Source organism: Komagataeibacter sp. FNDCF1 (genome assembly GCF_021295335.1).
In the GTDB taxonomy this organism is placed as follows: Bacteria; Pseudomonadota; Alphaproteobacteria; order Acetobacterales; family Acetobacteraceae; genus Komagataeibacter.
In genome coordinates, this window is record NZ_JAIWOT010000001.1 from 2070344 (window position 1) to 2301029 (window position 230686).

The window sequence follows — 230686 nt, forward strand, 5'->3', positions numbered from 1 at the left end:
CGGGCTCTCAGGCAGATTTACGTCCATGACCGCCAGGTCATAGTTATAGGATTTTAACATTCCGAGGGCATCATGACCGGTATCGACATGATCGACTGTAAATCCGGCCTTTTCCATATGCCGGGTGGTCTCATCGACTTTTCGGGCATTGGGCTCAACTAGCAAAATTCTCATATCGACCATCCAGTAGATATTTGTTCTTATCTACCTATACGTGCGCGTGATCGCTACAACAACCTAAAGTTGACGATATATTAGCGGTAATTTATTCGTAAATCGTATTTCTAATTCTTTATTTAATTAATAATCAGTTAATTCATTTATATCCTGATGCCCACCGCATGGTCCAGCGGGCCGGAGCCCGCGCCATAACCCGGGGCCGCGGCAATCGCGTTGCGCACATAGGTCCGTGCGCGCACCACGGCATCGCGCAACGTCATGCCCTGCCCCAGTCCCGTGGCAATGGCGCTGGCAAGTGTGCAGCCCGTACCATGGGTATGACGGGTGGCGATGCGGGGGCTTGCGAATGTCTCCATCCTGCCGCCCTGTTCCACCAGCACATCCACCAGTTCATCACCCTGTATATGGCCGCCCTTGAGCAGCACGGCGCGCGCGCCCAGCGCCAGCAGCTCGCGCGCCGCGTCCTGCATGTCCTCCCGCCGGGCAATGGGGCGGCCCAGCAGGGCTTCGGCCTCGGGCAGGTTGGGGGTCAGGACGGTGGCAAGCGGCACCAGCCGGTCGCGCAGGGTCGCCAGCGCGCTGTCATGCAGCAGCGCGGCTCCACCCTTTGCCACCATGACCGGATCAAGCACATAGGGCACGTCGGCGGATGTCATCAGCACGGCGGCGATCGCCTCGATCACCTCCGGTCGGTCAAGCATGCCGCTCTTGAAGGCATCGACCCCCAGGTCATCCATGACGCAGCGCATCTGCGCCACGATGAATTCGGGCGCGACCGGCATGACGTCGTGCACGCCAAGCGTATTCTGTGCCGTCAGCGCCGTGATGGCGGTCATGGCAAAGCCGCCCAGCACCGTCACGGTCTTGATATCGGCCTGAATACCGGCGCCGCCGCCGCTATCGCTCCCGGCCATGATGAGAATACGCCCGCGCATGAACTTCAGCCCGCCATCTGGATCGCGTTGATGGATTCGCACATATCTTCCACCACTTCCTTTACCAGTGCTTCGTCTTCCGCTTCCACCATTACACGCACCAGCGGTTCGGTGCCGCTTTCACGCAGCAGCAGGCGCCCACGATCACCCAGCCGCTTTTCCGCAGCCATGCGGGCTTCATTCACCTGCGGGTCGTGCAGCGGGCTCCTGCCGACAAAACGGATATTGCGCAGCAGTTGCGGATAGGGCCTGAACATGCGGCAGACCGCACTGGCGGGGCGGCCTGTCTCCACCACTTCGGCCAGCACCTGCAGGGCCGCGACCAGCCCGTCTCCCGTTGTGGCGAAATCGGACAGCACCATGTGCCCGGACTGTTCGCCCCCGATATTGGCACCCAGTTCGCGCATCTTCTCCACCACGTAGCGGTCCCCCACCGCCGTGCGCACCAGTTCCAGCCCCTGCGTTTCCAGATAGCGCTCCAGCCCCATGTTGGACATGACGGTGGCCACGATATGCCGCCCGGACAGCCGTCCCTGCCGCGCCCAGGAGGTAGAGATCAGCGCCAGGATCTGGTCTCCGTCGATCAGCCGCCCCTTTTCATCGGAAATCAGCACCCGGTCCGCATCCCCATCAAGCGCTATCCCGATATCGGCCCGATGGCGCAGCACCGCGGCACACAGGGCTTCGGGCCGGGTGGAGCCGCATCCTTCATTGATGTTGATACCATCGGGGTCACAGCCGATGCGCACCACTTCCGCCCCCAGTTCCCACAGCGCGGTGGGAGCCACGCGGTAGGCTGCGCCATTGGCGCAGTCGATGACAATGCGCAGCCCGTCCAGCCGCAACCCGCGCGGGAAGGAAGACTTGGCATTTTCCACATACCGGCCGGCCGCGTCATTCAGGCGCGACGCGCGACCGATCTGGTCGGGGGCGGCCAGCCTGTCGGTCAGGTCCATGCCCATATCCGCCTCGATCCCGGCTTCCGTCTCATCCGAAAGCTTGAAGCCATCCGGTCCGAACAGCTTGATGCCGTTATCACCATACGGGTTGTGGGAGGCCGATATCATGACCCCCAGATCCGCCCGCAGCGAGCGGGTAAGCATGGCGATGGCCGGGGTAGGCATGGGGCCGACCAGCGTCACATCCATGCCCGCCGACAGGAAACCCGAGACAAGCGCGCATTCGATCATATAACCCGACAGGCGCGTGTCCTTGCCCAGCAGCACGCTATGGCGATGCGTGCCCTGAATGAACCGCAACCCTGCGGCCTGGCCCAGTTTCTGCGCTACTTCGACAGTCATTGGAAAACGGTTGGCGGTGCCCCGGATTCCATCCGTGCCGAACAGCTTTCTTGTCTTTACCATTACTGGGGATCTCCAGATGCGTTCTTGTCGTACACCGACCTACCTTACCTGTTATGGGCGATCCAGCCCCTGACTGACGCGCACGGCCTGCATCATTGCCGTCACATTATGAACGCGCAGCACGGCATCGGGAAAAACCAGCCCCGGCAGCGTGGCCGCAACCGTCGCCGGATCACGGCGCAGCGCATCGGGTTCGTGGCAGATTTCACCCAGCGTCCGCTTGCGCGACACCCCCAGCAGCACCCGGCAGCCAAGATTGGCCAGCAGCGGCAGGCGTGCCAGCAATTCAAGATTGCCCTCCGTCGTCTTGGCAAATCCGATACCCGGATCAATCAGTATCCGCTCCCGCGCAATGCCGGCACTCACGGCCTCATCCACCCGCGCGGACAGTTCGCGCAGCACGTCCACCGCTACGTCATCATACACCGCATGGGCCGCCATGGTCGCCGGCGTGCCCCGCATGTGCATGAGTACGACCGGGCAGCCATGGCGCGCCACCACCGCGCGCGCTGCCGGATCATGGGTCAGGGCCGAAACATCATTGATAAGGTCCGCCCCCGCATCCAGCGCCCGGTCCATGACCGAAGCCTGCCGCGTATCAATCGACAGGACCATGCCGGCCAGCGCCGTGCAGGCCCTGACCGCGCGGATGACCGGCCCGATGCGCCGCCATTCCTCCCCGGCGGTAATGGGTGGCGCACCGGGGCGGGTGCTTTCGCCGCCAATATCGACAATCCGGCAACCGGCGGCATGCATGGCCTGTATGGATTCAAGCGCTGCACGGACATGGTAATGCTGGCCGCCATCACTGAAGCTGTCAGGCGTAACGTTGATGATCCCCATAACCTGCGGGCCAGGCGGCAGGCCCGCAGCCGGGGTGGGCCTGTCCACACGCCCGGCACAGGCCGCCCATCCGGATGGTATGGCACAGGCGGACACGATACGTCCGGCCGGTTCATCCCCCCCGATCAGCCGGGCCAGCGCATAGGCATGCGGCCCGCCCGCCAGCCAACGCGCCTGTCCCGTCGTTACGGCCTGTTCCGCCGCCTTCCCCCGCAACAGCGCCAGGGGTTCGATCAGCCGGTCGTCCATGCAGTGTTCCGCAGTTTTCCGTGTATATGCCATGCCAGAGACAAACATGGCGGGGCAGCCATCGGCTACCCCGCCATGTTCTCTTTCCATCAGGCCCTGCAAGCCTAGCCTGCGGGAGCCGTGCCCACACCGTTATCCCCTTTCGGCGCGGGCAGTGGCGCCACGGGGGCCGATGGTGCCGATGGCGGCACTGACGGACGCCGGTTTTCCGGCATCGGATCATCCACCACCACGCGTTCGATCTTCTCGCCGCGCAGTACCTGGCGGATTTCCTCACCCGTCAGGGTTTCATATTCCAGCAGGGCGGAACCAAGCCTGTGCAACTGGTCGATATGGTCAAGCAGCAGGGTCCGGGCACGGTCATAAGCCGTATCGATCAGCTTGCGGACCTCGTTGTCGATTTCGCGCGCCGTTTCCTCGGACACATTCTTGTTCTGGGTCACGCTGTGGCCAAGGAACACTTCCTGCCCGTTGCCGCCATAGGCCACCATGCCCAGCTTTTCGCTCATGCCCCATTCGGTCACCATGCGGCGGGCCACGTCGGTCGCCATCTTGATGTCGCCCGATGCCCCGGTGGAGACGTTGTCGGGGCCAAAGATGATTTCCTCCGCCGCGCGCCCGCCCATGGCCAGGGTCAGCTTGCCAATGCACCATGACCGGCTTTCGGAATAACGATCCTTCTCCGGCAGGCTCATCACCATGCCCAGCGCACGGCCGCGCGGGATGATGGTCGCCTTGTGCACCGGGTCGGAACCGGGGGTCAGGATACCGACCAGTGCATGGCCGCCTTCATGGTAGGCGGTCATCTTCTTCTCGTCCTCGGTCATGACGAGCGAGCGGCGCTCGGCCCCCATCATCACCTTGTCCTTGGCGTTCTCGAACTCCAGCATCGCAACCGTGCGCTTGCCCAGGCGGGCGGCCATCAGTGCGGCTTCATTGACAAGGTTGGCCAGGTCCGCACCCGAGAACCCGGGCGTGCCGCGGGCAATGACCTTGGGGTCCACGTCGGAAGCCAGCGGCACCTTGCGCATGTGCACGCGCAGGATCTTCTCGCGGCCCGCCACATCCGGGTTGGGCACCACGACCTGACGGTCAAAGCGGCCGGGGCGCAGCAGGGCAGGGTCAAGAACGTCGGGGCGGTTGGTCGCGGCAATCAGGATCACGCCCTCATTGCTGTCAAAGCCGTCCATCTCGACCAGCATCTGGTTCAGGGTCTGCTCGCGCTCGTCATTGCCGCCACCCAGGCCCGCGCCACGATGGCGGCCCACGGCGTCGATTTCATCAATGAAGATGATGCAGGGCGCCGCCTTCTTGCCCTGCTCGAACATATCACGGACACGTGATGCGCCGACACCCACGAACATTTCGACAAAGTCGGAACCGGAAATGGTGAAGAAGGGAACATTCGCCTCACCCGCAATGGCACGGGCCAGAAGCGTCTTGCCGGTGCCGGGGGGGCCGACCAGCAGCACGCCCTTGGGGATCTTGCCGCCCAGGCGGGTGAACTTCTGCGGGTCGCGCAGGAAGTCGACGATTTCCTGCAGTTCGCTCTTGGCCTCATCAATGCCCGCCACGTCATCGAACGTAACGCGGCCCTGCTTTTCGGTCAGCATGCGTGCGCGCGACTTGCCAAAGCCCATGGCACGACCGCCGCCCGACTGCATCTGGCGCATGATGAAGATCCACGCACCCACCATAAGCAGCAGCGGCGCGTAATTGATCAGGTAGCGCAGGAAGGGATTGGTATCGTTTTCAAGCGGCTTGGCCGCGACTTCGATTCCCTTTTCCGTCAGGCGGGGGATAAGCGTCGGGTCCTGCGGGGCATAGGTGTCAAACGACGTGCCATCCGTCAGCGTGCCGCTGATATTGTGTTCCTGCACGACGACGGACCGGACATGGCCGCTGTTCACGTCTCCGATGAAATCGGAATATGCCAGTTGCTGTGATGCGTGCTGCACGCTTCCCGGCTGGAAAACGTTAAACAGCAGCAGCAACAGGACGATGATGATAACCCACAGGGCCAGGTTCCGGCCGAAATTGTTCATCTTGCCTTTTGTTCCATCCGCTGGCCCCTCCGCCACCGCCCCGGTTCGGGCAGATGAACAGACGCCACGTTCACTACGTTCTACCATACATAGGACGATCAAGGGATATTCACACCCCCAATCCACCACCTTTTATGACAGCAGGCCCGAAGGACCGTGCTGCACACCGCCAAACAGGGCGTCAGGCAATACGGGCTGGGGCGGATGGTTCATGAAAACCACGTCAGTCGCCCAGTCCTGCGCGTACACACCCATGTGAGGCACGGCAGCAACCCGCCCCCCCTGCCACAGCGCGGGCAATGTACGCAGCGCACGTGCCGGCCAGGCCGGGCGCCCCCGCCCCGTGGGCCACCACGATGCCACCGGCCCCGCCGCACCCATTTCACATCCCGGCGGCAGGGCTGGCGCGCGCAATGCGAAGCGCCGGTCCCATACCGCTCCCGCGCAGGCGGTGATGGAGGGTGCCATCGCCGCCTCCTCCCGCATGACAATCCATTGCCCATCGCGCCATGGCATGATGGCAACGCCTGCCAGCGTCGCGGGTTCTGGGGACCGGGCGAGTAAATTGATCCGCGCGCGCGCGGGCGGGTAGTCATGCCCCCCCACCACGCGCACAAGGCCGGACAGGACCCGTGGCGGCGCAAGACCGGCGGGAAGCACCACCCACCCCCCCGGATGGAAACCGGCATGGGCAGCCAGCCAGCGCGCATCTTCCCGGTCACGGGCCATGCGGCCCTGCCCGGCATGGCGGGCGTGCATTTGCAATGCGGTGCCCAGGCTGGCATCGGCCGCCAGAACCCGCCGCGCGCGTGCACGCTCGGTACGCAGGTCGGTGTTGGACGGGTCTTCCACCCACGCGATGCCCGCTGCACTTACCGTGGCATAAAGGGCCGGTTTGCCAAAGGACAGCAGGGGCCGGACAATACGGACGTCATGCACTGGCGTCGTGACCGCCATGGCCGCCAGCCCGTCCGCCCCACTTGCGGCCCGTCCGCGCATCAGGACCGTTTCGGCCTGATCGCCTGCATGATGGGCGACCAGCAGGTCCAGCGCACCCATGTCGCGGCAGGCGGCGAACAGGGCCTCATAGCGCATCCGGCGGGCCCGCTCGGCCATGCGGGGGCCACGTTCCAGCCCCTCCAGCACCAGCAGGCGCGCGGGCATGCCAAAAGCGGACAGGCGGCGGACCGTCTCCTCCGCCTCGCGCCGGGATTCGGCGCGCAGGCCGTGGTCAACCACCAGCCCCACGACATCACGCCGCCACTGACGGGCCAATACCGCCAGCGCCATGCTGTCCGCCCCGCCCGAGACCGCGATGGCCACCGGCACGCCGTGCCCCGGCCATGGGCCAAGGGCCGCCATGATGGGGGCGAAATGCCGCAAATCCAGCGGTTCAGCCAGATCCTGCGACTGGCCAGGCATGATTCAGCCGCACTTGGCGCGTTTGCGATAGACCTGTTCGGCCGACTTGATGCGCGCAGCCGGTTCGGGGAATTCACTCGCCAGCTTGTCCAGTGCCTGGCAGGCGGATGCCTTGTCATTCAACGCCACAAGCGTTGCCGCGACCCCCAGCAGTGCACTGGGCGCGCGCGCGCCATGGGGCGCACGGTTATACGCATCGTAATAGGCAAGGGCTGACTGGCGGTACTGCTTCTGCCCGGCCAGGGACTGGGCCAGCAGATACTGCGCATCCACCTGCCGGGGTGATTTGGGGCCGGACAGCACCTGCTGCGCATCAGCCTGCGCGGCCGCGAAATCCTGCTGCATCAGCGCGTCATTGCCAGCCTTGAGCAGGTCATCCGCGCTGCGCTTTGCCGTAGGGGCCGCGGCGGGACTGGCCACGGGTGCGGCCAGCGCGGCGCCACCCGTCGTACCGCCATGGCCATGCTGCATGGCAAAGTTCATGTCCTCGATCTGCTTGTTCATGGCGGCGCTCTGCTGCTGGACCTGATTGGTCAGCTGGTCGATCTGGCCCCGCATATCACGTGTCTGCTGTTCAAGCGTATTGACACGGTCAAGCAGCTGAAGGGTCAGGTTGCCGCTGTCATCCGCCCGCGCGGCACCAAGACCGGCCAGCATGACACCGCCCGCCAGCATACCCACCCTGCCCCATCGCCGGGAACGGGAGGTGACCGAAAGGAAACCCGACATCACAGACCGCATGGACCAAACCCCTTGTAACAACTAAGCATGCCTACCTAAAACAAAACCGGCCGAGCGATAGGCGCCCGGCCGGTTCCATACTGCAACGCTACGGAAAGCGTTGTCAGGAAATTACTGTACCGCCGTGATGGCGTTACGGTTCTGGGCCCAGGATGCCTCGTCATCGCCAACGGCGGTCGGACGGTCCTTGCCGTAGGAGATGGTGGTGATGCGCGACGCATCGACACCCTTCGCCACCAGGTAATCATGAGCGGCGTTCGCACGGCGCTCACCCAGGGCGATGTTGTATTCTTCCGTGCCACGGTCATCGCAGTTGCCTGCGATCTGCACGTGTACCTGCGGGTACTTGGCCAGCCAGGCAGCCTGCTTGTCGAGCGTTGCCTTCGCATCGCTGGACAGCGTGTTCTGGTTCAGTGCGAACAGCACGCGGTCACCAGCCGTTGCGACGAGATCAGCCTCGCTGCCCGGGGCCGGACCGACCTGCTGTGTAGCCGCACCTGTGTTCGCGCTCTTGTTCGCATGATCGGAACACGCAGCGAGGAAAAGGGCCATGCCGGCCGCACCGAGAAGCTTCAGTTTCATTACTTTTGATCCTGGATCGGTTTCTTTGGTCGAAACCATTTGTTGAATTTCCGGATTTAAATATGGAACGGTCCCGAGTCTCGTTTCGCTCTGCCAAACAAACTGTAAAACAGAAACTCGCGATCGCTGGAAACCTGCGCCATCATAGACGGAAAACCGCGATTGCGTCAATGTTGGACAAACACATACCCGCCACCCGCCCATGGCGGGGATCGCATGATACGATTTGCCCAACATATTGATATCATTACTTGTTTAGCGGAGACCACGTCGGATCGGATGCGCTGCCCGCAGGCAATGCACGTTCGTGGAAGCCAGTAATGTCAATTGTGCTGATACCTGTTGCAAATCCGGCACCAGTACTGCCGCCCGAACTCTGGCGGCAGAAGGCCAGGACACGACCATTGGGGCAGAAGGTCGGGCTTTCCACGGTAAAGCCCTGTGTCAGGATCCGCTCCCCCGTTCCATCGGGCGCCATCACGCCAAGCGAGAAGCTGCCATTGGCAATGCGCGAGAACGCGATCAGGTCACCACGCGGCGACCATACGGGCGAACCATACTGGCCATGCCCATAGGAAATCCGCTTCGCATCCCCACCCGACGCACTCATGATATAGAGCTGCGGCGAGCCGCCACGGTCGGAGTTGAACACGATCTGCGAACCGTCGGGGCTGAAGGACGGGCTGGTGTCAATCGCCCCAGAGGACGTCAGCTGCCGCCGCGACATGGTGGCAAGATCGACCAGATAGATATCGGACCCGCTGCCACGCGTGACCGACAGGATGACGGAACGCCCATCGGGGGAGAAGCGTGGTGCAAATGAAATACCGGAGAAGTCACCAAGCAGGCGCTGCTGCCCGGTATTGAGGTTGAACAGGTAAACACGTGGCCGGTAATTGGCATATGACATGAATGCCAGTTCACTATTGGCCGGGTTGAAGCGCGGCGTCAGGGTCAGCCACTGGCCGTTGGTCAGGTAGCGGCTGTCCGCCCCGTCCTGGTCCATGATGGCCAGCCGCGTGACCTGGCGCGCACGCGGGCCGGAACGCGCGATATAGGCGATGCGGGAGTTGAAGTAGCCCTGCTCACCCAGCATGCGGTTATAGATCACATCGGCGATCACATGCGCGATGCGGCGCCAGTCCTGGGCTGCGGCGGTATAGGCCGTGCCCTGGATCTGCTTGCCCACCAGCACGTCCCACAGGCGGAATTCCACCCGCAGGGAACCGCCCTGGTCAACAACCTTGCCAGTCACGGCCGCGCGCGCGCCCATGGACTTGTAGGATGCGAAATCCGGCGTGCCCTGCGGCATGCTGGCGCTGATGGGGCGGAACAGCCCGCAATTGCCCAGATCGGCCGAGATCACATCCGTGATCTGCTGGGCAACCCCGCTGCCGAGTGAGGGCAGGACAATGGGGATGGGCGCCGTGCGGGCCTGGTCCACCGTAATCTCGGCATCGCCCGCAGCCTGCGCATGCGCCGTGCCAGCCGCGAACAGGGGCGTGGCCATAAGGCCGCCCGCCACACCCGCACCCATGAACCCACGCCGGCTGAACGCTGCTGCCAGCCGTGCGGCATCGTCATCCGGGATCAGTGGCTTTACGCTTGACGTCATTTTCCTCTCCTCGCCCTCGTCCACTTCTGTATCAGGGACGGAATACGAATTTCAGTTGTCTGGTCTGGCCCAGCAGGTTCTGCGGAATCGGCAGCTTGGCACAGGTGGGGCTGAGCACCGCATCACGCGCGCGTTCCGCCAGCGCGCGGTATGAGGGGTCGGACGCCATCTGGGCCTGTGTCTGCGGTGCGAACTCCACCAGTCGCGCCGTGCCGGTTCCATCCACGGTCACGACCAGATGCGCCACGAACTGGGCATAGTTGCGCGCGGCCGTATCTTCCGAATAACAGCGGCGCACCGCACTGCCGATCGCCTTCTGTTCCGTGGAACTCAGTGCGCTCGTGATATCCCCGTCCGGCGTGCCACCCCCATCGGGCGCACCGCCCTGCAGCGGGTTGGCGCGGGCCTTGGGCGGATGGGTCTGCTTCTGGTCCGCGCGGAAGGCATCAAGCGTCGCCAGCAGGGAATGCGTGTCGGGCACGTGCTTCTTCGTCTCGTTGGGCTGGGTCGTGCGTGACTGTTCCTGCACCTTTGGCGCCGCCGTGGGGTCCGGCTGAGCCGAAGGCGGCACGGGCGCATGCGCCTGCGCGGGAGCGGCCTTTGCCGGCGTTGGCGGCAGCTTCACCGCATCGGGCGAAGGCTGCTGCTCACGCGGCGGGGTCGGCGCGTCGGGCACCGGCTTTGGCGCCTGCTGCGGCGGTGGCATGGGTGGTGGTGGCGGCGGTGGAGGGGCTGCTTCTTCGTTGGGCTCCTTTTCCGGCGGGGTTGGCGCGGGGGGCGCCTCCTGCCTGACCGGCGCCGGGGCCGGGGCCGGCTTGGGCGCGGGTTTGTCACCCTTGTGCGGGGTGGATGTGCCGGTATCAGCGGCAAATTCCATCTCGACCGTGGGCGGCGGTGGCGGTTCGGGGGGAACCGGCACCGGCAGCCGGAGCAGCACGGCCAGCAGCAGGGCCACATGCAGCCCGCCCGATACCAGGACGGACCGCCGCATGAGGATACGTTCAGAGCGACGCGGTGGCACCACGATCAGACGGCTCCCGATATCACAGGTTCAGGTCAGTGGCCGCCGCCGGGCGGCTGCTGCGCAAGAAGGGCCACATGCGTAAACCCGCCAGCCGTGATCTGGCCCATGATCTGCATGACCCGGCCATAGTCGATGTGCGAGTCGCCGCGTACGAAGATACGGTGCTCGCGATCGTTCTGGGATGCGGCCTTCAGCTGGTCGACCAGCTGGTCCTGCGAGACGGGATCATCCCCCAGGTACAGATCGCCATTGGACCGGATCGAGACGGTGATGGGCTTGGTGTCGGTATTGACCGGCGCCGCATCGGTCTTGGGCAGGTCCACGTTCACGCCGCTTGTCATCATCGGCGCCGTCACCATGAAGATGATGAGCAGCACCAGCATCACGTCAACCAGCGGGGTGACGTTGATGTCCGCCATGGGCCGCCGCTTGCGCCGCCGCCCACGCAGGTCGCCCAGGCTCGCCCCCATGCTCAGGCACCCCTCTCTTCGGACTGGCGGGACAGGATGGCCGCGAATTCGGTACCGAAGGCATCCAGCCGGTCCTCGAACACGCTCATGCTGTTGCTGATCACGTTATAGGCGATCACCGCCGGGATGGCCGTGACAAGACCGATGGCGGTCGCGAACAGGGCTTCCGAAATACCGGGAGCCACGACCGACAGGTTGGTGTTGTGCATGGCCGCGATGGAACCGAAGGCATGCATGATGCCCCACACCGTGCCGAACAGGCCGATGAAGGGGGCCACCGGCCCGATGGTGGCCAGGAAGATGATCCACCGGTTCAGGCGGTCCATTTCCCGCGTGATGGTGATGGCCATGGCGCGGTTGACCCGGTCCTGCACGCCACCATGCACCAGGTCGATGCCGGAAATGCGCGATGACCGCCGCCATTCACCCATGGCCGCGCCAAACACCGCCGCCATGGGGTGGACGGGCTTGGCGCCGTCGGATTCGTACAGGTCCTCCAGGCTGCCGCCAGCCCAGAACCGTTCCTCAAAATCATTTCCCTGCCGGTTGACCCGGCGGATGGTCGTGAATTTGTCGAAAATGATTGCCCAGACAATCACACTGCAGGTCACCAGTCCGACCATTACCAGCTTCACGACAATGGATGCGTGCATGAACAATGCCCACATCGACAGATCGCCTGCTGCAGCCCCTAGATTTGCCGCGTTAACCGCTTGGTCCAAATATGCCTCCTGCCCACCTTGACCGTTCGCTCAAACACGAAGATTGCCCGTTTAGCAAGCCACGGCCAACCCGCTTTCCGCACAGCCTTGCATCACGGTCAACCCATGACACAAAAAGAACATGCCTCACGCATGCCTTGGTGGTGTTCAGGCTACCAGTGCGCCCAACAGATCACGCCAAGGAGGCGGAAATCGGGCAGCGCGCCCGTCAAGCGCCCGGACACAGGCCAGGCGGACATCCAGCGTGCCGCAGCCCGGTCCCTCCCCTTCCTTCGCGCCCACGCGGTGGAAATGCTGGATCAGGCGGCAGCTTGCCGCACCCAGTTCGGTCAGGCGAGTCGTGACGCGCACGATATCATCGAGCCGCAGCGGCGCGCGGTAGTCGATGGTGGCCTGCCGGACCACGAAGGCCAGCCCGTACTCGGCCAGCAGGTCGGATGCCGAACGCCCCTGCGCGCGGATGGCCTCGGTCCGGGCGCGTTCGGCCAGCCCCAGATAACGGGCATGGTAGACCACGCCCCCCGCATCCGTATCCTCGTAGTAGATACGGAAGTCGATATTATGTTCCACCATCAATCCCGTCCCCCAGCAGATCGCCCTGTCCGGGCGTGCGGGCGGGGGGCTGCAACCCAAGGTGCCGCCAGCCCCGCTCACCCAGCATGCGCCCGCGGCTTGTCCGTAGCACAAGCCCTTCCTGTATCAGGTAGGGCTCGATCACATCCTCGAGTGTATCGCGCGCTTCGGCCAGGGCAGCGGCCAGCGTCTCCACCCCGACCGGGCCGCCATGGTGATATTCCGCAATCCGGCGCAGGTAGCGGCGGTCCATGCCGTCCAGCCCCATCGAATCGACTTCCAGCCGTGACAGGGCGGCATCGGCCAGCGCGCGGTCGACCGGCCCGCGCCCCGCGCGCGCCACGGCGGCGAAGTCACGCACCCGGCGCAGGAGCCTGCCCGCGATACGCGGCGTGCCACGGGAGCGGCGGGCGATTTCCTCCGCCCCCTCCGGCGTCAGGTCGAATTCCAGCTTGCGCGCGCCGCGGGTCACGATCTGGCACAGTTCCTCGGGCGTGTAGAACACTAGCCGCAGCGGAATGCCGAAACGGTCCCGCAGCGGGGTGGCCAGCAGACCTGCGCGCGTGGTGGCCGCCACCAGCGTGAAGGGAGAGAGATCAATGCGTACGGAACGCGCGGCCGGTCCTTCGCCAATGATCAGGTCAAGCTGGAAATCCTCCATCGCGGGGTAGAGCACTTCCTCGATGGCGGGGTGCAGGCGGTGGATCTCGTCAATGAACAGCACGTCACGCGGCTGGAGGTTTGTCAGGATCGCCGCAAGGTCGCCCGCGCGCTGGATGACCGGACCGGATGTGGCGCGAAAGCCCACACCCAGTTCACGCGCCACGATCTGGGCCAGCGTGGTCTTGCCCAGTCCCGGCGGCCCGTGCAGCAGCACGTGGTCCAGCGCATCACCGCGCTGGCGGGCGGCGGCGATGAAAATGGCCAGATTCTCCCGGCTGGCCTTCTGGCCGGTAAAGTCATCGAGCGTCTGTGGCCGCAGCGTGCCCTCGCTGCCATCTTCCTCGCCCCTGCGGGCGTCGATCTCACGTTCCGGCTGATCGCTCATCGGGCCAGTTCCTTCAGCGCGTCACGGATCACGATATCAAGGTCCACCTGTCCCTCATGCCGCCCGATCACGCGTTCCACCACCGGCATGGCCTCCCCACGCCTGAAGCCGAGACCGGAGAGCGCCAGCACCGCATCCGCCGCAATGCTGCGGGGTACAGGGGCGGTAATGGTCACGCCCGGAATAACCCCGCCCGCGGGCAGGCCGGTAGGCATGCCCTCGCACTTGTCACGCAGTTCGGTCACGATGCGCTGGGCCAGACGGGCGCCCACACCGCCCGCGCGGGTGAGCATGGTCCTGTCGCCCGCACCGATGGCAACCATAAGCTCCGGCGGCGGCAGGACCGACAGGATGGCCAGCGCCACCTTCGCCCCCACCCCCTGCACGGTGGTGAGCAGACGGAACCATGAGCGTTCGGATGCCTCGGCAAAACCATACAGCAGGATCGCATCCTCCCGCACCACGGTCTCCACCAGCACAAGCGCCAGTTCCGGCGGCTGGGGCAGCGCCGCCAGCGTGCGGCTGGAAGCCTGCACCAGATAGCCGACCCCGCTTACATCAATTACGCAGCGATCGGCCTCCACCTGCGCCAGCAGGCCGCGCAGCTGGGCGATCATGCCATCCTCGTGGCGCGGGCAATGTGGGCCGCACTGGTGCGGTGATGGGCGTGGCAGATGGCCACGGCCAGCGCATCCGCCGCATCGGCGCGCCGGAGCAGGGCAGTCGGCAGGATACGGCGTACCATCATGCTGACCTGTTCCTTTGTCGCGGCCCCCGTGCCCACCACCGCACGCTTGACCGTTTTCGCCCCGTATTCGGACACGGGGATATCCAGCAGCATCGGCACCAGCAGCCCCACGCCACGGGCATAGCCCAGCTTCAGCGTGGCAGCGCCATTGCGGTTGACGTAGGTTTCCTCCACCGCCGCTTCATCGGGGGCAAAATTGCGGGCCAGTTCCAGCAGCGCATCATGCAGGTGCCGCAGGCGCTCGGGTACCGAAAGCGCCGAGTCGGTTGCAATCACCCCGTCAGCCACATGGGTCAGCCGGTTGCCCTGCGCCGTTATCATGCCCCAGCCGGTAAAGCGCAGGCCAGGGTCAATGCCAAGGATGCGGACCACCGCCCGGCTCAGGCCGAAAGCTTTTCGGCCACGTCGTCCGGCAGGTCGAAATTGGCGTACACGGCCTGCACGTCATCATGGTCTTCCAGCGTGTCGATCAGCTTGAATACGCTGCGGGCCTTGTCCTCATCCAGTTCCACCGTATTGCCCGGCCGCCAGTCCAGCTTGGCCGAAGCGGGTTCGCCAAAGCGGGTTTCCAGCGCGTCGCGCACGGCAAAGAACGATTCAACCGGGCAGGTCACTTCGTGCAGGCCATCCACGGTCTCGACATTCTCGGCCCCGGCTTCAAGCCCGGTCTCGATCAGGTCGTCCTCGCTCGCGGCATCCAGCGGATAGGTGATCACGCCCAGCCGGGTGAACATGAAGGAAACCGAGTTCGTCTCCCCCAGCGAACCGCCATGCTTGGAAAACGCGGCCCGCACGTCCGATGCAGTGCGGTTGCGGTTGTCGGTCAGCCCTTCCACGATCACGGCCACGCCGGCGGGACCGTAGCCTTCGTACCGGACTTCGGTATAGTCATCACCGCCACCGGCACCCGATGCCTTCTTGATCGCGCGCTCGACCGTGTCCTTGGGCATGTTGACTTCACGCGCGGCGGAAATGGCGGCGCGCAGGCGCGGATTCATGGCCGGGTCGGGCATGCCCTCGCGCGCGGCCACGGTAATTTCACGAATGACCTTGGCAAACTGCTTGGCCCGCTTGGCGTCCTGCGCGCCCTTGCGGTGCATGATGTTCTTGAATTGGGAATGACCCGCCATCGTTCGTACCTGAATCCTGTATCGCTTCTTGTTCGTGCCTGTCCGCCATGGGCGGGCTGGTCAGACCAGCCGCCCGTGGCAGTGCTTGTATTTCCTGCCCGACCCGCATGGGCAGGTGGCGTTGCGCGAGACCTCGCCCCAGCTGGACGGGTCATCGGGCATGATCGCGGCCGCGCCGATCGGGGTGGCCATGGCCGGGTCGGGCTGGCGGCCCGTGGCATCGGGCATGAGCCCGGGGCCCGGCTCGTTCTCCAGCCCCGGCACCTCGGGATCGGAATGGATTTCAGCCACGCCAGCAAAGGGGTTGTCGATGGGCGGCGGCGCCATTTCCACCCGCGCCATGGTGCCGGTCACGCGCACGCGCAGGTGGTCGAGCATGGCATGGAACAGTTCGAATGCCTCGTGCTTGAACTCGTTGAGCGGATCCTTCTGCCCGTAGGCGCGCAGGCCGATGCCCTGACGCAGCTGGTCCAGTGCAAGGAGATGTTCCTTCCACACCGCATCAAACGTGGTGAGCAGCACCTGCTTTTCAACATAGCGCATGACCGAGGGGCCGAAATTCGCAGCCCTGCTGGCCTGTGACTGCGCCGCCGCCTGCTCGATCCGTTCGGTCACGACGGTCGCGTCCACGCCATCTTCCTTCGCCCATTCCGCAATGGGCAGCGTCAGGTTGAGCGTGGTCTGCACGTCCTGCGCCAGTTCGTCCTTCAGCCACTGTTCAGGGAAGGATTTTTCCGGAATGCGGCGCGCCACCATGTCGTGGATCACGTCCTCGCGCATTTCGGTTATGATGGGCGAGACATCTTCCGATGCCATGTATTCCCGGCGCTGGGCATAGACTTCCTTGCGCTGGTCATTCATCACGTCATCATATTTGAGCGTGTTCTTGCGCATGTCGAAGTTGCGGGCCTCGACCTTCTTCTGCGCGCGCTCCAGGGCCTTGTTGATCCACGGGTGGACAATGGCCTCGCCTTCCTTCAGGCCCAGCTTCTGCAGCATGTTGCCCATCCGGTCCGTGCCGAAGATACGCATGAGATCATCTTCAAGCGAGATGAAGAAGCGCGAATTGCCCGGATCGCCCTGCCGCCCCGCGCGACCGCGCAGCTGGTTGTCGATGCGGCGGCTTTCATGCCGCTCGGTGCCGATCACATACAGCCCGCCCGCCTTGCGCACGATATCGTGATCGCGCGCTACGCTCTCCCGCAGTTCCTGCTCGCGCCGGGCGCGTTCCCCGGGATCCTCGATACCGGCAAGGCGCTGGTGGATCAGCATGTCCACATTGCCGCCCAGCTTGATGTCCGTGCCGCGCCCGGCCATGTTGGTCGCAATCGTGATCGCCCCCGGCGCACCGGCCTGGGCCACGATCTCGGCCTCCAGTTCATGGAAGCGGGCGTTGAGCACGTTATGCTTGATACCGTTCTGACGCAGGAGCGAGGAGAGGTATTCGCTTTTCTCGATCGAGGTGGTGCCCACCAGCACCGGCTGGCCGGATGTCGCGCTGATGTCCTTGATCAGCCCGGCCACCGCCTCGTATTTCTCACGCGCGGTCAGGTAGACCTCATCATCATCGTCCTTGCGGGCGACAGGCAGGTTGGTCGGGATCTCGATGACCTCGAGCTTGTAGATATCCGCAAACTCGTCCGCTTCCGTCATGGCCGTGCCGGTCATGCCGGACAGGCGGGGATACATGCGGAAATAGTTCTGGAAGGTGATGGAGGCCAGGGTCTGGTTTTCCTGCTGGACCTCCACATGCTCCTTGGCTTCCAGCGCCTGGTGCAGGCCATCGGAATAGCGGCGGCCTTCCATCATGCGGCCGGTGAACTCGTCAATGATGATCACCTTGCCGCCGCGCACGATGTAATCCACATCCCGCGTGAACAGCGTATGGGCACGCAGCGACTGCTGGACGTGATGGATCACCGCCACGTTCTGGCTGTCATACAGGCCGCCATCATGCAGCACGCCCGCGCCCCGCAGCAGGTCCTCCACCTGTTCCGCACCCTTTTCCGTCAGGATGACGGAGCGGAACTTTTCATCCTTTTCATACGCTTCGGGGTCGGCCACCAGCGCGACCATCACCTCGTCCACCGCGCGATAGAGGCTGGAACTGTCCTCCGCCGGGCCGGAGATGATGAGCGGGGTCCGCGCCTCATCGATCAGGATCGAGTCGACTTCATCGACGATCGCATGGTGGAAGGGCCGCTGGACCATGTCTTCGACGCGGTACTTCATGTTGTCGCGCAGGTAGTCGAAGCCGAATTCGTTGTTGGTGCCGTATGTTATGTCGGCGCGGTAGGCGGCGCGGCGCTCGTCCTCGGGCATGTTGGGCACGACCACGCCGACACTCAGCCCCAGGAAATCGTAAAGCCTGCCCATCTGCTCGGCATCGCGGCTGGCCAGATAGTCGTTCACGGTCACGACATGCACGCCCTGCCCCGCCAGCGCGCTGAGATAGACGGCAAGGGTCGCGACAAGGGTCTTGCCCTCACCGGTGCGCATTTCCGCGATCTTGCCGTCATGAAGCACCATGCCGCCGATCAGCTGCACATCGAAATGGCGCATGCCCAGCACGCGTTTCGCGGCCTCACGGCAGACGGCAAAGGCCTCGGGCAGCAGGGCATCAAGCGTTTCCCCCTTTGCCAGACGGGCGCGGAATTCGGGCGTTTTGGCGGCAAGGGCGGCGTCGTCCAGCGCCTGGAACTGCGGTTCCAGCGCGTTGATCGCGGGTACACGCCGCTGATAGGATTTCAGCGCCCGGTCATTGGCGGTTCCGAACAGGGCGCGGGCAATACTGGCGAACATGAAGACCTTCCCGGAATGACAGTCCCGCCCGCCCGCGACGGACCGGCGGGTGCGGGGCAGGCTTGGCGGATAAAATTCTCGCGCGGAGACATGAGATAGGACCCACGCCGTCACGGGTCAACCGATGGACCGCAGGGCCCGGAAAGAAGCAGGGAGACAGCCATCTGGCATCCGGCCCTTGCAGGCTGGGCCGCCCTTCGCCATGATGGCCGCCAAACGCGTTCATAACTAGGGTTTTTTGCACATGCGGACTATCAGTCCGGCAAAGGCTGTCGCAACGATGGCCCTGCTTGCTTCCTCTTTCATTATTCCTCCTGCGCTTGCGGCCGGACCGGCGCCGGCCCCGGCCAAACCGGCCGCCACCGGCACGGCGGACCAGAATCCGCTGCTTGCCAGCGTGAACGGACAGGACATCCGTCTCAACGACGTGCGTCAGGCCATGGCCAGCATGCCCGAGCAGCTGCGCAAGCTGCCGGACACCATCATCGTGCCGATCCTGCTCAACCAGCTGGTCGACCAGCGCGCCATCCAGATCGCCGCCGCGAAGGCCGGGCTGGACAAGCAGCCCGACGTGCAGCAGCAGATGCAGCAGGCCGCGCAGAATGCCCTGCAGAATGCCTATCTCTCCGCCCAGGTGGCTCCCACGCTGACGGATGACGCCATCAAGGCGTATTACGACCAGAATTACGCCAACAAGCCCGGTGCGGAAGAAGTCCACGCCCGCCACATCCTGGTGAAGACCGAGGCGGAAGCCAACGACATCATCAAGCAGCTCAAGGGTGGTGCGGATTTCGGCCAGCTTGCCACCAAGCTGTCCACCGATTCCGGGTCGGCCAAGCAGAATGGCGGTGACCTGGGCTGGTTCAAGAAGGGCGACATGCTGCCTGCGTTCTGGGACGCGGCATCCTCCATGCAGCCCAACAGCTTCAGCCAGACGCCGGTGCACACCCAGTACGGCTGGCATGTGATCCAGGTGCTGGGCAAGCGTACCGCCCCCACCCCCACGCTTGACGCCATGCGCGACCAGATCCGCCAGAAGCTGATCCAGGACGGCGTGCAGAAGGCCGTGAGCAACGCCCTGACGCAGGTCAAGGTTGTCCGCTTCGGCCCCGACGGCAAGCCCCTGCCGGAAAACCAGCAGGGCGGCGCCCACTGACGCCGGAGCAGCCGCCGGGTGGCCATGCGCCGCCCGGTGGTGCCTGTCGCCCCATTTTTCCACCGCTGTCATTTCCAGGATCGTAACCGACCATGGCCAACGCCCTGCCCGTCTCCCCTCTTGCCCGGTCCCTGCCCGAACTGCCACCGCTGGCGGGCGTGCGCTTTGGCGCGACCGAAGCGGGTATCCGCTACAGGGGGCGTACCGACCTGGTGATGGCGGAGTTCGCACCGGGCACGACGGTGGCCGGTGTCTATACCCGCAGCAAATGCCCCGGCGCACCGGTGGACTGGTGCCGCGCCGCCATGGCCGATGGCCGGGCACGGGCACTGGTGGTCAATGCGGGCAATGCCAATGTCTTTACCGGTCGCGCGGGCTTTGAGGCGACACAGGCCAATGCGGCCGATGCCGCCCGCCTGGTGAACTGCGCGGCGAGCGAGGTATTCCTCGCTTCCACCGGGGTGATCGGTGAGATCCTGCCCTACCAGAAGATTTCAGCCGCCCTGCCGGGACTGTACGCAAAGCTGTCCGACCATGGCTGGGCCGATGCCGCGCGTGGCATCATGACAACCGATACCTTCCCCAAGGCCGCGACCCGCACCGCGCGCATCGGCGCCACAACCGTGCGCATCCAGGGCATTGCAAAGGGCAGCGGCATGGTCGCGCCCGACATGGCCACCATGCTCGCCTTCGTGGCAACCGATGCAAAACTGCCCGCCAGCGTGATCCAGGCGCTGCTGGATGATGGCGTCAACCGCAGCTTCAACTGCATCACGGTGGATTCGGATACGTCCACCTCAGACATGCTGCTGCTGTTCGCAACAGGCCAGGCAGGCAATGCCGAAGTGAGCGACGCGAATGCGCCGGAACTGGCGGAATTCCGCATGGCCCTCGATTCCCTGCTGCTGGACCTTGCGCTGCTGGTCATCCGTGATGGCGAAGGCGTGACCAAGATGATGCACATCACCGTCACGGGCGCGGTGTCCGATGCCTCTGCCCACCGCATTGCCATGGCGGTGGCCAATTCCCCGCTGGTCAAGACCGCCGTGGCGGGGGAAGACGCCAACTGGGGCCGCGTTGTCATGGCGGTAGGCAAATGTGGCGAACCGGCCAACCGCGATACGCTTTCGGTCAGCATCGGGGGGACCTGCATCGCGCAGAACGGCACCGTGGTTCCGGATTATGACGAAACCCCCGTGGTCGCCCACATGAAGGGGCAGGAAATCGAGATCGCGATCGATATCGGCCTGGCCAACGGCACCGCCCAGGCCTGGGGCTGCGACCTGACCCATGGCTATATCGACATCAACGGCTCCTATCGCAGCTAGGCCCGTGGGGGCTGGCATGCGGCAGGCGCTTTTTTACAGTTCCGTTCCGGCCTGAGCAGTGGCATTGCTGTGCTGTTGAACCCCGATGGCAGCCACACAGGAACGCCCTGCATGACGAACCCGTTTTTTCGACCCGCCCCCAACCCGCAGGCTATATGGACCTATGCCGGGTTCTGGATGCGGGTCGTGGCCTATCTGATCGATTCCGTCGTGCTGTGGGTGGTGCTGGCCCTGCTGGGGATGCTGCTGGTGCCGCCCAGTCTTTCGGTCTCGATATTCGATCCGCAACCGACAGGCGGAAGCGGGGGGGATTACCGCATTTCCTACATCCAGCCGGCGGATTACACCATCATCTCCACCATGCCCCACCTGCACTGGAATGGTAACGGGCTGTTCGAGATCATTTCCCTCATCCTGCCTGCCGCCTATTATATCCTGTGTGAATCGTCACGCGCGCAGGCCACGCCGGGCAAGCTGCTGTGCGGCATGCGGGTGACCGACCTGCAGGGCAACCGCATCACGGTTCCCCGCGCCATGGGCCGGTATTTTGGCAAATACCTTTCCGCGTTCATCCTGGGCATCGGCTTTCTCATGGTCATGTGGACCGAGCGCAAGCAGGCCCTGCACGACATCCTAGCGGGTACATGCGTGATCCGCCGCCAGCCACGCGCCCAGGCGCCCCAGCCCGCGCAGTGGAACTGAACACGGCAAAAAAGACCGGCACCCGGTGCAACCCTGCCGTCTTTTGTAATCTTTTGCCCTGATATTGCATGATATTGCATAGACCCCGGTTACATTCAGGGCAGACCACCGCAGCGCTGCGCGTGGATGTTTTACCGTTACCGCAGGGAGCCCGGACACACCACGCCGGGCATCGCGCCATTTGAAGGAGGTGAACATCGGCATGTCGGCCCATTTCATGACTACCGCCCGACCCGTCCCCACGCATGGTGGACGGTATGGCGGCATAGCACGCGCACTGACCGTGCGCGTACTGGCAGCCTTCATGCTTGCATTCCTGCCCTGGATCGCACAGGCCCGCGCGGCGGACACGACCCCCGCGCAGGCAACCGGGCAGGTCATCACCGCCCAGCAGGCCCAGCAGGTCCTGTCCGTCATGAACGACCCGCAGAAGCGGGAGGAATTCACCCGCACGCTCGATGCCATTGCCAAGGGCCTGCCCGCGCAGCAGATTGCACCGACACCCGCCCCCGCCCCTGCGCCCGCCAAGAAACCGGCCGCTGCCGCCGATGTGGAGCTTGAGCCGGACAGCATCAGCACCGAAGCCATGAACGAACTGACCCGCGCGCGCGATCTGGCGTTGCGGCAGGGCGAAAATTTCATGGCGCTGTTCAAGGACCTCGCCTTTGTGGGGCGCTGGGTCCATTCCATGGTGAGCAGCACGGATTCGCGCCAGATCCTGCTTGATGCGCTGACGCGCGCCAGCCTGATCTTCATCTTTGCCCTTGTGGCCGAGCGCGGGCTGTCCATCGCCATGCGCAAGCCGCTGGCCGGTGTGACCGCGCGCGCGGTGGCGACCGAGGCACGGCTGAACCGGCGCATCAATACCGAAGAGCGCGAGGAGGACCAGCCTGCCCCGCCGCCTGCCTCCACCGCCGATGCCCAGGCGGAACAGCAGACCGAGCAGACCCGCCAGCAGGATGACCGCCAGAAGCACGAGACGCTGCGCATCATCACGCGCATCCCTTATTCCCTGCTGCATTTCCTGATCAAGCTGCTGCCCGTGGCCCTGTTCTTCGGGCTGGGCTATGGCGGTTCGGTCCTGCTGACATCCACCCACCAGGCCGAGATGGTCACGATCACGCTGACCAATGCCTATGTGATCGCGCGTGTGATCTACCTGCTGCTCGAGACGGTGTTCGTGCCGCATTCCCCCACCATCCGCCTGTGCAGCGCGTCCGACGCGACCGCGCGCATGGTCACCCGCTGGTGGAATTTCCTGGTGGCGGCGCCGTCCATCGTGGTGTGCCTGTCCACGCTGGGCGGCGTGTTCGCCATGCCCGCGCGCGGCACGGAAGCCATCATCCGCGCCGTGGTGCTGATCGAGCATGTCCTGATCGCGATCTTCATCTGGCGCATCCGCCACCATGTGGGTTCGGCGCTCCAGCCCACGGCGCGGCTGCAGCAGAAGCCGTTCTGGATGTTCGTGGGCAGGATGGTCCGCTTCTGGTGGATCCCGGCCATGTTCTTCGACTTTGCACTGTGGCTGGTCTGGGCAACCCAGATCCGGGGTGGCTATGCGTGGATCCTGCGCACCCTGTCACTGACCATCGTGGTGATACTGGGCGCGCGCCTGCTGTCGGTGCTGGCCTTCAGCGTGCAGAACAGGCTGTTCCATGTGCCCGATGCCACGGAAAAGCGTTATCCCGGCCTGCAGGCCCGCGTGGATTACTATTACCCGATCGCGCGCCGGGTGCTGTCCGTCCTGCTGACCTTCATGACGATCGTGCTGCTGGCCCAGTCCTGGGGGCTGCCCGCCATCCGCTTCTTCGTGCATGGCTCGCTGGGTACCAAGATCGTGGGCGCGATGCTGACGATCATGATCGCCTACACCACCGCGATCGTGGTGTGGGAAGTCGCCAATGCCATGCTGCAGAACCAGATCTCGCGCTTCGAGACATCGGAACAGGCCTCCCGCGCGACACGGCTGCGCACGGTGCTGCCGATCATCCGCACGGTGCTGCTGACCTTCATCATCATCATCGTGACCGTGACCACGCTGTCACAGATCGGCATCAACGTGGCCCCGCTGCTGACCGGTGCCGGAATCATGGGTGCGGCCATCGCCTTTGGTTCGCAAAGCCTGGTCAAGGACTTCATCACCGGCTTCTTCATGCTGGTCGAAAACGCGATGCAGGTGGGGGACTGGGTTACGGCGGGCAGCGTTGCGGGCACGGTGGAACACCTTTCCATCCGCACCCTGCGGCTGCGCGCGGTGAACGGGGACCTGCATATCATCCCGTTCTCGTCCGTCACATCGATCGCCAATACCTCGCGCGATTACAACCTTGTCGTGGTCAGTTTCATGCTTGACCTGTCGGAAGACCCGCATCGCGTCGCCGCGATCCTGAAGGATGAACTCTCAAGCCTGCGCAAGGACCCCGTATTCGGCCCGCTGATCAAGTCGGACTTCTCCTTCCTGGGTGTGGAGCAGGCCGATGGCAACGGTGCCAAGTTCCTTGGCTCCATCCGCACGGCGGCGGGCGCCAAGTGGAAGGTCTACCGTGAATACTACAGCCGGCTGAGCGCGCGCATGGTTGCGGAACAGGTGAAGTTCCCGATCCCGACCTCCGTCAACCTGCTGGCCAATGGCCCAATGGGCGCGCTGCGCATGAACATGGAGGAAAACCCGAATGCCGTGCTGGCCGCCCATGCCGCACAGACCGGGACAGAAGATGCGGAAACCGGAACCGCGGGCAATGACACCCAGGCCGCCAGCCCCGCGCCGCAGGGCAAGGGGGACGGCAGTGCCGGCACGGGTCATGCCCCGTCCCATGACTGACCGTACCCCCACGCTGCTGGCGCGGCTGGAATCCCCCCTGCGCATGGACGGCTTTGCCTTCGTGCCGGCGGGGGAAATGCTGCCCCTGCTTGAACAGTACGGGCTGCGTGACTGGTCCAGCTTTGCCGCAAGCTGGAACCGGCTGGGGCTGGACCGCTACATGGCGGATGGCGGGCGCTACCGCCGCCGCCGCCATGCCACCTTCGCCATCAGCGCGCAGGGCATCCGGCGCAAGAAGCATCAGCCGCATTACCAGAGCCGGGACTACAACGAACTCAATGGCGGGATCGAACGCTGGTTCCGCGCCATGGAGCCCGAGACAGGAGAGCACCCGGCGCTGCACGCCATACTGCGGCTCATGCACCGGATCGTGACCGACATGAGCGATCCGGCCCACATACCCGATGTATGGCATACCGAAATCCACCAGTTCCGTATCGAGGCACTGGACAGCACGCCGGGCCAGCCCACCCCCGAAGGGCTGCACCGCGACGGCGTGGACTGGGTGATGGTGGTCATGATCCGCCGCGAGAACGTGATGTCCGGCGAGACCACGATCCATGACCTGCAACGCACCATGGTGGGTGGCTTCATGCTTGACCAGCCACTGGATACGGCGGTGGTCAACGACAACCGCGTCTATCACGGGGTGACGGCGGTACGGCCGCTTGACCCCGCGCGCCCGGCCTACCGTGACGTACTGGTCGTGACGTTCCGCCACCAATGAACACCCCCCCTGCGGGGCGGACCGGCGCATGGCGGCATTTCTGTGCGCTGGCCGTCGGGACCATGCTGGCTATGGGGGCCGGGCTCTACCTGTTCATCGTGACGGTGGACCCATGGGATGCGCTGCCATATTCCCCCCCGCTGGCGCGCATTCCCGTTACATCCAACGCCCGCTACACCATGCCTGCCCTTGCACGGAACCCACGCTTCGATTCCGTGGTGCTGGGCACGTCGACCAGCAGGCTCATGCAGCCCGCCATCCTGGACCGGGCGCTGGGGGGACACTTCCTCGACATGGCCATGAACAGTGCAAGCCCGTGGGAGCAGGGACGCCTGCTGGACGCCTTCCTGCGTACCCATCCCGCCCCGCGCACCGTCATGATCGGGGTGGACGCCGCATGGTGCCATGAACGCCCCGGCAGCCTGACATCACCCAACCGCCCCTGGCCGGAATGGATGTACGGCCACCCCGCATGGCGGGGCTACCTGCACATGGCCAGCCTGTATGCCCTGCAGGAAGCCGCCAACCAGTTCCTGTGGCTGGCCGGGCACAAGGCACAGCGCTTCGGCACGGACGGCTATGCCAGCTTCGTACCGCCGGACAGCCGGTACGACCCCGCCCGCGTCGCCGCCATTTTTGCCCGCTGGGCCCCGCCCGACAACACACCAGCCCCCCCCGGCATGGCCCGCACGCCACCCGCCAGCATGCGGCTGCTGGACTCCATGCTGGCGCGCATACCTGCCAGCACGCTCAAGATCCTGTGGTTTCCACCCGCATCGGCCACCCTGCACGGCACGGCGGGCAGCGTTGCCGCGGCACGGCTGCAGGCATGCAGGCTGGGCGTGAGGGCACTTGCCGCACGGACCCCCGGTACCTTTGCCCTTGATTTCAACCATGACAGCGCGCTTACGGAAAATCGTGACAGTTTCTGGGATCCGCTCCATTACCGCATCCCGGTGGCCCGGCGCCTGATGACTGACATCGCAACCGCCGTGAAGGACGGACGCGCACCCGATCCGGCGCTGGATATCCTGTATGCGCCGCCCATGCGGTAAGCGGGCGGGCGGGCATGGACGCAAAGCCATGCGCTGTTATCGCGGAGCCTCCCCGGCGGCGGGGCTTGTGCGGGACCGGTCATCTGGTATGGAAAAAGGACACCGTGACATGCCCGCCCCGTACAGGCACACCGATGGCATGGGGCAGGATCCGGGATCGTTTTGTGCAGGCCGCACCCGCGACCGGGCGGTCAGATTGCGGCACTGAGGTTGGAGAGGCTGGTGAAAACGTCCGTCAATGGTGCGCCGCAATGGCATCTTCAGCCCGAGGCGAACCGGACCCTTGTTACCCTATCGGGAAACTGGATCGCACAGGAAGGACGTGTTCCCGCCTTTCCCGAGAGCGGACTGAAGGACGTGCCGCAGGGCGCACCGCTTGAATTCAGCACCGAACAGCTTGGCAGATGGGATACATCGCTGATCAGTTTCCTGTGGGAACTCAAGCGCAGCGCGCGCGAAGCGCATGTCGATGTCCACATCGACACGCTGCCCGCATCCGCCCACAAGCTGCTTGACCTGCTGCCCGAAATCCCGCCCACCCCGGAGCCCCCGCCACATCATGCCTTCGCGCCGGTGGCGGCGGTGGGGCAGTTCACGCTCGATACGCTCAACGAAGTGGGCTGCGTGAGTGAGATGGGAGCCGCCGCCGCGCGCGGTGGCATTGCCGCCCTGGTGGGGCGCGGGATGATGCGCACCGTCGATCTCATGTCCGATCTTGCCGCCGCCGGCCCGTCAGCGCTGCTGATCGTGGGGGTGGTAAACTTTCTGGTCGGCGCGATCCTGGCCTTTGTCGGTTCGGTGGAACTGCACAAATTCGCGGCCGACATCTATGTCGCAAGCCTTGTGGCCATTGCCATGGTGCGTGAGATGTCGGCTGTCATGACCGCCATCATCATGGCGGGCCGCACCGGTGGCGCCTATGCCGCGCGCATTTCCACCATGCAGGCGAACGAGGAAATCGACGCGCTGCAGGTATTCGGCATTCCCGTCGCCAGCTACCTGATCCTGCCCTCCGTGCTGGCGCTGGGCTCCACCATGCCGCTGCTTTATCTGTATGGCTGCCTGATCGGCATGCTTGGCGGGTTTGTCGTCTCGTTCATCATGCTGCATGTCTCGCCGCTGGGATACTTCCACGAAACGCTGCAGGCGCTGCCACTGGACCAGTTCACCTTCGGCTTCATCAAGAGCCTTGTGTTCGGCGTCTTCGTGGGGCTGACAAGCTGCCGTATCGGGCTGAAGGCGGGACGCAGCGCCGCCGATGTGGGCATTGCCGCGACCAAGGCCGTGGTGGTCGGCATCGTGGGGGTGATCGCCCTGGATGCCGTGTTCGCGGTTATTGCCAACGTGATCGGGATCTGACCGCCATGAACGACCTGCATAACCAGATGCCCTCCACCAACGATGATCGTCCGGTCATGATCACGGCCAACGACGTGACGCTGGCCTTTGGCCCCAAGGTGATCCAGCACGATGTGTCCTTTGAGGTGAAGCGCGGCAGCATCTTCGCCGTGATGGGGGGGTCGGGCTGCGGCAAGAGCACCCTGCTCAAGAGCATGATCGGCCTGCTGCGCCCCACCGGGGGCCGCTACATGGTGGAAAAGGACAATTACTGGGCAGGTGACGACGCAAGCCGCGTGCGCATCGGCCGGCGGTTCGGCGTTCTGTTCCAGAGCGGTGCGCTGTGGAGTTCCATGACCGTGGGCGAGAACGTGGCCCTGCCCATGCAGATGTTCACCAGGCTGGAACCGTCCGTCATCCGCCAGATGGTGGAGCTCAAGCTGGGGCTGGTGGGCATGCTGCATGCCATTGACCAGTACCCCTCCGAACTGAGTGGCGGCATGCGCAAGCGCGCGGGGCTGGCGCGCGCCATGTCACTGGACCCGGATATCCTGTTCTTCGATGAACCCTCGGCGGGGCTGGACCCGATCACCTCCGCCCGGCTGGACGAACTGATCCTGAACCTGCGCGACGGGCTGGGGGCCACGATCATCATCGTGAGCCATGAACTGTCCAGCCTGTTCCATATCGCGGATGACGGCATCTTCCTGGATGCGGACCAGAAAACCGCCATTGCCCACGGATCCCCCGTATGGCTGCGTGACAACTGCACGGACCCGGTGGTCCATGCCTTCATGCACCGTGAACAGCTGGACAGTTCCAGCTCCCACGGAAACGGGTAAGCCTGATGGCCGACAGGCAGACGCTTATCGGCGCGGCCGTTCTGGGTGTGGGGGCTATCGCGCTGGCCGTACTGGGGGTGACGGGCTGGCTGCCCATACCCGGGCGCAGCACCGAAGCGGTCGTGGTGTTCGAAAGCCCGACCAACGGGCTGGACATCGGCTCGCCCGTCAACTTCCGCGGGGTGCCGGTGGGTGCTGTCGAACGCATTACGGTGCGGGTGGACCCGGTGGACCACCATACCTACATGCCGGTCTATATCCTGTTCGACCCGGCCCACGCACCGGGGCGTGGCGACCTGCCGCCGCTACCCGAACTGCTGGCCAGCGGGCTGCGGGCCGACATGGTGCTGCACAGCCTGGTAACCGGCCAGACCGAACTTGACCTCGACCTGGACCCCGGCACGCAGCAGCGCCTCCATCCCGACCTGACGGACATGCCGGAAATTCCCATGGGGCAGACCGCGCTGCAGCAGCTGGAAGCCTCTCTGGTCTCGACTTCCGTCCAGCAGCTTCACCACGACATGGTAACGGCACTTGCCAGCATCCGCATGCTTGCGGCGGACATGAACCGTGACATGCCCGGCATGATCGCCAGCATCCGCGCCACATCCGCGGATGCCGATACGGCGGCCAGCCAGATCCGCGCCGCCATTACCGATGTGGCGGATCGTGCCAGCGTGACCATCAACCGGCTCGACCAGCTGATCACCGCCAACAACCGCCAGTTCGTGGGCCGCCGCGCGGAACTGCTGGCGCTTATCGACAATACGCACCACACCATGGCACAGGCGCGCGAAACCCTGGCCAGCCTGCGCGCCCTGACCGACCCCCAATCCCGTGACAGGCTGAATCTGGACGCTACGATGCGTGATGTTATGGAAGCAGGTTACGGGCTGCGCGGATTCGCCACTGAAGTCGAAAGTAATCCGCAACTTCTGCTGATGGGACACAACCAATGAAAACGCGCCAGCCCGCCGCCCCTTCCCGCCATCCGTCCCTGCGGGCGGCGGGTGGACTGATGCTCTGCGCCGCCATGCTTTCGGCGTGCTCCTCGGCGCCGGTGCGCTTCTATACCCTGGGCGCGCCCGCCGTGGCCGTAGGGGCGCAGACCACCGCCACCACCCCCATTACCGACAGCACGCCGGTGATCGAGGTCGAGCGTGCCCGCCTGCCCGATTACCTGGACAGCCAGGACATCATGGTCCGCAACGGCCACGAGATCGAGCGCAGCGGGCTGGGCCGCTGGGCCAGCCGCCTGTCGGTGGGGGCCACGGACCTGATCACCGCACGCCTGGCCCAGAAATGGCCGGACCTGTTCGTGACCGACCAGCCGCAGCCCGACCGTCCCACCTGGCGCCTGCAGCTCAATATCAGCAGGCTTGACGTCAGCCGTGATGGCCAGTCGGCGCTGAATGCGGACTGGGCCATCATTCCGCAGGACCCGCGCGCCTCCATCCTGCGCAACCGCACCACCATCGTCACGAATGGCAATACGGCCAGCAACGCCAACATCGCCAGCGTCACGGAAAACCTGCTCAATGAACTGACCAGCCGGATCGAGGCAAGCTGGCCCGGCCCCGGCCAGACGGCAGCCACCAGCCAGCACCATCGCAGCCACAGCTGACCTCCCGCCATCCGAACAGGGCGGGTCCCCTGTCACTCCGGCAACATACCGGTTTGCGGGGGAATCGCGGGCACCCGTCCGTGCCCGGCCCCGGTCAGGGGGAACCTTCGGGCCGGACGGGCATTGGGTGGGCAGCCCTGCGCAACCAGCCGGAGTAGCCGTCATGCCATCTGCCCCATCCGCTTTTCGTGCCCGGAGCACCATTCTGGCGGCCATGCTTGCCATCATGCCGGGCGCGTGGGCAGGGGCGCAGACCGGGCCGGTCATACTGGCCCAGCATCCGGGCACCGAACTGGACCGGCAGGCCCGGACGCTTGTGGCCCATGACCTGCTGGATGCCGCGGACAGCCAGGAACGCCCGGTCCTGCTGACCGGATCGGGGCCGGTATCAAGCGATCCACGGCGCATGGCGCTGTTCGTGCAGGTGCAGTCAGCCAGCCTGTGCGGCTCGGCAGGATGTTCCACCTCGGTCTACCTGCGCAACGGGCGCAGATGGACGCGGGTGCTGGATTCCGTAAGCGGGCCGATCACCATTACCCCGCAGGTTCATGGCGGCATGCATGACCTGCTGGTCGACAGCACGGACCGCTGGATCTGGAACGGCACGACCTATACCGATACCCAGGCCACATCCCAGCCCATGCCGCCAGAACGGCCATAACCGGGCGGCCTGCGGGGCATCCGGCCATTATCGGCATGCCAGCCAGCCATTACCTGACCATGGCATTGATGCGCGGAGGCCACATGGCTGCCCACATGCCCTGACGGTGCATTGCCACACGCAGATACCGGGCGCCGGAATGACTGGTTTTGGGAGAAAATGGAGCGGGTGAAGGGAATCGAACCCTCGTATGCAGCTTGGGAAGCTGCCGTTCTACCATTGAACTACACCCGCATGCTGGCCCTCTATACTGCACAAGCGGTCATGATGCAATCACCCCTCCCGACGGGCAGCAGTTGACGCACCCTGTCCTGATCCGCAATAAGCATGCATGTCCGGGTGCATGGAAACCCGGACCCTCGTGATTTGGTACGGCCGGCTTGCGGCGAGGTAAAACATACGCGCTAAAGAGGCCCGATACCGCTCTGTCAGGGTGCGGGCATCTGGTTTCCACGGTCGTGAACCGCGTCCCGGGCGGACCGGACTGCCGGGCATGAACCGGCGCTGGCCCTGCCCGCCCATTGTCCACCCTGTACACAGGAACTGCCACCAGACATGACTGACCAGCCTGATCCCAAATCCTTCCGTCCGGCCACCCGCCTGCTCAACGCGGGACTTGAACGCACACCGTACGGCGAAACCAGCGAGGCGATGTTCCTGACCTCCGGCTTTGTGTACGACAGTGCCGAGCAGGCGGAAGGCACCTTTACCGGCGATGTGTCGCATTACCAGTACAGCCGCTTTGGCAACCCGACCGTAGCCAACCTGGAGCGCCGCCTGTGCGATGTGGAAGGGGCGGAGTCCTGCGTCCTGACATCAACCGGCATGGGTGCGGTGTCCTGCGCGCTGCTGGCGCAGGTCCGCGCGGGTGAGCGGGTCGTGGCGTCGCGCGCGCTGTTCGGTTCATGCCACTGGATCGTGGCCGAACTGCTGCCGCGCTACGGGGTGGAGACGGTATTCGTCGATGGCGGGGACATGGCAGCCTGGCAGGAAGCGCTGTCCAGCCCGACCAGCGCCGTTTTGCTGGAAAGCCCGTCCAACCCCATGCTCGACGTGCTTGACATCCGCATGATCTGCGACCTTGCGCACAAGGCAGGTGCGACCGTGATCGTGGACAACGTATTCGCGACACCGCTGTACCAGAAGCCGCTGGAACTGGGCGCGGACGTGGTCGTGTATTCATGCACCAAGCATATCGACGGGCAGGGCCGTGTTCTGGGTGGCGCCGTGCTGGGTTCGGCCAAATGGATGGATGAGGTACTGCGTCCCTTTGCCCGCAATACCGGCAATGCCATATCGCCCTTCAACGCATGGGTCATGCTCAAGAGCATCGAGACCCTGGCGCTGCGCGTGGATGCCATGACCCGCAACGCAGCGAAAGTGGCCGATTTCCTGGCAGATGCGCCGGGCATTGCGCGCGTGTTCTATCCGGGCCGCAAGGACCACCCGCAGTACGAACTGGCGAAGAAACAGATGTCGGGCGGCTCCACGCTGGTCGCCTTCGAGGTCGAGGGCGGCAAGGCTGGCGCCTTTGCCTTCATGAACGCGCTGCGCCTGATCTCGATTTCCAACAACCTTGGTGATGCACGGTCCCTTGTCACGCATCCGGCAACCACCACCCACATGAAGCTGCAGCCGGAGGAACGTGCCCGCCTTGGCATCACCGACGGTGCGATCCGCTTTTCCGTCGGGCTGGAAGATGCCGATGACCTGATCGACGATCTCCGGCGCGGCCTCGCGGCGCTGGGCAGCCGATAGTACGGGAGCACCGCCTTCATGAGCAAGAACAGGCCCTTCCCTCCCCCCGGTGGGGAAGGAACGGATTCCCCGCTGGGCGAGGCGATGGATAACGTCCCCTGTTTCGAGGCGGTGACGGAGGACGTGCGCGTGGTTGTCCAGACATTCTGGCTTGATGACCAGTCCGAACCCGATGAGCACCGCTACGTCTGGGCTTACCGGGTACGGATCGAGAACCACGGCACCGAACAGATCCAGCTCCTGCGCCGCAGCTGGCGCATTGTTGACGGGCAGGGGCGGATCGACCGTGTGGATGGCGATGGCGTGGTGGGCGAGCAGCCGCTTATCGACGCCAGCGGCAGTTTTGAATACATGTCAGGCGCCGCACTGGAAACGCCCACAGGCTTCATGGGGGGCATGTACCACATGATCCGCCCGGCCAGCCGCCAGCATTTCGATGTCAGCATTCCCGTCTTCAGCCTGGACAGCCCGCACCATCCGGCCATCCTCCATTAAGCCTTCCACACGGATTCCTCCCTGCGGCATGTCCGGGCCCGGACATGCCCATGCAACAAGAACCAACAGCATGACCTCCATTGACACCCGTCCCTCCCGCACGGAAGCAGAAGAAGCCGTACGGACCCTGCTGCGCTGGGCTGGCGAAGACCCCACCCGCGAAGGCCTGCTTGATACGCCGTCGCGCGTCGTGAAATCCTATGAGGAGTTTTTCTGCGGCTACGCGGAAGACCCGGTCGAGATGCTGCGCCGCACCTTCTCGGAAGTGGAGGATTATGACGAGATGGTCCTGCTGCGCGATATCCGCGTGGAGAGCCATTGCGAGCATCACATGGTGCCCATCATTGGCGTGGCGCACGTGGCCTACCTGCCACGCAAGCGGGTCGTGGGCATTTCCAAGCTGGCCCGCGTGGTGGACGCCTATGCCCGGCGCTTCCAGATACAGGAACGGCTGACGGCGCAGATCGCCAACACCATCAACGAGGAACTGCAGCCCTATGGCGTGGGCGTGGTGATCGAAGCCTCCCACCAGTGCATGACCACGCGCGGCGTGCACCGCCCGGGCGTGTCCATGGTGACCAGCCGCATGCTGGGCACGTTCCGCAGCAATTCCGACACACGGCGGGAGTTCCTGTCGATCCTGAACCGCCCGGGCATGACCGGCAGCGGGATCTGAGCAGATCGCTGCCGGCCCTGCGCCCGTGTGTCGGTAAGGGCCGGTTCCGGCAGCGTGATCCCTACAGCGAGATCTTGGCCCCCAGCACGGCAATGAACTGCGCCAGCCATGCCGGGTGCGCGGGCCATGCGGGGGCGGTCACCAGCATGCCATCCGTCACGGCGGCATCAATCGCGATATCCGCATAGACACCCCCGGCCAGTTCCACATCGGGACGGCAGGCGGGATAGGCCGAAACCCTGCGCCCTTCAATGATCCGGGCGGCCGCCAGCAGTTGCGCCGCATGGCAGATCGCGGCCAGCGGGCGGTCTGCAAAGGCGCGGACCAGCGCGATCACCCGCGGATCAAGCCGCAGGTATTCCGGCGCCCGCCCGCCGGGCACGATTAGCCCCGCATAATCGGCGTGGCTGATGGCATCGAAATCCGCATTGAGCACAAAGCGATGGCCCGGCTTTTCGCTATAGGTCTGGGCGCCCTCGAAATCATGGATGGCGGTCAGGACGTGCTCGCCCTTTTTGCGGCCGGGACAGACGGTATCCACCCGGTAGCCCAGCATGGCCAGCGCCTGGCAGGGCACCATGATCTCGTAATCCTCGACATAGTCGCCTGCCAGCAGCAGGAGCCTGGGTGCGCTCATTGTCGGTTATCCTTCGCTCTGGTCAGTCATGCGCCGCGGGCAGATGCTCACGCAGGCGGGGCATGAGTTCGACAAAATTGCAGGGCACATGCCGGCTGTCGAGCTGCCAGACCAGTATGTCGTCCCACCCGTCCTTCACCGCGCCGGAGGAGCCGGGCAGCGCGAAAAGATAAGTCCCGTTCGCCACCCCCGCCAGTGCGCGGGACTGGATGGTGGAGGTACCGATCTTCTGGTAGGACAGCATGCGGAACAGTTCGCCAAAGCCCTCGATCCGTTTCTCGATCACCTGTTCGAATGCTTCTGGCGTGACATCGCGCCCGGTCACGCCGGTGCCACCGGTGGAGATGACGACATCCACCTGGCTGTCCGCGATCCATCCCGCCAGGGTGGCAGCCAGTCGTGGCGCGTCATCGGGCACGATGGCGCGGGCGGCAACGACATGCCCCGCCGCCGTGATGCGCGCGGCCAGTATGTCACCCGACCTGTCCGTTTCCGGTGTGCGGGTGTCGGACACCGTCAGCACGGCAATGCGGACGGGCAGGAAGGGCTTTTTCAGATCAAGTCGTGACATGCCGCCATGTTCACCATTCCGGCAGCCGGACGTCAACGGCCCCGGTGGCGCGGTGCGTTACATTGCGGGAGATGATGCCGGAACCGAGTAATATATGAGAATAAACACGAAATTCTGATGTAATTGTGCGTTGCACAAAAAAACATGGCAGGGAATAACAACAGTCTACATAAATCTATTGCTATAACAAAAAAATCTCTTTACCGTTATTTTACAAAACATTAGTTTTTATATAATTCCTCGTCCAAGGTTTATAATCAGCATGAGATATGCTATCGATACGCGAATGACCAGAACACTGCTCCGCTTTTTTATGGCGTTCCCCCTGTTTCTTCTTGCCCTTTTCGCGGCGGGCGAAAGCGCAATGGCGCAGGCCATCCCGGGCGAGGGACAGGGCGTAGTGGGCGCGCAGCCCAGTCTCAATGTCAATTCACGCCGCAATGTCAGCGTGAATGATCCCGGCTCGTTTTTCAGCGCACCTTATGGCAACCAGCATTTCTTTGGTGACTGGGCCGGGCTGCAGCCCTTCCTGATCAAGCACGGCGTACATATCGAAGCCGACGTGCATGAGGAACTGGCAGGCAACTTCCGCGGGGGCGCCAAGCAGGGCGTGACCGATGCAGGCCAGGTCGGCGTCGAGATCGACATCGACTGGAACAAGCTTGCGGGTGCACCGAAGAATTTCTGGACCCATACCATGATCGTGAACGGCCATGGCCGTAACGCCAGCACGGATTACATCCACGATTCGCTTGCCGGCGTGCAGCAGATCTATGGTGCCCGTGGCAACGTGGTTGCCCATCTGGTCTACATGTATGCCGAACAGTCGCTGTTCCATAACCGGCTGGACATCAGTGCGGGCTGGATTCCGGTGGGCAGCTTCTTTGCCGCCTCCCCCCTGTTCTGTGACTTCATGAACGTGTCGATATGCGGTAACCCCGCACCGGGCAAATATGTACCGGGCGGGCGTGACTGGCCTTCGGGCAACCTGGGTGTGGTGATGCGTGTCATGCCCACGGTCGATACCTACATCATGGCCAGCATGTTCGCCGTATCGCCCCATTCCTACAACGGTGGCATTTCCGGCTGGTCATGGGCACAGAGCGGCCTTGGCAAGTTCTCCACCCCGGTGGAAATCGGCTGGCTGCCCGAGTTCGGCCGCAACCACCTGGCCGGTCACTACAAGGCGGGCTATGGCTACGACAATTCGCAGTATGATGATCTGTATTCGGACATCAACGGCAATTCCGCCGTGCTGACGGGCCAGCCCTTCCGCAAGCAGTCCGGTGTCAGCACCGCATGGTTCCAGGCTGACCAGATGATCATGCGCAATGGCACGGGCCCGACCAACGGCCTGATCCTGCTGGCAGGCTACATGTACACCTCGGGGAAGGTCTCGGCCATGAAGGACCATACCTGGGCCGGCCTGGTGGAAACAGGCGCGCGATGGGGCCGCCCGCTGGATACGGTAGGTGCGATGTTCCATTATTACGAGATGAGCCGCGCCTCCATCCTGCAGCAGGAATCCTCGGTGCTGGCCGGCACGCCCTTCCTGAATAACCAGTGGGGCAAGGTGTGGGGCATCCAGACGCATGAGAACGTGTATGAAGTGTTCTACAACATCCATACCGCGCGCGGCATGAGCTTCCAGCCCGATTTCCAGTACATCAACCGCCCTGGCGGAACCACGACCTACCACGATGCGGCGGTGATGGGCCTGCAGTTCAACTGCATCCTGTAACACACCCTTCATCAGGACGATCTTCCACGGTATGGGAAGCGGATCATGACCGATCACGCTTCCCTGCACCATCTGGCCCGCATGGCGCTGGCCGCCTATCCGCTGCACGATGCGCGCAGCCACCTGATTTCCATTTCCGAAAATGCGATGTTCCGTGTCGATACCGCGCAGGGCGCGCGGTACGCGCTGCGCCTGCATCGGCCGGGCTATCATGATGCGGCTGAAATCGGCAGCGAACTGGCCTGGCTTGATGCCCTGCATGCAACCGGGCTGGAAGTACCACATCCCGTGCCGGGTCTTGACGGTAGCCGCATCCGCACCCTGACCGGACCTGATGGCCTGCCCCGCCATGCCGTACTCTTTGCATGGATGGAAGGCACGGAGCCCACACCCGATATTGACCCGGTCGCCTTCAACCGGCTCGGTCACATCACGGCCCGGCTGCATGGCCAGAGCCGGGCATGGACACGGCCCGCAGGCTTCGTCCGCAAGGCATGGATACCCGCCACCATGACCGGCCCCGATGCACTATGGGGGCAATGGCGGGCGGCACCTGGCGTGGATGCATCGGCCCGCGACCTGATCACGCATTGCCTGGAACGTGTCGGGACGGAACTGGCGGCCTATGGCATGCAGCCGCACCGCTTCGGGCTAATCCATGCCGACCTGCGGCTGGCCAACCTGCTGGTCAGTGGCGCGCATACCCGCCTGATCGATTTTGATGACTGCGGGCTGAGCTGGTTCATGCAGGATCTGGCTGCAGCGCTGAGCTTTCATGAAGACCATCCGCAGGTTCCCCGCTGGGTCGATCACTGGCTGACAGGCTACGGCAGGCACGGGCAGCTGGATAGCGCTGACCTGGACATCCTGCCCGCCCTTGTCATCCAGCGCCGCATCCAGCTGCTGGCATGGACCGGCACGCACCGGAACACGCAGCAGGTGCAAAGCCTGGGCAAGGACTGGCCTGCCCGCACGCTGGACCTGTGCCGCGCGTGGGAAAGGGGCCGGTTATTGCGGGACATAGGCTGAACGCATTGCATTACTGAACAATGCAAATATCTGTTAATATTTTACCTGATAATTAGATATTTTTTTAATTCATCTCCGTTCGTAATCTGCGAAGATTACTTTTTGGAAAGGTTTCGGCCCTAACGTGGCATGGTAGCCATAAGTTCAATTTAATCAATTAAATGTGATTGTCAGAATCGGTTTTTCAGCCCGCTATGGCTTTTATGCCTCAATGCTGACATGTATGACGTCTATGTAATGTGTCGTTCGGTTAACAACCCGAGTCACCGGAGCAAGCCCAGTCCTTGGCACATAACGGAAAAACAGCAATGACCCCTGCAGTTGATACGATTGCGACTACCGCGGCCTCACCCGCCGTGGCCGCTGGCATGCCACTTGCACCGGACGATATTCCAACCCGGTCCCAGACCACGCGGATGATCTATTCCCGCCACCGCCGGGCATTGCGGGATTATGCCCGCAGCCTCGACAATACGGCCGACCCGTCCTGACCAGCCGCGCCATGGGCCCATCTGGCCCGGAACCTGCCGGACAGGCCACGACAAAAATCAAACTTTGACATCATTTTCCATTTTATCACGCCTTGCGTGCGCGTAGCGCCGCAATCGCCTGCCGGGTCGGGATGGTCAACTGGTCAGGCAGTTCATCAAAGGCGTACCAGCGCGGGCCTTCATGCCTGTCCGGCTCCATCAGCGCCGGCTCACCCTGCCATGATGTAACCAGATAGACCGGGGCAATCCAGTGATGTCCGCCTACGGCATCCATCTGCTCCACCAGGCACAGCAGGTCGTGCGCCTGTATGACAATCCCCAGTTCTTCATGGATTTCCCGTTCCGCCGCATGGGCCGTCGTCTCATACGGGTCCACCTTGCCACCGGGCAGCCCCCAGCACCCCGCTTCGGGCGCGCGCAGGCGGCGCAGAAGCAGGATGCGCCCATCGCGGTCGATGATGGCGGCGCCACAGCCCACGCGCGGGCCGGTCATTTCTGTCATATCTGCATCCTTTTCCTGAACGCCTGCTCCATACGACACGGGGGCACCCGAAGGCACCCCCATATCCTGCTGCCCCGACCGAATGGCGGACGGCAGTTGCCTCAGCGCGCGGCAGGCGGCCGGGCATTGGCGGTCGCCACGCGACGCCCCCACGAAATCAGGTCGCTCGTGCAGTCATCGCGGTCGATCACGCATTCGATCAGGGTCGGCCCTTCCGTGTTCGCAACGGCGGCGGCAATGGCCTTTTCCATTTCAGCGCCGGTCGTTGCACGGAATCCCTTGCCGTGGCCATCTTCGGCGTTGAACACGTTCATCAGACCCGCATAATCCCAGTTCTTGATGTTGTTGTATGGTCCATCATGAATCTGGACTTCAATGGTGTAGCCACGGTTGTTGATCAGGAAAATGATCACCGGCAGCCTGAGCCGCACCATCTGCGCCACTTCCTGCGCCGTCAGCTGGAAGGAACCGTCACCGATCATGGCAATGATCCGGCGCTCCGGCTCGGCCACGGCATAGCCGAAGGTGGCCGGGACGGACCAACCGATATGGCCCCACTGCATTTCCAGCTCCACGCGCGCACCACGCGGCAGCTTCATCTGCATGGCGTTGAACCACGAATCACCCGTTTCCGCGATAACCGTGGTGTTCGATGTCAGCAGGTTCTGGATCTGGCGCGCCATTTCCGGGCGCACCAGCGGCGCATCCGGGGCTGCCGCCGCCACGGGTGCGTGCGGTGTGCGGATGCGGCGGTATTCAACCAGTGTCGCATCCTTTTTGGGCTGGCCCTTTACCCGTTCAATCAGCGCGTCGATCACATCCCGCAGGTGAACGCCGTCAAAGGCCTTGCCGCCTGCCGCGATGTGGCGGCCATCCAGCAGGGCAACGTTCTCGCCCCTGGGCCAGGCGGTCCAGCCAACGGTGGAATAGTCATTGAAGACCGGGGTCAGGCACAGTACGCCGTCCGACCAGTCGAATATCTGCTGCGCCTTGGGGCTGCTGACATCCCCCCAGTAGGTGCCGATATAGGCCGGATGGTCTTCGGGGAAGAAGCTCTTGGCGGCAGCCATGGTCGCCACGGCGCAGCCCAGCGCATCGGCCAGGCGGATGGCGGCTTCCTCGCAGCCTGCGGCACGCAGGCGGCTGCCCAGCAGCAGCATCGGCTTCTTGCGGCTGGCAATGAAGCTGGCCAGTTCATCCACCGCCAGCTTCAGCGTCTGGGCGTCGGACGGCGCATCGGCCAGGATCGCGCCAACCGGGCCGGGACGCGGGCAGGGCTGGGAGGAGACATTGCACGCGATCTCGATATAGGCGGGCTTCTTCTCCCGCAGCGCGGTGCGGATGGCATGGTCGATCAGCACCGGCGCATCATCAGCCGAGGTGATGGAGACCGCCGCACAGGTCAGCCGTTTCGCGATTTCAAGCTGGTATCCGTAATCCGGCGTGCCAATGGTGTGATGCAGGATATGGCCGCTGCCATGATCGTTTGAATTGGGTGCGCCCGAAATCAGGATGACCGGCAGGTTCTCCGCATAGGCACCGCCGATGGCATTGAGCGCGGACAGCGCGCCCACGCTGAAGGTGACAACGGCAGCCCCCGCCCCATTGGCACGGGCATAGCCTTCGGCGCTGAAGCCGCAGTTGAGTTCGTTGCAGCAGTAGACCTGCCGCAGGCCGTCGATTTCCAGAAGCTGGTCAAGCAGGACGAGGTTATAGTCGCCCGCAACCGCAAAGTGATCCTTCAGCCCGATCTGTACCAGGCGCTCACCCAGATAATGGCCAACAGTATACGTCATTATTTCGACTTTCCTTCCCTTGTGTGGTGGCGCGTTCACGCGCCCTTCCCCATAGGGGACCACATGGATGGCCCGTATCCGGGCCATCATGCCGAAAGGACAGGATGCCTGCCGGTAGATCCGGCAGGATCAGCCTACACTTTCGGCAATCCAGTTCCGGCGCTTGGTGGCCTGCCCAATGCCCGGATTGAAACAGTTGCACGGATCAAGCTGGCGGTAATGGGCCAGCACGTCATCGGGGGCAGCATAGAGATGCCCGAAATTATGCTCCGCCGGATACCGCGCGCCACGCCTGTCCAGACCCGGCAGCATGCGGTGTTCAAGCGCCATGCAGTCATAGCCTTTGCGGACCACATAGTCCTGGTGCATCACATGGCACAGGAAATGGCCGTAATACAGCTTGACGATGATCTCGTCCTCGATGTCCTTCGGCAGCACCTCGAACCAGTCCTGGTCGTTGCGGCGCAGCGCCACGTCCAGTGCCACGATGTTCTCGGTCGTGTCGGTGTGCACGTTACGATAGCGCACGGCCGCACCCGCCGCGGCAAAACGGTGCAGGAAGGCCTTCGACCCCTCATCGGGGGTGCATTCGAAGAAATCCCCTTCATGTGTCGCGAAATGGCTTTTGAGGAAATCGCGCGCCTCCTGTGCGCCCGATGCGCTGACCTTGAGCATGAGATGGTGCTCGAAACGGTCACGGTAGTCACGCATGCGCGCGGGCAGGTGTTTGGGAAAGAAGTGGCTCATGAACTGCATGAACCGGTCACTAAAATGTTTGGGCAGGAAGCCGATCCTGTCCGCCAGCCGGTCGAATGCATTCTTCATGGCAAACAGGGCCGGCAGCCGCCGCGTGCCGATCATGCGGATGATGACGAAGGTGTCCTTGCCGTATTTTTCCGCAATGTTGAAGGCATCGCGGTGCAGGTATTCACCGGCAATCGGCAGTTCCCTGAAGGATGCCAGGATGTGGCGGCGCACGTCTTCCAGCACATCGGTCTGGTTGGTGCCGATATAGAAGACGACGGGGTTCTTCTCCGCCTCGAACGTATCCAGCCGTACCGCGAACAGCCCCAGCTTGCCCGCACAGCCGGCCCCTTCGTGCAGGCGGCGCAGGTCGGCATTGTAGCGGGCCGGAGTATCGGCGTTCACGTCGCGCACATGGGTGGCATAATCGTCATCATGCCCGCGCCCGGCATTCCAGTTGATGCTTGAATCAGCGAAGTTGCCTGCCTCCACCTGTTTCAGGATCGCCTCGGGGTCGGTGCCGAGTTCGATGCCAAGATGGTTGACCAGTTGCAGTTCACCCTTCTCCGAAACCTGGGCAAACAGCGCCATGTCGGTATAAGCCGGCCCACGACGCACCAGCGCGCCACCCGAATTGTTGCTGACCCCGCCGAATACGGACGCCCCGATGCACGATGAGCCGATGACGGAATGCGGCTCGCGCCCGATGGGGGCCAGCATGCCCTCCAGCTGGTCCAGCGTGGCACCCGGCAGGCAGACAACCTGCCTGCCGCCACCGATCAGGTGGATCGTGCGCATGCGCATGCTGTGCACGATCACGATATCACGGTCATAGGTATTGCCATCGGGGGTGGACCCGCCGGTCAGGCCGGTATTGGCCGCCTGCATGATCACGATCACGCCCGCCTTTACGCAGGCCTGCAGCACACGCCACTGTTCCACCAGCGAACCAGGCATGACGACCGCCAGAGCACGCCCTTCACCAAAACGGAACCCCCGGCGATAGGGCAGGGTTGCCCCGTCCTCGGTCAGCACGTGGTGCCTGCCCACGATCTGCCCGAGTTCCGTAACCAGTTGTGCGCCCGTGGTGGATGACATGTCCTGTGCCGCTTTCAGCATTCTGTTACTTCCTCAATGCATTCCGGAATGGCCCGACTGCCCCTGACAGACGAGACCGCATTTCCAAAATGATGTTTTGTAGTCTCGCATGTTCCGCATCGGACGACTTGCGCATAAAATGCCGATGTCACATGTCCAAACAGAACGGCCCGCCCGCCGGTCAGGGCGTGGCGGGCCGGTTTCATCACGCCGGAACCAGGGTTCAGGCGGCGGCCGAGGTCTCGCCCAGCGTGGCCAGCGGTGTCATCAGCAGGTGGTTCTGGGAATAGTCGACCGGAACCGAGATCACGACCGGGCCTTCGATATCCATGGCTTCACGCAGTGCGCCCGCCACGCCATCGGCGGAATGGACGGCGATGCCGTGCGCCCCGCAGGAGCGGGCGAACATGGCGAAGTCGATCGGCCCGAAATCCACGCCCGATCCACGACCGTACTTCTTCTTCTCCTGCATCTCGACCATGTTGTAGGCCTGATCGACCCAGACCATGTGGATGAGATTGCACTTCAGCCGCACCGCCGTTTCCAGTTCCATGCACGACATCATGAAACCGCCGTCACCGGAAATGGAGATGACCTTCTGCGCCGGGTTGACCAGGCTTGCGGCAATGCCCCACGGCAGGCCGACGCCCATGGTCTGCTGGCCATTGCTGATCAGCATCTGGCGTGCGCGGAAGGACAGCAGGTAACGCGCCAGCCAGATGTGGAAAGTACCCATGTCGAGGCACATGGTCACATCCGGGGTCACGAACTGCTCCAGTTCACGCACGATCTGCAGCGGGTGCACCGCCGTATTGGACGTGCTGCGCGCGCCTGACAGCGCGGACAGGCGGGTGGCGTGGTACTGGGCCAGGATATCCTCAAGCTGCGGGGCGCGCGGCAGCCTGCCCGCCTGCGTCGCAAGCGCGCGGACGGAGGCGGCGATATCGCCAACCAGTTCCACTGCCGGGTCGTAATGCGTATCCAGTTCGGCGGGCACCACGTCCACATGAACGATCTTGCGGCCGTTATCGACATTCCACAGCCATGGATCGTATTCGATGGGGTTGTAACCGATCGAGATCACCAGATCCGCCTCATGCAGCAACTGGTCGCCCGGCTGGTTGCGGAACAGGCCCACGCGGCCGCCAAAGCGGTCGGACAGTTCCTGCGAAACCGCACCCGCCGCCTGATAGGTGCCGATAACCGGCACGCCGGTCGTGGCCACCAGCGCGCGCACCGCGTCCGACACGTCGGGACGGCTGGCCAGCAGGCCCAGCAGGATGACCGGGCGCTGCGCCTTGCGGATCAGGCCCAGCGCCTCGCTCACGGCCTCGACCGGGGCGGCGCCCGGACCGGGCTGGGTGCCGCCCGCCAGCACCTTGCCTTTCGCCGGCATGGACAGGATATCCATCGGCGTGCTGATGAAGGCGGCACCGGGGCGACCGCTTTCGGCAAAGCGCAGCGCGTTGGCAACCGCTTCGGACACGGCGGCGGGGGAGGTGATTTCCGCGCTGTATTTGGTGATCGGCTGGAACAGGGCAACCGTGTCCATGCTCTGGTGCGTAAGCTTCAGCCGGTCGGCCAGCTTGACCGCGCCGCCAATGGCCAGCACCGGGTCGCCTTCGGAATTGGCGGTGGCAAGCCCGGTCACGAAGTTGGAGGCACCGGGGCCGGACGTTGCAATGGCAACACCCGCCTTGCCGGTCAGGCGGCCGATACCACCGGCAATGAAGGCGGCGTTCTGCTCGTGGCGGGTCACCACGGTCTCGATCGGGCTGTCAACCAGCGCATCGAACAGGCGGTCCACCTTGGCGCCCGGAATGCCGAACACGTGGGTCGTGCCGTGTGCAACCAGGTTGCGCACGATCATGTCCGCCCCGCACTCCGGCGCGGCCGATTTGGTCTTGTCAGTCATGATTTCAGGTGTCCTGAACGGTTGCGCCGCAGCCGGTGGCCGGGCGGATGGTCAGGCGGGAGGGAAAAACCCTCAGCCGCCCTCGGCCACGCGAATGGCCTCGTGAATGTTTTCGGGGGACAGGTTGGCGCGTGCGAACTGTTCGGTACGGGGCAGCTGGATTTCCACATCGGAGATCACACCCACCTCAAGCCTGCCACGCAGCACGCCGTAATCGGTCACATGGCCACCGCGGCGCCCGTCTTCCGTCAGGAAGTGCAGGTGGTAGCCTGCCACGTTGACACCCTGCATGTAGCCCGGCGTGCGGAAGCCGAGCATGGTGCCGGTCGAGGCGCCAAGCTGCATGGTCGGCTGGCGGGCCACCACTTCCAGCATGGGGGGATAGGGCTGGCACTGGCAGAACACGGTGCGGGTCTCGACACGCTCGAACATGCCGGTAAAGCGCACGGCGGCAAACAGGTTGGGGTTGTTGACGAGGTGATCGACAATCGCCTCGAAGCCTTCCTTGTCCTGCGCCGTGTCGATCATGTATTCCTTCTCCGGGTTGAAGAAGGTGACGCAGGCGAACGGGGTCTTGAGATCGCCCGGCACGCGGCCCGCCTGCCCGTCGGCACGGAACTGGTGGATCACGCTGTCATTGACGATCATCTCGCCATCCAGGCCATTGAACGTGCCCAGGCCGAAATTGCCGTGCATGAGCAGTTCATCAAGCGTGGTCTCACCATCATAGACCGCATCAAGCAGCGCGGCCATGGTGGATGTCTGGTACAGGCGGTTCATGCGCGGGCGTACGCCGGTCGAATCCGCAGCGCTGGACCGGGTATCGACATCCCCTACCGAGTAGCATTTAAGCTTCACGACCTCAGTCTCCTGCATCGGGTGGCGCTGCAACGAAGGGCATCGCCCGGCCCGGTCTTTTGTGATTGCAGGAGGATGGTGCGGCAACCTGTTCCGTACGTCCAATATATATTCAGATCGATTTCCATATATAAAAAATATGGAAATGATCCCCGGCGAGAACTGGCGTGCAGGGCCCGCGCTTGCCCTGCGGCGCATGAGGCTGCCATTGTGGTCCGGCATGACAATTCAGGATAACCGGATATGAAATCACTTAACATGGCGCTTGCCGCCCTTGCCCTGGGCGGCATCATCTCGGCCGGCAGCCCGGCCCGCGCCGCGGATGACCCCAAGCCCCCCTATGGCCCCGGCGCCTATACGGGCGCATGGACGGCGCTTGGCCTCCAGCCCGTCACCATCAGCGCCAACAAGGCGCTTGGCCCGGCGGCACGGCTGTACCTGAAGCTGCCGGATTCACTTGGCAAGATCACCGGCCTGACCGGGCGCACCATCGAACTGAAGGTACAGGACGGCACATCACTGCGCTCGGTCGATGACAACCCGCGTACCGTCTTCCGCCTGACCTCCCCCAATGCCGCCGACCTGCAGATGCAGGGGCAGAAGCCCGGCCAGAAACTGGACCTGCCGCTCAGCCGCGCGGACTGATCAAAAAAACGCCCCCGGCCCGGTCGGGGCGGGGGCGTGTGGCTTCAGTCGTCCAGACTGGCCAGCAGCGCGCGGATCCGGCCGCGCAGTTCACTCTCACGCGGGGCGCTTATCGCCTCCCGCAGGCGGTACATCTGCCGGCGGGCGGCATAAAGCTGGTCGAGCAGCGAGAGGACGACGGGCACGCCCTCGTCATTGACCCCCATGTCCTCGCGCAGTTCGCGGATCAGCCGGGCCCGTGCCTCATCAATCTCACGGAACAGGTAATGCCCGCGCGTGCCCTCCGGGCGGAGCCATTCACTGTCGATCCAGCCCTGCACATCCTCCACCGGCACGTTGCCGATGCGGATGCAGAGGGTCTCGAGCGTGATCATGCCTTCTCCTCCCCCTTCTCCCTGGCGGTACCGGGTGCTTCACCCCTGAGGAAGGCCTCAAGCGCCGGGTCCACCCTGCCGATGGTCACCACCAGCTTGACATACAGGTTGCCCGCCTCCTGCCCGCCATGGGCCTTGACCCCGCGCCCGCGCAGGCGCAGCACGCTGCCGCTGTCGGAATGGGGGGGGACATTCATCTTGACCGACCCCGCCGGGGTGGGAATGGTAATGCTGCCACCCAGCACCGCCGTCTTCAGGTCGACGGGCAGCGACATGCGGATGTCATTGCCGTCACGCGTATAGGTCTGGTCCGGCGCCACGGTGATGGTGATCAGCGCGTCCCCCGCAGGGCCGCCCTGCTGGCCGGGATCGCCCTTGCCGCGCAGGCGCATGACCTGATCATTCTCGATACCGGGCGGTATCTTGACATCCAGCTGCGCGCCGCCGGGCAGGGTGATGCGCGACGTGCCGCCATTGACGGAATCGAGGAAGCTGACCGTCAGGGCATACTGCCGGTCGGCCCCTTTCTGCGGTCCCTGCGGCCTGCGGCGGAAACCCCCGCCAAAACCGGCCCCACCGCCCCCCTGGCCGAACATGGAGCCGAAGATGTCGCCCAGATCATCTTCCGAAAACTGGCCGCCACCATAATTGAAGCCCTGCGCCCCTTCGGCATAATCACGGTAGCCCCGGCCGCCGCCGCCAAAACCCTTTTCCTGGCCGCTGGCATCGATCTCGCCCCGGTCATAGCGGGCGCGCTGCGCCTCATCGGACAGCAGGGCATTGGCCGCGCCCACGGCCTTGAAGTTCTCCTCCGCCACCTTGTCGCCGGGATTGAGGTCGGGATGGTACTTCTTGGCCAGCTTGCGATAGGCCTTGCGTATGTCATCCTGGCTGGCCGTACGTTTCAGGCCGAGTACTTCGTATGGATCCTTGCTCACTTAAAAATCATCCCTCCGTCAGGAACGGCCCGCCCGCACATGCGCCACGCCTGCCCTGTCACTACACACCATGAATACGGCCTTGCAGCCACTCTTCTCCCGATAATGGGAAGTGGACAGGGCAGGGTCAATGAAAGTGGTCGAAATCTTCAGTTCATGCATGGCAGGCAGAAGAAAATAACAAAACAGTCACTTTTGAAATAACATTTTTTGTATTTTTATTTAACTGGAAAATGAAGTATTCCCTTGGAACAATAGAACTATAAAAAAGACCCATCCCTGATGCATGCCGTTTTCATCACCCTTGCATTACTGACCGTAACGGGCATCAGCAGCCTGATCTCACGCGTGGGGCGCATTCCCGTGCCGCTGCCGCTGATCCAGATCGGGGTGGGTGCGGTCGCGGCCCTCGCGGGGCTGAACATCGGCTTCGACCCCGACATGTTCCTGCTGCTGTTCATCCCGCCCCTGCTCTATGCCGATGCCTACCGCATGCCGATGCGCGAATTCGGGGAACTGCGTAATGTCATCATCATGATGGCGCTGGGGCTGGTGGTCTTCACCACGCTGGCATGCGGGTATTTCATCCACTGGCTGATCCCGCCCATCATGCTGCCCGCGGCGTTTGCGCTGGCCGCCGTCATGTCGCCCACCGATGCGGTCTCGGTCGGCAGCATGATCGAGGGCGGCCGCGCGCCCGCACGCGTGGTGCATATCCTGCATGGGGAAGCGCTGCTCAACGATGCATCGGGGCTGGTGTGCTTCAAATTCGCGGTGGCGGCGGCCATGACGGGGCTGTTCTCATTCCAGCAGGCGCTGGGCAGCTTCATATTCATGTCCATCGGCGGCATCGTGATCGGCATTGCCTGCGCGTGGGCGGCGTGCCGGGCGGAGCATGTGCTGCTGGTGCGTGGCTATGACGACCCGCCAACCCATATCATTCTGGCCATGATGCTGCCCTTTGGCATCTACCTGATTGCCGATGCGGTGGAATGTTCGGGCATCCTGGCCGCCGTGGCGGGCGGCATGACGGTAAAGTTCACCGGGGTGATGAACGAGGCCCGCACCGAAACCCGGCTCAAGGCCACCACCGTGTGGGACATGGTGAACTTCACCTTCAACGCCGTGATCTTCCTGCTGCTGGGGCTGCAGTTGCCGCAGCTGGTCAGCGGGGGGGCCGCCATCGCGCGCGCGGGCGGGGTCTCGCCATGGTTCCTGATCCTGGCGATCCTTGGCATCCAGTTCATGATGAGCCTGATCCGCTTTGTCTGGATCTGGGTCTCCATCTCGGCACGACGGCTATTTGCCCATTTCCGCCACCGCAAGACGGTCATCCCCTCCGTGCGCACCATCCTGCTCATGACGGTGGCAGGCACGCGCGGGGCCATCACGCTGGCGGCCGTACTCTCGCTGCCGGTGGCGACACTGGCCGGACCGGGCTTTCCGGGGCGTGACCTGCTGGTCACGCTGGCGGCGGGCGTGATCATAAGCTCGCTGCTGCTGGCAAGCCTGGCCATACCCGCCCTGCTGCACGGCATGAGCACGGGAGAGGACGACCCCTCCCTGCATGAACTGGACATGATGCGCATCGAACTGGCGCAGACCGCCATAGAGGCGCTGCACACCGAGCAGGCGGCGCTGGCCCAGCAGGAAATGGATGCCCGCCCCGGCGGCGAGGAATCGCTCGACCTGAAGCAGGAAGCCATTGCCCGCCTGCTGCACGAATATCAGGACACGGTGCACAGGCTGGACAATTCACGTGCGGCGGAGGCCAGCATCCGCGCCGCCGCCATACGCGAAAAGCGCACGGAACTGGCGCTGCGCTTCCGCATCATCCGCCACATGCGCGAACGGCTGCACATGCGGGTGATCCAGAAACACATCAATGACGAGACCGAATGGACCATCAACCAGGAACTGGACTTCATCGAACAGGAACTGCAGATCGAGGCGCGTGCCCTCCCCCGTCCCGACAGCCTGCCCCAGTCCGCACCCGGTCCCGCCACCCAGCCCCGCGCCGAACGCATGGCCGAACCTGTAACAAGCTGACACAAGGAACATCGTGCCCCGGGACGGGCCGGGCATTCAGAACCATCAGGAGAATTCCCATGCCCTCCATCCGCACCCTGCTTGCCGGGCTGGGCCTTGCCGCGCTGGCGGGAACCGGCGCGCAGGCCCGGTCACACCATTTCAGTGTGCCCATGCATCGCAGCCATGCCAACTCCCCCTACGGGCATGTCAGAAATTACGAGGCCACGATGGACGAGAAGGATCCCCGCTACGTCGCCGCCGAACAGAAATGCGAGGCGAAGGGCGCCATGGGCGCGCTCACCAGCGCCAATGGCGGCAGCGCGCAGATATCGGCCGGCGGCAGCCATGTGCAGTTCTTCAGCCAGTGCATGGTGGAAATGGGAGCCTGGCAGAACCGCTACAACAGCAATGTGGGCGGCAACCTGAACCAGTAGGCCCGGCGCTACGCGGCGGCGGTTCGCAGCACCGGGCCTGACCTTTCCTCAGCGGCCGGGGGGCGCCATGAATTCCGGCCCGACGGGATCGGGAATGCAGCGGGTCAGGATGGCATCGATCTCGCGGCGGTCCTCCACGCTGAGCGTCCAGCCCGTGGCATCCGCCACGGCCGCGATCTGGTCCGGGCGGCGCGCGCCCCACAGGGCAATGGTCGGCCCCTGGTCCAGCACCCAGCGGATCGCCAGTGCCAGCAGCGACTTGCCATGCCGCTCACGCGCGAAATCCTGCAGTTCACGCACTGCCTGCAGGTACTGCGCGAAGCGGGGCGGCTGGAATTTGGGGTCGGCGCTGCGCAGGTCATCGGAGCCGAATTTCGTATCCGCCGTCATCTTGCCCGACAGCAGCCCACGGCACAGCGGCCCGTAGGCAAGGATGGTCAGGTCATGCTGGCGGGCATAGGGCAGGATATCGTGCTCCATCGCGCGCTCGAACAGGTTGTAGGGCGGCTGCACGGCGGCAAGGGGCGCGAATGCCCGGAACGCGTCCATCTGCGCGATGGTGAAGTTGCTGACCCCCAGCGCCAGCACCTTGCCTTCGCGCACCAGTGCTTCCAGCGTGCGGGCGGTCTCCTCCATCGGGACGGCGGAATCGGGCCAGTGGACCTGGTACAGGTCGATGTAATCCGTACGCAGCCGGCGCAGCGAATCCTCGATCTCCTTGCGGATGCGGGCGGGTGACGTGTTGCGGAAAGGCTTGTGGTCTTCCTTCCAGTCCAGCCCGACCTTGGTGGCGATCGCCACCCTGTCGCGCCGGCCGGCAAGGGCCTGGCCCACGATTTCCTCCGAATGGCCAAAACCGTAGACGGGAGCCGTGTCAATCAGGGTGATGCCAAGATCCAGCGCCTCGTGAATGGTGGCGATGGCCTGCCGGTCATCCGGCCCACCCCACATCCATCCACCAATCGCCCATGTGCCCAGGGCGATACGCGAGACGGGATGCTTCAGGCCACGGATTGTGGTCGTGTCCGTGATTGATGGCTGTGTCATGAATTCTCTCCGTAACTGGTGGATGGGTGGACGCCGCGCACCATCCCATGGCGCATGCTGCCACGCCAGCGCGCATACGGTCACCATGGCGTGCGGCCTGCTGGCATGCACGCGGTTCCCCCCTGCCAACCCAACACCGGACCGGCGCGGGCGTTGCGTTTTTTGCCCATGGGCAGGGCGCGCCCCCTTCCGCTTGCCCGGTACGGGCCGTATGGAGGAAGCACGCCGCCTGCAATGGAGTGTCGATTTTGCGCAAGATAGCCCTTCTCGTTCCCCTGGCCTGCCTTGCCGCCTGTGCCCACGGGCCGGACAACCACGCACACCGGGCCACGACCCCGGTGGCGCAGTACGCCACGGGTGCCGGGCCGCTTGCGGTCAATACCCATGTGCCGGATTTCGCCACCCGCAATTACGAACCCTTTACCCGGCAGGACGTGATGGCCATCGCCCTGCGCGAATGGCGGCTGTTCGGCCAGCCGGTCAATGATGACGACCCTGAACTGCGCCTTGAGCCCACCACCCCCGTAACCAAGCCCGAACGCACGCCCGGCCTGTGGCAGCGCGTGGGAGAATACTGGTGGATCGGCCAGGACCCGCAGGAGAGCGAGGCATCATGGGACGGCAAGCACGACGCGGATGGCCACATAACCGATTTCGTGCATGACGGACGCTACGCGTGGTCGGCGGCGTTCATTTCCTATGTCATGCGCGTTGCGGGGGCGAATGACCGCTTTGCCTATTCACCCAACCACGCAACCTATATCAATGCCGCGGCATCCGGGCAGGAAAAGGGTGTCAGGGCGCGCAATCCCGCCCGCTACGCGCCAAAGCCGGGTGACCTGATCTGTGTGGGGCGCGGGGCGAGCAAGGCCGTGCGCTTCCGCGACCTGCCCACGGCACAGGGTTTTCCGGCCCATTGCGGCATCGTGGTCGCGGGCCCGCATGACGACGCGCCATTCGGCCATGAGATCAGCATCATCGGGGGCAACATAGATGATGCCGTAGCCCTGACCCATGTGCCCGTGGGGGCGGACGGGCGGCTGTTCGACCGCAGGGGCAGAAGCCTGGACAGCCGCTACCCCTGGTGCGCCGTGCTGCAGGTCCGCTATGATGCGGACAGCGAACCGCAGGCGGACCGGTAACCGCCCGCGGGGGCTTTTCGTGCAGCGTTTTCAGCCGTTGGTGCAGGGCAGTCCGGATGCCTGCCAGCCCGCCAGCCTGCCCCGGGCGCCGGTGGCGTCCTGCGGGCCCTCGAACCCGTCGGCCACGTTGAAAACGTTGTGATACCCCGCATCATACGCCGCGTGCGCCGCGGCCATGCTGCGCGCGCCGGAACGGCAGATGAAATAGACTTCATCCGTCCTGCCAATGCCCGCCTGCTCCAGCGTCGTCACGAAATCGGGGTTGACCTGGCCCGCCGGCGGCAGCTGCCAGCTGTCAAGCACCAGCGCCTTGCCCGCACCCGACAGGTCGGGCACGCCGATATGTTCCCACTCCATGGGCGTACGCACATCGACCAGCCAGGCGTTGGGGCGGCTGCGCACCGCCTCCCATGTGGCGGTGGGCGAAATATCATCAATCATCACTGGTTCCTTTCATCGGGAAAACCGGTTTAGGGATATGCCAAGCAACGCGCATTCCTGATAGTAGGGAATGCAACACACCCGGCATGGCTTCCGTGCCGGGCACCCTGATCCAGACCAGCGAAGGTGCTGCCTTATGGCCGAAAGTGCAAATCCCGCCTCCTCCCTATCACCGGACATGCCGGCCGCAATCGGCCATACGCCCCTGATCCGCCTGCGACGGGCATCGGAGGCCACGGGATGCGATATCTACGGCAAGGCGGAGTTCATGAACCCCGGTGGCTCGGTCAAGGACCGGGCGGCGCTGGCCATCATCAACGATGCGGAGCGCCGTGGCACGCTCAGGCCCGGCGGCACGATTGTCGAAGGTACGGCGGGCAATACCGGCATCGGCCTGACGCTGGTGGCCAATGCGCGCGGCTACCGTTCCATCATCGTCATGCCCGAAACCCAGAGCCAGGAGAAGATCGACTTCCTGCGCATGATTGGCGCCGACCTGCGGCTGGTGCCCGCAAAGCCGTTCCGCGATCCCGGCAATTACGTGCATGTCTCGCGCCGCCTCGCGGAAGAAACCGGCGGCGTATGGGCCAACCAGTTCGACAACACTGCCAACCGCGAGGGCCATCGCCACACCACCGCCCCCGAGATATGGGAACAGACGGGCGGCAGGATCGACGCCTTCACCTGCTCATGCGGCACCGGCGGCACGCTGGCGGGCGTGACCCTGGGGCTGGAGGACGAAGCACGCAGGGCCGGTGTGGCGCGCCCGCGCATCGTGCTGGCCGACCCGGAGGGGTCGGGCCTGTACGGCTGGGTCAAGTCGGGTGACCTGTCGGTCAGCGGGTCCTCCATTACCGAGGGAATCGGCCAGTCCCGCGTTACGGGCAATCTGGAGGGGCTACATTTCGATGATGCCGTGCGCATTCCCGATGCCGAAGCGCTGGAGCAGATCTACAGCCTGCTGATTGACGAAGGGCTGTCCGTTGGCGGGTCGGCGGGGATCAACATCGCCGCCGCCATCCGGGTCGCGCGCGCCATGGGGCCGGGGCACCGCATTGTCACCATCCTGTGCGATGGCGGCGCGCGCTACCAGTCCAAGCTGTTCAACCCCACCTTCCTGCGGGAAAAGAACCTGCCGGTTCCCCGCTGGCTGGCCTGACCTGCCCCAGGCATTGCGACATGATTGCAACGGAGTGAAACACCTGATGTTTACGCCATTGCAGTCGTGTAGGATGGCACAATGAACCCGCTGCCGCACATCCTGATCATTGATGATGACCGTGAGATCCGTGACCTGCTGGCACGTTTTCTCGAACGCAACGAACTGCGGGTCACCACGGCGCGCGACGGGCATGAAGCCCGCCGCCGCTGGTCGGAAGGGCATTACCAGCTGGTCATCCTCGACCTCATGCTGCCGGGCGAAAGCGGGCTGGACATCTCGCGCTGGCTGCGCACGCAGGCCAATGTGCCCATCGTGATGCTGACCGCCATGGGCGATGACACCGACCGGATCATCGGCCTGGAACTGGGGGCGGATGACTATGTGCCCAAGCCCTTCAACCCGCGTGAACTGCTTGCGCGCATCCGCGCCGTGCTGCGCCGTGCATCCGACACACCCGACCCGCGCAGCGTGCCAGTGCTGCACACGCTGCGCTTTGCCGGATGGAAGCTCGATACCGGGCGGCGGCGGCTGCTCAACCCGGATGGCGTGGAAGTGCCGCTGACCGGCGGGGAGTACGACCTGCTGCTGGCCCTGCTGGAACGCGCGAACCGCGTCATGACGCGCGACATGCTGTTCGACCTGCTGCGCGGGCGGCAGGCCGGCCCCTTTGACCGCGCAATAGACGTGGCGATCAGCCGCCTGCGCCGCAAGCTGGAAGATAACGGGCGCAACGCCCAGCTGATCAAGACCGTTCGCGGGGGTGGCTATGTCCTTGCGGCGGAAGTCGAGCGCCTCTGAGCGCGCCATGTCGCCTGCCTTCCGGTCATCTTCCCTGTTTTCCGCCCCGCCACCGGCCGAAACGCCACCCGGCTGGCGCCAGCGCCTGCTGCGCCGCCTGGTACCGCAATCCCTGGCCGCACGTACCACGCTGCTGCTCATGGGGGGGCTGGGCATCATTCAGGTCATCGGGCTGACCATCCATGCCATGGACCGGTTCGATTTCGACCAGCGCATGATCCATGAAAAGGCGCACAGCAAGGTCTTCGCCTATTACCGCGCCATCGTGGAAACCGCCCCGGCCGACCGTGCGCGTGAACTCGCCGCGCTTCACCTGCCCGAAGGGATCAGCATCACCCTTACCCCCGGCCCCGAACCCGACATGGTAAACGGCCTGGTCCTGCCCCCGCATGGCCCGCCCCACATGCACGGGCCGGATGACTGGGGCGGCCACCCCAACGGGGGAATGGGGCCGGGCGGGCCAGGTGGATTCGAGCCGGGAGGGCACCACCCGGCCGATGACGGCGGCCCCCACGGCTTTCACTGGCCCGGCAGGCCGGGCGGACCGGGTGAAGGTGACGGCATGGGGCCGCTGCCCCAGTCGCTCCGCCCCGAACAGGTAATGATTTCCCCCACGCCGGGACGGCACCGCACGGTTGCCTTCCTGCTGCCTGATGAACGGCGGTGGGTCACGATCCACTACGTGCTGCCCCGGCCCAGCCTGTTCCGCTCCCCCACCTTTCCCATCGCCTTCCTCCTCATGACCTCCACGGGCGGGATACTGATCCTGTGGGGCGTGCGCAGGCTGATCGCCCCCGTCAGCACCCTTGCCGCCGCGGCCGAAGAACTGGGCCGCAACGTGAACGCCCCCCCCATGCCCGAGGACGGACCGCGGGAGGTGGCACGCGCCGCCCATGCCTTCAACACCATGGCGCACCGCATCCGCCGCTACCTGACCGACCGCACGCTCATGCTCACCGCCATCGGCCATGACCTGCGCACGCCCATCACACGGTTGAAACTGCGGGCGGAATTCGTCGAGGATGACGAAATGCGGGCCAAGATGCTGGGCGACCTGGATGAACTGGAGGCCATGGTGGCGGCGACGCTGGCCTTCGGGCGCGATGCCTCCCAGCGTGAACCGATGGGGCAGGTCAACCTGACCGCCCTGCTCCAGACCATCGCCGATGAAACCACCGAGACCTGCCCGCTGATGGAGGGCAAGGTCACGTTCTCCTCCGAAGCGCCCGATGTGCTGGTGCGCGCGCGCCCCGTGGCGCTCAAGCGTGCGCTGGGCAACCTTGTGAGCAACGCGGTCAAATATGCCGGTGGCGCCAGGATCCTGCTGCTCCATCCCCATCGGGGCGAAGGGGATGATGCGGATGAATACAAGGTCACCATCCTGATTGACGATGACGGCCCCGGCCTGCAGGCGGAGGACCTGGAGCGCATGTTCGACCCCTTTGTCCGCGCCGAACAGAGCCGTAACCGTGAAACCGGCGGCACGGGGCTGGGGCTTTCGATCTCGCGCAACATCATATGGGGACTGGGTGGCGATATCCGGCTAGGCAACCGTCACCCGCATGGATTACGTGTGACTGTCACACTCGTCTGCTAAGGTCCGATTCCAGTACGGACAATTCAGGATATAGCGCTCAATGCCGGACAGAACACACCGCTATCAGGTCTCGCTTCTATGGACCGGAAACGGCGGAAATAACGGGGCTTCCCGGCAGGCCCATCAACGCAGCTACGAACTGCACTGCCCGGGCAGGCCGGTCATCGATGGCTCGGCCGCCCCTGCCTTCCGTGGGGATGAACAGAAATGGAATCCCGAAAAACTGCTGCTTGGCGCATTGTGTGCCGATCATCAACTCTGGTTCATCCATCTGTGCACGGCGATGGGAATCGGAATCCTTTCCTATTCCGACCATGCGGAGGCCATGCTGGAGGAATTCGAGGACGGTTCCTTCTCCTTCAGGCAGATCATCCTGCGGCCGCACGCCGCCCTGTCCACCGCACACAATACCCAGCAGGTGCTCGACCTGCACCAGGATGCCGCCATGCGAAGCTGCATCGCGCGTTCGGTCAGCTTTCCGGTACTGTGCGAGCCACGGGTAACCGGCGCGCAATAAGTCCTTGCCGCAGGCAGGCGGGAATGGCATTGCCCGATAATGCTTGATCGCCTGTACGCCCGCATCGTCGCCCTGGCCGCCAGTCCGCATGCCGTGATCTGGCTTGCGGTCATCGCTTTTGCGGAGGCCAGCGTCTTCCCCCTGCCGCCCGACATCATGCTGGTGCCCATGGTGCTGGCATGCCGGGCGCGCGCCTTCCGGCTTGCCGCCATCTGCACGCTGGCCAGCGTGTGCGGGGCGGTGCTGGGGTGGTGCATCGGTTCGTTCCTGCTGGAATATGCCGCCATGCCCATAGTGCGGTTCTATCATGCCGAGCATACATTGCTGACATTGCAGGACCGCTTCCGGGAATGGGGCATCTGGATCATCCTGATCAAGGGGCTGACACCCATCCCGTTCAAGTTCGTCACCATTGCCAGCGGGGCCGCCCACCTGTCACTCGTGCCGTTCCTGATTGCATGCGCGATTACGCGCGGGGCGCGGTTTTTCCTGCTGGCCGCCCTGCTGCGCCGCTTTGGCGCACCGATACAGGCCTTCATCGAACGCAGGCTGCCGCTGGTGGCGGGACTGCTGGCCGTTGCCGTCATAGCCGGGATCGTGGCGCTCAAATACATCTGACGCCAGTCAGGCGCGCCGGGGCCGCGTCGGGCCGCGCGTGTTGCTGTATTCGGACCGGGCAGGCCGTGATATGACGGACCCTGTCCTGATTCTGGCCCGCAGGGAGATCACGCCCCTGCGGACCTGACATTCCAACGGGTGGGAGAGCAGAGTTCATGCCGCAGCAGGTTGCCGTCATTACCGGAGCGGGCGCAGGGATCGGCCGCGCCACCGCACGCACACTGGGCCGCGCCGGGTGTGATGTCGCCCTTGTCGGCCGCAACCGCGACCGGCTGGATGACGCGGCGGCAGAACTGCGCGAACTCAATGTCCGCACCCATATCGTATGCGTGGACGTGGCCGATGCCGCTGCCGTTGAACAGGCGGCGGAGGAAATCGAGGACAGTCTTGGTCCGATCACGCTGTGGATCAACTGCGCGGGGGCGACCGTAACCGGACAGGTCGCAGCGCTTGAGGCCGAGGAGATCCGCCGCGCAACGGACGTCACCTATCTGGGTACCGTCAACGGCACGCGTGCCGCCCTGACCCGCATGCGCAGGCGCGGCCATGGCACGATTGTCAACCTGGACCGGCTGGCAAGCCTGCGCCCGCCACCGCTGCAGGCGGTGGAAAATGGCGCCCGTGCCGCCATCCGGGCCTTTTCCGAAAGCATCCGCCCCGAAATCCTGCATGATGGCGACCGTATCCATATCGCGCTGGTACATCTTCCCGCCATCAACACGCCCCGCTTTTCATGGACACGCAACCATACCGGCAAGCGCCTGAAGCCTATGGGGCCGGTATACGAGCCCGAAATCGCGGCCGAGGCCATCTGCCGCGCGGCCTTTGGCCGTGAGCGCGACATCTGGGTTGGCCTGTCCGGCGTGCGCAACTGGATGCTGGCCACCTTCCTGCCCGGCCTGTCGGATGGCTGGCTGGCGGCCAGGGGCTATTCCGCGCAGATGGAAAAGACCCCGGTCGCGGGGAATGAACCTGATGACCTGTATGAAACCGTTCCGGGTGCCTATGCCGCCCATGGCCGCTTTGACATGGTCACCCGCAAGGCCATGCCGCTGCTGCTGACCAGCCGCCATGCCCAGCTTGCCACCGTGGCGGGTTTTGCGGGCATGCTCCTGCTGGCGCTACGCCGCAAACGCCGGTAGAGCGGGAAAAACATCGGGAAGTTTTTTCCAGAAAACCTCTGGAAACGCCGCCTTCCTGAAAAAAGGCGGCACCCGAAGGCTTCCGTTCCGTTCAGCCGGATAATTGCCGGGGGCGTTTTCCTGCCCGGAAGCGGGCAGGATCGCCCGTTCCCTCAGGGGAGGACCGACTCGGTCTCCATGACCTGACGGCCACCGTTGCGGCACAGGTCGCCCGCCCAGACCCACCATCCATCACGCCGGACCGCATCCTGCGCCGCGCGCGCGGCGACAGGGCTGTCGAACAGGGCAAAGCAGGTGGCGCCCGACCCGCTCATCCGCGCAAGGCGACAGCCGGGAGCAGCGCGCAGGACGTCCAGCACGGTGGTGATTTCGGGGCAGATGGCGCAGGCCGCATCCTGCAGGTCATTGGTCTGTGCCGACAGGTCACGCACCATGTCCGCCAGCGTATTCCATTGCGGCGGCAGGACGGCACGCGGCGTGAAGACCGGCGTGCGTGTCCTGAATACCTGCGGGGTAGACACGCTCCGCCCGCAGTTCACCAGCATCATGCCACATGGCGGCAGGACGGGGGCGGGGGTCAGTTCCTCCCCGATTCCTTCCATCCGCGCGGCAAGCTGGTCAATACAGACCGGCACATCCGCACCAAGCCGCGTGGCCAGTGCCATAAGCTGCGTGCGCGGAATATCCAGTTCCCATACCCTGAGCAGCAGCCGCAGCGCTGCCGCCGCGTCGGCCGACCCGCCCCCGATGCCCGATGCCACCGGCAGTTCCTTGCGCAGCACGACCGCCACATCCGGCAGCTGCCGCGCCCGCTCCGGGCCGACATGCGCGCGCAAAAGCGCGCCGGCGCGTACGATCAGGTTATCGGCACAGTCATCCGCGCGCAGGCCGGGGGCGAATGTCCCCCCGATGCGCAGGCCGACATGCCCGCCCTGCCCCGTGCCACGATGCAGTTCCAGCCCATCCGCGGCACCGGCAAACACGGCCAGGCTGTCCAGCAGGTGGTAGCCGTCATCCCGACGGCCCGTGACATGCAGGTACAGATTGATCTTGGCATGGGCCATTTCGTGCAGCAGTGACATCAGCGACGGGTTCCGTTTGCCTGTGAATGGGGGGAAGCGGGCACAGCCGCCACCTTGAGATCGGATGGCAGCGCCACGCCCGGATTCGCCGGACTGGCCTTCCATGCCCTGGCGTAGGCCAGCGCCGCCGTGATCTTGCGACGGTCCATGGGGTCGGGCTGGAACTGGATGGCGTTCTGCCATTCATTCACCGCCTCCAGCCTGCGGCCCGTCATCCAGTACGCAACACCCAGATGGTAGTTGATGGCGGGGTCCTGCGGCATCTGCTCGGCCGCCTGTTCCAGCAGCGGCAGCCCTTCGGCCACATGGCCCAGCCGCATGAGCACCCAGCCCACGCTGTCGCGGATCTGGTTGTCGGATGGCGCAAGGGCCAGGGCGCGGCGCAGGTAACTTTCCGCCATGGCGGGGTTCCCGCCATGCTCGACCATGGAATAGCCAAGGTAGTTCAGCAGGTCCGCCTCGTTGGGGGCAAGCTGCAGGGCCTGCTGGATCAGGGCGCGTGCCTGCGGCCAGCGGTTCAGGCGCTCCTGTGCGATGGCCTGGCCGAACAGGAGCCGCCAGTCATCTCCCTCCAGCCTGTGCGGGGTCAGGGCAGCGGCATGCTGGTAGGCATCGAGCGCTTCCGCCCATTTCTGCTGGTCCAGCAGGGCATCCCCCAGGCTGCTCCACAGCATGCGGTCGGTCGGGCTTTCATGCAGCAGGTCGCGCAGTTCCTGCGCCGCCTGTTCCCTGTGCCCCATCACCAGGTCAAGGTCGGCCTGTTCGGTACGGTAGACGGACTGGAACGGATCATCCGCCGGGGCGCCGTCCAGCGCGTCACGGGCCTGACGGTCCTGCTTGCGGACATGCAGCATGGAGGACAGCAGGAGACGCGCTTCCGAATCTGCCGGGTCCAGCATCAGCGCCATGCGCAGCATCATCTGCTCGGTTCCGCGCAGGGTGCCGGTTTCCATCGCCGTATCGGGCTGATGGTCATCATCCCCCCCCTCGTCATGGGCATAAAGCTGCTGGTCGATCAGCATGGCCACCAGCCCGTAGGCCTGCGCCAGCCCCTGTGTCGCGTGGGTCACGACGGGGCGCCTGATCATGGCCATGATGCCGGGACGGGCCGATTCCAGCACCGGCATGGCGGCAATGCGCTGGTTGACCAGCGCCTGCGCATCGGCCTCATGCCCCTGCGCCACAAGCCAGTGCGCCATGACCAGCGCGGTGAACAGGTCGCCACCCGTCATGGTGGTGGACTGGCGGAAAAGGGTATCCGCCTTCATCTGCTGGCCACCCAACTGGGCGATCAGGGCGGCATGCAGGGTATAGTAGCCCCCCAGCGCATGATCTTGCCGGGCCTGCTCCAGCGCGGCCAGCGCCTCATCCGTTTTGCCTGCACCCTGTAGCGCCCAGCCACGCAGCAGGGGGCGCAGCAGGGTCATGATCGGGTCATCGGGCGCGTTCTGGTAATTGGCGAGTGCGCCATCCCACCTGCCCGCCAGCGCGGCGGCATTGCCCATGACAAGATCGGGCATGACCCCGCCGGGCTGTGAACCGGCCAGGGCCGCGGCCCCCGGGCTGCCCGCCAGGATGCTGTAGAAGAACGCCCGTTCGCCGAACAGGCGATAGGTGGGCACCAGATGCGCCGCGGCGGCGAACGCACGCGCGGCTTCTGCATTGTCACCCTCGCTGGCGGCAACGCTGCCCACAAGCAGGTTGGTGGCCAGGTCCTGCTGGCCGGCGTGGATGATGGCATCCGTGGGCGCCGCCTTTATTTCCCGGTTGGGAATCCCGGCCAGGAACGGTACAACAAGGGAGGCCACGACCATGCGTGACAGACGAGGTAAGAGCATGACGCCAGAATCTACCGCGTGCGGCGTCCGCTGCCAAACCCTGCGCATGAAGGCGGCGCACGTGAAAGCAGGGCGACGCGCGCCTGCATTGCCTGTGCCGGTGCGGGGTATATCCATCCGATGACTGATTCCCTGTCCCTGTTGCGCCTGTATGTGGAATGGGGCGCCGACGACGCGCTGGACAGCCACCCGCATGACTGGATGGCGCAGGATGCCACAATACACAACCGTGCGCTGCCGACACAGTCCCCCTCCATACAGCCCCGGACGGGAAATCAACATCAAAATGACCGCCCGTCCCCGGTCATGTCGCCGCCGTCGCCTCCGGCCATGCCCCCCCCGGGCCGCACCGCGCCACAGCGCGCGACCGCCCCCATGGTGGAACAGGCGGTGGCGGCAGCCCGACAGGCGGCGCAGGCGGCGTCCACGCTGGCGGAACTGCACGCCGCCATCCGGGATTTCGGGGCCTGTCCGCTGCGGGATACGGCAACCCACAGCGTTTTTGTGGAGGGACCGGAAAACGCCCCCCTCATGCTGATCGGCGAGGCCCCGGACGCGGACGAGGACCGCAGCGGCCACCCCTTCGCGGGGGAAAGCGGGGCGCTGGTCACCGCCATGTTCGCCAGCATCGGCATCGCGCGTGACAGCCTGCTCACGGCCCCGGTCATACCCTGGCGCCCACCGGGCGGCCGCCCGCCCTACGAGGCGGAAACCGGCATCTGCCTGCCCTTCCTCCAGCGCGCCATCACTCTTGCCCGGCCCGGGCGCGTCGTGCTGCTGGGCAACCTGCCGGTTTCCGTGCTGCTGGGCGGCCGGACCACGGCGGCCCGCATGCGTGGCCGGTGGCGCGACCTTGCCCTGCCACCCATGGGTGCCGCTGGCGCCACCACCGTGCCGGTTCTGGCCATGCGCCACCCCCAGCAGCTGCGCGCCAGTGCAACCGCCCGCCGTGACACGTGGAAGGACATGCTGTTGATACGTGAAACACTCGGGAACATGACCATAAAATCATAAAGGGTATTAACATAATCATTCCGGGGCATTAGCATGGAGCAGAACAGCTATTCATTCCTGTTTCAGTATGTGTTTAATGGCTGTACATAATAGTTCCCGCATCTGTTCTGAAAACTTATTTACCGGGACGATCCGCGTTAGCTATTGCTTTCTGTTCGCGCAGGGCTTACATCCGCTTCGCCATGCGAGGGACAATCAATACCCCCCATCACGCGGTGACGGCTTTTCTGGCTGGCGCCGCTTTTCTGGCAGGAGCCGCGTTCGCGCCGCTGCGTGCCCAAACAGTGGAAGCCAGCCGGGTGGATCACGATCCGACCCCCCGCGGTGACCATAACGAGGAAACGGCACTCGCCCTTCCACGCCTGCACGCACATGGTAGCGCCGCCGGACTGCCGCGCCCGCTTTCACCCGAGGATGTCGGGCATATCCGCCGGGTGTTCCGCCTGCAGGCGGATGGCCGGTTCGATGACGCCATCCGCGAGACCGCCGCCATCCATGATGATCTCCTTCTGGGTGATATCCTGGCTGCGCGCTATCTCAACCCCGCCTACCACCCCAGCGCGGGCCAGTTGCGGCTGTGGCTGCGTACCTTCTCGGGGCTGGCTGATTCGCCTGCGATCTATTCCCTGCTGTCAGCCATGCCCGGCAGGGGCGGCCCGCTGCCACCCCCCCCGGCCCACAATGCGCTGGACAGCAACCATCCGCCCCAGCATATCCGCCTGCCGGAGGAGGATGACCCCTCCCTGCGCGTCTTTACCCGCAACAGCCTGCTTGATCACACCGTGCGCGAACGCGCGGCCCAGGGGGCGAAGGGGGCACGCAGCGCGCTGCGCCTGATTGCGCTGACGCCGGGCATGAACGACCTGTATGCCGCCCACCTGCAGGCCGAAATCGCCATGACCATGTTCAGCAACGGTGAAAACCGGCTGGCCCTGTCCATTGCACGCGACGCCTTTGAAAAATCCGGCCAGCGGCTGGGTCTGGCGGGCTACGTGGCGGGTCTTGCCGCGTGGCGACAGGCCCGTCCCGACATGGCGGAGCCCCTGTTCGAAGCCGCGTCCCGCGCCAGCCTGACACCGGGCAGCATCCGCGCCGGCGCCGCCTACTGGGCCGCCCGTGCCCACCAGGCCATGGGCGATGTTACGGCATACCAGCCCTGGCTGCACCGGGCGGCGGCGGCACCCCATACGTTTTATGGCCAGCTGGCCTCACAGATCCTTGGCCTGCGCCGCATGCCTGCGGGCAGGTCCGGCCACACACCCGATACCATCGCCGCGTCCAGCGACCTGACGCTTGCCACCGAACGGCAGGACATCCATGCCGGCAGTCCGGTCCTGGGTGAAATCGACATCGAAGCCGTGGCCGCAACCCCGATGGGCCGCCGCGCCTTCGCCCTGCTGCAGGTGGGTGAGCGTGACCGGGCGGAAAGCACGCTGCGCCGCATGTGGCCCGATATCCAGGATGACGCGGCGCTGTGTCACTCCACCCAGATGGTGGCGGATGCCGTGGGCATGAAGGACCTTTCGGCCCAGATGCTCATGCTGATCGACACCAATGAAAGCGAGCACGATACCCATGCGGCCCGCTTCCCGCTGCCACCGCTCCAGCCTGAACACGGCTTCCGCATGGACCCTGCACTGGTCTATGCCCTGACCCGGCTGGAATCCAATTTTGACAGCAATGCCGTATCCGGCTCCGGTGCGCATGGACTGATGCAGGTCATGCCGGTCACCGCCGATTTCGTCATCCATGACAGGGAACACTTCACCCGTCGGCCGATCGCGCTGCATGACCCGGCCACCAACCTCGATATAGGGCAGCGCTATGTGCTGTACCTGGCCCAGCTTTCCACGCAGGCCGATGGCAGGCACGTGCCGCCGGGTGGCGACATGATCCGCATGCTGGCCAGCTACAACGCCGGGCCTTCCGCCATCTCGCGCCGCAGCGCCACCATGACGGAAGATGAAGACCCCTTGCTGTACATAGAAAGCCTGCCCAATGGGGAAACACGGGACTATGTGCGCCGGGCCTTTACCTATCTGTGGATCTATGCGGACCGGCTGGGCGTTGCCGCCCCCTCGCTTGAAACGCTGGCGCGCAATGAATGGCCCGGTTTCGGGGCCGAGATTGCCATGGCGGCCCACGGGAACCACACCATCCACTGACCGGGCCAGACGCTTGGTATATATGAAAAAAGGGGCGTAATCCGGCATGGATGCGCCCCTTTTTTTCCATGATGCCGGCCAAAAAACCCCGCTGTGAAACATTCCACAAATCAGAAAGACGTTCCTGGCAAAGCGTTTTTCAACAAGCTTCAGGAAAGGCCGCCTTTTTTGGAAACAAGGCGGCACCCAAAACCCTCCTCAACCGGTTATTCCGAAACAGTCCCTCAGTTCTCGGCCAGAAGCTGGCGGCTCGCCTGCACGCGCACCACACGGCGGCCTTCCATTTCCAGCACCTCGAACAGCCAGCCGGAGAACACGACCTTGTCCCCCTTTGCCGGGACGCGCCGCAGCAGAGCCAGCACAAGCCCCGCCAGCGTATGGTAGCTGCCTTCCGCCGGAAGGTCGGACAGCCCCAGCCGGTCCTTGACCTCATCGGCAGGCATGGAGCCATCAAGCACCAGCACGTCATCATGCGCCAGTCGCTGGGGCGGGGTGTTGCCCGGCTCATGCTGCTCGCCCACAATGGCACCGAACAGGTCGGATGAAGTCACGATCCCTTCGAACGACCCATATTCGTCCAGCACCAGCGCCAGCCCCAGGGGGGAGGCCCGCATGCGCTCAAGCATGTCGAAGGCGGACAGCGTATCGGGCACCGAGATGGGATGGCGCAGCCCGATCTCGACCGAAGGGCTCTTGCCATCAAGGAATCGGTCCAGCATGTCCTTGGCAAGAATGATGCCCACCGGGTTGTCCACCCCCCCCTCGCACACCACGATACGCGAATAGGTGGTCGAGCGCAGGATCTGCAGCAGTTGCGCGCGCGGCACGTGGCGTTCGACCCAGCACAGTTCGTTGCGTGGGGTCATGATGGCACGGACCGGGCGTTCCGCCAGTCGCAGCAGGCGCTCGATCATGTCGCGCTCCTCCTGCTCCAGCACGCCTGCCTGTGCGCCTTCGGCAATGTAGGCACGCAGTTCCTCGACCGAGACGGACTGCCGAATCGCACCGCCTACCCCCATCAGCCTGAGCACCAGTTCGGATGAACGGCCCAGCAGCCACACGACCGGGCGGGTGAACCATGCCATCCATTCCAGCAGCAGTGACAGGCGGGCCGCGATCAGTTCGGGCTGCTGCAGGGCGATCTGCTTGGGCACAAGTTCACCCAGCACCAGCATGACGGCGGTAATGGCGCTGACCACAAGGAACATGGCCAGTTCATCGGCAATGGAGCGCAGGGCAGGAACATGGGCCAGCCAGTGGCTGACCCCGGCCTCGATGCTGTTGCCGCCAAACGTGCCTTCCAGAATCGAGACAAGGGTCATGCCGATCTGGACGGTGGGCAGGAAGCTCTGCGGGTCCGCCGCAAGCCTCAGGGCACGGTCCGCCCCCTTGGTGCCATTGCGGGCCAGAATGGCCAGCCGCGCGCGGCGGGCGGAAATCAGCGCCAGTTCACCCATGGCAAAAAGCCCGTTGAGCAGAACAAGGCACAATATGACAATCAGCGAGACAATCATGATCCCACAATCCTACAGCATATTTCCCGCGTGGGCACATGCCTCCACGGATGGGCCATAAAGAAAAAGGCGGGACAAATGCCCCGCCTTTTCCTGAGATCAAGATGTGGAAATACCTGAATGCGGGCTCAGTCCGCAGCGTCAGCCGTTTCCGCCGGGGTGGAGACCCGGTTCACGCGCGGGGGGGCGGCAGGCTTCTTGCGCGCCGCCAGTTCCGCCATTTTCGCATCCACATGCTGGGTGAACACGTATTCCGCCGGGCGCTGGTGCGCCAGCGAGATTTCCGGCGCCATCGGCTTTTCCGTCTCCGGCCCGAACAGCGCGACCTTGGCAATGTGCCAGGGGCGGCGGACCGCATCCATCACCGCCGTTGATTCGTAGCCCGAATGGACCATGCAGTCGGCGCATTTTTCGTAATTGCCGGTGCCGTAGGCATCCCAGTCGGTATCGGCCATGAGTTCTTCAAAGCTCTTGGCGTACCCTTCGCCCAGCAGGTAGCACGGGCGCTGCCAGCCAAACACGTTACGCAGCGGCTTGCCCCATGGCGTGCAGTGATACTGCTCGTTGCCCGCCAGGAAGTTCAGGAACAGCGGCGACTGCGTGAAGCGCCACTTCTTGCCCTTGCCCAGACGGAAGATGTCGCGGAACAGCTGCTTCGTCTTCTGGCGGTTCAGGAAGTGTTCCTGATCCGGCGCGCGCTCATAGGCATAGCCCGGCGCGGTCATGATGCCATCGACACCCATGGCCATCACTTCATCAAAGAAGGCGGCGACGCGCTTGGGATCAGCGCCATCGAACAGGGTGCAGTTGATCGACACGCGAAAACCACGGGCCTTCGCCTTCTTGATCGCGGCGACGGCGCGTTCGTACACGCCATCCTGGCAGACCGAGGCATCATGCATGGCCGGATCACCGTCCAGATGCACGTCCCACGAGAAGAACGGGTTCGGTTCGTAATCATCCATCTTCTTTTCAAGAAGAAGGGCGTTCGTGCACAGGTAGACGTATTTCTTGCGCGCGATCAGCCCACGGATGATTTCCGGCATTTCCTTGTGCAGCAGCGGTTCACCACCGGCCACGGCAATGACGGGGGCACCGGCCTCAGTATCCGCGTCAAGGCATTCCTGCACGGTCATGCGCTGATTGAGGATCTGGGCGGGATAGTCGATCTTGCCGCACCCGGCGCAGGCCAGGTTACAGCGGAACAATGGCTCGAGCATAAGCACGAGCGGATAACGTTTGCGCCGCGTGACATGCTGCTTGACAACATAGGCGCCCACGCGGACTGCCTGCATAATAGGAACGGCCATGAAACCTCTGCTCCTGCACCGGCCCAACCGCCGGTCTCATATTTCAAGTCTGGTAGGTCGGACTATGGACACATCCACCTACGAGAAAACAAGCCCAACATCACCCAGCCGTGCATATAGAACATGCCGAGGTTGCGGACTTGTACGACACATGAAGCCTTTCGGGAGGGTATAGGACAGAAACCATCCTGTATTCAATTGCTATTGGCTTCGGTGTGGCCAATTAACAACAGTCAGGGAATTAGAGACTGTATTTACAGGCTTAACCGGAGTAACACATCGCGATTACGCTACGGTCGCCATGGTTTTCATGCCATGAGCCACCATTCATCGCCGCCGGGACAGCCCTGTCCGGCCCCTTTCCTGCCGGGGCCGGGCTGGCCTAACCGAAAACCGGGCCGGTTCCTCTCCCGCCATGCGGGAGCAAGGGCCGGCACAGAACAATGGACGCGAATATCATGGATCAGACCAAGCCCGCGATTCCCACCCTCGGGCGCTACCCGCAGCTTGACCGGGTGCGCGCGCCGCATGACCTGCGCAACCTGTCGGTGGAGCAGCTGAAGCAACTGGCGGAGGAACTGCGGTCCGAGACGATCGATGCCGTGTCCACGACGGGTGGCCACCTTGGGGCGTCGCTGGGCGTGGTTGAACTGACCGTGGCGCTGCATGCCGTGTTCGACACACCCGATGACCGGGTGATCTGGGATGTGGGCCACCAGGCCTATCCGCACAAGATCCTGACCGGGCGGCGCGAGCGCATCCGCACCCTGCGCCAGCCGGGCGGGCTGTCGGGCTTCACGCGGCGCAGCGAGAGCGAATACGACCCGTTTGGCGCGGCGCATTCGTCCACCTCCATTTCCGCGGGCCTGGGCATGGCCGTGGCCCATCACCTGCGCGCGGAGGAGGACCCCTCCTACCGCGAGCGCAACGTGATCGCGGTGATCGGCGATGGCTCGATCTCGGCGGGCATGGCCTATGAGGCGATGAACAACGCCTCGCATTGCGGCCCCGGCGCCGAGCGCCTGATCGTGGTGCTCAACGACAACGAGATGTCCATCGCGCCCCCGGTCGGCGCGATGTCGAACTACCTGTCGCGGCTGATGTCCTCGCGCAAGTTCCTCTCCTTACGCGAACTCGCCGCCAAGATGGCCAAGCGCCTGCCCGGCCGGCTGGAACGCACGGCAAAGAAGGCGGATGAATACGCGCGCGGCATCATGACCGGCGGCACGCTGTTCGAAGAGCTGGGCTTCTATTATGTCGGCCCGGTGGACGGGCATGACATGAACCAGCTGGTTCACATCCTGCGCAACCTGCGCGATGCCGAGGATGTCGGCCCCGTGCTGCTGCACGTGATTACCGAGAAGGGCCATGGCTACAGGCCGGCCGAATCGGCGGGCGACAAGTACCACGCGGTCTCGAAGTTCAACGTGGTGACCGGCGAGCAGAAGAAGGGCCCGTCCGGCCCGCCCAGCTACACCTCGGTCTTTGCCGGCGAACTGGTGCGCCAGGCCGCAACCGACGAGAAGATCGTCACGATCACCGCCGCCATGCCGTCCGGCACGGGGCTGGACAAGTTCGCCAAACTCTACCCTGACCGCTTTTTCGACGTGGGCATTGCCGAACAGCATGCCGTGACATTCGCCGCCGGCATGGCGACGGAGGGGCTGCGCCCGTTCTGCGCCATCTATTCCTCCTTCCTGCAGCGCGCCTATGACCAGGTGATGCATGACGTGGTGCTGCAGAAGCTGCCGGTGCGCTTCGCCATCGACCGCGCGGGGCTGGTGGGCGCCGATGGCGCAACCCATGCCGGTTCGTTCGATATCGCCTATCTGGGCTGCCTGCCCGGCATCACGCTGATGGCGCCAAGCACCGAGGTGGAACTCAAGCACATGACGGCCACCGCCATCGCGTTTGACGAAGGCCCGATCGGCCTGCGTTACCCGCGCGGCGCGGGTCTGGGGCTGGACCTGCCGGCGGCGGGCGAGGTGCTGGAGATCGGGCGCGGGCGAATCGTGCGCGAGATGACACGCCAGACCGGGCCGGAACAGGGAGGCATCGCCATCCTCTCGCTCGGGCCGAGGCTGGCCGAGGCGCTGAAGGCGGCCGACATGCTGGCAGCGCACGGCCTGTCCCCCACCGTGGCCGATGCCCGCTTCGCCAAGCCGATCGACACGGCGCTGGTCGAGCAGCTGGCGCGCAACCACGCCGTGCTGATCACCATCGAGGAAGGATCGGTTGGCGGGTTTGCCAGCTTTGTCATGACACATCTGGCAAAGACCGGTTTGCTGGACCGCGTGCGCTTCCGCCCCATGACGCTGCCCGACCGCTTCATCGATCATAACACGCAGGACGCACAGTATATCGAGGCAGGGCTGGATGCGGCGGCCATTACCAATACCGCCCTTGATGCGCTGGGTGTCGGAATCAGCATGACGCAGCCCTTGCTAAAGACAGCAAACGGACCGAAATCATGAACATTATGAAACATGCCCTGAAAACCACCTCTCTGGCGCTGTGCGCCAGCCTGATGGCGGCACCGGTCGTCCCTGCCGTCTTCCCCATCCATGCGGCCCATGCTGCCAGCGCATCCGATACACAGGTGCAGGAACCGATCAAGGCGCTCTACGCGGCCCTTGAGCGCATACAGGCCAAGGGATCGGGTTCGTTCGAACAGCGCTCGCAGGCCCTCGCCCCTGCCATCGACCGCGCCTATGACATGGAGGTCGTGCTCGCATCCTCCATCGGCCCGCGCTACGCCACCCTGCCCGATGACCAGAAGCAGGCCCTGCTGTCCACGTTCCGCCAGTTCACCATCGCCCGCTATGTCTCCAGCTTCAAGCCTGGCAGCGACGCACGCTTCACCATTGACCCCACCGTCACCCCCTCCCCCGCTGGCAACGACCGTATTGTTGTAACACGCATCGGCTCGTCCGATGACCCGAACGGCACCGAAATCAACTACGTGATGCGCTCCGGCGCCAAGGGCTGGCAGATCGTTGACGTGCTGCTCAATGCCCATATCAGCCAGGTCGCCGCACAGCGCGCCGATTTCAGCTCGGCGCTTTCAGGTGGGAATGTGCAAAAACTGACAAATCTGTTACAGAAGAAAATCAAGACGTTTTCGGAAGAGTGACCGCACCCTTCCCTTACGCCCTGTTCTGATTTGCTCCATACGCGGGACCTTGCCGGAAAGATAATGTCTGTTTTCAACGCTCTTGTTTCACCCGCCGGACTGGCCGCGACCGTTGCGGCCGCCGGGTGCATGCAGGCAGCGCTCGGCACTGTTCTGGTCTCGCGTTTCCGCTGGCAGGAAAAGCGGGTAGACCGGCAGGTGCCCACGCCACCCGTGTCCGTGCTCAAGCCGCTGCATGGTGATGAACCCCTGCTGGAAGAAGCGCTCGAAAGCTTCTGTACGCAGGACTATCCCCATGTGCAGATCGTCTTTGGCGTGCAGGCGGATGATGACGCGGCCATTCCCATCGTGCGCCGCCTGATCGAACGGCATCCGGATCTCGACATGGAACTGGTGGTTGACCCCACCTTCCATGGCGTCAACCGCAAGATCGGCAACCTGATCAACATCATGCGCAGCGTAAAGCATGACGTACTGGTCATTTCCGATTCGGACATCCATGTTGCCCCGGACTACCTGCGCCATGTGGTGGGCGCGCTGGTACAGCCGGAAGTGGGACTGGTCACCACGCTCTATGCGGGGCTGCCCGCATCCCCCACCCTGCCGCGCCTGCTGGCCGCGTGCCAGATCAACCACAATTTCCTGCCCGGTGTCATGCTGTCGCGCTATCTGGGGCGGCAGGACTGCCTCGGGGCGACCATGGCGCTGCGCCGTTCCATGCTTGACGCCATTGGCGGGCTGGAAGCCCTGGTGCCGCATGTGGCGGATGATGCGATCCTGGGCCGCTACGTACGCGACCGTGGCAAGGATATCGCCATTGCGGCCTGCATGACATGGACCACGGTGGGCGAGACCTCGATGCGGGAAGTGCTGGCGCATGAACTGCGCTGGGGCCGGACCGTCAAGACGCTGGAGCCTGCGGGCTATGCCGCCTCCGCCATCCAGCTGCCACTGTTCTGGGCAAGTGTTGCCGTACTGCTGGCCCCGCACGTTGCCTGGACGTGGATCTTCTTTGCCGGTGCATGGGGGTGGCGGGCGGTCTGCTCCTTCATCCTGGACCGGACACTGGCGCAGCGCAGCCTCGTGCCACTGCTCCTGCTGCCATTACGCGACTGGATATCGGCCGCGATCATGGTGGGCAGCGTTACCGGTACCAGGGTTGCATGGCGCGGACAGACAATGCATGTCACGCCACATTCGGTCATGACATCGCGATCGCAACCGGCCTCGCCCCGTGACTGACCCCCCACGGGCGGGCTGGCCCTGCCATGAACAATCAACTTTCCAGTCAATAAGAACGGGTATAAGGGAACCCCATTTCCCCGTCAGAACCCGAGGATATGCGTAGCATGATGAAAACCCTGTTTCTCCAGCCGCCTTCGTTCGACGGATTCGACGGTGGAGCCGGCTCCCGCTACCAGGCCAAGCGGGAAATCAAGTCGTTCTGGTATCCGACCTGGCTGGCGCAGCCCGCCGCCATGGTCGAGGGCAGCCGCCTGATTGACGCGCCGCCCGCGCGCATGGGCATGGAGCCGATCCTGGAGGACGTGCGGAACCGCGATCTCGTCATCATGCACACATCCACCCCGTCCTTCGCGTCCGATGTGCGCGTGGCCCAGATGCTCAAGGACGCGAACCCGAAGGTCAAGATCGGCATGGTCGGCGCCAAGGTTGCCGTCCAGCCGGAAGAAAGCCTGCTCAACGCCCCGCCGGTCGACTTCGTGGCGCGCAACGAATTTGACTTCACCATCAAGGAAATGGCGGAAGGCCGCGAGTGGAAGGATGTCGACGGCATTTCCTGGCGCGACGCGGATGGCAAGATCGTCCATAACCGTGACCGCGCGATGATCGAGGACATGGACAGCCTGCCGTTCGTGACCGAAGTGTACAAGCGCGACCTTAAGATCGAGGATTACTTCATCGGGTACCTGATGCACCCGTACATCTCGATCTATACCGGCCGTGGCTGCAAGTCGCGCTGCACCTTCTGCCTGTGGCCACAGACGGTGGGCGGCCACCACTACCGCACCCGCAGCCCCGAACACGTGGCGGCCGAAATCCGTCTGGCGAAGCAGTATTTCCCGCAGGTGAAGGAATTCTTCTTCGACGACGATACCTTCACCGATGACCTGCCCCGCGCCGAAGCGATTGCCAGGGAACTGGGCAAGCTGGGTGTGACCTGGTCGTGCAATGCGAAGGCCAATGTGCCGCGCAAGACGCTGGAAGTGCTCAAGGCCAACGGCCTGCGCCTGCTGCTGGTCGGTTACGAGAGCGGCAACCAGCAGATCCTGCACAACATCAAGAAGGGCATGCGTGTCGAGACGGCGCGTGAGTTCACCAAGAACTGCCACGAACTCGGCATCAAGATCCATGGCACCTTCATCCTCGGCCTGCCGGGCGAGACGAAGGAGACCATTCAGGAAACCATCCGCTTCGCCACCGAGATCAACCCGCATACCCTGCAGGTTTCGCTGGCAGCCCCCTATCCCGGCACCTTCCTGCACAAGCAGGCGACCGAGAATGGCTGGCTGGATGAGAAGAACGCCGAACTGATCGACGATAACGGCGTGCAGATCGCACCGCTGCACTACCCGCATCTGTCGCACACGGAAATCTTCCAGAGCGTGGAGGAATTCTACCGGAAGTTCTACTTCCGCGCGCCCAAGATCGCCTCGATCCTGAACGAGATGGTCCGCAGCCCGCAGATGATGAAGCGCCGCCTGCGCGAAGGGGTGGAGTTCTTCCAGTTCCTGCGCGAACGCCGCGCCGCCTGATCCGGCAGCCTGCGATTACCCCATGCCGGGACCTTCGGGTTCCGGCATTTCTTTTTTTCATGCCACCCGGTTTTCCATCATGAAGCGCGTCATCATATCCGCCGATGATTTCGGCCTGTCCGAAGAAGTGAACGAGGCGATCGAGATCGCGCATCGGGATGGATTGCTGTCAACCGCGAGCCTGATGGTATCCGGCCCTGCCGCCGCCGATGCCGTGCGCCGGGCCAGAAAACTGCCGGACCTGCGGGTGGGGCTGCATCTGGTAGCAATCGAGGGACCGGCCACCCTGCCGCCCGCCGAGATCCCGCTCCTGGTATCACACAACGGGCAGTTCCCCTCCGACCAGCTGAAACTGGGCGTGGAGTATTTCTTCCGTCCCGCCGCGCGCCGCGAACTGGCCGCCGAGATCGAGGCCCAGTTCGCGGCCTTTGCCGCGACCGGCCTGCCACTGGACCATGCCAACGCGCACAAGCACATGCACCTGCATCCCACGGTGGGGCGGTACATGATTGAAAGCGGACTGCGCCACGGGCTGCGTGCGCTGCGCGTGCCACTGGAACCGCCCAAGCCGCTTTACGCGGCTGGCACCTATACCGATACGCTGGGGGATGCGGCACTACGCCGCTGGACCGGCCTGCTGCGCCATCAGGCGCGCAGGGCGGGGCTGGTGACCAATGACTGGTGCTTCGGGCTGGCATGGAGCGGACACATGACAGCCGACCGTATCTCGGCACTTGCCGCCCATCTGCCCGATGGCCTGTCGGAAATCTATTTCCATCCGGCCACGGCAAAGAACGGGTTGCTGCAACGCCTGATGCCCACCTATGAACACCAGGCAGAACTGCGCGCGCTCTGCGCGCCCGGATTCCGTTCCGGGCTGGCGCATGCGGGGGCGGTTCCCACAACGTGGACGGATGTGGCCCGCACGCGCTGACGGGCCTACCGCCACCCTGATCCGTATCAGCCGAGGTTGCCCTGCACCCATGCCTTGAGCTGGCTCTTGGGCACGGCGCCCGACTGCTTGGCGACGGGCTTGCCATCGCGGAACAGGATCAGCGTGGGAATGCTCTGCACGGCGTAGTCATTGGGAGTACGCTGGTTGTCGTCGATATTGACCTTGGCGACGGTCATCCTGCCCTTGAATTCCGCACCGATCTCATCCAGCGCCGGGGCGATCATCTTGCACGGGCCGCACCATTCCGCCCAGAAATCGACCAGGACCGGCTCCTTGGAGTCCAGCACCAGGGTCTTGAACTGGTCATCACTGACTACAATCGTGTTTTCGCTCATCACTTAAAAACTCCTTCTTGGCGGGGGATGGACCGCCCGTGTCGTGCTGACATGGCCATGCCGGCGCGTGGGGTCAAGCCTGTGCCTGCCCCTTCATGTCCGGTGCATATCTGTCCAGCAGCGTAGCAGGCAGGATGTCCACACGCACGCCCTCCGTCCAGACCAGCGCGCATACGACCTTCCTGCCCGGGTAGACGCCACGCAGCAGCGCGCGATAGGCGGCCATCTGCCGCAGGTACAGCACCGGTATCCTGTCAATGCTGGCGGGGGGGTGGCGGTTCGTCTTGAAATCACACACCGTGACCGTATCGGTATCCACCGCCATGCGGTCCACCTGCCCCACAATCACCTGCTGGCCCACGATGCCCGCCAGCGGCTGCTCCGCCCGGCTGCCCGGCGCGAACAGGGCGGCAAGCTCCGGCCGGTTCATGACCGCCAGTACCTGCGTCACCAGTTCGCCCCGCAGTTCAGGCGCAAGCCCAGCCGCGGGACGTGACAGCCATGCGCTGGCCAGTTCAGCGCGCTCGGGCACGGGACAGTCGGGCAGGTACTGCAGCAGCGCATGCACCAGCTGCCCGCGTTGCAGCGCACGGGCGCGGGTGGCGGCCATATCCGCCCGGTCACGCACGGTACCGGCCGAGACCAGGGGCGAGCGCACGGCGGGCTGCGGGCCGAGGGCCACGTCATCGGGCCGGCTGGGCGCGAGCGGACGGGCCAGCGGGCCTTCCGCCACGGGCATGACGGGTCGCCACAACGGGGCATGGCCCATCCATTCCGGCAGCGCCGGCGGCGGCGCATCCGGGCCATGATCATCCGTTACCGCTGCGCGCGCGGGCCGGGGCGCCGGGGTGGCGGGCATTTCCTCCAGCACCAGGCTTTCCCCTTCCCAGCCCAGATCAAATGGCTCGGGCGCGGCCCCCGCACTTTCAAACCCCTGCCGGCACAGATCATACCAGCAGCCATCGGGCATGCCACGGCCGGGCTCCCACCCGCAGATCACCAGCCGGTCACTGGCGCGGGTCAGGGCAACGTAAAGCAGGCGGTTGTATTCCTCCGCCGCATTCAGGCGGATTTTGTCCTGCAGGGCCGCCGTCACGTCCGTGCCCAGTTCCCGCCGGGGCACCCATATCGGTATGTCCAGCCCGGTCTTCCTGTCGGTTTCCCACAGGATATTGGTGTCGGAACGGGGGGCGGCAATGGTGTCGGGCAGGATGACAAGCCGCGCCTGCAGCCCCTTGGCCCCATGTGCCGTCATGACGCGCACCATGTTGGCCGAGGCATCAGGCTCATGGCGCACGGTTTCTTCCGATGCGGTGAGCCAGTGCAGAAACCCCTGCAGCGAAATGGCATGCGCTTCCTCAAAGCGCAGGGCGGCGGAGAGCAGTTCGTCAACCGGTTCCACCGCCTCCGGCCCCAGGCGTGCCAGCAGGCGGGCGCGCCCGCCCAGCGGGCCAAGGGCTTCGGCCAGAAGCTGGTAAGGCGTGGCGTAATCCACCTGCCGGAACAGGGTATTGAGTACATGCCATGCGGCCGCCCAGTCCGGTCGCTCGGCATGGCGTGCGCGCAGCACCGCCCATAGCGGCTGGCCGTTACGCCCGGTGGCCAGCGGCATGAGCGCCTCATCATCCAGCCCGCCAATGGGTGAGGTCAGGACACAGGCCAGCGTCAGGTCATCCTGCGGCAGCAGCAGGGCCGCGCACAACGCCATGAGGTCACGCACCGCAAGCTGGTCGGTCAGCACGGTGCGCACCAGGGTTGCCACCGGCACGTCCTGCGTTTTCAGCGCGCGGATCAGCGCACGGGCAAAGGCGGAACGGCGGGGCACGAGGATCAGCACATCGCCGGGCACCAGTGGCGCCTCGCCCGGTGGCGGGGGCTGGCGCAACTGCGTGGCGATCCAGCCCGCCAGCGTGTCCGCCAGGCGCTGCTGGGCGGTGGACTGGCCCGCATTGTGGCTGGGGGCCATCCAGGGGCTGACATCCGTCTCGCTGGCTTCCACGGGCACGGGGGGCCAGATCTCCACACGGCCGCCCTGCCCCGGCCGGGCGGTGACATGGGCGGGAATGCCGCCTTCAGGTTCCACCACGCCGCGGGCGGCGGCGGGATTGGCGAACACGCTGTCCACCAGCTTCAGCACGGGTGCCGTGGAACGGAAGGAGACGGTCAGCGCCGGTTCGCGCCACAGCGCCTGCGCCGCCCCCGCACGCGTGCGAAAGCGCTGACGCCACGCGCGGAAGGCTTCCGGGTCGGCCCCCTGGAACGAATAGATCGACTGCTTGTAATCCCCTACCGCAAAGATGGTGCGCGGGCAGCCCTCATCATCATGCGTGCCTTCACCCGCGAAGAATTCCGCGGTCAGGCCACCGGCAATCGCCCACTGGTCGGGGGATGTATCCTGCACCTCGTCCAGCAGCAGGTGATCAATCCCGCCATCAAGCTTGTACAGCACCCAGGCCGCCCCCGGATCATCCAGAAGCTGGAGCGTGCGGTCGATCAGGTCATCATAATCGACCATGCCCTGTGCGCTCTTGCGCGTGGCATAACGCTCCAGCACCGGCTGGGCGACGGAAAGCAGCGCGCCGGTCAGCTCAAACACCGCCAGCGCGCGCAGCTGCCGGTCGATGCCGATGACGCGCGCGGCTTCCGCCAGAAGCTGGTCAACAAGTTCGGGGCAATCAGCCGCGACTTTGGCGTTCAGGCCACCGCGCTGGCGGGGTTCACCCTTCTGCGTCAGCAGGCTGCTCCGCCATGCGGGCCAGTCCGCCGCACGGCCGGCCGTGTCCTGCCCCAGCCATGCCAGCATGGCTTCGGCCTGCACCCGCACCGTGGGCGATCCTTTCTGCGCCACGAACCGTAGCCCCTCACGCACGGCGTCCTCATCGGGGATGGTGGCGCAGGCGCGGTGCAGCACCTCCGCCGCGCTGCGGCCGTCTATGTCCAGCACGCGCATCAGCGCCGCCTCCACCGTGGCGCGGTCACCCTTCCAGTGACGGGCCACGGGCAGGATACGGCGCGACTGGGCCTGCAGGCGACCGATCAGGGCGGTAAAATCCCCGACCCCGATCTGGGCCGCCAGCATGGATACGGCTGCCCCACCCTGCCCCACCACGTCCTCCACCGCCGCACGCTGGGCCAGTCGGGCGTCGGTTTCCTCGATCAGGGTGAAATGCGGGCTGATCGCGGCCTCGATGGGAAAGCGCCGCAGCAGCGACTGGCAGAAGGCATGGATGGTGCCGATACGCATGCCGCCGGGCAGGTCCAGCACGCGGGCAAACAGTTCGCGCGCCACCTGCCGGGTCCCTGCCCCCACAGGCACGGACAGGCGGCCCAGTTCCGCATCCAGCGCATCATCGGGCAGCATGACCCACTGGCCCAGCCGGCCTTGCAGGCGGATGGACATTTCCGCCGCCGCCGCCTTGGTAAAGGTCAGGCACTGGATGCGCGCGGGGTCGCTGCCGGGCACGCGGGTCATCACCCCGTCGCGGTCAGGCACGTCACGCGGCAGCATGAGGCGCAGCAGCCGGTCGATCAGCAGCTTGGTCTTGCCACTGCCAGCCGAGGCCGAGACGAACACGGAAGCCTGCGGGTCGGACGCCTGCGCCTGGCTACGATTGGCAAGGCCGATGGCATCCGCCATGCCTTCCCCCTTCATGACGGGACGGTTCATCCTGCCGTCTCCTCACGCGCGGCACTCCATTCCGCCACCCGGGCCAGGTGGGCGTAATCGGCAAAGCGCGGTTCCTCCCCGGGCCAGGGATGGGACAGGTAAGGCTGGTCGGGATTATCGTAGGCCGTAACCAGCGTGCGCAGCCCATCGCGGCACTGTGCGATCAGCGCGCCCAGTTCCGCGCCGCGCGCGACATCGAGCACCTGCGCGGGCACATGGCCGCCGGTCAGCCGCCAGTAGACCAGTTCCGCCACCCTGCCCGCAATGGGGGGTGGAAAGCCGCCGCATTCGATCATCGCCGCCTCCAGCACCAGCTGCGACTGCCATCCCTCGATCACGCTGCGCCGGAGCGGCAGGGTGCCGGTCTTGTAATCGAACAGGCCCAGCGCGCCATCGCCATGCACGTCGATCCGGTCGGCCCGCCCGCGCAGGGTAAACGGGCCGCCGGGCAGACCGTCCAGCCGCATCGTGCCGCCCTGCTCCGTCAGCACCGTGCGGGGGCCACCGGTTGCGCGGCGGTCCTGCTCGGTCCGGGCGCACCATGTGGCGATGCGCTCCAGCCGGGGTGCCCACCATGCGGCAAGTGCCGGTCGCAGCCCGGCCTCACGCAGCACGTCGGCAAAGACCGCCTGCATCTGCGCGGCGCCATCATCGGGCCAGTCGGCGGGATGGGCACGAAACCACCGGTCAAGGGCCGTATGCACGATCTGGCCGTAATCGGCGGCATCGGCCAGTTCCTCCAGATCCGCCAGCCGCTTCAGCTTCAGGATCCGGCGGGCATAGATGGCGTAGGGATCGCGCATCCATGTCTCGATCTCGGTTACCGACAGGCTGCGCGGGCGCAGGCCGAGCGCAGGGCAGGGCCGGGGCGGGGCGGCTGGCATGGCCACCCCTTCCGGCCGGTCCAGCGCATCCAGCCAGCGCAGCGCGGGATGGGCGGGCAGGCCATGTCCATGCCCGGCCAGATAGGCATCCAGCCGCACCAGCCAGCGCGCGGGCACCGTGGGGGCGCCCTGCCGCCGCGCCGCGACCGACAGTACCACCCGTGGGGCCGCACACGCACAGGATACAAAATCATGCGCCGCCTGCCCGATGGCCCATTCCGGTGAGGGCAGGCCCACGCGGGTGCGCATGGGGCGGCTCATCCACGGACCCGGATCGGTGGCGGGCGGCCATACGGTTTCCGCCAGGCCACCAAGCACGATCAGGTCCGCTGTCTGCAGCCGTGCTTCCAGCAGGCCCCATATGAACACACGCGGGTGGACGGCCCCCGACCGCCCGCGCACGGCACGCCGCCCCTGCACGGTCATCCCTGCCAGCGAGGACGCAAGCAGCCCGTCCAGCGCGCCCAGCCGGGCATCGGGCAGCACGTCGCACCATGCCAGCATCGCACTCATGTGCTGGCCCAGCGCGTTGCCTTCCTCCCCCGCCCACAGGCGTTCGGCACCCCCGGCCGTATCCGTGGCGGCCAGATTCTGCGCAACCTCGACCAGCGCCGAAAGCAGGGTGGAAACCGGCACCATGGCGCTGCGCGGCAGGGCCAGCAGGGGGCCGAAAGCCGCTTCCAGCCGGTCAAGGAAGGCATTGATTTCCTCTGGCGCATCAGGCGCGTCAGCCAGCGCGCCATGCGGGTCATCCGCCGCCCGCGCCAGCGCGCTTCGCAGCCCGGCAATGCCCGGCGGCGGTGCCGGGCCACGCAGGACCAGCCGCTCCAGCTGTCGCGCACTGGCACGGCAGTTGCCCGGTGAAAGCCCGCACGCCGCCAGCGGGTGCTTGATGACGGACAGCAGCGCCACCGGCGAAAGCCCGCCATCCACCGCCTGCACGATCAGGCGCACGAAGGCGGTCTGCGGTATGGTGAGCAGGCTTTCGCCCGCGCTGTCATCGGCAATGACACCCCAGCGCACCAGTTCCGTCGCCACCCGCCCGGCCAGAGCCCGGTCGGGCGTGACAAGGGCCGCGCGCCTGCCGGGCTGTTCAAGCACCTGGCGCAGCACCATGGCGATGGCGGCGGCTTCCTCCTGCTGGTCGGTGCTGCGCAGCACGGACAGACCATCGGCCGCCACGGGGGCATCCGGCGCGCGCCACTGTTCAAGCGCGTGGGCGGGCAGCAGCGCGCGCGCCAGCAGTCCGGCGCGCGCGACGGGACTGCTGGCCACGCTGCCCGGTGGCAGGCTGTCCCACTGTTCCATGCAGTTCCGCCCGATGCCCAGTTCGGCCAGCATGCGGGCCGTACCGGCCTGCGGGTGGTCAGGCGGCAGGCGCTGCCATACGTCCTCGCCACATGTCATGTCCACGCCGGGCAGGACCAGCAGCCCGTCGGGCACGGACAGCACGGCACGCAGCATTGCGATGGTAGAGGGTACGGCATCGGAAAAGCCGGCGGCCCATATGGGGGTACCGGATGGCGGCGGGGCCTGTTCCCAGCGTGCGGCCTGCGCGTGCAGCAGGGCGGTCTGGCGGGCGACGGGGTTCATCACCCCCTGTTCTTCCAGCCATGCGGGCCATACGCTGGTGACAATGGACAGGAAGCGCAGCGTCTGGTGCCAGTGCTGGGCGAAGTCCCCTTCCGCCGCGTGGGGCAGGCGTTCGCGCAGGTCACATTCCGCCCATTCCGCCTCATCCATCAGGTCCGCCAGCGCGCGTGCCAGTGGCCAGGCCTGGTCCACGCCCTGCACGTCGCCAAACGCCTTGCCCGCCTGCATGACCAGCAGGCTGAGCGTGGCCAGCCGCCGCACCGGGTCCACGGCAGGCGGCAGGTCCAGCGCGTTCCGGCCCGACAGCGCCAGCGATGCCTCATCCAGCCCCGCAATGGGCGCGATACGGGGCAGCAGGATGGGGCGGCCATCGACCTGACGTACAAAGGCCTCGGTCAATGCACGGGCGGCGCGGCGGCTGGGCAGCAGGATCAGGCCGGTGCCACAGTCCTGGGGGTCGTGGCCCGCCTGTTCAAGCCAGCGGGCGGCAATCTGGTCCACAAAGGGCACATGCGGCAGCACGACCGCGACGCGGCCCTGCAGGCACCCGGCCCCGGAGGCATCCATCTCCCCGGTGGTACTCATATGTCGTTGTCCCGGTCCGGATTCAGGGCGGAATGCAGCACCTGCTCGGCGGTCGTGATATCGGCGGGGCGGGAGAGATGGAACCACAGCGAATCATGCACGATCACACCCAGCCTGCCCGCCGCCATGGCGCGGTCCCACAGCGTGTTCATGCTGAACGCACCCTCTGGCGCGCCGTCAAACAGGGTCGGCGAGACGATCTGCACCCCGGTAAAGACATAGGGCGTGATCTCACCCGCGCGCGGGCGGCGCGGCCTGCCATGCGCGTCGATGGCAAAATCCCCATGGCCCACTTCCCCCACCGCGCGCGTCGTGGCGCCAAGCAGCAGCATGGCGTCCATGCGGGCAGGATCAAAAGCCGCCGCCAGCCGCCGCAGGGCAGGCACCGGGCCGTTGAGCCACATGGCATCACCATTAAGCAGGAAGAACGGCTCCGGACCCAGCAGCCCGGCCCGTAACGCCGCAGCGGCGCTGCCACCCGTTTCCAGCAGGGCTGTCTCGACCTGTTCCGTGGTGCATGGTCTGCGCCCGCTGGCGGCGCGCGCGGCCAAGGCGTGGCGGATGGCTTCCGGCTGCCAGTGGGCGTTGACCACCACGTCCGGCACGCCAGCCGCTTCCAGCCGGTCCAGTACGTGATCCAGGATCGGCTGTTCCGCCACGCGCAGCAGCGGCTTGGGCACCGATTCGCTCAGGGGCCGCATGCGCCGTCCCAGCCCCGCCGCGAATACCATGGCGACACGCGGCATGTTCACCCCCATCACGATCCTCCCATTCCATCATTCCCCAGCCGTGCAAGCCGTGTGTCCCAGCCCGCAAGCCGGGCCACGCGGCCGCCCCCCGCCACATGCAGCAGGTGGACGTGCAACGCATCGGGGGGGGCAAGCGTGCCCAGACGTTCAGGCCATTCCACCAGAACGATGCCCTCGCACGCATCATCCCAGCCCAGTTCGTGCAGCCCGCCCGGGCCATCCAGCCGCCACAGGTCGAAATGCGCGACCTCCGCCACCGGCGCGTCATAGACCTGCACAAGGGTATAGGACGGGCTTGGCACCTCCATGTCCGGGTCCGCACACAGCGTGCGCAGCAGCGCGCGCGCCAGCGTGGTCTTGCCGGCACCCAGATCGCCTTCCAGCAGCACGGCGTCGCCCGCGGCCAGCAACGGGGCCAGCGCCTGGCCCAGCCTTTCGGTTGCATGGGTGTCGGGCAACGGAATTTCACGCATGGCCATACCACTTCCAGCCCTTACGGGATCATCTTGCATCAACTGATTGTGCCCCTGCCCATGCGCCACGCACAAGGGGGCATGCACGGGACCTGCCCAGGGCTTGCGCCATTGCGGGCAACAACGCAAAACCATATCTACGATACGCCTTTGACCTTAATGGACCGCGGGATAACAGAACCGGACATGACCCCCCCTTCCCCCACCCACACCACGGATGTCGCCATTATCGGCGCGGGCCCGGCCGGCCTGTTCGCCGCCTTTGAATGCAACATGCTCAAGCTGCGCTGCATCATGATCGACGCGCTGGACGCGATTGGTGGCCAGTGTGCGGCGCTGTATCCCGAAAAGCCGATCTATGACATTCCCGCCCATCCCGCCATCGAGGGCGGCGCGCTGATCGAGGCCCTCGACCGCCAGATCGCCCCCTTTGACGTGCCCCGCCTGCTGGGCCGCCGTGTGGAACGACTGGAGGGCACGCGCGGCGCTTTCCGCCTGGGCACCAGCAGCGGTGACACCATTCACGCGCATGCGGTCATCATTGCGGCGGGGGCCGGGGCGTTTGGCCCCAACCGCCCCCCGCTGGACGGGCTGGAGGCGTTCGAACGCAGCGGGGGCGTGCAGTATTTCGTCCGCCGCCGCGCCGACTTCGCGGACCGTGACGTACTGATCGCAGGTGGTGGCGACTCGGCTGTGGACTGGGCGCTGTCCCTGCGTGAGGTCGCGCGCAGCGTAAGGCTGGTGCACCGGCGCGACCGCTTTCGCGCTGCCCCCGAAAGCCTGCGCCAGCTTGATGAAGCCGTGGAGCGCGGTGAGATCGAGAAGATCATCGGCTACCAGCTCCATGGCCTGCGGGGCACGGACGGGCAGCTTGCGGGGGTGGACCTGGCAACACTGGATGGCACGGTGCGCCATGTCGCCTGTGACCACCTGCTGCCCTTCTTCGGGCTGGCGACCGATCTCGGGCCGATCGCGCAATGGGGGCTGGACACCATGCGCGGCACCATTCCCGTCACGCCGTCCACCTGCGAGAGCAGCCTGCCCGGCATCTTTGCCGTTGGTGATGTCGCAACCTATCCCGGCAAGCTCAAGCTGATCCTGCAGGGCTTTACCGAGGGCGCCATGGCAGCACACGCCATCCACCCCATCGTGCACCCTGACACGGCACTGCATTTTGAATATTCCACCAGCAAGGGCGTGCCCGCTGCGTAATCCGGGGCGCGGGCGGCCCGTCATCGCATGAACGGCAGGCCATGATGCGGCCATCGGGTGCATGAGGGCATCAGGCGGCGGGATGAAGGCCGTGACCGCCACCATCCCGTCTGTCCGGGATGGATGGGGCGGCAAACCCGCTGGAACACATCAGGCCGCGCATAAAAAAAGCCCGGCATGAACCGGGCTTTTTACTGGCGACCCTGGCCCGTCCCGCAACGGGACCGGCCAGGATACGGCAGTTATTACTGCGCGGCCGGGGCGGCAGGCGCTTCTGCGGTTGCAGCGTCCTTCTTCGCACCATGATGGCGACCACCGTGGTGGTGGCTGCCGCTGTGATGCTTCTTCGCACCGGCTTCCGGGGCTGCTGCGCCAGCGGAGGCATCGGGAGCGTGTTCCGGCGCGGAAACGGCGGGGGCGGTCGGTTCGGCCGTCTGGGCCATGACAGGGGCGGCAACGCCCATGATGGCAATGGCAGATACGGCGGCCAGGAAACGACGGGGGGAAACGATCATATAAAAATACTCCACAAACCCGGGAATTTTAATCCCAATGCGTCTATCGGATGGCGAATCGGCACATCCGAGCCGACCCCCATGCTGTAACATGCCGGATGGGAACCGTCTCGGATTAAAATTCTTAAATTTATGGATACACTCTCTTTCTTGCCGCAAGGCGACCACAATCTCAAGAACTCAAACGTTACTAAAGATTGCAATCGCCCCATGGGCAGGAACAGGTCAGTCAACCGCGCCGGAACGCTCGCGCTTCTTGCGCTCGTGCGGGTCAAGATAGCGCTTGCGGATCCGCACGGCCGACGGCGTGACCTCAACCAGCTCGTCATCCTCGATATAGGCAATGGCCTGCTCAAGGTTCATCTTGCGCGGCGGAATCAGCAGCAGGGCCTCGTCCTTGCCAGCGGCACGGATGTTGGTCAGCTTCTTTTCACGGATCGGGTTCACTTCCAGATCATTCTCGCGCGAATGCTCGCCAATGATCATGCCCACGTAAACCTTCTCGCCCGCATCGACGAACAGCGTGCCGCGGTCCTGCAGCGAGAACAGGGAATACTGCGTGGTCGCGCCATCCTCGGAGGAGATCAGCGAACCGTTGCGACGCCCCGCAATCGGGCCGACATAGGGCTGATAGCCCGAGAACAGGCGGTTCATGATGCCCGAACCGCGCGTGTCGGTCAGGAATTCGCCATGGTAGCCGATCAGCCCGCGTGACGGGATCAGGAAGGACAGGCGCACCTTGCCACCGCCCGAAGGCTGCATGTCCTGCATGATGCCCTTGCGCAGCGCCATCTTTTCAACCACGACGCCCGAATACGGCTCGTCCACATCGATCAGGACTTCCTCGAACGGCTCTTCGCGCTCACCGGTTTCCTCATTGGTGCGGAACAGCACGCGGGGGCGGCCGATGGTCAGTTCGAACCCTTCGCGGCGCATCTGCTCGATCAGCACGCCAAGCTGGAGTTCGCCACGGCCCGCAACCTCGAAGGCCTCGCTCTCGGGGCTTTCGGACACGCGGATGGCGATGTTGCCCTCGGTTTCCTTGAACAGGCGGTCACGGATCTGGCGCGACGTGACCTTCTTGCCCTCACGACCACCCAGCGGGCCATCGTTGAGGCGGAAGGTCATGGACAGCGTCGGCGGATCGACGGGGGTGGAGGGCAGCGGCTCCTTGACCTCGGGGGCGGCGATGGTTTCGGGAATCGTCGCTTCCGACAGGCCGGCCACGGCCACGATATCACCGGCTTCGACTTCTTCCACCGGCACGCGGTCAAGGCCACGGAAGGACAGCAGCTTGGTCAGGCGGCCGGTTTCCACAACCGAACCATCAGGGCGCAGCACGTGCACCGGCATGTTCATCTTGGCCGTGCCCTGCTCCACACGCCCGGTCAGCACGCGGCCAAGGAAGTTGTCGTTCTCCAGGATGGTGGCGACCATCGCAAACGGCGCATCCTTCTTCACGTGCGGCGGCGGCACATGGCGCAGGATCAGGTCGAACAGCGGGGAGAGATCCTTGCGCGGACCATCGATTTCCAGATCCGCCCAGCCCTGGCGGCCAGATGCGTACAGCATGGGGAAATCAAGCTGCTCGTCATTCGCCCCAAGGGCTGCGAACAGGTCAAAGATCTCGTTATGGACTTCATCTGGGCGGGCATCGCCACGGTCGATCTTGTTCACGACCACGATCGGCTTCAGGCCGCGCGCCAGCGCCTTGCCCACCACGAACTTCGTCTGCGGCAGGGCGCCTTCGGCGGAGTCGACCAGCACGACCGCGCCGTCCACCATGCTCAGGATACGCTCGACCTCACCGCCGAAATCGGCGTGGCCCGGGGTGTCGATGATGTTGATGCGGGTATCTTTCCACACAACCGACGTGCACTTGGCAAGGATGGTGATGCCACGCTCGCGCTCCAGGTCATTGCTGTCCATGGCGCGTTCGGCAACGTGCTGGTTGTCACGGAAGGAACCGGACTGCTTGAGAAGCTGATCGACGAGTGTGGTCTTGCCATGATCGACGTGCGCGATGATGGCGATATTGCGGATATCCATAACTGCTCTTGACCTGACTTTCCTTGGCGGATGCCATAAGGGGCGCAGCGGCACATTACGGGCAATACCCGTGCGTGCAGCGGCGGACTGGGTGGCTGCTGGGTGCGTAGATAACGGGGAAAGGCCGGGATTGCACGCGAAACTTCGCATGCAGTCCCGTCACCCGCACGGGACGTATGGCCCGCCGGTTCAGAAATCCATGTCCTGACGCATGTTCATGAGCGGGCGCGCGCCATAATGCGAAATCACTTCCGATGCGGCGACACTGCCCAGCCGCCCGCATTCGGCCAGCGTGCGGTCCGATGTCCATCCCGCCAGAAAACCCGCGGCATAGGCGTCGCCCGCGCCGGTCGTGTCCACAACCTGCGTGCGCACGCTGTCAATCACGATCCGCTGCTGGTCCTGGATGATCACGCTGCCACGTTCGGAGCGGGTCAGCACGGCAAAATGCGTCTCGGCGGCGACACGGCGGGCCGCTTCCTCGAAATCGTCGGTTTCGTACAGCGCGCAGATCTCGTCCTCGTTGGCGAACAGGATGTCGATATGCCCGCGCACGAGGTCATGGAAGGCCTTGCGGTGGCGGTCCACGCAGAAACGGTCGGACAGGGAAAGGGCGACCTTGCGGCCCGCCTCATGCGCGATGCGGGCCGCGGTGCGGAAGGCTTCCTGCGCTTCCGGCGGGTCGAACAGGTAGCCTTCCATGTACAGCACCTTCGATGCGCGCACGACATCGACCAGCACATCGGCAGGGCTGAAAGTGACGCATGCACCCAGATAGGTGTTCATGGTGCGCTGGCCATCGGGGGTGACCAGAATGATGCAGCGCGCGGTGGGGCTGTGGTCGCTCGCATCGCCCTGCAGCGGGGTGGAGGGAAAATACACGCCCGCCGCCTGCATGTCGGCCGCAAAGGCCCGGCCCGGCGCGTCATCGGCCACCTTGCCCAGATACGCCACCCGCGCGCCCATGTTGGACGCCACCACACAGGTATTGGCGGCCGAACCGCCACCCATTTCCTTCTCGCGCGTGATCTGGTCATACAGCGCGGTGGCACGTGCGGCGTCGACCAGCATCATGCTGCCGGGGGTCATGCCATTGCTCTGCGGGAAGGTAGCTTCAACCGGCGCAAGGACATCGACAATGGCGTTGCCTATGCCCAGCAGGTCGAACCGGCATTCCGTCGCCTGTCCCGTATTTTCCATATTATGGTTCCTTGCCCGTCATATCCGTTTTTTCATGCAGCCATGGCGTCCGGACGCCACGAAATAACCCATTTGTTCGTGCATGATGCAGGGCATCGCTATCATTGGCGGTCATGGGGCGCAACGCATGATATTTTATGCATCTCCGTTCCCCTTAACGCCCTTGTCCCCCTGATCGGGGTAAGTATAACCGATTGGTGGGGGCTGCGGCCTGCAACCAGCCCGAGAGCGTGTCTTCCAGTCCGGAGCGTTCTGTGTTCCGATGCAGCATAACCAAGCGGGGTAATATTGTTTAAACGACGCAAGCCAGCAGCAACCCAGCCACCTGCTCCCACTCCGCCCCCCGCACAGCAGCCGGGCCGTCCGGCAGCGGCCGGTGGCGCTTCCCCTTCCCCCATCCCTGCCAGCAAGGAAAATGCATCCATGGCCCGTCCCCCTTTCCCGCCCACGCCTTCTCCCGCTCCGGGCGGCGCACCACGCCCCGGCGCGCCCGCGGCCGCCGCAACCAAGAAGGAAAATGACCGCCGGACGCTGGTTGTCGGTCGTGGCATCAGCGTACAGGGCACCATTCAGGATGCCGAGCGTCTGGTCGTGGAGGGAACGGTCGAGTCCTCGCTGATCAACGCATCCGAACTGCAGATTGCACAGGGTGGCGTGTTCAAGGGCGAAGTCGAGGTCGAGGATGCGGAACTGGCCGGCACCATTGATGGCACGCTTACGGTCCGCGGCAGCCTGACCATCCGCTCCACCGGGCGGCTGCTGGGCAAGGCCAAGTGCCGCCGCCTGAAGGTGGAAGATGGCGGGCAGGTCACCGGCCAGCTGGAAATGATCACCACCCCTGCCCCTGCGGCTCCGGCAGCCCCTGCGGCACAGCCGACACCCGCTGCCCCGCGCCCGGCTGCGGGCTGAACGGGTCTGGTCCGCCCGCCTGCCGGGCGGATACACAAAACGCCAGTGGCAGCAATGCCCTGGCGTTTTTTAATGCGTGAACGGTACGGACGTAGGGCTCAGGCCACGTTGTCACGCCGGTCGCGCAGTTTGACATAGGCAAGCTGGGCATGTTCCGCACAATACGGTTTGCCCGGCAGCGGCGTGGCCCCGCAGAAATGGAAGCCCGGCGTGCCGGGATCACCCAGCGGCCAGCAGCAGGACTGGCTGCTGCGCCGCCGTGGCTCGCTGACCGGGCGCAGTGCGGCCGCAGCCGCGCGCGTGGCGCGCGCCGACGGGCGGGGGGCACGGGGCTCGGCCTGGGGTTCCGGCTCGGCTGCCACCGGGGCAGCCGCCCCGGGCTGGGGGGCCTGCGGCGGCACGGGGGCGGCAGTCACCTGTGGGGGCCGGGGTGTCTCCGCCACGGCAGGTGCCGGTGTGGGCACTGCGGGTGCCGTTTCCGCCTTCGGGGCGGCAGGGGCGGCCTGTGCCGTTCCGGTTGTCGTGTCAGCCGCGGGGGCCGGGGCCGCCGTCTTGGCTGCCCTGCGGATGGGCGACGGACGCGGCTTCAGGCCAAGGCGATGCGCCTTGCCTACAACAGCGTTCTTGGTAACAGACAGTTGGCGGCCGATTTCAGCGGTCGATAAACCCTGCTGCCATAGATCACGCAGGCGCGCGATCGTCTCCTCGGTCCATTCCATCGCCATCGTTCAGCACTCCTTACGCGGAATGGGGGGAAATTAGGCGTATCCCCTATCCGGCTCAACTCCCAATACACAGAATCTTGTGGACAGTTCTGCGCATAACCTGTTTGCAACCCCGGTAAAACGCACCAGCCCGACGCGGGATCAATCGTGGATCAGCTTTACCTTTCCACCCTCTACCCCCATGACCAGACGCCCTGCCTTGAGTTCGCGCGCCAGTCTGCCAAATACTTCGTTACGCCAGCCGTGAAAGGCAGGGATATCCGCCGCGTCATCCAGGGCAAAACGGTCCAGGTCATCGGATGAGGCCACCAGTTTCGGGGCCACGCGATGCGTCTCGCAACAGGTCGCCAGCAGCACCTTGAGCAGGGCAATCAGCGCGGGCGATGGGCGTTGCGCATCCTTTGAACGCCCCTTGGGCAAACGCGGCAGGTCCGTCTCCGGTATCGCCATGGCCCCGGTCACGGTTTCCAGCAGGGACTGACCGCTGCGTCCCTCGGCAAAGCCGCGCGAGACACCACGCACACGGGCAAGGGCCTCGATGGTGGCGGGCATGGTCGCCGCGATCTCCATCAGGCTTTCATCCTTGAGCAGACGCTGGCGCGGTACATTGACACGCTGTGCCTCGCCTTCCCGCCAGGCCACGATGGCGCGCAGGATACCCAGCATCCGGCGGTTATTGGTGCGCGGACGCATTTTTTCCCACAATGTCAGCGGGTCAGGGCGGAAGGTTGCGGGGTTGTTGAGCACATCCAGTTCCGCCGCAACCCAGTCCATGCGGCCTTCGTGCTCCAGCTGGGCCAGCAGCCTTTCATAAACCAGGCGCAGATACGTGACATCCGCCGCCGCATACCCGATCTGGGCCGGGGAAAGCGGACGCGCCGACCAGTCGGAGAAGCGATGCGACTTGTCGATCTGCGCGCCAAGCAGGGATGAGACAAGGTTGTCATACCCGACCTGATCGCCATATCCCGCCACCATGGCCGCGACCTGCGTATCGAACAGGGAGGCGGGCAGGCGGTCGAACAGGTGCAGGAAGATTTCCAGATCCTGCCGCGCGGCATGGAAGACCTTGACCACGTCCGCGTCATCCAGCAGGCCACCAAGGGAGGACAGGTCGATACCCGGCGCGATCGTGTCGATCACCACCACATCGTCTTTTCCGGCAAGCTGGACAAGACAGAGTTCCGGCCAGTACGTGCGTTCACGTACGAACTCGGTATCGATCGTGACAAACGGTTCAAGGCGCAGCCGCGCGGTTACAGCCTCAAGCTCCGCTGTGGTGGTCACCATGACGGGGGCGGGAAATTCGGGTCGGGATACACGTGCCATGGCGTGCAGTTATCATGCCTGCCCCCTGTTGCGAAAGCGGGGAAAACCGCATGCCGCCTTCCTGCATTTCCATTGACGGTGGCATGATCCATCCTGCATGAGCCATGCACCCCTATCCCACTGTCGACGGATGACCCGATGAGCACCCGCCCCACGCCTGATGATGGCAGCCAGTACCTGACACAGCTTGGCCAGAATACCGCCCAGCCCGCCAGCCCGGAAGACGCCCGGCTGGAGCGCGTGCCTGCCCCTGATCGCGGGCGGAACTATATCGTGCGCTTTACCGCGCCGGAGTTCACGTCACTCTGCCCCGTAACCGGCCAGCCGGATTTCGCGCATATCGTGATCGACTACATTCCCGATGAGTGGATCGTGGAAAGCAAGTCCCTGAAGCTGTTCCTGACCAGCTTCCGCAATCATGGCGCATTTCACGAAAAATGTTCCATGCAGATCGCGACCACGCTGGTTGACCTGCTCCAGCCGGTCTGGCTGCGGATCGGGGCCTACTGGTACCCCCGCGGGGGCATGCCGATCGATGTATTCTGGCAGACCGGCACCCCGCCCGATGGGGTCTGGATCCCGTCACAGGATGTGCCCGGCTATCGCGGCCGCGGCTAGGAGAGAAGCTTGCCAATCAACATGTTGGTAAAGGTATGAACGTCATCAGGGCGCCGTCTTTCTTCGGAAAGGCGGCATTCTTCGCAGCTTTCTGAAAAAAGCTTCATCAAAGACTTCTTTACGATTTAACAAGCCGTAAAAACAGAAAAGCGCCCGGACAGGGCGCTTTCTGCTGGACGGATGCCTGCTGCCCCATTCCCGTACGGGCATGAGGCAGGACACTTCAGATCGTCGAAATCGGCACGGCAGACTGCGCTGCCTCGATTTCGGCACGGGCCGACTGGATCTTGCCCATGAGGATATCAAGTGCCGGGACATTCATCTTGTCCGCGGCCTCATAGGATTTTTCCAGACCTTCCAGCCGGGCTTCCGCATCATCAACGGACAGATCCTCAACCCGCAGGGCCCGATCGGCCAGGATGGTGCAGTGGCTGGGCGCCATGTCGGCAAAGCCGCCCGCCACGAAGAAACGGCTGGTCACCGCCGCCCCTTCATAAACATCCACCACACCACCGCGCAGCATCAGCATCAGCGGCGCATGGTCCGGCATTGCCGCGATATCACCTTCCGACCCCGGCATGACGACCATATCGGCGTCATGCGCGAACATGACCTTCTCCGGACTGACAATCTTGACCTTAATGGACATGGTCTACCTTCCTTGCGTCAGTGGGTCGGGGTTCAGGCCGATTCCTTCATTTTCTCGGCCTTGGCCACCGCTTCCTCGATCGCACCGACCATATAGAAGGCACCTTCGGGCAGGTCATCATACTCACCCGCCACGATCGCCTTGAACGAACGGACCGTATCTTCCAGCGCGACCAGCTTGCCCGGCGCACCCGTGAACACTTCGGCCACATGGAACGGCTGGGACAGGAAGCGCTGGATGCGACGCGCGCGGGCCACGATCTGCTTGTCGTCTTCCGACAGCTCATCCATGCCAAGGATGGCAATGATGTCCTGCAGGGACTTGTAGGTCTGCAGGATGCGCTGCACGTCGCGGGCCACCTGGTAGTGCTCGTCACCCACGATCTTGGGGTCAAGCGAGCGCGAGGTGGAGTCCAGCGGGTCAACGGCGGGGTAGATGCCCATTTCCGCGATGGAACGGTTCAGCACCGTGGTCGCGTCCAGATGGGCGAAGGTTGCGGCAGGCGCTGGATCGGTCAGGTCATCGGCGGGAACGTACACGGCCTGAACCGACGTGATCGAACCCTTCTTGGTCGAGGTGATGCGCTCCTGCAGGGCGCCCATTTCCGTCGCCAGCGTGGGCTGGTAGCCCACGGCGGAAGGAATACGGCCCAGCAGCGCGGACACTTCGGCACCAGCCTGCGTGAAGCGGAAAATGTTGTCGACGAAGAACAGCACGTCCTGGCCTTCGACATCACGGAAGTATTCCGCAACCGTCACACCGGACAGGGCGACACGGGCACGTGCACCCGGCGGCTCGTTCATCTGGCCATAGACCAGCGCCACCTTGGAACCTTCGGTCGAGTCGCCATTCAGCTTGATGACATTCGCGTCCTGCATTTCATAATACAGGTCGTTCCCTTCACGGGTACGCTCGCCCACACCGGCGAAGACCGACACGCCGCCATGCGCCTTGGCGATGTTGTTGATCAGTTCCTGGATGATGACGGTCTTGCCCACGCCGGCACCACCGAACAGACCGACCTTGCCACCCTTGAGGTACGGGCACAGCAGGTCCACCACCTTGATGCCCGTAGGCAGGATTTCGGTCGCGGCGGCCTGCTCGTCAAAGGCCGGGGCGGCGCGGTGGATGGGGGAACGGCCAGCAGCCTGCACCGGGCCACGGTCATCGATCGGCTCGCCGATGACGTTGAGGATGCGGCCAAGCGTGCCCGGACCGACCGGCACGGTGATCTGGGAGCCGGTGGCGGTCACGTCCGCGCCACGGGTCAGGCCATCGGTGGTATCCATGGCAATGCAGCGGACTTCATGTTCGCCGATTTCCTGCGCCACTTCCAGCACCAAGGTCTGGCCGTTGAGCTGGACATGCAGCGCTTCGAGGATATGCGGCAGCGTACCCTCGAACTGCACGTCAACAACGGCGCCGCGGACCTGCGTCACACGACCAACGACATTGCTTTTCTGCGCCTGCGTGGAGACAGGAGCCTCTTGAGTTGTGGTTTCCGACATGGGACAGCTCCTGTGAGCGTGAAGATCGATCCTCAGACAGCCTGGGCGCCCGAGATGATCTCGATCAGTTCATTGGTAATATTGGTCTGACGCGTACGGTTGTAGGTCAGTGTCAGGCGATCAATGGCCTTGCCTGCGTTACGGGTCGCGTTGTCCATCGCCGTCATGCGCGCGCCGTTTTCACCTGCTGCCGTCTCCAGCATGGTGGCGTAGATCTGCACCTGCAGGTTGCGCGGCAGCAGGCTGGTCAGCAGCGTGCCTTCATCCGGCTCGAACTCGTAGGCCGCGACATCTCCGTTCTCCGCGTTGTCGTTTTCCGGCAGGGCCAGCGGCACAAGCTGCATTTCCGTTGGCGTCTGGGTCATGACGTTGCGGAACTGGTTATACACCAGCGTGCAGACGTCAAATTCGCCTTTTTCCAGCAGGGCCGTGATCTGCTCACCCAGCTCCGTCGCGGCGGAAAAGGGAATTTCCTTGCCTGCGGCCAGATGGCGGTGATCGATGATCAGGTCGGAAAAATCACGCGACAGGAATTCGTACGTCTTGCGCCCGACCGGCAGGATCTTGACGGTCTTGCCTTCCGCCTGAAGCCTGAGCACCAGGTTGCGGGTCGTACGGTTGATGTTGGAGTTGAATGCCCCGGCCAGACCACGGTCGCTGGACATCGGGACAATCAGGTGCACCCTGTCCTGCCCCGTTCCGGTCAGCAGTGCGGGCTGCCCGCCCTGGCCTGCCACGCTACGGCCCACTTCGGCCAGCATGCGGCGCATTGCGTCAGCATAGGGGCGTGCGGCCGCCGCGCGGGCTTCCGCCCGACGCAGCTTTGCCGCCGCGACCATTTTCATCGCGCTGGTGATCTTTCGCGTCGACTTGACGCTGCCGATCCGTGCGCGCAGTTCCTTCAGGGAAGCCATGGTTGCCCGATCTTCCTCAGTTGGCGAACTGACGGCCGAACGTCGTCAGGAAATCATTCAGGCGGCTTTCGATATCCTTGGTCAGCTGGCGCTGGGTACGGATCGATTCCAGAATGTCCTTGCCCGATGTGCGGACGTCATCCAGCAGGCGCTTTTCGTAGGTTGTGACCTTGTCGACCGGAATGGCGTCGATATAGCCACGCGTCCCGGCGAACAGCACCACGACCTGCTCCTCGACCGACAGCGGCGAGGTCTCGGGCTGCTTGAGCAGCTCGACCAGACGCGCGCCGCGTGCCAGCTGCTTCTGCGTTGCCGGGTCCAGATCAGACGCGAACTGCGAGAAGGCCGCCATTTCACGATACTGCGCCAGTTCCAGCTTGATCTTGCCGGCAACCTGCTTCATCGCCTTGATCTGGGCCGCGGAACCAACACGCGACACCGAACCACCGACATTCACCGCCGGGCGGATGCCACGGTAGAACAGGTCGGTTTCCAGGAAGACCTGACCATCGGTGATGGAGATCACGTTGGTCGGGATGTAGGCGGAGACGTCACCGGCCTGCGTCTCGATCACCGGCAGGGCGGTCAGCGAACCCGCGCCGAACTTGTCGGACATCTTGGCCGCGCGTTCCAGCAGGCGGGAATGCAGGTAGAACACGTCACCCGGATAGGCTTCACGCCCTGGCGGACGGCGCAGCAGCAGTGACATCTGGCGGTAGGCGACGGCCTGCTTGGACAGGTCATCATACACGATCAGGGCATGCATGCCGTTATCGCGGAAATACTCACCCATGGAGCACGCGGCGTAGGGCGCCAGGTACTGCATCGGCGCCGGGTCGGACGCGGTGGCCGCCACGACGATGGAGTATTCCATCGCGCCGGTTTCCTCCAGCGTGCGCACCAGCTGCGCCACGGTCGAGCGCTTCTGCCCGATGGCGACATAGATGCAGTAGAGCGACTTGCTCTCGTCCCCCAGGGCGTTGACGTTCTTCTGGTTGACGATGGTGTCGATCAGGATCGCGGTCTTGCCGGTCTGGCGGTCACCGATGATCAGCTCACGCTGGCCACGCCCGATGGGCACGAGTGCGTCGATCGCCTTGATGCCGGTCTGCATCGGCTCGCTCACGGACTGGCGCGGCATGATGCCGGGCGCCTTGACTTCCGCACGCTTGGTGATCACGTCACCAACCAGCGGGCCCTTGCCATCGATCGGGTTGCCGAGACCATCGACCACGCGGCCGAGCAGGGCCTTGCCGGTGGGCACTTCGACCACCTTGCCGGTGCGGGCGACCGTATCGCCCTCACGCATGGCGCTGTCATCACCGAAAATGACGACACCGACGTTGTCATTTTCAAGGTTCAGCGCCATGCCCTTCTGGCCACTGGCGGGGAAGTCCAGCATTTCGCCGGCTTCGACGTTCTGCAGGCCGTAGACGCGCGCGATGCCGTCACCAACGGACAGGATGGTGCCTGTCTCGGCAACGTCAGCCGCCTTGTCGAACGTAGCGATCTGCTGCTTGAGGATATCCGAAATCTCGGAGGGGCGGATTTCCATCACGCGGCTCCCTTCATGGCATGGTGCAGGCGGGTAAGGCGGGATCTGAGGCTGGTATCATACAGGCGGGCGCCAATGCGCACGACCAGACCGCCCAGCAGGGCCGCGTCAACACGCTCCTGGATATTGACTTTGGAATAGCCGGCCTCGGTAAGGCGGCTGCGAAGCTGGACACGCTGCAGGTCGGTCAGGGGATGGGCGGATACGACATCCGCCACGACTTCCCCGCGCCTTGCCGCAGCGATAGCCGCCAGCGCGGCAAGAATTTCACGCAGGCGCGGAAGACGGCGGTTATCCGCCACCACACCAGCAAAATCACGCATGAGGGGGCTGAACCCTTCTGCATCCAGCACGGCTGCGACACCGCGACGGCTGTCACGGATATCGAGTGTCCGGTCCGTCAGGACGGTGCGCAGGTCGGCACTGCCGTCAATCATCGCGGCAAGGCGCGATGCTTCTTCCAGAACTGGGTCAAGCTGCTGGCGTTCAGCCGCAAGCTCGTAGAGCGCCGTCGCATAACGACCGGGAAGGCCATTGGCAATGGAGGCGATCGGTATTGAGGTCGTTCCACCCGAATCCACTGTCCGCTTTTCCAATCCAGAATCTTGGTTCAAACACAAGCCGCCTGCCCGGAAACGCCTGGGTCCCGTGCGCTGCTGGCGCGGCTCTAGCACGCAGCGCAGGCGCACGCAACAGACCAGACTGCCCGCGCCACCATCCGGCGCCACCGGGCCACCGGCACTTTCCCGTGCATGCGCACGCCCCGCTACGGGTTGGCGGGATCATACATGCCCACCACTGTTTCGGAAACAGCAAAGCGGCGATTTTACAGCACGCCCGCGCAACGGACTGAACGGTTTGGATGGAAATAGATATGCGCATAACGCATATCTGGAAAGCGTCACCTTGAATCCAGCAGTACCGCCACGTCCCGCGCGGTTTTGCGGGCATGGATTCCGGTCGAAACCAGTCCGAGCACCGCAATCACAATGGCGGCGACAGCCATGCACCACCACACCACATGCGTGGCCTGCGGAAAGTCCCGCCACTGCACCCCGCCCGCATGCACGCTGCCCGCACTCAGCGCACCACCCAGCGCAATACCCAGCAGCGCGCCCACCTGCCTGCTGGTGGAGGCAATGGCCGCGGCCACCCCCGCCTGCGCACGCGGCATGCCGGAAATGGCGGAATTGGTAATGGGTGCGTTGCACATGCCAAACCCGCACCCGCACAGCGCGTAGGAAACCAGCAGCAGCGCAAAGGGCGTCGTCTCGCCCAGCCCGGTCAGCAGCAGCGCGCCCAGCCCGAATCCGCCAGCCGCGAGCAGAAGCGGCAGCCGCGCGCCGTACCGCCCCGTGATCCGGCCGGAAAGCGGGGCGCACAGCATGCTGCCAAAGGCGAAGGGCAGCGTGCACAATCCCGCCTGCAGCGCGGGCAGGCCCCGCACGTCCTGCAGGTAAAGCGTGTTGAGAAACAGGAACGCGCTGAAAATGGCGAAGGCCAGCACCGCAATCATGATCGCGCCCGAAAAGGGCCATGCCCGGAAGAACCGCAGGTCGATCAGCGGGGTGGTCGTGCGCTGCTCCACCAGGACAAACCCCGCGACGGACAGCAGCCCGAAACCCAGGAAGCCTGAAATGGTGGGGGATGCCCAGCCGTAATTATGCGCCTCGATCAGGCCCGATGTCATCATGACCAGCGCCACGATGGCCAGAAGCTGACCCGGCGCGTCAATCCCGCGCCGTGTCCCGCCATGGGATTCGGGCACGAAACGCACCGTCAGTCCGGCCGCCACCAGCCCGATGGGCACATTGACCCAGAATACCGCCTGCCAGCCCGCCCAGTGCACCAGCACGCCCCCCACGACCGGCCCCAGCGCCAGCGCCACGCCGGAGGTGGCGCCCCATATGCCGATGGCCTGCGCCCGGGCCCGCGGCTCGACATATACGCTGCTCAGGATCGACAGTGCCACGGGATTGAGCATGGACCCGCCTATGCCCTGCACGGCGCGGGCGAACACCAGCATCTCCACGCTGCGCGCTAGCCCGCACATGGCCGACCCACAGCAGAACAGGCCGATGCCCAGCAGGAACATGCGCCGCCGCCCGAACCGGTCGGCCAGCGAGCCGACAAGCAGCATGAGGCTGGCCACCATGAGGGTATAGGCATCCACCACCCATTGCAGGGTGGAAAAACTGCCATGCATGTCTGCACGGATGGAGGGAAGTACGACGTTGACCACCGTCACGTCCATCACAACCAGCAGCAGGCTGAGGCAGCACGTACCCAGCACGATGCGCGGATGGATGGTTGCGGAAGCATTCATGGCCATGGACGGTCACCCCTACCCTTGCAGCACGGCCCCTTGATCCGGGACCCGTGGCGGTTCCAGCAGCGAATGGCCGGAACAGATGCTTGATTTTTCAGGGGCTGTATGGAGCGGGCGAAGGGAATCGAACCCTCCTCAGAAGCTTGGAAGGCTACTGCATTACCACTATGCTACGCCCGCCCATAAGGTAGCCCGAGCTATACCTTTTCCGCCCCGCATCTTGCAAGCCCATAAACCGGAAGCACCCGCAAAGGGATAAAACTTTTGGTTTTTATGCCCTGCCCCCTTGACTTTCGACGCCAGTCATACTTTTTTCCGCTTCCTGTGCCGGGTTCGCATGAATGACCCGAAGCGGCGCGGCCTTACCGCCATGCCACATGTTTCGGGCCTTAGCAGGCGGCTTTGCAGGGGTGTAGCTCAATTGGCTAGAGCGCCGGTCTCCAAAACCGGAGGTTGCGGGTTCGAGACCCTCCACCCCTGCCATTCTACCGGTCGGGCATTACCCTTCCGGCCTGGCACCCGATGGGTCGGGCCACAATGGTCCGCACCGGTTCTTAGGCCCCGCACTGGCTGGAGCAGTCCGGTTGGTGCGCCGTGGCGTTGCAGGAAGGGTATTTCGTGTCGGTCAGTCCCGCGAAATTTGTTGAAGACGTACGTGCCGAGGCAAGGAAAGTCACCTGGCCCACGCGACGCGCCACCCTGATGACAACGGGTGCGGTGCTGGCCATGGCCGGTCTCGCATCGGTTTTCTTTTTCCTCGTCGACGAGGTGATCGGCCTTGCCGTACGGAAACTCTTCGGACTGGGAGGCTGAGTTCAGCCATGGCCAAGCGGTGGTATGTGATCCACGTCTATTCGGGCTTCGAGAAGAAGATAGCCCAGCACATCACGGAACAGGCCGCCCAGAAGGGTCTGGCCGACCATTTCGGTGAAATCCTTGTTCCATCGGAAGAAGTGACGGAAGTGCGCCGGGGCCAGAAGGTCAATTCCGAGCGCAAGTTCTTCCCCGGTTACGTGCTGGTCAACATGGAACTGACCGACGAGGCCTGGCACCTGGTCAAGGACACCCCCAAGGTCACCGGCTTCCTGGGCAGCAAGACGCGCCCCTCGCCCATCCCCAAGGTCGAGGCCGAGCGGATCATGAAGCAGGCGCAGGAAGGCGTGGAACGCGTCCGTCCGTCCGTCACCTTCGAGATCGGCGAGCAGATCCGTGTGGCGGATGGCCCCTTTACCTCCTTCAACGGCACGATCGAGGAAGTGGACGAAGAACGGGGCCGCCTGAAGGTCAGCGTTTCCATCTTCGGCCGCTCCACCCCGGTGGATCTGGAATACAATCAGGTGGAGAAGGTCTGAGCCTTCCCCTCCCTGAAAGAAGGCGCCTCCGGGCGCCTTTTTTATTGTCCGGCCATTTTTTCCGCTGCCGGCATGCGCCCGAATGGCGCACAACACGTAATCGATAAAAATAATGAACGTTTTTGGGGTGCCACCTTGTTTCAGAAAGGCGGCAGTCTTCGAAGCTTTTTGAAAAAAGCTTCGCCAGAAACTTCTTTATGATTTCAGGTGTTTTACCGGCGGACCGGCGCGGGCGGCAGCGCCTGCAGCCTTTCCGCCGCCATGTCCGCCACCTGCCCTGTCAACTGGCTCAATGCCGCGACCATGGCGCGCGTGCCGCTATCGGTGGGGGTGGCGCTGAGCGCAAGCGGTACGGATAGCGCATGCTCGACATCCCCCGCCCTGTGCACCGACAGGCTGCCGCCCAGATGCACGACCCCACTGGCATCACGGGCGAAGCGGGTAATCTCCACCTCCACAAAACCCTGTGCCGGCACGGTTGTCGCATCGTTCTGGGCAAAGACGCTGCGGCCGGGCAGGCGCTGCTGCAGGTCGGTGGCCAGCACGTGGCCCAGCATGGGGGCCAGTGGTTCACTCCATGCCGCACCCGCCAGCGGGGTCAGGCTGTAGTCATCCTGCGTGCCGACAATGTTCTGCCGGTCCAGCGAAGGCGGCACGCCGGGCGTGCGGACCTCGATCACCGTGGGCACCTGCGTGCCGATGACCGTCTGCTGCGTGCTGGCGATGGGGGCCAGGGAATACAGCGTCGGGTCGGATGAACCGCAGCCTGCCAGCGCGAGCAGCCCTGCCGCCGCTGCACATGCGGCCATCCGTGACGGTCTGGAAGGTGTGAAAGGCCGGAAGGGGCGTTGCATGTCTTATCGTCCCGTAATCAGTGCGGAGGGATGGTGGGTCAGGAAATCCGACAGGAAGCGTAGCGAACGCGCGGCATCATTCAGCTGCTGCATCATCTGCTGCAGGTTGCGCTGAAAGTCCGTATCCCCGCCATAGCTGGACAGCACGGAGTTGGCATTCTTGAGTGTTTTGTCCATGCCATTGAGCAGTTGCGGCATTTCGGAGCGCGCGTCATGCGATATGACCTGCAGGTTCTGCAGCGAACTGCGCAGCGCGGTCAGCGCCTGCTTGGTATCGGGGCTGTTGATCCGGGCATCGGCATGGGCCAGAAGGCTGTTCAGGTTCTCGCCCATCTGGGTCAGCGGCATCGCGGCGATCTTGTCGCTTACGACAGACAGCGAATCCATGATCCCGGCCATGCCACCCGCCTGCCCCGGCAGGACCATGGCATCGCCTTCCATTTCCACCTGCGCCGGCCTGGCGTTCTTGACGAAGGTCAGCCCGATCTCGGATTCGCCGGTTAGCATGCTGGTGCTCTGCACCGAAGCCCGCAGCCCGTCCGCCACCTGCGTGCGCAGCAGTCCGGCCAGTGCCTCGGGCGAGACCTGCTGGTTGTCCAGCACACGCTCGGGCTGGAGTTCCATCGCCACGCGCACATGCGCCCTGCCCGAAGCCGGGTCCACCTGCAGGCGTACATCATCGATCATGCCGACCTGGATGCCGAACATGGTCAGCCTGCCGCCCTTGGTCAGGCCGGAGACGGAACTGGTGATGTAGGTGACAAGCGGGATCCGCTCACGGTAGCCCGCGCTGTTGGCTTCCTCCGCGCTGTCATAAAGCTGGAAGGTGGTCTCCGGCCCGGCGGTGGCGGGCAGGGTATTCTTCTCGTTGCGCGCATCGGGCGGGTCGAACGCCACGCCCCCGGACAGCAGTGCCTGCAGGGACTGCAGCTTGACCTTCAGCCCGCCCGCGCCAAGTCCCACCTGCACGCCCGACACGTTCCAGAAACGCGTCGTGGTGCGCAGGTAGTGATCGTACGGTGCCTGCACGAAGATCTGCACCCTGATCGGCCCGCGCCCTTCGGGGGGCATGGTGTAGCCCAGCACTTCGCCCACCACCACGTCACGGAAGAAGATCGGCGCCCCCTGCCCCAGTGAGCCGAGGGACTGGGTGATGAGCGTATAGGTATGCCCCGGCTGGTCGGAACGCACGCCCGGCGGGGATTCAAGCCCCTTGAAGCGGGTGGTGTAGTGGCCGCCGGGTTCACCCGCATCCATGGCGATATACGCACCCGACATGACGGTTTCCAGCCCGGTCACACTCGCGCCATTGATGCGCGGGCGCACGACCCAGAAGCGGGCATGGTCCGTCAGCATCCGGCCGGCCGCCGAGGTCATGCGCACGCGGACTTCCACATGGTGGAAATCATCGCTCAGCCGGATGGAATCGACCGTGCCGAGCGAGACGGCCTTGTTCTTGACCTCAGTCTGCCCACTGGTCAGGCCATCGGCGGTATCGAAGGTGATGACGATCAGCGGCCCACGGCCGGTTATTCCTTTCCAGCCCAGGTAGCCCGCAATCAGCAGGGCCACGATCGGCACAAGCCAGACCACCGAAAAACGGTATTTCCGCGCACGGGCCTGTGGCACCGCACCGTGCGGATCATTGGATGGAAAATCGTCATTCACGCCTGATCTGGCTCCATGCGGGCTGGCGCAATACCAGCCGGGGGAAGGGAAGAAGTCGCATCACGCCCGGCGCGCGCGCGCAGCACGGCGGGCGGCAGGCCATCGGTTACCGGGCCATTGCGCCCCGCCGCATCCCACATGATGCGCGGGTCAAAGCTCCATGCCGCCAGCAGGGTCAGCACAACCACGGCGGCAAACGCCACCATGCCCGCATTGGCGGTGACACTGGCCATGGCGTTGAAGCGCACGACCGCCACAAGGATTGAAATCATGAACACGTCGATCATCGACCACCGGCCCACCATGTCCACCAGCCTGAACAGCCGCGTGCGGGCTACCAGATGGCCACGCGCGCCGCGCCAGGTCTGGCCGATCATCCACCCCAGGCTGAGGATCTTGAGCATGGGCACGGTAATGGAGGCGAAGAACACCAGCAGCGAGAGTGGGATCATGCCGTCCTGCCACAGTTCAATCGCGCCTTCGATAATGGTGTGACCGCCACCGCCGCCCATGCGCAGGAAGGTCATGACCGGATAGAGATTGGCGGGAATGTAGAACACGATGGCCGCGATCAGGAAGGCGGTGGTGCGGGTAAGCGACTGCGGCAGGCGGCGCCACACCCTGTGCTCGCAGCGCGGGCAGATGCCGACGCAGTGCATGTTGGAGACCGGCCGCGCCAGTTCCCCCACCAGCCCGCAGGACGTACAGGCCACCAGATGGTCCACCGGCGGCAGCCCGGTCTCGTCAACATGGGCGTAATCCACCACTACCGTCTGGCCGTTTTCGGTGCGGGTGACCCGGTCGATCCGGCGGTGGCGCCAGATCATTTCGGTATCCAGTGTCGAATCGGTGGCCGCCATGGTCAGCATCAGCGCGCCGATCAGGTAGACGGCAGGCCCCACATCCACATGCGCCATGTCGGTCAGCTTGGTGTAGGCCACGAATATGCCAAGGATATAGACCTCGACCATCGACCACGGCCGCAGCTTGTCGTACCACACCAGCACGCGCGGCGCCCAGTCGGGCAGGCGTGCGCAGGAAGCCGCGTACAGGATGGCGAACATGAACCCGATCGCCACCGCGGGCGCCAGCACCGTGACCGCGCCGACCAGGATGCCCGCCTCCCCCCAGCCTTCATGCATGAGTTCCATCGGTCCGGTCAGCAGGTCCACCGTGCGCTGCCGGCCATAGACATCCAGCGTCATGAGGGATGAGGCAAGGGCGGCAAGATAGAACGCGGCGGAACTTATGCAGAAGGCCAGCGGTGTCGCCAGCGGGGCGGTGCGCCGCCTGCGTGCCAGCTTCTGCCCGCAACGCGTGCAGGTGGCCTGCTGCCCTGCCTCCAGTTCCGGCACGCGCTGGTAGAGCCCGCAGCCGGGACATTCCGACAGGCCGCCAATGATGCGCACATGCGGGACGTGGCCCAGCCCCGCGTCATCGCAGCGCAGCCGGTTGGTGGGGGGTGACATGCTCATACCGCGCCCAGCATATAGACCAAATTAAAATGGGGAATGCCGCATTTGAGATATTGCATCATGCCAGCCCATCGTTTATCAGACCCCACAGGTTTGCCGACATAGCTCAGGGGTAGAGCAACTGATTCGTAATCAGTAGGCCCTCGGTTCAATTCCGAGTGTCGGCACCACCTCAACTTCTTGAAATTCCGTTGTTTTCTGCTCCTGCCTGTCATGGCAGGGATGGACAGGCATGCCCGTAATGTATCGCGTGGGACAACAGTGGGATAACATGATCCCCGCATGTGACATTATGTTACCCCTGCCCCGGCAGCCGGCGGGCAGCCACATGGCCTTGCCCGCTACAGTCCGCACCACCCCAGAACAAGGCACATGCCCAGCCCCGCGACCCCGATCAGGGTCTCGATCACCGACCAGGTACGCAGGGTCTGCGCCACGCTCAGCCCCAGCGCATCGCGCACCTGCCAGAAGCCGGAATCGTTCATCGGGCCGAACATGACCGCCCCCGCCCCCGTAGCCAGCACCAGCAGTTCGGGCGAAGCACCCGACCCATGCGCCATGATGGGGGCGACAATCCCCGCCGTGGTGCTCATGGCCACGGTGGCCGACCCCACAGCCAGGCGCATGCCCGCCGCCAGCCCCCATGCCAGGATGAGCAGCGGCACATGCATGTTCACCGCCGCGCGGGCGATCGCATCCGAAATGCCGCTATCCATCAGTTCCGCGCCAAAGCCGCCCCCCGCCCCGATCATGAGCAGCAGGCCGGCCAGCGGGCCAAGGCACTGGCTGGAATAGCCAAGAATCTGCTCGCGCGTCAGCCCGCGCCGCAGCCCCAGCGTCCAGAATGACAGCAGGGCCGCCAGCGCCAGCCCCACATTCGGATCCCCCACAAAGCGCAGAACCACCGCCCACCATGCCGCCTGCGCGCCCATGAAGCGTGTGGCCGACCCCGCCAGCATCAGCACCATGGGGGCCAGGATGGTGAACAGCGTGATGCCGAAGCCCGGCAGGTCGCCGCTGGCGCGGCTGGATGCCGCATGCTGGCTGGCAGCCTGCGCCCCGGCATCGGGTGGCAGGCGCGGCACGATGAAGCGGGCATAGAGCGGGCCGGAAATGATCGCCACCGGCACGCTGACCAGAACCCCCAGCCAGATCAGGCGGCCGATATCGGCATGATAGGCCGCAAGGGCGAACATGGTGCCGGGATGGGGCGGCATGTAGCCCTGCACCACGGACAGGGCCGCCGTAACCGGCAGCGCCACGTGCAGCAGCGGCATCCGGGTCCGCTTTGCAATGGAAAAGGCCAGCGGCACCAGAATGACAAAGCCCACGGTAAAGAAGACCGACAACCCGACCAGCAGGCCGATCACCATCATCGCCCAGTCAAGCCGCCGCGCCCCGGCCAGCGACACCACGGTCATGGCGATACGGTCGGCCCCGCCTGACACCTCCAGCATCTTGCCCAGCATGGTGCCAAGCGCAATGACGGAGGCGATCTGCCCCAGTACCTGCCCGGCACCACTTTCAAACGACGTCACGGCCCGGGTCGCGGGCATGCCCGCGGCAAGGCCCAGCAGCATGGACGCGATGAACAGCGCCAGGAACGGGTTGAGCTTGACCCGCTCGATCAGGAAAACGACAACACATATGGCCATGACAGCCAGTAACAGGGCCATGCCGACCGACATTGCTGCTTCCCCCCTGACGGCGCGCCCTAGCGTGAAACCGGCGTGGCCTGCTCCCAGCCCCCGCCCAGCGCGCGGGCAAGCTGTATGGTGGCGGTGGTGCGCGCATCGTGATTGGCCAGCACATCGCCCTGCGCGTCCAGTGCCGCCATGCGGGCACGCATTACGTCGCCCAGGGTGCGCTGCCCCCCGGCATACAGTCCGGCCAGATCATGCGCAACCTGCCCGGCCTGCGCCTGCGCCCGGGTCAGTTCCGTGTCCCGGCTGTCCAGGTTCAGCCGGTTTTCATACCCGTCCTCCACCTCCGCCAGCGCGCGCAGCAGGCTCTGGTCATAGCCTGCCACCGCCGCATCCAGCCGGGCACTGGCGGCATGGATGCGCGCCTGCACACGATTGGCGGTAAAGATGGGCAGGTAGGTGGTCAGCGCGATCAGCCCGCCCGTGCCCGACATGCCGGGAATGCCGTCAAAGCGCAGTCGCCCGTCGCCACCAAAGAACTCCAGCCCGAAGCGGGGCAGCAGGTCGGTTTTCGCACTTTTCAGCCGGTTGAGCGCCGCATCGACCTGATCGCGCCGGGCACGGATGTCCGGCCTGCGTTCCAGCACGGTATCGGGCATCTGGCCCACCGGGGCTGGGGGCAGGTAATAGGCGGGCGGCGGCGGCAGGTCGGGCAGCCCCTCGGGCAGTTGCCCCGACAGCACGGCCAGACGCCTGCGCACCAGGTCAAGGCGGGCCACAAGCATGGGCCTGCGCGCCCGCAGGCCGGAAAGTTTCTGGTCAATTTCCGTCACATCCGCCGTCGTGGCCTGGCCGGAGGTGAAACGGGCCTGCCCATAACCGCGCAGCTGCTCCAGCAGGGCAATGCCACGATCGGTCAGCGCGATCTGGCGCTGCAGCCCCTGCGCCTGCAGGTAGTTGCTGGCGGCATCGGCGGCAATGACCATCTGCACGCCGTGGAAATACTCCTCCTCGGCCTTCACACCTGCTTTCGCCGCCTTCACGTCCGCATGGCGGCCGCCGAACAGGTCCGGCTCCCATGATGCGGTGATACCGGCCAGATGCCCGTCCGTACCCGGGTCATTGGCGGGCAGGTTGTAGGGATTGCGCCAGTCCACGCCACCACCCAGCATGTTGCCCGTGGCCCCGACGGTGGGGTACAGCGCCGATTTCGCCACCGTGCGCAGCGCACGCGCCTCACGCACCCGGTCGCGCGCCATGCGGATGTCGGGGCTGGCGGCAAGTGCGGTTTCCACCGCGCGGGTCAGGGCCGGGTCATGCCAGGCTTCCCACCAGCGTGTCAGGTCGGTTGCGGGCACACCCACCGCCGGCTCCTGCTGCTGCGCAAACTGCCGGGGCACCTTTACATGCGATGGCGGTACGTGCGTATGGAAGGGTGAACACCCCGCCACCAGCCCCACGGCCACCGCAAGCCCCGCCGTGCTGGCAAACTGCGCCAATCTGTTCCTCATCATTCCTGCCTTGCCAACATGGACCTGAAGCGCGTGAGCGCGAATGCTAGAAATACAATGCCCGTCACCGTCACGGTCAGCAGCGGCAGCATGATCGCGTCCAGTCCCGCGCCACGGTACAGAATGGCCTGTGACAGGTTGACGAACTGCGTGGTGGGCAGGAAGCGCACCACCACCTGCATGAACCGCGGCATGCTCTCCACCGGGGTCGCGGCACCCGAAAGCAGGTACGCCACCGCATAGACCGGCACCACCAGCAACCCGAACTGCGGCATGGTGGGGGCCACCGTCGCCAGCATGATGCCCAGCGCCGTGGCCGAAAACAGGTACAGCAGCGAACACGCGCCAAACAGCGCGACCGACCCCGCCAGCGGCACGCCCAGCCATGCATGCACGACCAGCCACAGCGACAGCATGGCACCGACAAAGATGACCAGCCCGTTGGTGATGATCTTGGCCACCGCGATCTCGCTGGCGCTGACGGGCATGACCAGCAGGTGTTCCAGCGTACCATGCTCGCGCTCACGGATCACCGCCGCCCCCACCAGCACGATGGACAGGATGGTGATGTTGGTCACGATCTGCATGACCGAGGTGAACCAGCTGGATTCACTGTTGGGGTTGAAGCGGATACGGCTGGTTGCGCGGAAGGGTATCTGGTCGACCACCGCGGGCGCGTGCAGCATGTCATCCACCTCCCCCAGCAGTATCTCGTTGAGATATTCCGTGCCCAGCCCCGCCTGCGTCATGGCCGTGGCATCCACGCGCAGCTGCACGGCGGGGGTGCGGCCTGCCAGTACGTCCGCCTCGAAACGGGGCGGGATATCGACGATGAAGATGTAATCCCCCCGGTCCATCCCCCGCAGCGCCCCGGCCCGGTCCACCAGCACGGGGGGCTTGAAATAGGGCGGCAGGACGGCATCGCGCATGCGGCGCGACAGGGTGGAGTGATCCTCGTCAATGAAGGCGATGGTGGCGTTGGAGACTTCCACCTTCACCCCGTTGGCCACCAGCAGCACGCCCGCGCTGAAGGCGAACACGATCAACCCCAGCAGCACGCGGTCATGCACCAGGCTGCGCAGTTCCTTGCCACACAGCAGACCGACATTGAGCAGCCAGCGCATCATGGCGTCATGCTTCCTGTTTCTTCAGCAGCAGGCGGGCGGCCATCATGTAGCTGGCGGCAAAAAGCCCCAGCATCAGGTACATGTTCCAGAAGCTGCCAACCCCCAGCCCCTTGGTAAAGCTGCCAAGGCTGATCAGCTGGTACCATGCCGCGGGAAAGCCCAGCCCCACCAGTCGGCTGGCCCCCGTAAGGGTGGACGCCGGATAGAGCAGACCCGAGAAGTTGACCGCCGGGATCAGGCACAGGATGGACGTACCGAAAATCGCCGCCACCTGCGAACTGACAAAGGTGGAAATCAGCAGCCCCAGCCCCGTGGCCGAAAGCACGAACAGCACCCCGCCAAGCGTCAGCGCCAGCAGCGACCCCTTGAGCGGCACGCCCAGAACCACCACCGCCACAAGCACCAGCATGAAATAGCTGAGTGTCGCCAGCGCGACATAGGGCGCCTGCTTGCCCATGAGATACTGCCCGACCGAGGCGGGCGAGGCATAGAGATTGACGATGGAGCCCACTTCCTTCTCCCGCACCACGCCCAGCGCCGTGAGCATGGTGGGGATCAGGATCAGCGCCAGCATGATCACGCCCGGCGTCATGGCGTAGATGCTGCGGAATTCCTGGTTATAGGAAAAACGGGGTTCCACCGTGATGGGCATGGCGGCCTGCCGTGGCAGTTCCCGGCCCAGTGTCGCGGCATATCCGGCCATGACCCCGGTGGCGTACGCACGCACGTTTGCCGCCAGGAACGGGACCGCGCCGTCAATGATGACCCCGATTTCGGGCCTGCGCCCGGCTTCCATGTCGCGCGCGAAGCCTGCGGGAATATCCAGCGCCATCTTCGCACGCCCGTGGCGTATGCTCCGGTCCAGCGCATCCGCATCGGCCACCGGGGCCAGTTCATGGAAATAGGCCGACCCCCGGAAGCTGTCGACAAGCTGGCGGCTGATGGTGGTCCGGTCATGGTCGGCAACGGTAAAGCCCACGCCTTCCACATCGAATGAAATGCTGGATGCCGCAACCACCAGCAGGATCAGCGGGCCGACCAGCGCAAAGGTCAGCCGCAGCCGGTCACGCAGCAGTTCGACCGCCTCGCGCCGGGCAAAGGCCCATGCGCGTGGCAGCCAGCCCCCGCCCACATGGCCAAAGCGGGCGGTGAGCCGGGCGGCCAGTAAGTGCCCGCGCGTGGGGGCATGCCGTGGTGCGGGACGGGTCCGGGCATCCGTCGCCGCCTCGGCATCCTGCAGGTAGGCGATGAAGGCTGCTTCCAGCGTGGGGGCGCCGCGCTTTTTTACCAGTTCGGCGGGCGTGCCCACGGCCAGCACATGGCCGCGATGCATGAGCGAGATCCGGTCGCACCGCGCGGCCTCGTTCATGAAATGGGTCGAGACGAAAATCGTCACATGCCCCTCACGCGACAGGCGGATCAGATGCCGCCAGAACATGTCGCGCGCGGCGGGGTCCACGCCGGATGTCGGCTCGTCAAGGATCAGGATCTCGGGATTGTTGATGCATGCCGCCGCCAGTTGCAGGCGCTGGCGTATGCCCAGCGGCAGGGAGGCGGGGCTGACATCGGCGTAGTCCCGCAGTTCGAACGAATCGAGCGACTGCTCGACCATCCGCACGGCTTTTGCCGCCGGGATGCGGTACAGCCGCGCCTGCAGCATGAGGTTCTGGCGCACGGTCAGTTCCTCATACAGCGAGAACGCCTGCGACATGTACCCGATCCGCATGCGGGTCTTCATGTCGCCCGCCGTGATCTGTTCGCCAAACAGTTTTGCCGTGCCGCTGGTCACGTCCAGCAGGCCGGTCAGCATCTTCATGGTGGTGGACTTGCCACAGCCGTTGGAGCCCAGGAAGCCGAAGATCTCGCCGCGGCTGATGGTAAAGCTCACGTCACTCACCGCCGTGAAGCTGCCGAAGCGGCGGGTCAGGTGCGCGGCCTCGATCGCGGGCGGACCGCCGGGATCGGTGTAGGGGGGGATGGACAGGCCCCCTTCCTGCGGGCGGCGCCCCTGCGGCAGGAGCGAGATATAGGCCGCTTCCAGTGATTTCGTATGCGTGCGCTCAAGCACGTGCTGCGTGCGGTCACTGACCAGTACCTTGCCACTGTCCATGGCCACCAGCCATGAAAACCGCTCCGCCTCCTCCATATACGCGGTCGAGACAATGACGGTCATGGACGGCCGTTCGGCACGCAGCTGGTCCACCAGTGTCCAGAACTGCTGGCGCGAGAGCGGATCGACGCCGGTTGTCGGTTCATCCAGGATCAGCAGGTCAGGGTCATGCACCAGCGCGCAGCACAGGCTGACCTTCTGCTTCATGCCGCCCGAAAGGTGGCCTGCCGCCCGGTCGGGAAAGGGGGCCAGGCCCGTGGCGTCCAGCAGGCGCTGGATGCGCGCGTCACGCGCGCTGGCATCCATGCCGAACAGGCGGGCGAAGAAGTCGATGTTTTCCCAGACCGACAGGGTGGGATACAGGTTGCGCCCCAGCCCCTGCGGCATGAAGGCGACACGCGGCAGGAACCCTTCGCGCGTGTGGCGGTCACCCATGTCCGCCCCCAGCACCCGCACCGTACCGGACTGGAGTTTGCGCACGCCCGCGATCAGCCCCAGCAGGGTGGACTTTCCCACCCCGTCCGGCCCGACCAGGCCGATGGTGGTGCCCGCAGGCAGGTCCAGCGTCACATCATCCAGCGCCGTGACCGCGCCGTAGCGGTGCGTGACCCCCGTGATGGCAATGCCTGGTGCCGGTGACCCCGGGGGCGCGGGCGGGGGATTATGCGGCGCCTGCCCGGTCATTGCGGGGCATCGGCCACATCAAGACCCGCGGGCCAGCGGGCGGCAGGATCGGTGCGGACATAGCCATCACCCGTCATGCCCGCCTTGAGCACGCTGCCATAGCGCCGGGCGGTGGCGGGGTCGACCCGCAGCTTGACGCGATAGACCAGCTTGTCGCGCTCGGTCGTGGTCTCGACATATTTGGGGGTGAACTGGGCCTCGGGCGAGACGAAGGAGATGGTGGCCGGGATCACCTGCTGGTGCAGCGCATCCAGTGCGATGCGCGCCTGGTCGCCCACATGCAGCCGGCCGGCCTGCTGCGATGGATAGAATATGGTCAGGTACATGTCCGTCGGGTCCAGCAGCGAGGCCACACGCCCCCCACCGGGCAGGACCGCGCCCTGTTCCACGATACGGTATTCGATCCGCCCGGCCACGGGGGCACGGATGGTCATGTCATCCTCGGCGGACTGCGCCTGCGCCACCTGCGCGCGGGCCCCCTGCTCGGCAGCGCTGGCCGCATCGACCGCGCGGGCGGCCGCACTTTCCCCCGCGGCGGCGGTATCAAGGCTGGTCTGGTGCTGGGACAGTTCCATGTCCGATACCAGATGCTGGCGGAACATGGTGCGCGCGTGTTCCAGGTCGAGCCGGGCAAGATTCAGCCCCGCCTGCCGTGCATCATGCTCCGCCCCCGCGCGGGCTACATTGGCCTGTGCCGCAAGCAGCTGGGCACGGGCGGCATCAAGACCGGCCTTCGTGCTGGCATCATCCTCACGCGCAAGTACCTGACCCGCCGTGACCACATCGCCTTCATGAAACGCAAGTTCGGTGATCCGGCCGGGATACTTCACCGCCACATCAATGCGCGCCAGTTCCAGCCGCCCGTTGGCACGCGCCAGCCCCGCCGGCAGTTCGCCACGGTGCTGGACCACATACCATCCCACGCCACATCCCGCCGCCACGACAGCCACACCGGCGCCGACCGCCACATCACGCCACTTCATACCGCATGCTTCTCCCGCCCGACGCACAGGCCGACACGGAGCCGGAACAGTACATCATCCCCATTTACGTCCGCCCAGTACGGGCACCTTCCGCACCCGTTCTATAACACCGTGGCACGGAGGGAACTGACGCAGGTCATTTACACCGTGCGTCCGGCGCAATGCGGGGCGTCGCCTTCCTCCATCACGGCTTCGGCCCGCCCCAGCACGCCGGCGAGCACCTGCATCATGGCGTGCACCCCGTCCGGTGGCTGGCCGTCGAGTATGCGGGCCTCCATGGCGGCACAGGTGGCGTGGAAGGTTTCGCACCTGCGCCTGCCGCGCGCGGTCAGGACCAGGTTCTTGGCGCGCCGGTCGTCATGGTCGGGGTGGCGTTCGACCATCCCCTCGCCTTCCAGCAGGTCCAGCACGCGCACCAGCGCCGAACTGTCGGTATTCATGGCATGGGCCAGGGTGCGCTGGCTGACCCCGTCGGGCAGCATCATGAGATAGGCGAGCGGGCGCATCATGGCCATGCTCATTCCTTCCGCCCGCAGGGCGCGGTCCAGCACGAGCCGCCACGTATTAGCAAGCCGCATGGTGAGGAAGGTCATCCTCATGTCCTCGAATCCCGCACCCCTGATATCGGGCAACGGCGAATGTCCGGTCATGTTCATCCCCTGCTGGTACCGGGCCGCCACGCCAGCGCCCATCCCTGCCCGATAGCATGACGGCACGGGACGATCATGACCCCTTTATGCGATGGCTGCCCGGCGGGCCGGCCATGGTCCGCATATATAATTGACATGGCATTAATTGTCATACAATACATTACGGTTCAATTCCCTTTATCTTCGCGCGGCATGCGTTATCAGGGAGTGCCCAAGCCGCAGCCGGGAGTCTGCACCTACATGTTGTCCAGCCTTACGCGCAGTTTCGCCAATGATGCCCAGTGGGCCACCATGCGCACTACGGCAGCCTTCAGCGCGCGCGCCCTGCTGTCGGTTGGCATTGCGCTGTTCCTGGCCTTCACCTTCCAGCTCCAGTCCCCCATGAGTTCGGTCACCACCGTCATGATCGTGGCGAACCCCACGGTAGGGGCGCTGGTCTCCAAGAGCGTGTGGCGCGTGATCGGCACCATCATCGGCGCCACCATCAGCGTGGGGCTGATGGCGGTGTTCGTGCAGTCACCCGTACTGTATTTCATGGGGCTGTCAGTGGTGGTGGGGCTGGCCTGCATGGCGGCGACCTTCCTGCGGCTGTTCCGGGCCTATGCCGCGGTGCTGACGGGGTATACCATCGTCATCATCTCCGCCCCGGCCTTTGGCGATCCCGACGGCATCTTCCTCAGCGCCATGTCGCGCCTGTCCGCCGTGGTGGTGGGAATCGTGACAACGGCCGCGGTCTTCATGGTCACATCGCCGCGCCGGTCGGACACGCTGCTTACCCAGATCCATGCCCTGTTCCGCGATACGGTCAGCTACATTCTTGCCTTCCACCAGGGTTATGCCGAAGTACCGCCCGAAAACCCCGATGCAGGGCCCACCAGCACTTTCCGCTCCCTGCCCACCAGTTTCCATGACAGCCGCGCCGCCATGCTTGCGCGCATCGGCCGCCTGTCGGACGCGGTTGAATACGCCGCCGCCGACAATTACGACATAAGCGTGCGCCAGCGCGAGATCCGCGCGGGGCTGGCAAGGCTGTCCGGTATCGTGGCATCGTACCATCCCCACACCGTGACCGCCCCCGACACCGCGCAGGACCGCGCGGTGCATGGCGAGATCGTGGCCATGCTGCGCCACCTCATGACCCTGACCGAAGGCCGGGCGCTGGAATCCGCCTGGGCCGAGGGCTGCGCACGCATACGCCAGACGCGTGAGGCCATGCTGGTCCAGGCGCGACAGAGTCATTCACCCCAGTCGCTGCTGTTCCTGGATGACATACAGGACCTGCTGGGCCAGATCGAAACCACGCTGCTCGACCTTTCCCGCCGGGGCAGCGCCGGGCGCAGGCTGCGGCTCCAGCCCTACCTGGAATGGCCCACGGCCCTGCGCAACGGTGCGCGCGGGTCCATGACCGCCATGCTGACCGCCCTGATCTGGTACGTGCTGCACTGGACGGCGGGCCCAACCATGATGCTGTACGTGGTGGCCGCGGCCAGCCTGCTTTCCACCCTGCCCTCCGCCTCCCGCGCGGCGGGGCTCATGGCATCGGGCACGGCGCTGGGGGTTCCGGCGGGGCTGCTGTGCCATATCTACCTGCTGCCTCAGGTTGACGGTTACCCGCTACTGTGGCTGTCGCTGTGCATCATGCTGCTGCCGGGGGTATGGCTGCAGTTCCATCCCAAATTCGGCGTGGGCGCATTTGGCTACGGGGTTTTCGCCACCGTGATGCTGCAGGTGAACAACCCGATCCATTATTACAACGACATCAGCCTATTCAACGGATGGATGGGGCTGCTCATGGGCTGCATCATGCTGGTGCTGTCATTCCGGGTCATCCTGCCGCCCAACCACCGGCTGGATGCGGCACGCCTCGTGACTTCGCTCACGCGCAGCCTGCGCAGGCTGGCATTGTCCGGCCGCAGGCAGGGCACGGAATGGCTGGTATGGGAGAACCTGCAGTTGCAGAAGGTCCTCCGGCTGGCGATGCGTCTGTCCTTTTTCGCCACACCCGCCACCATACACCAGTATATCGATGCGGCGCTGGCGACACTGTCACTGGGGCGGCTGGTCGAGCGGATCCGTGGCATTGCCGCGGGCCCGGACCTGGAAACCACCCAGCGCATGGCGATCTATGATGCGCTGGATACGTTCACCGAACTGGCGCACAATCCGCTGCTGACGGCTGCCGCCCTGCGCCGCGCGGCGGATGTGCTGTGCCCGCCGGATGCGATAGCACGACGCCCCGCAGCCCAGGTCGAGGCCATGGCCTGCCTGGAGCAGGCCGGGCGGATCATCCGCGACATTCCCGGCTTCCTGGACCAGCGCGGCCCGCTGCAATGGGCGGAGGACTATCCCGCCGCCCACAGGCCGCCGCTGGCTGCCGTCAGGCCGGAAGCCGGCTGAGCACGGAGAACGACACCGCATCCATCACGGTGGTGTCCACCTCATCGCCCGGCTTGAGGGTCTTGAGGAATTCCTGCATCGGCTTCTGGCGCACCAGTACGACGCGGGTAATGTCGTCGGGGTCGACAAAGACGACCTGGTTGCGGGTGGTATCCACGCCCGTCACCTTCACGCGCTCACGCTTGAAGGAGACCATCATGCCATGCGGGTGCGGGCCGGTGCGGGTGCCGGCGGCATTCTCGGTCGATTCGGGCAGGGGCGCGCCCGGCGGTGCGATGGCGGCATCAATGGTACGGACGATGCGCAGGCCGATCTTGTCACCCGGATGCAGGACCGGCAGCTTGGCGCGCACGTCCGGGTCCACGCGCACGGTGTCCAGATTGCCTGCCTTGTCACGCAGCAGCACCATGCCCGCATCGTGGTCCACGCTCTCGACAATGGCGGTCGCCGTCTGGTTCCCTACGATAACCGGAGCCTGCGCCATTGCGGGCCGGGACGTGGCGGACAGTGCGGCAATGCTCCCCGCCACGACGGCAGCCAGGGTGAGCGCCGCGCGGCGGGGTGCAAACAGCTTTACGTTCATGCTTATTATTCTTCCCTATAATACCTGACATATATGAAACGCTGCTGGCGGGCCTGCGCCCGGACCAGATTCCCTATACCCATAACGCATGCGGATGGTCATGTATCCAAACATGTGCGCGCAGGCCACCCCGCGACCGGGCCATGGCCGGGCAGGACCTGCTGCCACATGGCCACGCCGTGCCGGCGAAGGCGCCATCGATACCGCCTGCCGCCACGGGGCGCGTGACCTGCGCTGCGGCGGCCCGAACACCTGCGCCCAGCGCATTTCCCCCTTCCGCCGGGCGGGGCTGCGGGGGCGGGGCACATGGTGTAAGCCTGCCCCGACGCTCAGGCAGACATGTCAGGAAACGCCACATGACCGACCAGACCACCACCGACGCCTTCGCACAGGGCAAGGCCGCCGCGACACGGGGCGAGCCACTGATCGAAAACCCGTTTGATGAAACGCTGCCCGCCTATGAACAATGGAACAAAGGCTGGTGGAGCGTGCGCGAAAACGATGGCGATTTTGATCCCTTTGCCGAAAAATAGCCCCGCGGGGCACGATGGCGTGAGGTCATTGAAACGTGAGTGCCCGCCCATTGTGCACGCCCGCGCCCGCATGGGATGAAAGGAACCGACGGTTCAGGATCGGCAGATCCGTGACTGTCCTCAGGATAAGGCGGCATCGGAAACGGTGCCGCCTTTTTCCATTCATGCCGCCGGTTCAGGATCGTGCCGACACGCTGCCCGGCGCACCGGGCCGCAGTACCGGAACCGGCGCGCGGCCCACCCGCGCACAGACCCGGAAACCCAGCAGCGCGCTGGCCGATGCCAGCAGCACCGGGATCCACATGTCATGCCCCACCTGCGTGAACTCGAGCCCCAGCGCTATGGCCGTAAGCGGCATGGACATGAACGTGCCCAGAAAGGCGATCCCCCCCAGCAGCGCCACCGTATCGGCCTGTACCGGCGGCAGGAACAGGTTCCACGCCCCCGCCAGCACGATGGACAGCAGCGCCCCCATGGCCAGGCTGGGCGTCAGCAGGCCACCGGCCGCACCCGCCCGCACCGCACCCATGATCACCACCAGCTTGAGCACCATCACCACCGCGGCCAGCTGCGGCCCCATCTGCCCGGACAGCGCCAGCTGCATCGGCCCCCGCCCGTTGCCCGGCAGCTGCGGGTAGAAACACGTCAGTATCCCGAGGACGGGAAACACCACCATACACCAGCCGATGCGCGCCACACCCCTGGCCGCCCGGTTCTGCGCCATGGTCATCATGCGTCTGGCAACGTGTGCCGCACCACCGATGACCAGCCCCGCGCACAGCGCCCACGCCACTACGGGCGCCGTGACCGCCATGGGCCCGATTTCGTACTGATGCACGTTGCCCAGCACCGCCCATGGCACGAACGCCCCGATGGCCGATGCCCCCATCGCGCACAGTACCGCGCGCTGGCCCATGGTACCCAGCAGCACTTCCAGTATGAACAGCGCGCCCCCCAGCGGCACGTTGTACACCGCCGAAAGCCCGGCCCCCGCCCCGCAGGCGATGATGATGCGCCGGTCCGCCGGCACAAGCCCCAGCATGCGGCCCGTGCCGGTCGCCAGCACGGCACCCAGTTCACGGGGCGCCACCTCGCGCCCCAGCGGGGAGCCCAGGGCCACGGTCACGATCTGGAGCAGCAGGTGCACAAGGGTGGAAAATGCCGGCATGGGCCTGCCCGGTTCCGTTTTGCCCACGGCGCTGGCAATGCTGACCAGCGGCCTGCCAAAACGCCCCAGCGCCCACCAGCCCACGCCCGCCACGACACCCGCCGTGCACAGCGCCGCGATCCGCCGCCACGCGGGTGCCGCACTGACCCCCTGCACGAAGGTATGCGGCCCGCCGGGCTGCCCGTAGCCATACGCCAGATGCTGGACCATGTGCAGCAGCAGCGACAGCACGGTGCCCCCCACCCCGGACAAGACACCCGTGGCCATGACCGCCACGGCCATGACCGGCCAGGGCGTAAGCGGCGCGGAAGCCGGGGGGGAGGAAACAGGTGCGGTCATGAATTAACGAGGTAAGCCGGATCAGGGCCATGACGCAAGGCAGGCGGGAAAGGGAATGGTACCGCCGCCCGCACCCGCGCGGGCAGCGGGTTACGGCCACGGGCTGGCACGATGCCACGGCGGGGACCGCCCTGCCATGCCCGTCCGGCCCGCGGCGTCATTCAGGGTGCTTCGGGACAGCCCCATCCCGCCGGCACGGCAGTAAGCAGAATATGATCATGCCCACCCCCGCCCCGCTCCCGGCCATGCCCGATTCGAACGGGTGCGGCAGCCTCCCCGGACGCCCCGGTCATGATACCGGCATACGGGCGGGAACACGCGGCATGGCGATACCGGAGATGGAAAAGGCGCAGGGAGGGAAGAGCCCCGGTTCGTTACGAAATATCATCGACCAAGGTGCTCCCGACGGGACAGCCCCATGACCTCCGGACGGGTGGCACATGCATGACGGCAACACACGGGCCATCAGGCACCGGGCATAATACGGACAGCAGCAAGTTCATATTGCTTCCCCATATGGTTGCCTGTACGGAACGGAGACAGCAGAATGCCACTTCAGGGGCCAGGCAGGAAGGGAACGAAATGAAATTCGTCATTGCCATCATCAAGCCGTTCAAGCTTGATGAGGTACGCGAGGGACTGCATTCCATCGGGGTGGACGCCCTGACGGCAACCGAGGTCAAGGGATATGGCCGCCAGAAGGGCCAGACCGAAATCTACCGTGGTGCCGAATACAACATCCAGTTCCTGCCCAAGATCAAGCTCGAGATTGCCGTACCCACAGCCCAGTGCGACCAAGTGGTGGAAGTGATCCAGGCCGCCGCGTGTACCGGCAAGATCGGGGATGGCAAGATTTTCGTTCTGGACCTGCAACAGGCAATACGTATCAGGACACAGGAAACCGGAGAAAACGCGCTGTGATCACAAAGACTGGCAAGATCGGACGCCACGTGGGACTGGCGGCTGCGGTTGCGGCCGTTTCCCTGCATGGCCTGCCCGCGATGGCGGCCGATACCGCCCCCCCGACCATCGATACGGGCGATACCGCATGGATGCTGGTCAGCACGGCACTTGTCCTGCTGATGACCATTCCCGGTCTGGCCCTGTTCTACAGCGGCATGGTCCGCAAGAAAAACGTGCTGGCAACGCTCATGCAGTCCTTCAGCATCTGCTGCATCATGACGGTGCTGTGGATGGTGCTGGGCTACAGCCTGACCTTCACGTCCGGCAACGCCTTTATCGGCGGGCTGTCGCGCGTCATGCTCAACGGGCTGGGGGCCGGCATCAGCAAGGGCGCCGACATACCCTTTACCATGGCCGCCGGCACCGACGCCGCCACCACCATGACCATCCCCGAAAGCGTGTGGATGACGTTCCAGATGACGTTCGCCATCATCACGCCCGCCCTGATCACCGGTGCCTTTGCCGAACGCATGAAATTCAGCGCCATGTGCCTGTTCACCATCGGGTGGGGGCTGCTGGTCTACGTGCCCGTCGCCCACTGGGTGTGGGGGCCGGATGGCTGGGTGGCGTCCCGCATCGGGGCGATCGACTTTGCCGGCGGCACGGTCGTGCATATCAATGCCGGTATCGCGGGGCTTGTCTCGGCACTCGTGCTGGGTCGCCGCAAGGGATATGGGGAAGATGACCTCTCGCCCTATAACCTGACCTATGCCGTTATCGGCGCGTCCCTGCTGTGGGTGGGCTGGTTCGGCTTCAACGCGGGTTCCGCAGGCGGTGCCAACGGCCGTGCGGGCATGGCCATGGCCACCACCCAGATCGCGGCGGCCGCGGCCGGTGTGTCATGGATGTGCGCCGAATGGATGAAGACCGGCAAGCCGACCGTGCTGGGCATCATTTCCGGCGCCGTGGGCGGGCTTGTGGCCATTACGCCGGCCGCCGGCTTCGTGCTGCCCGGTGGCGCGCTGGCCATCGGGCTGGCCGCTGGCCTGATCTGCTACTGGGGTGCCACGGGGCTGAAGCACATGATGGGCTATGACGACAGCCTTGATGCCTTTGGCGTGCATGGCATTGGCGGTATCGTGGGGGCGCTGCTGACCGGCGTGTTCGCCTACGGCCCGCTCTCCGCCACCGATGCCAGCCCCGAGGGCGTGAGCGGCTCGCTGCACCAGTTCATTGCCCAGGCGGAATCCGTGGGCGTGACCATCATATGGTGCGCGGTGCTCAGCTTCATCCTGCTCAAGATCATCGACCTGACCATCGGCCTGCGCGTCACACGCGATGAGGAAATGGAAGGCCTGGACATGAGCCTGCATGGCGAGCGGATCAATTCCTGATCCCGTTCTTTCATCTGTCCCTGTAGCGAAAAAGGGCGGCCCTCACGGGCCGCCCTTTTTGCATGCGCGCCGGTTCCATGCCGCGTCAGGCCATAACGTCACGACGCAGCGCGCAGCGTGTACCGGGTGCAAAGCCCGCGCTGGCTTCCCGCCGCAGCCGTGCGGCAAGATGCCGGTCCAGTGCAGGAGGGAGCCATAATATGAAAACCCGCCTTCTGGTAGAACGGGGCATTCCACGCAACCATGCGGAAGGTCGTCAGCATCACGCCTGACAGGCCGCGCCCGCGTGCATTCGCAATGCCATGGGCAGGCAGCCGGAACCCCAGTCCCTGCCCGGTACCGGGAGGGCTACTGACATTGCAAGGATGTGCAGGTCGCGCCGACAGACTTCGGCATTCAGGAAACCCGCAGGCCGGTCCTGCCCGTCAACTGCAACCCGGCATGTATGCTGTTTTATGCACGCATGGTGCACCCCGACGGACAGGACATCGCCTTCAGCCAGCCATGCCAGTTCCGTCACGGTGCGGAAGGCCTGCGCGGCAGGGTGCTCGATGGGCGGCAGGTGGCATATGCAGGGCTTGCGGGGCGGATGGAAAAGGTCATGCCACCTTGTGGCATGCAGGCCGCAACAGGTCTGCCAACCCGTGCGGCCCGGCCCTGCCGGTCAGAAGGACTGTGAAATACCGGTCAGGATGGTACGGCGCAGCCCGTATTGCGGCGCGCCCACCCCGATACCCGCGCCGGTGCGCAGCATATAGGGGTGATCGAACAGGTTGGTCACATCCAGCCGCAACTGCGTGGTGCGCAGGAAGCGGGAATGGAACAGATCACGGAAGGACTGCACGACCGACATGTTGAAGGTCGCATATTGCGGAACGACACCCCCGTTAGGCACATCCGAATCTGTCCGCAGCCCGCTGCCGTACACCATGGTGGCCGAAAGGCGCGTCGGATGCCCGGTGTGGTGGAAGAACGTATAGGCCCCACCTGCCGAGGCCGTCCAGCGCTGGTCATGATCAAGGTGAATCCAGCGCTGGCTGATATAGGCCAGGTCATCAGGGGCAAAATTGAACTGCGCGCTGGTAATGTCCTTGCCGATGGCGCGTGACCACGCGAAATTGCCATAAAGCGAAAGCGGCCCGCGGTCATAGGAGGTCGAGAACTCGTAACCATTGACCTGCCCGCGCCGGTAATTGAAGCCCGACAGGATGATCGGCGCGCCGAACTGGCCTTCATCAATCAGGTTATGGGCCAACTTGTAATAGGCATCGAACGACACGCGCCAGCCGGGCAGGATGACCTGTTCAATCCCGGCATCGAAATAGTGGTCACGCTCGGCCTTGACCGTGCTGCTGCCTGTTGATGCCGCAGCGCCGGATGTATTGGCAAACTGCTGCAGGTCGGAACCACCCACCACCTCGAACGGCGGCGGGGTGAAGTAGCGCGAATACCCCGCATGCAGCACGCCGCCTTTCCACGCGCGCCACACCACGTTGATGCGCGGGCTGAGCTGGTGCTCGTTGGTGTATTCACTAACTCCATCAAAGCGCAGGCCGTAATTGACCGTCACGTTGCGCAGCGGCCGCCATTCGTCCTGTACATACAGGCCATAGACATCACCCGTGCGGCCATTGCCCGTGTGGATGGTTGTCTGCCGGTTACTGGCATCGAACACCGTGGCATCCGCCTTGGTGATGTTGCGCTCGGCAAAGACCTGGAAGCCGAAGCGGATGGTATGGTCGGGCCGCACCCGCCATGTCACGTCGCTCTGGGTGCCGGTTGACATGACCGAACGCTCGGCATGCTGGCTTACGCCCATATAGGCCAGATCGCCCATGTTGGGATCAGGGCTGTAGCCAAGGCTGCTGTAGCGCGAGAACACGGATGTCTGCAGCGAAAACGCACCGATTTCCTTCTGCAGTGACAGGATGGCGAAATCGGTAATTTCCTTCTGGTGCTCGTTCAGGCCACCGCTGCCCGGCGCATTGGGCAGCAGGCTGGTATAATTATCCTTATACAGCGGCTGGCCAGCATTGTTGGGCAGCTGGTACTCGGCGTTCGATATACCTGCAATCAGGCTGAGGCGCGTGTTCTCATCCACCGTATACCGCAGGTGGCCCAGGAAATGGTACTGGTTGCTCAGGTCATGCGGCGCATTGAACGAGGATGTGGTATTCTCGATCCCCACCCGGTCATGCACATAATCGGCGGTAAAGAAATAATCCCACTTGCCATACTGCCCCCCGTACTGCGCGGAGGGGAAGAAGTAGTCACGCGCACCACCATAGATCGACACGTTGCCGCCCTTGTTGGTCGTCCCGTTCTTGGTGGTAATGTCCACCACCGCCGCCTGCAGGAAGCCGTACTGCACCGGCAGCGCCCCGGTGGAGAGAGACAGGTTATCGGCAAAGCGGGTCATGAGCGTCTGGCCGAACACGTTCATGCCTTCGGGCAACTGCACGCCGTCCAGACGGAACTGCACCTCGTTATGGTCACCGCGCACATGGATCTGGCCATAGCTGTCCTGTGCCACGCCGGGGGCCTGCAGCAGCACGCTGTTCAGCCCCGCATTGTCCCCCCCCGGAATGGTCTCCAGCGCCCTGCGGCTGAAAGCATGCACCGTCGCCCCCGTGGAGGGCTGGAGCGCTACGCGTGCCCGGTCAAGCCGGGCGGTCACGGTCATGGTCTCGGGTGCCGAGGATGCGCGGGTCAGGCGCTCCGCCTCCGTTGTGGTGGCGCGACCGGTCGTGGGGGTGGCCGGGGCCACGGCATCCTGCGCCATCGCACTGACAGCCGGGGTGAGGATGGTCATGGCCACAAGCATGGCAGGAGAATGGGGACGGGCGGAAAACCATAAGCGCATCATGGCAGGGCGGGCTCACATCCAGGAAAGTGAATTCGGGAGGCGCAGATTTATTTGGTACAATATAACATAACAATCCAAAAAATCAGTGCATCCGTTCCTGCCTGCGTTATGTTGTATTTATGCAACAATGCGCATGGACAGCACTGGCCGCGCATGCGCAGGACCTGCCGGAAACCGCAGGTTCATCCGCACCGGCACACATAGTAATGGTGCATGATGGTCAGCACTGCCCCGATGCAGTGGCGCCATGACCCCGTTGGCAGCGAGATCCACGATGGCATCCTGGTCGCACGCGGCGCGTGCGACACCAGTGAACCGGTGCCGCGATGGGACAGAGGCCACCGGCGTGATCCGGTACCTGTCCGCCAATGTTCGTTCGGGGAACCCGCCGCAGGCATCATGCCGCACGGGCGCGGGGGATCAGTCGCCCGTGTGTTCCATGACAAGCGGGGGCAGGCGCGGCGTTTCGCGCAGATAGGCGTTCAGGAATGTCCGTACGGCGGAGCGGGCGATGAAATTGATATGCGCCTCATCCGTATCGACCGGCAGTTGCATGCGGGCGCGTGCCGTGATGCGGGTCTGACACAGGGCGTAGAACTGCTCCGCCGCAAATACGGGATCGGGAATGTTCAGCACGCCCGCGTCATTATGCTGCATGAGCCATGCGGACAGGATGTTGATGGCCTTCTGCGGGCCATGTTTCCAGAAGGTCTCCGCCAGAGCGGGAAAATTACCCGCCTCGGAGATGATGATGCGATTGAGCATGAGCGACAGCGGCGAGGTCAGCAGGCGGATCATGGCCACGGCCAGATGATCGAGCGATTCCTCAAGGTTCGCCCCCTCGTCTATCCGGCTGAACAGGAGCGGCATCTTCTCGCACGCGCACTGCTCCACAAAGGCGGAGAACAGTGTGGCCTTGCTGTCGAAATAATTGTACAGCGTACCCTTGGACACACCGGCATCACGCGCAATGCCTGACATGCTGGCCCCTTCGTAGCCATGTTCGGCAAAAACCCGCGCGGCACCTGCCAGTATCTGCGCACGCTTGGCGGCGGAAGCCCCCGAAAGGCCGCAATCTTGCGCCTGTGCCTGACGTGGCCGGTCTGCCGTGGTGCCCATTGAAATCATCCTGCTCCCAGTAATCGGTGCGTACTTTCGATTGACCCCGTGCGGAAAGCCGATAGGCTAGGGGACTGACCGAACTGATCGGTCATTTCAGCCATGGTAGCGAAACCATGCACTGGAATACAGATTTATATTAACCGTTTCAGGCACGACAGGGGGCCGCGTTGGTGGGTAGGGGAATTTCATGGCGCACGGCGGTGGTTGGATTGTCGGTCATGACCGCCGGGTGCGCGGTTGGCCCGAATTTCCACAAGCCCACCCCGTGGACACCCAAGCAGTACGGCGGCCCGGCCCGTATCGCGGCCGACGGCAGGAGCACCCCTGCGCAGGTGACAAGCCAGACTACGCCGGATGACCCCGATACCGCATGGTGGACCCTGTTCCATGATGCCGAACTGACCAGACTCGAACAGCGGGTCGCCACCGATAACCTGGATGTGCGCGCCTATGCCTACCGCATGGCCCAGAGCCGCGCGGAACTGCGCATTGCCGGCGCCGAACGCTATCCCGGCCTGTCGGCCACCGGTTCCTACGCCCGCCAGCAGTACAGCACCAAGATGCTGCAGCGCATCGTGACCGATGTGGAAAGCGATCCGCAACTGGCCAACACCCCCGGCTTTTCCCAGTTTGCGCCCGCACCGGGGGAAGCCAAGATTCCCCTGTTCAACCAGTGGCGCGACAGCGTGGACGCCACGTGGGAACTGGACCTGTGGGGCCGCGTGCGCCGTGAATACGAAGCCGCCGCCGCCAGCACCCAGGCCGTGAACGAAGCCCGGCGCGGCATGCTGATCTCGCGCCAGTCCGAAGTGGCGCGCGATTACATGGAACTGCGCAACACGCAGGAACAGCTGCGCATCGTCATGGAAAACCGCGACGTGGCGAAATCCATGCTGGACCTGAACCAGCAGCGCTACACCAGGGGGCTGGCCAGCAACCTGGAAGTGGAACAGGCCCGCGCGCAGTATGAGAACACGCTGGCGCAGATTCCCCAGCTTGAGCAGCAGCTTGTGCTGCAGGTCAATGCGCTGAGCCTGCTGATGGGCGCGCCGCCGCGCGCACTGTCCGATGAACTGCTGACCGCTTCTGCCATCCCCCCCGTGCCGCCGCGCGTGCCCGTGGGCGTACCCTCCGAACTTGCGCGCCGCCGCCCCGATATCCGCCGCGCGGAAGCGAACCTGCATGCCGCCATTGCCCAGGTGGGCGAGGCCGTGGCCGAGTTCTATCCGCGCGTGACCATCAATGCAGGCTTCGGCTTTGAATCCCTGTCCTTCCGCGATCTGGGGTTCTGGAATGCCAAGGCATGGAATGTCGGCCCGTCCATCACGCTGCCCCTGTTCCAGGGCGGGCGCCTGCGGGGCCAGCTTGAACTGCGCAAGGCAGCCCAGAAGGAAGCGGCCATCAATTACCAGAAAACCGTGCTGGGTGCCTGGCATGACGTGGATAACGCCCTGACCGCCTATACCGATGAACAGATCCGCCATGATGAACTGGCCCGGCGCGTGGAAGCCAGCCATCACGCGCTGGCACTGGCGCAGGACCAGTACCGCAACGGCATGGTAACCTATCTGACCGTGCTGGACACACAGCGCCAGTACCTGGCCGCGGAATCCGACCTGACCACCAGCACCGCCACCATATCGGGCAATCTGGTGCGGCTGTACAATGCGCTGGGCGGCGGGTGGGAAACCACCTACCCCGAGCAGATCCGCCATACAAAGCAGGCCGGCAGGACCACCCCTTCCCCCACGACCGCAACGCCTGCACCCGCCCCGCAGGCGGCGTCCACCCCCGCAGCCACGCACCAGCCTGCATGAAAGCCACGTTAAAGGCTTGGCGCGCGTGCGCCTTGCTAGTATAAGCCGCCCCGTTCCCCACCGGCCGGAGCAGAGCCGCCACGGGGAACCACGGCGCAGGGACCAGTCATCATGATTACATTGCCCCCCGATTATCGCCCTTCGGATAATGAAGAATTCATGAATCCGCAGCAGGTGGAATATTTCCGCCTCAAACTGCTGAAATGGCGAGCGGACCTTCTTAAGGAAGCGGATGAAACACTTGCCAGCCTGTCCGAAGGCGGCATTCACGAAGCTGACATTACCGACCGGGCCAGTGTCGAGACCGATCGTGCGCTTGAACTGCGCACACGTGACCGGGCACGCAAGCTGATTTCCAAGATCAACCAGGCGCTGCTGCGCATTGAAGCCGGCTCCTATGGCTATTGTGAGGAAACCGGCGAGCCGATCGGCCTGAAGCGTCTGGAAGCCCGTCCCATCGCCACCCTGTCGATCGAGGCGCAGGAACGCCACGAACGCATGGAGCGCATCCACCGCGACGACTGAATTTTCCCTGCCCCGGTTCGACCGCCCCAATTTTCCAAAACACGAGAAAAGGGGTTGCCAGCCGGGTCAGGAAAAGTTAGGAAGCGCGCATACCGTGCTGCTGTAGCTCAGTGGTAGAGCACTCCCTTGGTAAGGGAGAGGTCGACAGTTCAATCCTGTCCAGCAGCACCATTCCCCCTTGTTTTTCAATGACTTGTGTTTTTAGGCAAAGTCGCTGATAGCTAGCATAGCCCTAGCGCAGCCGCGAAAAACCAAGGATTTTGGGGTGAATAAGCACAGTTCTAGCAAAGGCCGGAAACCATATAATCTGTTTCAGCCTGCCGGGTCTGCTAATTGGTCCGTTAGATTTTCGATTCGGGGACAGGGTCAAATCCGCAAAAGCCTTGGCACCCCCGATATTCACCGGGCAGAAATCAAGGCGCAGCGAATCTATTATGAAACGCTGTATAAGGCCGAAGAAGGCCTGAACGTTAAAGCCAGCACCATCAGCAAGATCATTGCCGAATTCGTGGCCGATATGGAAACCAAGGCCACGCAGGGCTTTATGCCCAAAAACGTGGCAAGCCAGAACAAAGCGATTTTGGAACGCTACGTGGATGGGTTCTTTGGTCCACATAATCCGAATTTCATCAGCACCAAAACCATCGACCAGTACCTATCATGGCGATCAGATTACTGGGTCACAGGGCCGGGTAAGGATATTGCCTACCTGACCTATGAACGGGGCGGCAAAACCATCACAGCGCCCGTCACAGCAAAGAAGCGCGTCCGTCCTTCTCCAGCTACCCTGAACAGGGAAAGGGCCGCCCTAAGCGCTTTCCTGCGCTACTGTTTTGATTCGCAATACATCAAGGCAATTCCTGAAATCCGAACGGTTAAAACTGGCTACACAGCCCGTCCCGGTTTTTCGGAAAAGGAATTTGAAGCCTTTTCCGCATATGCCCGCGCATCATCACAGGAAGCAGGGCTTCATCCAGCCGTATTTTATGATCGTTGGCTCTTTTTCCCGTATGTAAGTTTCATCGCCCTAAGCGGAATGCGCCCAACCGAAGTTAAGAATATGAAATGGGGCGATGTTATTGGTTTGGAAATCGATAAGGATGGCATTCCACGGGAAACAGATGTTCATTTGCGGGTTCATGGAAAAGGCCGATCACGCGAATTGATCCCGCGTGAAGAATTAGCCTTTGGTATCAGGATGTTATACAAATTTTATATAGATGAAGCAGGGTTCATACCTGATAAGAATGATTTCCTGTTCATGCACAAGGATAGAACGCAGTTCAAATCCTTCACCGGCCAGTTTAACAGGGCATTAGCTGCCACCGGCCTTACAAGGGATTATCGTGGGGTAAAGCGCACGCCCTACAGCCTGCGCCACTACTATATCACTGAACAGCTAAGGCGCGGCGTGGATGCTTACATTCTGGCCCGCAATGTAGGCACCAGCGTAAAGATGCTGGAAGAACATTACGATCATAATACAAATGAGCGCTATAAAGAGATGTTGCGCCCCAGACGGAATTAGCTACAAGCGGTCAAGCTCTTCTAGGTTTAGGAAGGGCTTGACCAAATTAGGAAAAATATTAACCAGAAAGTTTATTATTATGCTCCCGCATAAACTTGCCTCATTCATTAAATCATCATGTTCTATTTCGCTATCTTCATATTTTCTTCTAGAAGAAACCAACATCAATATGCTTTCCATTATAGTGTTAACTTCTAAAAAAACTTCAGCATCGTAAATAAAAATAAACTCATGGCTCATGGCAAGAAGAGAGTTGCTAACATTCTTTAAATTATCGTAAGATTCTTTAAAGATATTTGATCTAAATTCATTGATTTTGTCCTTAAAAGACTTATATAATTCATATCTCTTTTCAAAAACTTCTAGTTTGAGCTTTCCTCTGGCAATTTGTTTTTGTTCTTCTGAAAGTTTTAGCTGATTCTTCTGAAGATCATGTTGCCTTGTTGATAATTTCCATTGTTGCCATGCTACGTAAACCACAGCGAATGGCACTATTGCTCTGGCTCCTTCACAAATTGTATCCCACCATCCCTTGCCAGATGGAGGCATAGCATTGGTTACGAAAACCATCGGTGGGGTATTCAGCACATCCGGCGCATGCGCCAATGTATTCAAATCCAAGCCTAAAATCCTTTCAGTGCCCTATATACGCTCATACGGCTGATATTCAGGGCTTTGGCTATGTCAGTAGCTTTCTGCCCTTCTGCCTTCATCTGCCTGATCTTTAATGCCTGATTCATAGCAGTTGGCTTTCGCCCTTTATAGCGCCCATCTGTCTTTGCTTTGGCAATGCCTTCCGCCTGTCTTTCCTTCATCAAATCGCGTTCGAATTCAGCCACAGCGGCCAGCATGGTCAACATCAGTTTGCTTGTGGGATTGCGGGTATCCAACTCCTGGCCCCCCATTGAAAGGATCAGCAAGGCAGCGCCCTTGCCTTCAATATCTTTTACCAACGCCAGCAGGTCAGCCGTTGAACGTGCCAGCCGGTCAGGCTTGGCAACCACCAGCACATCACCAGCCCGCAAGTTATCCATACAGGCTGCCATTTCTGGTCTATGGGCGGAGGTAGCTGAAACCTGTTCCGCATAAACCTTGGCGCACCCCTTGGCTTCCAGTTCCCGGATCTGGCCTTCTAAGCCAGCAACCTGATCTGCCGTGCTGGTGCGTGCGTAACCAATGAACATGAAAATCCCCTGATCTGTAACTTTAGGCTCTTAGATGTTCATGAAGGTATGTAACATAAACCAGATTTACAACCCTAAAGTTACATAAATCTGTAACATCCAGATTGTAACTTTAGGGCATGGTCTATCGTTACAAACTTACATTTGGATTCGGGCTTTATAAGAAAACCTTGGCGCGGCGATGGATGCCCGAACGCAAAAGGTTTTCATTCTGGTATGGGGCTTAGCTGGCAGGGGTTATATGTTTTTCAACCCATGCAAAAATGTTCCTGAATTCGGATTCCGCTGTATCAGGTGGTGATGGCCTGTACCCCAAACCATCATAGGCTTCTTTGATACGTTCAGGTGGCACGCCTGCCTTATAAAGCCATGTAATGAATTGCGTTGCGCCTTTATGGCTATGCTGAAACCAACCAACAGCCGATTTGATGGCACCGGCATACGGATCATTGCCTTTAGTCAATGCCTTTGCGGCTTTAGAGCCCGATCCGAAAGTTTTTGAACAATACCAGCCTGTTGTGATTCATCCGTCTTTGCGAAGAGATGGAGTGAATGGTGACATGGACTGGTATTGCCCGGCGCGAGTATAGCCGGGAAGGCTTGCGATATCCATCGGACATGACGGACGGGGAGTGGACTTTGATCATGCCATTTGTGCCCCCTGCGAAACGGGGCGGTCGTCCGCGCACGACGGATATGCGCGAGGTGGTCAACGCGATGCTCTACATAGCCTCGGCCGGGTGCGCGTGGCGTCTGCTGCCGAAATGCTTTCCGCCGGTCTCGACCGTCAGGCGCTATTTTTACGCCTGGCGTGATGCCGGAGTATTCGAGGCCATGAATACGGTGCTGGTCATGAGCCTGCGCGAGATCGAGGGGCGTGACGCCTCTCCGAGCGCAGGCGTGATTGACAGCCAGTCGGTGAAAACCACGGAAAGTGGCGGGATTTCAGGCTATGACGCGGGGAAAAAGGTCAAGGGCCGCAAGCGCCATATCGTGACGGATACCTGCGGCTTCCTGATCTTTCTCCTCGTTCATGCCGCCGACATCCAGGACCGTGATGGGGCCGTTGATGTCCTGGCAGCGATACGCAGGCGCTTTCCCTGGCTGCGCCACATCTTTGCTGATGGCGGTTATGCTGGCGACAAATTGCGAAACGCGCTCGCCGCCATGGGAAAATGGACCCTCGAAATCATCAGGCGGTCCGATACGACGAAGGGCTTTCAGATCCTGCCGCGTCGCTGGGTGGTGGAACGGACATTCGCATGGCTGGGACGGTGCAGGCGGCTCGCCAAAGATTGGGAACAATCCATTGCTTCCTCAACCGCATGGACATTGATCGCCTCGATCCGAATGCTCACACGACGGACAGCAAGGCATTGTCAGGGTTGAAAAACTTTCGGATCGGGCTCTTAGCTTTCGCCCTTTTGGCTTCCCTGTCTTGAAATTCAACCAATTCCCGCTGTTCTTTACGGGCTAGCGCTAGCTGCGGGCTTATGTCCAATGGCCCCAGATCTGTACGTTTATGGCATTGGCATGGGCTAGCACTTGATGGGGATGCGGGTCGATACCAAAGGCGCGAAATGTTCTTGCAGGCATCATCCAGCGCAAAACCTTGTTTGCCAAATAGCGAATTCAGCACCATGAAAACCAACCTATTTTCATCGGCATCGGGAATGGATTGCGCTAGTTCAAGGATAACCCTGAATTTATGGTGCGTGGGCTTGTGGGAATGGGTTGTATAAAGAAACCAGTTACAACCCAAGGTGCCAAGATAGGTAATTACCTCATTGATCTGGTTCCCCTGATCATCAAAATCCAAGCCGAAAAGGTTGGTTGGCCGCGCGTTTTCATTGCTACGGCCTTTCTTGAAAGTTGTAAGGCACAACATACCAACATCCGCCTTATTGGCTTTTATGCGAATGGCCCTTTTTTCAAGCCATTCGCATAATTCCTTAGAGCCCGATCCGAAAGTTTTTCAACCCTGACAATGCCTTGCTGTCCGTCGTGTGAGCATTCGGATTGAGGCGATCAATGTCCATGCGGTTGAGGAAGCAATGGATTGTTCCCAATCTTTGGCGAGCCGCCTGCATCGTCCCAGCCATGCGAATGTCCGTTCCACCACCCAGCGACGCGGCAGGATCTGAAAACCCTTCACCGTATCGGACCGCCTGATGATTTCGAGGGTCCATTTTCCCATGGAGGCGAGCGCGGATCGCAATTTGTCGCCAGCATAGCCGCCATCAGCGAAGATGTGGCGCAGCCAGGGAAAGCGCCTGCGTATCGCTGCCAGAACATCAACGGCCCCATCACGGTCCTGGATATCAGCGGCATGAACGAGGAGAAAGATCAGGAAGCCGCAGGTATCCGTCACGATATGGCGCTTGCGGCCCTTGACCTTCTTCCCCGCGTCATAGCCCGAAATCCCGCCGCTTTCCGTGGTTTTCACCGACTGGCTGTCAATCACGCCCGCGCTCGGAGAGGCGTCACGTCCCTCGATCTCGCGCAGGCTCATGACCAGCACCGTATTCATGACCTCGAACACTCCGGCATCACGCCAGGCGTAAAAATAGCGCCTGATGGTCGAGACCGGCGGAAAGCATTTCGGCAGCAGACGCCACGCACACCCGGCCGAGGCTATGTAGAGCATCGCATTGACCACCTCGCGCATATCCGTCGTGCGCGGACGACCGCCCCGTTTCGCCGGGGGCACAAATGGCATGATCAAAGTCCACTCCCCGTCCGTCATGTCCGATGGATATCGCAATCTTTCCCGGCTATACTCGCGCCGGGCAATACCAGTCCATGTCACCATTCACTCCATCTCTCTGCAAAGACGGATGAATCACAACAGGCTGGTATTGTTCAAAAACTTTCGGATCGGGCTCTTAAAGTTGGCTTTGTTAATGCCTTTCTGTTTTGTATCTAGGTTGTTATTGAAAAGGGAAATGCTGATCATAAACCAGCACCCCTATTTTTAAATTCAGCAGAATTAAGAATCGACAATGGTATATTACTTTTTTCATTTACAATATTGTTTTTAAGTTTTTTAAAACTAGTATCTGCTTTGGTATCATTTATGAAAATTTCATCATCATGTGGTTCTTCATATTCGTTCACCTTATAAACAAGTTTTTGCTTAACATATATCCTTGCTTCTTTTCCCTGTATTGAAAAATATGTTTTTGATTGGGATTCTGCCTTAACTTTTTGAATGAAACGAAATTCAGACAATGGGGTTATTTTATTTTCAAAAGCCCATTCCTGATAATGCTTATACATTTTACCAAAAGCGACAGATTGTTTTTCTTTTTTGAAAAGGTTTTTGGCGCTGAATAACCATTTGTGGAAATCGGAAAGGCTTTCCGTTTTAGCTAATTCGCCAAGGGTTGTTGCCAAGGGCTTGTTATAAAAACCTTTGTTCCCGTCCACGTCTAAGGAAAGAAGCAAATTCGCCAAAGAATTTAACCATTCATGATCAGGATCATTTTCTTGTTCTTCAATGAATATTTCAAGATTGTTATACCTAAAGTTTAAAACTTCATTTTCATCGCCGGGGGAATATGTTTTTATGATACATAAACGACGGTCCTTTTCTTCTATTGCTAATGCAGAATAATCATTGGAAAACAAAACAAGGTTGAATATATTAAATACTTCGCGCGGCGTTTTGTTTTTTTCGTTTAAGTTAATTGTTTCTTCGACAACATTTTCTTTGATCCAGTTGTAAAGCTGCTTGCTTTCTGTTCTTTCAATTTCATTGAAATAGCCTAGTACCTTTCCAGACATTTCGCCATTGAAATTGCTATTACCCCTAAATGCTGTTTTTTCAACTCTGCCGCAAGAAGCTGGCCCAATTAGGATTTGCATATAAATCAAAAAGGCATTTTTCCCAATGCCATGTTCAGAGCCAAAGAAAGCCGGAACTGAACGCAAATTGATGCCGGGACGTTGGTAAAGGGCCGCAAACCAGTAAATTACCCATAGGAAGATTTCATATTCAGTGCCTTTCCAGTTACTAACTGGCGTTTTGAATAGATCGCGAGGCAATTCGTTTTCTACGTTACAAAGACCTTTTGCAAAAATATTCAAACCTTTCCATAATAAATGTTCATTTATTCCCATAGTTGGTATAAAAGAATCATCATAGTAAGTGTTAAAATAAACATTACCATTATAAACGAATTGCTTACCTTCAAACAAAGGCAGTGGCATTGATCCTATTACTTCAGGGGAAAGGTTATAACTTACAAAATTTTTAATATGATCGTTTGTTATAGTGATTTCTTGTTTAACGTAATCGCCATATGTAATTTTATGGCCACGGAAATGTTTTCTCAATTCGGTTTCAAGTTGTTTTTGCGATGCTGAAACAACTCGCCTTGTTTTTGGATTGTAAACAAAGTAATTTCCGGTGCCTTGCCTATATGAATGTTCGGCAAGGTATTTGTATATTTCGAATTCTGGTTTACCTTCTTCTGAATAATTTCCAAAATTGTATTCATAATTATATGGCTTAATGTTTAAGGCTTTTACGCCTGTTTTTCTTTTGTTCATAATTTTGAACTCCTATTAAAATGATTATAAAATAAAAAAAGCCTGTATAACGATTCCGGCGTTATATAGGCTTTTTCAAAACCATTTTTAATAGTGTTCACTATTATTTATACAATGCCGGAATCATTATTTCAACTTTTATGTATGTATTTATATTTCTAATGAAGAAATACATATGTTGATTGCTTTCGTAAGCAAAAAACTTTTGCACTGCTTTACACAATGCGCTTCCCCCCCTTAATATAAGGAACCCCTACTAAAATAGAAGTTGGGGATTTTTCCGGGGAATTTCTATATTACTAACATATAAGTTTACGTGTGTAAATATAAAAAATAAAGTATTTTAATAAACCCCCATAAAATCCCCCATTTCTTAAAAAATTGCGGAAATCAGGACTTTTTTAGGGGGTAAAAGTTGGGGGTTTTCTGGGGCCGCCCCCTAAAAAAGTCCCGTCTTTCTTAGTTTATTCCAGATTTTTGTGTGCCTTGGCGAACAAAACCCCCATTTCCGAGGGTTCATCCCTCAATTTTGGGGGCTTTTTTCGGGGCCTACCCCTGTGGGGTAATCCGGAAAAACCGCGTTAGCTCTAGCGCGCCAATCCCATTTTTTCTACGTATGCCAATTTTCTGAAAAGTTTTTTAGCCCCCCCCCCGGGGTAATTCTTAAAAAGGCGGACACCGAAAACGCGAATGTCCCTTTCTGTTTTCTGAAAGTTATTTTGAAATATTTTTTCAGCAGTCCCTGTCATTTGGGGGGAATGGCTTACCCGTTAACAAGGGATAATTCTTTTCTGGATCGGCTACGATCAAACGCAAAGCATTTTCGATGTAACCGCTTAACGACCAGCCTTCCTGTTTTAAGATTATTTGGGCCTGCTCCTTCATAGCCCGATCCACCCTGAAACTGATTCGCGTTTTATCCATTCCAGATTTTCCTTTCTATGGCCCATTCCAGCCAGCCAGTAACAAGAGCCAGATCTCGCGTCATGGTTTATCCTCAGGCAAGCGTAAGGGGAGTCATCCTTAACCATACAGTGCCGATCGGTTAACGCCTTTTTGGGCCTTCCTGATTTGATAACCCTAAATGCTCCTTCTTAGATAACCGAATCGAAAAACTAGCGCATCATCTCTCAGAATTGCGCTTGAACTTGTCTTAGCTGGTGGCTACCATATAATGAAGCGAAAGCAGTTTAACTTAGCATAGTGCTAGCATCTTCTGCTTTCATACGCTGTAAGTTATTGTTTTTCATGGGGTATATAGGCGCTTCGTTCCCTTGGTAAGGGAGAGGTCGACAGTTCAATCCTGTCCAGCAGCACCATTATTCCTTTATACTTTTACTGTGATCCATTTGGGTATTTACCCTTTACTGGAGCACGGAATATCGGCGGGACCTGTCATACCGATGGGGCGCTGGTGTACGCCTTTTTTATGTTTCGTGAAATGTAACACGCCGCCCGTGGGCAAACATGGCGCCAAATCCATTCGGGTCCTTGGTCAGAACCAGTACCGCACCCCCCTGGATCGCGCGTACGTGGAGTTCTATTGCCGGGTCCGCTGCACGGAGATTGCCGGGGGGATCAATTTCCCTACCGTGCAGATACCAGCCCACCATCTGATAGATACCTTCCGGGCTCTCGATTTTCGAGTTGCTCCGGTTCCACTTCCATAATTCGTAATCTGTTCTTTTTTGCAATTTCTTTACATTGATGCTGGGCATGGTTTTGCTTCCCGATCGGTTCGTGTCAGTTCCTGTCCCGTATACAATGCCAGAAGGCACGCCAGGGGTACCAGCGCCCGGCGGGAAGTATCAGACGGTTCCCAGCCTGCTGTTCTCAGCAGGCGTGCCGGTCCGGGGTCCCTCAATCCAGCCCGAGGGCCGCGATATCCGCGGGCGGGCCTGCCAGCATGCAGGCAACGCCGGTCGTGCGGTCCACGACCATGCGGATGTCCACTGGCGCATCCGCCGTGCCGAACAGGTCGGATGTCACGCCATAGGCCGGGCGCAGCGGTTCATCATGTTCCGCATCATGCCGGGCGATCTCGGTCATGATCCGGCCAAGGGCGCGTTCCAGCCCTTCCATGACGCGTGAGGGCGCAAGCCGGGGCCGCTCCGGCGTGTCATCGCCCATGCAGTGTAGCGCCAGCAGCGTGGCCCAGGATGCGGCGGGAATGAACAGCGGCATGCGCGAACCGTCATTATGGCGTTCGGCATGCATGATGCGGCGGGTATTGGCCAGCCCGATCACGTCAATGCGGGGCAGGTCATCACCGATCCGCGCAGTGACGGTACGGGGTGTGTCGGTCATGAACGGACAACCCCCTCAAAGCGTTCCGGCAGGGTCAGGATATCCTGCGACGAGAGGGCGGACGAAATGTAGAACCCCTGTATCCGCTCGGGCTTCATCTGCATGACAAGGTCGAACTGTTCGCGGTTTTCCACGCCTTCGACCGTGACATCCATCCTGAAGCCCTGCCCCATCTCGATCAGGCTCGACAGGACCATGCAGGCATCGGGATTGCCGACAATGCCCGCGACCATGCTCTGGTCGATCTTGACCTGCGAGAACGGCAGTTCACGCAGATGGTTGAGCACGGTGATGCCCTTGCCAAAATTGTCCAGTGCGATGCGGAAGCCCGACCGCGCCAGTTCGCGCAGGTTACGGATGCCCTGATCGGCCCGGCGGCCATGCAGCATCGCCTCTGTCACCTCCAGCACGAAATTCTCGGGCAGCATGTTGAAGCGGCTGAGCGATTCTTCCAGTTCGCGCTGGTAGTCATCGCGGATCAGATCCATGCGCGACAGGTTGATGGCAAGCTGGCGCGGCGGGTGGCCATTATTGTTCCACATACTGACATCGCGGCGAAAGGCCTCGATCATGCGTGGTCCCATGGCCTGCGCCAGGCCCGCATCGGTAAAGACATCCGAAAAATCTTCCGCCGCCAGCAGCCCGCGCTCGGGATGCTGCCAGCGCAGCAGCGCTTCGATCTGGTCCACCTGCAGCGTACTGCAGTTCAGGATGGGCTGGTAATACACCTCGAACTGGTTGCGTTCCACGCCGCAGCGCGCCTCGCTCAGGATGGAAACACGCGCCTGCGCGCGTTCACGCAGGTTTTTCGTGAACATCTGCGACTGCTTGCCACCGGCGCGCTTGGCGGCGTACATCGCCATGTCCGCGTTCTTCTGCACGTCCTCCATCGTGTCGGTGCCATCGAGCAGGACCGCGCCGATACTGCCCGCCACGCTGACCGTGACTGTCTCGATATCGATGGGCCGTTCCAGAATGGCCTGCAGGCGGTCCATGTACCGCTCAAGCGAGATGTCCTCCAGCGTGCGGTGCAGGATGACGGCGAACTCGTCCCCCCCCAGCCGGCTGACCGGATCATCGGGATGGGTCAGTTCGATCAGGCGCGAGGCGATGGCACGCAGCACGATATCGCCCGCGTGGTGGCCATGCACGTCATTGATCTGCTTGAAGCCATCCAGGTCGAACATGGCCAGCGCGGGGGCGGGCTGACCCGTGCTGCCCGGTTCGCGGCAGCGCGCCAGTTCATCGGCCAGGGCCGTATTGAATCCCGCCCGGTTGAGCAGGCCGGTCAGGGTATCCGTCTCCGCCAGTTCACACAGGCGGTCGCGGGTGTTCATGAGTTCGGTAATCTCGAAGCGGCTGGCGACATACCCCTGGATCACGCCCTGCCGGTCCAGCTTGGGAATGATGGTGGTGGCCACCCAGTACAGCGAGCCGTCCTTCGCCCGGTTGCAGATATTGCCCTGCCACAGCTGCCCCGCCTTGATCGTGCGGCACAGGTCACGGAAGAAGTCCGCGTCATGATACCCGGAATTGACGATCCGGTGCGTGGAACCGACCAGTTCCTCACGCGAGTACTGGCTGATTTCGCAAAAGCGGTCATTCACGTAAGTGATGACCCCTTCGCTGTCGGTAATCGCGACGATCAGGACACTATCAACCAGATCAGCCCAGAAATCCGCATCCTGATGCGTCAGGGCCCGCAGCCGATCATCGTGTTGCAATGCCATCTTCCCGCCTGGAAACAATAATAAGAAGCAAATTAGGATGTTTCATGAAATCAGACCAGCAATGCTGGCGACCGTAAGACACAACATTCATGGTGAGGGAATAACGAACGAACCCTGCGCCTGCCGCGCCCGGAACCATTTTTCCAGTTCCGCCGGCGGAAGGGGCCGGGCAAACAGGTAGCCCTGCATCACATCACAATGCAGTTCCTCGAGCAACCGCCACTGCTGTTCGGTCTCGACCCCCTCCGTCACGACCGTCATGCCCAGCCTGCTGCCAATGCCGATGACCGCCATGGTCACGGCCTGGGCGTTGGTGTCATGCTCGAAGTCATTGATGAAACTGCGGTCGATCTTGATTTCGGTCAGCGGCAGGCGCGTCAGGCGCGAAAGCGATGAATAGCCGGTGCCGAAATCATCCATCGACAGCCCCACGTCAAGCCGCCGGATGGCGTGCAGCACCTCCTCGGTTTCGGTGCTGCTGTCCATCATCACGCTTTCGGTAATCTCCACCGTCAGGCGGTCGGGGGTCAGGCCATGCTCATTGAGCAGGTTGGCGATATATTCGGGCAGCGCGCGATTGCGGAAATGCACCGCCGACAGGTTGACCGCAACGGTGGGCACATGCACGCCGTCACGGTCCCACCGTACCATCTGGCTGCATGCTTCCTGCAGGGACCACCGCCCGATGGCCTCGATCTGCCCGGTCTCCTCCGCCACGGCAATGAAGCGTGAGGGATAGATGTTGCCCAGCGTCGGATGGTGCCACCGTGACAGGGCCTCCACCCCGTACAGGCCACCGGTCATGGTTTCCACCTGCGGCTGGTAATGCAGGTTCAGCATACCCTTGGAGAGCGAATCACGCAGCGCCGAGCCCAGCATGAGCCGTTCCTGCGCCACCTGGTTCTTCTCATGGCCTGCAAAGCGATAGAGACCGCGCCCGTCCTCCTTGGCCTGCCTTGCCGCCGCATCGGCAAGGCTGAGCAGGGATTCACTGTCCGGACCGTTCTCGGGGAAGGTGCTGATGCCGACGGAGCAGGAAATGGTAAGGGTGTTTTCCTCCACCTGCAGCGGCCTGGCTATGGCATTGATCAGCTTTTCCGCAAACTGCTCGGCGCGCGCATGCGTGCAGTCGGGCACGACGATGATGAACTCGTCACCGCCCGAACGGCTGACAATGTATTCATCATTGACCAGCGTGCGGATCCGGCGCCCGATCTCGATGAGGAAACGGTCGGCGTTCACATGGCCCAGCGCATCGTTGATGTCACGGAAGCGGTCTATGTCGACCATGAACAGCGTGAACCGGCTGTCCCCGCCGCGCATGATCAGGCGCTCGATGACATTATGCAGCGACGTGCGGTTGAGCAGCCCGGTCAGGCTGTCGAAATTGGAAAGCTGGGCAATGTGCTGGCGCGTCTCGTTCTGCTCGATCGCCAGCGCGCAGAAGGGCATGCAGGTTGACACCACGCGCTGCGGCCATGCCACGTCCGTCCCGCTTTCGCGCAGGTACAGCGCGAAAATGCCCATGACCTGCCCGCTGCGCGAAATGATGGCTGACGCGCAGCACTGCTCCAGCCCCAGCGAACGCGCAAGGTTGACATGGCCATCCCATATCACCGCGTTGGCGCTGTCGGGCTTGCTGCGCAGCATCTCGACCTGTTCGGGGGTCAGTTCCATGCCGTCCAGCGCCGTACGGTAGCGGTTGGGCATGCCGGGGGCGGCCGAGACCACAAGCCTGCGCCGCGAGCGGTCGAGCAGCATGAGCGCCCCCACGCCGTCGGGCACGAAACCGTCCACCCGGCGGCACAGCAGATCACCCACCTCCTGTATGCTCAGGTCGGACGCCAGTGCCTGGAGGATGTCGTTCTGCAGGATCAGGATCTTGCGCTGACGGCTCTGCTCCGTCACATCCTTCATGACGGCGATGTAGTAGATCTTGCTCGTACCGGCCAGCTGCACGCGGGAAATGGACAGTTCGCCACACACATATTCGCCATTGGCGCGCGTGAACTCCACCTCCCGCGATGTACCGACGATCCGGCCGATCCCGGTCTCACGGTTGCGGTCGATGTAGCCGTCATGCTGCGCGCGCTCGGCAATGGGCACAAGGCAGCTTACGTTCTGGCCAATCACCTGTGCACGCGGCAGGCCCCATATCCGTTCGGCCGCGGCATTGAACAGGATGACGATGTTATGCTCATCAATCACGACCATGGGATCAATGGCCTGTTCCATGGCTGAAAGCAGGACATCGGCGCTAATTTTCGGCTGATCCACCGTAAACTCCAGAGCATTGGCACGGGTATGGTCCGCACCATATGAGATCACTGTATCCTGGCAGCACCAGGCATGGCAGCCGACCGGATTGCGGTCAGGCCACAGGCGCATGGACCCGCAGATCCGCGCCCGACCCTAGTATGCACGGGCCACGCGGAAAATGACATGCCTCAATCCTGACACAAACCGGTCAGTCCCGGCGGCGCTCCAGGTCCTGGGGCAGCATGCCCGCCAGCGGGCGGCAGGCATAGGCGCTTTCATTTTCCGGCTGGGGCACGTTCTGGCGCAGTTCCGCCGCACCGGCGGCCACGGCCCGCCAGGCCGCCTGGGCCAGCGCCTTGCGGCTGGGGAAATCATCGGGATCAAGTGCGGGGTGCAGCAGCACGGTCGCGCGCATCGACCGCCACTTGAGCAGCTGCCACACATGCGGGCCAAGCTCCATGTCCCCATACCATGCAAAGACCGGCCTGCGCGTGCGGTTGACCGGCACGCCCTCCAGCTGGTCATACACGACCGAGACAGGCTGGATCAGCGGCGTCATGCCGGGGCGGGCGGCAATGGCCGCGGCCTCGCTTTCCGGTTCGGCCGGGGCCTTGCCCGGTGGCAGGCGCGGCGGCTTGGCAATGGCGAAAAAGGCCGACAGGAACGGCAGGACACGTGAACCGTCCGATGATGTCCCCTCGGGGAACAGGATCAGGTTATCGCCTTCGACCATCAGCCGGTGCAGCATCTCGTCACGCTCGCGCCCGGTCGTGCTGCGCTGGCGGCTGACGAATATGGTCCGGCCAATGCGCGAGACCAGCCCCATGATGGGCCAGCCCTCGATATCGCCCTTGGCCACGAAATTGGAGGGCAGCACCGTGCCCAGCACTGGCACGTCAAGCCATGTGGAATGGTTGGACACATAGATGACGGGCCGCTCGCCACGCTGGCGCGCCCTGCGCCCGCCCACGCCGCCCGCCCTGCGGCCAACCACCCGTATGCGCAGCGACAGCAGCAGGCACAGCCCGCCCCAGACCATGCGCGTCCAGCGGATCTTGGCTGTGCCGGGCACCAGCAGCAGCACCGCCTCGAACCCGACCGAGAGCGGAACCCAGACGGTAATGGCCGCAAGCCTGCCCACCCCGCGTGCGGTGCGCATGCATGCGCGCGCGCGCCCCGACGGCACGACCGTCGCGGTTGCAATGGCATGCGCTGCAACCGAACCGGCTTCGGGCGCAATCACCTGACGCGCGGCACGCGGCGCAGGCCGGGACTGGACGGGCGATGAAGAACGGCGCCGGGCAAGACGGCGGATGAAATCGGCGATCATGCGCCTATCCATAGCCCTTCATCATGGCGTGCGACAATATGGGGCAGACGGGGCGGGCGGCTGGCGTGCCATGCATGCAACGCCGCGCCCGGCCACCGTCACGCTTCGTCCCTCCCCGTCGGCAGGCCGCACGCCGGGGCCTGCGTATACTCAGCCGTAACGGACGGACCGGCGCGCCAGCATGCGGTCGGCCATGACACCGAACAGCAGCCCGAGTCCCCCCCACAGTACCAGCTGCATGCCCAGCGCCGCTTCACGGAAGCGCCACAGCACGCTGGCGGGAAAATTGTCAGGCACTTCATTGAAGTCGGGCAGCACGGCCTGCAACACGGCAACCAGCACCACGAACAGTGCCGCGCCACATAGCGTGCCCCCCCAGTTGCCCAGGCCTGCCGCCAGCTTGCGGCCCGCCAGCACGGCCAGCGTCAGGGCACAGAGCGAGAAGATGACCATCTCGAAATAGGTCGCGGTGCGCAGCCCGAGGGTTGCGGGCTGGCCCACGGCGGGGGGATTGGCCGGGTATTTCAGGCCCGGCACCAGCACCACCGCAAGGAAACCCGCCCCCGCCAGCAGCAGGGCCAGCATGCGTGGCGAAAAGCGGCCAAGCCGCCCGTAGGCGGCGGCAAATACCAGCGAGAACAGCCCGCCATAGGCCGCGCCATACATGATGGCGGCCGTCAGCATGCCAAAGGTGGCCTGCACCCCACGGCTGATCAGTTCAGGCTCCGGCGGTTCACCGGCGGCGGCATCCCGTGCCGATTCAAAGGCAATGGCCAGATTGACCTGCGGTTCCCCGAACACCCGGGCGAAAAGGAAGGCAAGACAGGCGGCAAGGATGCCGGCCAGCATGCCACGCAGCAGAAGACGGCCGGCCATCAGGCGGCACCGTGGCGCGCAGGGGGGAATGAAAGGGACATGGGTTCAGAGCTCCTGTCGGGAAAGCGCGTCCCGTAACGGAATGATATCCTGATCCGCCGGAGAGGTCTGACTTCCGCATGCGACACGCGGTATACAGTGGCGCGACCGTGCCGGTTTCACACCGGCTTCTCCCCTGCGGATGACGCGGGATCAGTCAATAACGCGCCCTGCCCCCAAGTCAAACACAAAGGGGCATGCACCCTATTTTGCCGCTGGTGGCAGGGAAACCGGGCTGGCACTGCCCTGTGCCGCGCGCCACTGCCGCAACGCATCGAGCGTGCGGCCGACATGTCCGTTGGGAGACAGGGCGCTGTAGGCGTACACCACCTTGCCATCGGGGGCGATGACATAGGATGTGCGGCTGGCGCGGTTGAGCAGCGGCAGGCGGCTGTCATACAGTCGTGCGATCTGGCCCTGCGGGTCGGCCGCGACGGGGAAGCGGCCATGCCCCTCGCTGACCGAAAAGCGGTCCAGTGTCGGCATGTCATCGGTGGACACGCCGATGACCGAGGCCCCCAGCGCCTTGTACTGGTCCATCGCATCGGCGAATTCATGCGCTTCGATGGTGCAGCCACGGGTAAAGGCGGCCGGATAGAAATACAGCACCACCGGCCCCTGCCGCAGCGCATCGGCCAGGCGGAAACTGAACTCGCTGCCATTGCGCGTGGCCTGTGCATCGAACAGGGGCGCCTGACTGCCAACCGGCAGGGCCGCGCGCGCGGGGGAAAAGCAGATGAAGCCCGCGAACGCCATCACACCCACAAGCGGAAGGCACAGCCCCGGCAGGGACCAGCGGGAACGCCTGTAAAAATACCTCATGGTTCCTCACACCCCGGATACGGGGTCAATGCCATCATGTGGCCGGGCCATCATGTGGCTGGCGGCAGGACCTGGCAGCCGGAGCCACCCAGCTTCTGGCAGGCCTGTTCCGCAGCCTCGTGCGATAGGCCGGTCAGCCTTGCACGATAGACATGACCATGATGCGATGCAACGCTTGCGACCTGCGTATGCACCCCGCTGGCCGAAATCCTGGCCCGTGCCTGCCCTGCCGCATGTTCCGCCTGCCCGGCCGAGCCATAGGCCCCGACCTGCACCATCCAGCCATGGCCAGTCGCCATGGTGATCACGCCGGGCTGGGTGCCGGCCGCGGCCATGGGTACGATGCCGCTCTGCTCACGCGCGCTCCATGCCGCCCGTACGGCCGCCGCCTCGGGCGGGGGGGTATCGGCTGCGGTGCCACCGGGCACGGAGGCCAGCAGCTGGCGGCCCCGGCTGCGCCCGCCCCGGCTGTTCTGGGCGGCCTGGGCGCGGGCAAAGGCGCGCGATTCGATCAGCAGGTCGGCCTGTGAGCGGTTGACCGGCGAACTTCCGGCGATTTTCGGCCCGATGGAGGCCACGTAATCGCGCGTTTCCTTGGGCAGGGTGTGGTAGCGGTCAAGAAAATCATCCAGCCGTCCGGGCCCGCTGTTATAGGCGGCCAGGAAACCGGGGGAGCCGTAGATGTCGTACATCTCGCGGATATAGGCGGTGCCTGCCACGATATTGTCGTGCGGCTCGAACGCATCGGGGCCGAGACTGTAGCGCGCACGCATTTCGTCATAGGTGGGGGGCATGAGCTGCATGAGCCCCATCGCGCCGGGCAGCGAGGTGACGAATTCCCCATTGCGGTAAAGCTGCCCCCCCGACTCGCGCTGCATGACCTGCCGGATCCAGATCGCCGGCACATCGAAACGCTGCGAGGCTTCATTGATATAGGGGCCCCAGGGGTCCTCCGGCGGGCCGGGCGGGGCGTAGCTGGTATGGGCACGGGCGCGATAGGAATCGGCCTCGTGGATCATCTGCTCCTCACTCATTTCGCGAGGGCCGCTGCTGGCGCAGGCTGCCAGCGCACCGGCCAGACCCAGCGCCAGCCACCGCATGGCGCGCCGGCAGGATGGGGAAGACGATGGAGAGGGCGCGCGCCCTCCGTCAGATGCCGCGACTGCCTGCGTTGCTGCCATGTGGTGCCGTGATCCCGCTCATGCCGCCCATGCTCCCATGGCGGACGTGCCGGTACGGCCCGCCCGACGGGACGGGCGGCGCACCATAACAGGCCGGCCTGCGCTTGTGCAATCCTGGCCTGCCGTCACACCACGAGACGGACACGGGCGCAGGCGTAAGGATCATTCCTCCACATAGGTGGCGGGATCGCCGCCGGTACGGTTGTGCGGGCTGTCCAGCGTGGCGAGGTCACGCATGTCGTCCGCAGTCAGCTGGAAATCGAAAGCGTGCAGGTTGGCCCGCATGCGTTCGGGGTGCGCGCTTTTGGGAATGGGGACCGCACCGCGGTCGATGACCCAGCGCAGCAGGACCTGGGCCGTGGACTTGCCATGCCGGGACGCCACACGCTGCACTACCGGGTTTTCCAGCAGCTTGCCGCGGCCCAGCGGGCTCCAGGCTTCGGTCAGGATGCCCATCTTTTCATGCATGGCCAGCAGCGTGCCCTGGGCAAAATCCGCATGCATTTCAATCTGGTTGACTGCGGGTGTCACCCCGGTTTCATCCACAAGGCGCTGCAGGTGCTCGGGCAGGAAGTTGGACACGCCGATCGAGCGCACCCGCCCCTCGTCGCGCAGGCGGATCATCGCCTTCCAGCTTTCGACATACTGGTCCTTCATCGGCAGGGGCCAGTGAATCAGGTAGAGGTCGACATAGCTCATCTTCAGCCGCGCGAGACTGGCATCAAATGCGCGCAGCGTGCTGTCAAACCCTTGGTCGGACCCACGCAGCTTGGTGGTGACGAAAATATCTTCCCGCCCCACATCAAAGCTGACCAGCCCGGTGCCCACACCACTTTCATTGCCGTAGCGCGATGCCGTGTCGAACAGGCGGTAGCCCGCCGTCAGCGCCTCGCGCACCGCGGCCTCGGCCTGCGGGTTGTCAAGGGGATAGGTGCCGAAACCCATGGCGGGAATACGATGCCCATCGTTAAGGGTAAGCAGGGGAATGGTGGTCATGGTGGTTCCTTCGTCAGACGCGCCCGACCACACAGGGGACCCCGTCGCATGGACGGCAGGGTGGCAACCGGGCCGGGGCAGGACGTGGGTCGCCGCTGACAAGCCTAACGGCAGAAAGCAGGTTTCGGTTTATGCCCAGTTTTCAGGACCGGGTTGCATGTGGTTCATTATCACCATCCAGAGAGGGAGACCCCATGACCGATCCATCCCCGCACGCCACCCCCCACCCCACGCTCCTGACCATCGATACGCATGTCGACATTCCGTGGCCCGACCGGGGTGACTTCGCCACCGGCGCGCCCTCGCGCCGGGTGGACCTGCCGCGCATGCGGGCAGGCGGACTGGGGGCGGCCTGCCTTGTCGCCTATGTGGGGCAGGATGCGCGCGATGCCGCCGGCCATGCGGCGGCCAGCGCTCGGGCGCTGGACATGCTGGGCGTGATCGCCCGCACGGGCGAGAATGCGGGCGTGCAGGTATGCGATACGGCGGCAGCGGTGCGCACGGCCCATGCGGCGGGTGACATCGCCATCATCCCGGCAGTGGAGAACGGCTATGCGATGGGGGAGGATCTCTCGCTCATCGCGCGCTTCCGCGCCCTGGGCGCACGCTACATGACCCTGACCCATAACGGCCACAACCAGCTGGCCGATTCGGCACGGCCCATGCACCACCTCAACGATCCCGACAGCCTGCATGGCGGCCTGTCCGCGCTGGGGCGGGACGCGATCACCGAGATGAACCGCCTGGGCATGCTGGTCGACGTATCGCACACCGCGCGCACAACGATGATGCAGGCGGCGGAACTGTCCCGCGCGCCGGTCTTTGCCAGCCATTCATGCGTGCGGGCGCTGTGCGACCACCCGCGCAACCTTGATGATGGCCAGCTTGATGCGCTGAAGGCCTGCGGCGGGGTGATCCATATTACCGCGATGGATGCCTTCCTGCGCCCGCGTGACGTGCGCGAGATGCGCCCGGTCACAGTGGCCGACTTCGTGGACCATATCGATTATGCGGTAAAACGAATCGGTATCGACCATGTCGGCATCTCGTCCGATTTCGATGGCGGGGGCGGCATACGCGGCTGGGCCGATGCCTCCCAGTCCGGCAATCTGACGGCGGAACTGCGCAGCCGGGGCTATGACAACGGCCAGATCGCCGCACTGTGGGGCGAGAATTTCCTGCGCATCCTGAAACAGGCGGAAGAGGTCGCCCGCACGATGGCGTGAACATGAAATGCCGCCTGCTCTGGATCAGTCGCGCACGAACGGCTATATCCTGTGCCGAATTGACAGACACAGGATAAAAAATGACCACCAGCACCGACTACAAGGTCAAGGACATCTCCCTCGCCGAATGGGGCCGCAAGGAAATTTCCATCGCGGAAGGTGAAATGCCCGGTCTCATGGCGCTCCGTGAGGAAAAGGGCGAGTCCAAGCCGCTGAAGGGCGCGCGCATCGCCGGGTGCCTGCACATGACGATCCAGACCGCCGTCCTGATCGAGACGCTGACCGCGCTGGGCGCGACAGTACGCTGGTCGTCGTGCAACATCTTCTCGACACAGGACCAGGCGGCAGCAGCCATCGCGGCCACCGGCGTGCCGGTCTTTGCCTGGAAGGGTCTGTCCGAGGAAGAGTTCTGGTGGTGCATCGAGCAGACCATCAAGGGGCCGGACGGCTGGACGCCGAACATGATCCTCGACGATGGCGGCGACCTGACGACGCTGATGCACGAAAAATATCCCGAGATGCTCAATGACGTGCGTGGCGTGTCCGAAGAGACCACGACCGGCGTGCATCGCCTGTGGGACATGGCCAAGAAGGGCCTGCTGAAGGTTCCGGCCATCAACGTCAATGACAGCGTCACGAAGTCCAAGTTCGACAATCTGTATGGCTGCCGTGAAAGCCTGGTGGACGCGATCCGCCGTGGCACGGACGTGATGATGGCGGGCAAGGTTGCCGTGGTTGCCGGTTATGGCGACGTGGGCAAGGGTTCCGCCGCATCGCTGCGCAACGCGGGCTGCCGCGTGCTGGTGACGGAAGTCGACCCCATCTGCGCGCTGCAGGCCGCGATGGAAGGCTACGAGGTCGTGACGATGGAAGATGCCGCCCCGCGCGGCGATATCTTCGTGACCGCCACGGGCAACGAGGACGTCATCACGCTGGAGCACATGCGTGAGATGAAGAACCGCGCCATCGTGTGCAACATCGGGCATTTCGATTCCGAAATCCAGATCGGCGCGCTGCGCAACTTCAAGTGGGACAACATCAAGCCGCAGGTGGATGAGGTCATTTTCCCCGATGGCAAGCGCCTGATCGTCCTGTCCGAAGGCCGCTTGGTGAACCTGGGCAATGCGACGGGCCACCCCTCCTTCGTCATGTCCGCGTCCTTCACCAACCAGACGCTGGCCCAGATCGACCTGTGGGAAGCGCCGGCAGGCAAGTACGAAAACAAGGTCTATACCCTGCCCAAGCATCTCGATGAAAAGGTGGCCTTCCTGCATCTGGCCAAGGTCGGCGCGCAGCTGTCGAAGCTGTCAGAGAAACAGGCGGACTATATCGGCGTACCGGTCAGCGGTCCGTTCAAGAATGACCTGTATCGTTACTGAGTAACCGCGCGACACGCTAACCTGTGCATGATGTTCCCGGCCCCCGCCGGGAACACCTTACCCTGGAGAACGATATCATGAGCATCTTCGGTACGATCCTGTCCAAGATCTTCGGCAGCCACACCGCGGCGGCAGCCACACCGGCCGCCGCCCCCGGCGCGGCCCCTGCCGCAGCAGCCCCGGCAGCTACGGCAGCCGCCACCCCCGCGGCCGCTCCCGCCCAGCCGGTGGACGTGGATGCGGTGCTGGGCGCACTGGCCGCCAAGAACCCCGAAAAGCTGAACTGGCAGACATCCATCGTCGACCTGATGAAGCTGCTGGGCATGGACAGCTCGCTTTCCGCGCGCAAGGAACTGGCGACGGAACTGCACTATACGGGCGACATGAACGATTCCGCTTCCATGAACGTCTGGCTGATCAAGCAGGTCATGGCGAAGCTGGCGGCAAATGGCGGCAAGGTTTCCCCCGAACTCATGAAATGATGCCCGGCTGAAACGCGGACGGGCGGGCGTGTGGCCAGAAGCCACCGGCCGCCCGTTTTGTTTCTGGCCAGACAGGACCAGTTGAAATCACCCGCGCCCGACCTGCGGCATGATGGAGGGATATGCGATGGAAACCGTCCCCGATTTCCCGATGGCGGATAATGCCGCATCCCCTGCCGCCGGGCTGCCCTCCGCCACATCCGTCTCCAACGGGCTGGTCTGGGCCATTGCCTGCCAGGCAGGCCAGCGGCCCCGGCGGCTGAACGACGAACAGATTGTCCATGCGCTGGAAGGCCATCCCCCCGAAAGCCCGGGATCGTGGGTCTGGCTGCATTACGACATCGTCCATACCGCCAGCCGCGCCCACATACAGTCCATACCCTGCCTGCCCGAGGAAGTGCGCCTTGCACTGGGCAGCACGGACCGGGGCACGAACGTGGAAGCGGAAGGGGACATCGTCTACGGCGCCCTGCCCGGCTTTGACGATGCCATGTCGGAGGACGACAAGAACCTCTCCGCCTGGCGCTTCGCGGTCCTGCCGACCCTGCTCATCACCACGCGCCGGCAGCCCGTGCCCGCGCTGGGTGTTGTCTACCGCGCGCTGCAACGTATCGATTCACTCGATTCCCCCGCCGAGGTGGTTGACCATACCCTGCTCGAGTTTGCCGATACCGTGCGGCGCAATATCGGCATGCTTGATGACCAGCTGGACCGGGCCGAGGACCTGCTGCTGACACTGGACCAGCACACGGATTTCGGGCGCATAAGCGGGCTGATCGGGCGGGTGCGCCGCCGCTCGACCGAATTGCGGCGCGTGATCTCGCCCGTTGACCGCATTTTCCATAACGAGGACCTGGAACTGCCTGAATGGGCGGAGGATGACATACGCGACCGCTCCCAGCGCCAGATCCACGCGGCACTGGATGACCTTCTGGCACTGCAGGACCGCGCGCGCTCGCTACAGGATGAACTGGCATCGGGTCAGGCGGAAGAAACCAACCGTCGCCTTTATACCGTTTCCATCGTGACCACGCTCATGCTGCCCGCGACCTTCGTGACCGGTTTTTTCGGCATGAATACCGGTGGCATGTTCCTGGCTTCGGGCACCATGGGCACGGTGGAGGCCGGTGGCATCTGCTTTGTATTCATGATGATCACGTGGATGCTGCTCAAGGTGATGAAGCTGCTGTGACGCCGCGCGTGCGCAGGGAACGCCCTGTACGCTGGCACAGTCATGGAGTGCCCATGCGTCAGGCGCACTGGCAGAATGCACTTTGCTCCATGGCCCGAAAGCGACCCGAAGCCATGTAAGCAAGGCAACATCAACCCATCCCTGAACGGCCGCAGCCTGCAAGGACGCACGGGACCGGCGCGCTGCGAAAAAGCAGGGTGACAGCCTGGCCCGGTGCCGGAGTGACCTGGCATCCCATGCGCGGATGTATGTGTTTTTCAGCCAGATGCTGGACTATGGCCATCCGGATTTCACAACCGGAAACATTCCTCATCAATCCATAACCCCCGGCACCGGACACGGGGCGTGTAACGGATATTATTGATTCTGTTTCCAGTACAATTCCCGTATCCGGATGTTTGTTCAAACCTGTATTGTCTATTACATAATGCTGTCATCAATACAGGTGGCATATGGAACGCCGCCCCCCATCATGCGACAGGGGACGGAACCCGCAGGCTGGATCAGGGCGTATGGACCAGTTTGCGGTTCAGGAATTCCTCAATGCCGAATTCCGAAAGTTCGCGGCCATAACCGGAATTCTTGATCCCGCCGAAGGGCAGGTCGGGCGCCGTGCCGGTAATGTTGTTGATGAACACCATGCCCGTATCGATCCGTGCCGCGACGCGACGGCCACGGTCCACATCGCTGGTCTGGATGGACCCACCCAGCCCGTATGGCGAATCATTGGCCATGGCGATGGCTTCATCATCGCTGCCGACAGAATAGACGATGGCGACGGGGCCAAAGATTTCCTCATAGAAAATGGGGTTGTCCTTGGTAATGCTGGTCAGGATCGCGGCCTTCATGAAAAAGCCATCGCGGTCGATCTTCGTGCCACCCGCAACCAGTTCTGCCCCGTGAGACACGGCCTTTTCCACCTGCGACACGGCACGTTCCATGGCGGCCTGGCTGCTCATCGGACCGTGGGTGACGCCCTGTTCCAGCGGGTCGCCGTACTGGAATTCATTCACTGCCACCTTCAGCCGCGACGTGAATTCCTCAACCAGTGACTTATGCACGATCATCCGCTTGGCGGCGGTGCAGACCTGGCCGTTATTGGACATGCGCCCGCGAATGGCCATGGGCACGGCCTTGTCCAGATCGGCATCATCCAGCACGATGAAGGCATCGGACCCGCCCAGTTCCATCGTGCTTTTCTTCAGCGCGCGACCGGCCTGTGACGCCACGGCACTGCCCGCGCGTTCGCTGCCGGTCAGGGCGACGCCGCGGATTTCGGGGCGTTCAATCAGCTTTTCGGACTGGTCATTGGTAATGAACAGGTTGGTATAGGCGCCTTCGGGCACGCCCGCTTCGCGGAACAATTCTTCAAATGCCACCGCGCACTGCGGCACGCTCGGCGCGTGCTTTACCATGACGACATTGCCCGCCATAAGGTTGGGGGCGGCGACGCGGGCCAGCTGGTAATAGGGGAAGTTCCACGGTTCCACGCAATAGATGATGCCCAGCGGTTCGCTGGTAACGGTTGCATGGCCCTGGGACACCGGCAGCTCACGCGGCGCGAGGAAGGTTTCGGCCTTTTGCGCGTAATAGGTGAGTATATCGGCCGAAAGCTCGATTTCCCCAATAGCCTCGGGCAGGATCTTGCCCATTTCAATGGAAATCAGGCGGGCGTGTTTTTCCTTGTCCCGGCGCAGGATATCCGCTGCCTTGAGGATAAGCGTGCGACGCTGTGCGATGGCGCGGTGTCGCCAGTCACTTTCCCAGAACTGGTGGGCGGTGGCCAGCTTCGCCAGCATTGTCCTGTCATCATGAAGGTCAAAGACCTTTTCCGTCTTTCCGGTAGCCGGATTGATGGTGCGATAGGGACTCATGTTGTCATGTCCTTTATTGTTGCTGCGCTGGTCGTCGCTTTATAGGCAGACAAAGGTTTGCATCGCCTGAACGCAGAGCAGGGTGTCAGGTCAGGGGAATGTTCCCGGCTGGAGCGGCCTGTCCGGGAACGCTTCGCCTATCGTGACTATATCCGCCCGTAGCGTGTCAATGCGCAATGGAGACAGGGCAGGGCTACGCACGCTGAAGCCCCGCCGCCCGTTTGCGGACATTCAGGCCGGGCAGGCAGTATGACGGCAGCGTGCGGGCGTGATCATCACGTGGGTTTGAACGGCATGCAGTCTTCAGGGACCGTTCCGGTCGCCCACCCGTAAAACATCGTGCGCCCACCGAATACATTTTCGATGAAGCTTTCCTGAAAAAGCATCCGGTCACACTGCTTTCCCCATAAGATGGTAAAAAATGCACCAGGTCAGCACCACGGGAAAACAAGACGCGATGTCCGCCCCGGCCGGGAATCCGGTGCCGGATGCTGTCTGACTGAATGGTTCGCACGGCTTGCCCGGGGCGCGTACTTCCATGTTGTGACCGGCTGACCGTCACCAGGCGGCATCCCGCCCGGATGCCGGGCCGCAGGACATGCACCCGCATGGGCCGCCCGATACCACGCGCCCGGAGCAGGAGTAGGGATGTGATACCACAATCGCCGCATACCCGATATCGCATTGCCTGCCCGGACGACTTCAGCTCTCCCATAACGGGCGCATATCATCCCCTCCGGACCCCATTGCAGGGAGCGTGCGGCGGACGAAATATTTCGGCATGGTGGCGCTGCAGGACTGCGCGACAGGATATCCGGTCTGGCATGGCAAGGACATCACTCACCCGCAGCTTGCCGAATGATGACAATGGCAGGCGCGCCGACCATTCTGCGCTACCGCGTCATCAGCATAGTGAAATGCACGCTGGCATGAGGGGGGCGCAGTCGCCTCACGACACCCCACCCACAAAAGCGGTGGGACCCCGGTAGTGGCCAGAGCCAGGAACGACGAAAGCCGCCTTGCGGCGGCTTTCTCGTGTCCATCTGATTTTCCTGAGAAAATCTGGAGCGGGCGATGGGATTCGAACCCACGACCCCAACCTTGGCAAGGTTGTGCTCTACCCCTGAGCTACGCCCGCGCTCCGTGTCGGTGAAGCGGTTTTTACGGTAAAGCCCTGTTCCCCGCAAGGGGGAAAAATGCTTTTCCCGAAGTTTTTTTCCACCCGCCGCCAGATGGTTGCGACTATGGCCATGAATGCCAATCTAGTGTGAATATGCACATGAACCGGCCAGCAGGGGCATGGGGCGCACCCATGTCCGCCCTGTGCCCCCGATGGCCGCCAGAGCGACAGGAAGACGACCAGATGGACTACATTATCGGCCAGACACCCCGGCATGACGGTGCCCGTCCGGCAGGCGCTGCAGCAACTGCGGCCCCGGGCGGCAGGCCCGACCCGGTCATGGATGGTACGCAGGCCACCTTCATGCGCGACGTGGTGGAAGCCAGCCGCGACATGCCGGTGCTGGTCGATTTCTGGGCGCCATGGTGCAATCCGTGCAAGCAGCTGACCCCCGTGCTGGAAAAGGTGGTGCGCGCGGCTGGTGGCAGGATACGGCTGGTCAAGGTAGATGTGGACGCCAACCGCGCCCTGACCCAGCAGCTGACCCAGATCGGGCTGCCGCTGCAGTCCATCCCGCTGGTCGCCGCCTTCTGGCAGGGGCAGATCCTTGACCTGTTCCAGGGCGCCAAACCCGAAAGCGAAGTCCGCCGTTTTATTGAAAACGTGCTGAAATCCGCCGGTGGGGGCGCCCTGCCCGCCGCTGACCTGATCGACGCCGCCCGCAAGGAAATGGCCGAAGGCCGCGCCGAGGCGGCAGCGGGCCTGTTCTCGCAGGTACTGGAAATCGAGCCCGAGAACCCCGCCGCATGGGGCGGGCTTGCCCGTGCCCTGATCGAGATGGGGGATGAGGAAGGCGCTGAAACCGCATTGAACGACGCCCCCCCCGCCATTGCGAACCATGCCGAGATCACGGGGGCGAAGGCGGCACTCGAACTCAAGCGCGAAGGCCGCAAGGCGGCGGAGGAAGCAGAGGAAATCCGCGCACGCATCGCTGCCAATCCACAGGATTACGCCGCGCGCTTCGAACTGTCCGCGGCCCTGAACGCGGCAGGCAGGCGGGCGGAAGCCGCTGACGAACTGCTGGCCATCATGAAGGCGGACCGGCAGTGGAATGATGACGCCGCGCGCAAGCAACTGATCCGCCTGTTCGAGGCATGGGGCCAGACCGACCCCGATACGCTGGCTGCGCGGCGGCGCATGTCCTCGCTGCTGTTTTCGTGACGCGGCACGACGGAAGGGGGCGCGTCATCATCCATGATGACATCCCCCGCCACATTCCGCAGATAGGGGAAATGACCCTGGCGGACTTCCCGGCGGAACTCGGCCTGTTCCCGCTTGATGAAGCCCTGCTGCTGCCACGGGGGCGGCTGCCGCTCAACGTGTTCGAACCGCGCTATGTCGCGCTGGTGGAGGATGCGCTGGCGACCAGCCGCCTGATCGGCATGATCCAGCCCCGCCCGCTGGAGGGCATGGACGACACCATGCCCGCCGATGCCGACGAACCCGGCATGGATGATGGTTACAGCACCACGCCCCCCCTGTACGGCATAGGCTGCATCGGCCGTATCACCGCCATGACCGAACGGGCGGATGGCACCTATGCCATTACCCTGACCGGCATCGCGCGCTTCCGCCTGCTGCGCGAGACGCAGCTGCGCCGGGGTTACCGCGTGGCACGGGTCGACGTCTCCTCCTTCGTGTCCGACCTGACGGATGGAGAGGACGACATTCCCTTCGACCGTGAGGGCCTGCTCAACGCGCTGCATGATTTCTGCGAGGCACAGGGCGTGAGCACCCAGTGGGACGCACTGCGCCAGATGGATGACGCGGCACTGCTTGTCACCCTGCCCATGATCTGCCCCTTTGGCACCGCCCCGCGCCAGATGATGCTGGAGGCGCCAACCCCCGCCGCGCGCGCACGGATCCTGCGCAACCTGCTGGACGGGGCTGGACATGGACCCGGGGAGGGTGCATCCCCGTCCTGACCGATTTTGCCGTTAATGATCGCAACTCTGCATGGGATATGCCGCGATGACCGAAAAGCCGACCACCCCGCCACTCGACCCCCGGCTGCTGTCCATTCTTGTCTGCCCCGTGACAAAGGGGCCGCTGATCTATGACCGTGAGGCAGGCGAGCTGATCAGCAAACGCGCGGGCCTCGCCTTTCCGGTGCGCGACGGCATTCCCATCATGCTGCCGGACGAGGCCCGCCGTATCGAGGCGTAAGCCCCTTCCTCCACGCGGCCTCAGTCCCGGGGCGGAACCGGCATGCCGTCAATCAGCCGTACGCCCCCCAGCCATGCCGCCGCCAGCAGGCGCGCCGGCGTGCCGGGAAGCAACGTTGCCAGTGGCCGCAGGTCCGTCTCCGCCCGCAATTCGACATAGTCCACCGAATCGAAGCCCGCGGCAGCCAGCCGGTCCGCCGCGTCCGACAGGGCCGCCGCCACCCCGGTCCCGGCCGCGATATCCCGCGCGCAGGCCGCCAGCACGCGGGGCAGCGCCACGGCGGTCTGCCGCTGGGCAGGCGTCAGCCGCCGGTTGCGCGATGACAGCGCAAGCCCGTCCGCCTCACGCAGGGTGGGGCAGGACACGATCCCGACGGGCAGGTCCAGATCAGCCACCATGCGGCGGATCACCTGAACCTGCTGGAAATCCTTCTCCCCAAAGAAGGCGCAGTCGGCCAGCGTCTGCATGAACAGCTTGCACACCACCGTGGCCACGCCATCAAAATGCCCTGGCCTGCTGCCGCCACACAGCCCGGTGGATACACCCGCCACGGTAATGCGCGTGGCGAAGCCGGGCGGATACATTTCCGCCGCCGTGGGGGCGTACAGCACATCCACCCCTGACCGGGCCAGCAGGCGGCCGTCTTCCGCCAGCGTGCGGGGATAGGTCGCCAGGTCATCGGCATTGTCGAACTGGATGGGGTTGACGAAAACCGTGGTGATGACACGGTCCATCCGCGCGCGTGCCGCCTGCACCAGCGACAGGTGCCCCGCATGCAGCGCGCCCATGGTGGGCACCACGCCCACGCTTGCGCCCGCCTGCTTCCATTCCCGCACGCGCGCGCGCAGCTCGGCCACGGTGCTGATGGTTTCCATCGGCTGCATTCCCTTCCCTTATCCTCGATCCATGGTTCGCGGCATGCGTCTGCATGGCCCGGCCTGGTTGCTTACCATCTTTTGCCCGTGCGGTGTGAAGGCCGGCGGCGCGTGCGGGCAATTCACGTATTGGCGTGGTGAAGGCATGGCTTTTCTGCTATGGGAGCGATTGCGTTGTGCAGGAGGTTTTTTTGGCCCGTTTTCTTCCCGTCCTTGGTATCTGTGCCATCGTGCTGTCCCTGGCCGCATGCGCCACCAACACGCCGGGATCGGTCAAGGACCGTTCGACATGGGCACGCTGGGGCTATGCCGAAGGGCTGAAGACCGTCGCCTCCCACTGAACCGGCCGCCGCCGTCAGACCTGCCGGCTGCCCGGCCCGCCTTTCCTTGAGCTACAGGATGCCGGCCCGCCCGGCTGTTTGAGTACATGACCGATATTTCCGAACCCGCATGGTTCCCCATCGCGCTGCGCCTGGACGGTGTCCGGGTACTGGTGGTGGGGGGCGGCATGATCGCCGCGAACAAGGTGCGCCTGCTGCTGGCCCATCGCGCGCGGGTCGCGGTCATCGCCGCACGGCTGGATGAAGAAATGCGCGCGTGGCAGGAAGACGGCGCGATCAGCCACATCGCCACCAGCGCGGATGAAGCGACACTGCGCGCCGCCATGCCCGGCTGCAGGCTGGTCTATGCCGCAACCGATGACCGTGCGCTCAACCGCGTCGTGGCGGGGCTGGCGGGGGGGATGAACATTCCCGCCTGCGCGGTGGATGACCCGCAGCCTTCCAGCTTCATCACGCCCGCACAGGTCCATCGTGGCCTGGTACGCATCGCCATATCCACCGGCGGGGCGGCGCCCGTGCTGGCGCGCCGCCTGCGCGAACAGGTGGAAAGTTCCATCCCCGAGGGCACCGGCGCCCTGGCCGTGTTCATGCAGCGCCAGCGCGAGCACGTGGGCGCCGCCTGCCCCGACATATCCCGGCGCAGGCAGGTATGGGAAACCTTTCTCGACGGTACGGGCGCCCAGGCCGCCCGCACGGGGGACACCACGCGCGCGCGCGCCATACTGGATGACATCATCGCCCGCACCGCCACGCGCGGCGAGGTCTGGCTGGTCGGCGCGGGACCGGGCGACCCGGACCTGCTGACCCTGCGCGCGCTGCACATGATGCAGAATGCGGACTGCGTGCTGTATGACCAGCTGCTCTCCCCCGAACTGCTGGACCGGGTGCGGCGCGATGCGGAACTGGTGTTCGTGGGCAAGCGACGCAACAGGCACACCATGCCGCAGGAAGACATCAATGCCGAACTGGTGCGCCGCGCGCAGGCGGGCCAGCGCGTGCTGCGGCTCAAGGGTGGCGACCCGTTCGTGTTTGGCCGTGGGGGGGAGGAAATCGAAGCGCTGGTGGACGCGGCCATCCCGTTCCAGGTCGTGCCGGGCATCACGGCGGCCAATGGCTGCGCCGCCTATGCGGGGATTCCCCTAACCCACCGCGACTGCGCGCAGGCGTGCCTGTTCGTGACCGGCCATGCACGCGCCGATGGCACGCTGCACCTGCCATGGGACAGCATGGCGCGGCCGGGGCAGACGGTGGTGATCTACATGGGCGTGTCCGCGCTACCCGCCCTGTGCGCACGGCTTATGGAACACGGCCTGCCGTCCGACTGGCCCGCCGCCATCGTGGAACGCGGCACGCGCGCCGACCAGCGCGTGATGACCGGCACGCTGGGCACGCTTGCCACACAGGCGAAAGCCGCGGAAATCGGGAGCCCGGCGCTGATCTTCGTGGGTGAAGTGGTGCGCCACCGGGTGATCTCCCCCGCCTGAACCCTTCCCGCGCCACATGAATGGCCATGCATGATTTGTTATGAATCATCGGCTATTTTCATTGTATTGAGCGCCATGAGCCCACCGGACCCCACGGAGGCCATGCCAGGGATACAGACAAGCCACATGCGGCGCATTCACGACATGACACGCCTGCCCGCACCATGGGCGGACCGGCTGCCGCCGGGATGGCTGGGCTTCGGCCTGCGTACATGGTGCGCGCTCGTGCTCGGGCTGGCCACCGCTTTCTGGCTGCAACTCGACAACCCGCTGCTGGTGGGTGTCACGGTCATGATCCTGGCGCAGCCCCTGCGCGGGCAGGCGCTGTCCAAGGCATTCTACCGGCTGCTGGGCACGCTGGTGGGCATGGGCGTGTCCATCGTGCTGGTTGCGGTATGGAACCAGCAGCGCGGCCCGTTCCTGGGCGGTGTGGCGCTGTGGCTGGCGGCGTGCGCGTTCGTGGGGTCGCTGGAGCGCGACTTCCGGTCCTATGCCGCCCTGCTGTCGGGCTACACCGTGGCGCTGGTGGCGGTGAACTGCATCGACACACCGCAGAATGTCTTCAACATCGCCGTCTCGCGCGCATCCGCCATCACGCTGGGGGTGTTTGCGGTGGCGGTGGTCAATATCCTCTCCGGTTCCCCCGCGGCATGGCGGGGGCTGGCGGACGGGCTGAAACAGCTCACCCGCCCCATTAGCGAGACGGCGCGCGCGGCCCTCCAGCACCGTCACGACAGCGGCGCGCAGGCGGACATAAGGCTGGGCGCGCGCATACTGGCCCTGACCACGCCCCTGTCCTATGCCCGCACGGAACTGGAACGCGGCGGCATGCGGGCCAATGGCGCACGACTGGCCATGGTGTGCATGCTGACGGTACTGGACTGCGCGCGCGGGCTGGGCCGCCATGCCCGCCATGATGGCGTCGCCCCCATGGTGGCGGACGCCATTGCCCGCATCGCACGGCGGACCGACCTGCGCACCGATCAGGCAGGATTCATTGCGCATATGCTCGATGCAATCCGCGCGGAACAGCCCGGTCATGTCCCCAACCGCGACGAAGCCCTTGCGATGGAGCGTGCGGCCTGCATGCTCAGCGCCCGCACCCGGCTGCATGCGGGGCAGGAAATGCTGACCGAAGGGATCTGCCCGCCGGAACATGACCGGACCATCGGCATTGCCATCCAGCCCAATTACGTACTGGCCTTCATTGGCGCGCTGCGGGTGCTGGTCGGCTTTTCCTTCGCGGCGGGCGTATGTGTGATCACCGGCCTGCCGGGGGCGACCGTGGCACTGGCCCAGACCGCCCTGACCCTGACACTGGCGGCCACCAATGTGGATACCGCGCGCTTTGGCATGGGGGCGGTAATCGGCATTCCGTGCAGCGTGCTCGCGGCGGCTGTCCTGAACTTCTTCGTGCTGCTGCATGGGGCGGACATGCCGTTCCTTGCGCTGGCGCTGCTGCCACAGACCCTGCTGGCCTGCCTGCTGCTCATGCGTCCGTCCACGGCGGCCATCGGGTTCAATTACGGGGTGTTCTTCTTCGCCATACTGGGGCTGGACAATCACCAGAGCTACAACCCGACGGAATTCCTCAACCGCAACATCTTCTACCTGCTGGCGGCCCTACTGGCCTTCATCATCCTTGTGCTGCTGTTCCCGCCATCAGCACGCAGGCAGCGATTCTGGATGGGGGCAACCATCGTGCGCGCGCTGGAACGCCGCATGGCGGGGCGCGGCGAACCCGATGGCCCCGCCCGCCTGACCCGTTCCTATGACCGGCTGGCCCAGATGCAGTTCTGGACCGACCGCCTGCCCGCGACCCCGAGCAGCACACGGCAGATGGAAAGCTTCGCCACGTTCACGGAACTGGACGGGGCGCTGGCCCGGGCACGCAACTATGCCCGGCTGGCCGAGCAGCACACCCTGCTGCGCCCGGCGGCCGAACAGGCCCGGCGTGCCCTGATGCTGCGCGCGCCATGGGCCGTGTCCGCGCCGCTGCGCCAGGCACTGGCGGGCGTACCTGCCCCCACAGCCCAGCTTCCGCTGCCCACACAGATCGCGGCGATCAATCTGCTGGCAGGACTGAACGCGGTGCTGCGGGCATGGCAGGCGGCGGAGCCACGGCTGCGGCATTACGGCATTATCAGGACACGGAAGGCGCGGTGATGCGGCAGGTTGTCGATGTGGAAGGCGTGCTGGTTTCCGCCTTTGTCATGAATCTCGGGCTGGCCCTGTGCACGCTGCTGGTGCTGCGGGCCGTGCTGTCGTGGTTCAACCTGTGGCGGTTCGTATGGAACCCGCCGCTGGCGCAATTCGGCCTGCTGATCTGCCTTGTCGGCCTGTATACCCTGATCCTGTGAAAGAATCCTGACGTGTTCGCATATGCAAACCGCCTTGTGCGCCTGGCCATCACGCTTACCATCCTGCTGGTCGCGGCCATCGTGGCAATCGTGCTGTGGGATTACTATACCGCCTCGCCATGGACCCGTAACGGGCAGGTCCGCGCGCAGGTCGCCAACATCGCCCCGCGCATTTCCGGCCAGATCAATGATGTACGGGTGCACGACAATCAGCTCGTCCACAAGGGCGATATCCTGTACGTGATTGATCCGTTCGATTTCCGCGTGAAGGTGGATATCGCCATGGCGGCGGTAAACGAACGCCGCGCGGACCTGGAGTTCAAGACATCACAGTACGAACGGCGGCAGAAGATTTCCGGTGTTGCGGTATCGGGGGAGGAGAAGCAGCAGTTCGAGGCCGTGGCCCAGCAGGCGGAGGCACAGTATGCCTCGGCGCTGGCTGATCTCAGGCAGGCGCGCATCAACCTGGAGCGCACCGAGGTACGCAGTTCGATCAACGGCTATGTCACCAACCTGACCATGCGCGCGGGCGACTATGCCAATGCGGGGCAGGTGAACATCCAGATCATCGATGCGGATTCCTACTGGGTGGATGGCTATTTCGAGGAAACGAAAATCCATTCCATCGCTGTTGGCGAACCCGTGCGGCTGGACCTGATGGGTTTTCATGAACCGCTGTTCGGCCATGTGGAAAGCATTACCCGCGGTATTGCCAGCAACAACGCGGCAACCTCCATACAGGGGCTACCGGCGGTGGACCCGGTCTATACATGGGTGCGGCTGGCACAGCGCATTCCCGTACGCGTGCACATAGACAGCGTGCCGCAGGGTCTGGTGCTGGCTGCCGGCATGACCGCAACCGTGACCGTGGTATCGGAAGCCGGCAACCGCCGCCACATGTCCGTGCGTGACGCGCTCCGTCATGTGGGCGATGACATGCAGCATATCGCAGGCCATCGCTGACATCCCCTTATCCACAGATTCAGGGGACGAATATCCGGGCAACCCTGTGGATAAAAACAGCGGGAACCGGGGATAACGTGCATGTTTCCCCCGACTCGTTGAGAGTCGTATGAATTTTTTCTGATATGTCCGGCTTTTCCAGCCCGCATGCCTGCGGTGGCGCACTCAGGCGCGGGGCGGAAGGGAATAAGGATCATGCCGCTCGGGCAGGACGGGGGCGGACGCGCCCATGCGGTGGGCACGGTAGAGCAGGCCGTGCCCCAGCTTTTCAATCAGCATGCCCCGGCGCTGCATCCGCTCGTGACTGATGGCATACCCGATCTCCCGCACGATCTGACCACGCAGCACCTGCATCCACCCACGCAGGGCAAGTTTCTTCCGCGTCATGTCGCGCGCTCCCGTTCACCACCAAGTTAATTGTTATGTTCATGGCAGATAAGCTTTATGTGCATGACATTCAAGACAAGACACATGGTGTGAAAAGTTATTTATATTTAATGCCTGTCATGACATGCCGCCCATGGTGGTCCATGCGTATCACCGGCATGGCGCATCCATGATCACAATGGCCCGAACCAGTCCGCCATGGGGGATATCTTGCGTTACCTGTTCCTTGTCCTTGCCTGCTGCGCCTGCCTTCGTCCCGCCGCGGCACAGACGCCGTCCGCACAGGTCATAAGCACCCTGTTTGCCGACAAGCTGACCATGATGGATCTGGGTCTGATCCGCGCCGAACGCGCCATGCAGCATGAAATCGACAGCCTGCCCGACAGCTATGACAGCGACATGATGCCGGTGGCCGATTTCGACCCACGGCGCAACAGCATCCTGGTCGGAATCTGGTACCAGAACCATGACAGCTTTACCCGCGCGCAGTGCGACAGGCTTCTGGATACGGTCCGCAAATCCTTTGGCAACCAGCCAACCACCATCATTGCCGCCTGGTTCCGCCACCACGGCTATACGTCACTACGCGATGCCGGGCAGTTCTATGTCGGGCTGCGCAACATCATCTGGCTGGTCGTGACCGATGGGGACCGGGCATGCTCCTATTCCATGGCAACGGGACAGACGACCATCAACGGATTCTGAACACCCGAAAGCCAGCCAGTCCCCCTTAGCGCCGGCCACCGGGACAGAAGCGAGCGCTGGCGTCCGGCATCCGGGTCCGCGCTCAGGCACCCTGCCGGGGCACGGGATGCGCCATCGCGATGCGGACCGTCTCCATCTCGTCATCAAGATAGCCCACGATGTCGGTCGTATCGTAAGCACCTTCAAAATGCGTGGCCGCCAGTTCGGCCCGGATCGCGCCCAGCCGCGCCAGATGGTGCCTGAGACGCAGGACATGCCGCGCGACCCATGGCGGTTCATCTGGGGCAAAGCAGGCATCAATGGCGGCCTGCGTACAGCCATCGGGCAGGGTGGGATCTTGCATGGGAGGCTCTCCATTGTGTGCATAAAAACTACACAAATATCCTGCGGGCATAAGGATATTTTTCCGGAGATATTATTCCCTTGCCGCCTGTGCGTTTTTTTAGCACAGATTGAGTATGGAAAATACGCACAAAGACACACACACCTCGCCTTCCCCCTCCCGCACACGACCTCCACGACTGGACTGGCGCACGCTTGCACCCTCCGTCGCACAACTGCGCATGCAGGGATGTTCCACCCGTGAGACCGCACGCAGGCTGGGCCTGAACATCAAGACGCTGGAAGCCCACCTGCGCCGCCACCGCATCCGTCATGCCATACCCATGGACCGGCCCGATCAGGTCCGTCGCACCTGCCTGAACTGCGATAGCGCGTTCGTGGCCGATGGCCGCTTCCTGCGGTTGTGCCCCGACTGCCGGGCCATGTTCGGTTAAGGATGCTCACTTTCCCGTGCGTCGGGAACCATCCCACCTCCCCCACGGTTTCAGCGGTAGTCCCCCAGCACAGGATTCCCGGAATATGGGCAAACCCCGCCATCCCGACACGACGCCACCAGACCTGTCCCATGATCAACGCCGCATACAGTTCCGCATTGCCCTGCACCACGGCAGTGTGGCCACGCCGCCCGCCCGCACGAGGCCCGCGTGGCGCGGCCTGCGCTCCGCCGCCCTGCTGGGGCTGGCACTGACCCTTACGGCCACGGGGCTGGACGCGTGCAAGCGCCACCCGCAGACGGCGGGCGAGAAGCTGGACCATTTTGGTGACAAGATGCAGGATACCTTCGACCCGCCAAAAGGGCCGGGCGAAAAGGCAGGTCGCTCGATCGACCGCACACTGCACGACAATTAAGGATGCCAACAAGGCTACCGGTCCGGTTCAGGGCACCGGACGGCGGTCGATCTCGTCAAAGGACAGGTTCATGACGGGATAGTCCCGCCAGTCCATGAAATCGAAATGCCACCATTCCTCGGCCAGCGACATGAAACCGCTGGCCTGCATGATGGTGGCCAGCAGGTCACGCATCGCCCGCGCATCAGCCGATCCCCCCGCATAGCCCACATGGGCACGCGGGGTCATTTCATCAAAGCCGGATGGCATGGCCACAACCCGCCGGGTTGCCAGATCCCATAACGTCAGGTCTACCGCGCAGCCCCGGTTGTGGCGCGAACCCTGGGCCGGGTCCCCCACGAAATCATGCAGGGATTCAGGTACGGCGTAGCGGAACAGGGCACTGACATGCCACGGCCTGTAGGCATCATAGACCAGCAGCCCGAAACCATGCCGCGCCGCCAGCACCCGCGCATGTGAAAGGGCTGCCGCCGCCGGGCGCTGCATGAAGGCGCGCGCCGTGTCATAAACGGGAAAACCCAGAAAATTGCGCGCCGTGGCATAGCGTATGTCCAGCGCCACGGCAGGATCGAAGCAGGCCAGGTCGACCAGGTCGATCGCCCGGTGGTCCGTCTGTGGAAACGCGGGCATCCGCAGGGCCGCCACGGTGGCCCGCAATGCATCTGGTGACATGCGCAGGGGTACGCGGAATGTATCGTCCCCCCCACCCGGCAGCGGGCCAGCGGGCTGCCCGGCACTGTCTTCCACCATGGCGGCGCCTAACCTGACCGGTGGTGGCTGCGCGCAGTCCGGGCTTCAGGCCGGCGGGGTGTAGGACTGGACATCTTCCACCGTGTGGCTGAGCAGGATCTTGCCGTTACCGGACGACTGCACCCATGCAAGCGGAATGGTGAAGGTACTCTCCGCCGGGCCATCCACGGTAACCTGGATCGTGCCGTCGGCATTGACCGCCGTCAGCGTACCCATGCGACCGGAACCCGCCGCGACCACATCCTGACCCAGCATGGCCTGCGTTACATCTGTCATGAATTCCCTTCCATCATCGGGCCAGCGCTCCGCCCCGCGCACCCGCACGGAGGCCGGATCACGCGGTCCCCATATCGACCAGCGTACACATATCCGCCGCCCTGCCAACCCGCTCACGGTCCGGGGCCCCGCATGCGCCTTGCCCCATGCGGGGCCATACCGTGCATAACACGGCGCACCGGCAGGGGTTGCCCCGGCTCAGTTCACGCCAAACTGTTTGCGCTGGGACATGACCCGGTTCAGGCGCTCATTGTACGTGTGGTAGGTCCCCTTGGGCACGCAGCCCATTTCCTCCAGGTCCTCAAGCTTGATGCTGTCATTGAGCCAGGAATTGACCTCATTGAAACTGACTTTCTGCGGCACGTCGCGCCCGCTGAACACCACGGGGTCATCCTGCCCCTGCACATAGCCGAATTTCATGTACACGCCGCCCGGGGGTGGATTCTGCGCAGCCATTTCGCCGCACACCACGGATGCGCCATCCATGCCATGTGTCGTCACGTTGCGAAACGTCGCCCCATGCGCATCGGGCAGGGTGGCCGCGACATGGCGCTCGGCCTCGGCAATGACGGCAGGCGCCTGCCCCTGATGGCCGGAACCCGCCGCATGCGCCACGCCAGAGGCATAAAGGCCCATGGAGATACCCAGTACGATAAACCTTCTCATGCTTGCGCCCATCCGATCATTCATAGCGTCATAGCCCGGCTTTCCTGATGCGCCGCCCGGTCCCGGGGGTCAAGCGGGTGCGCCAGCGCCAGCCCGAACGCAATTTTATTACAGGCGATAATACCACTCGGACCGCGATGGTCATGCAAAATGATCCGGGAACGCTATAATGCGGCAGAGAAACCCGGCCCCGGCCGGGACAGCGCATCAAAGGCCATATGTTCATGTCACAAGACTCCCCAGCCCCCTCCCCTTCGACCGATCCACGCAGCCGGGCGGATTTCGTGCATGTGCGTGGCGCGCGCGAACACAACCTGAAAGACGTGGACGTGGACATGCCACGCGACAGGCTGGTCGTGTTCACCGGGGTGTCCGGCTCGGGCAAGTCATCGCTTGCCTTCGGCACGCTTTACGCGGAAGCCCAGCGGCGGTACCTGGAATCCGTCTCCCCCTACGCGCGCCGCCTGTTCCGGCAGATGCCGGTGCCCGATGTCGACAGCATCGAGGGGCTGCCACCCGCCATCGCGCTGCAGCAGCAGCGTGGCACGGGCACGGGCCGGTCATCGGTCGGCAGCATCACCACGCTGTCCAACCTGCTGCGCATGCTCTACTCACGCGCGGGGCACTATCCTGCCGGCATGCGGCGGCTGGAAGCGGAATCCTTTTCCGCCAACACGCCCACGGGGGCCTGCCCGCAATGCCATGGGCAGGGGCGCATCATGGACACGACCACGGCGCTGCTGGTGCCCGATGACAGCCTGTCCATCCGTGAACGCGCCGTGGCGGCATGGCCCACGGCGTGGCAGGGGCAGAACCTGCGTGATATCCTGATCACCATGGGCGTGGACGTGGACTGCCCGTGGCGCGACCTGCCGCAGAAGACCCGCGACTGGATCCTGTATACCGAGGAGACACCGACCTATCCCGTCTATCCCGGTCTGGACCATGCCACCGTGCAGCGCGCGATACGGCAGAACATCCCGCCTGGCTACAATGGTACCTTTACCGGCGCGCGGCGCTATGTGCTGCACACCTTCGCATCGTCACAGAGCGCGAACATGCGCAGGCGGGCCGAACGCTTCCTGACCGCGACACCGTGCCCCACCTGCCATGGACAGCGCCTCAACCCCGATGCGCTGCGGGTCACGCTTGCGGGGCTGAACATTGCACAGCTGACCTGCCTGCCGCTGTCCGCCATCGCACGCACCCTGGCCCCGCTGGCAGATGGCACGCTTGCGCCTGATGACGCGCCGCAGGCAGGCGAGGCCACGGCCATCGCGGCACGCCGCATGGCGACCGACCTGATCGCGCGCATCGCGGTGCTGGAACACCTGGGTCTGGGCTACCTGCAGGCCGACCGGTCGGTCACGACCCTTTCCCCCGGTGAATACCAGCGCCTGCGGCTGGGCACGCAGATCCGCTCAAGCCTGTTTGGCGTGGTCTATGTGCTGGATGAACCCTCCAGCGGGCTGCATCCGGCCGATGCCCATAACCTGCTGGATGCGCTGGAGGGACTGAAGGCCGGGGGCAATTCGCTCTTCATCGTCGAGCACAACCTGTACCTCATCCGCCGCGCGGACTGGATTGTCGATGTCGGACCCGATGCCGGCACACGGGGCGGGATGGTCCTGTACAGCGGCCAGCCCGATGGCCTGCGCGCCGTAAGCCAGTCACGCACGGCGCCCTACCTGTTCGCGGGGGATACGCCCATCGCGGGCACGCCGCGTACACCGGCAGGGTGGCTGAAGCTTGCGGGGGTGACTTGGAACAATCTCCATAACCTGGGCGTGGACATACCGCTGGGCACGTTCGTGACCGTGACCGGACTGTCCGGATCGGGCAAATCCAGCCTTGTCAGCCAGGCGCTTCCCACGCTGGTGGCCCAGGCACTGGGCCAGAAACTGACGGTCGACCCGGAGGCGGACAGCGTGGACGACCTGCCCGAAGGCACCCCGCGCGGGCAGGTGATGGCAGGTGCCGACCGGCTGAAACGGCTGGTCATGATCGACCAGAAGCCGATCGGCCGCACGCCACGCTCCAATCTTGCCACCTATACCGGCCTGTTCGACACGATCCGGCAGATGTATGCCGCAACCGACATGGCAAAGGCACGGGGATATGACGCGGGCCGCTTTTCCTTCAACCTGCCCAAGGGCCGCTGCCCGACCTGCGAGGGAGCGGGATCGGTCATGGTTGAACTGCTGTTCCTGCCCAGCGTGTATTCCCCCTGCCCCACCTGCCATGGCACGCGCTACCGGCCCGAAGTGCTGGAAGTCACCATACGCGGCAGGTCGATTGCCGACATACTGGGCATGACGGTGGATGAAGCCGCCGCGTTCTTTGCCGATACGCCATCCCTGTCCGCCGCACTGGGCACGGTGCGGCAGGGCGGGCTTGGTTACCTGAAGCTGGGACAGCCCGCGACCGAACTGTCCGGTGGCGAGGCGCAGCGCATCAAGCTTGCGACCGAGCTGCAGAAGCAGCGCCGCGGGCATACGCTCTATATCCTCGATGAGCCGACAACCGGCCTGCATCCCGCGGATGTGGACCGCCTGCAGGTGCATCTGCAGTCCCTGGTCGATGCCGGGCATACGGTGGTCGTGGCCGAGCATGACATGCGCGTGGCCGCGCGCGGGGACTGGATCATCGACATGGGCCCGGAGGCGGGGGACGGCGGCGGCCAAATCGTGGCGGCGGGCACACCGCATGATGTCGCACGCGACACCGCAAGCAGGACCGCCCCCTACCTGCTGCCGCTGACGGGCTGAAAACATAAAGAAATTTCTGGTGAAGCCTTTTTCAGAAAGCTTCAGGGAACGCCGCCTTCCTGAAAAGGAGGCGGCACCCGGAAACTTTTATCAATGCCCCGCCTGCGCAGGCAGCACGGCCCACAGCCCGGCCACACCGGCAAAGACCAGCACGGAGGCGACCAGTGTCATCACACTCCAGCTCCGCAGCCCCTCGCGCACGCTGACACCAGACATGCGGGTCACGATCCAGAACCCGGCATCATTGACATGGGAAAGCCCCATGCCCCCGGCCCCCATGGCCAGCGCCATGAGTGCGAGATGCGTCTGGTCAAGATGCAGCCGCCCGATCATGGGGCCAAGAATGCCTGCCGTGGTCATGAGTGCCACGGTGGTCGGCCCCTGCGCCACGCGCAGGATCATGGTCAGCACAAAGGCCAGGACCAGCAGCGGCAACCCGGTTGAAGCCAGCAGGCCGCCCAGCGCATCCCCCACGCCGCTACCCACCAGCACCTGCGCGAACGCGCCCCCCGCCCCGGTAATCAGGATGATGATGGCCGTGCCCGGCAGGGCGGCGGCCACCACGTCGGACACGGTGCCAAGCGCCATGCCGCGCCGCAGCCCCAGCAGCCATGCGCACATGATGACATCCAGCCCAAGCGCCACAAAGGGAATGCCAGCAAAGACCAGCACCCCGCGCAGGGGGCCTGGCGCCATCAGTTCACCGGCCAGCGTGCCACCGACCATCAGCATGACCGGCACGGCAATCACCAGCGCGATCTCCCCCATGCCGACAGGCTGGCGCTGGCTGGCCTGCATGAACAGCCGGGCCGGACCATCCGCCGTGTCATGGGTCCGGGCCGTATCGCGTGCCTCATCCACGACGGCGCGGATATCGGGTGTACAGCCAAAGGGGCGGGCCATGATCGGGCGGGTCAGGACATAGGTCAGCCCGGTGGCCATGGCGGCCAATGGCAGGCCCAGCAGCAGCATGTGGCCAGCCCCCACGCCCAGCGCGCCCGCCACCGCCACGGCGCCGGGATGGGGCGGCAGCAGCGCGTGTACCGTCAGCATGGTCACCGCCATGGGTATGCCGAACACGGCGGGCGGGCGGCCCGTCTGCCGCGCCATGCCATATACCAGCGGCATGAGCATGATGACGCCGACTTCAAAGAATACCGGAATACCCACCCCGAAGGCCGCGATGACCAGTGCCAGCGGCACATGGGCCGCGCCCACGCGCGCGACAAGTCGGGCCGCCACGACCGCCGCGCCACCGGAAAGGTCGATCATGCGCCCGATCATCGCCCCCAGCGCCACGATGATGGCGATATGGCCCATGGTACGGCCCATGCTGCCCTGAATGGCATCAGCCAGCCGGTCCACCGGCATGCCGGTCAGCAGCGCCACCCCTACCGCAACGGCCAGCAGCGCCACGAAAGGATGCAGCCGCGCCCATAATATCAGCACCAGAAGGGAGGCAATACCGCCAAGGCCGGTCAAGATCAGCGCGAGTGGAGTCATGGGCGAATCCCGTGCGTAAGGGCGACCACGCGCGCATGGCCAAACGCATCTTATCGGGCATACGGCAACGCCCCGCAACGCCGCCACGCACTAAAAGCATATGCCATGCGGAAAACAGCGGAATACCGACATTTTTTTGATCTCTGCCGTACCCGTCCCTGCCGGGCATGATTTTCCTGCTTGACAGGCTTCCGTCCTGTCTGCATTACGCGCCACCGGTCACGCACCGCAGTCGCTTTTTTGGGGCCAGAGCGCCCCGGGACGTCACGCCATGACAACCATGATCACACCATCCCTGTCTTCCACGCGCGGCCTGCATGCCCGCCGCGCGGCCGCGCATGCGAAAACGGTCATGCGTGAAATGTGGATCGTGCCGATGGTGGTCATGGGCAGCCTGCTGTGCGGCGGCGTGGCGACCCTGTTCTCCCACCTGCTGGGCCACGGCGGCTAGGCAGGCAGCCCCGGAAACGGGGCCGCAATCAATGCCGCGGGGGCCGCTTCAGCGCGTCGCGTGGCGCACCGGGGCCTGCCTGCCCGCAGCCTGCGGCGCTGACTGGGCCAGCCAGTGGATGCGTACGTTGCGCAGTTCGAAATTACGCTGCCCCTGTACGCCCATGTCCCCGAACGGGTCATACACCACGCCACTAACTTCCGCCCGGCAGCGTTCCTGCTGGCCGGTATCACCACAGATCTGCTGGGCCCTGCGCAGGGAGGCTTCCTCCATGGTCGGACCATCAAGCGGCACGGTGCCATTCCAGTCCACCTGACCGGGCAGGTCCGCAATACGGAACGCCGCGCAGTCGGCCCCCCCCGAATTGGCGGAGGTGATGTAACACCCCTGTATGCGCACCGGCTTGCCCACGTACTGGGCCGCCTGGTTCTGGAATGCCGCAACATCCAGGGCAGGCACCGGGGCTTCGGGCCGATGCTGCGGGGAGCGTGCCATGGCCGCCACGGACACCATGCCCGTGGCGATGACAGCCAGACCGGCCAGCGCGCCAAGATGAAAACGTCGCCTCACGTCCTGTATTCCTTCCGTTGGGTATCAGCCTGCGCTGACGGTACGGAAGGAAGTTTCAGCCATACGGGCGGGCATTGTCACCACGGCGCAACGTGCGGTCTGCCATGCATGTACAACCGGAGGGGATTGGTCAGAAAGGAGAGGCCTTCTGCCCGGCACCCTGCCCCAGATCGGCAAAATGCTGGGTTTCCGCACAGCCGCGAAAACGGTCGAGCACGGGAATGCTGCCCACCAGGTTGACGCTGAGTGTGGTGCGATCCCCATATTTGACCACGGCCATGTGCGCGCCCGCCATGGCGTTGAGCAGGGTGGTCAGTTCGGTGGCCGGAATATCGGCCGACAGGGTCGTGGCATCATTGGCCTGCATGTGGAAGACGCGGGTATAGGCGCCCACGGTAACGGTCATGTCGCCCTTCTGCCCGCTGGCCAGGGTCCAGTGGTCATCCGCGCTGCGCACCTGCAGCGAATCCGCATCGGCGCGGAACATCAGGATCTCGCTTTCGGAGCCTGCAATGCACAGGTCGGTATGCACGCCGGAATCCGGCGTGTGATGAATGGCCACCCAGCCACCCGCGCGTTCATCCACCAGCATCTGCGATGGATTCTGGCTGCTGCCCTCATCCTCCGGCAGCATGGCCACCGGCACGGCGCGGGGTTTTTCATCATAGGACTGCGCCCCTGCCACCCCCGGCAGGGTAGCGAGCGCCAGACAGCCCAGAAGAATGTTCAGTTTCCTGTTCACTTTGCGACAATCCCCATTGCAACAGAGACCGACGAATCGGAGTTGTAACCCATCAAATCAATCGCGGCAGCGTGATATTGACATATATTGTCATAATTGTGGACATGAAAGCGCCCGTGCCCGCATGAAGGTTTCCTGCCGGCATGAATTTCTCATGACGTCCGGGCATGGCCAATATGCGACAAACCGTGTCTGCCTGCCTGCGCGATGCGTGCCACGTTGGTGGTCTGAATAATAGTAAAGAAGAATTTCATTTTCCCGGCCCATGTCCGCCCCCCGCTCCGGGGGCATTGGCCTTTGGGCGGCAGGACCGTTATCATGGCCGTGTCGATGATGAAGATATGGATATGGAAGGAAAAAGCCGGGATGCGCCTGCTACCTGCTGCCATCCTGGCAATCGGGACCCTATGCGCCACGTCATGGGGCGCCATGCCACTGGCCCGCGCGGCCGACCCCGACTGGATATTCGCCAATAGCGGGCCGGGGGGGCAGCCGATGGTCCTGTCCCATCAGGGGTCGCTTGACGTGATGTTCTACCGCTCCGCCAGCGGGACGATCGGCATTGCCATCCACCAGCGCCACGGCCGGTACCGCAACCCGAAGGGGGTGGAAACGGCCATGGTCATGATCGGCAAGTTCACCGTGGCGCTCCAGACCTTTCTGAATGGCCAGAAATGGGATACGGCGGGCGGCGACCTGAAGCCCGATACGGTGCCCGACATGGTCATGGCGCTGAAAGGGGCCGCGACCGGGGCCCTGATTCCGTTCGAACATGATCCGGTTCCTTTCTCGGTCCAGGGGGCCATGGCGGCGCTGAACGACCTGGCGCAATACGCCCGCGCCCATGGCGAGAGCCTGCCCCCGCCGCTGGAACCGGCGCCCGCCGCCCGTCCCGCGCCGGGCGTGGATATCGAGAAACTGGCCCACCATCCGTACGATACCCAGCATGGCCGCAGGCTGGTCCTGCCGCAGTTCGATATTGCCGCCAACTGCGCGCGGGCCCATATCGAGATGCAGGATACCGATGCGGAATGCGTCGGCGCCGAACAGAAAAGCCAGGCGGCGCTCAATACCCAGTGGGCCGGGTATGACAGTGACCTGAAGGGGGCCTGCCTGTCGCTAGTCAGTGATCCGGGCAGGCTGGAAAAATATCAGGCGCTGCTCATGTGCCTGTCACGCTATCAGGATGACCGGCGGCAATGGCAGCTTGTCTCGGGCTCCAGCGGCAGCGATGTGATCCTGCCCGCCAAGACCGGCGATGCAGGGGACGCGCAACAGCCCGGCCCCACCCCGCAGGCCCAGCCACATCAGGCAGGGACATTAAAATAACATTTCGATAAACATGACAGTTTAAGAATGCCGCATCCTGTTGATAAAAGCGGCATGGCGTAAAGCGTTTTTAAAAATGCTTCACCGGAAAGGCCGCCATCATTGACCGGCCACAGGGCAGGCCGGCCGCTGAAAGCACGCTCCGGGCTACAGTGCCTTCTGCTCCGGCGCGCAGTGGGACGGGCACGCCCATGGTCGGGTACAGCGTATCATCAGCCGCTGACTGTCCACAGGGGGACAGGCACCCGTTTACACCCGTTCCTTCGGCCATGCGGTTGCTGACGGATGGACTCATCCACCTTGTTATCCACATAACTTACCGGTTTATCCACAGGTTATGGGGTTATTCCGCGTCCCTGTGCCCCGCGCTCCAGCGTGCGCACGCGATCCGCCTGCCGTCACGCAGGGAGGGATCGACCGTCATTTCACCGCGCGGGACCGGCCCGTCGGCTATCCGGTGGCCCGTACCCATGTGGCCGGACCAGGTGGCATAGGACAGGGTGCGGTACGTATCGGCCGCGCAGTTGTACATGACGGAAAAACGGACCGAGGCAAACGGCAGGCCGTGGCGGATCATGTCCTCGTCAAAATCCTGTATGAACGCGGCCGATGCATGCGCGCCGTGCAACTGGACGGACGCCAGATCGATATACTCATTTACCTTGTTCTGGTACGGCGGCAGCTTCTGCAGTTCCGCGCTGCCATGCGACGCAGGGGATACGGGCAGATCCTGTGCCCGTGCCATCCGCGCACCAGCCACCATGCCACCACAGGCCATACCCGTGGCCAGTACCGCCACCACAACCCTGTATCCCATTTTCTCCCTTTCATGTGCACAACCCACGGGCGTGCACGCCAGACCCTGCCTCATATGCTCCTGTTTTGCAGGATCAGGCCTGTAGCGGCAAGCATTGCCGCAGGGAACCGGACCATATCGTCCCCGCAATAACAGGATTGCGCCATGCATGCCTCGTTTTCATACAGGGTTTGCGCCCTTTTCCTTGCCGCGATGCTGCCGGGGGCAGCGCCTGCGCCGATGGCCCGCGCCGCGGCCATGGCCGTGACACTGACCCGCGCACCCTTTGGCACCCTGCCGGACGGGCAGGTGGTGGAACGCTTCACCCTGGCCAATACCCATGGCGTGCGCCTGCAGGTCATGACCTATGGCGCGATCATAACCGCCATTGACGCACCCGACCGCAGGGGCCATGTGGCGGATGTGGTGCTGGGTTTTCCAACGCTTGAGGATTATGTGGTGAACAACCCGCGCGGCAGCCTGTATTTTGGCGCGACGGTGGGGCGGGTGGCCAACCGCATCGCCAACGGCACCTTCAGCCTGGATGGCCATGTCTACCATATTCCCCGGACCGAGGGGACAAACGCCCTGCATGGCGGCCGCCGGGGCTTTGACCGGCATGTCTGGCACGTGGAAGCCACCGCCACCACCACGGATGGCGCCAGCGTGACCCTGATGCGGGTCAGTCCGGATGGGGAGGAAGGCTTTCCCGGTACCCTGGTCGCGCATGTCACCTTTGGCCTGAACAGCCGCAATGAACTGTCGCTCCATTACCGTGCGACGACCGACCGGCCCACGGTGGTCAACCTGACCAACCACAGCTATTTCAACCTGAATGGGGAAGGCAGCGGATCGGTCGAGAACGAAATCCTGCAGATCCATGCCGATACCTTCACGCCGGTCGATGCCGCATCGCTGCCACTGGGCACGACCGCCCCGGTAGCCGGGACCGCACTGGATTTTCGCACGCCCCGGCGTATCGGGGCATGCCTGCGCGATGGTGGGCAGCAGATGCGTGACCAGCACGGCTATGACTTCAACTGGATCGTAAACGCAGCCCCTGCTTCGGCCCCGGTGCTGGTGGCCCATCTGTCCGATCCCGCATCGGGCCGGAACATGGACGTGCTGACCACCCAGCCGGGGCTGCAGGTCTATACCGCCAATGCGCTGGACGGGCGCTATACCGGCCCCTCGGGCCATGCCTATCGCCAGACGGATGCCGTGGCGCTGGAGGCGGAGCATTACCCCGACAGCCCGAACCACCCGGATTTTCCCACCATCACCCTGCGCCCGGGTGCAATCTATGACCAGACCACCCTTTATCGGCTGGGCGTGGAACCCGGGGGAACGCCTGCCCCTTAAGCAACAGGGGCAGTCTTTGATTCCGGGCCGGACATCCTTAGAGCCCGATCCGAAAGTTTTTCAACCCTGACAATGCCTTGCTGTCCGTCGTGTGAGCATTCGGATTGAGGCGATCAATGTCCATGCGGTTGAGGAAGCAATGGATTGTTCCCAATCTTTGGCGAGCCGCCTGCATCGTCCCAGCCATGCGAATGTCCGTTCCACCACCCAGCGACGCGGCAGGATCTGAAAACCCTTCACCGTATCGGACCGCCTGATGATTTCGAGGGTCCATTTTCCCATGGAGGCGAGCGCGGATCGCAATTTGTCGCCAGCATAGCCGCCATCAGCGAAGATGTGGCGCAGCCAGGGAAAGCGCCTGCGTATCGCTGCCAGAACATCAACGGCCCCATCACGGTCCTGGATATCAGCGGCATGAACGAGGAGAAAGATCAGGAAGCCGCAGGTATCCGTCACGATATGGCGCTTGCGGCCCTTGACCTTCTTCCCCGCGTCATAGCCCGAAATCCCGCCGCTTTCCGTGGTTTTCACCGACTGGCTGTCAATCACGCCCGCGCTCGGAGAGGCGTCACGTCCCTCGATCTCGCGCAGGCTCATGACCAGCACCGTATTCATGACCTCGAACACTCCGGCATCACGCCAGGCGTAAAAATAGCGCCTGATGGTCGAGACCGGCGGAAAGCATTTCGGCAGCAGACGCCACGCACACCCGGCCGAGGCTATGTAGAGCATCGCATTGACCACCTCGCGCATATCCGTCGTGCGCGGACGACCGCCCCGTTTCGCCGGGGGCACAAATGGCATGATCAAAGTCCACTCCCCGTCCGTCATGTCCGATGGATATCGCAATCTTTCCCGGCTATACTCGCGCCGGGCAATACCAGTCCATGTCACCATTCACTCCATCTCTCTGCAAAGACGGATGAATCACAACAGGCTGGTATTGTTCAAAAACTTTCGGATCGGGCTCTTAAATATCTCACCCTAGCGTGATCAGAGGACATGAAACCCAGATGAAAACATTCACCATGCTGCTTCTTCTGACAGGGCTGGCAGCCTGCGCGGCCAACACCCCGCCCAGCGACCCGACCCAGAGCGGGGGGGTAGGCGGCATGACTGGCTCACCCGGGCAGGACGCGCCCAGCGACGGACCTGGCGGCTCCGGTGGCCCGGGAATGGGCAACTAGGTACGCCGCCCCTGACCCACCGGCGGGCGTGCTCAGTCGCGCCCGCCACTTATGTTGATGACCCCGAGACCCAGCAGGCCAAGGCCGGCCAGGCCCTCGGCAACCATCCACGATATCGGGCCGATTCCATCCGCCGTCATGCCGCGAACCAGAACACCAACGCTGCCAATCATGAGCAGCAGGGACACGATGGTCGCCCATTTTACAATCTTGCCGCGGTTCATCAATTCTCTTCGCTGTCTGTGCATCGGGGTGCCAACTGGAGCATGCCCCGGTCCTTCTATCATCCCGAACGCCGCCCCGTCCAAACACTGCGTGCGCAGCGGCAATGCATCAATTGCACGACCGGTACAGCATTCATCGAAAAGTGATGGGCGGCATGGCATCTTTCATGCTTGCATGGCGTTGATACTCTACAGGGACCACAGGAACAGGCCATGCCCGACGACAGGCGTGGGCACGGGCGGTCCTGATTACAACAGGCATTTCAGGAGTCAGGCAATGCAGGTAATCCAGGCCCCCTCCCGTCCCCTGGCTGAATGGTCGGCACGCATGCGCCATCTCGTGCAGGCCTGCGCGACCTATCCGTATGCCTTCCTGCGCGTGTGGGATGGGGACTGAATACCGCCCGGCCGCCTATTCGTGTCGTAACGCCGCCGCGTCAAACCATTCATCATTACCCGTCCTGTCGTTACGTACACGGATCTGGCCGTTTTCGATCATCTCCACGATCTCTCCCTTCATGCCATGCAGTTCCGGCTTTACGGGGGCATCGTCCCTGACCACCACAATATCGCCCTGCTTGAAATCCATGCCGTATTCTCCTTCTCGCGGCCTCTGATATCCCTGTCCGCCACGGCGGGCGGCGCACCAACCATGCCAGTCATGCCCGGCACCGCAAACCCGTGGAACAGGCCATGACATACCACATGCGCACCCGCCACGGGTTGTATGGTGCCACGCCGTACCCGACATGATTGCCTGAAGCAATTGCAGACAGGGACCTGCCTCATGTCATCGGAACACCATCTTCCCTCTTCCACCGACCTTGAACGCGAACTGGCCCAACTGCGGCGGGAATACGATATCGCCGTAAAGGACAGGCCCGAGCACGCCCATGCGCTCGGCCAGCGCATCAAAAAGATCGAGGCCGAAATGGCGGGCCGGAAATAGGCCCCGGTGGCTGCGCGGCTGGTCAGGCCTCCGGCCCCGGACCGGCCGCCACCGGCGTTTCCACCGCCGGGACCTGTGGTGCAGGCGGACGCACCAGCCAGTAGACGATGCCAAGCGAAAGCGTAGCTGCCGACAGGGCCAGCAGTTCCATCACATCGACTTCCTTCAGGTCGATCACGATGAACTTGCGCACCGTCGCCAGCATACCGATCAGCAGGACCGAGCGCATGCGGATCAGGCTGTGGGGCTGTGCATCGGGTAGGACAAGTATGGAATGCTTGAACTCCAGCGCGATCAGCACGGTAAAGAACATGCCGAAAATGCTTTGCAGCATTTCGGGGCTGGTCGGGTTCAGCCCACTCGAGACCAGCATCCGCCCCACCGCCACCACCACATGCACAAGCGACGTCGCGGCAATGAGCACGATAAGCAGGGTGAGCACCAGCATCACGCCTTCCTCGAACAGGTCGAACAGGCGGGCCATCTGAAAGAAACCGGGCAGGCGTTTCATCATGTGTGCGAACAGATCCCTGGCTGGAATGAAAATGGACAGGCCCGTGGTGTAGCAGGCTTTTCTGCTGGGGCGCAAAACACCCCACCACGCTGTCAAGCGCAACGGGCGGCAGGCTGCATTGCAACAGCCTGCATGGAAACATCCGCGCCAGGCCCCATGTCATTACAGGCAGGCACATGGCGTGCCACCCATGGTCCGTCAGGCCCATGGCCAAACCAGACAGGAAACACAGTCATGAGCAAAGCAGCAGCAGTTGGCCCCGACGCACAGGGCAAGTACAGCCTTGAGGTGAATATCGGTGGCCTGAGCGAAAGCCTGGGCGGCTTCACGTCCAAGATGGAAGCCGAGGATTATGCCGTCTCCCTCCTGCGTCGCGTGCGGGAACTGGCCAAGGCCGACGGCCTGAAGTAACGCCCGCCCCACCCCTTTCCGCCAGAGCGCGCCACGCATGGCCCTGGCGGAAAGGATTGCGGCAGCGGTGGGGAAACGCTGTCGTCTTACAGCCTTTTATCTTTATACAGGTATGGGCCTGACAGGATCAGGAAACATGCCCGTAATGGAAAAAAGGATCCTCTTTCCCATGAAACGACTGACCCGATCACTGTCTTTGCTGGTATTGACCAGCGGCCTCGCGGCCTGCGTGGATGGCCCCGGTGGTTATTATGGTGACTACGGCGGTTATGGTGGCGGCTATGGCGGCTACTACAGCGGCTATGGCGACTATTACGGTGGCGCACCCGTATATATGGGCCGTGATGGTGGCCCGCGTGGCGGCAGGGGCTTCGGCCCGGGCAGGCCGGGCGGGGGCGGCCCGCGCGGCTTCGGTGGCGGTGGCCACGGTGGCCCGGGCGGCGGCGGTCCGGGCCCGGGTGGCTTTGGCGGTGGGGGCCATGGCGGCGGCCCCGGTGGCGGACAGGGCGGTCCCGGTGGCGGGCACGGCGGTGGTCCGGGTGGGCCCGGTGGCGGTGGCCATGGCGGTCCGGGCGGCGGCATGCGGCACTGACGGCACGGGCCGGCCCCTGTGGGGCCGGCCTTTCCTATCTGTGTGCCCCGGTGCCTGAAAACAGGTTCATGACCAGCACCCCGGCCATGATCAGCACCATGCCACCAATGGCGGCAAGATCAAGCTTCTGCCCCAGCACCACGCGGCAGACGAGCGCAATCAGGACGGTTCCCACACCGGACCATATGGCATAGGCCATTCCGGTCGGAATGGTGCGCAACGCCAGTGACAGCGCATAGAACGCGACCCCGTACCCCACCACGGTTGCACAGGACGGGCCCGGTCGCGCAAAACCGTTGGACAGGGTCAGGCTGAACGTAGCCGTTACCTCCGCCAGTATGGCGACAAGTAGCCAGGCATAGGCCATGCCCTATTTCCCCTGCCGGGCCAGGGCCGTGCCAAGCGGCGGCAGGCCCGCCATGCGCGGGCGGGGCGCACGCGGGGGGCGGGGCGTCTCGTCACGAATCGCTACCGCATCCTGCCCGCGCGCGCGCAGGGCCTCGGCAAAGCGCTGGACATGGGTCCACTGGGCACCTGCATACAGTTCCCGGCCATCGAGCATTACACGATGTCGTCTCAATTCGTTCCTCATTCCATCACATTCCGGCGGTAGAAACAGGTATGCAGGAACTTCGACATGACGGCGAGAAAAAACACTTTGTGGCCATGCAGGAAACCTTCGCTTTTCCCAAACGATTTATGTATGGAAAAGATAGGAGGTATGATTCATGAGCAACTCTGCACGCATGATCGCTCATCTGCTGATCACGGTCCGGCTGAGCGCGCGCAATCAGCCTGCCCCGCCTGTTTCCAGCACTGAACGGAGCTGATTGACAACCCCATACCCATGCGGACAGGGCAGGAATTTCCATGCTGCAATGTTATGACACGCATGGGATATCATCCTTTTTTCCGCATCCGGTTCAGGCGGTCGGCAAAGGCCGCCAGTTCATCATGATGCAGCAGGAACACATTGTTGGAACGCGCAAGCTGGCGGGCGGCGGACGTGTAATCTGCATTGGACACAACCGCCGCCACATCGGCCTGATAATGCAGGCGGGCGGCTGATACCTGCTGCACCGCCTCGTTCCCTACCGCGCTGCGGTACAGCTTGCACTGCACCACCAGCCGCAGCCCGTCGCGCCGGGCGATCACGTCCGCCCCCTGGTCACCGCCCGGTGGCGTTGCCTGTGCATCCCAGCCGCAGGCGCGCAGGCATCCGGCGCAGTACCGTTCATAGGCGATGGGATCCATGTCGGGCGCGTAGCCTGTATTCACGGCCCCGGTGGCGGGTCGGGCCGCAACCCGTTCGATACGGGCCAGCACCGCACGTTCCACAATGGGCCATGCCCAATGCAGGCCACGAGCCCGCAGGGCAGGCTGCAGGACCGTCCTGCTGAATTCGGCCATTTCACGTTGCCATTTGCCGGTCTGTTCCACGCCATAGCTGTTGACCTGTACAAGCTGCCTGCGCCGGATGCGCAGCGCTTCGGCATGGCGGCCGATCAGCCGCCTGCACACGCACCACGCCATGCGCCGACGCCAGAACCGCCAGCCATGCCGCAGCACCGGCCATGCCAGTACGGCCCCGATCCCCACCATGACCAGCCGCAGCAGCCCCGATGGCAGGCCGCCCCCCACCCGTGTCACGGCACTGGCGGGAAAATAGAGCGCCCCCACCCCATGTTGCGCGGACAGGGGACGCAGCAGCAGCAGATCATCATGCCGGCCAGCCTGTTGCCATGTCCTTTCCCGGCCCGCGCGCTGACAATGGAGCAGCGCCAGCGCATGATCACGCATCGTCGTCGTGCCCGCGGTCACAGGCAGACGGGCAAGGCGGTGGGCGGCATCGGGCTGCGTGCAGCCAGCGGTTGCGGGTGCCAGACGGTAGAGGTCTGGCGCAGCCACGGCGGGAACACTGGCCAGCAGCAGCCAGCCCCATAGCCATGGCATGATCCATGCACGCATCTTTTCGTTCCCGCTCCTGCCACCGGTTGCAGAACGGACACTAGAGCATGAGAACAAAATAGGAAAGTACAGAAGTATCACGCGTTTCCGGCATGGTTTTTACCCTCTGCGGCACGTATCATGCCGGCATGCGAATCTGCTTTATCGGTGACAGCTATGTCACGGGAACGGGTGACGAAACCTGCCAGGGCTGGGCCGGACGGCTATGCGCCATGGAACGGCAGGACGGGCGGGACGTAACGCTCTACAATCTTGGCGTGCGTGGACAGACCAGCCGCGACGTGGCCCGACGCTGGCGGGCCGAGAGCGAAACCCGCCTGGCCGGCCGGCGTGACGGGGGAATTGTCCTGTCCTTCGGTGTCAATGACTGCGCGACCCTGCCCGATGGCCAGCCCCGGCTGACGCATGACCAGAGCATGGCCGCCACCTGCGACATGATGACGCAGGCCAGCCATCACTGGCCCGTACTGGTGGTTGGCCCCCCACCGACCGGGCATGAGCAGGCCGATGGGCGTATCCGCGCCCTTTCCACCGCGCAGGAAGCCGCCTGTGCACGGCTTGGGCTACCATTCCTGTCCGTATGGGAATCACTGCTGGCAAGCCCGCTATGGTGTCCCGAAATCGCCCGGGGGGATGGTGCCCACCCGGCAGGCGGCGGCTATGGCGAGCTGGCCCGGATCGTCCATGTCTGGCCGGCATGGCGGGCGTGGATGGACGCGCCACCTTAAAACCGTTTTACCACCCTATCCGGGCCGGGCGGCCCATGGGCACGGGCCCCCGGCCACGCCTGCCCACTCCTGTTGTGAAAGAAGGCATACAGACATGAAGAAGATCACCACCTGTGCCCTGCTGGGCGTACTGGCGGCAGCCTGCGGAACCCCTGCCCGCGCCGACGTGCCGGAAGGGGAACTGAACTCACTCTACATCCGCCCCGAAGTGCAGCTGCCGGCCCCTGCGCTGTCCTTTCCCACCTATCCGGTCGTGGATGACTGCACGACCGAGTTTGGCGATGCCGTGACCAATGCCTGTGTTACGGGGGAAAAGGAGCGCGCGCTGGTCCTGCAGCCCGCATGGGATGAATACAGGGATAGCGACAAGATCACCTGCCAGGAGGAAGTGGTCCATACCCGTCATATCCAGCTGTACAAGAACCTGGCCTACTGCCTGGACAAACGCCGCTATGACGCATGGCGCAAGGATCACCCCGAAGGGCACTAGGCCCGCGTCCGCCCGCCTTCAGTCGCGGGTGATGTGGCAGCGCGCGTCATCATGGCTGTGGTCGTAATCCACACCCTGGTTGGCGGCACTGTCTCCATGCACGATACGGCGCGGCAGGACAGGGCGGGCGGACAGGGCGGACAGCCGCATATCCGTCCCGTCATGGGCCAGCCCCGCCGCATCCAGCACGCTGGCGGGAACCGCCGCCACCGTAAAGGGCGCATGCACGTTATCGCGTGCCGCCTGCATGGCCTGCGGATGATCCGTCTGCCACGCGGGGGAAGCCCAGAAATAGAACGGTACCTCATAGGCCGCACGGACATCCCCATGCGCGGGGATGCCGCCGGTGCATTCATTCACCCTCACCCCGTGGTCCGATACATAGAACAGTGCGGACGGCCCACCATGGGCGGCAAGACTGGCACGCACATGCGCCAGCATGTGGTCGGTATAGGCGATGCTGTTGTCATAGGGCGTGCCGACATGGCTGAAGGCGGCAGGGTAGCGGTCGGCCGCGTTTTCATGGCTGCCGAACAGATGCAGTACGATGAAGACAGGGCTGCGCGCATGCCCGATGGCGCCATCGACCACCGGCAGCATGCGCTCATCCAGCACCGGGCTGCTCATGATCCCGCCATGCACGGTGGTATAGGCAATATGGCGCGCCTGCTCGGAATAGGCGCCGATCACACTGTCATACGGCCCCAGCCGGGGGTGGTTGCTGATCCACCATGTATCGAAGCCCGCTGCGTTGAAGACCGAGACCAGATCATGCCCCGGCACCGCACCGGGCCGCAGCCTGTCATAACCTGACAGGATGACCGGCACGGCGCCCACCGTGTAGTCAAAGGGCGTGACCATGTTGTCAAAACGCACAAGACCGGACACCTGCTCCATCTCTGGCGTGGTGGGCACGGGATAGCCTTACAGATGCTGGTGGTCGCGCCGCGCGCTCTCCCCGATCACCAGCACGATCACCTGCGCGGGCAGGTCGTGCGGGGGGCTGCGGAAGTGAACGGGTTCATGGCTGATCCGGCTGGCCATTTCCGTCACGCGCCGGGTTTCGCGCCGGGCGGCGGCGTAACCGGTCAGCAGGCTCCATGGCCAGGCCCGGTCAAAACGGGCATGGATGGGCACCATCGGATTTTCGGTCCCGCCGCGCGTGGGGGGCAGGTCGCACCATAGCCGCACGGTCGGCACCACAACCCACGCCAGCAGGACCGCCACGCAGGCAAGCCGTGCACGCCACCCCCACCGCACAACCGCCCCGCGCGGCCGCAGCAGATAGAGCGCGGCCAGCGCGCCCCACAGCACCATCCACGCGCACAGATAGGGCAGAAGTGGACCGACATATCCCCTCACCACCGGCACGGAGCAGTAGAACAGGATCAGCCACAGCGGATAGCCCGGCGGCACGCCACTCATGCTGATATAATAGAGTGCACCGGGCAGCAGCACGACGGCGGGCAGCAGGGCAGCAAGCAGTACCCGCCTGCTGTTGGATGCCAGCGCCACCACCAGCCACAGTGCCGCAGCGCGCAGCACGCCCTGCAGGCCGGTGCAGGCGGGCAGCAGCGCCAGGACCGCCATGGTGCCCAGCAGGGCATCAGGCCAGGCGCGGGCGCACAGGCCACGCAGGCGATGACTGGCGGAGTGTGGGCGGGACGCGTTCATGCCGGTTTCATGCCACGGGTGTCCCACGCCCGGTAGCCCCCGGCCGTCACCCGCCTGCGCCACCATCCGGCGGGACGATGGCACGTTTGTGAATGAACCGCGGTGCGGCAATGCTTTTTATCCGGTGCCCCCGCGCATAATAATGCACCCGCGGGAGGCCCGTGCGCGGACGGGCGCCAGAAAAAAGCGTGTAAAAAACGCGCTTGAAAACAGTGATTGCAAAAATAGAAATCATAAAGGCAGACAAACGTACCATGGCAAAGATCAAGGTCAGGAATCCCGTTGTCGAAATGGACGGCGACGAGATGACCCGCATTATCTGGCACTTCATCCGCGAGCGGCTGATCCTGCCGTATCTGGATATCGACCTGAAATATTATGACCTCGGCATCACCCATCGTGACGAGACCGATGACCGCGTGACCGTGGAAGCCGCCGAGGCCGTGCGCCGTTACGGCGTGGGCGTGAAATGCGCCACCATCACCCCCGATGAGGCACGGGTGGAGGAATTTGGCCTCAAGAAGATGTGGCGCTCGCCCAACGGCACCATCCGCAACATCCTTGATGGCACCATCTTCCGCGAGCCCATCATCTGTTCCAACGTACCCCGCCTTGTCCCGCACTGGACGCAGCCGATCGTGATCGGCCGCCATGCCTATGGCGACATCTACCGCGCCGCCGAAACCCGCATTCCCGGCCCCGGCATGGTCACACTGCGCTATACCCCCGCCGATGGCGGGCCCGAGCAGGTGCTTGACGTACATGACTTCAAGGGCCCCGGCGTGGCGCTGGGCATGCACAACACCCGCGCCTCGATCGAAGGGTTCGCGCGCGCATCGCTTGCCTATGGGCGCGACCGCAGGCTGCCGGTCTACCTGTCCACCAAGAACACCATCCTCAAGGCCTATGACGGCATGTTCAAGGATGTGTTCCAGGAAGTGTACGAACGGGAATTCAGAGCCGAGTTCGAAAAGCTGGGCCTGACCTACGAGCACCGCCTGATCGATGACATGGTGGCCTGCGCGCTGAAGTGGAAGGGCGGCTATGTCTGGGCATGCAAGAACTATGACGGGGACGTGGAAAGCGACATCGTGGCGCAGGGGTTCGGCAGCCTTGGCCTGATGACCTCGGTGCTGCTCAACCCCACGGGCGATGTGGTGGAGGCCGAAGCCGCGCATGGCACCGTGACCCGCCATTTCCGTGAACACCAGAAGGGACGGCCCACCAGCACCAACCCCATTGCGTCGATCTTCGCATGGACACGGGGGCTGGCCTATCGTGGCCGCTTCGATGACACGCCCGATGTCACCCATTTTGCCCACACGCTGGAACGTGTCTGCATCGAAACCGTGGAAGGCGGCCAGATGACCAAGGACCTGGCCCTGCTGGTGGGCAAGGATACGAAGTGGCTCGACACCCAGCCCTTCCTTGACGTGCTGGACGGCAAGCTGCGCCACGCGTTGACCAAAGCGTAAGGACATGGAGGGGATGGCCTGCGGGCCGTCCCCTCCACATACCCGGTTTGGGCCACATCATAACGGCGGCATCCTGTTCGCCCCCGCTACAGGGCGCACATGCGTCCAGGCCGTCGGCCATCATGCCTGTCATTCATCGTCACCAGATCCCGACCTGCATGCGGGCGATGATCCCGCGGGGCCACGGTGGGAACAGTACGGTGATCATGCGGGTGGCGGACGTGCGGTGGCCGGACTGGCCATGTGCGGGGTTTCGGCTCCCGTTCATCGCCTGACCCTGAACGGAACACATATTCGTGACGGTTATGGCCCCATAAAAAACCATCCGGAAAACAGGCCGATAAAAAATTATTGCCACCAGAATAATCCTACCCATCGGGGTAGGAAAAGATTATATAAGTCCCATGCACGATCAAACGTCCCTGGTACCGTCGCCTTTCCCCTGCACACCATGCCGTGGCAAAAAAGCGGAATGAAGTGACAGTCCTGCATGCCTGACGGGCAGGCATGCTGACCGGCGGCAGTCCATGGGCAGCGTGATCCGGTAAAGGCGCATTTCCCGCAGGGTGTCGGAAATAACAGGTCAGGCAGCCCGACATCCGGCCATTCGGTAATCCACGTATTTAGTTTTTGAACATAAACGACATCCTGTAATGGTCCCGCCTGTTGCGGGTCATGATCTTCTGCATGAGGTGCGAAAACTCCATTTCCATACTGACCAGACACACCCAGCAGGGTCTTCCGGGCAGTATCGAACAGTGTGCGGCCGAACAGACGCAATGACCGCCACAATGACCCGGCCAGAACCGGACGGGCTGACCCCGGCAGGCGGAACAGGCCGGAGGCTGGAACTGCCATGACGCCAGGCGAAACCATTCGGTCATTCGCCTGCCGGCCTGTTTTCCGCACCGGGACACACGCCCCATTGCTGCGGAACAGGCACACATGGGCAACATGGAAACGCCGCAACGGGAATCGTGGCAGATAAATGTTGGCAAATGTATTACAGATAACGTGTTTGATCACATTCACGTGATATTATAGTACTGAATTCGTCGACTTTATCTTTAATCCGCTCACTGAAACCAAGGGCTGGAGAGTATTTTCCTCTATAAATTGCAATTCACATACAGTTTATAGAGAGCTGTCTCTGCGCGTGATGAGCATGTTAGATACTTCCATGCGCCTGACCCTGCACACCGATTATGCCTTACGCACGCTGCTATACATGGGACTCCATGCTGATAGACGCGTCTCCATTCATGAAATAGCCCATGCGTATGACATATCGGAAAACCATCTGGTCAAGGTGATCCATCGCCTCTCCCGCCTTGGGCTGATCGACGCGCGGCGTGGCCGTGGCGGCGGCCTGATTCTGGCGCATGCACCACAGGATATCCGTATTGGTGACGTCGTGCGCAAGACGGAGGACGACATGCGGCTGGTCAATTGCGAACCCGCCCACCCTGAAGCCGCTGGCTGTATCCTGTCGGACATGTGCAAGCTGCGGGGCACGCTGTCCATTGCGCTCAATGCCTTCATGAAGGTCCTGGACGATACGACACTGGCCGACCTGCTGCCGGACAATGACCGTCCCCTGCTGCTGGCACGTCTGTCCGGCCTGGCATCGGGCGAGGCTTCCGTACACCGGGTCTGAACCCGGCGGAGCCGCCCGCACCTTTTCCCGATCTTGCATGCAGAGCGACGGCGCAGGACAGGCGCATGGCCGCGCCCGTGACCGCAGGCGTGCTATAGTCCGGCGTTATCTCCCGCCTCGTCCGCCCGTGCCTCACGCAGGGCCTGCAGGGTCAGCCGCTGTTCATTGCGCCGCAGGAAAATGGCGGTGATGATCAGCCCCGCCGCTACGGCAAGCCCCAGCCCGATACTGGCCGGTCCCGAAACCTCCGTCACCTTGCGGCCCAGATAGTAGGCACCCGTGGCATAGCCACCGGCCCAGCACAGTCCACCCAGCGCGTTGAATATCATGAAGCGCGGCCACGGCATGTGGTTTGCCCCCGCCAGCAGGGCGACAAAGACCCGCAGCAGGGCAATGAAACGGCCAAAGAATACGATGCCACTTCCATGATGGCGGAACAGGTAGCGCCCCAGCACCAGGCGGTCCGGGGTCAGTTTGATGCGTGCACCATATTTCTGCAGTAGCGGCAGGCCGACCCGGCGACCGATCATGTAGCCGATATTATCCCCCACCACGGCCCCCGCCACGGCGGCAAGGGCCACCCACTGGATTTCCAGCCGATGGGTGGCGGCACAGTAGATGGAGGCTGAAATGATCAGGGTTTCAGCCGGGAGCGGCAGTCCCATGCTTTCCAGCATGACGATAAAGGTAATCACCCCGTATCCATAATGCTGGAACAGATATTCGAAATGATGCAGCAGCGTTCAATCCTCCGTGGCGGGCCGGCAGGCGGCGCTGCCGCTCCGACCCATCGGCAGGTACGGCACGGATGGGCAGGAATACCCTGCATGGCAACCATACCTGCAACCCGGCTGGCACAATGGGTTAAACGCGCCAGCAGCAAAACCGGCTTTAACGAATATCTGCCACCCATTTTTCTGTAAGACCGCACAGCCGCGCACGGAACCATCGTGGCAGGCACATCTTCCGCCTGTCATGCCCCGCCCCCGGCACAGGAACATGATGGATATGCTGACACGTACACGATCGGGGGCACCCCTGGCTCATCCATGGCTTGCCCGCATGCGGGCAAGCCATGCGGGGCTGGGCCTGAACTGCATCGCGCACCGGCTGCTGGCATACCGTTTGCACGTCCGCGCCCTGAAGGTGGCAAAAAGTGAATCCAGGCACGGGAATGTCGACAGCGGGCCTGTATTTCAAAATACAGGCCTGACAGAACATAATAAAAGTCTGCGGATGCCGCCTTTTTTCAAAAAGATGGCGTTTGCTGAAGCTTTCTGAAAAAAGGTTCCGTCAGAACCATCTTCATGCATGGCGGGACATCCCGTCCACACAGTACCCTGCTGCGGGCCACGCAGTCACATGGCAAACGCTACCTTCAGGCCTGCTGGCGGCCACGGCCGGTTATCGGTGCTGGAGCAATTCTATTGAACTCTGGCTCAGTGAAATTGCTCTAACTCATTGTTTATCGAGCATCTTCACCAGTTTGAATGTGCCCATTCAAACTGGATCTGCTCTAGCGGTGCACCCATTCACGCCGTTCGGGCGCGCGCTGCTCCCAGCCACGTCGCTCCAGTTCCGGCGTCACGGCCGGTTGGGCCGGATAGCCGACACACAGATAGGCAACCAGTTCCAGCGCCGGGTCCACATCAAGAACTGCCTTTATCCGTTCGGGATTGAGGATGGAAACCCACCCCACCCCCACACCCGCCGCCGTGGCCGCAAGCCAGAACGTGTGGATGGCCATGACCGTGGACCATGTCGTCGTCTGCGGCATCGTGGCCCGCCCCAGCCCCCGCCCCTGTGCGGGGTCGGGGTGGGAAAGCACGGCGACATGGTGCGGGGCGTCATCCAGTCCCGCAAGCTTCAGGCGGGCATAACGCCCGGCATCCGTGCCCGCGCGCGCGGACAGGGCCGCGGCGTTGCACTGGCTGAAATCGTCGCGCACCGCCTGCCGGCGCGCACTGTCATCCACGCGCACAAAGCGCCATGGCTCGCTCAGGCCAACCGAAGGCGCAAGGCAGGCCGTGGCCAGCAGTTCGGCCAGCACGGATTCGGGCACGGGGTCGCGGCGGAAGTGCCGCACGTCACGCCGCCACATGAACAGTTCATGCAACTGGTCGCAAAAGGCGGGGGGGAATACAGGCATGGAAGTCATGCCCCTGTTTGGTTCATCAGGGGCCGTCTGTCACGTCCTGCGTGGCCGACTGGCCATAAGGGGAGGAATGGGCGGGCGCCATGCCATTTTCCTCGGCCCCCGCGGGGGTGGCATAGGCGGGGTCTTCACTGAATTTGGAGGCGACTTCCCTGATCTCGTCAAAACTGGCCTTGTACCAGTCCACCTGGGTCATGGTATGGCGGTTGACGACAAAGCTCAGGAATGCCGGTTCGGAATAACCATAATAAAGCGTGTCATCCGCCCCGCCTTTCAACTGGAACATGAAGTGGCAGTCGGAGGCATCGGAATAGCGCAGGAAGGTATGGTAGATGATGGTCGGCACGATTTCATGCATGGCCTGGCCGATATAATAGGCAGGCCGCTTGTTCATGATGGCGGGCGTGACGTTATCAAGTATGCCTTCGTTTTCCAGGGCCGTGGCGCTGTCAACAAAACGGGACTGGTTGATCCAGACCGTCACCCTGCATTTGCGGACATGGTAGGCGCTGGTGACCGTAATGCCGAATTTCTCGTAATCGGGCAGCTTGTTGAAAGCTGTGGTAGCGGCAGGGGCCATGCCGGCCCGCGTCAGGACCAGCACCCCCACCATACCCATGACACCCCATGAGATGTGTCCGCGCATAGCCTTCCATCCTCCTGTCCGGTCCGTAATGGCCCGGTACCTTACGGCGATGATGGCTGTCGTTCCATATGAATATGGCGGCGCACCGGAATGCGCCGCCATGCAGGACAGGGACCGGGTAGTCACGCCACCACCCGTGCCCCAGCCTTCAGCCCCGGTCCCAGCCGCGTAGCGCAAGCAGGGAGGGCGCGTTTTCAATACCGGCATGACAGCCGGAGGGCACGGCCACGCTGGGCAGCGTGGCCAGCAGCAGCATCCCCTGCCTGCGGTACGCCGCCCCCACCCAGCCCATGAAGCGCTGGCTGAAACCACGTGCGGCGAGAAGATTGCAGGACAGGGAAGATCCCATGGAGGGGACAGGAGAAAAACGACGCATCGAGGCGTTTCCCGTGAGCCTAGCGGGCGAGACTGCCGCATGCTGCTCCTGCGCGCACGCTACGCCGCAACCGGTTGGTTGCACATACTGTATTTTCGCAGATTTCCGGGGTGATCCATGCTTTTTTCGCAAGGCTTATTCCGGCAGGTGTTGCATGGAAAATACACCTGCCGGCGTCCCGATCCGGTCAGATGCAGCCAACCTGCCAGCCCGCGCGCCACTGCTGTCCCGGCTGGAGATGGAACACGGCGGGACGGGTGGAAAATTCACCCCTGAACCCGACCGGGCTGGCCATGCCATGCCAGGGTTCGATGCACAGGAAATCAGCCCCCGGCTTCATCCATATGCCCAGTTGCGGAAAGCCGTCCCATGTCAGCCGCAGGCCGGGACCATCGGGAATGCGGTATGTCAGTCCCCGGCTGGCAATCTGGTCGAGAATCAGCGCATCGGGTGCGAACAGCGATTCGTCCAGATGCAGCACGCGACCCTGCACCGGTGTGGGAAACAGCTCGGGCAGCAGCAGCCCGCCATCCAGCCTGCGAACGGGTGCCGGTTCGGGCTGGTCGAATTCGATGACATGACGCGCCTTGTCCACATCGGGCGCCAGCGGCCATACGAAGGCCGGATGCGCGCCCAGCGATGCGGGCAGGATGCGCGTGTCATCGGGATTGGTAACGCAATACCGTACGGACAGCATGCCCGCATCGATACGGTATTCGATCACCAGGCTGAAGGCGAAGGGGTAGAGCGCGCGTGTATCGGGCGTATCGACCAGTTCCAGACGGCAGCCGGTCTCGTCACGTTCCAGCCAGCGGAACGTGCAGTCCCGTGCAAAGCCGTGCTGCGTCATGTGGTAGGCCTGGCCATCGATCCATGCCGTATCATCCACCAGCCGCCCCACAATGGGAAACAGCACTGGGGAATGCCGCCGCCATGGATCCTGCCCGCTCCACAGCAGGTCGCGACCATCCGCGCGCAGGGCACGGAGTTCCGCCCCGTGGGCCCGCACACTGGCCGCAAGGCGGCCATCACCGAATGTATGGGTATCGTCCGTCATGTCCGCTGGCTTCCTTCTTTTATCAAAGAAGATGCCACCATGCACGATCAGGGCGCTCCATACTATTGGTGTGGCGCGGCTGCATTCCCTGCGGCGTCGCCCTTTGCCTGTACGACCGCCTTGGCGTCCGGCGTCAGGCGCAGGGTCAGCCGTTCCACCGAGAAGGCCAGACGTGCGCCACTGCTGCTGGACGTGAACTTGATATGGATGCCGTTATTGTTTTCCATGACGGCCCCGCCCCGGCCCGCACCGACCGTCGCTTCGCCCTGCACGGACCAGTACGTCCCTTCCACATCCTGAATGCGGTAGAGATTATAGACGGTACCGGTGGCATGCGTGGTGGAAAAACCGATGGCGGCCCCGGAGCCACCACGGATGCGGAAAGGATAATCGTGCCCTTCAAACGTCAGCACGCCCTTCCCCCATGACATCCCCGCCCCCAGGTCCGCCGCGGACAGTTTGAAGGTAATCGTGCCCGTATGCTCACCCAGTGCATCCGCCGCCGCACGGGCATGGGGGGCAAAACCGATACCGGACAGAGACACAATAGCCGCCACAACGGCCAGAGATGCTAGTCGCAAAAGCAGACTCCATGACTTCCGGCGAATGATGTCGCCCCTGAGACTTTCACATGGCCGACATGTTTCCATGTCACGGCCCAACAGTGCCGCACAAGCCGCCGCCATGCAAATTATATCATGGATAACAGGCGTGGACCGGGTGATTCAGTGCCGGGCTGCGGGGGTGATGGGTTCCAGCTGGGCACGGGCTTCGCCATTGGGTTCGTCCGCCGTGTGCAGATTGACATAGATCTGCCCGTTCTGCAGGGCCTGCGCCTGCTCGGATGACAGGACAAGCGCGCCATGCTGACCGGATTTGTAGGGGCTGGGAATGGGTACGAGTACGCCCGCTTCCTCGCCAGCCGGGGCGGGTCCATGGAAATGCGCCGCCGTGACCGGGCCACTCAGCCCGCTCCAGATCATGGTGTACCTGACCAGGTTCGTCTGCGTATTCAGCGCGGCTTCGACCTTGCCCTCGGGGCGGGATTTGGTGTCGTGTTCCCCCGCGAAATGCCCTTCGAAGCGCAGCACTGCCGCCACGGCGGGAGAAGCCGCGACGATGCCACTCACGGCAAGGGCAGCCAGGGTCGGAAAACGGATCATGTCGGCCTCCAGCGCGGGACCATGCCCGCATGCGTCTGTCAGTGCCTTCGGGGCAGTATGCAAATCATAAGGGGATTTCTGGCGAAGCGTCTTTCAAAAACGTCGGGACACACCACTTTCGTGCAATAAGGATGGCATCCCAATACGTTCATCTTCATATGTCCAGCGGGCGTGGCCGCTCCAGCCAGCGCATGTCGGGACTGAGCCAGACGGAAACACGCCGGTAACACCCGCCATGGCGGGGCCACAGCATACCGGCCAGCCGATACATCCTTAACCATTCATGGGTCATGGTACATTTCCGCCTGCACAGTGCACGCCCCTTACCAGGGGTGTGCATCCGATATGAAACGCCCGGCATCCGTAATCATGCCAATGGCGAAATAACATACGGCAACACCAAGCAGCATGAGCAGGCAGGACAGGATCGTGCGCATTCATGCCATGTGCCATTGCCGCATCCCCGCCGCAAGGGGGCGGCCTACCCTACCCCTGTCCCGCCGGAAGCCGCGTAGACCTGCCCGGTGACATAACTGGCTTCCGATGATGCCAGCAGGACATAGACCGGCGCCAGTTCGACAGGCTGGCCCGCACGGCCCATGGGGGTCTCGCCACCGAAATTGTGGATGTTCTCCTCCGTCTGGCCGCCGCTGATCTGCAGCGCCGTCCAGAACGGACCGGGGGCCACGGCGTTCACGCGGATGCCACGGGCGACCATCTGCTTGGCCAGAGACTTGACGAAGGCGACAATGGCGCCCTTGGTCGCGGAATAATCCAGCAGGATCTCGGACGGGCTGAACGCGTTGACCGAGGCCGTGGCAATGATCGCGCCCCCGCGCGGCATGAGCGGAATGGCGGCCTTGCACAGGTAGAACAGGGCATAGATGTTGGTGCGGAAGGTCTCGTCAAACTGTTCATCGGTAATATCGAGCACCGTTGCCTGATGATGCTGGCGGCCCGCATTGCTGACCAGTATGTCAAGGCCACCCAGTTCCTGATGGGCGCGCTGGACAAGGGTGGCGCAGTATGCCCGGTTCCGCAGGTCACCCGGCAGGGCAACCGCCTTGCGGCCCGCGGCCCGGATCAGGGCGACCACCTCACGCGCGTCGGGTTCTTCCTGTGGCAGGTAGGCAATGGCCACATCCGCCCCCTCCCGTGCATAGGCGATGGCGGCGGCCCGCCCGATGCCGGAATCCCCTCCCGTGATCAGCGCCTTGCGACCGTTCAGGCGCCCGGAACCACGATAGCTGGTTTCCCCATGGTCGGGGCGCGGCGTCATCTTGCCCGCAAGACCAGGCCATGGCTGGGACTGCTGGGGAAATGGAGGACGGGGATAGGCGTTTTCCGGGTCAACCAGCGCAGGGGGCGGGGGCGCCATTTCCGCCGCCTGTGCCCTGCCTGCCGCCGCGGCGCCGACAAGTCCCGCGGCAACGCCGGCCAGGACGGTGCGACGGGATGATGGGGGGCTGCTGTCATCTGGCATGGTGGGGCTTCCTGTCATGGCTGGTCATGTCCACATTTACACAGCAGAACAGCCTGCATGCCCCACGGTTGCATGATACCCGCCTTTCACAGCCCCCATACAGGCATCCAGCCCTCAGGGAAGGGCTGCGATACCGGTTATCTCGACCTTCCAGCGCGGATCGGCCAGACGGGCCTCGACCGTGGCGCGGGCTGGCTTGGCCGCCGGATCCAGCCAGGCGTCCCATGCGCGGTTCATCGCGGCGATATCATTGATGTCACTCAGGAAAACCTGGACCGACAGCAGGCGTGCGCTGCTGGTACCCGCTTCGGCCAGAACGGCATCGATCTGGCGCAGGATGTCCGCGGTCTGGCCTTCGGCATCCAGGTCAGGGTCATCGGCCACCTGACCTGCAAGGTAGACAATACCGTTATGCACAACGGCACCAGTCAGCCGTTCCTCGGGTTGCAGGCGTCTGATCGTCATGGGCTGTTCCTTATGGTGGGTGTGTCCTCCCGGGCCGGCAGCGGACCGGGCGGCACATGGAAACGGTGCGTGATATCGAAAAAACGGGCATGGGCCGTCAGTTCACGCACCAGTATTTCCAGATAGGCCACGCACCATCCCAGGTCGAGGCGCATCGACAGGTTACCTTCGCGCATCACCTGTTCACGCACCAGTACCAGCGCCCCGGCGGCCACGCGGGCGGGACTTGCGGATGGCGCACCCCGCCATGTGGCAAAGGCGGCCAGCGTGTTTTCCATGGCCTGATGGATGGCGGGCGGCAGGCTGCGCCGCGCGATCATGCGGCGCAGGCGGATCAGGTTCAGCCCGACGGTCATGGTCGAGAGCACGCCATCCAGATAGGCATTGGTCTGGGCATCGGACATGGTGGATGCATGACGGACCAGCCGTGCAAAGCGGGCCGTAAGCGCCGTGACCCACGCCCCCGTGTCCGGTATGGCGCGTACGCGCGCGATGCGGCCCAGATCGCTCACCATCTGGCGGCGCATGCGCCAGCGTTCCGCATCCGGGTCAAAGGGCAGCACAAGGCGGAATACCAGCACGCTGCACCATATGCCCAGCACGACCGCACTGTTGGTATTGAAAAAGGTCAGTTCATCCAGCCGGGACTGATTGCCCGGATAGACCATGAACGGCAGGAAATTGTTGTAGGGCGCGGCCGTGCCCACGGTGCGCCCGTCGCGCAGCGCAAGCCCCCCCACAAGCATGGGCACGAACAGCGAGAGCACCAGCGTTTCCCACACCGCCTGTTCGGGCAGCACCACAAAGGTCAGGAACGCCGCCACCACGACCGCCCACACCGCCCCGCGCAGGAAGCCCAGACTGTCGTGCACCGGATTTTCATTGGCGGCAAAGCGGCTGCACGTCACCACCACGAACATCGCGAACGTGGCCCCGTCAGGCCAGCCGGTACATTCCCACACCAGCCCGCCCGCCAGCACCGCGCCAGCGGAGCGCACGCCATTGTGCCACGCATCCGTGCGGTCCCGCCATGGCGGGGTGGAAAAACGGAAATGGTCATGCGCCGGAGGGGCCTGGGTTGCGGCCAGATGCGCCAGCGCCCCGTCCAGCCGTGCAAGCAGCACCCCGAGGGAAGCATTGAGAATATATCCGTCAAGATGCTGCCGTGCCATGTCCCCGTCCGGCGGCACGGGCGCGGATGCGGCAATGATGTCATTGACCAGGCGCTGGCGGCATTCGGCCCCCGTGGCGCGTATGCGCGCGCGCAGGGCGGGAATACGCGCCACGGGGTCGGGTGCGTTCATGTCCGCCTGCATGCGGCCGGCCAGCACCCGCGCCATGGCCAGCGGGGCCATGAAGGCCGGGGGCAGCGGACCGGCTTCATGCATGCGCGCGACCAGTCCCATCCCGCGTGACATTACCACCGCGACCGTGGCAAGCGCCGCGCGCGCATGGTCGCCCGCATGGGTGCGATGCCGCATTTCCACTTCGCTGAACTCGATCTGGTCGGATATGGAAAATACCGAACCCAGCAACGTGCGTGAACGCAGGAAACCCACGTCCTGCCCTGCCAGCATGCCGTCAAGCGCCTGCCCGGCCTGGCCGATGGCGCGGGCCACCCTGAGCCCGATCTCGCGCCGGGCCACATCGGCCAGCCGTGGGGCGAAAATCGACGCCAGCACGCTTTCGCACACGATGCCCAGAAAGATGTAGGTCGAACGCGACAGGGCAATCGCAAACACATCCTGCGGTGTATTGGCCGCGTTCAGGGCAATCAGGCCGCTGGTAAAGGCCATGAGCACCAGCGCATAGGAATGGAAGTTGCGCAGGAAGGTCGCAAGCCCGCAGCATACCCCCACCCAGGCCGCCAGCACGGGAAACAGCAGCCACGATGCCTGTGGCAGCGCCGCAATCAGGGCAACGCCCGCCACCGCACCGCCAAAGGTGCCCAGCAGCCGCCACCGTGCCTTGGACAGGCTCTGCCCGCGTGAGTTCTGGGCCACGATCCATGTGGTCATGGCTGCCCACTGGGGGTCGTCCATTTCCATCCACAGGGCAATGACCAGGGCCAGCAGGGCCGCGACGGTCGTACGCAGCGCAAAGCCGAAGTCGGCCACGCGCGGGGCGTAAAGCCAGCGGAACCGCGCCCGTAACCCGCCCATCACGCCCCGGGTCCGGCCGGATGGGCACGGGGGGTGTGGCATACAGTATCACATGATCTTGCCATCGGTTCCGAATGGCAAGGATGGCGTTATAAATCCATATGTTATAACATAAATAGTTTTTCATGAGCCAACTGGCGGTTATCGCCACCGGCAGGGCTGGCAGGCTGTTCCCGAAGCCCGGTTCCGGCACATAAAAAGTTCCGGGTACCGCCTTTTTCCAAAAAGGCGGCATGCTCCGAAGCTTTTTGAAAAAGCCCGCCCTTAACGGTGGCGGAACATCTCATACAGGGCGACCGCCGCCGCATTGGATACGTTCAGGCTTTCCATCCGGCTGTCCATGGCCAGGCCCGCAATCTCATCACAATGCTCACGTGTGAGCCGCCGCAGCCCGGCCCCTTCCGCCCCAAGCACCAGGGCCACGCGGCGCTGGTGGAAGGACGCACCATCCAGCACCCCGCCCCCTGCATCCAGCCCTACGACCCACAGGCCACGGGATTTGAGCGCGTCCAGCACGCGGGACAGGTTGACGACGCGGATCAGCGGCACGATTTCCAGCGCGCCGGAAGCCGCACGGGCCAGCGTGCCGGTTTCCTCGGGGGCATTGCGGTCCTGCATCACGACCGCCACGGCCCCGAAGGCTGCCGCCGAACGCAGGATGGCACCGATATTGCGCGGGTCCGTGACCTGATCCAGCACAAGTACCGGCCCGGGCTGCTCCAGCACCGTATCCAGGTCTGGCGGGGTCAGCACGTCCACCAGCAGCGCCATGCCCTGATGCACCGCATCGGGGCCGCACAGCGTATCGAGCGCGCCGCGTTCGGTACGGACGGGCTGGATGGGAAAACCGCCTTCCAGCCGGGCGGCAAGCGTTTCCTGTGCCTCAGCCGTGACAAGAAGCTGGCGCAGTTTGCGTGCCGGGTTTTCAAGCGCGGCCTGCACCGCATGCTGGCCGTACAGCCAGCACGTGCCACGCGGGGCGGAGGCAGCCCCGCGCCCCCCCCGACCACCCCGGTCGGATGCGGAACGCGGAGAGGAAGCGGACGGGCCTGCGGGCGGGCCTGCGGGCGGGCCTGCGGGCGGGCCGCCACGGCGGCGGGAAGGACGCATGTTCATGATCGTTCTTTAAGCCCAAGCACGGCCTGCGTCATTCCCCCAAACGCCGGTTGGATGAAGTTTTTCGCGCAAGGTTATTGACACCCCTCCCCATACCCCTTAATTACCGCGCCAACCCGGAGGGATGCCCGAGTGGCTAAAGGGGGCGGACTGTAAATCCGCTGGTGTACGCCTACGTTGGTTCGAATCCAACTCCCTCCACCAACTCCCTTTCCCAGACAATCGCATCCTGTATCAGAACGCTGGTTCCCCGGCGTTTTTTGTGTTTCCGCTGTTCCTATTGTTCAATATTTGCATCAGGCAGCACCAGCAAACAGCGGGTATGCAACGGGTAAGAAATCCTTAGGGAGCGGGTAAGCCGGTACCACCGGCGGCTTCCGGCCCCGCGGGCAGGCCAGTGCCCATGCATCCCTGCCAGCACGGCCGGTTGACAGAATATCTTTCCATATAACAGTCCGTCGTGTGCCTGTGTCCGTCAGGATGCGGGCGGCATGCCGCATCGCATCGGGGAAGAAATCATGTCCCCCTGCGTCCAGCCCCGCTCTCCACACCTTACGGTCCCGTCTGGCTGATATCCGGGTTACCGGAAACCGGCCCGCTATTGGTCAGCCCGGAAACAGATACTGAAAATGTTGAGCATGGCGCCGCAGGTTTCAAGATCGTGTGAGACAGTATCCATTTTATTAATATTATGGAAACGTACCGGAATATCAGACGCTCTACCCGATAAATGACAGCTGATCGGAAAGATGCAAGATGCCACGGTTCTCCCTACCACTGGCCTGCGGGTTCGTGCTTGCGCTGGCCAGCACGACGGCCCATGCCCAGCAGGTTGCCTCCGGCCATCGGGATATCCTGCTCCAGGCCACCCATTCATGGAACGGAATGGCCTATGACAGATATCCCGCCACCACGCCGGAATTGACCATGATCCGGCTGACCATTCCCGCCCATACCGCCCTGCCATGGCATACCCATCCGGTACCAAACGCGGGCTATGTGCTGGAAGGGCAGTTGACAATTCATGATCAGGCCAGTGGCAGGACGGAAACCTTCCATCAGGGTGAAGCGTTCGCGGAATCGGTCAATGACATCCACCGTGGTGAATCGGGGGATACCCGTACCGTGGTGCTGCTGACCTATGCCGCCACACCGGGCACCCCCACTTCCGTCCCGGCCAAGGGTGAAAAGCCTGAATACTGATCCCGCCGCATTATCATCAGATAAATCCGTATTGGCATGGGTTGCAGCCGCCACCAGTCAAAAAGGCGTTATGACATGTAAAACGAAATGGGTCGGCAGCCACAAAGCTGCCGCATTATTGTTAATGATTTATTGACAGTTCCTGTCATCTTGCATCCCCTGCCATTCCCGTTCATGTGCTTCGGCCTGTTTTGTCCGGGCCTGCCAGTATATTGTGAAAGATACGACCATGTCGGACATCACACGGATTTCTTCCTCCCTGCTGGAGAAACTGCCGCTGGCCGTCATGCTGGCCGATGTCTCGGGCAGGATTGTCTACAGCAACAGCAGCGCCACGCGCATGACCGGCTACGATCCCGCCGATCGGGACGGGACATGGCTTGGCCGCCTGTTTCCCGAACAGATGCAGCCAACGGATACCCCGGCCGCATGGACCGCTCCGGTAACCCCGGTGGGACCGGACTGCGACACGCCGCAGGGACGCTGCGCCACCCTGCGCCGCAGGGACGGGCTGGGCGTGCCCGTACGCCTGTGGCGCGAGGGGCTGGAATGGGAAGGCACGCTATATGAGCTGATCGCACTTCATGACCGAACGGCGGAAGAACAGGCACGCGAGGATGCGGCCATAAGCGCCCTGATCATGCATGCGACCGACCGGGGCATTCTGGTGCTCGACCCGCAATACCGCATCACCCATGCCAACAGGGCCATCACCAGCCTGCTGGGCATCGGGCCGGATGCCCTGCACAACGCACCCTTCGGCACGCTCCTGTCCGGTGCGGAGCGCGATATCGAAACCCTGCGCCAGTTCCGCCAGCATCTCTCCCGCCGCACGGGTTTCGAACTGGATGTACAGACCCGTGGCCCGCAGGGCATGGATTTGTGGCTACGCTGTGCGGTAACCCCGCATTACGCGGCGGATGGCAAACTGGCGGATATCATTGTCGTCCTGCATGACATTACCCATGACCGCCAACTCCGTAACCTGCAGCGCGATGTGGTGGAAGCGCTGACGGATCAGTTTTCCCTGCGCGAAATGCTGGATTTCATGTGTCGCCGTATCGAACTGATCGCACCCGACTGCATGGCGGTGGTCATGTTGAGCACGGGCGCCATCCTGCATGCCGGCGGCCATGGCGGCATTCCCATGCCTGTACTGCAGGCGTTCGAGGGCCTGGAAGCCAGCACGGCGGGCGGCGCATGCGGCACCGCCATCGCCACGGCGGAAGAAGTGGTCATACCCGATTTCGGGCAGGAAACACGCTGGCCCGCATTGCGTGCGGTCGCATGCCAGCACGGGCTGGCAGCGGAATGGGCGGTGCCCATCATCCTGCGCAATGGCGAGGTGGCGGGCAGCTTCTCACTCTATTTCCGCAAGCCCGGCCAGCCGGACAGGTGGCACCGGCGCATTGTCAATGCCTGCGTGCATCTGGCCATGCTGGCCGTGGAGCAGCAGCGCAGCCGTGAATCCATTATCCGCCTGTCCTATTCCGACCGGCTGACCAGCCTGCCCAACCGCGCATGGCTCAACCGGCGCATGCTTGAACTGGCCGCACGCCCCCCCGCCGTACCGCTGAGTGTCATGATCATCGACCTCGACCGGTTCCGCAAGATCGTGCAGGCCTTGGGGCAGGGCCGTGCTGACCAGCTTCTGCTGGAATTCGCCAGCCGCCTGCGCCACGGCATTGTGGGGCGCGATGTCCTGATCCGTACCGAAGGCGACGAATTTGTCGTACTGACCGAAGAAAGCAGCGGCGACATCACCCTGCTGGCCGAACGGATCATCCACAACCTGGAAGAACCCTTCAGTGTTGACGGCATCCCGGTCAGCATGTCCGGCAGCATCGGCATCAGCACCCATGAAGATGGCCAGGACATGGAGGAACTGCTGCGCCAGGCCTACACCGCCCTGGCACAGGCCAAGAAGGCGGGGCGGTGCTGCTACCGCTTCTTCCACCCCTCCATGAACCGGCAGGCGGATGACCATGTCATCCTTGCTTCCGCATTGCGTGAAGCCATTGCCGATAACAGGCTGACCCTTGTCTACCAGCCGCAGGTCGACCTGCGCACGGGGGAACTGCACGGGGTGGAAGCCCTCTCGCGCTGGACCGACCCGGTACTGGGCATGGTCTCGCCCGGGCGCTTCATTCCAGTGGCGGAAGAAACCGGCCAGATCCGTGAACTGGGCATATGGTCGCTGCGCGTTGCATGCGAACAGATGGCAGACTGGATCGCACGCGGCATTACGGTACCGACGATATCGGTCAACCTCTCCGCCATCCAGTTCCAGGATCCCGAACTGGTCAGCCAGCTTGCCACCATCCTGCACCAGACCGGCGTACCGCCGGAGCGGCTGATCGTGGAACTGACCGAAACGGCGATGATCGAGAACTTCGACCAGACCGTGACAACCGCCACCGCCATCCGCAATCTTGGCATCGGGCTGTCCATGGATGATTTCGGCACCGGCTATTCCAGCCTGTCCAATCTTGCCAGCCTGCCCATAAGCGAGGTCAAGATCGACCGCAGCTTCATGAATGGTTTCGGCAGTACCGGCAATGTGCGGCAGGTAGTGACCGCCATCATCCGCATCGGCCACACGCTGGGCATGACCGTGATTGCCGAAGGGGTGGAGGAAGCCGAACAGTGCAGCCAGTTGCGCGAGATCGGCTGTGACGTGATCCAGGGTTACTATTTCGGTCGCCCCATGGACACGTCATCACTTGACAGGTGGATCAGCGCGCGCAGGGCCGCACCCGCTGAGGTTGCCTGAGGGGCAGCCCCCGCCGGCATTACTGCTGGCGGAAGCGGTATATCCGGAATGAAAAAAGCACCAGCAGGGACAGATAGAGCGCCGAGCCGATACCGACATTCAGGTTAACCGCATGCGCCATGGCGTCGCGCACGCCATCACCCGGCCGGATCAGGCGCGCGGTTTCGGCAATCAGGGTAGGCGCCAGCGCGCCCGGCAGGCTCAGGCACAGAAACTGCAGCGCGAACATGCGTCCCATGAAGCGACCGGGCGTAATAGCCGCGATGGCGACGTAGTAAGAGGCATTGATGGTGCCCTGCAGCGTGAACATCATGCCGATCAGCGTAAAAATGGCGGCATGCGTACTGACATGCAGGATCAGCGTCTGCACGAAAGCCATCAGCGCACTGGCAACAAGGGTAATGCGGATGGCCGCGTCCGGGCCGGCGCGCCGGGTAATCATATCCACCAGCGCACCACCGCCCAACGTGCCGACCAGGCTCATCGCAATGCCCAGCGTGCCGATCATGTGCCCGATTTCCGCTTCCGGGATGGTCCAGCTTTCCGTCAGGACCGATGGCGTCCACAAAAATCCGGCATTCGGGACCGACCATACGACGCTATAGGCCAGCGATGGCCAGTACAGCCACCAGTACTGCCGCAGGAACGTAAAGGTCTCCGCGATACTGGCCGGTGTGGCGTCGGGCGTGCCGGGCGGGTTTTCAGGTGGTTGCGCGCGGGGTGGTTCGTCAATCAGCAGGATCAGGGCCGTCAGTGGCAGGGTGCACAGTCCCGGCAGCGCCAGAACGATCTGCCATGGCCGGAAATGGCCGATAATGGGCCAGCCGGCAAAAAAACCGTGGTCCGCCGCATGGATCAGGCTGCCGCTGAGATAGAAGCTGATACCGCTGCCCAGCGAAAAGAAACCCCAGTACAGGCTGAAGGGGATGCCACGCCGTTCAGGCGGGAACACGTCACGCAGGATGGACTGGGAAGCGGGCTTGAGCACGCCATCAGCCACGGCCCCGCCAGCGCGCGCGGCAAAAAGCGGCCAGAAGCTGCGCGCCAGCCCGCTGGTAAGCGACATGGCCGCCCATATGCACCCCGTGCCGAACAGGAGCCGCCTGCGGCTGAACATGTCAACAAGGATACCCGCGGGCACGAGCACAAGGGTGGATACCGCCATGCTGGCAAAACCAAGCAGGAAGCTTGCTTCCACATGTGAAAGGGCAAGATCCCGCCGGATACGGTCCACCACAAGGGTAAGACCACCCTGATCCACCGAATCCATTAACGAAAACAGGCAGAGCACACACAGAATGGTAACAGGATGGGCGGCCAGCCGCCGGCGCAGGGAGGCGCGCGGCGGCACGGCCTGCCGCACGGGGGTATCAACGGGGGGAACATCCACCCTTCCCATCAGCGGGCCGACGCCACAACGGTCTGCCCGCCCCGTACGGGATCATGATGCACACCCAGTGGCAATGCGGTCGTGACGCAGATTCCGCCAATCAGCACCAGCACGGCCACAAGTTCGGCAAGGCACAGCACCGTACGGCGGAAAAACGGCGGAGCGACCGGGGGCCGGGGCTGCCGCATGGCCCTAGGCCCCCTGTCGGGACAGGATACGGTATTTCGAGTTGACTTCATCGCGGTCCACATAGACCCCCTGCAGGTGCCGTGGGCCGCTCTGCGGGTCGAATTCGCGGCGCGCATGCATGACGCGACGATTGTCGAAAACCCACATGTCCCCCGGTGAAAGCCTGCGCTCGATCCTGAAGCGGGGCTCCCGTGTCATGGCCTGGAACTGGCGCAGGGCCGCATAGATCGCGGGCATGCGCGCGGTTGGCGCATCGATCGGTCCGCGCAGGAAATTGGCGAAACGGATTTCACTGACTTCGCCCATCGCATCCAGCGCGACAGGTGGCGCGGACCAGCGGTAATCCGTATGGGCGTCCCGGTTCCAGAACGTCATCCGGGTCTGTGTCAGGGTGGCGAAATGTTCGGGATGTTCATGCCGCAGCGCCTGGGCAATGGCAAAGCCATCGACAAAGATGCTTTCGCCGCCCGTCGCATCGTTGACAAGACAGTGCAGGAACTGGAACCCCGGCTGCAGTTCACGTGTCGGCAGATCGGTATGGGGTGGCAGGTTGACCGATGTATAGGCGGCACTGTCGGGTGTCGGCTTGGATTTTACATCGAAGACACGACCGAAATTCGTCTCCCGGATATGGGAAATGCGGTGCGCGGGACCAAGCAGGCTGTCCGGCTGCGTGGGCACGCCAGAAACCAGTGTCAGCCCCGATGTCCGCAATGCCGCAAGCCATGCCCGCAGTGCCGCGTCATCATGCATGATGGCATCGTGATCGAATGTCTGGAGCCCGTCCGCATGCTCCGCCCCCCAGATGAAGGGCTGCCCGGCCATGGCGCGGCGTTCGGCGCGGGAGACATCATCGGTGGCGTGGGCGCGCAGCCAGCCCGCGGGGTAGGCGCTGCGATGCCCGTCGGACCAGACGACATCCAGCGTCGGGCCATCCACGGTATCGGACACCGCGCTGGGCGCGGCACTGGCCGAGATGGACACTGACTGCACGGACAGGTCCGCCGGTGCATCGACGATCTCGAACACCTGCTCGCGCGTCAGCGGCAGGGTGCACAGCGTGCATGGGCAGTTGTCACGCAGGAAAAACGGGTTGAACCGCGTCTGCCGCCCGTCGCTCCATCGCAGGTCGATGTCGCCATCGCTCACATCCGCCGCCATGATGGTGTGATCGGTCATGAAGGGACGCCAGTCCACGACAATGCGGACCGGGTCGCGGCCGGTCGTCTCCGGTGGGGTCAGGGTCAGGCTCACGGGCGCATTCCTGTCTTTGTATGCGCACCCCATGCGGGGCGGGTGAAAATACGGTTCAGGGCAGGCATGAAGGCTTCCAGCGGCATGGTGTCGTAATCCGGATCAAACGCCTTCTGGTCCCACTGATCGGTAAAGACTGCCGTGCGTTCAAAGGCGGGATGACCACGATAGGCCTCACGCGCATTCGGGTTGCCGCCAAAATACTGGGCGTAATAATAACCCTGGAATTCCTCGTGATGTTTCACGAGCCATGTATTTTCCGGTGAGAGGTAGGGTGCAACCATGGTCGCGGCAAAGGGGCCATGATTGTTGGGGGCCAGGGCATCGCCAATGTCATGAATCAGCGCGCAGACAACCGTTTCCTCATCCGCGCCGGCACGGAAGGCACGGGTCGCGGTCTGGAGACAGTGGACATACCGGTCAACCGGATACCCCAGGTCAAGGGTGCGCAGCAGCTTCAGGGCGGATACGATATGACCGACCACCTCATGCTGGAAGCGATCGAATTTCTCGCCAATCGGCTTCCAGTCCGCTGCCGTGGCTTCATCGAAACTGCGGAACATGACGCTTTTCTTCCTTATGGGTTCGGGGCACGGCCCAGGGTGTCGCGGCGGCTGGCAACGGTATCGCGGTCCATGTAACACTGGCGCATGTGGCGGCTGCCCGTTTCCAGCCTGTAGCCGGTGCGGCCATGGAACAGGCGGTAATTGTCCATCATCAGCAGTTCCCCCGGCGCCAGCTTGAAGCGCAGGGTCAGTGGGGAGTCCGGACGGATCAGATCCCAGAATGCCCGCCTTGCGGCATAGTATCGGTCAAGTATTTCAGGTGGCAGGGCGTCGATATATTCGGTCCTGTTGGAATAACGGACCTGTTCCACCTTGCCCGCGCCATCAAGCGCGATCAGCGGCGCGCGGCTTTCCAGCAGGGTCGTGGCATCATGATAGCGGAACAGGACTTCCGTCCGGGTCAGGATGTCGAATGCCTGCGGACTGGTCGCGCGCAATATTTCGGCGGCATGAAAACCGTCAACCAGCGTGGACTCGCCCCCCGTCGCATCATTGGCCAGGCAATGCAGCAGGATATGGCCCGGCACGGGTTCACGGTAAGGATTGTCGCTGTGCGGTTCCAGATGGCGTGGGGTCATGGTCAGGTCATAGGCCTGCGCGATGGCCCGCACGTCAGCCAGTCCGCCCCAGTTGGTGATACGGATCGGGCCGATCAGCCGCGCGAATTCCAGCGCGCCATCCATATCCGTCGGCACGCCGCCCACCACCGCGAAGCCATAAGTGGCAAGACGGTCAAGAAAGACTGCGAGCGCGGGATTGCCTGCTTCCCCTGCCTGTGCCGGGGCACGCATGGCCGCGAACGCCACGGGTTCGGGCAGGGACAGGCCGCCATCCCATAATACGGGCTGCGTTGCGGGTCTGGGCGGCATGACGCGCGCCAGCCAGTCCGGCGGCAGCAGTGTTTCGAACCCGTCGGAAAAACACAGCCTGCCTTCGGGCGAGATGGACAGGATCGAAAGATCGGCCGGCAGTTCCGCCGCCTCTATCAGGCGCTGGCCCGTCAGCGGGTCAATGACCCGCGGGTCGGGCAGGCGTTCGCGCAGCCATGTGGGGTGCAGCACCAGCGGGCGCGCATCCGCCCGGGTTACGTGCAGCGCACCGGCTTCCACATATGCCGGGGGGTGGGTACTGGAGCATTTTGCAGGCGTATCAAGAACGGACGCGACGGTCATGGCCGGTCTCCACCAGTCGTTGCAAAACCGATTATATTGGGCATCGGACCAACGTTGCGCGAAAAATCGACATTTTCTTGATCTTTTCCGCTATGGTTTTCAGGCTGGTCTGTTAAGGAGCCAAACGCGATGCCGGATGACATGGCCTTCTGGCGGCAACGCTGGATGCGGGCGGCCGGGCAGGTGGGTTTCCTGCTCCTGCCGCAGTTCTCGATGCTGGAACTGTTCTGCGCGGTCGACCCGCTGCGCATTGCCAGCAGGCTGGGTGGCGGCGGGTTTGGCTGGACGCTCTTTTCCGTCGATGGTGGGCCTGTCCTGTCATCCAACGGCACGGAAATCAGTGTGGATGCCCGCTTTGGTGATGGACCCATGCCCGGCGTGCTGTTCGTGGTGGCCAGTTATGACCCCCTGCTGTGCGTCACGGTGGAAATGGAGCATGCCCTGCGCCGCATGGCCCGCCATGGTGTCCTGCTGGGGGCGGTGGATACAGGCACGTTCGTGCTGGCCCGGGCCCATCTGCTTTCCGGTCGGCGGGTCACGCTGCACTGGGAATCGAGTGCGGCCTTTACCGCGTCCTTTCCCGATGTAGAGGTAACGCCCAATCTTTATGAATTTGATCGCGACCGGCTGACCTGCGCGGGCGGGTCCGCCGTGATCGACATGATTCTTTTCTTCATCGGGCTGCAGGGCAATGCCGACCTGCTCCGCAGTGTGGCCGAACAGGTCATCCACCCACCCATGCGCCCCGGCGCAATGACCCAGCGCCTGGCCCCGCGCACACGTTATGCGCTGCATGACCGCAGACTGGTCCGTGCGGTGGAACTCATGGAACGGACAATCGAGCATCCCCTGCCAATGGCGACCATCGCCAGTGTGGCGGGCGTATCGCAACGCCAGTTTGAGCGCCTGTGCCATCAGCACCTGAAACGATCGGGGAAAAGCTTCTACCTGGCGTTGCGGCTGGAACGCGCCCGCCAGATGCTGGTGGACAGCGACCTGCCGGCAGCCGATGTTGCACTGGCCGCGGGGTTTGACAACGCCGCGCATTTCTCGCGCCTGTTCCGCCGTGTATTCGGCTGTTCCCCCACCGCAATGCGCCGCGCGGGCGCGGCCTCCGCTCCGGAACCGATCAGGACAGAAAACAATCGGGGTACGAAGAAAGGACGGATGCCGGGTCCGGACAGGACACGATGAAGACAGATCCCGGCCGGCCTGCTGGCCTGCAATGGCATTCCATACGGTCTGACCCCGGACACGCAGGGCGGCAGCCCGCCCGGAATGCGCATCGTGGTTCAGGCAGGCCAGACTGTATTCCGTCAATACTGCATAAAGGTCATATCATTATGGTTTTATATGAATATACATGAACCATCCATCAGGCGCATTCACTTCGCCTGTATGAAATGATTGATCTCACGCGCCACGCCATGCGGGTCTTCCCAGAATGGATTATGTCCAAGCCCCGGAAATATGACCGTCCTGGCCTGCGGTAGTGCCGCAATCAGTGTTGTACGGACTTCCGGCAGCATGATCGGGTCCTTTTCCCCCCATATCAGCAATGCCGGTTCATGCAGGTGTGCAAGGCCAGGACGGACATCAAGCGCCATCAGGCCCTGGTCCAGCACGGCCAGCCAGACCTTGGCGGGCATGGCGGCTGCATCATGGCGCTGCCTGTCCAGAAACGCCGCGGGAACAGGGGTGGGGGAAGACCACCATTCCTTCATGAAGGCGGAATCCGGGTCGATCGGATCATGCAGCCGGGTAATGGGCGTGCGGAAATCCATTCCCTCCGCCCGCGCCTTGCGCTGTTCCCCGGTCGGGCAGTCCACGCGTCCGCCGGTGGATGATATGAGCACCACCTTTTGCGTATGTTCGGGCCAGTTCTCGGCAAAGGACTGCACGACGATACTGCCCAGCGAATGCCCGACCAGCATGGCGCGCGGGATATGCAGACCGTCAAGCAGACGACGGATATCATGGGCAAAGTCGATTACGGCATAGCAACAATCCGGTTTCGATGACGCGCCATGCCCCCGCAGGTCGGGAATGATGAGATGAAACCGGCGTGACAGTTCGGGCACCAGAGGTTCCCAGTCCCGCGCGCTGTCCGTATAGCCGTGGATCAGAACCACGGGTATGCCGTCGCGCGGCCCCATTTCAATATAGGACAGGGTCATGTCCGGCCCCAGGACCATCTGCTTTTTCTGGTGGTCGTACCGGTCCATGGCCGCAGCCGACAGGTCTGCCGCCCGGCCGGGGGCGGACAGGCCCAGCGTTCCGGCCATGACCATGACGGCCATGATGAAGCGGAATGTTTTCCGAACTGACTGCATGGCCGCATCCCCTTCCATTACGTATTAATAACAATAATGAACATTATGGAATTACAATATAATATTTTAAAAATACATTATGTTAAGAGCGTATTCTGAACATGACAAAATCCTTCAGATAACGGATTTCTTTCAGAAGGCAGCATTTCCTGAAGCTTTTGAAAAAACCCTTACCGGAAGCGTCCCTGTAATTTACCCGATACCCCAAAGGCAGACTGCTCCGGCACGCCCGCAAGGGAGGGAACAGGAAACAGCGGATACAGGCAGCCCGTGTCCGGGCCGCCTGTCCGCCTGCGCCATTCAGGTCGGCTTGCGCCGGATCATGATGGAACTGCCTGCACCCTGCGGTTTTTCGGCATTGTCCTCAGCCGCGTGAATTTTCCGCACAATCTCCAGAATGGTTTCCGGCGCGGGACAGGTCTTGCCCTTTTCCGCATCGACATGCATCAGCATCTGTTCCGCCGTTGCCAGGACCTCGCCTGTCGCGGCATCCATAATCTGGTGGAAGATGTGCAGCCGCTTGGCGTCGAAATCGAGGATACGCGTCTGGACCTCCAGCTTCATCCCCTCATAACCCTGCCCGAGATGGCGCAGATGGCTTTCAACCGTATAGAAACTGTAGCCTGACGCCACATAATCCCCATCGGCACCAATCATGGCCAGCAGGCCGTCCGTTGCATCCCCGAAAACCTGCAGGTAACGATGCTCGGTCATATGGCCGTTATAATCGATCCATTCCGGCACGACGGTGCAGCGATGAGTGATGAGCCTGCCATCCGCCGGCACGTCCGCCCCGGCCGCGTGCGCGCGTACCTTGCGGAAATCATTCAGGGTGCGGCCCGCCGCGTATCCATCCGTACCCACATGGGACAGCGCCTGCATGATCCGCACCAGCGCATCATCACGCAACACTTCCAGATCGCGGACCGGAACCCCCTGCGCCTGTTCATCCGACTGGGTGGCAATACGCTCGACCAGTTCATCCGTCAGTTCCGGGGCGACCAGCTTGGTCCAGGGCAGCTTGAGTGCGGGCCCGAACTGCTTGAGGAAATGATGCATCCCCGCATCCCCCCCCGCCAGGCGATAGGTCAGGAACGTTCCCATGAACGCCCAGCGCAGGCCAGCACCGTACCGGATGGCGTCATCCAGTTCCGATGTGGTGGCAACACCTTCCTCGATCAGCCACAGCCCTTCGCGCCAGACGGCTTCCAGCAGGCGGTCGGCGATGAAGCCGTCAATTTCCTTGCGTACATCCAGGACCTGCATCCCGATGCGGCGGTAGATCGCGGCGGCCTTTTCCTTTGTTTCCGGTGTTGTCCTCTCCCCGCCACAGACTTCCACCAGCGGCAGCAGATAGACGGGGTTGAACGGATGGCCCACCACCAGCCGTTCGGGGTGGCGCAGCCCGGCCTGCAGCCGCGTCGGCAGCAGGCCGGAAGTGGAAGACCCGATCACCACGTCAGCCGGTAGCGCGGCATCGATCCGTGCCAGTACGGTGCGCTTCAGTTCCTCGTTTTCCGGCAGGCTTTCCTGCACGAAGGTCGCGCCCTCAAGCGCTTCGTCCAGTGTTGCATGAAAGGTCATCCGCCCTTCGGCAGTGGTGGCAGCGGGAAACAGCCGTGCCCAGGCCGCGCGCGCCATCTCCAGTATGGCACCGGCGCGCTGTGCCGCCGTGGGGCTTGGATCAAAAAAGGCGACATCCACGCCGTTAAGGACAAAACGCGCCGCCCACCCGGCACCGATCACGCCACCGCCAACAATCGCAACCCGCGCGGGCAGGCCGTCCGTCATTTTCCCTGTCGTCATGTTCAGCCCCGCTTGACCAGCTTGAGGTGTTCACGTGTTTCCTGCGGGGTCATGATGGAAACATTCATCGCTTCCAGAATGGTGGCCGCACGCCCCACCAGATCGGCATTGGAGGCAAATGTTCCACGGGAGAGGTACAGGTTGTCTTCCAGCCCCACGCGGATGTTGGTGCCCATCATGGGTGCAAGCCCGACATAGGGCAGCTGATGGCGGCCAAGCGAGAAGGCGCTGTACACCGCGCCCGGCGGCATCTGGTTGACCATGGAGGTCAGGGTCAGGACATCATCGGGCGCGCCATAGGGGATGCCCATGCACAGCTGGATCATCACCGGATCATCCAGCAGGCCTTCCTTGATCAGCTGCTTGACGAACACCAGATGCCCGGTGTCGAACACCTCCAGTTCGGGGCGGACCCCCAGCGCCTGCACCTGCCGCGCCATTTCGCGCAGGATGGAAGGCGTGTTGACCATGATGTAGTCACCCAGCGCGAAGTTCATGGTTCCGCAATCCAGCGTGCAGATTTCCGGCAGCAGTTCCGCGACATGGGCCAGACGCTCGGTCGGGCCTGCCATGTCGGTTCCCGCGGCATCGGGCGGCAGCGGTGTTTCACCCGAGCGCAGGACAAGATCGCCCCCCATCCCGGCGGTCAGGTTTATGATGACATCCGTATCGGCATCACGGATGCGCTCCACGACTTCACGATACAGTTTCACATCGCGCGCCGCCGCCCCGGTTTCGGGGTCACGTACATGGATATGCGCAATGGCGGCCCCTGCCTTCGCGGCTGAAATCGCGGCATCCGCGATCTGCTTTGGCGTAACGGGCACATCGGGATGGCGGGAAACCGTGTCACCCGATCCGGTGACGGCACAGGTAATGAAAAGGCGGGATTTCATGCAATGTCGCTCCAGCAGATTTTAGCGGATCCACAGATCAGATACTGAAGATTAAGCATTGTCGTTACGGAATGGTGTCCTACAATGCGCCATCCATGTCCTGAAAAACGGCATAATCGACAATGGTCCAACCTGTCCGTATCGGCTTTCTTCTCATCCAGCGTTTTTCCGCACTGGGGTTCCTGTGCGCGTCGGAACCCCTGCGCGTGACCAACAGGCTGGGTGAACGGACCCTGTTTGAATGGGTCGTGCTGTCAGAAAACGGGGAACCCGTTACCGCATCGAACGGCATGCAGATCAGGCCGGCCGCGGCGCTGGATGCGCATACGGATATTGACTGGCTGATCATCTGTTCGGGATTCGAACCGCTGAAATACAGCACCCCGGCCCTGCCCCGCCTGTTACGGCGCCTGGCCGCGCGGCATGTAACGATAGGGGGGCTGGATACCGCGGCCTTCATCCTGGCCCAGGCGCGACTGGTGCATGACCTGCGCGTGACCGTGCATTGGGAAGCCAGCGCGGCCTTTACGGAATCCTTTCCCGATATCGCCGTATCAGGCGAACTGTTTGAAGATCATGACCGTATCTTTACCTGTGCGGGGGGCACGGCGTCCATTGACTTCATGCTGCATCGCATCGCCCGCCTGCACGGGGCAACGCTGGCGCGCCGGGTCAGCGAACAGTTCATCCATACGACCATCCGGCTGCCCGGCGCGCCACAACGCCTGCGCTCGCCGGCGACGGCGGCCCCGGGCAGCCGCATCCTGGCCCGCGCCCTCACGCTTATGGAACGTATCAGTGACCGGCGCCTGACATCGGAAGAACTGGAAACCGCCACCCGCTATTGCGCACGCCATGTTGAACGCCAGTTCCGCAGGCATTTCGGCTGGGGACCCGCCACCCATCACCGCAAGCTGCGCCTGGCAAAGGCGCGCAGCCTGCTGCGGGAAACATCGCTGCCTATCGCGGATATCGCTTCCATCTGCGGTTTTGACAGCCGGCCGAATTTCTGCCGCGCCTATGGCGCTGAATATGGGCTTGCCCCCTCGGCTGACCGACATGAACCCGAACGCGGCCAGCCCCTGATCAGGGCGGACAGCCTGCCGGACCCTGCTGGCCCGGTCTCCCCCCCCACAGGCGGGGCGTGACGGGAAATAGCGGCAAGTCGGCACGGTGCAGGGTTTCATCGGCCCACATGCCGCGCCCGCGTCGCGTGGATACGCAGCCCCCCTGTGCTGTGCGGCTTTTTAAAATAAAAGCGGCCCCGCGTACCTGCCGTTTTCCATCCATGCGTTGTCCGTTTCGGGACTGATCCTTCAGAAGCTTGCGGAAATCGTGCCAAAATACTGGCGTGGCGCCCCGACAAGGGCCGACTGATCATCCCCTGTCAGCGGAAGCCCGTTTTCCCCGATCTGGGAAATATAGTGCACATTGGCCAGGTTGTAGATGTTGAAATTGATCGTAAGGTTCTTGACCGGTCCGTAATCGCCGAAATTGTACCGTGCCCCCAGGCTTGTCATCCAGTAACCGGGAACGGATTCATCATTCATGTAGCTGAAGTAGCGCTTTGACATATAGTTCGCATCAATATGGAACTGCGCGCCACGGAAGTCATAGGTCAGGTTCGCCTTGTACATGAACTGCGGGTACGCAACGACTTTCTTTCCCTGCAGGGCATAGGTTACACCCTGGGATGTAATATTGTTGCCGTAAGTCGAATGATTGTAGCTGATGCTGTTGGTAAACGACAGGTGCTTGATGGGCCGGATGGTCAGCAGGGCATCAACACCGTACATGCTCACGCTGCCCACATTCACGACAGTGGAAACGGGCTGGATGATTGTCCCGCCGGTCAGGGACTGCAGGCGGTTCGAAAAATCGGCATGATAGGCGCTGAGTGAACCGGTTATGAGTTCGGAGTTATAGCGATATCCCACATTATAGACCCATGCCGTTTCGGGCTGGATTGTCTTCTTCAGCTGGTCAAAGGTTGTCTGGTTGGACACACCCCAGGGTGAACCGAGCTGATAGCCGCCATAGCCATAGGCTTTCATGTTGCGCGTAATATCAAAATACAGTTCATGCCCGGGCAGGAAGCGCCATGTGGCGTTGATATGGGGCAGGAATGCCTTGGCACTTGTCAGGCTGCCACGCGGCAGGTCCGTCTGGCCATTATACTCGGCATCATTCGCTGTTGCGCCACCCGTGGTCGTGACCAGCAATGACCGGAAACCGGCCTGCAGGGTCAGGTTGGGGAGCACCCTGTAGCGGTCCTCCAGATGGAACTGGAAGGTATTCGTGTTGAAGGTTTCTCCCCAGTTTTCCTGGAACGGGGTGCCAAAATTCCCCGATGCGGCATTGATCGGCGCGCCTTGGCCAAGAACAGGTTCAGAATACAGGTACTGGTTTATGGAGTACTGGTTATTTTCGTACCAGACACCCGCTTCGATCGTATGGTGCCTGATCCGGTATTTGAATGTGCTTGTAAAACCATATTTCTGGTTACCGGCAATATCGACCTGCTCGGATAGCGGGGAGCCGTTGGGGGAAGAGGTATAGGGGGTTGTCCATGTTCCCCAGTGATTTTCAGCCTGGCCGTAGACGACGGAATCCCACTCCAGATGCTTTGTCAGGACAAGATTGAGGTTCAGCCCGCCCAGATAGTCCGAGGCATGGGTGATGCCATCATAGTATGAAACATCCTCGGCATCTGAAAAGTTGGCCAGGGCACCGGTGAAGTGCCCCTGGGCTGCGGCATAGGCCTGCGCATAATTCGGATACAGGTAATCATTCCTGTATCCCAGCTGACGGATCATGCTCAGTGACTGGTCCGCATAGTTGAACTGGGTCGCATCATTCCAGTTGAAAAAGACCTTCAGGCTGCTTTCCTGGCCGATCGGCTGCACGAGCTTGAAATTGACCTGCTGGTCGAACTGTTCCCCCGGGCCCTTCCACTTGTTGCCATCAGAACGGGCATAGGCGACCATGAACTTGGTACCCGACGCGTTCAGCCTGCCGCTATCGACACGCACATAGGTGCGGAAGGCATCATGGCTGCCAAACATCTGCGCGACCTTGCCGCCGAATTTATCCTTCGGGTCGGAAGAATAGATATTGATGGAACCGCCAAGGTTGGTGGTCGACGGTACCGCCACATCCCCGCCGCCTTCCGATACATCCATGCGTTCTATATTGTCCGACAGGATGGCGAAGTTTATGGTCTGGCCATTATATGTATAATAATCCTGTGCACCCAGTGGCACGCCATCCAGTGTCACGCCCAGCTGGTTCTGCTCGAACCCGCGCATGTACAGGCTGGAACCCCATGTATCAACGCCCAGCGGGTCATCCGATACGAAGTTTATGCCAGGCGTGCGCGACAGCATCATCATCGGACTGCTGCCCTGCACGAACTGGTCCATGACCGCACGCCCCATGGACCGGACGGCACCATGGGACACGGTCCGCCCCACCGAGACGGAAATCGTCTCCGGGGCGGCACGGGCACGGGCCGGGGTGGGGGTGGCTGCAACCGGCTTCGCCCCCGTGGATCTGGCGCGACTGCCACCGTTACTGCCATTGCCGGAAGCAACATGTCGGGAAACTGTCTGGGACAGGGCGGGCAGCATGGGAATCAGTAAAAAATAGGCGGCAGACGTAACCAGGAATTTTGGTAATGATTTCGATAGATACATTTCCCATTTTCCTCTATATTTAGAGAATACGTCATATTTATATTTTAATAATGGAAAATAACGATTTATCTTATTTTTACCGGGCAAAAAAACACAACACATCAACACGATATATTTGTTTTTATTTTTGCATTCTGTTTTGAAAATCGTTTCCGTGAAGGAATTTACGCAAAATTCAGTCTATTTTTTACTTTTACCGGCCTTGAAATTTCGACCATGACTGCAATAAATGCAATAACTGTTCAGGGCTGATTTCTGTTGACTGCGTTTGGAAAGTATCTAACAAAATATAGATTGGCCTTTGTTTATTGCGGACATTTTTTTGAATTTTAACGACATTTCATGTAACAGTTCATAATTATAAAAATATTATTTGTACATGTACATGGTTTATACATTTGAATTTGTTACGGGAACAGTTACAATCAGACATTCCTGCCCAGAACAGAGCCCTCATTTCCGCGCCGGCACATGGCCTGTCAATCACGCGCGTGACCGATCATAAATCGTGTCATTGAAATAGGTTGCACCCATGGACTGACGCGGCCAGACAGGATTCCAGTGGAATGCAATACCCCATCCCCGCGAAGCGATGACTTTGCAGGAATGGGGGACGCCAAAGAAGCGGAAAAAGGTCTGTTGCCGTAAAGACGCCAGCCCATGGAAAGCCACCCCGGATCAGGACAGCATCTGCCTGATTTCAGGACCATGCTGCCCCTTTCCAAAAAAAGGCGTGGTGCACAATCCGGCTGGCCGGTAACCCGCCACGGGCCGCACAACCGGTACGGGCAGCTTTCCGGACAACGGTCCGGGTCTAAAGCAATTCCACTGAACTCTGGCTCAGTGGAATTGCTCTAACTCATTGTTTATCGCGCATCTTCACCGGCTTGAATATGCCCATTCAAACTGGGTCTGCTCTAGAGTTCCTCAAACAGGCGCACGCCAACACGTTCCATAAGCGAACGATGCGGCATCACGGGCATGTCACCATCGCGGCCCTGTCGTTTCGCGGCCCTGACCTCGCTCGGGCTTTGCCCGAACATGGCTTTGAAATGACGGGAAAAATGTGCGCAATCCGAAAACCCCGTCTCCACCGCAATCTCGGTCACGGACAGTTCACCCTGCTGGAGCATGGAACGCGCGTAACGCAGCCTGATCAGACGGTAGAAATCGCTTGGCTTCATGCCCAGCGTCGTGTGGAACAGGCGTTCAAGCTGGCGCGATGAAATGCCCAGATAGAGCGCCAGCCGACTGATGGGAATCGGCTCGTTCATATTCTGTTCCATCTCCAGCACAGCGCGCCGGATCCGGGAATCCGTGATATGATTTATTTCATCAATCAGCGGGGGATAAGGCTGCAATAACGGGGTATTGCTCTTGGCCGGGCGATCAAGCAGCAGGACATGGCTGGCCTTCTTGGCAACCTGTCGGCCAAGGTACTGTTCAATCAGGTGCAGGGCCATGTCGGCGGCGCCCCCACCGCCCGAACAGGTGATGCGGTCACGGTCCACCAGGTACATCCGGTCGCTGACCACTTCCTGTTCGGGAAATTCTTCCACGAAATCCTGCCTGTGGTACCAGCTGACACAACTGGCCCGATCCTGCATGACCTTGGCACGGGACAGGACGAATACACCCGTGCAGATGCCGATAAGCGAAACACCCACACTGGCGGCGCGACGCAGATAGTCCAGGGTTGTATCGTCAACCTGACGCCGTCCATGCAGCAGGCCGCCCACCACCACGATGCAGTCGAATTCGGCCGGATTACGGAAGTCGGAATGACGGCTGATGGGAATGTCACAGCTGGACCTGACCGGCTCGGACCGGCTGTTCATGATGGTCCACTGGCACAAAATGGGGCGGCTGTTGTCATCCTTGTCCGCTGCCAGGCGCAGATGGTCGACAAACAGGGAAAAAGCAGAAAGCGTGAAGTTTCCGGCAAGGATGATACCCACCCGCAGGCGTGGGGTTGGCATGGAACTGTCAGGTTTGAAACGCATGATTCTTACCCCTGCTCAGGTTGATCACAAAACGACAACCGACGGTTTATTCCGATACCGTATCGTTAAGGTTATGGAACATGTCGCGTTCGGCCTTTCCTTTAATCGTCATGAATTTAACACGCACGGACATCATCCGTTATCCGGCAGGGCGGGCCCGCCAGAGGGGACCGCCCTGCTAGCGCTGGTGCGTCATCCAGTCGGGCGCCTGATAGAACGGCGCATTCGATGCGGCCAGAAGCGGGCGGCCCAGGATATGGTCGGCCGCCTTTTCCCCTATCATGACCGTCGGTGCGTTCAGGTTCCCGTTCGTGACCTGCGGCATGATAGAGGAATCCACGACCCGCAGCCCCTCAAACCCGATCACCCTGGTTTCACTGTCCACCACGGCCATGGGGTCATCAACCCGCCCCATCTTGCAGGTGCACGAAGGATGCAGCGCGCTTTCCACCTTATCACGCACAAAGGCATCTATCTGTTCATCGGTAACGCAATCCTGACCGGGCTGGATCTCCTTTCCGCGGAAGGGCGCGAACGCCTCCTGGGAAAAAATCTCCCGCGTCAGGCGCACACAGGCACGCATTTCCGTCCAGTCATCCGGGTGGCTCATGTAATTGAAGAAGATGCGTGGCTTGTCTGCCGGGTCAGGAGAACGCAGCCGCACCCATCCCCGGCTTTTCGAGCGCATCGGCCCGACATGCGCCTGATAGCCATGCCCGCTGGCCAGTCCTTTCCCGTCATACGTGACCGCCAGCGGCAGGAAATGGAACTGGATATCAGGATAGGGAATTCCGGCCCGGCTGCGGATGAAAGCACAGCTTTCAAAATGGTTGGTCGCGCCCAGCCCGTCCTTGCGCAACAGCCAGCGCAGTCCGATGGCCGCCTTGGACACGGGATTCATGGCGGAATAAAGGGTGATGGGCTGCTTGCATTCAACCTGGAAATAGAATTCCAGATGGTCCTGCAGGTTTTCCCCCACGCCGGGGCGGTCCGCAATCACCTCGATACCGTGCGAACGCAGTTCCTCCGCCGGTCCAATGCCTGAAAGCTTCAGCAACTGCGGGGAATTGATCGACCCGCCGCACAGGATGACTTCCCGGCGCGCGCGTACCGTATGTTCCGTTCCGTGCCGCCGGTAAACGACACCGACCGCCCGCCGCCCTTCGAACAGGATGCGGGTGACACGGGCATGCATCCGCAGTTCCAGGTTCCTGCGCGACAGCGCCGGACGCAGATAGGCATTGGCCGTGTTCCAGCGACGACCGTTCTTCACGGTCATGCTCATCTTGTCGAAACCTTCCTGCCGGAAGCCGTTGTAATCGTCCGTGCGGACATAGCCCGCCTGCTCCCCCGCCTTCAGCCAGGCGGCATGCAGGGGGTTGTCCACCGTGCCGTACTGGGTATGGAGCGGTCCATGCCGGCCACGGTACTGGTCGCTCCCTTCATGGCAGGATTCGGCACGGCGGAAATAGGGCAGCACGTTGCGATACCCCCATCCGCTTGCGCCACTTTCCTCCCAGTTCTGGAAATCCAGCGCATTGCCGCGCACATACACCATGCCATTGATGGAAGATGACCCGCCCAGCCCCTTGCCACGGGGGGCATGCAGGCGCCGACCGCCCAGATGGGGTTCCGGTTCGCTTTCATAAAACCAGTTGAACCGCCTGCTGTGCATGGGCATGGCCAGCGCGGTGGGCATCTGGACGATGATGGAACGGTCACTGCCGCCAAATTCCAGCAGAAGGGCAGTATGCTCACCGCTTTCCGTCAGGCGGTCGGCCAGGACGCAGCCGGCGGAACCGGCGCCAACTATGATGTAATCGAATTCGGTCATGACCACGTCTTTCCGTTGCACTCAGTACGGTGCTTCAACATTGCCCAGCGCGACATAAACGCTCTTTACCTGCGTATAATGTTCCAGCACCGCCCGGCTGTTTTCACGCCCCAGCCCGGACTGCTTGTATCCACCAAAGGGGAGTTCGATGGGCGTTATGTTGTACTGGTTGATCCAGCACGTGCCCGCTTCCAGCCGTGCGACAACCCGGTGCGCCCGCGCAAGGTCGGACGTGAACACACCCGCCGCCAGGCCGAATTCCGTGGCGTTGGCACGCTGCACGACGTCATCTTCGTCAGTAAAGTCGAGCACGGCCATGACAGGGCCAAATATCTCCTCACGCACGATGCGCATGTCATCACGACAATTCACGAAGATTGTCGGTTCGACAAAGGCACCATGGGCAAGGTCCCCCGTGGTGGCCCGGCCGCCACCCACCAGGAGTGTCGCCCCTTCCGCGCGCCCCACGTCGATATAGGACAGGACCTTGTGCATGTGGTCCTGCGAGATCAGGCTGCCGACATCCGTTTCCGGCAACAGGGGATCACCGATGCGCATGCGCTCCACCCGCGCCTTCAGCGCGGTCAGGAAACGCTCACGGATATCCCTGTGTACAAAGACCCGGGTGCCGTTGGAGCAGACTTCGCCCGCGGAATAGAAGTTCGCCAGCAATGCCGCGGACACAGCGTTATCTATATCCGCGTCATCAAAAATGATCAGCGGGGATTTGCCGCCCAGTTCCAGCGTCACGTATTTCAGGGTGCGGGCCGCATCCGCCATGACGGCACGCCCGGTCCCGACTTCGCCTGTCAGGGATATCTTGCGGATTTCCGGTGCTGCCGTCAGCAGGCGCCCTGTATCGCGCGCACCCTGTACCACGTTGAACACGCCATCGGGCAGGCCGGCCAGCCTGTATATCTCGGCCAGCTTCACCGCCGTAAGCGGCGTCAGTTCCGCCGGCTTGAAAATCATGGCGTTGCCACAGGCCAGGGCTGGCGCGGATTTCCAGCAGGCAATCTGTATGGGGTAGTTCCATGCCCCGATCCCGGCCGTGATGCCCAGCGGTTCACGACGGGTGTAGCCGAACGCCTCCTCACCCAGGTCAACGGCCTCGCCATTGATGGTGCTGGCGACCGAGCCGAAATATTCAAGGGCATCCGCGCCGGACAGGATATCGACGGTACTCGTCTCGGCAATGGGCTTGCCTGTATCCTGCGTTTCGATATGGGCCAGTTCCGCATTGTTTTCACGCAGCAGTTCCGCCGCACGGCGCAGGACACGCCCCCGTTCCGTTCCTGTCATCCGGGCCCAGACCGCCTGCCCCCTGCGCGCGCTTTCGATTGCAAGCGCGATTTCCGTCTCGCCCGCACTTTCCACCTGCGCCAGCACGGCACCGGTCGCGGGATTGATGGTGGGGAAACGCGCACCGCTGGAACTGACATACCGGCCATCGATCCAGCTCTGGCAGACCGGGGGTGTAACGGGCGATATGACCGGTACGGGCGGGGCCGCGCCGTTCACCGCCGCGATCTGGCTGTCGATAAAGACATTCACCTGCTGGCGTGCCGTCTGGCTGTCGGTTTCCTTCCATTCCGACAGGGCGGCCCGCAGCCATGTCCCGTCAATCAGCGCCGACATGGAACGGGCCAGCACCGCGGCCTGCGCCCGTGGCAGGTACGCACCAAGCGCATGCCGCAGGTTGGACAGCATGCGCTGCTGGTAGACACGCTGGATACGCTGCAGGGCGGGTACATAAGGCGCCTGCCCCCAGAACGCCAGCCATACCGCCCCCGTGCGCGGCTGGAACTGGTTTGTTCCAAGGCAGCTTTCTATAATGGCCTGCACGCGCTCACGCGGGGTCCGTGCCTCACGCAGGTTACGGATGACTTCGTGCTGCAGGTTGCCTGCGATATGCCGGAAGGCGGCCGCAAGCAGTGAATTCTTGTCCTCGAAATAATGGACCAGAAGACCGGGGGACACATTCGCATGCTCGGCAATGCGGGCAAAGGTCGTGCCCGCGTACCCATACTGGGCAAGCACATCGAGTGTCGTATTTACAAAACTCAGCCGACGTTCATCTTCCGGTCTGGGTAAAGAAGAGGACTGACGCATAGGAAAAATCCCGATCTGGGTATGGAGGCCGATTTCGTTGAACGTTCGTTCAAAATCGTGGCGACATCACAGACTTCATCGCGGAATCGCATTTTATCCTTGTTCTGGTCCGCCATTTTTTTGAATTATTCCGAAGTTCATAACGATTCTGTTTCGTTTCATGCCATAAGGCATCTCATCGGATCGGGCATGGCGGAAACTTTTTTGTACGTCCGTTCAATCACGATATCCGTTCCGGCGCCTGATTCCATGGCGCAGGACCATACGTGATCTTCTTGATATTATATAAAATAATACAATGGGTTAGAGGCATACAGGACACATGCCGCACGATGCCGGAACCGGGCCTGACGCCTTGATGCTCCGGCCTGTGTGGCGGGGTGCGGAAGGAATCTGCCCAAAAAATCATCAATCAGGGGAACGGCCATACGCCGTGCCGTATCAGGATCGGCTGCGGGCAGACCTGGAACCGATTCGCCTTCTATCGGGAAACGGATTTCTGTCACTGGCAGGCAGGCGCCTCCCCTGAACCGGTCATCCTGTCCGGCAGGTACGATCGCCTGGAATCACGGCCCCTGCGTAACCTGCGCGCACGGGGTGGCGACAGAGGGGCGCATGACGGCATGGCGGCTTCCGGGTGGAAGCCGCATTTTTATATTATGACGAAGCGATGGATGGAACAGGCTGCCCGAAACATGCCCCCTGCCGGAACCAGCATGGGGACAGGCCCGCGCCAGGCCTGTCCCACCCATGGATCAGAATTCGACCACGGTGCGGATGCTCTCGCCCTTCGCCATCATGTCGAAGCCTTCGTTGATGCGCTCGAGCGGCAGCTTATGGGTGATGAGACTGTTGATGTCGATGCGGTTTTCCATGAACCAGTCCACGATGCGCGGCACGTCCGTGCGCCCGCGCGCGCCACCGAAGGCCGAACCGATCCAGCGCCGCCCGGTGACAAGCTGGAACGGCCGCGTGCTGATTTCCTGACCCGCCCCGGCCACGCCGATCACGGTGGACACGCCCCAGCCACGATGCGCGCATTCCAGCGCCTGGCGCATGAGCGTGGGGTTGCCCACGCATTCGAACGAATAGTCGACGCCGCCGCCGGTCATTTCCACCAGATGGCCGACCAGGTCGCCATTGGGGCCAAGGTCCTTCGGGTTGACGAAATCGGTCATGCCGAACTTGCGGGCAATCGCCTCACGCCCGGGGTTGATGTCCACGCCGATGATCCGGTCGGCGCCAACCATCTTCGCCCCCTGGATGACATTCAGCCCGATGCCGCCCAGACCGAACACGGCCACCGTGCTGCCTGCCTCCACCTTTGCGCTGAACAGCACGGCGCCGATGCCGGTGGTCACGCCGCAGCCGATGTAGAACACCTTGTCAAACGGTGCGTCGGGACGGATCTTCGCCAGCGCGATCTCGGGCAGGACCGTGTAGTTGGCAAACGTGGAGCAGCCCATGTAGTGATGGATCGGCTGCCCCTTGAACGAAAAGCGCGACGTGCCATCGGGCATGAGCCCCTTGCCCTGCGTGGAACGGATGGCCGTGCACAGGTTGGTCTTGCGCGACAGGCAGGACTTGCACTCCCGGCATTCGGGCGTATAGAGCGGGATCACATGGTCACCGGGCTTCAGGTGCTTCACACCCGGGCCCACTTCCACGACCACGCCCGCGCCCTCATGGCCCAGGATGGCGGGGAAAAGCCCCTCAGGGTCGGCGCCGGACAGGGTGAACTTGTCCGTATGGCACAGGCCGGTGGCCTTGATCTCGACCAGTACTTCACCCTCGCGCGGGCCTTCAAGCTGTACCGTCTCGATTTCAAGCGGTTTGCCTGCTTCAAAGGCAACGGCTGCCCTTACATCCATATTCTTTCTCCAGAGATTGTATTGAACCCATGCCGCAGGGGCCCGGGCTACCGGTTCACGGACAGCACACCCAGCATGACCAGATGGTCCACGATCGCCTGTGCGGCATCCTGTGGTGACGGATCCACCATGACCTGCCCCCCCGCGATCGTGGCCTGCGCCTGTATCAGGCGTGGACGGACACGGTAAGGGCGGGACTGCACGTTCATGTCTGCCGTATCGGCACGCGGCATGGCGGGAACGTCCACCGCCTGCGCGCACACGGTTGCCGCCCGCATGCGCGCAAACGCGAAGGGCGGCACGGTGGGCGCCATGTTATGCACGCTCAGCACGCATGGCCCCCGCACCTGCACCTGACGGCGCACACCACGGGGCAGGGCCTGTTCCACTTCCAGCAGATCAGGGACCTGCGTATCGCGTGACGCATCAATACCGACAATATCGGCTACTACCGGCCAGCCAAGCGCATGCGCCAGCGCATAGGGGAACAGGCCGCTATCCTCACCACCCGATGCGCGCCGCGCGGTCAGGACCAGATCGACCGGCCCATCGGCAAAGGCCGCACCGGAACGGATATAGGCCGCGACCGTATCGACCGGGTCCGCATCGCCCGCCTGCAGCGTGACAATCCGGTCCAGCCCGTATCCGCCATATTCCCTGATACCCGGTGCCGTGACCGCGCCGACATGGACACCGGCCAGACTGTCCGCCACGCTCAGCCCCATGCCGATCGCCCGTATTTCTCCCGCCACCGGGGCGGGGCGGCCGGACACCTTATCCAGCCCGGCCGACAGCAGCACAATCGCGCGCATCCTATGCTTCCTTCCCGCCATGCAGAAGATCCATCAGGGCGGGCATGACCTGCTGGGCGTCGGCAATGATTGCAAGCCCCGCCCGCCCGATCATGGCCGCATGCAGATCCGTGTTGACCGCGACAACATGCTCCACCCGCCCCAGTCCCTGCAGGTGCTGGGGGGCACCGGATATGCCAAGGGCAAGGTAACAGACCGCATCCAGCACGGTACCCGATGCGCCCACCTGTATCTCACGCGGCAGCAGGCCGGCATCACAGACCATGCGGCTGCCACCGGGCGAGGCATACAGGGCCGCAACAACCTGCCGGAACGCATCAAAATCCGTCACACCATTGCCCGCGGATACGACAAAAGGCGCTTCCGCCAGGGACATCGTGGCCGGATCTCCCGGCCGGGAGGGGGCGACATGCAGTCGGCTCCCGTTGTCCCGGGTGGCAAGGGGTTCCGGCATGTCCACCGTCATCAGGCGTGCTTCATGCGTGGTACCCTCATAGGCCGCCACGCGGTCCGGTGCGAGGGCAAGGATACCCGGCAGGACCGATGCCGCCATCTCCCGCCGCCGGGCCATGAAGGGCCGGATTGCCTGCCGGGCATTCAGCGATTCCACATCACCCATGAAGGAACGCCCCGTTGCAACGGCCACACGGCGTGCCAGATCGCTGCCATCCGGACTTTCGCCAAACAGTACCTGCCGTGGCGACAGCGCGGCCATGGCTTCACACAGCACATGCGTGCGCTGTTCCGGGTCGGTGGCGGCCAGCGGCAGCGGCAGCAGCCGGTCAACGCCTGCCTGCCCCAGTTCATGCTGCAGGGCCTGGTCCATATCCGCCGGGCAGCAGGCCATGACGGCACCATCGCCGGCATCCGCCAGCATGCGGGCGGCCCCCAGTACCTGCCGGTCCAGCCGCCCCAGACGCCCATCAGGCAGGTCCGGAACGACCATGATCAGGCATTTGGGGTCATCCACGCGGATGACGGATTTCTCCCCGCCCCGTCGGGCCGTGGATGGCGCGCCGCCACCCCCGCGGCCATCGCGGACAATACGCGGACGCGACCCGTCATTGACCAGCATCCGCGCGCGCTCCGCACGGGGGTCGCGGCGGATCCGGCCCGCAGGCGAAACCTGTGGCGCGGCCATGCCAGCGGGAAGCAGGCGCACCCGCCCTTCCTGCCCCGCCACCGTGCGGCCCAGGCGTTCGGCACGCGGGTCATGCCGCCTGCGCGTACTCATGGCCGCACCATTGCATCAAGAACGAGTTCCGCAATGTCACGCACCTCGGGCCGGGCGCCTGTCACCCCCTCCAGCATGGCGGTGCAGCCGGGGCAGCCAACCGCCACGATCTGAGCACCCGCATCCTGCGCCTGTCCCATCCGCAGGTCGGGAATACGCTCCTGCGCATCCACATCGCTTACGGGGTTGCCCCCGCCACCGCCGCAGCACATCGCCCGCGTGCCATGGCGTTCCATTTCCACCGTCCGGCTGCATGCCGCGCTGAGCAGACGGCGCGGTGCCTCGGTTTCCCCGTTATAGCGCGCCAGGTAGCACGGGTCATGCCACGCCACCGGCGGCAGGTCGCGCGCCGACAGGGTCAGCCTGCCACTGCCCACCAGTTCATCCAGGAGCGCCGTATGGTGCATGACGGTCCACTGCCCCCCCAGGGCGGGATATTCGTTGCGCAGTACATGGAGCGAATGCGGATCCGCCGTGACAATACGGCTGAACCTGCGACTGCCCAATGTTGCGATGACATCACGCGCCAGCATCTGGAATGTCGCCTCATCCCCCAGCCTGCGGGCCAGGTCGCCGCTATCGGTTTCCGCCGCGCCCAGTATGGCGAAGCGCAGGCCCGCATGCTGCATGAGCCTGACCAGTGCCTGCAGCGAGCGGCCATAACGGCGATCATACGCCCCTTCCCCCAGCCACAGCAGGATGTCCGTCTCCTCCCCCTCGCCCAGTACCGGCACGTCAAGTGCGGCAAGGGCGTCGGCCCGTTCGGACAGGGGCCTGCCGCCGGGTTCGGCGCTGTCACGCATGTGGCGCAGCGCCTGCGCCGCACCGGGGCGGACATCACCATGCATGAGCGCCTGTCCGCGCCGCAGGTCGATGACCGTATCGACATGCTCGATCATCATCGGACATTCCTCGACACAGGCCCGGCAGGTCGTGCAGGCCCACAGCGTATCGGGGTGGATCATGGCCTCCACGCCCACGACCGGACTGTCCATGCCGCCATGGCCGCCAACAGGCGGCGCATTGGGGGCGGGACTGCCGGTATAGGATGCCCAGCCATCATCATGCATCGCGCGCGCGACACCCTGTATCAGGGCCTTGGGGTTGAGCCGCTGGCCCGCGGCAAAGGCGGGACACGCCTCCTCGCACCGGCCACACTGGATGCAGGCATCGAAACTGGACAGGACGTTCCACGCAAAATCGCCCGGCGTCACCGCCCCCAGCACCGGCTGGTCCAGATCCAGCGGGCGCAGGGCCGTATCGCGCCCGCCACCAAAACGCGCGGGCCGTGAATGCGTGACCAGCCATGTGGACCCGGCAAAGGCATGCCGCATGGGCCCAGACAGGAACACCGCCAGCAGCCCGACCGCCCCCACAGCCAGCAGCCCTGTGGCAAATACCGTGATATCCTGTTGCAGCAGGGCCGCCGGCAGGGCGACCTGACAGGCCGCCAGCAGGAAAATCGCCCCCGTTACCGCCGCAAGCACAGGGGCCAGCCAGTTGAACATCCCACCCGACAGGTAGGACGGCCTGACCGGCACGCGCCGGGCCCGTACCAGCGCCGCCCCCACCAGGCCACCCAGCGAGACCAGCAGCACCAGCGCCCAGTAGAACCTGCTATGCCCCAGCGGCGGCACCAGCGCGAGCGCGACCAGCACCAGACTGCCCAGCAGGCCACCCGCCGCCAGCACGTGCATGCGCCCAGCACCAGGCCGCCGTTCGACCACATGATGCACATCGACCAGGTAACGGCGGGGAAGCGCAAGCAGGCCCCGCGTCCAGTCTATCCGCGCGGGACGGCCATGCGACCACAGCCGCGCGAAGCGCCCCGCACCAACGAGGACGGCAGCCCCCAGCAGCCAGACAAGACCGATCATAAGCCAGGCCATGGGAACTACAGATCCTTGCACAGGCGCAGGGCGTCATACAGTGCGGCATGGATGTTGCGTCCCGCCACCGCATCACCAATGCGGAACAGTGCATAACCTTCCTGTCCTTCGGCCAGGACGGGCTGGCACTCTCCCGCCAGCAGCGCCGGCAGGTCGGTCTGGCCGTGATTGGATGCCTTTTCCTTGAGGGAGAAATACACTTCATCACGCGGGAGCGTGCCATATTCCACAATGACGTGGTCCACGACACGTTCTTCTTCCGTATCGGTCATCGTATTGCGCAGCACGGCCACCACGCGGTTCCCCTCACGGTAGACTTCCTGCAGTTCCATGTTGGGCGACATGACCACGCCCAGCCTGTAGAGTTCACGCAGGTGGATGGGCTGGTTGGTCGTGCCGACTTCCTGGGCGATCAGGCGGTCACCGGTCGCCATTTCCACCAGGCAGCCCCGCGTGGCCATGGCTTCGGCCACCGATGCTGCGGCATGCTGGCCCATTTCATCATACAGCAGCACGCTGCCGGTGGGTTCCACGCGCCCTTCCAGCACGTCACGCGCGCTATGGACCAGATCCGCCCCGGGGCGATCACCCTTTGAAGCCGTACCCCCGGTTGCGATAATGACGATATCGGGCTTTTCAGCGGCGATCAGTTCCGCTGAAGCCTGTGTCTCCAGCCGCAGGTCGACCCCCAGCCTGCGCACCTGCGCATCAAGCCAGCGCACGATGCCCGACAGGGCTTCGCGCCAGCCCGCGCGGGCCGCGAGATTGACCTGCCCCCCGGTTTCGGCCGCCTGTTCGAACAGCACGACATGATGCCCGCGCAGCGCGCAGACCCGCGCGGCCTCCAGCCCCGCGACACCCGCGCCGACAATGACCACCCGGCGGGTTATTGCCGCGCGCGGAATGTCATGCGGCATCGTGGCCTCGCGCCCGGTTGCCGCATTCTGCAGGCACAGGGCATCCCCACCGACATAGATACGGTCGATGCAGTAGCCCGCACCCACGCACTGGCGGATATCGTCCGCGCGCCCCTGCGCGAGCTTGTTGGCGATATGCGGGTCGGCAATGTGCGCCCGTGTCATCGCCACCATGTCCACGTGGCCTTCGGCCACGGCGCGGGCGGCGGTGGCCACATCCATGATGCGCTGGGCATGGAAGACGGGGATGTCCACCTCACGCCTGATCCCGCTGGCCAGATGCAGGAATGGCGCCACCGGAAAGGACATGTTGGGCAGGCTGATCGCGTGCGACATTTCATCGCGCGCCTGACCACCAAGGATATTGACGAAATCGACCAGCCCCCGGCGCGCGTATTCGGAAGCGATCGTGATCGCATCCTCATGCGATATCCCGTCCTTCAGCAGTTCGTCACCGGACATGCGCATGCCCATGACATAATCATCGCCCACGGCCTCACGCATCGCGGTCAGGATCTCGATACCGAAGCGCATGCGGTTTTCCAGCGACCCGCCATATGCGTCCGTGCGGTGGTTGACGGCGGGCGACCAGAACTGGTCCAGCAGATGCCCGTGCGCGCCCGAGACCTCCAGCCCGTCCAGCCCACCTTCCTTGCACCGGCGCGCCGCGTCGGCAAAGGAGCGTACGACCCGGCGGATATCCTCGATTTCCATTTCCTTGGGCACGGAACGCGATGCCTGCTCACGCACGACCGAAGGCGCGATGACCGGCAGCCACTCATCCGTATCCCACCGGGTGCGCCGCCCCATGTGCGTAAGCTGGATCATCAGGGCCGCGCCGTGCTGGTGCACCCGGTCCGAAAACTGCCTGAAATACGGGATGATGCTGTCATCCGCGACCGCGACCTGGTTCCATGGCGTGGCCGGGCTGTCACAATCGACGGATGACGAACCGCCAAACATGGTCAGGCCAATGCCACCCTTCGCCTTTTCGGCATGATAAAGCTGGTAACGTTCCTGGGGCTTGCCATCCTTGGCATAGCCCGGCGCATGGCTCGTGCTCATGATCCGGTTGCGGATCACAAGCTTCTTTATGCGTAAGGGCTTGAACAGTACCTCGGCATTCGCGTTCATTCAGATAACCCAGCGTTACTTTGTTACAGGGAAAGACAGGTATTGACCCGTGCCGTGGACGGTCGCAGCCGCCGTTCATCACGCGGGGCGCAGCCAAAACGGCCGCGATAGGCGGTACTGAAATGGGCGGGGGAAACAAAACCGCAGGCCAGGCTGATATTGGTGATCGACATGCTGGTCTGCTGCAGCAGGCGTCGCGCGCGTTCCAGCCGCACGCCCACCAGATAGACGGCGGGCGTACAGTCGGCATGGCGGCGGAACAGGCGCTCAAGCTGGCGGACGGACAGCCCGGCTTCCGCCGCGATACCACTTATGCGCAGCGGCTGGTCGAGATTACGCTCGATCAGACGCATCGCGCGCATGAGCGGTGCCGGCGCATCCGCCAGGGGAAAGACGGGCTGGGCCTCGCTGCCGGTACGGTTGCGCTCCAGTATGAACTGTGCCGCCACGGCCTGCACATGTTCCCGCCGGAAGCGGGCGGCGACAATGCGCAGCATCATGTCCAGCGGGACCGAACCGCCGGTACAGGTCAGCCGGTCACGGTCGATCACGAACATGTCGTCCGTAATGTCTATTTCAGGAAATTCCTCGCGGATGGCCGAGAGGTTTTCCCAGTGGATGGCGCATCTGTAGCCCCTCAGCAATCCGGCTTCGGCCAGGGTGAAGGTACCGGTGCACAATGCGCCCAGAACAACATCCTGACGGGCCTGCACCCGCAGGAAATTGCGTAGCGAGGACGAACTCGCGGCGCGCACGTTGATCCCCCCGCATACGAAGATGATATCGTACGCCCTGTCCTTGTCGGGCGCTACGGTGGGATACAGCATGAGACCGTTGCTGGCGACCGCGGGTTCCCCGCTCTGGGTCAGGATATCCCATTCATATGCGTTTTCCCGTGTTACGCGATTGGCCATGCGCAGGACCTCGATCGCATTGCTGACGGCAATCATCGAGTAGCTGTTAAGTGTCAGAAAGCCAAAACGGCTCAATCCGGCAAGATCCAGCGGACGGCCCATTGTCAGCGTTCGATGACCAGATCGCTGGTGGGTTTCGCGCAGCACAGCAGGATCATGCCCCGGTCGATCTCGCGCTGGCGGATACCGCCATCATGCTTCATCTCGACAGTGCCCGACACCAGTCGGCATTTGCATGTCCCGCACATGCCCTTGGCACACGAGGCAGGCAGGCGCATGCCCGCCGCCCGCGCAGCCGACAGCACGGGTGTATCCGCGCCGCAACTGATCTCACGCTGGCTTTTGGTAAAGGCCACGTTGAACTGGGCGGCTTCCAGTTCGTCCATGGCCTGGATGATTTCAGGTTCCTGCGCGACCAGCGTGCCGAAATCGAAACTTTCCTCATGATGGCGGGCCATGTCGAACCCGCCATCACGCAGGATATCCCTTACCGCCGCCATGAACGGTGCCGGACCGCAGCAGAAGACCTCACGCTCACGGAAATCGGGCACGGCCAGTTCAAGTGCCGCGGCTGACAGGCGGCCACGATAGCCATCCCATCGCGCGGCGGGGCTGTCATGCTCGCACAGCGTCACGACGCGGAAGTCAGGGTTGACCTGCTCCAGCACGGCCAGTTCGTGGCGGAAGATACGGTCCTGCGGGCTGCGGGCCGCATGGACGAACAGGATGTCCGCGCCGACCATCGTGTCACACAGGGCACGGGACATGGACATCATGGGGGTGATGCCACTCCCGCCCGACAGGAACAGCAGTTTGCGCGCGGGTGTGGGACCACAGGTAAAATCACCCATCGGGCCCAGCGCGCGGACTTCCATCCCCGGACGCAGGTTGTCATGCAGCCAGTTCGATACCTGCCCACCCGGTACGCGCTTGATCGTGATCTCAAGCTTGTCGGGCCGCGTGGGGCTGGATGAAATGGTGTAGCAGCGATTGACCTCCTGCCCGTCGATCATCACCGTCAGGGTCATGAACTGACCGGGCGCGTAGGAGAACAGGCGCGGCTGCGGCGCGGTGAACACGAAGGTCCGCACATCATGCGTTTCGTCACGGACCTGCCGGCACACCAGCACTTCATCACGTTCCGGGTCCCAGAACGGAACCGGGTCCTTGGGGGGGTGGGCAATCATTTCGGACATAAGGCGCTAACTCCGCTCATTCCGCGCCCTGCGAAACGCGCGAAAGGTACCAGGTTATGAATTTCTCGACCAGCCCTTCGGTATACGGCGAATACGGGCCGGGCTGGTAGGCCGGATCCATGGCGCCTTCCTGGGCGATGGCAACCAGGTCGGCATCCTGCTGGTTCGTGGCGTTCCACACATCGGTCAGTTTCGCAAGATCATAATCGACGCCTTCAACCGCATCCTTGTTGACCAGCCATTTGGTGCGGACGAGGGTGTGGCCTTCGTCAATGGGAATGGCGGAGAAGGTCACGATATGGTCACCCATGAAATGATGCCATGAGTTCGGCTGCGTCCAGAATGACAGGCCACCCGACGCGGCATCGCTGATCGTGCCGAGCGGCAGGCGGCAGGCGGCACGGGTGTCCATCGTCTGGCTTTCACCGCTACGGTCGATGGGCAGGCGCTCCGTGCGGAAGCCGGTCACGCGGTCGGCCAGGTGCTCCACCTCGGCCGAGGGCAGGCCCGCCGCTTCCCATCGGGCGCAGGACGCATGGCGCAGTTGCTCGTAGCGCTCGGCCTCGACGCGCCCTTCCTCATCAAGCGATTCGGGGGCAAAGCCAAAGCCGTATGCAAAAAGCGGGACGGTCAGTTCCGGATGGTTGGGGCCGCAATGATAACATTCGCGGTTGTTTTCCATCACCAGCTTCCAGTTGCCGTTCTCGATCAGATCGGCCTGGTGGGCGACGCGGGTATTGCGGATGTCATGCGGTGCCAGGTACGGCTCCATGATGGCCGCCATGTCCTCGATATCGGCTGGCGCTTCCTCAGCCAGGCAGATGAAGAGCAGCCCACCGACCGAACGCAGGTGCACCGGCTTCAGACCATGGCAGCCACGATCGAAATCGGGGGCCATGTGCTCGGCGAATTTCAGGTTGCCATCCAGGTCGTATGTCCATGAATGATAGGGACAGACGATGTTGCCGATGATCGTCTTGCCTTCGGGGATCATCCGCGCGCCACGGTGGCGGCATACGTTGTGGTATGCCCGCACTTCACCCGCGTCATCGCGCAGGATGATGACCGAGGATGGCCCGATGTTGACCACCATGGCGTCGCCTTCCTCGGCCACGTCGGGTTCGACACCGACATAGATCCAGTGGCGGCCAAAGATCTCTTTCATATCCGTCCGGAAGATCTCCGGACTGGTATAAAATGGCGCTTCCAGGGAAAAACCAGGCTTGCGCCGCGCCACCAGTTCCCTGACCGATACCACGCTGTCATTGGCCATCACGGAGGACCTTTCCTGAGAGAGTGCACATCTGTGCTGTGAACATTATTATTCCAATCACGCCACCCCTTATGCGTGGAGGCGACACATTGTTATGCCGCAACGACTTTATTGCATCCCGTCGCCGGCGTATCAAAGACCGGCCTGCCGCCGCCACGGCACCCCGCCCACCGGGTGTCCCGGCCGGAACACGCTGTGTGCCAGACGCATTCCGGCGCGGGCATCAGGGCCGGATGCCCTGACATGGTTACAGCAGGTTGCGGGGTATCGATTCGGCCCATTCCTGCGTCAGCACGTTCTCATCCTTTTCCGAGGCTTCCAGCGTGGAGGCGATATGGAAGTGCTCCGTATCCGATGTCATTTCCGTTCTCAGCCGCAATTTAACATGGCTGCCCGGCCGCTCCAGTTCATAGGACTGGGTCAGGACATAACGCGCGGAAAGCGGATCATCATCGCGTATGCTCAGTTCACGGCGCATATCGTGGCTGACCGTGGTGTCGGTCTCGTCAAAACGCACGACGCCGGTGCCAAAGACCCCGCCTGCGGCGTCGGTCACGTAGGTCATGACATCATTGACATAGTCCTGCTGGCTGAAGCGCTGCAGGCTGCCCGGCGCAAGCTGGGTCACGGGTGTGGCAGGCCCGTGGGCCGGTGGCGGGAAAACGACCTCCGG

Annotated in this window: 212 protein-coding genes, 7 tRNA genes and 2 riboswitches (2 of these 221 cut by a window edge); of the genes, 84 read left to right on the forward strand and 135 right to left on the reverse strand. The window is 63.2% G+C overall.

The genetic code is table 11. The features are described from left to right. The 18 genes from LDL32_RS09830 to secA all read right to left on the reverse strand — a co-directional run. Window positions 1-183, reverse strand: partial view of a response regulator gene (locus LDL32_RS09830; RefSeq protein WP_233066375.1) — the 5' portion only. 36 nt of this gene lie to the left of the window's left edge; 183 of the gene's 219 nt are visible here — the first part of the coding sequence; the start codon lies at window positions 181-183; its stop codon lies beyond the left edge, outside the window. A 137-nt stretch (window positions 184-320) separates the two neighbouring features. Beyond that, window positions 321-1115, reverse strand: coding sequence for a bifunctional hydroxymethylpyrimidine kinase/phosphomethylpyrimidine kinase (gene thiD, locus LDL32_RS09835; protein WP_233066377.1), 795 nt, complete (start codon window positions 1113-1115; stop codon window positions 321-323). A 5-nt stretch (window positions 1116-1120) separates the two neighbouring features. Next, window positions 1121-2479, reverse strand: a complete 1359-nt coding sequence (glmM, locus tag LDL32_RS09840) for a phosphoglucosamine mutase (RefSeq protein ID WP_233066379.1) — start codon at window positions 2477-2479, stop codon at window positions 1121-1123. A 51-nt stretch (window positions 2480-2530) separates the two neighbouring features. After that, window positions 2531-3571 carry a dihydropteroate synthase gene (gene folP, locus LDL32_RS09845; protein ID WP_233066381.1) on the reverse strand — a complete coding sequence of 347 codons (1041 nt, stop codon included), beginning with the start codon at window positions 3569-3571 and terminating at the stop codon, window positions 2531-2533. Window positions 3572-3675: 104 nt separating this feature from the next. Beyond that, window positions 3676-5616, reverse strand: a complete 1941-nt coding sequence (gene ftsH, locus LDL32_RS09850) for an ATP-dependent zinc metalloprotease FtsH (RefSeq protein ID WP_233066383.1) — start codon at window positions 5614-5616, stop codon at window positions 3676-3678. Between the two features lie 132 nt (window positions 5617-5748). Continuing rightward, a complete protein-coding gene (gene tilS / locus LDL32_RS09855; protein ID WP_233066385.1) occupies window positions 5749-7038 on the reverse strand; it encodes a tRNA lysidine(34) synthetase TilS in 1290 nt (429 codons plus the stop codon). 3 nt (window positions 7039-7041) lie between these two features. Continuing rightward, on the reverse strand, window positions 7042-7779 hold the full coding sequence (locus tag LDL32_RS09860; RefSeq protein ID WP_233066387.1) for a hypothetical protein: 738 nt from the start codon (window positions 7777-7779) through the stop codon (window positions 7042-7044). Window positions 7780-7890: 111 nt separating this feature from the next. Next, a complete protein-coding gene (gene pal / locus LDL32_RS09865) occupies window positions 7891-8361 on the reverse strand; it encodes a peptidoglycan-associated lipoprotein Pal (protein ID WP_233066389.1) in 471 nt (156 codons plus the stop codon). Between the two features lie 247 nt (window positions 8362-8608). Next, a complete protein-coding gene (tolB, locus tag LDL32_RS09870; RefSeq protein ID WP_233066391.1) occupies window positions 8609-9976 on the reverse strand; it encodes a Tol-Pal system beta propeller repeat protein TolB in 1368 nt (455 codons plus the stop codon). A gap of 31 nt (window positions 9977-10007) precedes the next feature. After that, window positions 10008-11000, reverse strand: a complete 993-nt coding sequence (locus LDL32_RS09875; RefSeq protein ID WP_233066394.1) for an energy transducer TonB — start codon at window positions 10998-11000, stop codon at window positions 10008-10010. Between the two features lie 32 nt (window positions 11001-11032). Then, window positions 11033-11470: a protein TolR gene (gene tolR / locus LDL32_RS09880; protein WP_034933589.1), complete on the reverse strand. Its 438-nt coding sequence runs from the start codon at window positions 11468-11470 to the stop codon at window positions 11033-11035. A 2-nt stretch (window positions 11471-11472) separates the two neighbouring features. Beyond that, window positions 11473-12138, reverse strand: a complete 666-nt coding sequence (gene tolQ, locus LDL32_RS09885) for a protein TolQ (protein WP_233066396.1) — start codon at window positions 12136-12138, stop codon at window positions 11473-11475. A 201-nt stretch (window positions 12139-12339) separates the two neighbouring features. Further along, window positions 12340-12765 (reverse strand): YbgC/FadM family acyl-CoA thioesterase, encoded by a 426-nt coding sequence (locus tag LDL32_RS09890; RefSeq protein ID WP_255673804.1) that lies wholly within the window; start codon window positions 12763-12765, stop codon window positions 12340-12342. After that, entirely contained in the window at window positions 12752-13813 is a 1062-nt protein-coding gene (gene ruvB / locus LDL32_RS09895) for a Holliday junction branch migration DNA helicase RuvB (protein ID WP_233066398.1), read from the reverse strand. The genes LDL32_RS09890 and ruvB overlap by 14 nt, the downstream gene beginning before the upstream one ends. After that, a complete protein-coding gene (gene ruvA / locus LDL32_RS09900) occupies window positions 13810-14430 on the reverse strand; it encodes a Holliday junction branch migration protein RuvA (protein WP_233066400.1) in 621 nt (206 codons plus the stop codon). The genes ruvB and ruvA overlap by 4 nt, the downstream gene beginning before the upstream one ends. Next, the gene (gene ruvC, locus LDL32_RS09905) at window positions 14427-14933 is read right to left on the reverse strand and encodes a crossover junction endodeoxyribonuclease RuvC (RefSeq protein WP_233066402.1); all 507 of its coding nucleotides are present in this window, start codon (window positions 14931-14933) and stop codon (window positions 14427-14429) included. Before ruvC ends, ruvA begins: the two co-directional genes overlap by 4 nt. A gap of 8 nt (window positions 14934-14941) precedes the next feature. Further along, window positions 14942-15691 carry a YebC/PmpR family DNA-binding transcriptional regulator gene (locus tag LDL32_RS09910; protein ID WP_233066404.1) on the reverse strand — a complete coding sequence of 250 codons (750 nt, stop codon included), beginning with the start codon at window positions 15689-15691 and terminating at the stop codon, window positions 14942-14944. Between the two features lie 60 nt (window positions 15692-15751). After that, window positions 15752-18493 (reverse strand): preprotein translocase subunit SecA, encoded by a 2742-nt coding sequence (secA, locus tag LDL32_RS09915; RefSeq protein ID WP_233066406.1) that lies wholly within the window; start codon window positions 18491-18493, stop codon window positions 15752-15754. Window positions 18494-18773: 280 nt separating this feature from the next. Here secA and LDL32_RS09920 point away from each other — a divergent pair, with 280 nt between their 5' ends. The 11 genes from LDL32_RS09920 (at window position 18774) to LDL32_RS09970 (ending at window position 30747) form a co-directional block, all read left to right on the forward strand. After that, the gene (locus LDL32_RS09920; RefSeq protein WP_233066408.1) at window positions 18774-19649 is read left to right on the forward strand and encodes a peptidylprolyl isomerase; all 876 of its coding nucleotides are present in this window, start codon (window positions 18774-18776) and stop codon (window positions 19647-19649) included. A gap of 92 nt (window positions 19650-19741) precedes the next feature. Continuing rightward, complete coding sequence (gene argJ / locus LDL32_RS09925) at window positions 19742-20977, forward strand: bifunctional glutamate N-acetyltransferase/amino-acid acetyltransferase ArgJ (RefSeq protein WP_233066410.1); 1236 nt, start codon at window positions 19742-19744, stop codon at window positions 20975-20977. 111 nt (window positions 20978-21088) lie between these two features. After that, window positions 21089-21679, forward strand: a complete 591-nt coding sequence (locus LDL32_RS09930) for an RDD family protein (RefSeq protein ID WP_233066412.1) — start codon at window positions 21089-21091, stop codon at window positions 21677-21679. Between the two features lie 202 nt (window positions 21680-21881). Beyond that, window positions 21882-24500, forward strand: a complete 2619-nt coding sequence (locus LDL32_RS09935) for a mechanosensitive ion channel domain-containing protein (RefSeq protein WP_233066415.1) — start codon at window positions 21882-21884, stop codon at window positions 24498-24500. Beyond that, complete coding sequence (locus tag LDL32_RS09940) at window positions 24493-25227, forward strand: 2OG-Fe dioxygenase family protein (RefSeq protein WP_233066418.1); 735 nt, start codon at window positions 24493-24495, stop codon at window positions 25225-25227. The genes LDL32_RS09935 and LDL32_RS09940 overlap by 8 nt, the downstream gene beginning before the upstream one ends. Next, window positions 25224-26282: a hypothetical protein gene (locus LDL32_RS09945; protein WP_233066421.1), complete on the forward strand. Its 1059-nt coding sequence runs from the start codon at window positions 25224-25226 to the stop codon at window positions 26280-26282. Before LDL32_RS09940 ends, LDL32_RS09945 begins: the two co-directional genes overlap by 4 nt. Window positions 26283-26504: 222 nt before the next feature. Continuing rightward, complete coding sequence (locus LDL32_RS09950; RefSeq protein WP_233066424.1) at window positions 26505-27641, forward strand: ABC transporter permease; 1137 nt, start codon at window positions 26505-26507, stop codon at window positions 27639-27641. Between the two features lie 5 nt (window positions 27642-27646). Beyond that, entirely contained in the window at window positions 27647-28462 is an 816-nt protein-coding gene (locus LDL32_RS09955) for an ABC transporter ATP-binding protein (protein ID WP_233066427.1), read from the forward strand. Window positions 28463-28467: 5 nt separating this feature from the next. After that, window positions 28468-29421 (forward strand): MlaD family protein, encoded by a 954-nt coding sequence (locus LDL32_RS09960; RefSeq protein ID WP_233066430.1) that lies wholly within the window; start codon window positions 28468-28470, stop codon window positions 29419-29421. Then, a complete protein-coding gene (locus LDL32_RS09965; protein ID WP_233066432.1) occupies window positions 29418-30086 on the forward strand; it encodes a membrane integrity-associated transporter subunit PqiC in 669 nt (222 codons plus the stop codon). The genes LDL32_RS09960 and LDL32_RS09965 overlap by 4 nt, the downstream gene beginning before the upstream one ends. A 163-nt stretch (window positions 30087-30249) precedes the next feature. Next, window positions 30250-30747: a hypothetical protein gene (locus LDL32_RS09970; protein WP_233066434.1), complete on the forward strand. Its 498-nt coding sequence runs from the start codon at window positions 30250-30252 to the stop codon at window positions 30745-30747. A 160-nt stretch (window positions 30748-30907) separates the two neighbouring features. Here the strand turns inward: LDL32_RS09970 and LDL32_RS09975 are convergent. Continuing rightward, a tRNA-Gly gene (locus LDL32_RS09975) sits at window positions 30908-30981 on the reverse strand. 114 nt (window positions 30982-31095) lie between these two features. Beyond that, a riboswitch (SAM riboswitch) is annotated at window positions 31096-31176 on the forward strand. A gap of 126 nt (window positions 31177-31302) precedes the next feature. On the opposite strand from LDL32_RS09975, the gene metZ reads away from it, so the two are divergent. The 3 genes from metZ to folE all read left to right on the forward strand — a co-directional run bounded on the left by metZ (window position 31303) and on the right by folE (window position 33676). Further along, window positions 31303-32505: an O-succinylhomoserine sulfhydrylase gene (metZ, locus tag LDL32_RS09980; protein WP_233066436.1), complete on the forward strand. Its 1203-nt coding sequence runs from the start codon at window positions 31303-31305 to the stop codon at window positions 32503-32505. An 84-nt stretch (window positions 32506-32589) separates the two neighbouring features. Then, the gene (apaG, locus tag LDL32_RS09985; RefSeq protein ID WP_233068824.1) at window positions 32590-33000 is read left to right on the forward strand and encodes a Co2+/Mg2+ efflux protein ApaG; all 411 of its coding nucleotides are present in this window, start codon (window positions 32590-32592) and stop codon (window positions 32998-33000) included. A 70-nt stretch (window positions 33001-33070) separates the two neighbouring features. Continuing rightward, window positions 33071-33676 (forward strand): GTP cyclohydrolase I FolE, encoded by a 606-nt coding sequence (gene folE / locus LDL32_RS09990; protein ID WP_233066438.1) that lies wholly within the window; start codon window positions 33071-33073, stop codon window positions 33674-33676. 61 nt (window positions 33677-33737) lie between these two features. Here the strand turns inward: folE and LDL32_RS09995 are convergent, their stop codons facing one another. Beyond that, window positions 33738-34313 carry a DJ-1/PfpI family protein gene (locus LDL32_RS09995; protein ID WP_233066440.1) on the reverse strand — a complete coding sequence of 192 codons (576 nt, stop codon included), beginning with the start codon at window positions 34311-34313 and terminating at the stop codon, window positions 33738-33740. Window positions 34314-34335: 22 nt separating this feature from the next. Next, window positions 34336-34884, reverse strand: a complete 549-nt coding sequence (moaB, locus tag LDL32_RS10000) for a molybdenum cofactor biosynthesis protein B (RefSeq protein ID WP_233066443.1) — start codon at window positions 34882-34884, stop codon at window positions 34336-34338. 262 nt (window positions 34885-35146) lie between these two features. Between moaB and LDL32_RS10005 the strand changes: the two genes are divergently transcribed. The 3 genes from LDL32_RS10005 to LDL32_RS10015 all read left to right on the forward strand — a co-directional run bounded on the left by LDL32_RS10005 (window position 35147) and on the right by LDL32_RS10015 (window position 38145). Further along, window positions 35147-36625 (forward strand): carbohydrate porin, encoded by a 1479-nt coding sequence (locus tag LDL32_RS10005; protein ID WP_233066444.1) that lies wholly within the window; start codon window positions 35147-35149, stop codon window positions 36623-36625. Window positions 36626-36670: 45 nt separating this feature from the next. Then, window positions 36671-37654 carry a phosphotransferase enzyme family protein gene (locus tag LDL32_RS10010; protein ID WP_233066446.1) on the forward strand — a complete coding sequence of 328 codons (984 nt, stop codon included), beginning with the start codon at window positions 36671-36673 and terminating at the stop codon, window positions 37652-37654. A 308-nt stretch (window positions 37655-37962) separates the two neighbouring features. After that, window positions 37963-38145, forward strand: a complete 183-nt coding sequence (locus LDL32_RS10015; protein WP_233066448.1) for a hypothetical protein — start codon at window positions 37963-37965, stop codon at window positions 38143-38145. 85 nt (window positions 38146-38230) lie between these two features. On the opposite strand, the gene LDL32_RS10020 is transcribed toward LDL32_RS10015, so the two are convergent. The 5 genes from LDL32_RS10020 to budA form a co-directional block, all read right to left on the reverse strand. Continuing rightward, window positions 38231-38647, reverse strand: a complete 417-nt coding sequence (locus LDL32_RS10020) for an NUDIX domain-containing protein (protein WP_233066450.1) — start codon at window positions 38645-38647, stop codon at window positions 38231-38233. Window positions 38648-38748: 101 nt separating this feature from the next. Beyond that, window positions 38749-40443 (reverse strand): alpha-keto acid decarboxylase family protein, encoded by a 1695-nt coding sequence (locus tag LDL32_RS10025; RefSeq protein ID WP_233066452.1) that lies wholly within the window; start codon window positions 40441-40443, stop codon window positions 38749-38751. A gap of 129 nt (window positions 40444-40572) precedes the next feature. After that, complete coding sequence (gene dld, locus LDL32_RS10030) at window positions 40573-42306, reverse strand: D-lactate dehydrogenase (protein ID WP_233066454.1); 1734 nt, start codon at window positions 42304-42306, stop codon at window positions 40573-40575. A 202-nt stretch (window positions 42307-42508) separates the two neighbouring features. Beyond that, the gene (alsS, locus tag LDL32_RS10035; protein ID WP_233066456.1) at window positions 42509-44200 is read right to left on the reverse strand and encodes an acetolactate synthase AlsS; all 1692 of its coding nucleotides are present in this window, start codon (window positions 44198-44200) and stop codon (window positions 42509-42511) included. 72 nt (window positions 44201-44272) lie between these two features. Further along, on the reverse strand, window positions 44273-45076 hold the full coding sequence (gene budA / locus LDL32_RS10040; RefSeq protein WP_255673806.1) for an acetolactate decarboxylase: 804 nt from the start codon (window positions 45074-45076) through the stop codon (window positions 44273-44275). Window positions 45077-45301: 225 nt separating this feature from the next. Here budA and LDL32_RS10045 point away from each other — a divergent pair, with 225 nt between their 5' ends. Beyond that, complete coding sequence (locus LDL32_RS10045; protein ID WP_233066462.1) at window positions 45302-45703, forward strand: hypothetical protein; 402 nt, start codon at window positions 45302-45304, stop codon at window positions 45701-45703. 44 nt (window positions 45704-45747) lie between these two features. Here the strand turns inward: LDL32_RS10045 and LDL32_RS10050 are convergent, their stop codons facing one another. Next, window positions 45748-46077, reverse strand: coding sequence for a chaperone modulator CbpM (locus LDL32_RS10050; protein WP_233066465.1), 330 nt, complete (start codon window positions 46075-46077; stop codon window positions 45748-45750). After that, complete coding sequence (locus LDL32_RS10055; protein ID WP_233066468.1) at window positions 46074-47015, reverse strand: J domain-containing protein; 942 nt, start codon at window positions 47013-47015, stop codon at window positions 46074-46076. Before LDL32_RS10055 ends, LDL32_RS10050 begins: the two co-directional genes overlap by 4 nt. Window positions 47016-47297: 282 nt before the next feature. Between LDL32_RS10055 and LDL32_RS10060 the strand changes: the two genes are divergently transcribed. Continuing rightward, window positions 47298-49064, forward strand: a complete 1767-nt coding sequence (locus tag LDL32_RS10060) for a Na+/H+ antiporter (protein ID WP_233066470.1) — start codon at window positions 47298-47300, stop codon at window positions 49062-49064. A gap of 59 nt (window positions 49065-49123) precedes the next feature. Then, window positions 49124-49480, forward strand: coding sequence for a hypothetical protein (locus LDL32_RS10065; RefSeq protein WP_233066472.1), 357 nt, complete (start codon window positions 49124-49126; stop codon window positions 49478-49480). 48 nt (window positions 49481-49528) lie between these two features. Here the strand turns inward: LDL32_RS10065 and LDL32_RS10070 are convergent, their stop codons facing one another. Then, window positions 49529-50527 (reverse strand): aldo/keto reductase, encoded by a 999-nt coding sequence (locus tag LDL32_RS10070; protein ID WP_233066474.1) that lies wholly within the window; start codon window positions 50525-50527, stop codon window positions 49529-49531. A 248-nt stretch (window positions 50528-50775) separates the two neighbouring features. On the opposite strand from LDL32_RS10070, the gene LDL32_RS10075 reads away from it, so the two are divergent. Then, complete coding sequence (locus LDL32_RS10075; RefSeq protein WP_233066477.1) at window positions 50776-51669, forward strand: DUF2272 domain-containing protein; 894 nt, start codon at window positions 50776-50778, stop codon at window positions 51667-51669. A 30-nt stretch (window positions 51670-51699) separates the two neighbouring features. Here LDL32_RS10075 and LDL32_RS10080 read toward each other — a convergent pair whose 3' ends face one another. Then, on the reverse strand, window positions 51700-52110 hold the full coding sequence (locus LDL32_RS10080; protein ID WP_233066479.1) for a rhodanese-like domain-containing protein: 411 nt from the start codon (window positions 52108-52110) through the stop codon (window positions 51700-51702). Between the two features lie 136 nt (window positions 52111-52246). On the opposite strand from LDL32_RS10080, the gene LDL32_RS10085 reads away from it, so the two are divergent. The 6 genes from LDL32_RS10085 to LDL32_RS10110 all read left to right on the forward strand — a co-directional run bounded on the left by LDL32_RS10085 (window position 52247) and on the right by LDL32_RS10110 (window position 57944). Further along, window positions 52247-53269 (forward strand): cysteine synthase A, encoded by a 1023-nt coding sequence (locus tag LDL32_RS10085; RefSeq protein ID WP_233066481.1) that lies wholly within the window; start codon window positions 52247-52249, stop codon window positions 53267-53269. An 81-nt stretch (window positions 53270-53350) separates the two neighbouring features. After that, on the forward strand, window positions 53351-54070 hold the full coding sequence (locus tag LDL32_RS10090; RefSeq protein WP_233066483.1) for a response regulator: 720 nt from the start codon (window positions 53351-53353) through the stop codon (window positions 54068-54070). Between the two features lie 7 nt (window positions 54071-54077). Next, window positions 54078-55667, forward strand: a complete 1590-nt coding sequence (locus LDL32_RS10095) for an ATP-binding protein (protein ID WP_233066486.1) — start codon at window positions 54078-54080, stop codon at window positions 55665-55667. Window positions 55668-55707: 40 nt separating this feature from the next. Then, a complete protein-coding gene (locus LDL32_RS10100; protein ID WP_233066489.1) occupies window positions 55708-56184 on the forward strand; it encodes an OsmC family protein in 477 nt (158 codons plus the stop codon). Between the two features lie 39 nt (window positions 56185-56223). After that, window positions 56224-56802 (forward strand): YqaA family protein, encoded by a 579-nt coding sequence (locus tag LDL32_RS10105; RefSeq protein WP_233066492.1) that lies wholly within the window; start codon window positions 56224-56226, stop codon window positions 56800-56802. A 155-nt stretch (window positions 56803-56957) separates the two neighbouring features. Next, entirely contained in the window at window positions 56958-57944 is a 987-nt protein-coding gene (locus tag LDL32_RS10110; protein WP_233066495.1) for an SDR family oxidoreductase, read from the forward strand. A gap of 152 nt (window positions 57945-58096) precedes the next feature. On the opposite strand, the gene LDL32_RS10115 is transcribed toward LDL32_RS10110, so the two are convergent. After that, window positions 58097-59026 carry a 4-(cytidine 5'-diphospho)-2-C-methyl-D-erythritol kinase gene (locus tag LDL32_RS10115; protein ID WP_233066498.1) on the reverse strand — a complete coding sequence of 310 codons (930 nt, stop codon included), beginning with the start codon at window positions 59024-59026 and terminating at the stop codon, window positions 58097-58099. Further along, a complete protein-coding gene (locus tag LDL32_RS10120; protein WP_233066500.1) occupies window positions 59026-60864 on the reverse strand; it encodes a tetratricopeptide repeat protein in 1839 nt (612 codons plus the stop codon). Before LDL32_RS10120 ends, LDL32_RS10115 begins: the two co-directional genes overlap by 1 nt. 120 nt (window positions 60865-60984) lie before the next feature. On the opposite strand from LDL32_RS10120, the gene LDL32_RS10125 reads away from it, so the two are divergent. Then, window positions 60985-61878: a uracil-DNA glycosylase family protein gene (locus LDL32_RS10125; protein ID WP_255673807.1), complete on the forward strand. Its 894-nt coding sequence runs from the start codon at window positions 60985-60987 to the stop codon at window positions 61876-61878. Window positions 61879-62060: 182 nt separating this feature from the next. Continuing rightward, complete coding sequence (locus LDL32_RS10130) at window positions 62061-64043, forward strand: transglycosylase SLT domain-containing protein (protein WP_233066504.1); 1983 nt, start codon at window positions 62061-62063, stop codon at window positions 64041-64043. Between the two features lie 224 nt (window positions 64044-64267). On the opposite strand, the gene LDL32_RS10135 is transcribed toward LDL32_RS10130, so the two are convergent. Both LDL32_RS10135 and hpnH read right to left on the reverse strand, forming a co-directional pair. Beyond that, complete coding sequence (locus tag LDL32_RS10135; protein ID WP_233066506.1) at window positions 64268-65557, reverse strand: hemolysin family protein; 1290 nt, start codon at window positions 65555-65557, stop codon at window positions 64268-64270. Between the two features lie 128 nt (window positions 65558-65685). Beyond that, window positions 65686-66867: an adenosyl-hopene transferase HpnH gene (gene hpnH / locus LDL32_RS10140; RefSeq protein ID WP_233066508.1), complete on the reverse strand. Its 1182-nt coding sequence runs from the start codon at window positions 66865-66867 to the stop codon at window positions 65686-65688. Between the two features lie 458 nt (window positions 66868-67325). Here hpnH and dxs point away from each other — a divergent pair, with 458 nt between their 5' ends. The 5 genes from dxs to hpnK all read left to right on the forward strand — a co-directional run bounded on the left by dxs (window position 67326) and on the right by hpnK (window position 73708). Then, a complete protein-coding gene (dxs, locus tag LDL32_RS10145) occupies window positions 67326-69341 on the forward strand; it encodes a 1-deoxy-D-xylulose-5-phosphate synthase (protein ID WP_370636682.1) in 2016 nt (671 codons plus the stop codon). After that, window positions 69338-70000, forward strand: coding sequence for an ABC transporter substrate-binding protein (locus LDL32_RS10150; protein ID WP_233066513.1), 663 nt, complete (start codon window positions 69338-69340; stop codon window positions 69998-70000). The genes dxs and LDL32_RS10150 overlap by 4 nt, the downstream gene beginning before the upstream one ends. Before the next feature lie 63 nt (window positions 70001-70063). Continuing rightward, complete coding sequence (gene hpnI, locus LDL32_RS10155; protein WP_233066515.1) at window positions 70064-71242, forward strand: bacteriohopanetetrol glucosamine biosynthesis glycosyltransferase HpnI; 1179 nt, start codon at window positions 70064-70066, stop codon at window positions 71240-71242. 107 nt (window positions 71243-71349) lie between these two features. Continuing rightward, on the forward strand, window positions 71350-72774 hold the full coding sequence (gene hpnJ / locus LDL32_RS10160) for a hopanoid biosynthesis associated radical SAM protein HpnJ (protein WP_233066517.1): 1425 nt from the start codon (window positions 71350-71352) through the stop codon (window positions 72772-72774). 79 nt (window positions 72775-72853) lie between these two features. Further along, entirely contained in the window at window positions 72854-73708 is an 855-nt protein-coding gene (hpnK, locus tag LDL32_RS10165; protein WP_233066519.1) for a hopanoid biosynthesis-associated protein HpnK, read from the forward strand. Between the two features lie 26 nt (window positions 73709-73734). Here hpnK and trxA read toward each other — a convergent pair whose 3' ends face one another. From trxA to tsaE, 5 genes are all read right to left on the reverse strand, one after another. After that, a complete protein-coding gene (gene trxA / locus LDL32_RS10170) occupies window positions 73735-74064 on the reverse strand; it encodes a thioredoxin (protein ID WP_233066521.1) in 330 nt (109 codons plus the stop codon). 73 nt (window positions 74065-74137) lie between these two features. Further along, window positions 74138-77731: a double-strand break repair helicase AddA gene (addA, locus tag LDL32_RS10175; protein WP_233066524.1), complete on the reverse strand. Its 3594-nt coding sequence runs from the start codon at window positions 77729-77731 to the stop codon at window positions 74138-74140. Continuing rightward, a complete protein-coding gene (addB, locus tag LDL32_RS10180) occupies window positions 77728-80793 on the reverse strand; it encodes a double-strand break repair protein AddB (protein ID WP_370636684.1) in 3066 nt (1021 codons plus the stop codon). Before addB ends, addA begins: the two co-directional genes overlap by 4 nt. Continuing rightward, complete coding sequence (locus tag LDL32_RS10185; protein WP_233068835.1) at window positions 80790-81551, reverse strand: nucleotidyltransferase family protein; 762 nt, start codon at window positions 81549-81551, stop codon at window positions 80790-80792. Before LDL32_RS10185 ends, addB begins: the two co-directional genes overlap by 4 nt. After that, window positions 81551-82015, reverse strand: a complete 465-nt coding sequence (gene tsaE, locus LDL32_RS10190) for a tRNA (adenosine(37)-N6)-threonylcarbamoyltransferase complex ATPase subunit type 1 TsaE (protein WP_233066526.1) — start codon at window positions 82013-82015, stop codon at window positions 81551-81553. The genes LDL32_RS10185 and tsaE overlap by 1 nt, the downstream gene beginning before the upstream one ends. A 186-nt stretch (window positions 82016-82201) precedes the next feature. Here tsaE and LDL32_RS10195 point away from each other — a divergent pair, with 186 nt between their 5' ends. Further along, entirely contained in the window at window positions 82202-83227 is a 1026-nt protein-coding gene (locus LDL32_RS10195) for an NAD(P)/FAD-dependent oxidoreductase (RefSeq protein ID WP_233066529.1), read from the forward strand. Window positions 83228-83472: 245 nt separating this feature from the next. Here LDL32_RS10195 and LDL32_RS10200 read toward each other — a convergent pair whose 3' ends face one another. The 3 genes from LDL32_RS10200 to LDL32_RS10210 all read right to left on the reverse strand — a co-directional run bounded on the left by LDL32_RS10200 (window position 83473) and on the right by LDL32_RS10210 (window position 86991). Next, window positions 83473-83742, reverse strand: coding sequence for a hypothetical protein (locus tag LDL32_RS10200; RefSeq protein WP_233066531.1), 270 nt, complete (start codon window positions 83740-83742; stop codon window positions 83473-83475). A 225-nt stretch (window positions 83743-83967) separates the two neighbouring features. After that, window positions 83968-85791 carry a translational GTPase TypA gene (gene typA, locus LDL32_RS10205; RefSeq protein WP_233066534.1) on the reverse strand — a complete coding sequence of 608 codons (1824 nt, stop codon included), beginning with the start codon at window positions 85789-85791 and terminating at the stop codon, window positions 83968-83970. A gap of 189 nt (window positions 85792-85980) precedes the next feature. Further along, complete coding sequence (locus tag LDL32_RS10210; protein WP_233066536.1) at window positions 85981-86991, reverse strand: adenosine kinase; 1011 nt, start codon at window positions 86989-86991, stop codon at window positions 85981-85983. A 423-nt stretch (window positions 86992-87414) separates the two neighbouring features. Here LDL32_RS10210 and LDL32_RS10215 point away from each other — a divergent pair, with 423 nt between their 5' ends. Beyond that, window positions 87415-87900 carry a polymer-forming cytoskeletal protein gene (locus LDL32_RS10215; RefSeq protein WP_370636686.1) on the forward strand — a complete coding sequence of 162 codons (486 nt, stop codon included), beginning with the start codon at window positions 87415-87417 and terminating at the stop codon, window positions 87898-87900. Between the two features lie 98 nt (window positions 87901-87998). Here the strand turns inward: LDL32_RS10215 and LDL32_RS10220 are convergent, their stop codons facing one another. Together LDL32_RS10220 and rnd are read right to left on the reverse strand one after the other, a co-directional pair. Further along, window positions 87999-88625: a GcrA family cell cycle regulator gene (locus LDL32_RS10220; RefSeq protein ID WP_233066538.1), complete on the reverse strand. Its 627-nt coding sequence runs from the start codon at window positions 88623-88625 to the stop codon at window positions 87999-88001. 141 nt (window positions 88626-88766) lie between these two features. Continuing rightward, window positions 88767-89954 (reverse strand): ribonuclease D, encoded by a 1188-nt coding sequence (gene rnd / locus LDL32_RS10225; protein WP_233066540.1) that lies wholly within the window; start codon window positions 89952-89954, stop codon window positions 88767-88769. Between the two features lie 138 nt (window positions 89955-90092). Here rnd and queF point away from each other — a divergent pair, with 138 nt between their 5' ends. Continuing rightward, window positions 90093-90572 carry a preQ(1) synthase gene (queF, locus tag LDL32_RS10230; RefSeq protein ID WP_233066542.1) on the forward strand — a complete coding sequence of 160 codons (480 nt, stop codon included), beginning with the start codon at window positions 90093-90095 and terminating at the stop codon, window positions 90570-90572. A gap of 223 nt (window positions 90573-90795) precedes the next feature. Here the strand turns inward: queF and atpC are convergent, their stop codons facing one another. The 7 genes from atpC to LDL32_RS10265 form a co-directional block, all read right to left on the reverse strand. Continuing rightward, entirely contained in the window at window positions 90796-91221 is a 426-nt protein-coding gene (gene atpC, locus LDL32_RS10235; protein ID WP_233066545.1) for an ATP synthase F1 subunit epsilon, read from the reverse strand. Between the two features lie 32 nt (window positions 91222-91253). Then, window positions 91254-92729: a F0F1 ATP synthase subunit beta gene (gene atpD / locus LDL32_RS10240; protein ID WP_233066549.1), complete on the reverse strand. Its 1476-nt coding sequence runs from the start codon at window positions 92727-92729 to the stop codon at window positions 91254-91256. A gap of 32 nt (window positions 92730-92761) precedes the next feature. Continuing rightward, window positions 92762-93643, reverse strand: a complete 882-nt coding sequence (locus LDL32_RS10245) for a F0F1 ATP synthase subunit gamma (RefSeq protein ID WP_233066552.1) — start codon at window positions 93641-93643, stop codon at window positions 92762-92764. 16 nt (window positions 93644-93659) lie between these two features. Next, complete coding sequence (gene atpA / locus LDL32_RS10250) at window positions 93660-95198, reverse strand: F0F1 ATP synthase subunit alpha (RefSeq protein WP_233066555.1); 1539 nt, start codon at window positions 95196-95198, stop codon at window positions 93660-93662. Next, on the reverse strand, window positions 95198-95794 hold the full coding sequence (locus tag LDL32_RS10255) for a F0F1 ATP synthase subunit delta (protein WP_233068839.1): 597 nt from the start codon (window positions 95792-95794) through the stop codon (window positions 95198-95200). Before LDL32_RS10255 ends, atpA begins: the two co-directional genes overlap by 1 nt. 305 nt (window positions 95795-96099) lie before the next feature. Continuing rightward, a complete protein-coding gene (locus LDL32_RS10260) occupies window positions 96100-97524 on the reverse strand; it encodes an MFS transporter (protein WP_233066558.1) in 1425 nt (474 codons plus the stop codon). A gap of 109 nt (window positions 97525-97633) precedes the next feature. Then, window positions 97634-97707: transfer RNA gene (locus LDL32_RS10265), tRNA-Gly, on the reverse strand. Window positions 97708-97933: 226 nt separating this feature from the next. Here LDL32_RS10265 and LDL32_RS10270 point away from each other — a divergent pair. The 3 genes from LDL32_RS10270 (at window position 97934) to nusG (ending at window position 98879) form a co-directional block, all read left to right on the forward strand. Then, window positions 97934-98010 (forward strand) — tRNA-Trp (locus LDL32_RS10270). A 135-nt stretch (window positions 98011-98145) separates the two neighbouring features. Then, the gene (gene secE / locus LDL32_RS10275) at window positions 98146-98340 is read left to right on the forward strand and encodes a preprotein translocase subunit SecE (protein WP_007397644.1); all 195 of its coding nucleotides are present in this window, start codon (window positions 98146-98148) and stop codon (window positions 98338-98340) included. A gap of 8 nt (window positions 98341-98348) precedes the next feature. Next, the gene (gene nusG / locus LDL32_RS10280; RefSeq protein WP_010508943.1) at window positions 98349-98879 is read left to right on the forward strand and encodes a transcription termination/antitermination protein NusG; all 531 of its coding nucleotides are present in this window, start codon (window positions 98349-98351) and stop codon (window positions 98877-98879) included. A gap of 212 nt (window positions 98880-99091) precedes the next feature. Here nusG and LDL32_RS10285 read toward each other — a convergent pair whose 3' ends face one another. Genes LDL32_RS10285 through LDL32_RS10295 form a run of 3 tightly spaced genes read right to left on the reverse strand, consistent with a single transcriptional unit; the run spans window position 99092 to window position 102876 of the window. Continuing rightward, window positions 99092-99733 carry a membrane integrity-associated transporter subunit PqiC gene (locus LDL32_RS10285; RefSeq protein ID WP_370636688.1) on the reverse strand — a complete coding sequence of 214 codons (642 nt, stop codon included), beginning with the start codon at window positions 99731-99733 and terminating at the stop codon, window positions 99092-99094. Window positions 99734-99736: 3 nt separating this feature from the next. Continuing rightward, entirely contained in the window at window positions 99737-101401 is a 1665-nt protein-coding gene (locus LDL32_RS10290; RefSeq protein ID WP_233066564.1) for an MlaD family protein, read from the reverse strand. Continuing rightward, on the reverse strand, window positions 101398-102876 hold the full coding sequence (locus tag LDL32_RS10295) for a paraquat-inducible protein A (RefSeq protein ID WP_233066566.1): 1479 nt from the start codon (window positions 102874-102876) through the stop codon (window positions 101398-101400). Before LDL32_RS10295 ends, LDL32_RS10290 begins: the two co-directional genes overlap by 4 nt. 95 nt (window positions 102877-102971) lie before the next feature. Between LDL32_RS10295 and LDL32_RS10300 the strand changes: the two genes are divergently transcribed. After that, window positions 102972-103046 (forward strand) — tRNA-Thr (locus LDL32_RS10300). Window positions 103047-103217: 171 nt separating this feature from the next. On the opposite strand, the gene LDL32_RS10305 is transcribed toward LDL32_RS10300, so the two are convergent. The 6 genes from LDL32_RS10305 to LDL32_RS10330 all read right to left on the reverse strand — a co-directional run bounded on the left by LDL32_RS10305 (window position 103218) and on the right by LDL32_RS10330 (window position 111590). Then, on the reverse strand, window positions 103218-104564 hold the full coding sequence (locus LDL32_RS10305; protein ID WP_233066569.1) for a gluconate:H+ symporter: 1347 nt from the start codon (window positions 104562-104564) through the stop codon (window positions 103218-103220). Window positions 104565-104590: 26 nt separating this feature from the next. Then, on the reverse strand, window positions 104591-106030 hold the full coding sequence (locus tag LDL32_RS10310; RefSeq protein ID WP_233066573.1) for a TolC family protein: 1440 nt from the start codon (window positions 106028-106030) through the stop codon (window positions 104591-104593). Continuing rightward, entirely contained in the window at window positions 106030-107157 is a 1128-nt protein-coding gene (locus LDL32_RS10315) for an ABC transporter permease (protein WP_233066575.1), read from the reverse strand. The genes LDL32_RS10310 and LDL32_RS10315 overlap by 1 nt, the downstream gene beginning before the upstream one ends. A 4-nt stretch (window positions 107158-107161) precedes the next feature. Next, a complete protein-coding gene (gene rbbA / locus LDL32_RS10320; RefSeq protein WP_233066577.1) occupies window positions 107162-109951 on the reverse strand; it encodes a ribosome-associated ATPase/putative transporter RbbA in 2790 nt (929 codons plus the stop codon). Beyond that, the gene (locus LDL32_RS10325) at window positions 109948-110934 is read right to left on the reverse strand and encodes an HlyD family secretion protein (protein ID WP_233066578.1); all 987 of its coding nucleotides are present in this window, start codon (window positions 110932-110934) and stop codon (window positions 109948-109950) included. Before LDL32_RS10325 ends, rbbA begins: the two co-directional genes overlap by 4 nt. Window positions 110935-111074: 140 nt before the next feature. Then, window positions 111075-111590 carry a MarR family winged helix-turn-helix transcriptional regulator gene (locus LDL32_RS10330; protein WP_233068841.1) on the reverse strand — a complete coding sequence of 172 codons (516 nt, stop codon included), beginning with the start codon at window positions 111588-111590 and terminating at the stop codon, window positions 111075-111077. Between the two features lie 234 nt (window positions 111591-111824). On the opposite strand from LDL32_RS10330, the gene LDL32_RS10335 reads away from it, so the two are divergent. Continuing rightward, window positions 111825-113981 carry an FUSC family protein gene (locus LDL32_RS10335; protein ID WP_370636689.1) on the forward strand — a complete coding sequence of 719 codons (2157 nt, stop codon included), beginning with the start codon at window positions 111825-111827 and terminating at the stop codon, window positions 113979-113981. Here the strand turns inward: LDL32_RS10335 and LDL32_RS10340 are convergent. After that, a complete protein-coding gene (locus tag LDL32_RS10340; RefSeq protein WP_233066582.1) occupies window positions 113962-114564 on the reverse strand; it encodes a preprotein translocase subunit YajC in 603 nt (200 codons plus the stop codon). The genes LDL32_RS10335 and LDL32_RS10340 overlap by 20 nt on opposite strands. A 356-nt stretch (window positions 114565-114920) precedes the next feature. Here LDL32_RS10340 and LDL32_RS10345 point away from each other — a divergent pair, with 356 nt between their 5' ends. Beyond that, complete coding sequence (locus LDL32_RS10345) at window positions 114921-115097, forward strand: hypothetical protein (protein WP_233066583.1); 177 nt, start codon at window positions 114921-114923, stop codon at window positions 115095-115097. A gap of 175 nt (window positions 115098-115272) precedes the next feature. On the opposite strand, the gene LDL32_RS10350 is transcribed toward LDL32_RS10345, so the two are convergent. Next, window positions 115273-116604, reverse strand: coding sequence for a chloride channel protein (locus tag LDL32_RS10350; RefSeq protein ID WP_233066585.1), 1332 nt, complete (start codon window positions 116602-116604; stop codon window positions 115273-115275). Window positions 116605-117186: 582 nt separating this feature from the next. On the opposite strand from LDL32_RS10350, the gene LDL32_RS10355 reads away from it, so the two are divergent. Continuing rightward, window positions 117187-117525, forward strand: a complete 339-nt coding sequence (locus LDL32_RS10355) for a P-II family nitrogen regulator (protein ID WP_233066588.1) — start codon at window positions 117187-117189, stop codon at window positions 117523-117525. Next, window positions 117522-118901 carry an ammonium transporter gene (locus LDL32_RS10360; RefSeq protein ID WP_370636690.1) on the forward strand — a complete coding sequence of 460 codons (1380 nt, stop codon included), beginning with the start codon at window positions 117522-117524 and terminating at the stop codon, window positions 118899-118901. Before LDL32_RS10355 ends, LDL32_RS10360 begins: the two co-directional genes overlap by 4 nt. 262 nt (window positions 118902-119163) lie before the next feature. Here the strand turns inward: LDL32_RS10360 and LDL32_RS10365 are convergent, their stop codons facing one another. The 3 genes from LDL32_RS10365 to LDL32_RS10375 form a co-directional block, all read right to left on the reverse strand. Then, window positions 119164-119421, reverse strand: a complete 258-nt coding sequence (locus LDL32_RS10365) for a hypothetical protein (RefSeq protein WP_233066591.1) — start codon at window positions 119419-119421, stop codon at window positions 119164-119166. Between the two features lie 144 nt (window positions 119422-119565). Continuing rightward, window positions 119566-121767 (reverse strand): TonB-dependent receptor, encoded by a 2202-nt coding sequence (locus LDL32_RS10370; RefSeq protein WP_233066593.1) that lies wholly within the window; start codon window positions 121765-121767, stop codon window positions 119566-119568. Between the two features lie 420 nt (window positions 121768-122187). Next, entirely contained in the window at window positions 122188-122886 is a 699-nt protein-coding gene (locus tag LDL32_RS10375; protein WP_233066595.1) for a TetR/AcrR family transcriptional regulator, read from the reverse strand. Between the two features lie 221 nt (window positions 122887-123107). Here LDL32_RS10375 and LDL32_RS10380 point away from each other — a divergent pair, with 221 nt between their 5' ends. The 4 genes from LDL32_RS10380 (at window position 123108) to LDL32_RS10395 (ending at window position 126759) form a co-directional block, all read left to right on the forward strand. Further along, window positions 123108-124706: an efflux transporter outer membrane subunit gene (locus LDL32_RS10380; protein WP_233066597.1), complete on the forward strand. Its 1599-nt coding sequence runs from the start codon at window positions 123108-123110 to the stop codon at window positions 124704-124706. 111 nt (window positions 124707-124817) lie between these two features. Next, window positions 124818-125231: an RNA polymerase-binding protein DksA gene (gene dksA, locus LDL32_RS10385; RefSeq protein ID WP_233066600.1), complete on the forward strand. Its 414-nt coding sequence runs from the start codon at window positions 124818-124820 to the stop codon at window positions 125229-125231. A gap of 96 nt (window positions 125232-125327) precedes the next feature. Beyond that, window positions 125328-125402 (forward strand) — tRNA-Thr (locus LDL32_RS10390). 94 nt (window positions 125403-125496) lie between these two features. After that, window positions 125497-126759 carry a site-specific integrase gene (locus tag LDL32_RS10395; protein ID WP_233066602.1) on the forward strand — a complete coding sequence of 421 codons (1263 nt, stop codon included), beginning with the start codon at window positions 125497-125499 and terminating at the stop codon, window positions 126757-126759. Here LDL32_RS10395 and LDL32_RS10400 read toward each other — a convergent pair whose 3' ends face one another. Then, window positions 126760-127380 (reverse strand): hypothetical protein, encoded by a 621-nt coding sequence (locus LDL32_RS10400; RefSeq protein ID WP_233066605.1) that lies wholly within the window; start codon window positions 127378-127380, stop codon window positions 126760-126762. Between the two features lie 2 nt (window positions 127381-127382). Beyond that, complete coding sequence (locus LDL32_RS10405) at window positions 127383-127943, reverse strand: recombinase family protein (RefSeq protein WP_233066608.1); 561 nt, start codon at window positions 127941-127943, stop codon at window positions 127383-127385. 552 nt (window positions 127944-128495) lie between these two features. On the opposite strand from LDL32_RS10405, the gene LDL32_RS10410 reads away from it, so the two are divergent. Next, window positions 128496-129332 (forward strand): IS5 family transposase, encoded by an 837-nt coding sequence (locus LDL32_RS10410; protein WP_233064459.1) that lies wholly within the window; start codon window positions 128496-128498, stop codon window positions 129330-129332. Here LDL32_RS10410 and LDL32_RS10415 read toward each other — a convergent pair. The 13 genes from LDL32_RS10415 to LDL32_RS10475 form a co-directional block, all read right to left on the reverse strand. Beyond that, window positions 129298-129831: a hypothetical protein gene (locus LDL32_RS10415; protein ID WP_233066609.1), complete on the reverse strand. Its 534-nt coding sequence runs from the start codon at window positions 129829-129831 to the stop codon at window positions 129298-129300. The genes LDL32_RS10410 and LDL32_RS10415 overlap by 35 nt on opposite strands. Window positions 129832-129918: 87 nt before the next feature. After that, the gene (locus LDL32_RS10420; protein ID WP_048856220.1) at window positions 129919-130755 is read right to left on the reverse strand and encodes an IS5 family transposase; all 837 of its coding nucleotides are present in this window, start codon (window positions 130753-130755) and stop codon (window positions 129919-129921) included. A gap of 140 nt (window positions 130756-130895) precedes the next feature. Next, window positions 130896-132497 carry a primase-helicase family protein gene (locus LDL32_RS10425; protein WP_233066611.1) on the reverse strand — a complete coding sequence of 534 codons (1602 nt, stop codon included), beginning with the start codon at window positions 132495-132497 and terminating at the stop codon, window positions 130896-130898. A gap of 732 nt (window positions 132498-133229) precedes the next feature. Continuing rightward, entirely contained in the window at window positions 133230-133421 is a 192-nt protein-coding gene (locus tag LDL32_RS10430) for a hypothetical protein (RefSeq protein WP_233066613.1), read from the reverse strand. A 503-nt stretch (window positions 133422-133924) separates the two neighbouring features. Continuing rightward, window positions 133925-134215, reverse strand: a complete 291-nt coding sequence (locus LDL32_RS10435; RefSeq protein ID WP_233066615.1) for a hypothetical protein — start codon at window positions 134213-134215, stop codon at window positions 133925-133927. 142 nt (window positions 134216-134357) lie between these two features. Beyond that, the gene (locus LDL32_RS10440; protein ID WP_233066617.1) at window positions 134358-134804 is read right to left on the reverse strand and encodes a hypothetical protein; all 447 of its coding nucleotides are present in this window, start codon (window positions 134802-134804) and stop codon (window positions 134358-134360) included. Beyond that, complete coding sequence (locus tag LDL32_RS10445) at window positions 134801-136534, reverse strand: bifunctional diguanylate cyclase/phosphodiesterase (protein ID WP_233066618.1); 1734 nt, start codon at window positions 136532-136534, stop codon at window positions 134801-134803. The genes LDL32_RS10440 and LDL32_RS10445 overlap by 4 nt, the downstream gene beginning before the upstream one ends. Before the next feature lie 87 nt (window positions 136535-136621). Further along, window positions 136622-138922 (reverse strand): EAL domain-containing protein, encoded by a 2301-nt coding sequence (locus tag LDL32_RS10450; protein ID WP_233066620.1) that lies wholly within the window; start codon window positions 138920-138922, stop codon window positions 136622-136624. A gap of 79 nt (window positions 138923-139001) precedes the next feature. Beyond that, window positions 139002-140123, reverse strand: a complete 1122-nt coding sequence (locus tag LDL32_RS10455) for a lysophospholipid acyltransferase family protein (RefSeq protein WP_233066623.1) — start codon at window positions 140121-140123, stop codon at window positions 139002-139004. 150 nt (window positions 140124-140273) lie between these two features. Next, window positions 140274-140999 carry a CbtA family protein gene (locus LDL32_RS10460; RefSeq protein ID WP_233066627.1) on the reverse strand — a complete coding sequence of 242 codons (726 nt, stop codon included), beginning with the start codon at window positions 140997-140999 and terminating at the stop codon, window positions 140274-140276. Window positions 141000-141064: 65 nt separating this feature from the next. Beyond that, a riboswitch (cobalamin riboswitch) is annotated at window positions 141065-141212 on the reverse strand. 30 nt (window positions 141213-141242) lie between these two features. Further along, on the reverse strand, window positions 141243-141860 hold the full coding sequence (locus LDL32_RS10465) for a peroxiredoxin (RefSeq protein WP_233066630.1): 618 nt from the start codon (window positions 141858-141860) through the stop codon (window positions 141243-141245). Between the two features lie 50 nt (window positions 141861-141910). Further along, on the reverse strand, window positions 141911-142960 hold the full coding sequence (locus LDL32_RS10470) for a transglycosylase SLT domain-containing protein (protein WP_408887033.1): 1050 nt from the start codon (window positions 142958-142960) through the stop codon (window positions 141911-141913). 243 nt (window positions 142961-143203) lie between these two features. Next, window positions 143204-144037: an aldo/keto reductase gene (locus LDL32_RS10475; protein WP_233066636.1), complete on the reverse strand. Its 834-nt coding sequence runs from the start codon at window positions 144035-144037 to the stop codon at window positions 143204-143206. 194 nt (window positions 144038-144231) lie between these two features. On the opposite strand from LDL32_RS10475, the gene LDL32_RS10480 reads away from it, so the two are divergent. The 4 genes from LDL32_RS10480 (at window position 144232) to LDL32_RS10495 (ending at window position 148316) form a co-directional block, all read left to right on the forward strand. Continuing rightward, window positions 144232-145263: a dipeptidase gene (locus LDL32_RS10480; RefSeq protein ID WP_233066638.1), complete on the forward strand. Its 1032-nt coding sequence runs from the start codon at window positions 144232-144234 to the stop codon at window positions 145261-145263. An 80-nt stretch (window positions 145264-145343) separates the two neighbouring features. Further along, the gene (gene ahcY / locus LDL32_RS10485; RefSeq protein ID WP_233066640.1) at window positions 145344-146642 is read left to right on the forward strand and encodes an adenosylhomocysteinase; all 1299 of its coding nucleotides are present in this window, start codon (window positions 145344-145346) and stop codon (window positions 146640-146642) included. A 77-nt stretch (window positions 146643-146719) separates the two neighbouring features. After that, window positions 146720-147124 (forward strand): DUF3597 domain-containing protein, encoded by a 405-nt coding sequence (locus tag LDL32_RS10490; protein ID WP_233066642.1) that lies wholly within the window; start codon window positions 146720-146722, stop codon window positions 147122-147124. Window positions 147125-147251: 127 nt separating this feature from the next. Further along, window positions 147252-148316 (forward strand): transporter, encoded by a 1065-nt coding sequence (locus LDL32_RS10495; RefSeq protein ID WP_370636691.1) that lies wholly within the window; start codon window positions 147252-147254, stop codon window positions 148314-148316. A gap of 503 nt (window positions 148317-148819) precedes the next feature. Here the strand turns inward: LDL32_RS10495 and LDL32_RS10500 are convergent. Together LDL32_RS10500 and LDL32_RS10505 are read right to left on the reverse strand one after the other, a co-directional pair. After that, window positions 148820-150190 (reverse strand): NAD-dependent succinate-semialdehyde dehydrogenase, encoded by a 1371-nt coding sequence (locus LDL32_RS10500; protein WP_233066644.1) that lies wholly within the window; start codon window positions 150188-150190, stop codon window positions 148820-148822. Between the two features lie 1063 nt (window positions 150191-151253). Continuing rightward, window positions 151254-151328: transfer RNA gene (locus LDL32_RS10505), tRNA-Gly, on the reverse strand. Window positions 151329-151553: 225 nt separating this feature from the next. On the opposite strand from LDL32_RS10505, the gene LDL32_RS10510 reads away from it, so the two are divergent. Genes LDL32_RS10510 through LDL32_RS10520 form a run of 3 tightly spaced genes read left to right on the forward strand, consistent with a single transcriptional unit; the run spans window position 151554 to window position 153536 of the window. Further along, on the forward strand, window positions 151554-152531 hold the full coding sequence (locus LDL32_RS10510) for a tetratricopeptide repeat protein (RefSeq protein ID WP_233066647.1): 978 nt from the start codon (window positions 151554-151556) through the stop codon (window positions 152529-152531). Next, window positions 152528-153295 carry an LON peptidase substrate-binding domain-containing protein gene (locus LDL32_RS10515; RefSeq protein ID WP_233066650.1) on the forward strand — a complete coding sequence of 256 codons (768 nt, stop codon included), beginning with the start codon at window positions 152528-152530 and terminating at the stop codon, window positions 153293-153295. The genes LDL32_RS10510 and LDL32_RS10515 overlap by 4 nt, the downstream gene beginning before the upstream one ends. A 46-nt stretch (window positions 153296-153341) precedes the next feature. Next, the gene (locus tag LDL32_RS10520; RefSeq protein ID WP_233066653.1) at window positions 153342-153536 is read left to right on the forward strand and encodes a Trm112 family protein; all 195 of its coding nucleotides are present in this window, start codon (window positions 153342-153344) and stop codon (window positions 153534-153536) included. A gap of 20 nt (window positions 153537-153556) precedes the next feature. Here the strand turns inward: LDL32_RS10520 and panC are convergent, their stop codons facing one another. Continuing rightward, complete coding sequence (gene panC, locus LDL32_RS10525; RefSeq protein ID WP_233066656.1) at window positions 153557-154411, reverse strand: pantoate--beta-alanine ligase; 855 nt, start codon at window positions 154409-154411, stop codon at window positions 153557-153559. 191 nt (window positions 154412-154602) lie between these two features. Here panC and LDL32_RS10530 point away from each other — a divergent pair, with 191 nt between their 5' ends. The 5 genes from LDL32_RS10530 (at window position 154603) to LDL32_RS10550 (ending at window position 159559) form a co-directional block, all read left to right on the forward strand. Further along, window positions 154603-154752 carry a hypothetical protein gene (locus LDL32_RS10530; RefSeq protein WP_233066658.1) on the forward strand — a complete coding sequence of 50 codons (150 nt, stop codon included), beginning with the start codon at window positions 154603-154605 and terminating at the stop codon, window positions 154750-154752. An 86-nt stretch (window positions 154753-154838) separates the two neighbouring features. Continuing rightward, window positions 154839-156236: a siroheme synthase CysG gene (gene cysG, locus LDL32_RS10535; RefSeq protein ID WP_233066660.1), complete on the forward strand. Its 1398-nt coding sequence runs from the start codon at window positions 154839-154841 to the stop codon at window positions 156234-156236. 144 nt (window positions 156237-156380) lie between these two features. Continuing rightward, window positions 156381-158402 (forward strand): FUSC family protein, encoded by a 2022-nt coding sequence (locus LDL32_RS10540; RefSeq protein WP_233066662.1) that lies wholly within the window; start codon window positions 156381-156383, stop codon window positions 158400-158402. Then, window positions 158402-158596 (forward strand): DUF1656 domain-containing protein, encoded by a 195-nt coding sequence (locus tag LDL32_RS10545; RefSeq protein ID WP_233066664.1) that lies wholly within the window; start codon window positions 158402-158404, stop codon window positions 158594-158596. The genes LDL32_RS10540 and LDL32_RS10545 overlap by 1 nt, the downstream gene beginning before the upstream one ends. A gap of 12 nt (window positions 158597-158608) precedes the next feature. Beyond that, window positions 158609-159559 carry an HlyD family secretion protein gene (locus LDL32_RS10550; RefSeq protein WP_233066665.1) on the forward strand — a complete coding sequence of 317 codons (951 nt, stop codon included), beginning with the start codon at window positions 158609-158611 and terminating at the stop codon, window positions 159557-159559. 165 nt (window positions 159560-159724) lie between these two features. Here LDL32_RS10550 and LDL32_RS10555 read toward each other — a convergent pair whose 3' ends face one another. Further along, the gene (locus tag LDL32_RS10555; RefSeq protein ID WP_233066667.1) at window positions 159725-159946 is read right to left on the reverse strand and encodes a hypothetical protein; all 222 of its coding nucleotides are present in this window, start codon (window positions 159944-159946) and stop codon (window positions 159725-159727) included. 41 nt (window positions 159947-159987) lie between these two features. On the opposite strand from LDL32_RS10555, the gene LDL32_RS17870 reads away from it, so the two are divergent. Both LDL32_RS17870 and LDL32_RS10560 read left to right on the forward strand, forming a co-directional pair. After that, window positions 159988-160119, forward strand: coding sequence for a hypothetical protein (locus tag LDL32_RS17870; protein ID WP_255673810.1), 132 nt, complete (start codon window positions 159988-159990; stop codon window positions 160117-160119). Between the two features lie 37 nt (window positions 160120-160156). After that, window positions 160157-160651 carry a hypothetical protein gene (locus tag LDL32_RS10560; protein WP_233066669.1) on the forward strand — a complete coding sequence of 165 codons (495 nt, stop codon included), beginning with the start codon at window positions 160157-160159 and terminating at the stop codon, window positions 160649-160651. An 82-nt stretch (window positions 160652-160733) separates the two neighbouring features. Here the strand turns inward: LDL32_RS10560 and LDL32_RS10565 are convergent, their stop codons facing one another. Continuing rightward, window positions 160734-160994: a hypothetical protein gene (locus LDL32_RS10565; RefSeq protein ID WP_233066671.1), complete on the reverse strand. Its 261-nt coding sequence runs from the start codon at window positions 160992-160994 to the stop codon at window positions 160734-160736. Between the two features lie 115 nt (window positions 160995-161109). Here LDL32_RS10565 and LDL32_RS10570 point away from each other — a divergent pair, with 115 nt between their 5' ends. Continuing rightward, window positions 161110-161427 (forward strand): helix-turn-helix transcriptional regulator, encoded by a 318-nt coding sequence (locus LDL32_RS10570; protein ID WP_233066674.1) that lies wholly within the window; start codon window positions 161110-161112, stop codon window positions 161425-161427. Window positions 161428-161512: 85 nt separating this feature from the next. Continuing rightward, a complete protein-coding gene (locus LDL32_RS10575; RefSeq protein ID WP_233066677.1) occupies window positions 161513-161842 on the forward strand; it encodes a hypothetical protein in 330 nt (109 codons plus the stop codon). A gap of 27 nt (window positions 161843-161869) precedes the next feature. Here the strand turns inward: LDL32_RS10575 and LDL32_RS10580 are convergent, their stop codons facing one another. From LDL32_RS10580 to LDL32_RS10590, 3 genes are all read right to left on the reverse strand, one after another. Then, window positions 161870-162592, reverse strand: coding sequence for a M15 family metallopeptidase (locus tag LDL32_RS10580; RefSeq protein WP_233066678.1), 723 nt, complete (start codon window positions 162590-162592; stop codon window positions 161870-161872). 45 nt (window positions 162593-162637) lie between these two features. Next, window positions 162638-162868, reverse strand: coding sequence for a DUF2171 domain-containing protein (locus LDL32_RS10585; protein WP_233066681.1), 231 nt, complete (start codon window positions 162866-162868; stop codon window positions 162638-162640). 198 nt (window positions 162869-163066) lie between these two features. Further along, a complete protein-coding gene (locus tag LDL32_RS10590) occupies window positions 163067-163534 on the reverse strand; it encodes a hypothetical protein (RefSeq protein WP_233066684.1) in 468 nt (155 codons plus the stop codon). Between the two features lie 224 nt (window positions 163535-163758). Here LDL32_RS10590 and LDL32_RS10595 point away from each other — a divergent pair, with 224 nt between their 5' ends. Next, the gene (locus tag LDL32_RS10595; RefSeq protein ID WP_233066685.1) at window positions 163759-166302 is read left to right on the forward strand and encodes an excinuclease ABC subunit UvrA; all 2544 of its coding nucleotides are present in this window, start codon (window positions 163759-163761) and stop codon (window positions 166300-166302) included. 90 nt (window positions 166303-166392) lie between these two features. On the opposite strand, the gene LDL32_RS10600 is transcribed toward LDL32_RS10595, so the two are convergent. Further along, on the reverse strand, window positions 166393-167805 hold the full coding sequence (locus tag LDL32_RS10600; RefSeq protein ID WP_233066687.1) for a gluconate:H+ symporter: 1413 nt from the start codon (window positions 167803-167805) through the stop codon (window positions 166393-166395). Between the two features lie 271 nt (window positions 167806-168076). On the opposite strand from LDL32_RS10600, the gene LDL32_RS10605 reads away from it, so the two are divergent. After that, window positions 168077-168256 carry a hypothetical protein gene (locus tag LDL32_RS10605; RefSeq protein ID WP_233066689.1) on the forward strand — a complete coding sequence of 60 codons (180 nt, stop codon included), beginning with the start codon at window positions 168077-168079 and terminating at the stop codon, window positions 168254-168256. Window positions 168257-168304: 48 nt separating this feature from the next. On the opposite strand, the gene LDL32_RS10610 is transcribed toward LDL32_RS10605, so the two are convergent. Continuing rightward, on the reverse strand, window positions 168305-168826 hold the full coding sequence (locus LDL32_RS10610; protein WP_233066691.1) for a hypothetical protein: 522 nt from the start codon (window positions 168824-168826) through the stop codon (window positions 168305-168307). 130 nt (window positions 168827-168956) lie between these two features. Further along, window positions 168957-169568, reverse strand: coding sequence for a hypothetical protein (locus tag LDL32_RS10615; RefSeq protein ID WP_233066693.1), 612 nt, complete (start codon window positions 169566-169568; stop codon window positions 168957-168959). A gap of 318 nt (window positions 169569-169886) precedes the next feature. Here LDL32_RS10615 and LDL32_RS10620 point away from each other — a divergent pair, with 318 nt between their 5' ends. Next, complete coding sequence (locus LDL32_RS10620) at window positions 169887-170897, forward strand: hypothetical protein (RefSeq protein ID WP_233066695.1); 1011 nt, start codon at window positions 169887-169889, stop codon at window positions 170895-170897. A 343-nt stretch (window positions 170898-171240) separates the two neighbouring features. Here the strand turns inward: LDL32_RS10620 and LDL32_RS10625 are convergent, their stop codons facing one another. Beyond that, window positions 171241-171714 (reverse strand): surface-adhesin E family protein, encoded by a 474-nt coding sequence (locus LDL32_RS10625; RefSeq protein WP_233066697.1) that lies wholly within the window; start codon window positions 171712-171714, stop codon window positions 171241-171243. Between the two features lie 144 nt (window positions 171715-171858). On the opposite strand from LDL32_RS10625, the gene LDL32_RS10630 reads away from it, so the two are divergent. Then, window positions 171859-173055, forward strand: coding sequence for an aldose epimerase family protein (locus LDL32_RS10630; RefSeq protein WP_370636693.1), 1197 nt, complete (start codon window positions 171859-171861; stop codon window positions 173053-173055). A 60-nt stretch (window positions 173056-173115) separates the two neighbouring features. On the opposite strand, the gene LDL32_RS10635 is transcribed toward LDL32_RS10630, so the two are convergent. Then, window positions 173116-173952, reverse strand: coding sequence for an IS5 family transposase (locus tag LDL32_RS10635; protein WP_048856220.1), 837 nt, complete (start codon window positions 173950-173952; stop codon window positions 173116-173118). Between the two features lie 116 nt (window positions 173953-174068). Between LDL32_RS10635 and LDL32_RS10640 the strand changes: the two genes are divergently transcribed. Next, the gene (locus LDL32_RS10640; protein ID WP_233066701.1) at window positions 174069-174242 is read left to right on the forward strand and encodes a hypothetical protein; all 174 of its coding nucleotides are present in this window, start codon (window positions 174069-174071) and stop codon (window positions 174240-174242) included. A gap of 32 nt (window positions 174243-174274) precedes the next feature. Here LDL32_RS10640 and LDL32_RS10645 read toward each other — a convergent pair whose 3' ends face one another. Both LDL32_RS10645 and LDL32_RS10650 read right to left on the reverse strand, forming a co-directional pair. Beyond that, the gene (locus LDL32_RS10645; protein WP_233066703.1) at window positions 174275-174466 is read right to left on the reverse strand and encodes a hypothetical protein; all 192 of its coding nucleotides are present in this window, start codon (window positions 174464-174466) and stop codon (window positions 174275-174277) included. Between the two features lie 412 nt (window positions 174467-174878). Next, window positions 174879-175055: a hypothetical protein gene (locus LDL32_RS10650; RefSeq protein ID WP_233066705.1), complete on the reverse strand. Its 177-nt coding sequence runs from the start codon at window positions 175053-175055 to the stop codon at window positions 174879-174881. Between the two features lie 198 nt (window positions 175056-175253). Here LDL32_RS10650 and LDL32_RS10655 point away from each other — a divergent pair, with 198 nt between their 5' ends. Further along, window positions 175254-175415: a hypothetical protein gene (locus LDL32_RS10655; RefSeq protein ID WP_233066707.1), complete on the forward strand. Its 162-nt coding sequence runs from the start codon at window positions 175254-175256 to the stop codon at window positions 175413-175415. A gap of 22 nt (window positions 175416-175437) precedes the next feature. Here the strand turns inward: LDL32_RS10655 and LDL32_RS10660 are convergent, their stop codons facing one another. Beyond that, window positions 175438-175929 (reverse strand): phosphate-starvation-inducible PsiE family protein, encoded by a 492-nt coding sequence (locus tag LDL32_RS10660; RefSeq protein WP_233066709.1) that lies wholly within the window; start codon window positions 175927-175929, stop codon window positions 175438-175440. Window positions 175930-176163: 234 nt separating this feature from the next. Here LDL32_RS10660 and LDL32_RS10665 point away from each other — a divergent pair, with 234 nt between their 5' ends. After that, the gene (locus LDL32_RS10665) at window positions 176164-176340 is read left to right on the forward strand and encodes a hypothetical protein (RefSeq protein ID WP_233066712.1); all 177 of its coding nucleotides are present in this window, start codon (window positions 176164-176166) and stop codon (window positions 176338-176340) included. A gap of 169 nt (window positions 176341-176509) precedes the next feature. Next, a complete protein-coding gene (locus LDL32_RS10670; RefSeq protein ID WP_233066715.1) occupies window positions 176510-176932 on the forward strand; it encodes a hypothetical protein in 423 nt (140 codons plus the stop codon). A 34-nt stretch (window positions 176933-176966) separates the two neighbouring features. Here the strand turns inward: LDL32_RS10670 and LDL32_RS10675 are convergent, their stop codons facing one another. From LDL32_RS10675 to LDL32_RS10685, 3 genes are all read right to left on the reverse strand, one after another. Further along, window positions 176967-177299: a multidrug efflux SMR transporter gene (locus LDL32_RS10675; protein ID WP_233066717.1), complete on the reverse strand. Its 333-nt coding sequence runs from the start codon at window positions 177297-177299 to the stop codon at window positions 176967-176969. 3 nt (window positions 177300-177302) lie between these two features. Further along, window positions 177303-177512 (reverse strand): hypothetical protein, encoded by a 210-nt coding sequence (locus LDL32_RS10680; RefSeq protein ID WP_233066719.1) that lies wholly within the window; start codon window positions 177510-177512, stop codon window positions 177303-177305. 320 nt (window positions 177513-177832) lie between these two features. Next, window positions 177833-178900 carry a restriction endonuclease gene (locus LDL32_RS10685; RefSeq protein ID WP_233066721.1) on the reverse strand — a complete coding sequence of 356 codons (1068 nt, stop codon included), beginning with the start codon at window positions 178898-178900 and terminating at the stop codon, window positions 177833-177835. Between the two features lie 128 nt (window positions 178901-179028). On the opposite strand from LDL32_RS10685, the gene LDL32_RS10690 reads away from it, so the two are divergent. Next, window positions 179029-179628, forward strand: coding sequence for a GDSL-type esterase/lipase family protein (locus tag LDL32_RS10690; RefSeq protein WP_233066723.1), 600 nt, complete (start codon window positions 179029-179031; stop codon window positions 179626-179628). Between the two features lie 94 nt (window positions 179629-179722). Then, complete coding sequence (locus LDL32_RS10695) at window positions 179723-180118, forward strand: hypothetical protein (protein WP_233066725.1); 396 nt, start codon at window positions 179723-179725, stop codon at window positions 180116-180118. A gap of 18 nt (window positions 180119-180136) precedes the next feature. On the opposite strand, the gene LDL32_RS10700 is transcribed toward LDL32_RS10695, so the two are convergent. The 3 genes from LDL32_RS10700 to LDL32_RS10710 are packed head-to-tail and all read right to left on the reverse strand — an operon-like array spanning window position 180137 to window position 182108. Continuing rightward, window positions 180137-181033, reverse strand: a complete 897-nt coding sequence (locus LDL32_RS10700) for a phosphoethanolamine transferase (RefSeq protein ID WP_233066727.1) — start codon at window positions 181031-181033, stop codon at window positions 180137-180139. A gap of 9 nt (window positions 181034-181042) precedes the next feature. Then, a complete protein-coding gene (locus tag LDL32_RS10705) occupies window positions 181043-181792 on the reverse strand; it encodes a hypothetical protein (protein WP_233066729.1) in 750 nt (249 codons plus the stop codon). 46 nt (window positions 181793-181838) lie between these two features. Beyond that, the gene (locus tag LDL32_RS10710; RefSeq protein ID WP_233069003.1) at window positions 181839-182108 is read right to left on the reverse strand and encodes a hypothetical protein; all 270 of its coding nucleotides are present in this window, start codon (window positions 182106-182108) and stop codon (window positions 181839-181841) included. On the opposite strand from LDL32_RS10710, the gene LDL32_RS10715 reads away from it, so the two are divergent. Together LDL32_RS10715 and LDL32_RS10720 are read left to right on the forward strand one after the other, a co-directional pair. Then, window positions 182047-183267, forward strand: a complete 1221-nt coding sequence (locus LDL32_RS10715; protein WP_233066732.1) for an NADP-dependent isocitrate dehydrogenase — start codon at window positions 182047-182049, stop codon at window positions 183265-183267. The two genes, LDL32_RS10710 and LDL32_RS10715, sit on opposite strands and share 62 nt — an antisense overlap. Before the next feature lie 1180 nt (window positions 183268-184447). After that, the gene (locus tag LDL32_RS10720) at window positions 184448-184924 is read left to right on the forward strand and encodes an Rrf2 family transcriptional regulator (RefSeq protein WP_233068848.1); all 477 of its coding nucleotides are present in this window, start codon (window positions 184448-184450) and stop codon (window positions 184922-184924) included. Between the two features lie 92 nt (window positions 184925-185016). Here LDL32_RS10720 and LDL32_RS10725 read toward each other — a convergent pair whose 3' ends face one another. Beyond that, window positions 185017-185601: a DedA family protein gene (locus LDL32_RS10725; protein ID WP_233068850.1), complete on the reverse strand. Its 585-nt coding sequence runs from the start codon at window positions 185599-185601 to the stop codon at window positions 185017-185019. A 331-nt stretch (window positions 185602-185932) separates the two neighbouring features. Between LDL32_RS10725 and LDL32_RS10730 the strand changes: the two genes are divergently transcribed. Beyond that, window positions 185933-186205 carry a hypothetical protein gene (locus LDL32_RS10730; protein ID WP_233066734.1) on the forward strand — a complete coding sequence of 91 codons (273 nt, stop codon included), beginning with the start codon at window positions 185933-185935 and terminating at the stop codon, window positions 186203-186205. Window positions 186206-186440: 235 nt separating this feature from the next. On the opposite strand, the gene bluB is transcribed toward LDL32_RS10730, so the two are convergent. The 11 genes from bluB to rlmB all read right to left on the reverse strand — a co-directional run bounded on the left by bluB (window position 186441) and on the right by rlmB (window position 195547). Next, window positions 186441-187082, reverse strand: a complete 642-nt coding sequence (gene bluB / locus LDL32_RS10735) for a 5,6-dimethylbenzimidazole synthase (protein ID WP_233066735.1) — start codon at window positions 187080-187082, stop codon at window positions 186441-186443. A gap of 16 nt (window positions 187083-187098) precedes the next feature. Continuing rightward, a complete protein-coding gene (locus tag LDL32_RS10740; RefSeq protein ID WP_233066737.1) occupies window positions 187099-187725 on the reverse strand; it encodes a hypothetical protein in 627 nt (208 codons plus the stop codon). Between the two features lie 148 nt (window positions 187726-187873). Continuing rightward, complete coding sequence (locus tag LDL32_RS10745) at window positions 187874-188101, reverse strand: hypothetical protein (RefSeq protein ID WP_233066739.1); 228 nt, start codon at window positions 188099-188101, stop codon at window positions 187874-187876. A 187-nt stretch (window positions 188102-188288) separates the two neighbouring features. Beyond that, window positions 188289-189158 carry an aldose 1-epimerase family protein gene (locus tag LDL32_RS10750; protein WP_233066740.1) on the reverse strand — a complete coding sequence of 290 codons (870 nt, stop codon included), beginning with the start codon at window positions 189156-189158 and terminating at the stop codon, window positions 188289-188291. Between the two features lie 62 nt (window positions 189159-189220). After that, window positions 189221-189739, reverse strand: a complete 519-nt coding sequence (locus tag LDL32_RS10755) for a hypothetical protein (RefSeq protein ID WP_233066742.1) — start codon at window positions 189737-189739, stop codon at window positions 189221-189223. Between the two features lie 144 nt (window positions 189740-189883). Continuing rightward, window positions 189884-190321, reverse strand: coding sequence for a CHRD domain-containing protein (locus tag LDL32_RS10760; protein ID WP_233066744.1), 438 nt, complete (start codon window positions 190319-190321; stop codon window positions 189884-189886). Between the two features lie 154 nt (window positions 190322-190475). Further along, entirely contained in the window at window positions 190476-190613 is a 138-nt protein-coding gene (locus LDL32_RS10765) for a hypothetical protein (protein ID WP_233066745.1), read from the reverse strand. A 189-nt stretch (window positions 190614-190802) separates the two neighbouring features. Beyond that, window positions 190803-191804: an SDR family oxidoreductase gene (locus tag LDL32_RS10770; protein ID WP_305069319.1), complete on the reverse strand. Its 1002-nt coding sequence runs from the start codon at window positions 191802-191804 to the stop codon at window positions 190803-190805. 114 nt (window positions 191805-191918) lie between these two features. Next, the gene (locus tag LDL32_RS10775) at window positions 191919-192269 is read right to left on the reverse strand and encodes a RidA family protein (protein WP_233066748.1); all 351 of its coding nucleotides are present in this window, start codon (window positions 192267-192269) and stop codon (window positions 191919-191921) included. Then, window positions 192266-194431: an FUSC family protein gene (locus tag LDL32_RS10780; RefSeq protein WP_233066751.1), complete on the reverse strand. Its 2166-nt coding sequence runs from the start codon at window positions 194429-194431 to the stop codon at window positions 192266-192268. The genes LDL32_RS10775 and LDL32_RS10780 overlap by 4 nt, the downstream gene beginning before the upstream one ends. Before the next feature lie 264 nt (window positions 194432-194695). Then, window positions 194696-195547 (reverse strand): 23S rRNA (guanosine(2251)-2'-O)-methyltransferase RlmB, encoded by an 852-nt coding sequence (rlmB, locus tag LDL32_RS10785; RefSeq protein WP_233066754.1) that lies wholly within the window; start codon window positions 195545-195547, stop codon window positions 194696-194698. Window positions 195548-195665: 118 nt separating this feature from the next. On the opposite strand from rlmB, the gene LDL32_RS10790 reads away from it, so the two are divergent. The 3 genes from LDL32_RS10790 (at window position 195666) to LDL32_RS10800 (ending at window position 199523) form a co-directional block, all read left to right on the forward strand. Then, a tRNA-Tyr gene (locus LDL32_RS10790) sits at window positions 195666-195751 on the forward strand. Window positions 195752-196303: 552 nt separating this feature from the next. Further along, entirely contained in the window at window positions 196304-196750 is a 447-nt protein-coding gene (locus tag LDL32_RS10795; RefSeq protein ID WP_233066757.1) for a cupin domain-containing protein, read from the forward strand. A gap of 229 nt (window positions 196751-196979) precedes the next feature. Further along, entirely contained in the window at window positions 196980-199523 is a 2544-nt protein-coding gene (locus LDL32_RS10800; protein ID WP_233066759.1) for an EAL domain-containing protein, read from the forward strand. A 19-nt stretch (window positions 199524-199542) separates the two neighbouring features. Here the strand turns inward: LDL32_RS10800 and LDL32_RS10805 are convergent, their stop codons facing one another. From LDL32_RS10805 to LDL32_RS10825, 5 genes are read right to left on the reverse strand one after another with little or no spacing between them, the layout of a single operon-like run. Further along, window positions 199543-200913 (reverse strand): MFS transporter, encoded by a 1371-nt coding sequence (locus tag LDL32_RS10805; protein WP_233066761.1) that lies wholly within the window; start codon window positions 200911-200913, stop codon window positions 199543-199545. A gap of 8 nt (window positions 200914-200921) precedes the next feature. After that, window positions 200922-201101, reverse strand: coding sequence for a hypothetical protein (locus LDL32_RS10810; RefSeq protein WP_233066764.1), 180 nt, complete (start codon window positions 201099-201101; stop codon window positions 200922-200924). Window positions 201102-201105: 4 nt separating this feature from the next. Beyond that, window positions 201106-202356: a TauD/TfdA family dioxygenase gene (locus LDL32_RS10815; protein WP_233066766.1), complete on the reverse strand. Its 1251-nt coding sequence runs from the start codon at window positions 202354-202356 to the stop codon at window positions 201106-201108. Beyond that, window positions 202353-202919, reverse strand: a complete 567-nt coding sequence (locus LDL32_RS10820; protein WP_233066769.1) for an HD domain-containing protein — start codon at window positions 202917-202919, stop codon at window positions 202353-202355. Before LDL32_RS10820 ends, LDL32_RS10815 begins: the two co-directional genes overlap by 4 nt. A gap of 14 nt (window positions 202920-202933) precedes the next feature. After that, window positions 202934-204094 carry a TauD/TfdA family dioxygenase gene (locus tag LDL32_RS10825; protein ID WP_233066771.1) on the reverse strand — a complete coding sequence of 387 codons (1161 nt, stop codon included), beginning with the start codon at window positions 204092-204094 and terminating at the stop codon, window positions 202934-202936. A 129-nt stretch (window positions 204095-204223) separates the two neighbouring features. Here LDL32_RS10825 and LDL32_RS10830 point away from each other — a divergent pair, with 129 nt between their 5' ends. After that, a complete protein-coding gene (locus tag LDL32_RS10830) occupies window positions 204224-205288 on the forward strand; it encodes a GlxA family transcriptional regulator (protein ID WP_233066773.1) in 1065 nt (354 codons plus the stop codon). Window positions 205289-205479: 191 nt separating this feature from the next. On the opposite strand, the gene LDL32_RS10835 is transcribed toward LDL32_RS10830, so the two are convergent. The 3 genes from LDL32_RS10835 to LDL32_RS10845 form a co-directional block, all read right to left on the reverse strand. After that, a complete protein-coding gene (locus LDL32_RS10835) occupies window positions 205480-206427 on the reverse strand; it encodes an alpha/beta fold hydrolase (RefSeq protein ID WP_233066775.1) in 948 nt (315 codons plus the stop codon). A 300-nt stretch (window positions 206428-206727) separates the two neighbouring features. Next, the gene (locus LDL32_RS10840; protein ID WP_233066776.1) at window positions 206728-208233 is read right to left on the reverse strand and encodes a carnitine 3-dehydrogenase; all 1506 of its coding nucleotides are present in this window, start codon (window positions 208231-208233) and stop codon (window positions 206728-206730) included. Window positions 208234-208235: 2 nt separating this feature from the next. Next, entirely contained in the window at window positions 208236-209129 is an 894-nt protein-coding gene (locus LDL32_RS10845) for a 3-keto-5-aminohexanoate cleavage protein (protein ID WP_233066778.1), read from the reverse strand. Window positions 209130-209251: 122 nt separating this feature from the next. Here LDL32_RS10845 and LDL32_RS10850 point away from each other — a divergent pair, with 122 nt between their 5' ends. Beyond that, window positions 209252-210277, forward strand: coding sequence for a GlxA family transcriptional regulator (locus LDL32_RS10850; protein WP_233066781.1), 1026 nt, complete (start codon window positions 209252-209254; stop codon window positions 210275-210277). Between the two features lie 168 nt (window positions 210278-210445). On the opposite strand, the gene LDL32_RS10855 is transcribed toward LDL32_RS10850, so the two are convergent. From LDL32_RS10855 to LDL32_RS10915, 13 genes are all read right to left on the reverse strand, one after another. Beyond that, on the reverse strand, window positions 210446-212758 hold the full coding sequence (locus LDL32_RS10855; RefSeq protein WP_233066784.1) for a TonB-dependent receptor: 2313 nt from the start codon (window positions 212756-212758) through the stop codon (window positions 210446-210448). Window positions 212759-213741: 983 nt separating this feature from the next. Next, the gene (locus LDL32_RS10860; protein ID WP_233066787.1) at window positions 213742-214827 is read right to left on the reverse strand and encodes a GlxA family transcriptional regulator; all 1086 of its coding nucleotides are present in this window, start codon (window positions 214825-214827) and stop codon (window positions 213742-213744) included. Between the two features lie 178 nt (window positions 214828-215005). Then, a complete protein-coding gene (gene betA / locus LDL32_RS10865; RefSeq protein WP_233066790.1) occupies window positions 215006-216661 on the reverse strand; it encodes a choline dehydrogenase in 1656 nt (551 codons plus the stop codon). 21 nt (window positions 216662-216682) lie between these two features. Beyond that, window positions 216683-218773: a betaine-aldehyde dehydrogenase gene (gene betB / locus LDL32_RS10870; RefSeq protein WP_233066792.1), complete on the reverse strand. Its 2091-nt coding sequence runs from the start codon at window positions 218771-218773 to the stop codon at window positions 216683-216685. Between the two features lie 755 nt (window positions 218774-219528). Continuing rightward, entirely contained in the window at window positions 219529-220644 is a 1116-nt protein-coding gene (locus LDL32_RS10875; RefSeq protein WP_233064810.1) for an S-(hydroxymethyl)glutathione dehydrogenase/class III alcohol dehydrogenase, read from the reverse strand. A 47-nt stretch (window positions 220645-220691) separates the two neighbouring features. Then, window positions 220692-221456: an electron transfer flavoprotein subunit beta gene (locus LDL32_RS10880; RefSeq protein ID WP_233066795.1), complete on the reverse strand. Its 765-nt coding sequence runs from the start codon at window positions 221454-221456 to the stop codon at window positions 220692-220694. Between the two features lies 1 nt (window position 221457). Beyond that, window positions 221458-222690 (reverse strand): electron transfer flavoprotein subunit alpha/FixB family protein, encoded by a 1233-nt coding sequence (locus tag LDL32_RS10885; protein WP_233066798.1) that lies wholly within the window; start codon window positions 222688-222690, stop codon window positions 221458-221460. Next, window positions 222687-224579, reverse strand: coding sequence for a DUF3483 domain-containing protein (locus LDL32_RS10890; RefSeq protein WP_233066800.1), 1893 nt, complete (start codon window positions 224577-224579; stop codon window positions 222687-222689). Before LDL32_RS10890 ends, LDL32_RS10885 begins: the two co-directional genes overlap by 4 nt. A gap of 5 nt (window positions 224580-224584) precedes the next feature. Beyond that, the gene (locus LDL32_RS10895; protein ID WP_233066802.1) at window positions 224585-226630 is read right to left on the reverse strand and encodes an NADH:flavin oxidoreductase; all 2046 of its coding nucleotides are present in this window, start codon (window positions 226628-226630) and stop codon (window positions 224585-224587) included. 23 nt (window positions 226631-226653) lie between these two features. Next, a complete protein-coding gene (locus LDL32_RS10900) occupies window positions 226654-227646 on the reverse strand; it encodes a GlxA family transcriptional regulator (RefSeq protein ID WP_233066803.1) in 993 nt (330 codons plus the stop codon). A 2-nt stretch (window positions 227647-227648) separates the two neighbouring features. Then, window positions 227649-228740 carry a hybrid-cluster NAD(P)-dependent oxidoreductase gene (locus LDL32_RS10905; RefSeq protein ID WP_233066805.1) on the reverse strand — a complete coding sequence of 364 codons (1092 nt, stop codon included), beginning with the start codon at window positions 228738-228740 and terminating at the stop codon, window positions 227649-227651. A 16-nt stretch (window positions 228741-228756) separates the two neighbouring features. Next, window positions 228757-230013 carry an SRPBCC family protein gene (locus LDL32_RS10910; protein ID WP_233066807.1) on the reverse strand — a complete coding sequence of 419 codons (1257 nt, stop codon included), beginning with the start codon at window positions 230011-230013 and terminating at the stop codon, window positions 228757-228759. Window positions 230014-230260: 247 nt separating this feature from the next. Next, window positions 230261-230686, reverse strand: the final stretch of a protein-coding gene (locus LDL32_RS10915; protein WP_233066809.1) for a CocE/NonD family hydrolase. It continues 1569 nt past the right edge of the window; only the last 426 of its 1995 coding nucleotides appear in the window; the start codon falls outside the window, past its right edge; its stop codon occupies window positions 230261-230263.

Bases quoted from the DNA above. Each gene is read 5' to 3' on its own strand.
- LDL32_RS10635 (WP_048856220.1), bottom strand. From the start codon at position 173,952: ATGGTGACATGGACTGGTATTGCCCGGCGCGAGTATAGCCGGGAAAGA.
- LDL32_RS10245 (WP_233066552.1), bottom strand. From the start codon at position 93,643: ATGGCTTCCCTGAAGGAACTGCGCGCACGGATCGGCAGCGTCAAGTCG.
- LDL32_RS10345 (WP_233066583.1), top strand. From the start codon at position 114,921: ATGACCGACCAGACCACCACCGACGCCTTCGCACAGGGCAAGGCCGCC.
- LDL32_RS09860 (WP_233066387.1), bottom strand. From the start codon at position 7,779: ATGCGGTCTGTGATGTCGGGTTTCCTTTCGGTCACCTCCCGTTCCCGG.
- LDL32_RS10855 (WP_233066784.1), bottom strand. From the start codon at position 212,758: ATGCTGCCCGCCCTGTCCCAGACAGTTTCCCGACATGTTGCTTCCGGC.
- LDL32_RS10715 (WP_233066732.1), top strand. From the start codon at position 182,047: ATGGCAAAGATCAAGGTCAGGAATCCCGTTGTCGAAATGGACGGCGAC.
- LDL32_RS09960 (WP_233066430.1), top strand. From the start codon at position 28,468: ATGGCCGACAGGCAGACGCTTATCGGCGCGGCCGTTCTGGGTGTGGGG.
- LDL32_RS10475 (WP_233066636.1), bottom strand. From the start codon at position 144,037: ATGACCACCATTCCCCTGCTTACCCTTAACGATGGGCATCGTATTCCC.
- LDL32_RS10115 (WP_233066498.1), bottom strand. From the start codon at position 59,026: ATGTCACTGCTGCACGAAATGGCCCATGCCAAGATCAATCTGTACCTG.
- dld (WP_233066454.1), bottom strand. From the start codon at position 42,306: ATGCTGAAAGCGGCACAGGACATGTCATCCACCACGGGCGCACAACTG.
- LDL32_RS10065 (WP_233066472.1), top strand. From the start codon at position 49,124: ATGCCCTCCATCCGCACCCTGCTTGCCGGGCTGGGCCTTGCCGCGCTG.
- LDL32_RS10130 (WP_233066504.1), top strand. From the start codon at position 62,061: ATGCGAGGGACAATCAATACCCCCCATCACGCGGTGACGGCTTTTCTG.
- LDL32_RS10305 (WP_233066569.1), bottom strand. From the start codon at position 104,564: ATGTCGGTCGGCATGGCCCTGTTACTGGCTGTCATGGCCATATGTGTT.
- LDL32_RS10695 (WP_233066725.1), top strand. From the start codon at position 179,723: ATGAAGAAGATCACCACCTGTGCCCTGCTGGGCGTACTGGCGGCAGCC.
- ruvA (WP_233066400.1), bottom strand. From the start codon at position 14,430: ATGATCGCCCAGCTGCGCGGCCTGCTGGCGCAGGTGGAGGCCGATCGC.
- LDL32_RS10605 (WP_233066689.1), top strand. From the start codon at position 168,077: ATGACAACCATGATCACACCATCCCTGTCTTCCACGCGCGGCCTGCAT.
- LDL32_RS10580 (WP_233066678.1), bottom strand. From the start codon at position 162,592: ATGGTGGAAGACAGTGCCGGGCAGCCCGCTGGCCCGCTGCCGGGTGGG.
- ftsH (WP_233066383.1), bottom strand. From the start codon at position 5,616: ATGAACAATTTCGGCCGGAACCTGGCCCTGTGGGTTATCATCATCGTC.
- addB (WP_370636684.1), bottom strand. From the start codon at position 80,793: ATGAGTACCACCGGGGAGATGGATGCCTCCGGGGCCGGGTGCCTGCAG.
- LDL32_RS10020 (WP_233066450.1), bottom strand. From the start codon at position 38,647: ATGACAGAAATGACCGGCCCGCGCGTGGGCTGTGGCGCCGCCATCATC.
- tilS (WP_233066385.1), bottom strand. From the start codon at position 7,038: ATGCCTGGCCAGTCGCAGGATCTGGCTGAACCGCTGGATTTGCGGCAT.
- LDL32_RS10465 (WP_233066630.1), bottom strand. From the start codon at position 141,860: ATGAGGTATTTTTACAGGCGTTCCCGCTGGTCCCTGCCGGGGCTGTGC.
- rbbA (WP_233066577.1), bottom strand. From the start codon at position 109,951: ATGACCGGGCAGGCGCCGCATAATCCCCCGCCCGCGCCCCCGGGGTCA.
- LDL32_RS10520 (WP_233066653.1), top strand. From the start codon at position 153,342: ATGACCGAAAAGCCGACCACCCCGCCACTCGACCCCCGGCTGCTGTCC.
- LDL32_RS10480 (WP_233066638.1), top strand. From the start codon at position 144,232: ATGACCGATCCATCCCCGCACGCCACCCCCCACCCCACGCTCCTGACC.
- hpnH (WP_233066508.1), bottom strand. From the start codon at position 66,867: ATGGCCGTTCCTATTATGCAGGCAGTCCGCGTGGGCGCCTATGTTGTC.
- LDL32_RS09910 (WP_233066404.1), bottom strand. From the start codon at position 15,691: ATGGCGGGTCATTCCCAATTCAAGAACATCATGCACCGCAAGGGCGCG.
- LDL32_RS10820 (WP_233066769.1), bottom strand. From the start codon at position 202,919: ATGTTCCGCAGTTTCGATGAAGCCACGGCAGCGGACTGGAAGCCGATT.
- LDL32_RS10670 (WP_233066715.1), top strand. From the start codon at position 176,510: ATGAAACGACTGACCCGATCACTGTCTTTGCTGGTATTGACCAGCGGC.
- LDL32_RS10335 (WP_370636689.1), top strand. From the start codon at position 111,825: ATGTTGTCCAGCCTTACGCGCAGTTTCGCCAATGATGCCCAGTGGGCC.
- LDL32_RS10685 (WP_233066721.1), bottom strand. From the start codon at position 178,900: ATGCGTGCATGGATCATGCCATGGCTATGGGGCTGGCTGCTGCTGGCC.
- LDL32_RS10350 (WP_233066585.1), bottom strand. From the start codon at position 116,604: ATGACCGCACCTGTTTCCTCCCCCCCGGCTTCCGCGCCGCTTACGCCC.
- LDL32_RS10135 (WP_233066506.1), bottom strand. From the start codon at position 65,557: ATGATTGTCTCGCTGATTGTCATATTGTGCCTTGTTCTGCTCAACGGG.
- trxA (WP_233066521.1), bottom strand. From the start codon at position 74,064: ATGAGCGAAAACACGATTGTAGTCAGTGATGACCAGTTCAAGACCCTG.
- LDL32_RS10850 (WP_233066781.1), top strand. From the start codon at position 209,252: ATGGTCCAACCTGTCCGTATCGGCTTTCTTCTCATCCAGCGTTTTTCC.
- tolQ (WP_233066396.1), bottom strand. From the start codon at position 12,138: ATGTGGGCATTGTTCATGCACGCATCCATTGTCGTGAAGCTGGTAATG.
- alsS (WP_233066456.1), bottom strand. From the start codon at position 44,200: ATGACTGACAAGACCAAATCGGCCGCGCCGGAGTGCGGGGCGGACATG.
- LDL32_RS10260 (WP_233066558.1), bottom strand. From the start codon at position 97,524: ATGAATGCTTCCGCAACCATCCATCCGCGCATCGTGCTGGGTACGTGC.
- queF (WP_233066542.1), top strand. From the start codon at position 90,093: ATGAGCACCCGCCCCACGCCTGATGATGGCAGCCAGTACCTGACACAG.
- LDL32_RS10880 (WP_233066795.1), bottom strand. From the start codon at position 221,456: ATGCGCGCGATTGTGCTGCTGTCGGCCGGGCTGGATAAGGTGTCCGGC.
- LDL32_RS10470 (WP_408887033.1), bottom strand. From the start codon at position 142,960: ATGCGGTGGCTGGCGCTGGGTCTGGCCGGTGCGCTGGCAGCCTGCGCC.
- folP (WP_233066381.1), bottom strand. From the start codon at position 3,571: ATGGACGACCGGCTGATCGAACCCCTGGCGCTGTTGCGGGGGAAGGCG.
- LDL32_RS10630 (WP_370636693.1), top strand. From the start codon at position 171,859: ATGCATGCCTCGTTTTCATACAGGGTTTGCGCCCTTTTCCTTGCCGCG.
- LDL32_RS10090 (WP_233066483.1), top strand. From the start codon at position 53,351: ATGAACCCGCTGCCGCACATCCTGATCATTGATGATGACCGTGAGATC.
- LDL32_RS09995 (WP_233066440.1), bottom strand. From the start codon at position 34,313: ATGAGCGCACCCAGGCTCCTGCTGCTGGCAGGCGACTATGTCGAGGAT.
- LDL32_RS09955 (WP_233066427.1), top strand. From the start codon at position 27,647: ATGAACGACCTGCATAACCAGATGCCCTCCACCAACGATGATCGTCCG.
- LDL32_RS10050 (WP_233066465.1), bottom strand. From the start codon at position 46,077: ATGATCACGCTCGAGACCCTCTGCATCCGCATCGGCAACGTGCCGGTG.
- LDL32_RS10095 (WP_233066486.1), top strand. From the start codon at position 54,078: ATGTCGCCTGCCTTCCGGTCATCTTCCCTGTTTTCCGCCCCGCCACCG.
- LDL32_RS10875 (WP_233064810.1), bottom strand. From the start codon at position 220,644: ATGGATGTAAGGGCAGCCGTTGCCTTTGAAGCAGGCAAACCGCTTGAA.
- hpnI (WP_233066515.1), top strand. From the start codon at position 70,064: ATGTCTGTTTTCAACGCTCTTGTTTCACCCGCCGGACTGGCCGCGACC.
- LDL32_RS10195 (WP_233066529.1), top strand. From the start codon at position 82,202: ATGACCCCCCCTTCCCCCACCCACACCACGGATGTCGCCATTATCGGC.
- LDL32_RS10545 (WP_233066664.1), top strand. From the start codon at position 158,402: ATGCGGCAGGTTGTCGATGTGGAAGGCGTGCTGGTTTCCGCCTTTGTC.
- LDL32_RS10005 (WP_233066444.1), top strand. From the start codon at position 35,147: ATGAGATATGCTATCGATACGCGAATGACCAGAACACTGCTCCGCTTT.
- LDL32_RS10720 (WP_233068848.1), top strand. From the start codon at position 184,448: ATGCGCCTGACCCTGCACACCGATTATGCCTTACGCACGCTGCTATAC.
- LDL32_RS10825 (WP_233066771.1), bottom strand. From the start codon at position 204,094: ATGACCGTCGCGTCCGTTCTTGATACGCCTGCAAAATGCTCCAGTACC.
- dksA (WP_233066600.1), top strand. From the start codon at position 124,818: ATGATTACATTGCCCCCCGATTATCGCCCTTCGGATAATGAAGAATTC.
- LDL32_RS10585 (WP_233066681.1), bottom strand. From the start codon at position 162,868: ATGACAGATGTAACGCAGGCCATGCTGGGTCAGGATGTGGTCGCGGCG.
- LDL32_RS10625 (WP_233066697.1), bottom strand. From the start codon at position 171,714: ATGGGATACAGGGTTGTGGTGGCGGTACTGGCCACGGGTATGGCCTGT.
- addA (WP_233066524.1), bottom strand. From the start codon at position 77,731: ATGAACCGTCCCGTCATGAAGGGGGAAGGCATGGCGGATGCCATCGGC.
- tolB (WP_233066391.1), bottom strand. From the start codon at position 9,976: ATGACGTCAAGCGTAAAGCCACTGATCCCGGATGACGATGCCGCACGG.
- LDL32_RS10150 (WP_233066513.1), top strand. From the start codon at position 69,338: ATGAACATTATGAAACATGCCCTGAAAACCACCTCTCTGGCGCTGTGC.
- LDL32_RS10460 (WP_233066627.1), bottom strand. From the start codon at position 140,999: ATGGCCGGCCGTCTTCTGCTGCGTGGCATGCTGGCCGGCATCCTTGCC.
- hpnK (WP_233066519.1), top strand. From the start codon at position 72,854: ATGAAGCGCGTCATCATATCCGCCGATGATTTCGGCCTGTCCGAAGAA.
- LDL32_RS10340 (WP_233066582.1), bottom strand. From the start codon at position 114,564: ATGAACGTAAAGCTGTTTGCACCCCGCCGCGCGGCGCTCACCCTGGCT.
- LDL32_RS10860 (WP_233066787.1), bottom strand. From the start codon at position 214,827: ATGCGTTTCAAACCTGACAGTTCCATGCCAACCCCACGCCTGCGGGTG.
- LDL32_RS10125 (WP_255673807.1), top strand. From the start codon at position 60,985: ATGACTGATTCCCTGTCCCTGTTGCGCCTGTATGTGGAATGGGGCGCC.
- LDL32_RS10120 (WP_233066500.1), bottom strand. From the start codon at position 60,864: ATGCTCTTACCTCGTCTGTCACGCATGGTCGTGGCCTCCCTTGTTGTA.
- metZ (WP_233066436.1), top strand. From the start codon at position 31,303: ATGACTGACCAGCCTGATCCCAAATCCTTCCGTCCGGCCACCCGCCTG.
- atpA (WP_233066555.1), bottom strand. From the start codon at position 95,198: ATGGAAATCCGCCCCTCCGAGATTTCGGATATCCTCAAGCAGCAGATC.
- moaB (WP_233066443.1), bottom strand. From the start codon at position 34,884: ATGTCACGACTTGATCTGAAAAAGCCCTTCCTGCCCGTCCGCATTGCC.
- LDL32_RS10910 (WP_233066807.1), bottom strand. From the start codon at position 230,013: ATGGCCAATGACAGCGTGGTATCGGTCAGGGAACTGGTGGCGCGGCGC.
- LDL32_RS10060 (WP_233066470.1), top strand. From the start codon at position 47,298: ATGCATGCCGTTTTCATCACCCTTGCATTACTGACCGTAACGGGCATC.
- LDL32_RS10405 (WP_233066608.1), bottom strand. From the start codon at position 127,943: ATGTTCATTGGTTACGCACGCACCAGCACGGCAGATCAGGTTGCTGGC.
- LDL32_RS09935 (WP_233066415.1), top strand. From the start codon at position 21,882: ATGTCGGCCCATTTCATGACTACCGCCCGACCCGTCCCCACGCATGGT.
- rnd (WP_233066540.1), bottom strand. From the start codon at position 89,954: ATGGCACGTGTATCCCGACCCGAATTTCCCGCCCCCGTCATGGTGACC.
- LDL32_RS10655 (WP_233066707.1), top strand. From the start codon at position 175,254: ATGTCATCGGAACACCATCTTCCCTCTTCCACCGACCTTGAACGCGAA.
- atpD (WP_233066549.1), bottom strand. From the start codon at position 92,729: ATGTCGGAAACCACAACTCAAGAGGCTCCTGTCTCCACGCAGGCGCAG.
- LDL32_RS10210 (WP_233066536.1), bottom strand. From the start codon at position 86,991: ATGGAAAATACGGGACAGGCGACGGAATGCCGGTTCGACCTGCTGGGC.
- cysG (WP_233066660.1), top strand. From the start codon at position 154,839: ATGACCGATATTTCCGAACCCGCATGGTTCCCCATCGCGCTGCGCCTG.
- LDL32_RS10045 (WP_233066462.1), top strand. From the start codon at position 45,302: ATGAAATCACTTAACATGGCGCTTGCCGCCCTTGCCCTGGGCGGCATC.
- tolR (WP_034933589.1), bottom strand. From the start codon at position 11,470: ATGGGGGCGAGCCTGGGCGACCTGCGTGGGCGGCGGCGCAAGCGGCGG.
- LDL32_RS10295 (WP_233066566.1), bottom strand. From the start codon at position 102,876: ATGAGCATGTCACCCCCCACCAACCGGCTGCGCTGCGATGACGCGGGG.
- LDL32_RS10420 (WP_048856220.1), bottom strand. From the start codon at position 130,755: ATGGTGACATGGACTGGTATTGCCCGGCGCGAGTATAGCCGGGAAAGA.
- LDL32_RS10070 (WP_233066474.1), bottom strand. From the start codon at position 50,527: ATGACACAGCCATCAATCACGGACACGACCACAATCCGTGGCCTGAAG.
- bluB (WP_233066735.1), bottom strand. From the start codon at position 187,082: ATGACTTCCATGCCTGTATTCCCCCCCGCCTTTTGCGACCAGTTGCAT.
- LDL32_RS10540 (WP_233066662.1), top strand. From the start codon at position 156,381: ATGACACGCCTGCCCGCACCATGGGCGGACCGGCTGCCGCCGGGATGG.
- rlmB (WP_233066754.1), bottom strand. From the start codon at position 195,547: ATGAACATGCGTCCTTCCCGCCGCCGTGGCGGCCCGCCCGCAGGCCCG.
- LDL32_RS10315 (WP_233066575.1), bottom strand. From the start codon at position 107,157: ATGATGCGCTGGCTGCTCAATGTCGGTCTGCTGTGTGGCAAGGAACTG.
- LDL32_RS10725 (WP_233068850.1), bottom strand. From the start codon at position 185,601: ATGCTGGAAAGCATGGGACTGCCGCTCCCGGCTGAAACCCTGATCATT.
- LDL32_RS10570 (WP_233066674.1), top strand. From the start codon at position 161,110: ATGGAAAATACGCACAAAGACACACACACCTCGCCTTCCCCCTCCCGC.
- LDL32_RS10760 (WP_233066744.1), bottom strand. From the start codon at position 190,321: ATGATCCGTTTTCCGACCCTGGCTGCCCTTGCCGTGAGTGGCATCGTC.
- budA (WP_255673806.1), bottom strand. From the start codon at position 45,076: ATGCAGGAGACTGAGGTCGTGAAGCTTAAATGCTACTCGGTAGGGGAT.
- LDL32_RS10445 (WP_233066618.1), bottom strand. From the start codon at position 136,534: ATGGCATTGCAACACGATGATCGGCTGCGGGCCCTGACGCATCAGGAT.
- LDL32_RS10495 (WP_370636691.1), top strand. From the start codon at position 147,252: ATGGAAACCGTCCCCGATTTCCCGATGGCGGATAATGCCGCATCCCCT.
- typA (WP_233066534.1), bottom strand. From the start codon at position 85,791: ATGGATATCCGCAATATCGCCATCATCGCGCACGTCGATCATGGCAAG.
- LDL32_RS10800 (WP_233066759.1), top strand. From the start codon at position 196,980: ATGTCGGACATCACACGGATTTCTTCCTCCCTGCTGGAGAAACTGCCG.
- LDL32_RS10730 (WP_233066734.1), top strand. From the start codon at position 185,933: ATGCTGACACGTACACGATCGGGGGCACCCCTGGCTCATCCATGGCTT.
- LDL32_RS10215 (WP_370636686.1), top strand. From the start codon at position 87,415: ATGGCCCGTCCCCCTTTCCCGCCCACGCCTTCTCCCGCTCCGGGCGGC.
- LDL32_RS10510 (WP_233066647.1), top strand. From the start codon at position 151,554: ATGGACTACATTATCGGCCAGACACCCCGGCATGACGGTGCCCGTCCG.
- LDL32_RS09890 (WP_255673804.1), bottom strand. From the start codon at position 12,765: ATGGTGGAACATAATATCGACTTCCGTATCTACTACGAGGATACGGAT.
- LDL32_RS10750 (WP_233066740.1), bottom strand. From the start codon at position 189,158: ATGACGGACGATACCCATACATTCGGTGATGGCCGCCTTGCGGCCAGT.
- LDL32_RS10810 (WP_233066764.1), bottom strand. From the start codon at position 201,101: ATGCGGCAGCCCCGGCCCCCGGTCGCTCCGCCGTTTTTCCGCCGTACG.
- LDL32_RS10025 (WP_233066452.1), bottom strand. From the start codon at position 40,443: ATGACGTATACTGTTGGCCATTATCTGGGTGAGCGCCTGGTACAGATC.
- LDL32_RS10015 (WP_233066448.1), top strand. From the start codon at position 37,963: ATGACCCCTGCAGTTGATACGATTGCGACTACCGCGGCCTCACCCGCC.
- LDL32_RS10110 (WP_233066495.1), top strand. From the start codon at position 56,958: ATGCCGCAGCAGGTTGCCGTCATTACCGGAGCGGGCGCAGGGATCGGC.
- LDL32_RS09945 (WP_233066421.1), top strand. From the start codon at position 25,224: ATGAACACCCCCCCTGCGGGGCGGACCGGCGCATGGCGGCATTTCTGT.
- LDL32_RS10425 (WP_233066611.1), bottom strand. From the start codon at position 132,497: ATGAACAAAAGAAAAACAGGCGTAAAAGCCTTAAACATTAAGCCATAT.
- LDL32_RS17870 (WP_255673810.1), top strand. From the start codon at position 159,988: ATGGCAGATAAGCTTTATGTGCATGACATTCAAGACAAGACACATGGT.
- LDL32_RS10220 (WP_233066538.1), bottom strand. From the start codon at position 88,625: ATGGCGATGGAATGGACCGAGGAGACGATCGCGCGCCTGCGTGATCTA.
- tsaE (WP_233066526.1), bottom strand. From the start codon at position 82,015: ATGCGTGAAATTCCGTTGCCCGACACCCATGCAACCGAAAGGCTGGGC.
- dxs (WP_370636682.1), top strand. From the start codon at position 67,326: ATGGATCAGACCAAGCCCGCGATTCCCACCCTCGGGCGCTACCCGCAG.
- LDL32_RS10770 (WP_305069319.1), bottom strand. From the start codon at position 191,804: ATGCCAGATGACAGCAGCCCCCCATCATCCCGTCGCACCGTCCTGGCC.
- LDL32_RS09930 (WP_233066412.1), top strand. From the start codon at position 21,089: ATGACGAACCCGTTTTTTCGACCCGCCCCCAACCCGCAGGCTATATGG.
- betA (WP_233066790.1), bottom strand. From the start codon at position 216,661: ATGACCGAATTCGATTACATCATAGTTGGCGCCGGTTCCGCCGGCTGC.
- atpC (WP_233066545.1), bottom strand. From the start codon at position 91,221: ATGTCCATTAAGGTCAAGATTGTCAGTCCGGAGAAGGTCATGTTCGCG.
- LDL32_RS10080 (WP_233066479.1), bottom strand. From the start codon at position 52,110: ATGATTGATGATATTTCGCCCACCGCCACATGGGAGGCGGTGCGCAGC.
- LDL32_RS10845 (WP_233066778.1), bottom strand. From the start codon at position 209,129: ATGAAATCCCGCCTTTTCATTACCTGTGCCGTCACCGGATCGGGTGAC.
- LDL32_RS09965 (WP_233066432.1), top strand. From the start codon at position 29,418: ATGAAAACGCGCCAGCCCGCCGCCCCTTCCCGCCATCCGTCCCTGCGG.
- pal (WP_233066389.1), bottom strand. From the start codon at position 8,361: ATGAAACTGAAGCTTCTCGGTGCGGCCGGCATGGCCCTTTTCCTCGCT.
- LDL32_RS10555 (WP_233066667.1), bottom strand. From the start codon at position 159,946: ATGACGCGGAAGAAACTTGCCCTGCGTGGGTGGATGCAGGTGCTGCGT.
- LDL32_RS10285 (WP_370636688.1), bottom strand. From the start codon at position 99,733: ATGCAACGCCCCTTCCGGCCTTTCACACCTTCCAGACCGTCACGGATG.
- LDL32_RS10105 (WP_233066492.1), top strand. From the start codon at position 56,224: ATGCTTGATCGCCTGTACGCCCGCATCGTCGCCCTGGCCGCCAGTCCG.
- LDL32_RS10330 (WP_233068841.1), bottom strand. From the start codon at position 111,590: ATGAACATGACCGGACATTCGCCGTTGCCCGATATCAGGGGTGCGGGA.
- panC (WP_233066656.1), bottom strand. From the start codon at position 154,411: ATGGAAACCATCAGCACCGTGGCCGAGCTGCGCGCGCGCGTGCGGGAA.
- LDL32_RS10745 (WP_233066739.1), bottom strand. From the start codon at position 188,101: ATGCGTCGTTTTTCTCCTGTCCCCTCCATGGGATCTTCCCTGTCCTGC.
- LDL32_RS10710 (WP_233069003.1), bottom strand. From the start codon at position 182,108: ATGCGGGTCATCTCGTCGCCGTCCATTTCGACAACGGGATTCCTGACC.
- LDL32_RS10565 (WP_233066671.1), bottom strand. From the start codon at position 160,994: ATGCAAGATCCCACCCTGCCCGATGGCTGTACGCAGGCCGCCATTGAT.
- LDL32_RS10900 (WP_233066803.1), bottom strand. From the start codon at position 227,646: ATGGGCCGTCCGCTGGATCTTGCCGGATTGAGCCGTTTTGGCTTTCTG.
- LDL32_RS10830 (WP_233066773.1), top strand. From the start codon at position 204,224: ATGCCGGATGACATGGCCTTCTGGCGGCAACGCTGGATGCGGGCGGCC.
- LDL32_RS10895 (WP_233066802.1), bottom strand. From the start codon at position 226,630: ATGAACGCGAATGCCGAGGTACTGTTCAAGCCCTTACGCATAAAGAAG.
- LDL32_RS10380 (WP_233066597.1), top strand. From the start codon at position 123,108: ATGACCGCCGGGTGCGCGGTTGGCCCGAATTTCCACAAGCCCACCCCG.
- LDL32_RS10650 (WP_233066705.1), bottom strand. From the start codon at position 175,055: ATGGATTTCAAGCAGGGCGATATTGTGGTGGTCAGGGACGATGCCCCC.
- betB (WP_233066792.1), bottom strand. From the start codon at position 218,773: ATGCGTCAGTCCTCTTCTTTACCCAGACCGGAAGATGAACGTCGGCTG.
- LDL32_RS10435 (WP_233066615.1), bottom strand. From the start codon at position 134,215: ATGCCCAGCATCAATGTAAAGAAATTGCAAAAAAGAACAGATTACGAA.
- LDL32_RS10310 (WP_233066573.1), bottom strand. From the start codon at position 106,030: ATGAGGAACAGATTGGCGCAGTTTGCCAGCACGGCGGGGCTTGCGGTG.
- LDL32_RS10620 (WP_233066695.1), top strand. From the start codon at position 169,887: ATGGCCGTGTCGATGATGAAGATATGGATATGGAAGGAAAAAGCCGGG.
- LDL32_RS10775 (WP_233066748.1), bottom strand. From the start codon at position 192,269: ATGACGATCAGACGCCTGCAACCCGAGGAACGGCTGACTGGTGCCGTT.
- LDL32_RS10905 (WP_233066805.1), bottom strand. From the start codon at position 228,740: ATGTCCGAAATGATTGCCCACCCCCCCAAGGACCCGGTTCCGTTCTGG.
- LDL32_RS10455 (WP_233066623.1), bottom strand. From the start codon at position 140,123: ATGATCGCCGATTTCATCCGCCGTCTTGCCCGGCGCCGTTCTTCATCG.
- LDL32_RS09970 (WP_233066434.1), top strand. From the start codon at position 30,250: ATGCCATCTGCCCCATCCGCTTTTCGTGCCCGGAGCACCATTCTGGCG.
- glmM (WP_233066379.1), bottom strand. From the start codon at position 2,479: ATGGTAAAGACAAGAAAGCTGTTCGGCACGGATGGAATCCGGGGCACC.
- LDL32_RS10010 (WP_233066446.1), top strand. From the start codon at position 36,671: ATGACCGATCACGCTTCCCTGCACCATCTGGCCCGCATGGCGCTGGCC.
- LDL32_RS10640 (WP_233066701.1), top strand. From the start codon at position 174,069: ATGAAAACATTCACCATGCTGCTTCTTCTGACAGGGCTGGCAGCCTGC.
- LDL32_RS10740 (WP_233066737.1), bottom strand. From the start codon at position 187,725: ATGCGCGGACACATCTCATGGGGTGTCATGGGTATGGTGGGGGTGCTG.
- LDL32_RS10665 (WP_233066712.1), top strand. From the start codon at position 176,164: ATGAGCAAAGCAGCAGCAGTTGGCCCCGACGCACAGGGCAAGTACAGC.
- ruvB (WP_233066398.1), bottom strand. From the start codon at position 13,813: ATGAGCGATCAGCCGGAACGTGAGATCGACGCCCGCAGGGGCGAGGAA.
- LDL32_RS10355 (WP_233066588.1), top strand. From the start codon at position 117,187: ATGAAATTCGTCATTGCCATCATCAAGCCGTTCAAGCTTGATGAGGTA.
- apaG (WP_233068824.1), top strand. From the start codon at position 32,590: ATGGATAACGTCCCCTGTTTCGAGGCGGTGACGGAGGACGTGCGCGTG.
- LDL32_RS10890 (WP_233066800.1), bottom strand. From the start codon at position 224,579: ATGGCCTGGCTTATGATCGGTCTTGTCTGGCTGCTGGGGGCTGCCGTC.
- LDL32_RS10415 (WP_233066609.1), bottom strand. From the start codon at position 129,831: ATGTTGTGCCTTACAACTTTCAAGAAAGGCCGTAGCAATGAAAACGCG.
- LDL32_RS10325 (WP_233066578.1), bottom strand. From the start codon at position 110,934: ATGAAGTGGCGTGATGTGGCGGTCGGCGCCGGTGTGGCTGTCGTGGCG.
- LDL32_RS10450 (WP_233066620.1), bottom strand. From the start codon at position 138,922: ATGCGCCTGTGGCCTGACCGCAATCCGGTCGGCTGCCATGCCTGGTGC.
- LDL32_RS09920 (WP_233066408.1), top strand. From the start codon at position 18,774: ATGGCCCTGCTTGCTTCCTCTTTCATTATTCCTCCTGCGCTTGCGGCC.
- LDL32_RS10835 (WP_233066775.1), bottom strand. From the start codon at position 206,427: ATGCAGTCAGTTCGGAAAACATTCCGCTTCATCATGGCCGTCATGGTC.
- LDL32_RS10765 (WP_233066745.1), bottom strand. From the start codon at position 190,613: ATGACCCATGAATGGTTAAGGATGTATCGGCTGGCCGGTATGCTGTGG.
- LDL32_RS10780 (WP_233066751.1), bottom strand. From the start codon at position 194,431: ATGGGCGGGTTACGGGCGCGGTTCCGCTGGCTTTACGCCCCGCGCGTG.
- LDL32_RS10370 (WP_233066593.1), bottom strand. From the start codon at position 121,767: ATGATGCGCTTATGGTTTTCCGCCCGTCCCCATTCTCCTGCCATGCTT.
- LDL32_RS10185 (WP_233068835.1), bottom strand. From the start codon at position 81,551: ATGGGGGTGAACATGCCGCGTGTCGCCATGGTATTCGCGGCGGGGCTG.
- LDL32_RS10440 (WP_233066617.1), bottom strand. From the start codon at position 134,804: ATGACCGACACACCCCGTACCGTCACTGCGCGGATCGGTGATGACCTG.
- LDL32_RS09940 (WP_233066418.1), top strand. From the start codon at position 24,493: ATGACTGACCGTACCCCCACGCTGCTGGCGCGGCTGGAATCCCCCCTG.
- LDL32_RS10085 (WP_233066481.1), top strand. From the start codon at position 52,247: ATGGCCGAAAGTGCAAATCCCGCCTCCTCCCTATCACCGGACATGCCG.
- thiD (WP_233066377.1), bottom strand. From the start codon at position 1,115: ATGCGCGGGCGTATTCTCATCATGGCCGGGAGCGATAGCGGCGGCGGC.
- LDL32_RS10645 (WP_233066703.1), bottom strand. From the start codon at position 174,466: ATGAACCGCGGCAAGATTGTAAAATGGGCGACCATCGTGTCCCTGCTG.
- folE (WP_233066438.1), top strand. From the start codon at position 33,071: ATGACCTCCATTGACACCCGTCCCTCCCGCACGGAAGCAGAAGAAGCC.
- LDL32_RS10675 (WP_233066717.1), bottom strand. From the start codon at position 177,299: ATGGCCTATGCCTGGCTACTTGTCGCCATACTGGCGGAGGTAACGGCT.
- LDL32_RS10430 (WP_233066613.1), bottom strand. From the start codon at position 133,421: ATGGATAAAACGCGAATCAGTTTCAGGGTGGATCGGGCTATGAAGGAG.
- LDL32_RS10595 (WP_233066685.1), top strand. From the start codon at position 163,759: ATGTCACAAGACTCCCCAGCCCCCTCCCCTTCGACCGATCCACGCAGC.
- LDL32_RS10590 (WP_233066684.1), bottom strand. From the start codon at position 163,534: ATGAGAAGGTTTATCGTACTGGGTATCTCCATGGGCCTTTATGCCTCT.
- LDL32_RS10200 (WP_233066531.1), bottom strand. From the start codon at position 83,742: ATGATCGTTTCCCCCCGTCGTTTCCTGGCCGCCGTATCTGCCATTGCC.
- LDL32_RS10600 (WP_233066687.1), bottom strand. From the start codon at position 167,805: ATGACTCCACTCGCGCTGATCTTGACCGGCCTTGGCGGTATTGCCTCC.
- LDL32_RS10500 (WP_233066644.1), bottom strand. From the start codon at position 150,190: ATGAGTCCCTATCGCACCATCAATCCGGCTACCGGAAAGACGGAAAAG.
- LDL32_RS10100 (WP_233066489.1), top strand. From the start codon at position 55,708: ATGCCGGACAGAACACACCGCTATCAGGTCTCGCTTCTATGGACCGGA.
- LDL32_RS10705 (WP_233066729.1), bottom strand. From the start codon at position 181,792: ATGAACGCGTCCCGCCCACACTCCGCCAGTCATCGCCTGCGTGGCCTG.
- LDL32_RS10795 (WP_233066757.1), top strand. From the start codon at position 196,304: ATGCCACGGTTCTCCCTACCACTGGCCTGCGGGTTCGTGCTTGCGCTG.
- LDL32_RS10690 (WP_233066723.1), top strand. From the start codon at position 179,029: ATGCGAATCTGCTTTATCGGTGACAGCTATGTCACGGGAACGGGTGAC.
- nusG (WP_010508943.1), top strand. From the start codon at position 98,349: ATGGCCAAGCGGTGGTATGTGATCCACGTCTATTCGGGCTTCGAGAAG.
- LDL32_RS10490 (WP_233066642.1), top strand. From the start codon at position 146,720: ATGAGCATCTTCGGTACGATCCTGTCCAAGATCTTCGGCAGCCACACC.
- LDL32_RS10660 (WP_233066709.1), bottom strand. From the start codon at position 175,929: ATGATGAAACGCCTGCCCGGTTTCTTTCAGATGGCCCGCCTGTTCGAC.
- ahcY (WP_233066640.1), top strand. From the start codon at position 145,344: ATGACCACCAGCACCGACTACAAGGTCAAGGACATCTCCCTCGCCGAA.
- LDL32_RS10375 (WP_233066595.1), bottom strand. From the start codon at position 122,886: ATGGGCACCACGGCAGACCGGCCACGTCAGGCACAGGCGCAAGATTGC.
- LDL32_RS10840 (WP_233066776.1), bottom strand. From the start codon at position 208,233: ATGACGACAGGGAAAATGACGGACGGCCTGCCCGCGCGGGTTGCGATT.
- LDL32_RS10410 (WP_233064459.1), top strand. From the start codon at position 128,496: ATGGTGACATGGACTGGTATTGCCCGGCGCGAGTATAGCCGGGAAGGC.
- LDL32_RS10575 (WP_233066677.1), top strand. From the start codon at position 161,513: ATGGGCAAACCCCGCCATCCCGACACGACGCCACCAGACCTGTCCCAT.
- LDL32_RS10885 (WP_233066798.1), bottom strand. From the start codon at position 222,690: ATGAGTACGCGCAGGCGGCATGACCCGCGTGCCGAACGCCTGGGCCGC.
- hpnJ (WP_233066517.1), top strand. From the start codon at position 71,350: ATGATGAAAACCCTGTTTCTCCAGCCGCCTTCGTTCGACGGATTCGAC.
- argJ (WP_233066410.1), top strand. From the start codon at position 19,742: ATGGCCAACGCCCTGCCCGTCTCCCCTCTTGCCCGGTCCCTGCCCGAA.
- secA (WP_233066406.1), bottom strand. From the start codon at position 18,493: ATGTTCGCCAGTATTGCCCGCGCCCTGTTCGGAACCGCCAATGACCGG.